Genomic DNA, 230686 nt, shown 5'->3' with positions numbered 1-230686 from the left:
TGAAACGCCCATAGTTCCGGTCAGTCCTCCGGCCACTTTTCCGTCTCTCCAAGCTTAACGTGAGGGGGGGCGAAAAATGAAGAGTCGTCCTTTCTGGCTTGAGTGTTTCCGGCTTTCTCTTGGTCGAATGCCGGATTTTTAGGCGGGTGTCGCATGTTTATACAAAGAGGGGGAATTTCTGCTCTTTTCTGCCTCCGCAAAAATGGGGAGGAGGCGGGTTTCCCTCTCAACTTCCGCTCGCCGGGACGGCCCAATCGGGGGAGTTATTGCCTTACCGGAGCTCTCGCCATGACCGAAAAATCCCGCTTCCAGCTCAGCCGCCGTCGTCTGCTCGGGCAGGCCGCAGGGGCCGCCCTTGCCACGCCGTTTCTTGCAAGGATGTCGTTTGCTGCCTCCGACACGATCCGTATCGGCAATATCCTCGATATGACCGGCCCGATCGGGCCGGGTGGTCAGGCCGTGGCGCCGGGGATGGAGCTCGCCGTCAAGCATCTTAACGATAAGGGCGGCGTTCTGGGGCGCCAGATCGAGCTGGTGAATTACGACACCCAGTCGAATATGCAGCTCTATACCCAATATGCGCAGCAGCTGGCGCTGAAGGATAAGGTGGATGTGGTCTTTGGCGGGCTTACCTCGGCCTCCCGCGAGGCGATCCGTCCGATCTTCGACCGCTTCAAGATGCTCTATTTCTACAACGTCCTCTATGAAGGCGGCGTCTGCGACCGCAACACGTTCTGCACCGGCACCACGCCCGCCCAGACCGTCTTGCCGCTGGTCGAGGATACGGCAAAACGTTTCGGCAAGAAGGTCTATATTATCGCTGCCGATTACAATTACGGCCATATCACCGCCAAATGGATGCAGAACGGCGTGCTGGACAATGGCGGCGAGGTCGTGGGCACCGATTTCTTCCCGCTGGATGTTACCAACTTCTCTTCCGCCATCGCGCGTATCCAGGCCGCCAATCCCGATTATGTGCTGGCCGCACTTGTGGGGGCCAACCATCTGGGCTTCTACCGCCAGTGGGAAGCTGCAGGGCTTCTGGCGAAAATCCCGTTGGCCTCCTCGAATTTCGGGGTCAATTCGGAGATAATCACGCTCGAACCCCAGACCACCAATGGTATCGTAGCCGCAGGCGGCTATTTCGACAGTATCGATACGCCCGAGAGCAATGCCTTCCTCGAGGAAGTGACCCCGATGCTGCCGCCCAGCACGGCCTGCACCGAGATCACCGTCTCGAGCTATGAGGCGATGATGCTCTACGCACAGGCGCTGGAAAAGGCAGGCACGACGGACCGGATGAAGGTGATCGAGGCGCTGGAAAGCGGGCTGGAGTTTGTCGGGCCGTCGGGCAAGGTCACACTCGATCCGAAGACCCACCATACCGTGCGCAGCGCATTCATTGCCGAGGCGAAGGACGGTAAATGGGACATCCAGAAGCGTCTCAGCGATGTGGCGCCGGCTGACACTGCTGCTGTCTGCGACCTGATCGCTAATCCGAAGACGAACAAGCAATTCGTCGTCGATACCAAGATGTAAAGGCCAAGTTATGGAACTTACAGGGCTTCTTGCCTATAATATTCTGGTGGGGATCGGCACGCTTGTGCTGATCACCATCGGCCTCGGGGTGATCTTCGGCATGATGAAGATCATCAATCTCGCGCATGGCGAATTCATGATGATCGGCGCCTATACGGTGGTTCTGGCCACCGGCGCGGGTGTGAATATCTGGATCTCCATGTTCCTCCTTGCGCCGCTTGTTTCCGGTCTGTTGGGGCTGATCACCGAGCGTCTCTTGATGCGCCATCTCTATGGCCGGATGATCGATACAATGCTGGCCACATGGGGGCTGAGCCTTCTGATCATTGGCGCCATCACCGTGATTTTTGGCAATCAGACGCGCGGGATCTCCTCGCCGGTAGGAAATATGTCGATCGGTCGCTTCGATGTTGGGCTGCATGGCATGGTCATCGTGCTGACGGCCATCGGGGCGCTGGCCGCCGTGGCTTGCGTGCTGAAATTCACCAAGCTCGGGCTGATCGTGCGGGCGACAATGCAGAACTCGGCCATGGCCTCGGCTTTGGGGGTTGCACCCAAGCGCGTCTATATGGGCACATTCGCCACCGGCACGGCGCTTGCGGGTCTCGCAGGCGGCGTGCTGGCACCGATCTCGGGCGTGGCGCCGACGATGGGCGCGGCCTATATCGCCAAGGCCTTCATCACCGTGCTGGGGGGCGGGCCTGCCATTGTCACCGGCACGGGCCTTGCCTCGACCCTCTTCTCGCCCATCAACGAGATCGTCTCCTTCAAGGCGACCCCGATCATTGGCGAGGTGGCCATGCTGGTGGCGGCAATCATCATCGTGCGCCTGCTGCCGCAGGGCATCACCGGACGTTTCTTCAGGAGAAGCCTATGACCAGCAAACGCACAGGCTTTTACGCCGCCGTGGTGGCGGGGATCGTGGCGCTGGTCGCCGTGCCGCAGACCATGGATATGTTCACCGTGATGCAGCTGACGGGCTTTGTGGCGATGGCGGTCTTCGCGCTTAGTCAGGGCTTTGTCTGGGGCTTTGCGGGGATCATGAGCTTTGGCCAAGCGGCTTTTCTGGGCCTTGGCGCCTATAGCTATGCCGTGGCCGCAATCAATTTCGGCGATAGCACGCCCGCGATGGCCGTGGGTATTCTGGTGCCGGTGATCTTTGCAGGGCTTCTGGGCTATTTCATGTTCTATGGCCGGATCAGCGATGCCTATGTCGGCGTGATCACCATGACCACCTCGATCATCCTGTTCAACCTGATCAACTCCACCTCTGGCGATGCCTACCGTGTGGGCGAGGCGGCGCTTGGCGGGTTCAACGGGATCCCCTCGGTGCCGACCCTCAATATTCCGGGCGATCCGGAGGCCGTTCTGGACCCCAACCAGCTGTGGTATGTGACGATGGGCTGCCTGATCCTGTGCTATATCGCGCTCCATGCCGTGCTGCGCTCGCGCTTTGGCGCGGTGACGGTGGCTATCCGCGAGAATGAGACACGGGTGACGCTGCTGGGATATGACGCACGTTTCTACAAGCTGGTCGCCTTCATGATCTCGGCGGCGGTCGCAGGGCTTGCGGGCTGTCTCTACACCAATTGGGGCGCCTATATCTCGCCCACGATCTTCGCTCTCGCGATCTCGGCACAGGCGATCATCTTCGTGCTGGTCGGTGGTCTTGGCACTCTGATCGGGCCGATCCTCGGGGCTTTTGTCCTGCAATGGCTGATGAGCTCTGTTGGCCAGCAAAGCGTGCTGGACGCCAATCTGGTGATGGGCGCGGTGCTGATCGTCTTCGTGCTTCTGGTGCCTAAAGGTGTGGTGCCGCTGATCCGCGACACTCTCTGGCCGATGCTGCAGCACCGTTTCGGCGCGCGCTCGTCCCTTGAAAAGGAGGCCCATGAATGACTGTGCCCTTGATCGAAACCAAAGGCCTCACGATGCGCTTCGGCGGTGTGGTCGCTGTCAATAACGTCGATTTCACCCTGCGCGAGATGGAGCTGCGCTGCCTCATCGGGCCGAACGGGGCTGGCAAGAGCACCTTCTTCAAGATGCTCACCGGCCAGCTCACGCCCAGTTTGGGCACGCTTCTCCACCGCGGGGACAGTATCGCGGGTCTCTCGCCGCATCAGATTGCGCGGCGCGGGGTGGGGGTGAAGACCCAGACGCCCAATGTCTTCGACGGGCTCTCGGTGATCGAGAATATCATGGTCTCGGCCACCCGCCTGCATACCCGCAAGATGGCCCGCGAAATCATGGACGAGGTGGTTGCGCGGGTTGAACTGGGGGCGATTGCCAACCGGCAGGTCGGTATCCTGTCGCATGGCCAGCGCCAATGGGTCGAGATCGCGACCGTTCTGGCGCAGAAACCCGATCTGGTGCTGCTCGATGAACCCGTGGCGGGCATGAGCGACGAGGAGGTTGACCGCACCGCCCAGATCATCCGCGAGATCAATCGCGAGCGCGCGGTTGTGGTGGTCGAACATGACATGGTCTTCATCCGCAAGATCGCCAAGACGGTGACCGTCTTCAATCAGGGTGCGGTGCTGGTGGAGGGCGATGTGGATGCGGTGCTCTCCGACCAGCGCGTGCGCGATGTCTATCTTGGAAAGGCTGCGGCATGAGCTTGCTAAGTGTTTCGGGTGTCGAGACCCGCTATGGCCGTGTGCCCGCGCTTTTCGGTGTGGATCTCACGGTCGGGGAGGGCGAATTTGTCTCGGTGCTGGGCCATAACGGCATGGGAAAATCGACCCTGCTGAAGACGATCATGGGCTTCCTGCCCACCTCCGAAGGCAGGATCGAGTTCGAGGGCACGCCGCTCAAGGGCAGCCCGACCGAGGCGCGGGCGCGCGCAGGTATCGGCTATGTGCCGCAGGGCCGCCAGATTTTCCCGACGCTGAGCGTGATGGAAAACCTGCGCATGGGGTGCCTTCTGTCCAAATCGCCCGAAGACCAGAAGATCGAAGAGATCCTTCAGGCCTTCCCGCGTTTGACGCGGCTTCTGGGGCGTGCGGGTGGCGCACTTTCGGGGGGCGAGCAGCAGTTGCTGGCGCTCGCGCGGTGTCTATGTGGTGACCCCAGACTGATCTTGCTCGACGAGCCGACGGAGGGCATCCAGCCCTCGATCATCGAGGAAATGATCGAAACGCTCCACGGGCTGAAAGCCTCGCACGCGATCACGCTTCTTCTGGTGGAGCAGAACCTGAATTTTATCACCCAGCTCTCCGAGCGCGTGATGATCCTCAAGCGCGGGCGGATCACCGGCGAGGTGCCGCAATCGGCCATCGGTGACACGCGCGCAATGGAAGATGTGGCCGCCCAGTTGATGTAAGCGGTTGAAGGAAAGAATGATGACGACAGAAAACCGGATGACGCTGGCGCAGGCGCGTGCGATCATCGCCGCTGAAGGGGTGGGGGCTCTCGCTTCCCGTCTGGGCGCGCTGGCCGCGTCCAACCCGCTCCATGCTGTGATCGCGCAGGATTATTCCGCGCCCGAGACAGGCTCGGGTCCGCTGGCGGGCATTCCGATCGGCGTGAAGGATAATATCGACGCGGTTCCTTTTGCCACGACCGGCGGCTCGCCCGCGATGGCGGGGTATTTCCCTGCGGAGGATGCCGGTATTGTCGCGCGGATCCGCGCTGCCGGCGCATGGGTGCCGGCCAAGCTGAACCTGCATGAGTTCGCCTTCGGGATCACCTCGGACAATGGTGCCTATGGCGCGGTCCTCAACCCCTATGACGACAATCGCACCGCAGGCGGGTCGTCGGGCGGGTCCGGCGCGGCAGTGGCGGCCGGTATCGTGCCTGCGGCTATCGGCACCGATACCGGTGCAAGCGTCCGAATTCCCGCCTCTTTCTGCGGCGTGGTGGGGCTGCGCCCATCGACGGGGCGCTATTCGACGCAAGGCGTGCTGCCGATCTCGTGGTCGCGCGACACCCCCGGCTTTCTGGCCAATTGCGTGGCGGATGTGGCCGAACTGGATGCGGTTGCCGCGCCCACCGGCCTGCCCGAACCGGTGCTGCCTGACCGTCCCTTGCGGCTGGGTCTGGCGCAGGACGCGCGACCAGGGCTTTGCGACAAGGTCGAGGAGAGGTTTGACGCGGTGCTGGCCGATTTGGCCCAAAAGGGCATTGTCGAGGTCATCGACCTTCCTGCGTTAGGCTACCGCGAGGCGCAGGAGGCCTATGACGTGCCTACGGCCTCGGTGGAATCCTACGAATTCTGGAGCCGTTTCTGCCCTGATGTGCTGGGGCTGAGCTACGCTACGTTCACCTCCCGGATCGGCAGCCCTGATGTGCAAGCGATTTTTGCGGCGACCCCCGATCTGGCGGCCGAGAACGCGCTGGCCCATGAAACCTATCTGCGCATCATCCGTCCGCAGATGCAGGCCCGCCACGGCGCGCTTTTCGCGGCCCACGGGATCGATGCGCTGATCGCGCCGACCTGTCCGGTGCAGCCTGCCAAACGCGCGGATTACCTGACCATCACCGTTGGTGGCGAGACCCGTCCGATCCTTCCGGTGCTGGCGCAGAACGTATCCTATGCAACCTATATAGGCTGTCCATCGCTGAGCCTCCCGGCAGGGTTGGACAGGGATGGTCTGCCAGTAGGACTGTTGCTGGATGGCCTCGTCGGGGCGGATCGCGCGCTCTTGGAGATGGCGGCGCGCATCGAGGCCGCGCTTGCCTGAGATCTTGGTGCGTCCTGGCGGTATGAGTGAAGGAAAAAAGCTTGACTGTGCAGGCCAAACCTCTGGTCTGTGCGGGCCAATCCATCGTGACGGTCTTGTTTCTCGAGTGGTGCCTATGACATCGGGGGCTGTTGATCCCCGTCAATTCGTAGCTACAGGAGCCTTCCATGCACGCCATGCGTTTTCACAGTTTCGGTCCTGATACCAAAATCTTCTGTGACGAGATCGGGACGCCCGTTCCCGTAGGCGCGCAGGTTCTGGTGCGGCAGGAGGGGTCGAGCCTGAATTATATCGACCTGATGATCCGCGCGGGTGGTTACCCCCGGCTGGATGCCGATGCGTTGCCTTATTGCGGTGGGCGTGACGTGGCGGGCCGGGTCGAGGCTCTGGGCCCAGAGGCCGATCCTGCATTGCTGGGGGCCTTCGTTATCGGGCTGCCCGAGATCGATCGTGGCAGCTTTGCCGATTATATCGTGATGAACCCCTCCGAACTCTGCGTTGTCCCCGATGCCGCTCTGACGCAGGTCGGCGCAGCCGGACTGGGGGCGCTGCCGCTGGTGGCACTGACCGCCTGGCAGGGGCTGCATGATCACGGCCGCATCGTGCAGGGCCAGCGTGTCCTGATCACCGGCGGTTCGGGTGGCGTGGGGCATCTTGCCATCCAGATCGCCAAGGCTGCGGGCGCCGAGGTCTGGGCACTGGCGTCGGATGCCAATCAGGCGATGCTGAGCCAGATGGGTGCCGACCATGCGCTCAGCTATCAGGATCCGGAATGGGATGAGGGTCTGCCGGCCTTCGATATGGTTCTCGATCTCGCGGGTGGCGCGACGCTGGCCCGCAGCCTCGCGACCCTGCGTGAGGGCGGTCGGCTGGTATCGGCAGTGGCCGCGCCCGATGAGGTGGCCGCGAAGGCCCGTGGGCTTGCCTATGCACAGTTCTTTATCGCGCAAGCCAGTGGCGCGCAGCTTGCCCCGATCGTCGAACTTGTCGGCGCAGGCCAGCTTCGTGTCCATATCTCCGAAACCTATCCTCTGGCAGAGCTTGAAGCCGCACAGACACGGTTCAAAGCCGGTGGCTTGCGCGGCAAGCTGGCCATCTCCTTCGACTGATCCTCCAGCGGGCCCGATCTGGGCCCGTTTCTCCAGTCTCCCTTTTTGCGCGAAAGCCTATCTTCATGACTTCCCCCGTCACAGACCAACCCCGCTCGACCCTGCTGGCGCGGATCTCCTGTGCCATCGCGATTTTTGCCGCCCTTCTGGGCAGCACGGCCCCGAGCCCGCTTTACCCGCATTATCTTGAAATGCTGGGACTGGGTAAAATGATGGGCACAGCCATCTTTGCGATCTATGCAGGCGGCACTCTGGCTGCGCTGTTTCTGGGCGGATCACTGGCGCAGAAGACCCGTGACCTGCGGCGGCTGATCCTTCCCGGGCTGGTGATCACCGCTTTGGGGGCTGTCATGTTTGCCAGCGCCCACTCGCTGGGGATGCTGCTTGCGGGCCGGTTCCTGAACGGGTTCGGCACGGGGATGATCACCGGCATGGCCTCGGCCTCACTCTTCAGCCTCACCCCGGCTGAGAAGCGCGGCTCCGCGGCTGTGCTGGCAACGTTGGCCTTTACCGGCGGGGCGACGGTCGGCCCGCTGCTGAGCTCGTCTGCCATCGCCATTGATCTGGCACCGACGATCAGCCCTTTCGTGGTGATCGTCGTACTCTGTCTGGTGGCGGGGGCGGGGCTGATGGCGTGCCATTGGCCCCTCAAGGCGCCTGTCGAGAAAACCGGCACCAAGCCGCAGCCGTCCCGAGGTCAGGTCAACAGGCCGCTCTTCGTGCTGGCCTGTATGGGGGTCGGGACGGCATGGATGGTCGGCTCGGTGCTCATGGCTCTGGGTGCGGATCTGGGGCAGTCGGTCTATATCCTGCCCTCGGCGGCGATTGCCGGTCTGATCCCTGCGGTCTTTCAGCTGTTTGCCGGTATCGGACAGGCGGTCTGGGGTCGGGTCTCGTCCGAGAAAGCCATCCTGTTCGGCATGCTGGGGATTGCCCTCGCGCAGGGCGCGCTGCTCATGGGAGAGCCCACCGGCTCGGGCTTTCTGATGCTGGCACTCATGCCGGTCTCGGGCTTTTTCTACGGGGCGGCCTTCGTGGGGGCGCTCGGCATGGCCAATCTTTCGGCCCCGCCCGAGCTGCGCGGGCTCTATATCTCGCGCTTCTATGTGGCGGGATATATCGCGAATGCCATCCCCACGGTGGTGGTGGGCTATCTGAGCGATACGCTCGGTCTTGCGACAGCCTTCGTTCTTTTCTCGGTCTGTCTGGTTGCGGTCGCGGCAGCGACGCTGGGGATGTTGCAATACTGCCGGCGCCGCCGGAGCGATATGGTTTTGTCGTAATTCCGCCAGAGGGCGGTCTATCAACGGACATTCCATGCAAACGGCCCCTCGGGGCCGTTTTTGTCTGTCCTGTGGTGGGGGAGGGCGCATGAAAAAACGGGCGGAGCCAGCATGGGGTGCACTCCGCCCGTCAGGGGATGTTCCTAAGGGCTGCGGCCTGTGCCGCCATGCCTTATTTGCGCAGTTTCGCCAGCAGGCGGGGACCGGCAAGCGCCAGAACGATCACAGTGGCCTGCACCAGATATTGCGCGGGCGTGCCTGCGCCCATGGCCAGCACCATCTGGCCGAGCTGGGTCATGAAGACCGCGGCAATCGCACTGGCGACCACGCTGCCTTTCCCGCCGGTGAAGGGCGTGCCGCCGACCACCACCGCCGCGATCGAGGGGAGCAGATAATCGTTGCCTGCCGTGATCGTGGCCGAGTTGATGAAGCCGGTGAACAGCATGCCGCCCAGCCCGAAGAAGATGGCGCCCACAACATAGGTGCCCATGAGATAGGGGCGCGCGGGGAAGCCCGCAGCCGTCGCCGCCGCAGGGCTTGCGCCCACCGCCGTGAAGCGGCGGCCCATCGGCAGATAGCGGATCGCGGCGGCCATCAGCGCCACCACAACCAGTGCAACGATCAGGATCACCGGCACACCGGCCAGTTTCATATGCACGAAGCCTGCCAGCGGTGCGGGGGCCGAGATCGAGTTTCCGTTCGAGACATGACGCGCGACGCCTGCATAGATCGCGCCCGTAGCCAGCGTCGCCACGATGGGCGTAATCCGGAAGACCGAGACCGCGATCCCGTTCACCAGCCCCATGAGGGCACAGAGCACGACGGTGGCTAAAACCGCCAATGTCAAAGAGCCGGTCTGCAGATAGACCCGCGACACGAGTAGCCCGCCCACGGTCATGATTGCGCCCGAGGACAGATCCATACCGCGTTGCTGGATAATGATGGTCTGGCCTGCCGCCACCACCGCCAGCATGGCGGCAAAGGGCAACATCCCCATCAGCGCGGGCCAGCGCATCGTGCCGGGCGCCAGGACGAAACTTGCCGCAAAGACCAGCACGAGGGGCAGCCAGACCCATGCGAATTCCGAGACATGCAGGCGGGGCTTTGCGCCCGCGCCTTTCGTGTCGATCACCTCTGAATTGCTCATGCCGATACCGCCTTGGATCTGGAATAGGAGTAGAAGGCCACAGCCGCGATGATCAGCCCGCCCAGCAGGTAGTTCTGCCATGCGCTATCAAGCTGCAGGAAGGTTGCGGCCGAATTCACCAGCGAGATGAAGCCCGCGCCGAGAAGGGCGCCGAGAAACAAGCCGCGCCCGCCCATCAGGCTGGTGCCGCCGATGACGACCGCTGCGATGGAGGTCAGCGTGTAACCGAGGCCCGCGCGCGGATCGCCGATGGCCACCTGTTCGATCATCATGATCGCGGCCAGTGCGGTGAGGACCGAGCAGCCCACATAAGCGGCAAACTGCATCACGAGCGGCGTGACACCGGCGACACGGGCGGCCTCGGCATTGGAACCGAAGGCGCGCCAGCGGATGCCCTTGCCGCTGCGCAGCAGGAAGATATCGAGCACGATGGCGGCGATCACGGCGATGATGAAGGTCGCGGGTATGGCACCCATACGATAGCCGATTGTGTCGAGCACGTCGAAATCGGTCATGCCCGCAGGCACCGGACGCAGCAGAAGCGAAACGGCCTGCACCGCCATGTAGGTGGCCAGTGTCGCCACCATTGGGTGCAGCTTCAGCGGGCCGACGAGCAGGAAATTTACCGCCCCCACCATCGCGGCGACAGCGATGATTGCGGCATAGCCCAGCGATGGCATCAGCCACGGATCCCCCGACAGGAAGAACGAGCCCACCACGGCACAAAGCCCCATCAGCGGCCCCACAGAGAGGTCGATCCCGCCGGTCAGCATCAGGAGCTGCTGACCATAGGCCACCATCGCCAGGGTCGCGGTCATCACCATCAGGTTCACCAGCGAGCGTTCCGACAGGAAGAACGGGTTCACCCAGCCCGCTACGGAGCCCAAGATCAGCATTGCGGCCACCAGCATCCAGAAGGGCGCCCAGTCGGAACTGCCCAGCTTGGCCAGTTTGCCGCCGAGGGCTGCCGTATGGGCGCGGGCATTGGTGGCCGTCATCATGGCCTGAGCGATGGCCTCGTCATTGACCTCGTCGCCGGTCAGTTCGGCCACGATCTCGCCACGCGAGAAGACATAGATCCGGTCGCATAGCCCCACCAGCTCGGCACGGTCCGACGAGCAGACGATCTGGCTCATGCCCTCGTCGGCGGCGGCCCGCATGACCTGATAGATCTCGGCGCGTGCGCCCACATCCACACCCTGTGTCGGCTCGTCAAGGAGCAGCACCTTGGGGTCGCCCGCCAGCACCGAGGTGAGCACGACCTTCTGCGCGTTCCCGCCCGAGAGCGAGGAGATCGGCGCCTCGATGCCTGCCATCTTCACCTCGAGACGGGCAAGTTCGGTGCGGGCGCGGCGCTTTTCGGCACCGGCACTGATCAGCCCGCCACGGGTGTCTTTCTCGATGGAGCGCAGCGAGAAATTCTCGCGCACCGACAGGCCCGGCAGCAGACCCTCGCGGTGACGGTCGCCCGGCACGAAACGGATGCCTGCCTTGCGGCTGTCACGCGGCGATCTGATCGAAACGAAGCGCTCGGCCACATTCACGCGGCCTTCGATGGGTTTCTGGCCCGCCAGCGCGCGCATCAGCTCGCGTTGGCCATGGCCGTCAATGCCCGCAAGTCCCACGATCTCGCCGCGATCAACGCGCATGACGACATTACGGAAACCCGGCCCGGAGACGCCATGCAGCTCGAAGATCCGCTCCGAATGGACGTCCTTCGCCCGTTTGGGCGGGAAGGGACGCTCGACGCGGCGGCCGACGATCATGGTGATGATCTCGTCTTCCGAGAGATTGGTCGCATCCCGCGTGCCGACCGCACGTCCGTTGCGCAGAACCGAGATCCGCTCTGCGATCTGGCGCACCTCGCGGATACGGTGCGAGATATAGACCACCGCACAGCCCGAGGCCGCCAGTTCCCGCACCACCTCGAACAGACGCACGACATCGCGGCCTGTCAGGTGTTCGGTCGGCTCGTCCAGCACCAGTAGGCGTGGCTGCGAGGCAATCGCCTTCACGATCTCGACGATAAAGCGTTTTTCCGGCAGCAGGCTCTCGATCCGCGCATCGGGGTCGATGCCGGTATCGTCATGCCAGCTGGCCAGCTTGCTGCGCACGAACTCGCGCAGCGCACCCACCGAGGGGCGCAGATGTTTGGGCAGACCGATATGGATATTCTCGGCCACCGTCAGATCGGGCATCAGCGAGGGTTCCTGACGCACGATCGCCAGACCTCTCTCGCGGGTCTCGCCCGGATCGGCACTCAGCGCCTCGCCAAAGAAGCGCACCGTGCCCTCTTCCGGCTCAAGCGCGCCCGACGCCACCGCCATCAGCGTGGATTTGCCGGCCCCGTTCTCGCCCACAAGGGCGTGGATCTCGCCCGGACGGACGGAAAGAGACACATCGTCAAGCGCGGTGACAGGACCGAAACGCTTGGTGATGCCCTCCAGTCGGAGGGCATCGGTTCCAGAAGAAGACACGGTCATGGCTTACTCGTATCCGAAGACTTTTTTCAGCTGGTCTTCCGATAGAAGCGAGCTGAGATCGGCATCCGGCGGCAGCTCCTTGTTGCAGCCAAGCGAGACATTCTTGAAGCTGTCATTGGAGACATAGGGCACCAGCACAGTGCCTTCGGGATCCTCGGTCCCTTCGAATTCCGCCAGCGCGCGACGGAAGGCGAAGCGGATGATGGTGGTGGTGCCATCAAGCGCGTAGAAATCCCAGCCTTTGCCTGCGGCCTTATCATCCTCGAACTTGCAGTTCAGCTCGTTGCCCGAGGCGATGGTCAGGATCGCAGGAACCTTCTCTCCCGCCTGTTGGTAGGCATTGACCACCGCCAGCGCCGCCGGACCATGGTCGGTCACGATGGCATCGATCTTGGGGTAGGTGGCGATCAGTCCTGCCGTCGCCCGTTGGGCATCGGCCATGTTCCAGTTGGTGGTGACATAGCTGTCCTGCAGCAGTTTGACGCCCGGATATTTTTTGATGCCTTCCTTCAGCCCGTTGAAGAAATTGGTCGAGGAGGCGGCACCGGGCGAGCCACCCAGCATGACGATATTCGCATCGCCGAGATTCTGGCCAATCCATTCCGCCCAGAGGCTGCCCGCCACGGTTTGGTCCTGATAGACATTGGCGGTGTAGTCGCGCCCTTGCGTGCCGGAGAGTTTGGAGAAATAGGGCACCATGGTCACGCCTGCACGGGTGGCGGCGCGGAAGGCGGGCATGGAGGCGTCGCCAAAGTCTGCGAAGGGAATGATAATGTCATAGCCCTGGGCGACAAAGCTGTTGATGTCGCTATTGAATTTCTGCGAATCTCCGCCTGCATCCGCATAGGCGACCTCGGTGATATTGGAACATTTCGAGGCTTCGTCACGCAGTTCTTCTTCGGTCGTGCGACGCCATGTGTCGCCGCCGATGCCGTCGATCAGGGCCACGCGGGCGGGTTTGGTGCCGCACATGCTGGTGATATCGGCGCCCTTGCCCATCTGCGTGGGTTCCTCGGCATGGGCGGCCGTGGCCAGAGTGGCGGCGATCGTGCAGGCGGCAAGCCAGCTGGCGGTCGTTCTGAGGGTGGAAATGGTCATCGGGGATGCTCTCCGTGTTGGATCGTCTTTTGCTTTTAGTTGCCTGCCTTGCGGGCAGGTTTGGCCCGCGCTTTGCGCGGGATTTCAGGCAGGGGCTCAGAGCGCCTGCATGTAGGGTTCGTAGAGGTCCAGATAGACGGCGCCACGCCCGTCGGCATCGGCTCCCCACAGCTCCTCGGCGTCAAAGCGCACCGAGTAGATCCATTGCGGGTCCTCGCCTGCGCTATGGGCGCGCTGGTCGGCATAGACAAAGGCCTCGCGGGTGGCGGTGATGGTGCCGATCCGGCCGCGCGCATAGGCGGGCAGGCGGGTATGGCCCTTAGGGTGGTTGTTGACCGAGCGGATCTTCTCGCCGATCCCGAATTTGCGAGGCGCGCGGGCTTCGCCGGTGGTGTCGATATAGCCCCGCACGATCTTGCCTAAATCCTCGTTGGGCGGCAGCTCTTTGTTTCGCGCCCATTCGGGCAGCGGCTCGGTCGCCTTACCGGTGCGCAGCTCCTCGCGGGTGGCGATGCCCTTGGCCACAAGAATATCCTCGTAGCTTTCCATCCAGTGCAGGTAATAGGGCGAGGTCAGATAGTGGATGGGTTCGATTTTTTCCATCGCATGGCGCGAGGTATCGGCATTGAACAACCCCGCCACCTGCAACATCAGATTGAGGCCGAAGGCTCCGCGTTCCCAATCGTGGACGAATTTCGGTTCGTTGCCATCGTCAGGGATAACGGGCCCGTAGCCCTGCATGCCGCCGAAATCATGGACGCTGTTCATGAGGCTTCTCCGTCCAGATCCTGCGGAGCCAGCGGAAGACCGGTGCCGATCATGGAATTGCGGGTGACCAACTTCTCGAGCTGTTCGGCGCTCCAGCCTTCGGTGCCTGCGGGGCGCATGGGCAGCACGAAATAGCGCAGCTCGGCATTGCTGTCCCAGACGCGCAGCTCGACATCTTTGGGGATGTCGGTCTTGAATTCGGCCAGGACGGCGCGCGGTTCGATCACGATCCGCGAGCGGTAGGCCGCGGTCTTATACCACATGGGCGGCAGGCCCAAGAGCGGCCACGGGTAGCATGAACAGAGGGTGCAGACGATAACGTTATGGATCTCGGGCGTGTTCTCGCACAGCACGATATGTGATCCCTCCATCCCCGAAAAACCGTATTCCTGAAGCGCGTTGTTCGTGTCGGTTCGCAACCGCGCCAGATAGTCGGGGTCGGTCCATGCGCGCGCCACGATCTTGGCGCCGTTCCTCGGACCCAGCTCATGCTCGAAAATCTCGACAAGAGCATCGACCGCGCCTTCGCGTAGCAGACCTTTTTCGATCATTAGCTGTTCGACGGCGCGGGCGCGCAGGGCAAGCGCATCGGGGGGCATTGTTCCGTGAGTGTGGTCGGACATAAAAACTTCCTGCAATTGGGAGGGCAGGCCCGCGCGGGGCGGGCGTCCATATATCCAAGGCTAGAATGCTTCCGACGGGCCTGCTTTGCCCATCGGGTCAATCGAGTTGATCCGATGGGCCGTTTCCTTGGTTCAGAAGGTCTTCCAGTCGCCCGACTGCTCGAACGCATGGGCAGCGCGGTAGATGGTTTCCTCGTCGAAATGCTTGCCCACCAGCATCATGCCCACCGGCAGACCATCGATCATGCCGCAGGGCACAGACATTGCCGGATGGTGGGTGATGTCGAAGGGATGGGTGATCGCCACCGGCTCGGCGGCATGGCGCACGATCTCGGCGAGGCTCGCATCCGGTCCGGGCAGTTTTTGCGCGGTGGTCGCGGTGGTGGGCATTAGCAGCAGATCGACCTGCGCCAGCTGCGCGTCATAGGCCGCGCGCAGACGGCGGGTGATATTGCGCGCCTTGCCATAGAAGCGGGTGCCATAGCGGTGCGTCATATAATGGCCTGCCATCAGCGCGATCTTTGCGGTGGGCGAGAGGTCATCGGCGGTGCGGCGCCAGCCACGGTAATGGTCCATCATGGAGACCGCATAGAGATCGCGGCGCGAGGCTCCGTAGCCGTCTCCCTCGAACATGGTGGCATAGGCGCCTTGGGTCACGATCGGTTCGAAGATCGAGGGGGCCTGCATATGCATCGGCACCGACACCTCGACAACCTCGGCTCCCAGTGCCTCGAAGCGCTTGGCCGCCTCGCGGACCTTGGCGTTCACAGTCTCATCGGCATAGATGCTCTGGAAGCCTTCGGTCATGATGCCGATCTTCAGGCCGCGGATATTTCCCGTCAGTGCCTTGGTGTATTCCTTCACCTCGGGCGCTTTGATGCGCGGATCATAGCCGTCATCGCCCGCGATCACTTCCAGAAGGAGCGCGTTATCCTCGACAGTGCGGGTCATCGGGCCTGCATGGTCGATCTCGATCTCGATCGGCATGATACCGGTATAGGGCACCAGACCGTGGGTGGGTTTCATGCCGTAGATGCCGCAGAAGGACGAGGGCATACGGATCGAGCCGCCCTGATCGCAACCGATCGACATGTCGACCTCGCCGGTGGCAACGGTCACGGCAGAGCCAGAGGACGAACCGCCCGCCGAATAGCCATGTTTATAGGGGTTATGGACATGGCCCGTGGCATTCGTGAAGGAGCTGCCCGTCATGCACAGCAACTCGCAATGCGCCTTGCCCGCGATCTCGCCGCCCGCATCGAGCATCCGCGTCACGATGGGCGCGTCGAATTCGGGGATATAGCCTTCCAGATGCGGCGTGCCGTTCATCATCGGCACACCGGCCAGCATGATGTTATCCTTGAGCGAGATCTTCTTGCCTTTCAGCTTGCCATTGGCCGCGCCCTTGATGGCGGTTTTCCAATACCAGGCGTTATGGGGGTTTTCCTCGCCGGTCGGACGGTGGCCCATGGTGCGGGCATAAGTCACCTCGGGGATCTCGTCGGGCATCTGCGCGATATCGGTATAGGCCTGAAGGCGCTGGGTGATCTGCTCGTGATACTCGGTCAGTTCGCTTTCCGAGAAGGACAGGCCAAGCGCAGCCGCCGTCTGTTTGAGTTCGTCTTTTGTCGGCGTATGCACAGCCATGGGTCAAATCCCTGTTCTGGTTCTCTCCCCTCTAGCTGTAATGGGATGTTGCGCCCCTATCTTTGTTTTGCGGGCCAATCTATTTTGCCGGTCCGGCCAGTTGGAATTTTGCGCCGCCTGCAGCTTAGCTCGCACGCGCAGCCATCATTGCCTTGGCCGTGATGCCGAACTCGGCTTTGAAGGCACGCGAGAAATGCGAGATATCGCTGAATCCGCACGCCAGAGCGATCTCTGTAATCCGTGCGCCATCGGCCTCGCAGATCATCATGCGGGCGCGTTCGAGACGTTGCGACCAGAGCCAGCGGGTGGGCGTGGTATCTTCATGGGCAAAAAGACGCGCCAGGGTCCGGCGCGAGACACCGAGGTCCTTTACCATCGCATCTATATTCAGGTCGTTATTTTCCAGATTGACGAGAATATGGGATTTGGCCCGGTCGAGGAGTCCCTGATGACGGGCGGAATAATCGGCCCCCAACCCTGTCTGTGTCTCGAAGGCCGCAGTGACCAGATCCACGAGCGATGTTGCAACGCGCCGTGCAGCCGGCGTCTCGCCACATAGATCAAGCCCGAAAGATTCCTCGATCATCTGACCGACCAGCCGCCCGATCGGGGCCGAGGCGGAGATGGTGCGTGCGGTCAGCACTTCGGCCGATGCAAGCCGGTTGGTCAGCAGATGGCGCGGCAGGCGCAGCCAGTACCCGGCATAATCGCCGTTCCAAGCATAGGTGAAAGGTTGGGCGGAATCATAGAGGAGAAATTCTCCCGGACCCTGCACCGCCTCGCGCCCCCCCTGTTTGAGCACGCTCTTGCCGACGGTCACATAGGAGAGGAAGAAACAGTCCGACGGATCGCGCCGCAGCGAGGCGCGATCACGCAACGAGTTTTGCGGCGAGGCCTCTACATGGCTCAGTCCGACCGAACCCAGATCGCGCCGTGTCATCCGCGCATGAAAACTGCTGGCATTGAACCAGTCGGGAAGATCGGTCGCAGCGGGGGAGAAGTGCTGGCACACGACATCGCGCCAGAATGGCAGCCTGTCCTTTGGCGGTAGCCCCTCTGTATCGATGCGAGAGATCCCCTTCCGTTCAGACGCGACAGACAACATGGCTTTCCCCTTTGCCTTTAATCTGGGCGAAACTGACCGGATTCGTCCAAAACAGCACCTGTTTGCGTGGTTGGCAGAGGGCAAAACACCAAAGATGCCTGCATTTGGGGCAGCTTTGCCTGCAGGGGGCAGGTTCTTGTGCATTTGTTAAACATGGAAACCCCGCCCACGCCTAAGCGCCAGGAGGCAGGGCTGTCTTTCTGGGTCATACGAATTGACGCCTGCGGACAGGTCACTCGGAGCGGCGCTGGCTAAGCTTGATCTGCGGTTTGGTGACAAGACCGGCTCTCCCATGCGCCGCTCCCTGCCGCCCAAACAAAAATAAGATATTTCTGACAGGAGATGGTGATGATGAAACAACGCGTGTTGGGTCTGTTGACGACAGGCCTTCTTGGCGCAGGGCTGTTTGGCAGCGCCCATGCCGAAGAGCCGCCGATCAATATCGGGTTCGCCATCGCGCAATCGGGCCGGATGGCGGTGACCGATGCCGATGCCTATCGCTTTGCGCAGATGTGGATCAAACAGCAAAACGAGAAGGGCGGGCTTCTGGGCCGCCAGATTGTTTACGAGACTGCTGACAACAAGACCGATCTGGGCGAGGCCGTGAAGGCGGGCCAGAAGGTTCTGGCCTCCGACCCGGATCTTGTGCTGGTCAGCTGTGATTACGATTTCGGCGCGCCCTCGGCGGTCCAGGTGCAGAAGGCAGGCAAGATCTCGGCCTTCATGTGCGCGGCAGATCCCAAGGCGGGCGTGCTGGGGGTCGGGCCCTTGTCCTTCACCGGCGGCACGGCGGCCCAGCTGGGAGGCGCGGTGATTGCGGATTGGGCGATCAAGGAAAAGGGGCTGAAAACGGCCTTCGTTCTGGAAGACGTGGCTGGCGAAGCACAAAAGTCTGCCTGCGCGGGCTTCAAATGGATGTATGAGAAGGATGGTGGCAAGATTGTAGGCTCCGAGCAGTTCCGCTTCGACGATGCCTCGATTTCGGCGCAGGTCTCGGAAATCAGCAAGAAGATCGCCTCCGACGGGGTACAGACGGTGATGCTTTGCTCGCATCTGGGCGCAGGCGGCGCGGTGCGCCAGATCCGCTCGGCAGGGATCGATCTTCCGCTTCTGGGGCCGGCACTGTTCGACGGTGTCGCATGGACATCCGCTGTGCCCGGTTTGACGAACTTCTTCATTCCGACGCAGGTGGTTATCGAAGGCGATCCGCGCCCCGAGGCGCAGGCGATGACGGATGCGTTCGTGGCTGAATACGGCGAAAAGCCCGCCTCCATGTGGTCCTATCCGATCTATGCGTGGCTACAGCTTTGGGCGAAAGCCGTAGAGACCGCTGGCACAACTGATCCGCAGAAGGTGGTCGATGTGATGAACAGCTTCAAGGACGAGCCGACGGCGCTTGGTCCGCGCACCTTCACGCCGCAACTGCATATCCAGACCTCCGAGCCGATGCAGATCACCGAATTCACCGACGGGCGTCAGAAATTCGTCGAGGAATGGAAGATCGAGGACGCGATCCCGAATTCGGTACTCTATCGCGTCGGTGGCTGATCCACCCTGCCACGGCATCGGTCCGTCTGGGGCCGGTGCCAATGTTACTCTGCAAGGAGCGGTCTCTTGAACGCATCACCCCATCCACCCGCAGCCGATGCGCTGTCGATCTCGTCCGTGACTGTGCGCTTTCAGGGGCTTGCTGCGATCAGTGATTGCACATTGTCGCTTGCCCCGCGCGAGATCGTGGGGCTGGTCGGCCCCAATGGCGCGGGCAAGACCACGCTTGTGAACGTGCTGACGGGCTTCCAGAAACCTACCGAAGGCAGCCTGCATATCGAGGGCCGCGACGCGCTTGGCTGGTCGCCCGCGAAGGTGCGCGGGGCAGGGGTTGCGCGGACCTTCCAGGCGGGGCGGCTTTTCGGGAACCTGAGCGTGCTGGAAAATGCGCAGGTCTCGGCAATTGCCTCGGGCCTCGGCAAACGCGCCGCGCGTGTGCGTGCCGAAGCGATCCTCGAGGAGGTCGGGCTCTCGCAGGCCCATGACCAGCAGGCGGCAAGTCTTCCCTATACCGACCAGCGCCGCCTCGATATCGCCCGCGCCCTGTGCTCGCAGCCCAAATTCATGCTGCTCGACGAACCTGCGGCGGGTATGTCCGATAGCGAATGCGAGGATCTGATGGCCATCATCCGGTCGCTGCCCGAACGCTATGGTTGCGGGGTGCTGCTCATCGAACACAACATGCATGTGGTGATGTCGCTCAGCGACCGGCTGCATGTGCTTGATGGCGGGCGCACGATCATCACCGGCCTGCCCGAAGAGGTCAGCCGCCATGAGGCCTTCCTGAAAGCCTATCTTGGCGAGGAGATCGCGGCATGATCGAGCGGACGGTGTTTCTGGAGGTCAGCGACCTCCATGTGAGTTACGGCCAGATCGCAGCTTTGCGCGGGGTGTCTTTGAAGGTGATGACCGGCGAGACGGTCTGTGTGGTGGGCCCTAATGGCGCGGGAAAATCCACCCTGATGGCGGCGATCGCGGGCGGCGTGAAGGCCACGCGCGGCGCCGTGACGCTGGCGGGCCAGCCGATCCTTGGCAATAAGCCCGAGGAGATCGCGGGGCGGGGGATGTCGCTGGTGCCCGAGGGGCGGCAGATCTTTTCCTCGCTGACCGTGGCAGAGAACCTCAAGCTGGGCGGGATGCTGCAGGGCGATGCTTCCAAGGCGCGCTGGATGATGGGCGAGATGATGGATCTGTTCCCGATCCTGCGTGAGCGTGCCAGTTATCCGGCAGGGCGGCTTTCGGGCGGCGAGCAGCAGATGCTGGCCATTGCCCGCGCGATCATGACCAATCCCGAGATCATCATGATCGACGAGCCATCGCTGGGGCTTGCGCCCAAGATCGTGGATCAGGTCTACGAGATCCTCGCCGAGATCAAGGCGCGGCGCGGCGTGACGCTTCTGATCAACGAACAGAGCTCGGCCCGCGTGCTCAAACATGCCGACCGCATCTATGTGCTGCGCGGCGGGCAGGTGCAGCTTTGTGATGATGCCGCCAATCTGCAGGACGGCGTTGCCATCAAACAGGCCTATTTCGGCTTTGACAGGGAAGGGGTCTGACATGGTACAGGTCTTGCAAACCGCGCTGGATGCGCTGAGCCTCGGCTCGATCTTCGCGCTGGCGGCGCTCGGGGTCGGGCTGTTATTCGGCATCCTGCGGCTGGCCAATATCGCGCATGGCGATTTCATCACGTTGGGGGCCTATTCGCTGATCGTGCCCTTCACCTCGGTCGCGGCCTCGGCCCAGTTGTTCATCGGCGCCTGGCCGTGGTTTTTCGTGATCCCGACGGTGGGTGCGATTGTGGTGCTGGTGGCACTGGTGACCGAGCGGTTCGTCTTCCGCCCCCTGCGCAATGCCTCGGCGCCCACTCTGATGATGGCCTCTTTCACCGTCAGCTATGTGCTGCAGAATGCGATGATGCTGGCCTATGGAAGCCAGGCGCGAGGGGTGGATCTGTGGTATGGTCTGACCCAGCCCATCTATCTGGGAGCGCTGCGGGTGCCGGTGATCCAGCTGATCACCATCGGGGTGACGGCTTTCCTGATGATCTCGCTGAGCCTTTTCCTGAAATATTCGCGCTTCGGTATTCAGGTGCGCGCTGCGGCAGAGGATTTCCGCATGGCGCAATATCTGGGTGTCAAAGCCAACCGCGTCATCGGCGGGGCCTTCGCCATCAGCGGCATGCTGGCGGCCACGGTCGCGCTGCTCTATCTGCCGCAATCGGGCACGGTGAATTACGCATGGGGCTCGCCTCTTGCACTTTATGCCTTTGTTGCGGTGGTCGTGGGCGGCATGGGCTCGCTTGTGGGCGCGGTCGTGGGCGGCTTCCTTCTGGGCATCGCCACCACGTTGTTGCAGGTCTACCTGCCCTCCGATCTCAAGCCCTTCCGTGACGCCTTCGCCTTCGGCTTTGTTATCCTGACGCTGGTCGTGCGGCCCAACGGCCTCTTCCCCAATAAAAACGTGCATAAAAGGGTCTGATCCATGGCGCAAACCGATATGAAATCCTTCCTGCGCAGCCAGTGGACCCCCATCGTGTTGATCGGTGCTCTGGCGATTGTCACAGCCATCGTCTCGCTGGTGGCGGGGCTGGCGGTGCAGACCTTCTGGACCGAGATCCTGATCCGCATCATCCTTGTCACGGGGTTCTATATCTTCATCGGCAATTCCGGCATCTTCGCCTTCGGCCATGCGGCCTTCGCCTGTATCGGGGGCTATGTGGCGGCGTGGCTGTCAATGGATATGATGTTCAAGCAGATCATGCTGTCAGGCCTGCCGGTCTGGGTCCAGAACACCCAGCTGATGCCCTGGATCGCGGCACTGGCAGGCTTTTTGGTCTCGGGAGTGATCGCGGGCATCATCGGCGCGGTGATCGTGCGGCTGTCGGATATCGCGGCGTCTATCGCCACCTTCGCCTTTCTGCTGGTCGTCAACCGGATCTTTTCCAACTGGGATAGTGTCACGGGCGGCGTGGCACCGCTGACCAATATTCCGCAACTGGGCGGCAGCTGGATGAATTTCCTCTTCATGGCGGGGGCCCTGCTGATCGCTTGGGTGTTCCAGAACTCGCGCATCGGGCTGATGCTGCGCGCCTCGCGCGATGACGAGGTGGCGGCGCTGGCCTCGGGCATCTCGGTCTACCGTATGCGTCTGACCGCCTTCGCGATCTCGGGTGCGGTGATGGGGTGTGGCGGGGCGATCTACAGCTTCTTCCTCGGCATCCTGACGGTAGATGTATTCTATATGAGCCTGACCTTCCTGCTGCTGGTCATGCTGGTGGTCGGCGGCGCGGGCAGCCTGACCGGTGTGGTCGTCGGGGTGGTTCTGGTCTCCTGCGTCTCCGAAGTTCTGCGGATGGCCGAGGAGGGGGTCGCCTTGGGCGGTCACCAGATCGCGCTGCCGCTCGGGATGCAGCAGATCGTGTTGGGGATCTTCATGATCTTCGTGCTGATCAACCGTGCCGATGGTCTGACCGGCGGGCGCGAGCTGAAATGGCCGGGGCGGGCGCGCAAATCGGGCGCGGCCGCGCTCGAGCGGACCGAACAGCCGTCCTGAGGCAGTGACTTACCGTAAAGCCCCCGATGCGGATGTATCGGGGGCTTTATGCTGCGCGCGTGGCGCATGCAGCCGGTGGATCTGGCGCAACCGGTCGCGGCAGTGCCACCGCTGCCCCTTAGTCTGGACCGGAACCAAACGGAGGGCAGAGCGATGTCGGTGATGGATGTAACGGACAGGCAGCGTCAGGCGCAGACCCTGCTGGCCGCGGCGGATGATGCTTTGGGGCGGCAGGCCTATGCGCAGGCGCTTGGCCTTTACCGGCAGGTTTTCGGGCTGGGGTTCGAATCCTATCCGATCCATGTGAATGCCGCGCAATGTCTCAAGCGGATGGGCGATCTGGATCTGGCCTTCCAGCATTTCGACCGCGGGTTCCGCATCCGTCGTCGCCCCGATCTCTGGGCGGGTGGCGTCCCCGAAGCCGCCCCGATGACACAAGAGGGCTTCGGCCCCGTTGCCGGTGCGGCGCTGGCCGGGCAGCTTGAATACCTCTCGGACCTTGGCCGGATTGACTGGTTTACCTCCGGAATTGCTGAGGACCTGCGCGGTTGTCGTCTGACAGCCCAGACCGCGAAACTGATGGCTCGGGCAAGCTATCTGCCGCCCGTGACCTTGCCGGAAGAGGTGTTGAACCCCGCGCCCCGGATCCGGCGGGTCGCCCTTTCCGGCGGGGCGGGCGATTGCTTCTATATCCTTGATGATGTGCTCTCGGATGCGGGGCGTCAGGCCGTGCTGGAATATTTGCTGCAGGCCACTATCTGGTTCGATGCCCGCGAAAGCCGTGGCTATCTGGGCGCGCATCTGCATGACGGATTTGCCAATGCGCTGGTGCTGCGTCTGGCGCGCGAGATGCAGGCGACCATTACGCGACTGGCGGCCCCTGTGGATGTCGCGCAGCTTTGGGCCTTCCGCTATCTGCGCGAGTCGCAAGGAATTGATATCCATGCCGATCAGGGGGATTGGAACCTCAATATCTGGCCGGTGGACCATGCCCATTTGCAGGCCGAGGAGGGGGCGGGCGGGATGACGCTTTATGATCTCAAGATCGGGGCCGATATTCCCTTTGCCGAGTATAACGCCCGTCCCGAGCTGAACCGCCAGCGCATCGCGCAGGCGGGCGCGCAAGCCCATCCCGTGCCCTATCGCGGAAATCGCGCGGTGCTTTTCCCGTCGAAATATCTCCATCAGACCAATGCGGCCCGCTTTGCCGATACCCATGAGGGGCGCCGGATCAATATTACCATGATGGCCGATCTGGCCCGTCCGTCCGCCTGACCGTCGCAGTCGGTTTCTCTGTCGCGCCCAGTCGCGCGCAGGGCCTCGGCGGTCCTTAGGATCATCTTATACCAACCACTTACGGGGCCCGCGCCCAAGCGCGATGGCCATGACCTGGAGGCACTATGTATAGAATTTCAGTCGACACCGGAGGCACGTTTACCGATGTCGTGGTTACCGACGAGCAGGGCCGCCTGACGGTCGGCAAATCGCTGACGACCCCCGAGCGAAGCTTCACTGGCCTGTCTAACTCGATCACTAACGCCGCCGATCAACTGGGCATTACGCTGAGCGATCTCTTGGCCCAGACCCGAGTGCTGGTCTACGGGACCACCCGCGCCACCAATGCGATTGTCGAGCGTAAGACCGCTAAGACCGCCCTTCTGGTCACCGAAGGCTTCCCCGATGTGCTGGTCTTCCGCAAGGGCGGCAAGCTGAATGCGCTCGAGATCAATGCCAAGGTCGAGCCGCCCTATATCCCGCGCGCGCTGACCTTCGAGATCCCCGAGCGGATGAATGCCGAAGGCGGTGTCGAGACGGCGCTCGACGAGGCTGCGGCCCGCGCCACGCTGGAGAAACTGGGCCGGATCGGGATCGAGGCGGTGGCCGTGGCCTTCCTGTGGTCGATCTCGAACCCCGCGCATGAGCAGCGTCTGGGCGAGCTGATCGAAGAGATCCTGCCCGGTGTGCCCTATACCCTGTCTTCCGCGCTGAACCCGACGATCCGCGAGTATCCGCGCAGCTCGGCCACGGCGATTGATGCCTCGCTCAAACCGCTGATGCAGCGCCACCTGCGTGACCTCAAGGCCGATCTGGCCGAGGCGGGCTTTGGCGGCGAGCTGCTGATCTCGGCCTCCTCCGGCGGCGTGCTACATATCGATGATGTGGTGCAGAAACCGATCTATATGGCCAAATCCGGCCCCGCGATGGCGCCGCTGGCGGGCATTGCCTATACCAAATCCGAGGCGATGGATGATGATGTGATCATCGTCGATACCGGCGGCACCACTTTCGATGTGTCGCTGATCCGCGACGGCGCGATCAAATACTCGCGCGAGACGTGGCTCGGCACGCCGATGGCCTCGACCATGCTCGGGATGGCGACCGTGGATATCCGCTCGGTCGGTGCGGGCGGCGGCTCGATCGCCTGGGTCGATGCGGGCGGCATGCTGCGGGTAGGTCCGCAATCGGCGGGCTCGGTTCCGGGGCCTGCCTGCTATGGCAAGGGCGGCACATTGCCTACCGTGACCGATGCGGCCGTTGTGCTCGGCTATATCGACCCCGACCGCTTCCTTGGCGGGCGCATGAAGCTCGACAAACCTGCCGCCGAGGCCGCGATGCAGAAGGTCGCAACCCAGCTTGGCAAGTCGATCTGGGATACGGCTGCGGCCATTTTACAGATCTCGTCGGAGATCATGATCAAGGCTATCGAGGATATCACCACCAATGATGGCGTGAATCCCGGTGACAGCACGATCGTGGCCGGTGGCGGCGCGGCGGGGCTGAACCTTCTGTCTATCGCGCGTTCGATGAAGGTGAAAAACGTCATCATCCCGAAAACCGCAGGCGCCATCTCGGCGGCAGGCGGGCAATTCTCGGATATCGCGACCGATTTCTCGACCTCCTGCTATGCCGCCTCGAACGCGTTCGATAGTGCAGGCGTCAAGGAGGCGCTGAACGATCTGCTGGCTAAAAGCAGCGAATTCGAGACCGCGCTACGGGCCAAGGGGGTGGACACCTTCCGTCACCAGCTGTTTGTCGAGGCGCGCTATGCCCGCCAGCAATGGGAGCTGGAGGTGGAGCTGCCTGTGGATTGGGCGCAGGGCTGTGACGATATCGATCTGCTCGAGACCAAATTCGCCGAGCAATACGAACGCCTTTACCATGTGAACCGCAAGGGCACCGTGATGGAGGCCATCAACTGGCGTTTGCGTGTGGCGGCTGTTCTGCCCTCGCCGCAGGTCACATGGCCCGCCCCCGAAGGGCAGGTTCTGGACAGCCGCGAGAACGAGGCCTTCTTCCGCGAGGGCGGCCATACCAAAACACCGGTGATCAATGGCACGACCATCCCGCTGGGCTACAAGATCGCGGGTCCGATGATCATCGAAGAGCCCACTACCACCATCGTGGTCGAGCCGGGCATGACCGGTCACCTTTCGGCCCAAGGCAATTATGTATTCGAATTCGGAGGTTCCCATGGCTAAGGACTTTGTCGAACAGGATTTCGATCCGGTAGATCTGGCGATCATGGGCAACCGCCTTGATGCGATCGTGCGGGAGATGACCTCGACGGTGATCCTCACCGCGAATTCCTCGGTAATCGGGATGGCACGGGATTTCTCCTGCTCTATCCTGTCGGCGGATCACGACATCATCGGGGTGGCCGAGGCGCTGCCGGTCCATGCGTTCGGCTCGAACCTGCAGGGTCAGGCGATGGCCGATTACCATCCCGACTTCAGGGAGGGCGACGCCTTCCTCAATAACGACCCCTATAACGGCAATACTCATGCCGCCGACCACACGATCCTCGTGCCGGTCTTCTGGGAGGGCGAGCATCTTTTCACCACGGTGGTGAAATGCCATCAGGCCGATTGCGGCAACTCGGTGCCCACCACCTATTTCGCAGCGGCGACCGATGTCTATAACGAGGGCGCGCTGGTCTTCCCGATGGTGCAGCTGCAGCGCGATTACGAGGATAATGCCGATATTGTGCGCATGTGCAAAGCGCGGATCCGCGTGCCGGACCAATGGTATGGCGATCTGAAATCCGCCATTGCGGCCGCCCGCACCGGTGAGAAATCGCTGCATAAATTCGCCGAGAAATTCGGTAAGGACCGCGTGAAGGCCTTCGTGAAGGCATGGCTCGACTATTCCGAGCGTCGGGCGGCTGCGGCAATTGCCAACCTGCCGAAAGCGACGCTGGAGCGGCGCGGGCGGCTGGATGCGCTGGGGGGCTTCCTGCCCGATGGGGTGGAGGTATTCGTTAAGATCACTATCGACCCCGAGGCGCAGAAGGCCATTGTCGATCTGCGCGACAATATCGATTGCGTCGATGCGGGGGTGAACCTGTGTCAGGCGACCGCCACGGGTATGGCGATCACGGGCATCGTCAATTGTCTCGAGCATGACCTGCCGCTCAATTCCGGCACGTTCCGCCGGATCGAGGTTCTGTTGCGTGAGAATTGCGTGGTGGGCATCCCGAAATTCCCGCATTCGGCCTCGACGGCCACAACGCTTCTTGCCGACGTGATCTGTAACACGGCGCAAAGCTCGATTGCCGAGCTGGGCGACGGGTTCGGCCTGTCGGAGAGCAATATGTTCCTCGGCGTCTCGACGGGGGTAATCTCGGGCAAGGACGAGCGCGACGGCAATGCCGATTACGTCAACCAGCTGTTCCTGATGGGCGGCGGTGGTCCGGCCTCCAGCTCGGCCGACGGGCTCGACACCTTCACGGTGATCGCGGGCGCGGGCCTGTGCTATCGCGACAGTATCGAGATTTCGGAACAGCGCCTGCCATTGATCGTGAAGTCGATGAAGCTCTTGCCGGGCACGGCAGGGGCAGGGCGCCAGCGCGGGGGCGTTGCCACACGCACCGAGTTCGGTCCGCGCGGCAACGAGATGGTCGTGATGCAGGTGACCAATGGTGTGGCCACCGGCCCGCGCGGAGTGCAGGGTGGGCATGACGCCTATCCGGGTGCCAATATCAAGATCCATGCCGACGGGCGCGAGGAAGTCCTTCCGGGCTATCTGCATACCGTGCTGAAACCGGGCGAGACGATCGTCGGTCTCGATAGCGGCGGCGGCGGTTACGGTGCGCCTGAAACCCGCGACCCCGCGCTTGTGCTGGCCGATGTGGCCGAGGGCTACGAGACGGTAGAGCGTGCGCGTGATGTGTACCGTGTGGCCGTGCTGGTGGATGCCGAGGGCTTCGCCACGGGGATCGACACCGAGGCCACCGCAAAGCTGCGCGCGGCCTGACCCAACAGGGGCGGCGCAGGCCGCCCCTTCTTTATGGAAGGACAAATGATGAAGCTGGCCATTCTTGATGATTACCAGTCGGTTGCTTTGACGATGGCCGATTGGTCCACCATCCGCGCCCAGGCCGAAATCACTGTATTCACCGATCATCTGGAGGATCGCGCGGCCCTCATCGAACGGCTCCGGCCCTTCGATATCATCTGTGTGATGCGCGAGCGCACGATGTTTGATGCGGAACTTCTGGCAGCACTACCGAAGCTGCGGTTCATCGCGTCGAATTCGGCGGCCAATGCCGCCATCGATGCGGAGGCGGCTGCAGCGCGCGGCATTACCCTGACCCATACCGACTATCTGCTATATGGCACGACCGAGCTGACCTGGGGCCTGATCCTTGCCGCCACACGTCGTCTGCCGCAGGAAATCAACAACCTGCGTGCAGGCCGCTGGCAGGAACATATCGGGCAGGATATCCATGGCCGCCGGTTGGGCATCGTGGGTCTGGGGAATTTCGGCAAGGCGGTGGCCAAGGTCGGGCAGGCCTTCGGGATGGAGGTCATCGCGTGGAGCCAGAACCTCGATCCGGCCCATGCTGCGGAATTCGGGGTTCAGGCCGTTGACAAGGAAACCCTTTTTGCCACGTCGGATATCATCTCCGTCCATATGAAGCTTAGCGCGCGGAGCCATCACATGATCGGGGCGGGCGAGCTTGCGCTGATGAAGGAGACGGCATGGCTGATCAACGCCTCGCGCGGTCCTCTGGTGGATGAGGCAGCCCTGATCGCGGCCTTGAAGGCGGAGCGGATCGGTGGGGCGGGGCTCGATACGTTCGATCATGAGCCGCTTGCGATCGATCATCCGTTCCGGACCCTGCCGAATGTGGTTGCCACTCCGCATATCGGTTTTGTGACCGAAGATACCTACCGGCTATTCTACGGCCAGATGGTTCAAAAGATTGAACTTTGGTTGCGCGAGACTTGCCCTGTCTAGGGTCTGTTTCGCGAATCCGTGGCCATTGCGGTGCCGCTGATTGTTCAAAGGGTGCCTTATTTTCGGGCATAATCCCAGTAACTGCTATTTCTTCGGCGCTCGCTCTGTTTCCGGCCCCTTGGAGGGCCGGATTTACATAAAGACATCCTCTCAAGCGCCCGTTTCTTTGGCACGATGCGGATGGGAAGGCCGCATGTTCGAGGCTCTTCGAGCGGTTTTCCGACCGCGGGCCGCGCTTCACAGGAAAGGTGGATATGAGCTTTATTTTCCAGACCGATGATTGCTTGACCGGCGACAAGTTCGACTACTGGCAGAACATGATCAGCCAGCATCATGTGGCGGTCGTTTCACCTTTCGAGGGCGCGGATGGGTTCCGTGGCTGGATGAAGATCAACGATTGGGGCGGGCTGCAATTCTCGGATACGAAATTCTCGCCGATCGCCTATAGCCACGGCGTCAACGAGATGCGCCATTCCGCACATGATGATTTCTTCTGCGTGCTGGCTCTGGATAGCGGTGGATCTTTTGTCAACAACACCAGCGCTTTCGAATTCAAGGCCAACGATATCGTGGTCTATGACACCGACCAGATCTATTCGATCCGCTTTCCGAAAGATGCGCGGACGATCACCTTGCGCATTCCGCGCCCGCTGATGACCAGCAGGATCAAGGATGCGGACCGGCAATTCGCCATCCATCTGGACGGGCAGAACCCCCTTGCGCGGCTGGCGGCGGGGCTGATGCTGAATGTCAACGACCTGACGGATCTACCGGATGCACAGAAATGCCGCGAGGCGGAGGGGCCGATCCTGGATATTCTCTCGCTTGCGGTGAGGGATCTGCACGAGGACCAGAGCCGCCCGACTGCGGGGCAGGCCGCGATGCTGAGCCGGATCAAGCGCGAGCTGATGGGCCAGCTGGACGACAGCGATCTATCGGTTGTCGGTATTGCCATGGCCAATGGCATCTCGCCGCGCACTCTGAACCGGCTTTTTGCATCCGAGGGCACAACGGTCATGCGCTGGGTCTGGTCGCAGCGCCTTGCGGCGAGCTACCGTGCGATGTCGGACGGGTCGGTCCGGCAGGTCACCGAAGCGGCCTTCCGCTTCGGCTTCAAGGACAGTTCGCATTTCGCGCGCGCCTTCAAGAAGGAATTCAATATTACGCCCAGCCAGTTGCTCACCCGTTGCTAAGGTCGCGTTCGCGCGGGCGTCGGGCGCTGAAAAACCCTCCGATGCGCGCGGCTGAGGGGCGGCCCGCAAGGCTGATGGTCCCGCATGTATGACCGCCCCTCTGGGAGGGATGGCTCTGTTCAGGCGGAGGCGGGCGCACCGCTCGGTTGGCGTTTTGTCAGGACAAGCACGAGGGGAAGGGCAAAGACGATGGCGCTTGCCACCGGAATGACCGGATAGTCGAAGCCCATCCGCAGCACAGCCGCCCCTACCAGAGCACCAAGCCCGTTGCCGAGGTTGAACGCGCCGATATTAACCGATGAGGCAAGGCTGGGAGCATCCGCGGCGGGCGCATCTGCATTGTGGGCACCAGCGCGAAACACAGGCCGCCCCAGATGAAGAGAAGGACAAGCACGGTAATCAGATGTTGGCTCAGCAGGCTCAGCGCTGCCAGAAGGACGATCAGGGCGACCAGTACCGAGATCAGCGTGACCCTGAGCGAGCGATCGGCCGCGATACCGCCAAGATGGTTGCCGACCGTCATGCCGAGCCCCACGATGACAAGGGCCAGCGTGATCAGGCCTGCCGACGCTCCCAGCGTATTCCGCAGCATGGGGGCGACATAGGTGAAGACAGTGAACTGTCCGGTGGAGGTCAGCACCGTAAGCCCGAGGGCGGCCAGAACGGGGCGGCGCATCATGACGGCCAGCTCCGCTTTGGGGCTACCGCCTCTCGGAGCGGGCAGATGCGGGAGCGCCTTCAGGAGCGCCAACGCTGTCAGCACGCCAAGGCCGGAAATCAACACGAACGGCAGGCGCCAGCTGGTAGCCTCGCCCAGCCACGTCATCGCGGGCACACCTGCCACATTGGCGACTGTCAGCCCCATAAAGACCGCCGCGACCGCACCCGCCTGACGGTCGGGAGCCACGAGGCTTGCCGCAACCAGCGAACCGACGCCGAAGAACGTGCCCTGACATAGGGCGGTGATCACCCTCGCGCCGAGAATGATGCCGTAATCCGGGGCTGCGGCGGCCAGAAGGTTTCCGACCGCCAACACTAGCGCCAGCAGGATCAGCAGCCGGTTCCGCGCCATGCCCGCCGCCGCCAATGTGACTGCGGGGGCAAAGACCATAACGCCGAACGCATAGGCTGTCACAATGAGGCCGGCGGAGGGAATGTCGACATTCAGGTCATTGGCGATGGTGGGGAGGAGCCCCATCGGCGAGAATTCGGTCAGCCCGATGGCAAAAGACCCGAGAGTTAGCGCTGCGAGCGCCGGATTGAACCGCATGGCCCGTCTCCTGGTTTTGGAAAGAATAGCCCGCAGACTGGACGGGAACGGAGACGGGGGGTAGGTTGCCTGATCGCAACTCTTTTTTGCCCGGGAGGCAAAGATGGCACCTTTACCGGACCGCCTTCGCGAGATGGAGGTTTTCATCACGGTGCTTGATGAAGGCAGCTTCTCCGCCGCGGCGCAGGTGCTCGCGCTGACGGCTTCGGGCGTGTCCCGCACGATCGACCGGCTCGAGGCGCGGCTGGCGGTGAGATTGCTCATCCGCTCGACCCGCGCCCTCCGGCTGACATCCGAGGGCGAGGCTTTCGCATATTCGGCGCGGCGCATCCTGAGCGCGGTGGATCAGGCCGAAGAGCAACTGGGCGCGGGGCAGTGCCCCTCGGGGCTGTTACGCGTCTCGGCGGCGGTCTCGCACGGGCGTCTCAAGATCGTCCCGCTCCTTGGCGAATTCTCGCGGATCTATCCTGCGATCCGGCTCGATATGACGCTGACCGATCTGCTCGAGGACCCTGCGACGGGACGGACAGATGTGGCGATCCGCTTTGGGAAGCTGTCCGACAGTTCGCTGATCGCGCGCAAGCTGGCGGACGAGCCGATGATCACCGTCGCGGCCCCCGCTTATATCGCGACGCGTGGCACTCCGCGCCATCCGGATGACCTGCGCCAGCATGACTGTCTTCTGTTCAGCTTCGATCCGGGGCGTGCGCGGTGGGCTTTCGATACACCCGAAGGGCCTCGGATCATACAGGTCGGCGGCAAGTTCCGCGCCAATAGCGGCGAGGCTCTGGGGATGCTGGCGGTCTCGGGCCTGGGTGTGGCGCGGGTGGCGCGCTTTGCGGTCGAGGAAGATCTGGCCGAGGGGCGGTTATGCGAAATCCTGCAGGACTATCCGGTGCCCGAAACCCATCACGTGCACGCGCTGTTTCTGGGGGGTCCGACACTACCTGCGCGGGTGCGGGTCTTTGTGGACTTTCTCGTCGACAGGTTGCGGGCAGGTTAGGGCTTTTGGCATGCGCGCGGCACCGGCGGGCAACAGGGCGCGCCCGTGCGCCGTGGGATGCCGGTCCGGAATCCCGACCATCGGGTGGGTCGGGAGGTCTGTCGGGGCAGCGGTGCGCATTGCCAATCGCCGGCCTGCACCCGGAGTTTCGGTATGCAATTGCATGCGACAATCTGTTCCATTGAATGCCCCGCGCGCTGGCTGCATCTCTGCCTCTCCGGTTTGATTCGTCCATGAACCATCTTTGCTGGTTAGTTTTTCAGACCAGTTTAATAATCGGCCTCGCGTTAGCGGTCACATCCGCGAGTGCGACACCCTGCCGCAGTGCCAGTTTGGGTTGAGAGCTACCCCCTGAGCGCATGGCTGCCCTGCAGCATTGATGCGTTTTGCATCGCTCTTTGCCCCTATGTTGCGTGGTAATTACTAAATAAAATGTAGATATCACATAGCTTTAAGGTCAAGTCCTTGCGTTCCCTCACATTTTTGTTCGCTTGCTCCCTTTTACGTGATGCTGCAACGCGGCGGTTGCATCCTTCCGCTAAATTCCTAGGTTCGCCGCTATAGATCCGCGAAGGGGGCGGTCATCATGGATTTCAAAAACAAAACCGCAGACCGTTCGGTCGACGTACTCCTTGTTGGCGGCGGTATCATGAGCGCGACGCTTGGCGTTTTGCTGCATGAGCTGGAGCCCGAATGGACAATTGAACTGACCGAGCGTCTTGATGAGGTCGCATCCGAAAGCTCCAACGGCTGGAACAATGCCGGCACGGGCCATTCGGCGTTATGCGAGCTGAATTATACGCCGGAGGCAGAGGACGGGTCGATCAATATCGACAAGGCGCTCTCGATCAACGAGCAGTTCCAGATTTCGCGCCAGTTCTGGGCTCACCAGGTCCGTCAGGGCGTGCTGAGCAATCCGCGCTCCTTCATCAACCGCACCCCCCATATGAGTTTTGTCTGGGGCGAGAAGAATGTCAGCTTCCTGCGCAAGCGCTACGAGGCGCTGATCCGCAGCCCGCTTTTCGCAGGAATGAAATTCTCGACCGATCATGCCGAGATCGCCAAATGGTCGCCGCTGATGACCGAGGGCCTCGATCCCGACGAGCAGGTCGCCGCGACCTGGGCCCCGCAGGGCACCGATGTGGATTACGGCGAGATCACCCGCCAGTATATCCGTTTCCTCGCCAGCAGCCCGCGCTTCCAGCTCAAGACCGGCCGGACCGTAACCGGTGTTCACCGTCGCCCCGATGGTGGCTGGCGTGTGGTCTGCACCAACTCGCGCGGTGGTGACAAACAGATCGTGGATGCGAAATTCGTGTTTCTCGGGGCAGGGGGCGGTGCGCTGCCGCTCTTGCAGATGTCGGGCATTCCCGAAGCGCGCCAATATGCGGGCTTCCCCGTGGGCGGCTCGTTCCTCGTCTGCGAGAACCCCGAGGTTGTGAACAGGCATAATGTTAAGGTCTATGGTAAAGCCTCGACCGGCGCTCCGCCGATGTCGGTGCCCCATCTCGACCGCCGCGTGATCGACGGCAAGGACATGCTGCTGTTCGGCCCCTTCGCGACCTTCTCGACGAAATTCCTGAAGGAAGGGTCGTTCTGGGATCTGCCCTCGACCATCACCCGCCGCAATCTCGTGCCGATGATGCAGGTCGGTGTGCATAACTTCAATCTGGTGGAATATCTGGCTGGTCAGCTGATGCTGTCGGACAAGGACCGGATGAAGGCGCTGCGGGCCTATTTCCCGCAGGCGCGTGACGAGGACTGGCGCCTGTGGCAGGCCGGTCAGCGGGTGCAGATCATCAAGAAAGACCCCGAGAATGGCGGCCAGCTGAAGCTGGGCACCGAAATCGTGGCCTGCGAGGACCGCTCGATCGCGGCGCTTCTGGGCGCCTCGCCGGGGGCCTCGACCGCCGCGCCGATCATGCTCAAACTGCTCGATCAGGTCTTCCCCGAGCGGGTTGCGAGCGAGACTTGGCAGGCCAAGCTGCGCGAGATCGTTCCGAGCTACGGGCAGTCCCTGCAGGAAAACCCGGATCTGATTGCCAGCGAATGGGCGGAAACGGGCAAGGTGCTGGAGCTGCTCGATGCGCCTGTCGAGGATATCCGTAGCTTCATCGACCAGTTCCTGCTCTCGCCCGAGGCAACGCTGAAAACCGAAGCCGCGTAAAATCCGGCGTGTATGACGTGAGGACAGGGCCCGTTTTCGGGCCCTGTTTTGCATGGACGTGCAGAAGACACAGACACATGCCTAATTCCTGGCATCGCAGGGCCCCTGTCTGTGCGGATTGCCGCAAATCGGCATTTCCCGCTTTTGTCCAGGGGATGACGCATTAGGCTGGGGGAAGGAATCTTCACCCAAGCAGCCGTCTGCGCGGAATGTCAGTCGATATGCGGCGCGCTGCCTATCCTCCGCCTGTTGCCTGCCTCACCGCGACTACCCGAAAAGAGACCCGATATGTCCGTCCAGAGCCCTTCCCTGCCGTTCATCTGCCGCAAGACTCCCGCCCAAAGCACGCAGGGCATGGTGGTGACCAACCATCCGCTGGGCTCCGTGGCGGGCCACGAGATGCTGGCCTCGGGCGGGAATGCGGTGGATGCTGCAGTGGCGGCCCTTCTGGCGCTGACCGTGGTCGAACCGATGATGGTGGGGATTGCGGGGGGCGGGGTGGCCCATCTCTATACGCCCGGGGACGGCCACCAGATCTATGATTGCCTCTCGCAGGCGCCTGCGGCGGCCGCGCCCGACATGTATGAGCCGGTCTCCGATAGCCTGCCCGATTACATGCAGACAAAGGATCGGCATAATATGATCGGGCCTTCCTCGGTTGCCAGTCCCGGCAATCTCCTGGGCTGGTGCAGGATGCATGACGCCCATGGTGCGCTGCCCTTCGAGGATGTGATCGCGCCCGCGATCCGTTATGCCGCGCGCGGGTTTGCCGCTACCAGCTATCTGGCCTCCAATATCGCCCGTCATGCCGGGGATCTGGCACTCGATCCGGTGATCTCGGCGATTTTCCTGCCGGACGGACGGCCCGCCACAATGGGGCAGAAGATCGTGCAGGCGGACTATGCCGAGAGCCTCAGGCTGATTGCCAAAGAGGGGGCCGGTGCGCTGCATGGGGGATCTCTGGGGCAGGCGCTGATCGACCGGATCGGTGATCAGGGCCGCCTGTCGATGGAAGATCTCACCGGCTATGACGTGCGCGAACGGACCGCGATCAAAGGCAGCTATCGTGGCTTTGAGATCGTCGGACCGCCGCCGCCTGCCTCGTCGGGGGTGCATGTGGCGCAGATGCTCAACATGCTCGAAACCGTTGATATGGCGGGGATGGGGTTCGATAATCCCGAACGCCTGCATCTTCTGGCCGAGACGATCCGCATCGCCTTCGAGGATCGCCGCGCGGCCTCGGGTGACCCTGATTTCGTGGATATTCCGGTCGAGAAGCTGATCTCCAAAGCCTATGCGCAGGACTGTCTGGCGCGTATGCGCGCGACAGGCGGGGCAGAGACCCATCTGCCGACCTATGAGAGCCAGAACACCACCCATATCACCGTGGCCGATCGCGACGGGCGGATCGTCTGCGCGACCCATACGATCAACGGGCTCTTCGGGGCGCGTTTCATGGTGCCCGGAACCGGCATCATCCCCAATAACTACATGCTGAATTTCGATCCCCATCCGGGCAAGGCCCTGTCGATTGCGCCGTGCAAACGGGTGCCCACCTCGATGGCACCGATGATCGTGGCGAAAGACGGCAAGCCCGCCTTTGCGCTGGGGCTGCCGGGGGCGGTCAGGATTTTCCCTTCGGCCATGCAATCCATCGTCAACATGATCGATTTCGCGATGAGCCCGCAACAAGCGGTCGAGGCGCCGCGGATCTGGACGGAGGGCGCGCATGTCGAGCTGGAGCCCGATTACGCCCATCACAAGCCCGCCCTCGAGGCGATGGGCCATGAGGTGCAGATCGTGCCTCATATCGGCGGCGGGATGAATATGGTGGCCTTTGGCGCGGCGATGATGACGGGGGCGGCCTGTTGGCGCGCCGATGGCACGGTCTCGGCTTTGGGGGGCGGGTTGGCAGGCGAAGGTATAGCCTTCCATATCTGACCTTCGCTCTCCTCGGCCATGTCACAGGCAACGGAGGTGCCCGGGCTCCGTTGCATCCATCCGGATCCGCGCGCCTGAGCCCGATGATCGCGTTGCGATGGGACATGCGCGGCTGTCCCTACCACGGCGTTCAGTATGCGCGAAGGCGGCGACTGGCCCGGCGCCGGGCCACGAGAACGGGAGCAAGCCGCGATGCGGAAAAGCATTTCCATCGGTCTGGATATTCTCGAGGCAACGCGGCGGGCGGGCGATTGCCGAGAGCGCACGGGCAGGCCCGCGCCGCGCCGTGCGTCTTCGAACATGTGTCGAGGCTGGGATCCGGCGGCCGCAATCGGTGCTTTCTGTTACAGAGCCGCGATCCGTCCGAACGGGCGGCTGCATCAGGGCGTTGCAGGCCCATGCGGGCGGGCCTTGAGATCTGTTTCGAGAAAGCGGATCAGGGTCTTCAAGGGCACTGAGGGTTCGATATCAGCGGGCCAGGCCAGATAGTAGCGGCTTGCACGATCCTGAAAGGTCGCGCCCATACGGATCAGGCTACCCTGCGCGATCTCGGGTTCGGCAAGGAAGTCGGGCAGGAGGGCCAGTCCCATGCCCGATCTGGCCGCATGGGCCAGTGACAGGAATTGGTCGAAGAGTGGTCCGCGCAGATGTCCGGGCGGGATATCGTGATCTGCAAACCAGCTCTCCCACGCTCCCGGACGGCTGGCCAGATGCAGAAGCGGCCTCTCCAGAAGATCCCGAGGCTGCGCGGGGGGCGACATTGTTGTTCCGCCCACCGGGACCAGCCGGTTTTCGGCCAAAGGCAGCCTCGCCAGACCATCGGCATCGGCAAGCCCGAAGAGGATGGCTGCATCGAAGGGTTCGGTTGCGAAATTGACAGGATGGTTGCGCGTGGACTGGTTGATATGGAGCGCGGGATGTATCGCGGCAAACCGCGCGAGGCGCGGGGCCAGCCAGTGCAACCCGAATGTCAGTGGCACGGCCAGAGACAGGCTGTCCTGATCGCCTGCGGCCCGCAGGCTGAGGCTGGCCTGTGCCAGCGTGTCAAGACAGTCGCGAACGGCGCGGGCATAGCTCTGTCCGGCGGAGGTCAGGCCCAGCCTTTTGCCCTCGCGCAGGAACAGTTTCACGCCCAGCTGCTCTTCCAGCACCCGCAACTGGCGGCTCACGGCCGAATGGGTCAGGTCCAGATCCTGCGCCGCCGCCACCGCCGTGCCCAGCCGGTCCACGGCTTCGAGGGCGCGCAGGCTGCTCATGGTCGGCAGAAACCGTCTGGGGATCGACATGTGACAAAAGCTCCAAGTGATGTGCCATCAAATCACTTTTCCAAGGGAAAGGGCTAGGGCAATATTTCAACAATACCTCATTGATACCCCTATCCCGCTTCTCGGGTGGATATCCGATGTTGGATTTTTACGCAAAGCCCGGGCCTGTGCTCCATTGGCCGCCTTTTCCTCATCCCTGTCTTCCCTGCTGCGAGGCTCCACATGCACACGCCCAGCAATCTCTGGCACCTGACCTGCGCCGAACAGATCTCTCCCGACCGTCTTCTGGCGGATGCGGAGGTCGATCTGGCGGTGATCGGAGGCGGATTTACCGGCTGCTCGGCCGCGCTGGAGGCCGCCCGCGCGGGGGCCTCGGTGATCGTGCTCGAGGCCGAGACCCTTGCCCATGGTGGCGCGGGGCGCAATGTCGGGCTGGTCAATGCCGGGCTCTGGCTGCCGCCCGAGGAGGTGGTGGCGCAGCTGGGCGAGGCCATGGGCCGGCGCTTGATCGAGGCGCTCGGGCGCGGCCCCGAAACGGTTTTCTCCCGCATCAGGGAATTCGGCATCGAGTGCGAGGCGGCGCAGAACGGCACCCTGCATCTGGCCCATGCTCCAGGCGGGGTCAGGGATCTGAAGAACCGCTTCCGGCAGGGCACCGGTTTCGGCGCGCCGCTGCGTCTGCTCGACCGCGAGGAAACCGCGCGGCGGACGGGAAGTTCCGCCTTTCATGCCGCGCTTCTCGATCCGCGTGCGGGCACATTGCAGCCGCGCGCCTATTGTCTGGGTTTGGCCCGTGCGGCAATCGCCGCGGGCGCGCGGATCTGCCAGCGGACACCGGTGACGGGGGTCGAGCGGGCGGGCGGGCGGTGGCATGTGCAGGCCGGAGGGCATCGGGTGAGCGCCGCCCGTCTTCTGGTGGCGACAAATGCCTATCACCAGCTGGCTGAAGGGGCCTATGCGCCGGAATATGTCGTGGTGAGTTATTGCCAGTTCGCCACTGCGCCGCTGCCGCCCGATCAGCGCCAGCGGATCCTTGCGGGGCGCGAGGGGTGCTGGGATACGGCTATGGTGATGTCCTCGATCCGCACCGACGCGCAGGGACGGCTGATTATCGGTGGCATGGGCAATACCGAAGGTCCGGCGGCCATGATCCACGAAAGCTGGGCGCGGCGCAAATTGCGTCATCTCTATCCGGAGCTAGCCGATCTTCCTTTCGAGCATCAATGGCGCGGGCGCATCGCGATGACCCGCGACCATATCCCGAAAGTGGTCGCGTTCGGTCCCGATGCCTATGCGGTGTTCGGCTATTCGGGGCGCGGGATCTGTCCGGGCACCGTGATCGGCACAGCCGCCGCGCAGGCGCTGCTGGGGGCGGGGGAGGCGGCGCTGCCCCTGCCGGTCCACCAAGCCTATTCCGAGCGGTTCAAATCCGTCGCGGGCGCCTATGTCGAATTCGGCGCAGCCCTGACCCATGCGCTTCGGCCGGGCCTTCTGGGGGCGTGATCGGCGGATACTCTGGCGCCGGACGAGGTGTCCGGCGCCAAGGCGCGTCTCATTCAAAGGAAAGGAACCCCTCCACCTCTCTCAACGCCGGAGCACGGGCGAGAGCAGCCAGATCGGGACCATGCGGCGCAAACGCCGGTAAGCCTGCGATGACCGCCTCCAGCTCGGCGGCAACCGCAAGCACCCCCAGATCATCATGCCGCTTGCCGACGATCTGCAGACCGAAGGGCATGCCATTGGCATCAAATCCGCAGGGAATGGTGATCGAGGGGTGGCCTGCAAGGGTCGAGGCGTAGGCCATCGCGAGCCAGTGATAATAGCTCTTGGTGGGCTGGCCGTCGATCTCCTTGGGGTAAAGCTCGTGCCAGTCGCGCGGGCTGATGGTGACGGCGGGGGTCAGCAGATAGTCGTGATGCTCGAAGAAGATCTGCCAGCGGCGGTAGAAATTGCCCTGCGCCGTCAGCGCCTGCGCGACATCCTCTGCCGAATAGCGGCGGCCTTCGGCCACATTGTCATGGACATTGGGCCCGCACAGTTCGGGCGTCGCATCCACATGCGCGCCGAGCCCGAGAAACTGGAGCGCCCTGAGCACCGAGAAGATGCGGTCGGCGTCATGGCAGTCAGGATGGGCATGACGGGTCTCGCCGAAGGCGGGGCCGATCTGCGCCATGGCTTTGGCGAACTGCGCGCGCACGATCCCCTCGACGGGCGCGAAGCCGTAATCCTCGCTGATGGCGATCTTCAGCGATGACAGGTCGCGCCGGGGCAGGGTGGCAAAATCGAGCGGGTTCCACAGAGTCTGGCCGTTGTGTAGGATGGTATAGGGATCGCGTCCGTCGGGACGTGCCATCACCGCCAGCATCAGCCCGACATCGGCCACCGACCGCGCCATCGGACCTGCGGTGGGCAGTGGGATCAATGCCGTTGCCCGCCCCGGTCCGGGCACCACACCGGGGCTGGGGCGGTAGCCTACCACGCCGCAGAAGGCGGCCGGATTGCGCAGGCTGCCGCCGGTATCCGAGCCTGTGGCCAGCGGCGCATAGCCACAGGCCAGCGCCACCGCGGAGCCGCCCGACGAGCCCGCACAGGAGCGCGTGACGTCATAGGGGTTGGCGGTCACTCCGTAGACGCGGTTGCGGGTATTGCCGCCCGCGCTCCATTCGGGGTTGTTGAGCTTGCCCAAGGGGCTGGCCCCCGCCGCCCGCATCGCGGCAACGATCGGATCATCCTTGACCGCGATATTGTCGGCGTAGATCTCCGAGCCGAAGGTGGTCGGCAGACCTTTGACATCGATCATGTCCTTCACGCCGAAGGGCAAGCCGTGCAGAAGACCCAGAGGCGCGCCTTCCATCACCGCGGTCTCGGCGCGGCGGGCATCGTCCAGAAGCCCTTCGAAATTGCGCGCGACCACGGCATTGACGGCATGATCGAGCGTCTCGATCCGTGCGATACAGGCCTCGGCCAGTTCCACGGGAGACAGTTGCTTGCGCGCGATCAGACGACGGGCTTCGCTCGCGCCCAGATCGGCGGGGTCGGTTGCAACGATGCGGGGATGGGTGGTCATGATCTGTCCTGTAAATGCTTGGAAATTGCGCGTCCGCGAACGATGAAATCCTGATACTGGTCTTCGGGCACGAAGGCGCCGCCGGTGGTCCAGACCAGATGGACGATATTTTGGGCGGCTTCCGGGGTGAGATGTCTGGCAAGGAAGGCGCGACCTTCCTCGGTGGTCTCCAGCATGGCAGGACCAGCAAAGCCCGAGGCGGCAGAGGGCTCGAGCCGGAAGCCATGATCGGCCATGCGGGCCAGATCGCATAGCAGGCGGTCATCATCTACCGTGATCACACCGGCCAGCCGTGTGTGCATGGCATGGGCGACAAGCCCCGACATGGTGGCCACGGCCATGCCATCGGCCTCGGTGCGGTTGCTCAGGCCGACTTCATAGACATCGGTCGCGCGCGCGAGACCCGCGCGCATCTGCACCAGCGCCGAGGGGGCCTGCACCGGCTCCATGAAGAAGGCATGGACATCAGGGCCGAAAACGGCGCGGGCCCCATAGGCGATCCCGCCCGGTGCGCCACCGATCCCGCAGGGCAGGTAGAGGACCAGAGGGCGGTCCGGCCCGATCTCTATCCCCGCCTTTGCCAGCTGTCTCTGCAATTCCCGCGCCGCTGCGCTATAGCCACGAAACAAGAGTTCGGAGGCCTCGTCATCGACGAAATGGGTCAGCGGATCATTGGCGGCAATATTGCGCGCCGCCGCGACGGCGGCGCTGTAATCGCTGTCATGCTGCACCACCTCGACACCCAGATCGCGCAGGCGCTGCACCTTCCACGCTTTGGCATCATGTGACATGTGCACGGTGGTCTGATAGCCCAGAGCCCGCGCGGCGATCCCAACACTGAGCCCCAGATTGCCGGTGGAGCCCACGGCGATCCGCCGCTGCGCAAAGAACGCCCGAGCCTCCGGCTTTGCCAGCGTGGCGATGTCCCCATCCGGTGAGAGGAGCCCCGCGGCGCGGGCCTGCGTGCGGGCCGTCACCAGCACTTCGAAGAGGCCTCCACGGGCCTTGACCGAGCCCGCCACCGGCAGATCATGATCGCATTTGATCCAGAGCGCGTCTCCCAGTCCGGCAGCGGCGCCGCTGCGCAAGTCCGAGCGGATCGTGCCGGAGGTCTCGGGCCAGAGGGCGGCGATCAGGGGCGCAAGCTCTGCCCAATCGGCCACCGCCCGCGCAAGCCCTGCGCGGGCCTCGTCATCTCCGTCCGGCTGATAGGACGGGTTGCACCATAAAAGCGGCTGCGCCTCTTTCAACCGTGTCTCGAACTCGTCCATCCTGTCCCTGCCTGCCACCTGTCTTCGGGGAGGAGGATAAACATGCAGTTTCGGATTACCAGAGCATGCTCAGGATAAAACGTCACTGCGGGTGCTGTTGCCCTGAAACGGGCAGCAGCCTTTAACGCGAGGCCCTCAACGCGAGGAATGCAGGCTGTCGCGCAAGGATTTGAGTTGGGTCTCGATCTGTTCGACGGCCTCGTCGATCACATCGAAACACTGCATGGCGTTTTCGGGGCTGCGATGGGCGATCGAACTGGCGGATTTGACTTTCTGAAGCGCATTGCCCAGATCATGGAACGCCTGATCCATGTCGTTTGATGATAGTTCCATTCTACCTCCCCAAGGTAGTCCGGCAGGCAGCGCCCGTCGTAATACTCTGTAAAAATAAAAATAAGCCAAGCAGTGACCTTAGCCATGCCTACAAGACGGCCTAACACAGATCATGAAACTAAACCTGATGTCAACTCGTGTCAGGCGCGGACAGGCTCGGGGAGGTTCTGGTAGAGATAGCCCATATCGAACTGGGCGAGGGCGGCCAGCCCTTCGGCGTCAAGAATGGTGATCTTCTTGCGCGAGATATCGGCCAGACCCTGTTCGCGCAGTTTGCGCACCACGCGATTCATATGCACGGGGGTGGTGCCGCAGGTTTCGGCCAACTCGGTCTGGGTCAGCGGGAAGGCGAAGCTGTTATGCTCGATCGCGGCCACCGCTTTGAGGCGGGCATGCACCTCGGTGATCAGATGCGCAAGGCAGCCATCGGCCGAAAGGCTCTGCAGTTTGGCGATCCATTCGCGGTGGATCGCGGCGTCCAGATGCGAGGCGAACCACAGGTGTCGCGCCAGTTTCGGCTCGCGTGTCATTACCACATCCAGATTGACATGGGAGACATAGCCCACGCGGGCGGTGCCGAAGGTCATCAGGTCGTGGTCGATCTTTTTCAGCGCATAGCTGTGCAAATCGACGAAATCTCCGGGCACATGGATGGAGATGATCTGGCGTTTGCCGTCACGCTCGTTGACACGAGCGACGAAACCTTCGATCAGGAATGTGCTGCGCTGGGTCACCGACCCGCGCGTCAGGATTTTCTCGCCATGCCCCAGCTGGCACACATCCTGCACCAGATCCTCCATCACGGATTTCTCGTTACGGCTCATGCTGTCACGCACGCGGCCTTTGAGAAAGCGCCATGTATTCGGATAGGTTTCACTCGACATATAGATCACATCGCCCGATCAGGAATAAGCTTACTCGAAAACCAACCAGACGCTTGGAATGTTCCCGCTAAACGGGATCAGGAAACGGCAGGCGGTCTGGATATCGTCCAACTTAACAAATGATAATGTGACGCGGTCTCAAGCCTGTCCGGGCATTCCTGACAAAAAAAGGCGACGACTTACGGGCGAATATTGATTTCAGATCATGTAAGCTGACTTAACCGCGCGGCTTCGGGCCTGTTTGGCGAGAGCGGGTGCGATGCCTGCAAAAGGGGCCGCCCGTCGGCTGCGCCTCGCGCGTGGCAGAATGTTTCTCCGGTTCTGCCGGACCGGTCTACGCTGCGGAACGTATGGCCCGCATATTGGCGCCCCCGTCGCTTTCTTCGCGGATCGTGTAAATATTGGGCATGTCGCCGCATTCTTGCTCTTATTTTTTGACGTTCCGGTGCAATCCTTCGGTATCTTGCGGCTCTGGCCTGCGGGCGTTGACGCGGAGAAATGCCTGCTGCTAGCAATCTACAGGAGTTGGCCGCTAGGGTTCCGGCAGAGATGCGTCTGGTCCGAGAGCAGCCACCGGCGGGGAGACATCCCGTTCGGCACACGGCGGGATAAAAGCCCGGGAGACCTCGTCCAGCCAAGGGATTGGCGGAACGTGGTTTCGTACGTCCCTTATGCAACATGATGAATGTAAAGGAACGAGCCATGATTACTCGCCGTGGACTAATGCTGTCTTCCGCCACCACCCTGATTGCCACCCTGATGGCCACCGCCCCTCTGCAGGCGCAGACCAAACCCTCCTTCAAGGTCGCTTGGTCGATCTATGCGGGCTGGATGCCGTGGGGCTATGCGCAGGATAGCGGAATCGTCCAGAAATGGGCGGATAAATACGGGATCGAGATCGAGGTCACCCAGTTTAACGACTATGTGGAATCGATGAACCAATATACTGCAGGCGCCTATGATGCGGTGACGCTGACCAATATGGACGGGCTGTCCATTCCGGCAGCAGGCGGCGTGGATACCACCGCCGTGATCGTGGGCGATTTCTCCGATGGCAATGATGCCGTGATCCTGAAGGGCAAGGACAAGCTCGAGGATATCAAGGGCGAGAGCGTCAATCTTGTCGAGTTCTCGGTGTCGGAATACCTGCTGAATCGTGGTCTGGAGACCGTGGGTCTGACGGGCCGCGATGTGAAGATCGTCAATACTGCCGATCCCGATATGGTCGGTGCCTTCCAGACGGCGGATGTGCAGGCGATGGTGACATGGAACCCGATGGTCTCGGAGATCGCCAAGCTCGATGATGCGCATATCGTGTTCGACAGCTCGAAGATCCCGGGCGAGATCCTCGATCTGATGGTGGCCAATACCGACACGCTCAAAGCGCATCCCGAATTCGGCAAGGCGCTTGCGGGGATCTGGTATGAAACCGTGGCGCTGATGACCTCGGATACGCCCGAGGGCGCCAAGGCGCGTGCCGCGATGGGCGCGGCCTCCGGCACCGATCAGGCGGGTTTCGAGGAGCAATTGGCCGCAACGCATCTCTTTGCCGATCCGGTCAAGGCGGTGAGCTTCACGCAGTCGAAAGAGATGGCCGATGGTATGGATCATGTGCGCAACTTCCTCTTCGACAAAGGCCTTCTGGGTGCGGGCGCGCCCTCAGTGGATGTGATCGGGATCGAACTCGCCGATGGCACGGTGCTGGGCGACGAAAGCAATGTGAAGCTGCGCTTCGACACGCAGTTCATGCAGGCCGCCGCCGATAACGCGCTGTAATCAGGGCCTCCCATGCGTCTCATCAACGTCAGACCCTCGCGTCGGACGGGGTTGTTTCTTGCCTGCCTGCCGTTCATCGCCCTGCTTGTCGCCTATGCGATCGGCTCGGCGGTGCGGCTCGAGGCCAACCCCGCCGACAAGCTCTTGCCCGGTTTCCAGACGATCGCCGATGCGGTCAATACCTATGCCTTTACCCAAGACCGGCGCACCGGCGACTATCTCCTATGGGCCGATACGCAAGCCAGCCTGACCCGCCTTGGTTCGGGGCTGGGGATCGCCACGGCCATCGCGCTCGTTGTGGGCGTGGCGCAGGGCGTGCTGCCACTGGCGCGGGCCGCCCTTGCGCCGCTCGTAGGCTTTATCTCGATGGTGCCACCTCTGGCGCTTCTGCCGGTGCTGTTTATCGCGCTGGGTCTGGGCGAGACCGCCAAGATCGCGCTCATCGTCATCGGCGTGACCCCCATCCTGATCCGCGATCTGGCGCTTCAGGCGGGGGCATTGCCGCGCGAGCAGATCATCAAGGCCGAGACCCTTTCGGCCTCAAGCTGGCTGATCACCCTGCGGGTCGTGCTGCCGCAGGTGCTGCCACGGCTGATCGACAGCCTGCGTTTGCAACTTGGTCCGGCCTTTCTGTTCCTCATCGCGGCCGAGGCCATCTCGGCGGATGCGGGTCTGGGTTACCGGATCTTTCTCGTGCGGCGCTATATGTCGATGGATGTGATCTTTCCCTATGTGGCATGGATCACACTTCTGGCGGTGGTGATGGATGTGGCTCTCAGCCAGCTACGGCGGCGCGCCTTCCCTTGGACGGAGATCCGCCAATGACGCAGATTTCCGTGAAAAACCTCTGGAAGGAATATGGCGAGCAGGTCGTGTTGCAGAACATCGATCTCGAGATCGCGCCGCGCTCGTTTATCGCGCTTGTGGGGCCGTCGGGCTGTGGCAAGACCACCTTTCTGCGGATGCTACTGGGCCAAGAGGGTCTGACCCGCGGCACGATCACCATTGATGGCGAGGCCCTGCCACCCGAGCCGGGGCCCGATCGGGGCGTGGTCTTCCAGCGCTATTCGGTCTTCCCGCATATGACGGTGCTGGCCAATGTGATGGCAGGCCCCGAGATGAAAGCCGCGCGCCTTTTGGGCCGGACCTTTGGCGCCACCCGCAAGCGCATTGCCGATGAGGCCCGCGCGATGCTGGCCGAGGTCGGGCTTGCGGGGGCCGAGGATAAATATCCCGCCCAGCTTTCGGGCGGAATGCAACAACGTCTGGCGCTCGCGCAGGCGCTGATGATGAAACCCAAGGTGCTTTTGCTGGACGAGCCTTTTGGCGCGCTTGATCCGGGCATCCGCACCGACATCCACAAGCTGATGAAACGGCTCTGGAACGAGGTGCCGATGAGCGTGGTGATGGTCACCCATGACATCCGTGAGGCCTTCACCCTATCGACCCGCATCATCGCCTTCGAGCGCACCCGCAACCTGCCCGAAGAACGGCTACGCTACGGCGCGACCATCACCAAGGACATCGCGATCTGGCCGCCCCGCGTGGCAGGGGCCACTTCGATCTATGATGCCGATATTTATCCCCGTCGGGACGACCCGACAGAACAGGGGCCACTGACCGGGACGACCTGGGCAAAGGAACTCTCGCATGCTGCAACACACTCCGCGTAAGCCCGAGACTATCGCTGCCGATCGCGCCCGCTATGAAGACCATCAACGCCGCGGGCTGGAGGCCGCGCCCTCTGCCATGCCGCAGCCGAGCCCGCTGCCCGCACCCGCGCCCGAAGGGGTGATCTGGGACGAGACCGTGCCGGGGGGCTGGTATTACACCGCCCGTCTGCAAAAGGGCGAGATCCTGCGCCTTCAGGCCAACGGGCTCGGTGCCTCGGCCTCTTTTGCGGCATGGCGCGAGGGTGATGTGACCGAACGCCAGAACCTGCCCGATACCTGCAAGCTGCAATGGACGACGGATCTGAAAAAGGGCCGCGTGGTATTTTCCGATATGGGCCGCGTGCTCTATTCGATTGTCGAGGATAGCGCGGGCGCCAATGATGCGCTCTCGGGCGGCATGCCCGCCCGCGCGCCGTTTACGCCGGCCTTCCGCTCGACCCGCGAGAATATGATCCTCGCGCTGGCCAAGCTGGGTCTGGGCAAGCGCGACCTTCCTGCGCTTCTGACCTTCTTCGCGCCGGTGCGTGTGGATGACAGGGGCCAGTTCTTCTGGAACGAAAGCCTGCTGTCGGGGCAGGACTGGGTCGAGCTGCGCGCCGAGGAAGACATGATCTATGCGCTCTCCAATACCCGCCATCCGCTGGACCCGACGACGGGTCCGGATGTTCCCGCATTGACGGTGACGCGCATGACCGCGCGCGCTGTCCAACAGGACGACCTGTGCCGCAACGCCACCGCCGAAGCCATCCGTGGCTTTGAAAACAACGCTCGCGCCTGAGGTCTTCCCGATGCAAAACGAACAACAGATCCATGATATCCCCGCAAACCGCCCGTGGTCCGGTCTGGTTAAAAAGGGCCAGACGATCCGCATCATCGACAGCTATGGCCAGCAGGCCATCGACACGATCTTCTATGCAGCGGGTGACCATTCCGAGCGTTATTCCTCGCAAGACACCATGCGCGAGCAGAATGGCGCCTATATCACCCGTGGCACCAGGCTGATCTCGTCGGAGGGGCGCGTCATGCTGACCGTGGTCGATGATACCTCGGGGCGCCATGACACGAATGCGGGCTGCTGCTCGCGCGAGAGCAATACCGTGCGTTTCGGCCACGAGACATCCTATCAGCATGCCTGCCGCGAGAATTTCATTCTGGAGCTGTCGAAATACGGTATGGACAAGCGCGACATCGTGCCGAACCTGAATTTCTTCATGAATGTGCCGATTTCGCAGAACGGATCGATGACGATTGATGACGGCATCTCGGCTCCCGGCGATTACGTCGAGATGAAGGCCGAGATGGATGTGCTTTGCGTCATCTCCAACTGCCCGCAGATCAACAATCCCTGCAACGGCTTCGATCCGACGCCGATCCGCGTTGTGATCGGGGAGTAAGGGCCATGTTCGACAAGGTGCTAGTTGCCAACCGTGGCGAGATCGCGCTGCGGATTATCAAGACGTTGCGCAAGATGGGGGTGGCCTCGGTGGCCGTCTATTCCGATGCCGACCGTTTCGCGCCCCATGTGTCTGCCGCCGATGAGGCGGTCCGTCTGGGGCCGCCTGCGGCCTCGGAAAGCTATCTGCAGATCGATACCGTGATCGAGGCCTGCCTTGCCACGGGCGCGCAGGCCGTCCATCCGGGCTACGGGTTCCTGAGCGAGAACCTCGAGTTCTCGCGCAAGCTGGCGGAGCATGGCATCCGTCTGATCGGCCCGCGTCCCGAGCATGTGGAGGCTTTCGGTCTCAAACATACCGCCCGCGATCTGGCTAGGGCGGCGGGTGTGCCGCTTTTGCCCGGATCGGGGCTTCTGTCGGGGCTTGATGAGGCGCTCACCGAGGCCACCGGTGTGGGCTATCCGGTGATGCTGAAATCGACGGCTGGCGGTGGCGGCATCGGTATGCAGCTATGTGCCGATGAGGCGGCGCTGAGCGCGGCCTATGCGTCGGTCGAGCGGATGGCAGGGGCGAGCTTTGGCGATGCGCGACTTTATCTGGAACGTTTCGTGGGCCATGCCCGCCATGTCGAGGTGCAGATCTTCGGCAATGGTCAGGGCCGTGTGGTGGCTTTGGGCGAGCGCGACTGCTCGCTCCAGCGCCGCAACCAGAAGGTCATCGAGGAGACCCCCGCACCGCATCTGCGCGATGAGGTCCGCGCGCGGCTGCTACAGGCTGCCCGCGATCTCTGTGCCTCGGTGGATTATGCTTCGGCGGGGACGGTCGAATTTATCTATGACTCTGCCCGCGAAGAGTTCTACTTCCTCGAAGTCAACACCCGTCTTCAGGTCGAGCACCCTGTGACAGAGGCCGTGCTCGGCATTGATCTGGTCGAATGGATGGTGCGTCAGGCGGCGGGCGAGGACCCGATCCCCGCGCAGCTGCCCGTCCCCCAAGGCGCCGCTTTCGAGGCGCGGCTCTATGCCGAGATGCCCCATGCCGGTTTCCGCCCCTCGGCGGGATTGCTGACCGAGGTCCGCTTTTCCGAAAAGGCCCGCAATGATGGCTGGATTGCCACCGGCACCGAGGTCACGCCCTTCTATGATCCGATGCTGGCCAAGGTGATCGTGCATGGCGCGACCCGCGAAGACGCGCTTTCCAAGCTGCAGGAGGCGCTGGCCGAAACGCGCGTCGCAGGAATCGAGACCAACCTCCATTATCTGCGCGCCATTGCCGCCTCCGACCTGTTGGGCTCGGGGAAGGTCGAGACCCGTGCGCTGGATACGTTCGGGTTTACCCCCGCGGTGATCGAGGTTCTGGCACCCGGTGCGCAGTCGTCCATTCAGGAACTGCCCGGACGCGTGGGGATGTGGGGCGTGGGCGTGCCGCCTTCGGGGCCGATGGATGCCCGCAGCCACCGCAACGCAAACCGCCTCCTTGGCAACCCGCCCGATACCACCACGCTGGAGCTGACCGTCAACGGCCCGACCCTGCGCTTTCTGACCGAGACCCGCGTGGCTCTGGCAGGGGCAAAGATGGCGATGGTGCTCGACGGTGCGCCTGTCGAGGGGCCGGTGGTCGATATTTCCGCGGGTGCGACACTGGCGATTGGCACGATTAGCGGCGCTGGCCAGCGCGCCTATCTGGCCGTCGCGGGCGGGTTTGCCGCGCCCGAGGTGCTGGGCTCGCGCGCGACCTTTGCCCTGGGCAAGTTCGGGGGCCATGCGACGGGCGTTCTAAAGACCGGTGATACGCTCCATATCGGCGCGGCTCGGGGCGAACCCGAGGCGCTGGAGCCCGCCGATCTGACCCATGAGTGGGAGCTGTCGGTGGTCTTTGGCCCGCATGGTGCGCCGGATTTCTTCCGCGAGAGCGATATCGAGACACTGTTTTCCACCGCTTATGAGGTGCATTTCAACTCGGCGCGCACCGGTGTGCGGCTGATCGGCCCCGCACCCGATTGGGCGCGCCCAGATGGCGGTGAGGCGGGGCTGCATCCGTCGAATATCCACGACAATGCCTATGCGATCGGCGCGATCGATTTCACCGGTGATATGCCCATTTTGCTGGGGCCGGACGGCCCGAGCCTTGGCGGGTTTGTCTGCCCTGCGGTCGTGGCCGAAGAGGACCAGTGGAAACTGGGCCAGATGCGTCCGGGCGACAGGATCCGCTTCCATGCGGCCCATCGCCCCGCAGATCCGGTGGCAGGCCCGCGGCTTGCCACGCCCAGCCTGCAAAAACTCGGTTCGCCCATTTTGGGCGAGGGGGCAGGGGATGTGCCTGTGGTCTATCGCCGTCAGGGCGATGCGAACCTGCTTGTCGAATATGGCCCGATGGCGCTCGATATCGAGCTGCGGCTGCGCGTGCAGGCGCTGATGCAGGCGGTGGTGGCCGCAGGTCTGCCGCTGCGCGACCTGACGCCGGGCATCCGGTCCCTGCAGATCCACTATGATCCGGCGCGGATTTCCCGACCCGACCTGCTGCGCGAGCTGCAGAGGATCGAGGCCAGCCTGCCGCCCGCCCATCAGATGAAGGTGCCCACCCGCACCGTCTGGCTGCCGCTGTCGTGGAAGGATCCGCAGGCGGAACTGGCGATGCGCAAATATCAGGAGCTGGTGCGCCCCAATGCGCCCTGGTGCCCCGATAACATCGAGTTCATCCGCCGGATCAACGGGCTGGAGGATGAGGCTGCCGTCAAGCGCACCATTTTTGATGCCCGCTATCTGGTGATGGGTCTGGGCGATGTCTATCTTGGCGCGCCGGTGGCCACGCCCGTGGACCCCGCGCATCGGCTCGTGACCACCAAATATAATCCCGCCCGCACCTGGACGCCGGAAAATGCCGTGGGCATCGGCGGCGCCTATATGTGCGTCTACGGGATGGAGGGGCCGGGGGGCTATCAGCTCTTTGGACGCACGATCCAGATGTGGAACACATGGCGGCGCACCAAAGCCTTTGGCGACCGCCCGTGGCTCTTGGATCATTTCGACCAGATCCGCTTCTTCGAGGTGGATCATGACGAATTGACGGAAGCCCGCGAGGCCTTCCCGCATGGGCGCTATGATGTGCGCATCGAGGAGGGCACCTTTGATTGGGCCTCTGAGAAGGCGCGGATCGACCAAGGGGCGGCTCGGACCTTCAAGGCGCGCCAGCAGGCGGCCTTTGAGACCGAGCGCCAGCGCTGGATCGACGAGGGCTTGGACCATTTCTCGGTCGATGAGGTCTTTGGTGCCGATGCGGGCGAGGTGCCCGAGGGGTGCACCGGTGTCGAAAGCCCCGTGCCCGGGAGCCTGTGGAAGTTCCTCGTGGCCCCCGGAGAGCCTGTTGCCGCAGGCCAGCCCATTGCCATCGTTGAATCGATGAAAATGGAGATCCCCGTGACCAGCCCCAGCGCGGGCCGTCTGACCGAAACCCGCACGGCCCCCGGCCGTACCGTTCATGCAGGCGATCTGCTTGCCATTGTGGAGGCCCTCTGATGCTGCCCGAATTTCTGTCCATCACCGCAATCCGCAAAGCCTATGCCAGCGGTATGACCCCCCTTGATCTGATCGAAGAGGTCATCCGCCGTTGCGATGCGTCCAAAGACCCCGCGATCTTTATCACGCGGGCCAAGGCCGAGGATCTGCGCGCGCAGGCCAAGGCGCTTGTCGCGCGGGGGCCGGAAGGCCTGCCGCTTTACGGCATCCCCTTTGCCGCCAAGGATAATATCGACGCGGTGGGCCTGCCCACCACGGCGGCCTGCCCTGATTTTGCCTATGATCCTGCGGCGGATGCCACGGTGATCGCGCGGCTTAGGGCGGCAGGTGCGATCCTGATCGGCAAGACCAATCTTGACCAGTTCGCGACGGGGCTGAATGGCTCGCGCTCGCCCTATGGCATCCCGCGCTGTGTGTTTGATGCCGATTATGTCTCGGGCGGGTCTTCCTCGGGGTCGGCAGTGGCTGTGGCCTCGGGGCTTTGTGCCTTTTCGCTGGGCACGGATACGGCGGGCTCGGGGCGGGTGCCTGCGATGTTCAACAATCTCGTGGGGCTGAAACCCTCGCCGGGGCTCGTGCCCAATACCGGCCTTGTGCCGGCCTGTGCCTCGGTCGATGTGATTACCGTTTTTGCCGGATCGGTGCCAGAGGCGGCCGAGGTGCGCGCGGTGATGGAGGGCTATGACGCGGCCGATCCCTTCTCGCGCGTGGCCAAGCCTCATGCGCTGCCTGCGCGCCCGCGGATCGGTGTGCTAGCAGGGGCGGAGCGCAATTTCTATGGCAATGCGGAGGTCGAGGCTGCCTATGACGCTGCCTGCAAACGCGCGGAGGATTTGGGGGCCGAGCTAGTGCCCTTTGACTATGCACCCTTCCGCGAGGCGGCAGCACTGCTTTATGATGGCCCATGGGTGGCCGAGCGTCTGGCCGCCGTCGAGCCTTTCCTCAAGGATCATGCCGACAGCTTCGACCCGACCGTGCGCGGCATTATCGAGGGCGCGCGTAAATATAGCGCGGTCGATGCGTTCAACGGGCTTTACCGGCTGAATGCGCTGCGTCAGAAGGTAAAGCCTGTCTGGGAGGCGGTCGATATGCTGATGCTGCCGACCTCGCCCACGCGCTGCACCGTGGCGGATATGCTAGCCGAACCGGTCAAGCGCAATAGCGAGTTCGGGCTCTATACCAATTTCGCCAACCTCTTGGGCTATGCGGCGATTGCGGTGCCCGGAGGTTTTGGTGCGTCGGGTCTGCCCACGGGCGTGCAATTCGTGGCGCCGCCCTTCAGTGATCAGGCGCTCGTGCCCTTTGCCACCGCCATGCAGAAAGCGGCTGCCTCCGGCATGGGGATCGAGCGTTCCGCAGTGCTGCCCGAGGCGGCGCCTCAGGTGCCCGAAGGCTGGCTGACCATTGCCGCCGTGGGCGCACATCTGTCGGGGATGCCCCTGAACCACGAGCTGACAGGGCCGGGCGGGATATTGCTGGAGACGACCCGCACCGCGGGCGACTACCGCCTTTATAGCCTCGCGGGCACGGTGCCGGCCAAGCCGGGTCTGGTCCGTGTGCCGAACGCCACGGGCGATGGGATCGAACTGGAACTCTGGGCACTCCCGCCCGCAGCTTTCGGCGCCTTTGTGGCGGCAATTCCCGCGCCCTTGGGGGTGGGGAAGGTGACGCTGGCCGATGGCCGCGCGGTGACCTGTTTCCTCTGCGAGGCCCATGCCACCGAGGGCGCCGAGGATATTACCGCCTTCGGCGGCTGGCGGGCATGGCGCGCTACGCAGGGATAAGGTAAAAGGCGCAGGCCGGAGGGGACGACCTCTCCGGCCGTTTTCCACCCGGGACGGCCCGATCTGACAGGAGCCAGTCATATGGCATGGATACAGCTCGCGCTTGCGGGGCTTCTCGAAATCATCTGGGCGGTCGCGATGAAGAAATCGCACGGGTTCACGATATTGGTGCCGAGTGTGGTGATGCTGGTCTCGGTGCTGGCCAGTTTCGCCATGCTGGCACTGGCGATGCGGTCGCTGCCGCTCAGCACGGCCTATGGGGTCTGGTCCGGCATCGGGGTGGTGGGCACCTTCATCCTTGGCGTTACCTTTCTGGGCGAGGAGATCAGCCCGCTCCGGCTGTTGGCCGCAGGGCTGATCATCGCAGGCATCGTGCTGATGAAACTCACCACGCCCTAACGGGCCAGCCGATGCGCCTCCGATTTCGGCAAGGCGCAGAGCATCTCGTAAAGCAGGTTCGCCGCAATCACCGCCGTATTGCCCGAAGGGTCATAGGGCGGTGAGACCTCGACCAGATCGCAGCCCACCAGATTGAGACCGGCACAGCCGCGCACGATCTCGTAGGCCTGCCATGTGCTCAGCCCGCCCGGTTCGACCGTGCCGGTGCCGGGTGCGAAAGCCGGATCGAGGCTGTCGATATCGAAAGACAGATAGACCGGCGCATCGCCCACACGGGCACGCACCTCCTCCATCAGGGGCTTCATCGACTGGTACCAGCACTCCTCGGCCTGCACCACGCGCCAGCCCTGTGCCCGCCCCCAGTCGAAATCATCCGCCGCATAGCCCGTGGCGCGCAGCCCGATCTGGGTGACGCGGTCATTGATCAGGCAACCATCCTCCCAAGCGCGGCGGAAGGGGCAGCCATGGGCTGTGGTCTCGCCAAACATCGCCTCGTTGGTGTCGGAATGCGCATCCACATGGATCAGCGCGACCGGCCCGTGCTTCTTGGCCATCGCCTTCAGGATCGGCCAAGTCAGCGTGTGATCCCCGCCCAAGGTCAGCGGGATCGCGTCATGGCTCAGCAGCGCGTGATAGTAGTCCTCGATGATCTGCACCGATTTCTTCAGATCGAATGTGTTGATCGGCACATCCCCAATATCGGCGACCTGCATCGCCTCGAAGGGGGCGGCACGGGTGGCCATGTTATAGGGCCGGATCATCCGGCTCTCGTCGCGGATCTGGCGGGGGCCGAGCCGTGTGCCTGCGCGGTTGGAGGCGCCGATATCCATCGGGATCCCCACGAAACAGGCATCGAGCCCCTGCGCGTTTTCTTGAGCGGGTAGGCGCATCATCGTGGCAGGGCCGCCGAAACGCGGCATACTGTTGCCGCCCAAGGGTTGGTTATAGGTCATGAGACTCCTCGCATATCAACCGGCAGGGCGAGCCTAGGCCGTACCGAACGGTGATGCCAGCGCTTAGGGGCGTCTTTTCATGGCGGTGGGGCTTTGGCCCGTCCAGCCCTTATAGGCGCGCCAGAAGGCGGTGCCATCGGCATAGCCGAGGGTTGCGGCGATAGTCTCGATGCTTGTTGTGCCATCGGCAAGCAGAAGACGGGCGCGTTCCTCGCGGTAATCCTGCACGATCGCTTTCAACGAGCGGCCTTCCGCCGCCAGATTGCGCTGCAAGGTGCGGGGCGAGGTCTGGAGCTGGCGCGCCACGCTTTCCAGCGTGACCGGTTTTACCCCCAGCATCAGCATGACCAGCGCTCGGACCTGATGGGCAAGGCTCTGCCCGCGACCGGCCTCCTCGATCAGCCCCGCCAGATGGCGGTCGATCAGATCCAGAAGATCGGGATCTTCCTCGCGCATCACGCGGGTGGCGGCCTGCATATCGATCAACAGCATATTGGCAGGTTGCGAGAACAGGACGGGCGCCTCGAACCAGCGTTCGATCTGCGCGGGCGGATCGGGGGCGGGATGGCTGAAATGGACCTCCAGCGGGCGCCAGCGCAGATCATAGCCGCGCCGGATCAGCGCGCAGATCCCCGCAAGGGTGAATTCGCTATCCTGCCGTTGCGGGCTCTGGTGTGGTGCGGTGATCATATAGCGAAGGCTCGCATGGGGCGCGTCCTGCTCGAGTGTGACCTGCGTGCCACCCTGCAGCGCCGCCGAATAGCGTGCCAGACTCTCGAGCCCCTGAAGGATGGTGGCGCAATGCGCCGCGCGCAGCCCCATTGGTCCGAAACTGCCCGGCCGGACCTTGGCCCCCAGCCGCAGCCCCAGATTGGGATCGCCCAGGATCTCTGCGGCTTCCTCGAACAGACCCAGATAGGCCTGCAGCGAAACCGGCGCGTACCCATCCTCCAGCACCCGCGAATCAAGGCCGTGGCGCGCGAGGAGTTTTCGCAAAGCGCCCATGTTTCCATCAAACATATCGAAAATCGGCTTAAGAATTATAGCCCTGATGGATAGCGGATTTGGCAAGGGCGCGGCTTGGGCTGACAAAATCTCCTCCTGACCGATCTGTAACGCCATTTGACGTATATTATCGGATTTATGGCGCGGCTGGCAATGGTCGTTACGGGGTCTGCCCCGCACCCAAGAGACAGACCAACATAAAACAACAGGGATGTAACCATGACTGACGCTACAGCCGGAAGCCGGCTCCGCGGCAATTCTATCGGACTTGCCCATATCGTTTTCTTCGTCGTCGCGGCAGCGGCGCCCATGACCGCAGTGGTGGGGGCGACCCCGCCCGCCTTCGCCTTTGGCAACGGCACCGGCGTGCCCGGCGCCTTCGTTCTGGCGGGGCTGCTCTATCTGGTCTTCTCGGTAGGCTACACCGCGATGACGCCCTATATCTCCGGCGCGGGCGGCTTTTTCAGCTATATCTCCCGAGGCATGGGGGCGGCTGCAGGTGTCGGCGGTGCGCTGATGGCGCTTCTGGCCTATTTCGCGATCCAGATCGGGATCTACGCGCTTTTTGCTGTCTTCATGGCTGCGACGCTCGCACCTTATGGCATCGAGCTCCCGTGGTGGGTCTGGTCGCTGGTGGTGCTGGGCGTCGTCGTCTATTTCGGACGCCGCAACATCGCCATCTCTGGGCGCATCCTTGGCGCGTGCATGCTGGCCGAACTGGCGATCCTGCTGCTTCTCGATATCGCGATCCTGTTCCACGGTGGCGGGCCGGAAGGCTTGACGCTGTCGGGGTTCCGCCCCTCCGAGGTGCTGGCCCCCGGTCTGGGTGTGAGCATGGTCTTCGTGCTGGGCGCCTATGTAGGCTTTGAAGCAACTGCGATCTTTGCCGAGGAAGCCCACCGCCCTGAGCGCACCATTCCGCGTGCCACCTATGTGGCCGTCCTGCTGATCACGCTCTTCTACGCTTTCTCCACATGGGCGATCAGCCAGTATTACGGGCCGTCGCAGGTGCGGGGGGCAGCCGAAGCCTCGCTTGAAGGGTTCTACTTTGATGCGGCGGCGGATCTGTTGGGACCGTGGTCGGTCACGGTGATGAACCTTCTCCTGCTGACCAGCCTCTTTGCCTGCCTTCTGTCCTTCCATAACACGCTCAACCGCTACTTCTACACGCTGGCCCGCGAGAGCCTGATCTGGCGCAAGCTGGCGCATATCCACCCCGAGCATGGCTCGCCGCATATGGCAGGTCTGGTGCAGGCGGGGCTGGTGGCGGTGATCCTGATCGCCTTCGCGATTGGCGGGGCCGACCCCTATATGACCGTCTTCTCGTGGATGGCGGGGCTTGCGGTGCTGGCGATTTTGGCCACGCAGATCCTCGTCTCGGCCTCGGTGATCCGCTTCTTCCGCATCAATACCCATCGCCGTTCGGTCTGGGTGGTGCTGGTGGCGCCTGTGCTGGCGACACTTGGACTTCTGGCGGCCTTCGCCTTGGTCAGTGGCAATATCTCCATGCTGACGGGCAGCGAGAGCGCCATCGTTCTGGCCTTCCCCCTCCTTGTGATCGCCACGGGTCTGGGCGGCGCGCTGATCGCATGGGGCATCAAGGCCCGCAATCCCGCGCTCTATTCCAATCTTGGCCGCAGCTTCGACTGAGCCCTGTGTTTCCTGAAAGGATCTGTCTTATGAAAGACCTCCCCAACCTGCCGAAGATCGACTTCCTCTATCTGTCCGAGCCCGACATGATCGCGGCTGGCGTCACCGATATGCCCGCCTGTGTGGATTGTATGGAAGAGATGTTCGCGCTTCTCCACCATGGCGATTACCGCATGGCTGGCCCCAATAGCGACAGCCACGGCGCGATGGTGACCTTCCCCGAGAATTCGCCCTTCGAGACCATGCCCAAACCCACGGCAGACCGCCGCTTCATGGCGATGCCTGCCTATCTGGGCGGCAGCTTCTGCACCGCGGGCGTGAAATGGTATGGCTCCAATATCGCCAATAAGGACAAGGGCCTGCCGCGCTCGATCCTGATGTTCACGCTCAATGATGCCGATACCGGCGCGCCGCTGGCCTATATGTCGGCCAATCTCCTGTCGGCCTATCGCACGGGGGCTGTGCCCGGTGTGGGCGCACGCCATCTGGCGCGCAAGGGCTCGAAAGTCGTGGGCATCTTCGGCCCCGGCGTGATGGCGCGCACGACCCTTGCGGCCTTTATCGCGGCCTGCCCCGAAATCGACACGGTAAAGGTCAAGGGCCGTGGCCAGCGCTCCCTCGATGTCTTCATCGACTGGGTCAAAGAGAACTACCCGCAGATCACCGATATCCGGATCGTCGACGATATCGAGGCGGTGGTGCGTGACAGCGATATCGTCACCTATTGCGCCTCGGGCGAGGTCGGCAACCCCGATGACTACCCGATGGTGAAGCGCGAATGGGTCAAGCCCGGTGCCTTCCTTGCCATGCCCGCACCGTGCAACTTCGATGCCGGAATGGAGGCCGATGATGTGCGCAAGGTGCTCGATAATACCGGCCTTTACGAGGCGTGGTATGAAGAGGTGCCCCATCCCGCACATAATGTGATCCCGCTCGTGGGCGTGAAATTCATGGATATGATCGCCGCTGGCACCATGGCGTCCGAGGCGCTCGAGGATCTGGGGGCGATCGTGGCGGGCGCCGCCGATGGCCGCCGCAACGAGGAGGAGATCATCCTGATGTCGGTCGGCGGCATGCCTGTCGAGGATGTGGCATGGGGCACCGTGCTCTATCGCAACGCGCTCGCCCGCGGCATTGGCACCAAGCTGAACCTCTGGGACGAGCCCGTTCTTCGCTGAGCCAACCGAAATCCCCCGACTTCCCCTGCGTGCCGAACCGCGCAGGGGCCTTTTTCCCGAAAGACACCAGATGACCCAGATCACCAAAATCAAGACCGGCTCGAAATTCGAGGATCACGCCAGCTATTCGCGCATCGTCGCGGTGGATAACTGGATCTTCGTGTCCAATACCGCGGGCCGCGACCCCGTGACCAAGGAGATCCCCGAGGATGTGGGCAGCCAGACCCTGCAGGTCTTTGCCAATATCGAACGCGCTCTGGCAGCTGTGGATAGCGAGTTGGGCGATGTGGTTGCCAGCCGCGTCTTCATCCAGACGCCCTCGGATACCGAGACGGTGATGACCCTGATCGGCGAGAAATTCCGCGGCATCGACCCGACCACCACCGTGACCTGCCCGCCGCTCGGATCGAGCGTCTATAAGGTCGAGATCGAGGTGACCGCCTATCGCGGGGCGGCAAAGGCCGAGACGGTCTACAAGACCGTGGCGATCTGAGGGAGAGCACCGATGGCGCCACTGATCGCACCCGTCACGACCTCCACCGAGCTTCCCGTGCGCACCGAAGTCGTGATCATCGGCGGCGGCATCGTGGGGCTGAGTGCGGCCCTTACGCTGGCCGAGCGCGGCATCCCTGTGACCGTGCTCGAAAAGGGCCGGATCGCGGGCGAGCAAAGCTCGCGCAATCTGGGCTGGGTGCGCAAGACCTCTCGCGCGGCGGCCGATATCCCGCTGGCACTGGCCGCCGACCGGCTCTGGCAGGAGATGCCCGCACGCACGGGGATGGATGTCGGCTACCGGCGCGAGGGTATCCTGTTTTGCGCCCGCACCGAGGCCGAGATGGCCGCGCATGAGGCATGGGCGGCCTCGGTCGCGGGGCTGGGGCTGGGCGCGCGGCTCCTGAGCCCTCGGGAGATTGCGGCACTGGTGCCGGGCGGTGCGGCCAACTGGATCGGTGGCGTCACCACGCCAAGCGACGGGCGCGCCGAGCCGACCCTTGCCTCCAGCGCTATCGCCAAAGCCGCATTGGCCAAGGGCGCGGTGATTGTTGAAAACTGCGCTGTGCGCGGGCTTACGACGCAGGCAGGCCGCGTGAGCGGGGTAATGACCGAGCGCGGCGAGATCGCCTGCGCACAGGTGCTGCTGGCAGGCGGGCTCTGGTCGCGCCGGTTGCTCGGCAATCACGGGATCTCGCTGCCGACATTGCCGCTGATCTGTTCGGCTTTCCGGACCGAGCCGATGGAGGGGCCGAGCGAGGCCGGTGTCGCGGGGCCGGATTTCTCGTTCCGTAAACATATCGATGGCGGCTTTGTCATCACGCAGCGCGCGGCGCTGTCCTGCCCGCTGGTGCTCGATCATCTGTTGCTGGGCCATCGCTATCTGTCCACTCTCAAGGCCACGGCGGGGCTGTTGCGGATCACGCTCAATCGACAGAGCGTTGACGATCTGCGTCTGGCGCGGCGCTGGCGAATGGATCGGGTCTCGCCATTCGAGAAGACCCGTGTGATGGACCCGCCGACATTGCCCGCGCTGAACGCCGAGGCGCTCGACAATCTTTCCCGCGCCTGGCCGGTCTTCAAGGATGCGAAGATCGCTCAGGGCTGGGCAGGGGTGATGGACATCACGCCCGATAGCCATCCGGTCATCGGGCCGGTGGCAAGCCTGCCGGGGCTGGTGCTGGCCACGGGGTTCTCGGGGCATGGGTTCGGCACCGGCCCAGCAGCCGGACAGCTCGCCGCTGATCTGGTCACAGGGGCTGCACCCTTGGTCGACCCGCATCCCTACCGGTTCGACCGGTTCTAATCGCCACGCGGCAGAGGCCACGATCTGCCGCGCGGCTCTCTCCTGGAGGCACTTTGTCTCTTCGCCGTGGTTAATGTTGCGCTAGGGTATTGCCGGATACCGCGTGCGGCATTGGCGGCGGGGCGCCGGATGGTGATGATCAGCCATCAACGGCACCTTGGAGGAGGTGCCCATGTCAGACGGTGAGGAGGACCAAACATGGCTACCAATCTGAACATTGAGACAGTGACCGATATCGTGATCAGTGCTATCGGACAGCATGGCGAGATTACCGACCGCCAGCGCGAGCTGATGACCGCTCTTGTGCGTCACCTGCATGATTTCTGCCGCGAGACCAAGCTGCAGCATGACGAGTTCCTTTATACCTGCGAGTTTCTGGCCCGCACCGGCCAGATGTGCTCCGAGAAGCGTCAGGAGTTCATCCTTCTGGGGGATATCCTCGGCGTCGAGATCCTTGTCGATATGCTGTCGAACCCGACCGAGGAGGGCGGCTCCGACAGCTGCATCCTGGGCCCGTTCTACCGCGAGAACCCGCCGGTCCTGCCCAAAGGCGCCTCCACCGTGCAGATGGCCTTCGAGGGTCAGGAGACGGTCTATTTCGAGGGTCATGTCCTTGATGCCGATGGCAAACCGCTCGAAGGTGTGCTGCTCGATGTCTGGGAAGACGCGCCCAACGGCCTTTACGAGAACCACGACCCGAACCAGCCCGAATATAACCTGCGCGGGCGTTTCATCACCGACGAGAAGGGCCATTTTGCCTTCCGTGCGCTGCGCCCTGTGCCCTATCCGATCCCCAATGACGAGTCGGCAGGCGAGCTGATCCGCGCGATGGGCCACCATCCTTTCCGCCCCGGTCACATCCATTTCATGATCGCCAAAGAGGGGTATCGCCCCTTCATCAGTCAGGTCTTCGACAGCTCGTCGGACTACCTCGAGGAGGACTCGGTCTTTGCGGTCAAACAGAGCCTGATCGCCGATTTCAAACCGGCACCCGAGGGGATCGATCAGGACCTCTATGTCAATTTCGATTTCGTCCTGACCCGCGCGGCCAAAGAAACCGCGCTGGCGGCAGAATAAGCGTCCTCCCACGACGCCAAAGCCTCGCAAGGAGGCACCTGCACCCCGCCGCGCCTCTTGCGGCGGGGTTTTGCGTGGGGTTAACTGCGGGGCAGGGAGAGGGTGGATGAATCTCAAACAGTTGCGCTACTTCATGGCGGTGGCCGAGGAACTGCATTTCGGTCGTGCGGCCGAGCGGCTCGGGCTCGCGCAGCCCCCGCTCTCGCGCCAGATCAAGCAGATCGAGGAGGATCTGGGCGCGATCCTTTTCAACCGTGGTCGCAACGCGGTGTCGCTGACGCAGGCGGGGGTGCGGCTGCGCGATCGCGGGCGGCATCTGCTAGGCGAGTTCGACGATATGTGCCTCGAGATCCGCCGGATCGGGCAGGGGGCCGAGGGGCGGCTCCGGATCGGGTTCGTGGGGTCTGCGACCTATTCGATATTGCCCAATATCATCAAGAGCTTCCGCGCGGCCTATCCCGATGTGGCGCTCTCGCTACTGCCGATGAACAATGCCCGCCTCTATCGCGCGTTGATCGGGCGCGAGATCGATGTGGGTTTTGCGCGGCCCGCGCTGAAAGATGCTGAGCTGATCACCCGCAAACTGATGGACGAGCCGCTGATCGCCGCGATCCCCGATACTTGGGATACGGGAGTGGGGCCTTCGCTGTCTCTGGCCGCGCTGGAGCGCCCGACCTTCCTTCTGTATCCCGAATTTCCGCGCCCATCCTATGCCGATTTCGTGCTCGACGGGTTGGCGGAGTTGAAGATTGACACCTCGCGGCGCAGCTTCACCATGGACCTGCAGACGGCGTTAAGCCTTGTGGCGATTGGCGAGGGGATCTGTATCGTGCCCGGTTCGGTGGCGACGGCGCCGCGTCAGGGGGTGCGCTATATGAAGATCGCCGAACCCATGCGGCAGACCGCGCTCTCGGTGAATTTCCGCATCGATGAACAGGGCGTGCATGCCCATAATTTCGTGACCCTCGCCCAGACCGTGGCCCGCAAGCCGTTCAAAGCATCCGCCTGAGGCCCGATTGCACCTTCTGGAGCGCGGGCAGATATTCCCTGATAATCGCCGCCATGTCACCATGCAGCGCGGCAAAGCCGGTATTGAGGGCGGCCACCACCCGCCCGCGCGCATCATATATCGGCACCGCCAGCGAGCGCAGGCCCAGCTCGACCTCCTGATCAATCGTGGCATAGCCCTGCGTCCGCACCTGCGCGATCACCCCCAATATTTCCTCGGGGTCGGTCAGGCTGCGTGGGCTGCGCGGCGTCAGGTCCGAGGCGTCGAGGGTGGCGCGGGCCTGTGCCTCGGGCAGGGCCGCCAGCAGCACCCGCCCCATCGAGGTGCAATGGGCAGGCAACCGCGATCCGGGCATCAGCCCAATGGACATCACCCGCCGCTGCGCCGCCCGCGCCAGATAGACGATCTCTGTCTCGTCCAGAATCGCCACCGAACAGGATTGCCCGATCTGGTCGGAGAGCTGGTCGAGCCATGGCTGCACCACCTGCGCCAGCGGCATCGAGGCTAACGCCCCCATCCCCAGTCGCAAGACGCGCGGTGTCAGGCTGAAGAACTTGCCGTCATAATCGGCATAGCCTTCGTGATGCAGCGTCAGCAGGCAGCGCCGCGCAGTGGCACGGTCGAACCCCGTGCGCGCGGCCACATCGGTGATGGCAAGGCGCGGTGTGTCGGCCCCGAAACATTCCATCACCTTCAGCGCCTTGGCGAGAGACCCGATATGGTCGGTCGGCTTGTTCAACATGCGAACAAATTCTCCGTCATTATGAACAAAGATCAATATACGAACAATATCCCTTCTCGGGTGCAGGTCGCAAGCGTAATGTCCGGGCCAATTAGGAGGACTTACATGGACAAGACTGTTTCGTCTGTGGCCGCAGCCGTCGCCGATATTCCCGACGATTGCGTGCTGATGATCGGGGGCTTTGGCGGGTCGGGCGCACCGATCGAGCTGATCCACGCATTGATCGACCGGTTCCGCGCGACCGGCAGCCCGAAAAACCTGACCGTAGTCAACAACAACGCCGGTAACGGGTCCATCGGGATCGCGGCGATGATCAAGGCGGGCATGGTGGGCAAGATGATCTGCTCCTTCCCGCGCTCGTCGAATGCCGAAGCCTTCAACGAGAAATATCTCGCGGGCGAGATCGCGCTGGAACTGGTGCCGCAGGGCACGCTGGCCGAACGTATCCGTGCCGCAGGTGCGGGTATCCCCGCCTTCTACACGCCGACCTCTTTCGGGACCGAGCTGGCCGAGGGCAAGCCCGTCGAGGAATTCGACGGCAAATCCTATGTGCAGGAACGCTGGCTGAAGGCCGATTTCGCGCTGATCAAGGGCCATATCGGCGACAAGATGGGCAATATGACCTATCGGATGGCAGGTCGGAACTTCAACCCGCTGATGGCCATGGCCGCGAACCGCACCATCGCGCAGGTCTCCGAACTGGCCGAGCCGGGCGCAATCGACCCGCAGGAAGTCATCACCCCCGGCATCTTCGTGGATGCCATGGTCGAGGTGAAAGACCCGCAACAGGAAGAAGTCCTTGTCCGGACGGGAGTGGTCTACTGATGTCTGATATGAAACTTTCCAACGCGCAGATCGCATGGCGCGCGGCGCAGGATATCGAAGACGGCTCCTATGTGAACCTCGGTATCGGCTTCCCCGAGATGATCGCCAAGTTCCAACCCGAAGGCCGCGATGTGATCTATCACACCGAAAACGGCGTTCTGGGTTTCGGCGAGGCACCGCCCGCCGGTGAAGAGGACTGGGATCTGATCAACGCGGGCAAGAAGGCCGTGACGCTGAACCCCGGTGCCGCCTTCTTCCACCATGCCGACAGCTTTTCCATGGTGCGCGGCGGCCATCTGGATCTGGCCGTGCTGGGCGCTTATCAGGTGGCCCAAAACGGGGATCTGGCCAACTGGCGCGTAGGCTCCAAGGGCGTGCCCGCCGTGGGCGGCGCGATGGATCTGGTGCATGGCGCCAAACGCGTGGCCGTGGTCACCGACCATGTCACCAAGGATGGCAAGCCGAAGCTGGTCGAGGCCTGCACCTTCCCGTTGACCGGTCTGGGCTGTGTGACCCGCGTCTATACCTCGCTTTGCGTGGTGGACATTGTCGACGGCAAGTTTGTCCTGCGCGAGAAACTGGCCGCGATGTCGATGGAAGAACTGCAATCCTACACTGGGGCGACACTCCATGTCGAAGGCAGCGTGGGTGAACTGGCTGTACCGGAGGAGCTGGCATGACCGAAGTCTATATCTGCGACTATATCCGTACCCCGATCGGCCGGTTTGGCGGGGCATTGTCGAGCGTTCGTGCCGATGATCTGGGGGCGATCCCGTTGAAGGCTCTGGCCGAGCGCAACCCTTCGCTCGATCTCGCGCAGATCGACGAGGTGATCTTTGGCTGCGCCAACCAGGCAGGCGAGGATAACCGTAACGTGGCGCGCATGTCGCTTTTGCTTGCGGGCTATCCCGAAACGGTGCCGGGCACCACGATGAACCGTCTTTGCGGTTCGGGCATGGATGCGATCATCACCGCCGCCCGCGCGATCAAGGCGGGCGAGGCGAACCTCATCGTGGCTGGTGGTGTGGAATCCATGTCGCGCGCGCCCTTCGTCATGCCCAAGGCGACTGCAGCCTTCTCGCGTAGCAATTCGGTCGAGGACACCACCATCGGCTGGCGTTTCGTCAACAAGCTGATGAAGAAGATGTATGGCGTGGATTCGATGCCCGAGACGGCAGAGAATGTAGCCGAGGACTTCAACGTCTCGCGCGAGGATCAGGACGCATTTGCCCTGCGCTCGCAGGCTGCCGCTGGCCGCGCGATGGAAAGCGGGCGGCTCGCGCAGGAGATCGTTCCGGTCAGCATCCCGCAGCGCAAGGGCGATCCGGTGGTTGTCGATACCGACGAGCATCCGCGCCCCGAGACGACCCTCGCGGCACTGCGGAAGCTGAAGGCCTTTGTGAAAGAGGGTGGCACCATCACCGCAGGCAATGCGTCCGGTGTGAATGACGGGGCGGCGGCGCTGATCCTCGCCACCAAAGAGGCCGCCGAGGCCAATGGTCTGACCCCCATCGCCCGCGTGCTGGGCGGGGCCACCGCAGGGGTTGCCCCGCGCATCATGGGCTTTGGTCCGGCACCGGCGTCGAAGAAGCTGATGGAGCGTCTGGGGCTGGCGCAGGACGACTTCGCGGTGATCGAGCTGAACGAGGCCTTTGCAAGCCAGGGGCTGGCCACGCTGCGCGACCTGGGGATTGCCGATGATGATGCCCGCGTGAACCGCAATGGTGGCGCGATTGCTCTCGGGCACCCGCTTGGCATGTCGGGTGCACGGATCACCGGCACCGCGATGCTGGATCTGAAGCCGGGCGAGAAGTCGCTGTCGACCATGTGTATCGGCGTGGGGCAAGGGATCGCGATCGCGCTCGAGCGCGTCTGATCCACCGCAATTGCAGAATGGAAAAGGCTGGCGGAGACGCCAGCCTTTTCTTTTGGAGCCCTGTGCGTGGCGTATTACAACGCCGAATGGAGCTTGCGCATGATCTTGGTCATGAAGCTCGCATCGATCCCCTTGGTCAGGGTCACCGCAGGCACCTGCGCCAGCACGGTGCCGTTGGACGAATAGGTGATGGTGCCCACGCGCGCGCCCGCGGGCAGCTCCTCGGGGATCTGCGGGTTGAAGCTCACCGTGGTCTCCACCGATTTCATCAGCGCGCTCGGCACGCTCATCGTCATATCCTCGGCCGCGCCCACGGGGATCTGTTCGGGGTCGAAGCGCGGATCATCGAGTTCGCCCAGCTTGGTGCCCGCCGTCACGACCTGCGCATTCTCGAAGAAATGGTAGCCGTAATCGAGCAGCACTTCGCTTGCGGTGGTGCCGCTGTCCCAATCGGGCGCGCCCATCTCGACCGCGATCAGACGGCGGCCGTTGCGCGAGGCGGTGGCGGCGATGCAATGGCCCGCCGCATCGGTCAGGCCCGTCTTCAGCCCGTCGACCGAGGCATCCTTGAAGAGCACCGGATTCCAGCTGCGCTGGGTGATATTGTCGAAGGTATATTCCTTCTGCGCCGAGATCTCGAGGAACTGCGGATAATCGCGGATGATCGCATGGCTGAGCTTGGCCACATCCAGCGCCGAAGTGTGGATATCGCCCTGCGGCAGGCCCGAGACATTGGTATAATGGGTATCGGCAAGGCCGAGGGTCTTGGCTTCTGCATTCATCGCCAGCACAAATGCCTCCTGCGAGCCGCCCACCGCCTCGGCCAGAGCGACCGCCGCATCATTGCCTGACTGGATGATCAGCCCGTGCAGCAGCTGGTCGATGGTCACTTTGGCGCTGGGGTCGAGAAACATGCGCGAACCGGTGGCCTTCCATGCGGCATTGCTGACCGGCACCACCTGATCCTCGCGCACGCGGCCCTGCGCCAGCGCCTGATAGGTCAGATAGGCGGTCATCATCTTGGTCAGGCTCGCCGGCGCGCGCAAAAGCCCCGCGCCTTTGGAGGCCAGAACCGTGCCGGTCTGCGCATCCATCAGCACATAGCTTGCCACATCCGGCAGGGCAGGTGCCTCGGGCGCGCCGGGCAGGGCGGTGACAGGCGCCTGCTCGGCCGTCAAGGGAGCCGCGGCTTCCTGCGCGGCAGCAGGCGCGCCCCCCGCGCCCGTGCCGAGCGCAAGGCAGAGCAGTGCGGCACCGGTAAGGAGCGATTTCGGGGTAAGACCGGACAGAGAGACCTTCGGGGAGTTCATGGCAACCTTCGCGCTGGAATAAGGGACACAAGCCATCAGACAATGTCCCACCGGCTCGGGATGATTGTGCGCAGTCCTAGAAAGGCGGGCGCGAGGCGTCAACGAAGGGGCGTGCTCACTTCTCCGGCAAGCCGATCACTTTGGATTGAGCAGGGAGCATAGGGCGCCGTGCCATGGCCCTACTGCGACATTATTTCCCAGTCTTCTCAACGGCCTTCTGGGGAACCCATCACCGATGCCGCGGGTTGCGGGGGTAACACTCCTGCGCAGCCTGCGGGCGGCGCGCTCCCATTACATCACAGGATTTTATTGATGGCAGAAGCGAAGGGCGAGAAGCCCATTACAGTCTATGGGGCCTTGGTGGCCAATCTGGTGATCGCGGTGGCGAAATTCGTGGCCGCCGCCTTTACCGGTTCCTCCTCGATGCTATCGGAAGCGATCCACTCGCTGGTCGATACCGGCAATGAGGGGCTTTTGCTCCTTGGGCTGAAACGCTCGAAGAAACCGGCGGATGCACGCCATCCGTTCGGCTACGGGCAGGAGATGTATTTCTGGTCGCTCATCGTGGCGATGCTCCTGTTCTCCATCGGCGGCGGGCTCTCGGTCTATGAAGGGGTGATGCATGCGCTCAACCCAGAGCCGATCGAGGAACCGATCTGGAACTATGCCGTGCTGGGCATCGCCTTCCTCGCCGAGGGGACCTCGTGGTATATCGCGATCAAGGCAATGATGAAGGCCCGCAAACCGGGTGAGGGAGTTCTCAAGACCTTCCGCCGCAGCAAGGACCCGTCGGTCTATACCGTGGTGGCCGAGGATACGGCGGCGCTTTTGGGGATCATCGCAGCGGCGCTTGGTGTGTTTTTGTCGGTCACGCTCGACCAACCCGTATATGACGGGATCGCATCTGTTGTGATCGGTGTGATCCTGATCGGTGTCGCCATCATGCTGGTCATCGAGACCCGCGAGTTGCTGATGGGGGAGGCCGCCGACGAGGATGTGGTGGCCTCGATCCGCGAGATCGCGATGGGCGCGCCTGCAGTGGTCAGTGTGCCGCATCTGCGCACCATGCATCTGGCACCCGACCAGATCCTGCTCAATATCGAGGTCGAGTTCCGCACCGGGATCGCGCCGCGCGAGATTTTCGACACGGTCGAGGGCATTCAGGACCGCATCCACAAGGCGCATCCGCAGGTCCAGCGGATCTTCCTCGAAATCCGGTCGCTGCAATCGGCCCAGACGGCCGTGTCAAGCGCGGTCGCACAGGGCAGCTAGGAGCTCAGGCGGGGGAGGTCACTCGGCGGCCAGCGCCACCTCTCCCAGCCAGCTCTGCGCAGAGCCTTCGAGCACCAGATCGAGATAGACGCCATTGGTCCAGCCGAACCCGTCCTGCAGTTCGTATTCGCCGCCCGTTCCGGCGGCTCGGTCATCGAGCACGTTATATTTCTCGACGAACTTTCCGGTCTCGGCAAAGACATCCTCACAGGCCGTGATCCAGCCCGATTTGATGCGTTCCGCCACGGCATTATAGCCATAGCGCCGCAACCCGTGGATCGCGATCCATTGCAGCGGCGCCCAGCCATTGGGCGCATCCCATTGCTGGCCGCTGGTGATATCGGTGCTCAGCAGCCCGTAACGTGCCAGAAGCCGTGTCTGCATGGTCTCCGTGCAGCGCGCGGCCTGCGTGCGCGTGGCAGCACCCGCAAAGAGCGGAAACAGCCCTGCCGCCGACACAACGGGGCTCAGCGCGTCCTCGTCGATCAGGCGGTCATGGAAAAAGCCCGTCTCGGGATTGTAGAACCGCTCGCGCAGCGCCTGCGCGCGCCAGTCAGCGGCCTCGCGATACATGGCCGCACGCTCGGGGGCCACTGCCGTGCAGATCTCGGCCAGATAGGTCTCGTGGCACAGGAGTAGCGCGTTCAGATCCACCGGCCAGATCCGCGTCGTGCGGATCGAGCCCAGATCATCAGGGTCCGCGAGCCAGCGCGAGGAGAAATCCCAGCCGCTCTCGCAGGCCGCCCGCAGATTGCGATACAGTCCCGGTGTTTTGGCGGCATGGGCCTGCCAGTGCAGATCGGTGGCAAACATTTCGATCCGCGGCGTGTCCATCGCATCCCAGTAGCGCGCGAGCCCCTCATGGGTGCGCGGGCTCGCGGTCCAGAACCGGTATTCCTTCTCCAGTGCCGGCAGATAGCGCGCCATCACCGCCTTGGGGTCGGGGCTCGCCTGCGCGGCCGCGCGCACCATTGCCCAGAAGAAGGGCGGCTGCGACCGCGAGAGATAATAGGTGCGGAAACCGTTGGGCACGAAGCCGAACCGCTCGATCGCGTCGGCGAAATTTTCCAGCATATCCTCGACGACCGACATCCGCCCCGCGCGGATCAGCCCCAGCAGGGTGAAGAATGTGTCCCAGTAATAGGATTCCTGAAACCGTCCGCCCACCACAACATAGGGACGGTTGAGCGCGATGCGGCTCGATTGCAGGTCGGGATCATCGGCGTCCCGCACCAGAAGCGGCCAGAGCGCCTCGATATGCTCCTGCGGTCCATGCGCGGGATCTGTCTGGTAGTTCGCCTCGCGCGCCCGCACGGGGCGGAAATACTCGTCATAGAACGCCCGCAGATCCATATCGCCCAGCGATTTCCGGACCGTATAGGCCATATAGGTCTCTGCGGGGCTTCGAAGAAGCACGGAATCCGCAATCGCTTTCTCGTCTTCCCACAGGCCGGAGCGCTGCAGGTCGATGAAGAGGTTCGAGAGCCGCTGATCGAGAAAGTCCATACCGTGTCACTTACCTTGGGCGAGAGGGAGGCCATTGGCCCCAATGGTGGGGCGTGGCCGTGAAGTGGCAAGAGCTAAGTATCCACCCTGCCGGTCCTCAAGGGGCACACGGGATTTTTCCGGCGAAGTGACCGGTTCTTCGGCATAATCAGACCGGCGCGCGACCCTATTGAAGCGCGAGTTATCGGTCCGATCTGCTGGCTCTCCTCCTCGTGACTTGCAGATTCCGGTGATCGGACATATGGGACGAATTAGATGATAGCTCATCTAATGATGGTTCATCTTATCCGTCCCGTGAAACGCCGCCGAAGGAGACATCCGTGTCGCAAGAACAGTCGTTTGACATGCAGAGCTGGGACGATCTGGGCCGGATCATTCCGGCGGTGGGCCAGTCATGGCGCCGCGTTCTGGGCCAGAGACTGGCAAATGAGGGCCTGTCCGACGCTACCGCGCTGCCGATGCTGGTGCTCTGGCGTCCGGGCAAGGATGCGATGCGGCAGAACGAGCTGGCTCAGCTTCTGGGGCTGGAGACCTCGGGCGTGGTGCGCCTTCTGGACAGGTTGAGTGCACGGGGCCTTCTGCGCCGGATCGAGGATCCGTCGGATCGCCGTGCGAAACTTCTGGAGCTGACCGAGGAGGGGGCCGAGCTGGCCGCGCGGGCCAATCGGGTGGCACGGGTGCTGCGGCGCGAGCTGCTCGACCAGTTCGCCCCCGACGATCTCGAGGCGGCCTATCGCGTGCTCGCCCAGCTCTCGGAGACGCTTGATGACTATGAGGCCAAGCAGAAAGGCAGATCATGATCGCGGGCGGAATTCAGGTCCATCATGTGATCTTCTCGGTGAAGGCCTTCATTGCGGGGATGCTGGCCTATCTGATTGCCGATTATTTCGGGATGACCAATCCTTACTGGGCCTTGGGAAGCGCCTATATCGTAACCAACCCGCTCTCGGGTTCGGTGGCTTCCAAGGCCGTCTACCGTTTGGGTGGCACGGTTCTTGGCGCGGGAGCGGTGATCGTTCTGGTGCCCTCTTTTGTGCAGGAGCCGGTGCTTCTGGTGATGGCGATCACGCTCTGGGCTGCGATCTGCCTGTTCGTGTCCTCGCTCGACCGCACACCGCGCGCCTATGTCTTCATGCTGGCGGGCTATACGGCGGCGCTGACGGGGTTCTCCATCGTCAGCACTCCCGAGATCAGCTTCACCTATGGCACAAGCCGCATGATCGAGATCGGTATCGGTATCCTATGCGCGTCTGTCGTGGGGCGTCTGATCCTGCCGCAGGCCCTTGCGCCGGTCCTGTCCGGCAAGGTCGAGGGATGGCTCTCCAATGCCGCCGATCTGACCCGCGAGGTGCTCTCGGGCGAGGCCGATGCCGCAAGGACGCAAGCCGAGCGTAACCGTCTGGCCGCCGATGCAACGGGGATGCGGATGCTCGGGGCGCAGGTGGCCTATGAAGGCGCGCAGGCGCGCGCCGCGGTCGAGCGGTTACAGGCGATCAAATACCGGATGGTGATGATCCTGCCGCAGCTCTCGGAACTGGCCGATCTTCGCACAGCACTCGGCCAGAGCGCGAGGGGGCGGGAGGCCGGTCGGGCGATCATTGCCCCCGTGCAGGACTGGCTCGACATGGAGGATGCGCAGGCGCTGGCCGCCGTGGATCACTTGCTCTCACGTCTGGCAAAGACCGGCGCTGCCGTGCTCGCAGACGACAGCGAGGCGCTTCGCGCGCTTTGGAAGGGCGCGCCCGCTGGAGCCTTGGGCACATGGGAGGCACTTCTTGTCACCCGTCTGGCCGAGCGGCTCTCGGATCTGGTGTGTATCTGGAACGATTGCCGCATCCTGCGCTCGGATCTTGCCCATAGCGAGGGCCCTGCACTGCGCCAGAGCCTTTCGTCACGCTACCGTCGCTCGGATCATCTGCATTTCGATTACGGCACCTCGGTGCTGGCTGTGGTCACGATGATGGTCGCCGCAGGTATCGCGGCCGCGATCTGGATCGGGACGGGGTGGCATTACGGGGCGGGCATGCTGGAATTTGCCATCATCATGTGCTCGTTCATGGCGGCGATGGACAATTCGGTGCCGGTCATGAAGAAGGTGCTGCAGCTGACCCTGATCGCGCTCGGGCTGGCCTTTGTTTACCAGTTTGCGATCCTGCCCGCAATTGGCGGTGGCTTTGCGGCCGAGGCTGCGGCACTGGCCTTCGTGCTGATCCCCTGTGGCATCCTCATGGCTTCGCCGCCCACATGGTTTGCGGGCTTCCAGGTGAGCGTGAATCTGATCTATATGCTGACCCTCAGCAACCAGATCGGCACCGATCTCGTATCTTTCACCAATGCGTCTCTGGGCGCTGTCGCGGGGCTGATCGTGGCGGCTACGGTCACCTCGGTATTCCGTGCCATCGGTGCCGAACGGGCGGCCAGGCGGATCGCTCGGGCGGGCTGGTCTGTGGTGATCGATGCGGCCTCGGGCCGACGCAATTTCGAGCGTGAACGGCTTTACGGGCGCATGCTCGACCGTCTGGGGCAGATCGTCCCGCGGCTTGGCGCACTCCCCGAAGGATCACGGGTGCGAGGCAATGATATTCTTCGCGATCTTCGGGTCTCGCTCACCGTGATGCAGATCCAGCGCGCCAAGGCCGCTCTGGCCCCCGTTGCGCGGATGCGGACAGAGGAGGTTCTGGCCCGTATTGCGGCGCTGTATCGCGCGCGTCGCAGGCATCAGGAAGGTGCGCCGGACGATCTGCGCAGGGCGCTCGACATGGCACTTGCCGCGGTGCCGCTCTCGGACCGGCCCCTGTGCGATGCGCTTGCCGGGCTGCGTTGCACGCTCTTCGCAGCCGCTCCGCCTCCCGGTCTGGATCCCCTATACAGGCCGTCTTTCGACCGGCGCACCGACGATGAAAGGATACCGGCATGAGACCCGAATATGACGTCATGGGCGTCTTCGTCCCGACCCTGATGCTCCTGGGGCTAGTCTGTTACGGGCTGTTCCGGATGCTGCATCATGTGCTTGCCCAGAGAGGCCTCTATCGACATGTCTGGCACCCCGCATTGTTCGATATCGCGCTTTATTTCACCCTTCTCGGCGCCGCCGGATATCTATTGGAGTTTGTAACGCCGTGATCTCTTCTCTCAAACGCAACGGGGGGCGCGTGGCGCTGACCTTCGTCATGGTGGCCTGTGCGGGGTTTCTCGGCTGGCATCTGTGGAACTATTACATGAACGCGCCCTGGACCCGTGATGGCAGGGTCTCGGCCGATGTGGTGCAGATCGCGCCCGAGGTCGCGGGGCGCATTGACAAGGTCGCGGTGAAAAATGACCAGTTCGTCCATGCGGGTGATCTGTTGTTCGAGGTCGACCCGTCCAGTTTCAAACTTGCGGTCGAGCAGGCGCAGGCCGAGCTCGATAGCGAGCGCGAGACGATGGAGCTGAAAGCCTCGATCGCGCATCGCAATGACAGCCTGACGAAACACGGCACCATCAGCGTGGAAACCAACGAGGAGGCGCAACGCGAGGCGGCGGCGGCGGCGGCCAATGTCCGCTCGGCCAAAGCGGCGCTCGCCATCGCGCAGCTCGATCTCCAGCGGGTCGCTGTGCGCGCGCCAACCGATGGTTATGTGACCAACCTGCATCTGCGTCAGGGCGATTACGCCGTAGCGGGCACCGATGCGGTCAATCTGGTGGATGCCAAAAGCTTCCGGATCACCGGCTATTTCCGTGAGACCCAGCTGCCGCGTATCACCCTGGGCGCGCCGGTCTCGGTCAAGCTGATGGGCGCGCGCGGAACCGTTACCGGCCATGTGGCAAGCTTCGGGCGCGGTGTGGCCGATAGCAACAGCGCAAGCGACACGCTGGGCCTGCCCGATGTCGATCCGGTCTTCGAATGGGTGCGTCTGGCCCAGCGTATTCCGGTGACCGTGCAGATCGATACCCTGCCCGAAGGCGCCGTCCTGTCTGCGGGCATGAGCGCGAGTGTCTATATCGACAAGACGACCAAGAATGTTCGTGGCAATGTGCCTTTCAAGGGCGAAGTTCTGCTGGCACCAGCCAGCTGACCCACGCGCGATAGGTTCTTCGGCGGGGCGGGGGAAACTCCGCCCCGTTCCCTTTCGCGCGGCACGAATGCGCCACGACACTGGCCCGGTCTGCCAATTCATAAGCAGGCTTTGTATCGCATAGACATTAGGCGGCTCTCGTATTTGTGGTTTATATTTCAGGCAGTTGGTAGATGCGTTCCATCACGTCACCTCGCGCCTTTACACGAGGCCGTGCAGGCCCGGGATCTTTGGGCGCGGCCGGATTACCACCAGACCAAACCGAAAAATAAAAATGGGGATTGAAAAACTATGGCATCCATAGAGTCGATGGGGGCTGCCGCAACGGGCAGTGCCGGAAAACTGAAACGCGATGTGGGGATTATCGGGCTTCTCTTCGCCTCGACCACCTCGATGATCGGCTCGGGCTGGCTCTTCGGGGCCTATCATGCGTCGAAAATCGCGGGACCGCTGGCGGTCTGGTCATGGGTGATCGGGGCCGTCATCATCATGCTGATCGCGCTCTGCTTTGCCGAGCTGTCGACGATGTTCGCCAAATCCGGCGCGCTCGTGCATATGAGCCATGCCAGCCACGGCCAGACATTGGGGCGGCTCTGGGGCTGGATGCTGTTTCTCAGCTATGCGCCGATTCCGGCGGTCGAGGCCGAGGGCATCCTGACCTATGCCAATAACTATCTGCCCTATTTCCTGAAAGGGGATGGTTCGGGCAGCCTGAACGCGATGGGCTTTGTGGCGGCCGTCGTTCTGCTATCGGTGCTGGCGGTGCTGAACCTGATGGCGGTGAAGGCACTTCTGAAAGTCTCGAACACCGTGACATGGTGGAAGATCGCGATCCCGTTGGTGACGGTGGTGGGGCTGATCGCGGCCTCGACCCATTGGGGCGTGTGGCATGCGGGCGCGGGCACCTATTCGACCCAAGGCATGTTCACCGCCATTCCGGCGGCGGGCATCGTGTTCTCCTTCCTCGGCTTCCGCACCGCCATCGATCTGGGCGGCGAGAGTGCCAATCCGGGGCGCAATATCCCGATGGCGGTGATCGGCTCGGTTATCCTCGGCGCGGTGATCTATATCCTGCTGCAGGTGGCCTTCATCATGGCGCTCTCGCCCGATGACCTGGCAGATGGCTGGGCTTCGCTGAACTTCGCAGGCTCCGCCGGGCCGTTTGCGGGTCTGGCGATGACGCTCGGGATGGGCTGGCTTGCGGTGCTGCTTTATGCCGATGCCTATGTCTCGCCGGGCGGGACGGGGCTGATCTATATCACCGGTGGCGCGCGTATCCTGCATGCGGTGGGCGATACCGGCGCGGGACCGAAATCCCTGTCGCGTGTCAATGCCGCGGGCGTGCCGCTGACCGCCGTCATCGTGATGTGGATCGCGGGGATCTTCTTCCTGCTGCCCTTCCCTGCATGGCAGATGATGGTGGGCTATATCAGCTCGGTCACCGTGCTGACCTACGGGTTGGGCCCGATTGTGCTTCTTATCCTGCGCCGGTCGCAGCCCGATCTGAAACGCAGCTTCCGGCTGGCGGGTGCGGGCGTGCTGGCGCCTGTGGCCTTCATTGCCTCGAACCTCGTGATCTACTGGACGGGGTTCTATACCGACTCGATCCTTTTCGGAATGCTAGTTGTGGGCTTTGCGATCTATGCCTTCGTGTTCCATGTCCTGCAGAAACGCAGTGCCGAAGAGTTCGGCTGGAAGCATCTGGGCTGGCTCGGCGCATGGTTTGCGGGGATCTGGCTGCTGACCGGCCTCAGCGATAGCGGCGCCGATATCGTGGGCTTCTGGACCGGCATGGCGCTGGTCGCCTTGTGGTCGCTGGTCGTGGTGTGGATGGCGCTGCGTTCCGCGCTTCCGGCGGAGGAAACCGTCGAGCTGATGGAGCACTTCCAGAGCGGCAACTAACCGGAAAATGCGTCTTGTGATCGGGGGCGCGCGGGCCAGCCTGCGCGCCCTTTTCGTTAGTCAAATCGCTGTGGCGAGAAGGGCGCCAGATCCAGCGCGGGACGCTGCCCCATGGCCAGATCGGCGACCACCTCTGCCGTGCCCGCCGATTGGGTGAGCCCCAGATGACCGTGACCGAAGGCATAGATCACGCGATCTGTGGCGCGCGCTGTGCCCAAGGCGGGCAGGCTGTCGGGCAGGGAAGGACGGTAGCCCATCCATTGCACCCCGCCGCTCGGCTGCAATCCGGGCAGGAAGGCCATCGCCTTCTGCAGCATCGCCTCTGCGCGTTTGTAATTGGGCGGCAGGTGCAACCCGCCAAGCTCGACCGCGCCGCCAATCCGGAGGCCATCACCGATTTTCGTGGCGACAAACCCGTGCATCGAGAAGGTCAGATGGGTGCGCAGATCGAAGGTCGCTGTCGGGAAGGTCGTGTTATAGCCGCGCTCGGGTTCCAGCGGCATCCGGTCCCCCAAGTCCCGCGCCAGATGATGCGACCACGCGCCCGCCGACAGCACCACTTGCGGCGCATGGCGCGGGCCCTGCGATGTCAGCAGCTCGATCCCGTTCTCCTGCGGGCGCAGGCCGAGCACCTCGGCGATCTCGATCCGGCCACCCGCGTCGCGCAGGGCCTGCGCCAGATGCAGCGTCCATTCCTTGGGGTCGCGCACGGTATACCAGTCGGGGGTGAACCCCGCACGGGTGAAGCGCGGCGAGAGCCCGGGCTGGATCTCGGCGATCTCTTCGGGCCTGTCCAGATAGGTGCAGCTGATCCCCAGCGCCTCGCGCATCTGCCAGCCGGGCCGATTGGCCGCAAAATCCCGTGCGTTTTCATAAAGCTGCAGCTGGCCCTCGCGGCGGATCCATGCCTCGCCCGCAACCCGTGGCAGGAGCCGCTCGAGCGCGTGGCGCGAGAGGGTCATCATCGCGCTTTGTGCGCGCACGCCTGCCTCGTAGCGGGCGGGGCGGCTCGCCCGCCAGAACCGCCAGAGCCACGGCACCATCTGCCGCGCATAGGCGGGCGGCAGCGAGAGCGGCCCCAGCGGATCGATCAGCCATTTCGGCGCCTTGCGCATGATATTGGGGGTGGCGACCGGCTCGATCTCGGAAAAGGCAAAGCCGCCCGCATTGCCCTGCGAGGTCTCGGCGCAGACCCCTTTGCGGTCGAGCACGGTGACCTTGAACCCGCGCCGCTGGAGTTCCAGCGCGGTGGTTATGCCGATGATGCCTGCCCCTATGACGGTGATCTCGCTCATTGGGCTCGTCCTTTCGGAATGCCGTGCCGGAACGGGTCGGCCGGGTCGAAGATCAGTCGGCTCTTGGCCATGAGGAACGCCTGTCCGGTGATTTGGGGGATCACCCCGCCTGTGGGGCCGTGGCGATAGGACAGGCGGTAGCGGCTGCCGATGACGCTTTCCTGCACGATCTCTTGGCCCTCGGCCAGATGCCCCTCGGCGGCCAGACAGGCCAGCCGCGCCGAAGACCCCGTGCCGCAGGGCGAGCGGTCATAGGCGTCATCGGGGCAGAGCACGAAATTGCGGCTATGGACATCGGGGCTCCCCGGGGGGCTCTGAAAGATCACATGATCCACCATATGCCCCTGCGCGCCCACCGCCTCGCGCAGCGCGATCCCGAGCGTGGTCAGTTGCGGAATATTCTGCGGGCAGACGGGGACGGGTGAGGGGTCGATAATGTAGAACTGATTACCGCCATAGGCGATATCGCCGGTTATGGTCGCGCCTCCCACGCTCACGCGCACATCCTTGGCAATGCGGTGGCTCTCGACATTGGTGACAGTCACGGTATGGGCGTCGTGGAGGGTGACGCTGACCACGCCTGCGGGGGTCTCGATCCGGTGGGTACCAAGGCCGATCCGGCCCAGATGCGCGAGCGTCACCGCCAGCCCGATCGTGCCATGCCCGCACATCCCCAAGACCGCATCGGCGTCGAAATAGATCACACCGGCCGCGCAGCCAGGGTCCGTGGGCTCCACCAGAAGCGCGCAGACCATCGCCACCTGACCGCGCGGCTCGGCAATCACCGCATTCAGGAAATCCGATTGTTGCGCCAGTCGTTTGGCACGCGTGCCCAGCGGCCCGTCTCCCAGATCGGGACCGCCCTCCAGAATGACCCGCGTGGGCTCGCCCACGGTATGGCTGTCGATCACATACATTCGGCAATCACCCCGCCTTGCGCAGACCATCGGGCGAACCATGTGTTGAACTGGTGGAATTGCGCCTCGCAGAACCGCGCCTGCGAGGGCGAGAGGCAATCGGTCTCGTAGATGTTGAGTGCGAATTCCTGCCGTCCCTTCAGCACCATGAGATGTTTGAAATAGAGGACCAGATCCACGCCTTCATCGAATTTCGCCAGAACCGAGAAGGCATTGGCCAGCTCGCGCGCGCACAGATCGGCCTCGGGGCAGCCACGGGCGGCGCGTTTCGAGAGGGCCACCTGCAGCAGCGCTTCTTTGGGGAAGATGGTGCCGATGCCGGTGATTGTGCCGACCGCGCCGCATTTGACGATGCCATGATAAACCTCGGTGTCGACCCCCACCATCAACAGCACATCTTCGTCGCGATGGGTGATATGCTCGGCGGCATAGGACAGATCAGCCTGCCCGCCGAATTCCTTGAACCCCACCAGATTTGGATGCCGGTCGCGCAGCTCGAAAAACAGATCGGCCTTGGTCGCGTAGCCGTAATAAGGGCTGTTATAGATGATCGCCGGAATATCGGGGGCAGCCTCGAGGATTGCCGTGAAATGGTTGCGCTGCGCCGCCACGGAGGCCCCGCGCGAGAGCACCCGCGGGATGACCATCAGCCCCGCCGCGCCGATCTCCTGCGCATGAGCCGCATGGGCCACGGCCATGCGCGTGTTGACCGCGCCGGTGCCCACCACCACCGGCACGCCCGCGCGGGTCAGCCGCGCGACGCCCTCCATCCGCTGCGCGTCGGTCAGGAGCGGCCAGTCCCCGCAGGAGCCGCAATAGACCACGCCGGACATGCCTGCCGCCATCATCTCCTGACCCAACGCCACCAGAGCGTCGAAATCGGGGCTGCGGTCGGGGGCGCAGGGGGTCAGGAGTGCGGGGATCGTGCCGTGGAAGATATCGGTTCTCATCATCGTCCCTCATCTGATGGCATGGCTTGCGCCGGAGTGAATTTGAGTCTAGACAGTCATTATTGGTAATATAAGAAAAATATGATGCAAGAAGGAAAATCATCGGACTGGGAGCAGGAGCGCCAGCAACTCCGCGACGAGCTGGGTCAGCGGGTGAAATCGCTGCGGCTTGGCTGTGGCTTCACGCTGGATATGGCGGCGCAGGCGACGGGGCTTGCACTCTCGACCATCCACAAGATCGAGAACGGGCGAGTCTCGCCAAGCTATGAAAATCTTGTGCGGATCGCGCGCGCCTACGGGGTGGGCATGGAGCGGATCTATTCCGCCGAGGATGCTCCCAGCCCGACCACCCGTCTGACGGTGACTAAGGCGGGGCAGGGGCAGAAGGTCCGCACCCGCAATTTCGAATATGAGGTGCTTTGTAACGCGCTGACCGAAAAGAAGATCGTGCCGCTGGTCACGCGGGTCGAACGCCGCGCGCCCCTGACCCCTGCCGATCTGGAGGCGCATGAGGGCGAGGAAACGCTCTATGTGCTGTCAGGGCGCGTCGAGCTTTGTGTCGAGCATTATGCGCCCGTGGTTCTGGAAACCGGCGATTGTGCCTATTTCGACAGCACGATGCGCCACGGGCTGCGCGCCTTGAGCGGGGACGATACGCGGGTTTTCTGGGCCTGCACCTATGTCGATGTCGATAAACCCGAGTGAGGATCTCATGGAACCGCTGACCACCCTCTCCGTCGAAGCGCTGGAAACCCGCGTAACGGGCATTCTGCAAACTCATGGCTTCAGCGCCCCCAATGCGCAGGCCGTGGCCCATGTGATCGTGGCGGGCGAGCGCGATGGCTGCAAATCCCACGGGCTCTACCGGCTCGAAGGGGTGTTGAAAGTGCTCAAGGCGGGTAAGGCCTCGGGGGTCTCCACTCCTGTGGTCCATGATGCGGGCGGGGCGATCCTCGAGGTCGATGCGGGTGGCGGCTATGCGCCTGCGTCCTTCGTGGCGGGCAAGGAGGCGCTGGTCGCGCGCACCCGCGAGCTGGGTCTGGCCGCGCTGGTGATCCGCGATTGCCTGCATTTCTCCGCGCTCTGGCATGATGTCGAGGCGCTGGCCGAAGAGGGGCTGGCCTCGCTCTCGATGTGCCCGAGCTATGCGTTTGTGGCCCCTTCGGGCGGCATTAAACCCCTGTTCGGCACCAACCCCTTTGCCTTTGGCTGGCCGCGCAGGGGGCCGCATCCCTATGTGGTGGATTTTGCCACAAGCGTTGCCGCCCGCGGCGAGATCGAGCTGCATCGCCGTGCAGGCAAACCCCTGCCCGAGGGCTGGGCGATCGATGCGCAAGGCAACCCGACGACCGATCCACAGGCCGCGCTCGAGGGCGCGATGCTGCCCTTTGGCGGCCATAAGGGCTCGGCCATCGCCACGATGATCGAACTGATGGCGGGGGCGATGCTGGGCGAGTTCATGTCCCGCGAGGCGCTCGATTTCATGGGAGGCGGTGATCTGCTGCCACGGCACGGGGCGCTGGTGCTGGCCTTCGATCCGGCGCGCTTTGCCGCGCGGTCCGGGCGCGATCCACTGGCCGAGGGCGAGACCTTGCTGACCGCCATCGAGGATCAGGGCGCGCGCCTTCCCTCGCAGCGCAGGTTTGCGGCGCGGGCAGAGGCGCTGGCCCGCGGGATCACGCTATCGGAGGCCGAATGGGCCATGCTGGGACGGCTGGGACAGGGCCCTTCGGCTCTGTAACGGCGCAGCAAATGCCCGTGAAAGCGCGGTTTTGCGCTGTTTCTCGGGGATATCCACGGTCTAGGTGGAAGGGCCGGGCCGCTCCGGCCCAGACCGGAGACCGCGCATGTTCAGATCCTTCTTCCCCAATCCACGGCTTTTCTTCCCCAGCGTTCTTCTCGCGCTTCTGGCGGCGGTGGCGCTGTGGTATCTCGGGGCCGATGGCTGGGGGGCGGTGATCGGCCTGCCCAACCCGCCCGCAGACACACCTCCCGTGATCGGGCTGGGCTATTTCCTGACGCCGGATTTCCTGTGGTTCTACATCTATGCGGCGCTCTGGGTGGCAGGGGTCTCGGCGGCGTGGATGATCCTTGCGCCCCATCCGTGGCAATGGTGGGCCATCCCCGGATCGGCGCTCATCATCTTCTCGGATTACTTCTCGGTGCAGGCCACGGTGGATCTGAACAACTGGCAGCGGCCGTTCTTTGACGCGATCCAGAAGGCGCTGGATGGCGGGCAGGGAGTGACAGCGGGCGATCTCTACCAGATGCTCTGGATCTGGTTCCAGATCGCGCTCGTGTGGATGGTGGTCTATATCCTGACGCGGTTTTTCACCTCGCATTACGTCTTCCGCTGGCGCACGGCGATGAATGATTACTACATGTCCTACTGGCCCCATGCCCGCCAGATCGAGGGCGCGGCCCAGCGGGTGCAGGAAGACACCGCGCGTTTCGCCTCGATCATGGAGGATCTGGGTGTGTCGATGGTGGATTCGGTCATCACCCTTTTCGCCTTTCTGCCGGTGCTGGCGGGGCTGAGCCATTTTGTGACCACCCTGCCGGTGGTAGGGACGATCGCCGAGCCTCTGTTGGTGGCCGCCATCTTCTGGTCACTGTTTGGCACCATCCTGCTGGCGGTGGCAGGCATCCGGCTTCCGGGTCTGGCATTCGCCAACCAGCGCACCGAGGCCGCCTATCGCAAGGAGCTGGTCTATGGCGAGGATGATCCCTCCCGCGCCCATCCGCTGACGGTGCGCGAGCTTTATGGCAGCCTGCGGACATCTTACTTCCGCTACTTCTTCCACTTCGCCTATTTCAACGTCTTCCGTGGCTTCTACATCCAGGCCGATAATGTCTTCGCCAATATCATGCTGATCCCGACCATCGTGGCAGGCAAGATCAGCTTTGGCGTGATGCAGCAGATCCTGACGGCCTTCGGGCAGGTGACGGGCTCGTTCCAGTATCTGGTGGGGTCATGGACCACCATCATCGAGCTATTGTCGATCCATAAACGTCTGCGCGGTTTCGAGAAGGCGTTTGAAGGCGCTAGCCCATCGAAGTGATGAAGGCCGAGAACAGCTCGCCCTGCGAGGACACGCCCAGCTTGGCATAGATATTGCGGCGGTGGATGCGCACCGTGCCGGTCGAGATGCCGAGCGCGCGACCGGTGGCCTCGGAGGAAAACCCCTTGAGGATATATTCCACGATCTCCGCCTCGCGCGGTGTCAGGTTGTTGCGCCCGAAATCCTTGAAGGCCTTGTCGATCAGCTGCGGCAGATGCTGGTCGCTTTGCGCCGGCATATGGGAGAATCGCGAGATCAGATTGCCCCAATGGCGCTGCGTCAGGGCGCGGACAAACGGATAGAGGGCCTCCAGATCGCGGAATTCGCGGGCCGAGAACGGCTTTGTCTCCCGCATGGCCGAGATCACGACGGTGACTTTTTCACCAACATCCACAATAAAGCCTATTTCTTCAGCAAGTCCGGTCTGGATGTAATAGTTGCGGAAATATTCCCCCTGATAGAACCGGTCGGGTGCGATGTCGCGTAGCCGCACCAGCCCCACCTGCGCGGGCGCCTGTGCCGCGCGGAACAACGGGTCCAGAAGATAGGGGCCTTCCTGATAGTCATCCACCATGACCTTGCGCTTGCGGGATGGAAAATTGTCAAACAGATCCAATGGTCTATGACTGTCATGATAGCCGAAAACCACAGAAAACTCGAAGGGGATGACGGCCTGCAGGCAGCGGAGCAGAACCTCGGGGAAGCGAGGCATGCCGATGCAGTCCACTGCCTCGGCCATGATGCTAACTACGGTCTCTTGGGGGGATTTCATGCTTATCTATGCTCTTTGGGATATATACTGCAAATCTCTCTTCTCGTAGCGTTTTTGATATTGGAGGCATAGTCCGCCAAGACAACAAATTTCGAGATAACCGCTTGGTGGGGTTTAGGTGCTGGATCAGATCATGAAAATTGCCGAAGTCGATACGCCCGAAACCGTCCGCTCCAGCGAGGCCGTCGCCGAGTTCGTGAATACCACCAAAGCGTTTGGCGAGGTGCGGGCCGCCAATAATCTCAACCTGCGCATCAAACGCGGCGAGTTCCTGTCTTTTCTCGGGCCCTCGGGCTGCGGCAAGACCACGGCGCTGCGGATGCTGGCGGGGTTCGAGAGCCCTACCAGCGGTGAGGTGCTGCTGGACGGGCAGGCGGTGGGCGCACGCCCCGCCCATAAGCGCCCCGTAAATATGGTGTTCCAGCATTACGCGCTGTTTCCGCATATGACAGTGGCGCAGAATGTGGGCTACGGGTTGCGTCAGCGCCGCCCGAAAATGGCCAAGGCGGAGATCGCCGCCAAGGTCGATAAGGCGCTCGCCACGGTGCGTCTGCAGGAGTTCGGGCCGCGCCGGATCTGGGAGATGTCGGGCGGTCAGCAGCAGCGCGTGGCCTTGGCGCGGGCCATTGTGAATGAACCCAAGATCCTGCTTCTGGACGAGCCGATGGCGGCGCTGGATGCCAAGCTGCGCGGCGAGATGCAGAGTGAACTTCTCTCGCTCCAGCGCCAGCTGGGCATCACCTTCGTGCTGGTGACCCATGATCAGGAAGAGGCGATGGCGATGTCGGACCGGATCTGCCTGATGGGGCAGGGGCGCATTGCCCAGATCGGCACGCCGGAGGATCTCTATGACCGGCCCGCAAACCGTTATGTCGCGGATTTTATTGGTAAGGCTAATATCCTTCCGGCCACGATTACCGATCGGGCCGATGGCATGGCGCGGGCTGTGCTGGCCAATGGGGCGCAGGTGGTTTTGCGTGACCGAGCAGGCGATACGCAGGCGACGCCCGAGGTGGCGATCCGCCCCGAGGCGCTGATGCTGATGGGGCCCGAGGACCAACCCGGCCCCGGTGATGCGGTGCTTACGGGCCGCGTGACCCATCGCACCTTTCTGGGCGATATGACCGAATATCTGCTGCAGACCGAGGCGCTTGGCGTGCTGCAGGTGAATGTTCCGCGACAGGCCGCAAGAGCCATGCACGGGGCGGGGACGGGCGAGACAGCCCGTCTTCTCTGGGCCAAGGGGGCGGGGCTTGTCCTCGGCCCGATGGCGTAAATTCCTCAACGATTACAACAGGGAAATAGAGATATGACGCAAGATGACCAACCGGTTTCGCGCAAGAAATTCATGGAAGAGTTCCGCCGCTTTGAAAAGGGGTCAGTCTCACGCCGCCATTTTCTGGGGGTGACGGGGCTTGGCACGGCGATGGCGGTGATGGGCGGCGCCATGCCCTCGCTCCTGCCGCGGGCCGCGCGTGCACAGGATCTGGGCGACCGCGTGGCGCTGGCCACCTGGCCGAACTATCACGACCCCGATAACTTCGACATTTTCGCGGAAAAGACCGGCGTTTACACGCAGGTCAATGTCTTCGGCTCGAATGAGGAAATGCTGGCCAAGCTGCAGGCCGGTGGCTCGGGTTGGGATGTGTTCGTGCCCACGAACTACGCGATCTCGACCTATGTCGCCGCCGATCTGATCGAGCCGCTCGACCTGACGAAACTCCCCAATTACGACGCAGCCGCTTTCGAGAAGCGCTTCTCGGATGCGGGGATGGTCGATGGCAAGCTTTATGCCGTGCCGAAGAACTGGGGCACCACGGGGATTGCCTTCAACTCCGAACATACCGGCAAGGTCGATAGCTGGAAGACCTTCTTCGATGGGGCCCGCGACAAATGGTCGGGCCGCGCGATGGTGCATGACTATCAGCTGACCACCATCGGCAATGCGCTGGTCTATTTCGGCCATAGCTTCAATTCGGTCGATCCCGCCGAGCTGGCCGATGCCGAGAAGCTGCTCATTGATGTGAAGCCGCATCTCTATGCGATCTCGTCCGATTACCAGCCCGCGATGCGCAATGGTGATGCGTGGCTGACCATGTGCTGGACGGGTGACGGCAAGCAGATGAACACCGACATGCCCGAGATCGGCTTCGAGCTTGGCAAAGAGGGCGGTGAGATCTGGTCCGATTTCTATGCCATCCCGAAGGATGCGCCCCATCGCGAGGCCGCCTATGCGCTGATCAACTTCCTGCTCGACCCCGAGGTCGACACGCGCGAGGCGCTGGCGCATGGCTATCCGGTGGCCGACGAGCGGGTGAATGCGATGCTCCCCGAGGAACTGTTGAACGACCCGATCCTCTATCCGGCGGCAGAGAAGCTCTCGGCGCTGGAATTCGGTGCGGCAGCCACGCTGACCGACCCAAACCGTGCGGAGCTGATGGCCCGCTTCAAATCGGCTTGATCGGGTGACGACGGTGATGGCAAGTACATCTTCCAAACGCGCCAAGGCGCTTCTGCTGACGCCTGCGGGGCTCTGGTATGGCGCGATGCTGGTGCTGCCCCTCATCGTCGTCCTGATTTTCTCCTTCGGTAGCCGGTCTGCCGTGGGAGGCTACGCGCCGGGTTTCAGTCTCGAGCAATACGCCAACCTGCCCGCGCGTTTCGCGGCCTTCCGCAACACGCTGACGCTGGCCCCCATCGGCACGATCGCCTCGCTGATCATCGCCTATCCGCTGGCCTATTTTCTGGCCGTCAAGGTCAGTGCCAAATGGAAGACGCTGCTTCTGGTGCTGGTGATCGTGCCTTTTTGGACCTCGATCCTCATCCGGTCCTATGCGTGGATCTTCCTGCTGGGCGGCAAGGGCATCCCGCAACTTCTGGAAGTCTTCGGCATCGAGGGGCTGCGGCTGATCAATACGCCCTTCGCGGTGCTGGTGGGGATCGTCTATGGCTACCTGCCGCTGATGGTCTTCCCGATCTATGTGGCGCTTGAAAAGCTCGACAAGCGCCTGCTCGAGGCCGCAGCCGATCTGGGCACCCCGCCATGGCGCGCCTTCTGCGAGATCACTCTGCCGCTTTCGATGCCCGGCGTCCTGACGGGCTCCATGCTGGTCTTCATCCTGCTGATGGGCGAGTTCCTGATCCCTGCCATTCTGGGCGGCGGCAAGGTGTTTTTTGTCGGTAATGCGCTGGTCGATCTGTTCCTTCAGTCGCGCAACTGGGCGTTCGGCTCGGCTGTGGCGGTGGCGCTGGTGGCGCTGATGCTGGTGGTCGTCGGTCTTTATACCCGCATCCTGAAGCGCTTTGGCGGCGCGTCCGATGCCGGTCTGATGTGAGGGTTTTGTGATGCGTCTCTATGCGCTTGCCGTCTATATCTTCCTCTATCTGCCGATCGGTATCATCGCGCTGTTCTCTTTTAGCGCGGGGCGCTCGGCCACTGCGATGCAGGGGTTCTCGACCAAATGGTATGCCAAGGCGGTGCATAATCCCTTCGTGATGGAGGCGCTCTGGATCTCGGTCAAAATCGCCTTCTTCTCGGCACTTCTGGCGGCGGTTGTCGGCACACTGGCCTCACTGGCGCTGGTGCAGATGAAGGGGCGGATGCGCGCCATTTTCGATCTGCTGGTGCAGGTGGCCGTAATGATCCCCGGCATCGTGATCGGGATCGCCACGCTGATTGCACTGGTCTCGGTCTTTGATCTGGTGAACCCGTGGCTCGAGGCGCTCACCGGCTGGCGGCTGTCGCTTGGTTCGGGCTCGCTGATTGCGGCGCATGGCCTCTTTACGATGTCGCTGGTGATCCTGATCGTGCGGGCGCGTCTGGAAAGCTTCGACCGTGCCCTGCTGGAGGCCGCCGCCGATCTTGGCACCCCGCCCGTGCGGACCTTCTTTCAGGTGACGCTGCCGATCATCGCTCCGGCCATTCTGGCGGGTTTCCTGCTGGCCTTCACTTTCTCCTTCGATGACTTCATCATCGCCTTCTTTGTCGCAGGCTCCGAGACGACGCTTCCTATCTATGTCTTCTCCTCGATCCGCCGCGGCGTTACCCCCGAAATCAATGCCATCGGCACGATGGTCATGCTGGCCTCATTGACCATTCTCATCGGCGCGCAACTGTTGCTGCGCCGAGGTGGTGCGAAGGGCTAATCCCCAAAGGAGTTCCAAATGTTGGACAATCGTACAGCCTTCGTCACCGGCGCAGGCTCCGGTATCGGACGCGCGAGCGCCATCGCATTGGCCGAAGCGGGCGCCTATGTGGTGGTGACCGATCTGCGCCACGATCTGGCCGATGAAACGCTCGCCCAGATCAGGATCGCAGGCGGGCAGGGCGAGGCCCATGCGCTGGATATGCGCGATGACGCGGGCATCAAGGCGCTGGTGGCCGATGTGGTGGCGCGTAAGGGTATCGATATCCTGCACAGCCATGCAGGCATCCAGATCCCCGGCAAGCTCGAACAGGTCACCCCCGATCAGATGGATGCGGCATGGGCGCTGAATGTGCGCGCGCATTTCGTGATCTCGCGCGAGGTGGTGGGGCCGATGCGCGCGCGCGGTGGCGGCTCGGTGATCATCACAGCCTCCAATTCGGGCTGCCAGTTCGACCGCGAGATGATCTCCTATGCCACGACCAAACACGCGGCTGTGGCGATGGTCAAGCAGATGGCCGCCGATTACGCGCGCGACAATATCCGCTTTAATGCGCTCTGTCCGGGGTTTGTCGATACGCCCTTCAATGCCGGTTTCGAGAAACAGATGGGCGGTCGGGCTGGTCTCGAATCCTATGTATCGGAGACGATTCCGATGGGTCGCTGGGCCTCGGTCGATGAGATCGCAGCTGGCATACTCTATCTTGCCTCGCCCAAATCGGGCTTTGTGACGGGGCTCGCGCTGGTCATTGACGGGGGCGAAATCCTTTAGAGGCCAGAAGGTTGCGGTGCATTGGTGGACAGGCGGTGGGACGGGGCTTGATCCCGACCAAAACTATCAGGTAATAAAGGGCACGTCCCTCTCACGCCCGAGGCTCCATGTCTGTCGCTCAAACCTTTGCCGCTGCGGCCTCCGTATCCTTCTCCTGTCCGTCCGATTTCATGATCCGCCTGTCGGAGTATCTGCAGAGCTACGGGTCCAGTTTCTCGGCTGCCGGAGGGTCTGTCGAGGCCCGCGATAGCGCGGGCCATTGGCGGATCGAGCGGCGCGGGGCGGGGCTGCATGTCGCGGTCTCGGCGCATGACGCGGCAGGGCGTCAGCGCCTCTGCGATACGGCGGCCTTTTTGATCGATCATATCGCGCCGGGCCTTGTGGATCGTCTGCAATGGGAGGGGCTGGGGCAGGAAGGGGCGCTTCCGGCCAATATGCACGAGGCGCAGCTGGTCTCGGTTCGCCGCCTCTCGCCGCATTTCCTGCGGTTGCGGTTGCGCTGTGCGGGGCTTGCGGCGCTGATGACAGGTGGCATGCATTTCTCGCTGCTTCTGCCGCCCGAGGGCCGTGCGCCTGTCTGGCCGAGCCTCAATGCGGCAGGGCGGACGGTCTGGCCTGCGGGCGCGGACAAGCTCCACCGGGCGGTCTTCACCTTTGTCGATTTCGACCCGCAGGATCACAGTTTCACCTTCGATCTGTTCGAGCATAAGGGCGGCCCGGCCACCCATTGGGCGCAGACCGCGCGGGCGGGGGCACAGGTGGTCATCGCGGGTCCGGGAGGCGGCGAGATGTCGGATCTGGCGGCTGATGGCAGCACCACGCTGGTGATGGCCGGAGACGAGACCGCCCTTCCTGCAATCCGCCATATCCTGCGCAATGCGCCGCACGATCAGCGCGGCTTCGTGCTTGTCGAGACCGGCGATCCGGCGGACCGGCTGATTGCCGATCTTCCCGCGGGCGTGACGCTCCACTGGCTCGACCGCGCGCAGGACGAGCATCTGGCCCATCATCTTCCCCATCTTCCGTTGCCCGATGCTCGTGCGCCCTTCCAGCTATGGATTGCAGGCGAGCAGGGAATGATCCGCGCCGCGCGCAAACTGTTTCTCGAGGAAGCTGCCCTGCCCAAGACGTGCTGCTATCTGGCGGGTTACTGGACCGCCCCGAAATGAGTTTCATGCCGAATATGACCGCGCAGACCCGCGCGCTGCGGGTCACGCAGCCGCTATCATGGCGTCGCTGGGAGGGGGTGGTGGCCGATGTCTGGCACGCGCGCAGCGATACGGGCGGCGGCGGGTATTATCGCTCCCCCGATCCGCGGCTGATCGTGTTTCTTGGCGGGCAGGCACCCGAGATGGGGCTGCGCACGCGCTCTGACGCGCCATGGCAGAAAGGCGTCGGGGCGTTCTATATTCCGGCGCATATGCCGCTCTGGTCCGAGGCGTTTTCGGCGCAGGATTACGCCCATCTCGACCTACATCTTCAGGCGGGGCCGCTACAGCAGCGGCTCGCAGAGATGGGTCCGCACATGCTCTCCAGGCAGGCCCCCCTGTTTCTGCCGCAGGCCGAGAGCCTGACCCAGATCGCGGCGCTGATGGCGGGGCAGGTCAGCTGCCCCTCGCGTCCCGATGCGATGCTGGACGGGCTTCTCTCGGCGCTTCTTTGCGAGGTGTTCGATCTGGCGCAGGCGCCCTCTGCGCCTCCGGCCAAGGGCGGGCTGCCACCTGCAACCCTGCGCCGGATCGAGGATCATGTCGCCGCCCATCTGGATGTGCCGCTCAGCATTGCCCAACTCGCCGGAGTGGCGGGGTTGTCCGAGAGCTGGTTCCCGCGCGCCTTTCGCCAGAGCACCGGCCAGACACCGGCGCGGTGGATCAGCGCCAAACGGGCCGCAGAGGCCGCCCGTCTGATGCGCGAGAGCGATCTGGGACTGGCCCAGATCGCCGCGCGATGTGGCTTTGCCGATCAGGCACATTTCAGCCGTGTGTTCCGTGAACTTCACGGCGCGCCACCCGCACGCTGGCGGCAGGCACAGCGCGGGCAAGGTTTGGGCGGAAATCTTCAAAGCGCGGCGGTCTGATACAAGGCGCGCCCCTATTTCCGACTTAAACACTCGGAAAAATCATCTCTCTCTCACGGATCCTTGACCCATGTCCCTGCGCTGCACGCTTCTGACCGGCACCAGCCTTGCCGCCTTCTCCCTTTCCTTCGGCACCATTGGGTTCGCCCAGTCGACCACCGATCTTGTCGCCCTCGACGAGATCGTGGTGACCGGATCGGGCGATACCACCGCCCCTGTTGCGGGCTATGTCGCCAATGATTCCTCGACCGCGACCAAAACCGCTACGCCCATCCTCGAGGTGCCGCAATCGGTTTCGGTCATCACCGGTGACCAGATCGAGGATCAGGGTGCCACGACATTGGGCGACACGCTGGGCTATAGCGCGGGCATTCTGGCCGAGCCTTACGGCACCGATCCGCGTTTCGATGCCCCCGTGATCCGTGGGTTCGATGGCGCCAATGCGCAATTCCTCAACGGGCTGCGTATCCTTCGGGCACAGGGCGCGCCGTCCTTCGAGATCTATTCGACCGAGCGGATCGAGATCCTGAAGGGGCCGGCTTCGGTGCTTTACGGCTCGGGCATTCCGGGCGGTGTGATCAATCAGGTGCAAAAACGCGCCTATAATGCCGATTTCGCCGAGGCCGGTGTGGGTGTGGGCAACCCGAAATCCAACGAGGTCTTCCTCGACTGGAACAAGGCGCTGTCCGATGATGTCTCGGCGCGGGTGACGGCTGTGGCCCGCGATAGCGAGGGCAATGTCGACGAGATCAAGAATACCCGCGGCTATCTGGGTCTTGCCACCCGCTGGACGCCGCAGGATGGGACAGAGATCCAGTTCCTCGGCTCCTACCAGAAAGACCGCCCCGTCAGCCCCGTGGGCGTGCCCTATGATCTGTTGGGGCAGGTCGATGACGACAGGCTCCGCAGCTTCTATTTCGGCGATACCGGTGCCGATGACAGTGACCGCACCACCGCTAATATCGGGTTCGAGGTAAAGCAGGATCTGGGCGCGGGATGGCAGCTGCAGGGCGGCTTCCGTTATCAGGATCTCGATTGGGATTACGAGGCGCCCTATACCTCCAACACCGTGGCCGATGGTGACACGATCACGCGCGGCATCTCCTATAATGGCGAACATAGCCAGACCGCCGATCTCGATCTGCGGGCAACCAACACTTTCACCTTCGGGCAGGTGACCCATTCGGTTCTGGTGGGGGCAGAGCAGCGCCGTTTCGACTCCTCCATCTCGACCGAATTCGCCTATATGGACAGTCTCAGCCTGTCGAACCCCGTCTATGATGGCGGCAATCCGACAGCGCCGTGGTATACCAGCCAGACCGATCTGGTGCTCAAGCAAAGCTCGCTCTACGGGCAGGACGAGATCACATGGGGCAACTGGCACGGCTCGCTCGCGCTGCGCCATGATTGGATCAGCCAGAGTGGCACACAGGTCACCAATTACGGCAATAGCGATCTGGAGATCGATGCGGAGGCGACCACGGGCCGCGTGGGTCTGTCCTATCTGTTCGACAATGGCATGGCCCCCTATGCCAGCTATGCGACCTCTTTCGATGTGCCCTCGACCGGCGCTGATATCGATGGCAATGCGCTCGAGCCCACCAAGGGCAAGCAGTGGGAGCTGGGCGTGAAATACCAGCCCGCAGGCTTTGACGGGCTGTTCAGCGTGGCGGCCTTCGATCTGACGCAGAGCAATGTGTCATCTTCTGTGGTAGAGAACGGCATCTCGGGCACCCGCCAGATCGGCGAGGTCCGCTCGAAGGGCATCGAGATCGAGGCGACGGCCAATCTTGCGCATAACTGGAACCTGCGTGGCAGCTATACATGGAACGAAACCGAGCAGACCAAGGGGGACAATATCGGTAATGAGCTTGGAAATGCGCCCGAACATAGCGCCAATCTGTGGCTGACCCATGAGTTCACCCAAGGCCAGCTCGAGGGGCTCAGCCTTGGCGGCGGCATCCGCTATATCGGCGCGCGCTATAATGATGCGGCCAATACCTACAAGCTCGACGACGTGACCCTGCTGGATCTGAGCGCCGGTTACGATCTCTCGGCCGATACGTCGCTGGCCCTCAATGTCAGCAATGTCACCGACAAGGCCTATGTCGCCAGCTGCAGCGCTTATTATGGCTGCTATTATGGCGACGGGCGCACGGTCCAGTTGCGCCTGACCCATAAATGGTGATCGCTCGGCGCCAGTTTGTCGCAGGCGCTCTGACCCTTATCGGGGGCGCGGCCCGTGCAGGTTCTGCACGGGCTTTGCCGCCTGAGCGGCTGGCGGCAATTGACTGGGCGATGATGGATACGGCTTTGGCCCTGGGGCAGGTGCCGGTGGCGGCCTGCGAGCTGCGCCAGTTCCGCGCGCGTGTGGCGCAGCCGGTTCTCCCGCTGGGCGTGACCGATCTGGGCCTGCGCGGCAGTCCCAATCTGGAGCTTTTACAAATCTGCCGCCCCGATCTGATCCTTTCCTCGCCTTTCTACAGTAGCATCGAGACGCAGCTCACACGGATCGCGCCCGTGGAAATCGAGGCGTTCTATTATCAGCCCGAGACCCCTTGGACCCGCTGTCTTGCCGCCCTTCCCGCGCTGGCCGAACGGCTGGGCGACCGTGCAGCGGGGGCTGCACGCGCCGATGCGCTGGCCGAACAGGTTGCGGGCGCGGGGCAGGGGCTCGCGGCGCGCCCGCTCTATCTCGTGGAGATCGGCGATGCGCGCCATCTGCGTGTCTTCGGGACGGATAGTCTCTTCGGATCGGTGGCGCAGGCCATGGGCTTGGAGACTGCATGGGACCGGCCCACACAGTTCTCCTTTGCGGCCCCTGTGCCGCTACAGGCATTGGCGGAGCGGGAGGATGCGGCAATTGTGATCTGCGCGCCCGTGCCTGCGCTGGCGCGCGGCGCGCTGGAGCGTTCGGCCCTCTGGCAGGCGTTACCTGCCGTGCGCGCGGGGCGGGTCTATCAGCTATCGGGGCTCAATGCCTATGGCGGGCCGTTGGCAGGGGCGGATTTCGCACTCAGGCTGCGCGCTGCTCTGGGGGCTCTATGAGATATCTTCTCCTTCTGACGCTTCTCGTGACCCTCTGGCTCTGGGGGCAGATCCCGCCTGCGGGTTCGGACCCGATCACCGCGCTTCTCTTCTATCAGGGCACGCTGCCGCGTGGCGTGGTGGCGCTGCTTGCGGGGGCGCTTCTGGGCCTGTCGGGCGTGCTTATGCAGACCGTTCTGCGCAACCCGATCGCCGATCCATCAAGCCTCGGCCTGTCGGCTGGCGCGCAGCTGGCGCTGATTATCGCAACGCTCTTTTTCCCCGACTGGCTGGTCTGGGGGCGCTGGCCCTTCGCACTTGTGGGGGCCTTCGCAGCCCTTGCGCTGGTCATGGGATTGGGAGCGCGGGGCGGCTATCATCCGGTAAGCATGGTCGTCGTGGGCATGCTGGTGGCGATGCTGGCCTCGGGGCTTGGCGCGGCACTGGTTCTGGGACAGGGCGAATATCTCTATTCGCTCGTCATCTGGACGGGTGGATCGCTCGTGCAGACCGATTGGCAGCCCGCACGGGTTCTGGCCGCGGTTCTGGCCCTTGGAGCCCTGGGGGCGGGGCTGTTGCGCCGCCCGCTCGCGGTCCTGTCTCTCGGCGCGGAGGCGGGTCAGGCGCTCGGCCAGAATGTCGCGCTGATCCGCCTCTCGGCGCTCGTGCTGGCCACGGTGCTTGCCGCCAGCGTTTCGGCCTTTGTCGGGCTGATCGGTTTTGTCGGGCTCGCGGGGCCTGCGCTTGCCCATGTGGGCGGCGCGCGCAGTCTGCGCGAGACGCTCGTTTGGGGCCCGTTCTGCGGCGCGCTCCTTCTCTTCGGGACCGATGTGCTGCTGGCCCGCATCACGGGAGCGGGCGATATGTTTCCGACCGGTGCGGTGGTGGGGTTGATCGGCGGGCCTCTCCTTATCTGGATGATGCGCCGGATGCGGGCGGTAGCTCCGGCGGAAGCCTATCGCGCCCTGCCACGCGCGCGCAGGCCCGTGATCGTGGTGATGGCGCTTGCCGTTGCGCTGCCCGCGCTGGTGATCGGGCTGGCGCTGTCGGGGCGCACGCCCGACGGCTGGCTCTGGCTCGATCCGGCACAGGCGGCGGCTTTCCTTCCGGGGCGGCTGACACGGCTTTGTGCGGTGGCCGCGGCGGGCGGGCTTCTGGCTCTGACCGGGGCTGTGCTGCAGCGGCTGAGTGCCAATCCGCTGGCTTCACCCGAGGTGCTGGGCGTCTCGGGCGGGGCCTCGATGGGCTACGGCCTTACGCTGTTCGGGCTGGGCGCACCCTCGGCTGCGGCGCTCTATGGCGCCTCGGCTCTGGGCGGCGCGTTGGCGCTGGGGGTCCTGCTGGCCATGATCCGGCACGGGGCGATCCAGCCGCAGCGGGTGCTGCTGGCGGGCGTATCGGTCTCGGCGCTGGCGGGGGCGGTGCTGACCCTGCTGATGGCTTCGGGCGGTCCGAAAGCCTTCGCCATTCTGGCATGGCTGTCGGGATCTGCCGCCCATGTCACGGCTCCCGCCGCGACGGGCCTTTGCGCCGCGCTCGTCGTGCTGTCCGCACTCGGCCTTCTGCTGGCACGGGGGCTGACGGTGCTGTCACTCGGGCCTGCTGTGGCGGGCGGGCTTGGTGCGCCCCTGCGCGCGCTCTGGGCGCTCTGCCTTGCGGTGGCGGCCCTTGCCACGGGGGTGGCCACGGTGCTGGTGGGACCGGTGAGCTTTGTCGGGCTGGTGGCGCCGCATCTGGCGCGCCATCTGGGGCTGGCCACCACCGCCTGCCATATTTTGGGCAGTATCCTGACCGGTGCGCTCCTGATGGTTCTGGCCGATTTCGGCGCGCGGATGCTGGCCTTTCCCTATGATCTTCCGCTGGGGCTTTTTGCCTCGCTTGTGGGCACGCCATGGCTGCTATGGCTGATGTTGAGGAAATGACATGACCCGAGATCTCTTTTCCCTCAAGGGGCTGCGCCATGACATCGCGGGGCGGGCGCTTCTGGACGATATCACCCTGACGCTTCCCGAAGGCCGTATGATCGGGTTGATCGGTCATAACGGCTCGGGAAAATCCACGCTGCTGAAACATCTGGCCCGCCAGATGCAGGGGCAGGGCGAGCTGGCCCTGAAGGGACGCGATCTGGCGCGCTGGTCGCGCCGTGATCTGGCACGGGCGCTGGCCTATCTGCCCCAGACCCTGCCGCAAAGCGACGCGATGGAGGTGCGCGAGCTGGTGGCCTTGGGCCGCTACCCGTGGCACGGGCCCTTGCGGGCGCCGGGACGTGCCGACCGTCAGGCGGTCGCGGCGGCGCTGAGCGCCTGCGGGCTCGACGCCTTTGCCGACCGCCGGATCGATGCGCTTTCGGGCGGCGAGGCGCAGCGGGCGTGGATCGCGATGATGGTGGCGCAGGAGGCGCAGGCGCTTCTGCTCGACGAGCCGATCTCGGCGCTCGATATCGCCCACCAGATCGAGGTGCTGGGCCTTCTGCAGAGGCTCACCCGCAACGAGGGCCGCTCGGTCGTGATGGTGATCCATGATCTCAACATGGCCGCACGATACTGCGACCATATCGTGGCGCTCAAACAGGGCCGCGTCGTCTTTGACGGGCCGGTGGTACAGCTGATGACACCCGCGCGCCTGCATGACATCTATGGGGTTTCCATGCAGGTCCTCTCCCCGCCCGATCTCTCCCCCGTTGCCATTCCGGATATTGCCTGATGCTCAAACAGTTTGCCGCCTATTACCGCCCGTTCAAACGGCTCTTCTGGCTCGATTTCTCCTGTGCGGTGGTGTCGGGTTTGCTGGAACTGGTTTTCCCGCTGGCTATCACCGGCTTCATCGACCACCTTCTGCCGCAGAACGACTGGGGGCTGACGGTGCTTGCAGCCTTCGGCCTTTTGGTGATCTATGCGGTCAATACCGCGCTGATGGGGGTGGTGATCTATTGGGGCCATATGCTGGGCATCAATATCGAAACTACCATGCGGGCGCGGGCCTTCGCACATCTGACGAAACTCGGCTGGGGCTTCTTCGACCGGATAGAGACCGGCAGACTGATCGCCCGTGTCACCCGTGATCTCGAGGAGATCGGCGAGGTCGCCCATCACGGTCCCGAGGACCTGTTCATCGCCATCATGACCTTTATCGGGGCGCTGATCCTGATGGCCTATATCCATCCGCAACTGGCGCTGATCACCTGTATCATCGTGCCCGCGATGGTCTGGCTGACCGCTGTCTATGGCGGGCGGATGACCAGTGCGTGGCGTTCCATCTATGCGCGGGTGGGCGCGTTCAACGTGCGGCTCGAGGAGGCGCTTGGCGGTATCCGTATCGTGCAGGCTTTCTCCCGCGAGAAACACGAGGCGGGGCTGTTTGAGCGCGACAATCAGGGCTACCGCACGACCAAGCTCTCGGCCTACCGGATCATGGCTCATGCCACCGCGCTGCAATATATGGGGCTGCGGCTTGTGCAGGTGGTGGTGATGGTCGCAGGCGCGGGCTATGTGATCGATGGCAGTCTGACGACAGGTGGCTTTGTGGGCTTCCTGCTGCTGGTCAATGTCTTCTTCCGCCCGCTGGAAAAGATCGCTGCCGTGATCGAGACCTATCCGCGCGGTATTGCCGGTTTCCGCAACTATCTGGACCTGCTGAACACCGATCCGGAGATTGCGGATGCCCCAGATGCGCGCCCCGCCCCTGCCTTCCACGGCGAGATCCGCTTCGATCGCGTGGCCTTTTCCTATGCCGGAAAGGCATCGGTCCTGCACGAGGTCGATCTGACGATCCGCGCGGGCGAGACGGTGGCGTTGGTGGGTGCCTCGGGGGCGGGGAAATCCACGCTGATGTCGCTCGTGCCGCGATTTTACGACCCGACATCGGGTCAGGTGCTGATCGACGGGGTGGCCTTGGCCGATATGACGCTGGAAAGCCTGCGCGACCAGATCGGGCTCGTATCACAGGAGGTCTTCCTGTTTGGCGGCACGCTGCGCGAGAATATCGCCTATGGCAAGCTTGATGCCACCGAAGAGGAACTGGCTCTGGCCGTGCAGCGCGCGCAGCTGACGGAGTTTGTGGCAGGTCTGCCCGAGGGGCTCGAGACGGTCGTGGGCGAGCGCGGTGTGATGCTTTCGGGCGGGCAGCGCCAGCGGGTGGCGATTGCGCGGATCTTCCTGAAGAACCCGCCGATCCTTCTGCTGGACGAGGCGACCTCGGCGCTCGACAGTCAGACCGAACGCGAGATCCAGGCCGCCCTGACCGAGCTTGCCCGCAACCGCACCAGCCTGATCATCGCGCACCGGTTGTCCACAATCGAACATGCCGACCGGATTCTGGTCATGGATCAGGGGAAAATTGTTCAGGAAGGCACCCATGAGGCGCTTCTGGCGCAAACAGGGATTTACCGCCGCCTGCATCATCAGGACGCGGCCTAACCCGCCACATGGGTGAGCAGGAGTGAACTTTCCGAGTTCATCACGCCCTGAACCTCGCGGATGGCGCGCAGGACCCTGTCGAATTCCACAAGGTCCTGCGTGCGGATATCCACCACCAGATCCCATTTTCCATTGGTCGACCAGACAGTGGCCACCCCCTCGATGCGCGAGAGCGTGTGGATCACCTGCCGCGACATGCGGCCCTGCAACTCGACCATGGTGATCGCGCGGACCCCGCCCTCGGCATCGACATCGGTCTCGATGGTGAAGCGCCGGATGCGTCCGCTGGCCTTCAGCTGGTCGAGCCGTGCCGTGACGGTGGTGCGCGAGAGCCCCGTCACATGGGCCAGCTCCGTCACCGACATGCGCGCATTGTCGCGCAGGGCGGAGATCAATGCGTGATCGGCGGGGGAAAGGTCGGGCGTAGTTTTCATAATGATGTTCTATCTTTACAAAATGACTAGTTTTAGTTTCATTATGATCACTTTATTTGTCAAATATTTCTTTCGCCTTTGCCATGATCGGGAAAAGAGATCATGAAAGGGCCGGATCATGCCGAAGAGATGCGCCATCCTTGGAGCGCCGATCGAAACAGGGGCCTCGCAACGCGGCTGTGTGATGGGGCCCGCCAGCCTGCGCACTGCCGCCATCGAGGACGAGCTGCGCGCTCTGGGATGGGAGGTGAGCGACCTTGGCGATGTGGCGATCCCGCCCGTCGCACCGCTGCCCCATCCCAACCCCGCGCTGCATCATCTGGCCGAGACCCGCGCATGGATCGGAGCGCTTCACGAGGCCGCCTTTGACGCGAGCCAGACCTGCGATCTGCCGGTATTTCTGGGCGGTGACCATTCGATGGCCGCGGGCACCGTGCCCGCGATGGCGCGGCGGGCCGCTGCGGCGGATCGTCCGCTTTTCGTGCTCTGGCTCGATGCCCATCCCGATCTGCACACGCTGATGTCCACGACCAGTGGCAACCTGCATGGCACGCCGGTCGCCTATTTCACCGGCCAGACCGATTGCGAGGCCTATCCGCCGCTGCCGCAGGCCGTGGAACCCCGGAATATCTGCATGATGGGTATCCGCTCGGTCGATCCGGCCGAACGCGCCCGCATCCGCGAGACGGGGATCGAGGTGCATGACATGCGCGCCATTGATGAAACGGGCGTGCTTATGCCCTTGCGGGCCTTCCTTGCCCGCGTGGCGCAGGCGGGTGGCATGCTGCATGTGTCCTTCGATGTCGATTTCCTTGACCCTTCCATCGCGCCGGCTGTGGGCACGACCGTGCCGGGGGGCGCCACCTTCCGCGAGGCGCATCTCATCATGGAGACGCTCTGCGACAGCGGGCTCGTCACCTCGCTCGATCTGGTCGAGCTGAACCCGTTTCTCGACGAGCGCGGGCGCACCGCGCAGTTACTTTGCGATCTGACCGCCAGCCTGTTCGGTCGTCAGGTCATGGACCGTATGACAAGGAGCTACCTCTGATGATCCCCGCCTCTCCCTTGGCCTATGTGCCTTTTGTTTCCGTGCAGAATATGATGGGCCTTGTCCACCAGACCGGCATCGAGACTTTCCTCACCGAGCTCGCCGACCATATCGAGGAGGATTTCAAGCGCTGGCCCGAGTTCGACAAGGTGCCGCGCGTGGCCTCGCATGTGCCAGGCGGCGTGATCGAGCTGATGCCCACCGCCGATCAGGCGCTTTACGGGTTCAAATATGTGAACGGCCATCCCAGAAACACGCGCACCGGCCATCAGACCGTGACCGCGTTCGGGGTGCTTTCGGAGGTAAGCACCGGCTATCCGGTGCTCCTGAGCGAGATGACGCTGCTGACGGCGCTGCGCACGGCGGCGACCTCGGCGCTGGTCGGGCGCTATCTGGCCCCTGCGGGCGCGCAGGTGATGGCGATGATCGGCAATGGCGCGCAATGCGAGTTTCAGGCGATGGCCTTCCGCGCGATCTGTGGCATCAACCGGCTGCGGCTTTACGATCTGGATGCGACGGCCACTGAAAAAGCCACCCGCAATCTGCGTGCGCAGGGCTTTGACGTCACGCCCTGCCAAAGCGCCGAAGCGGCTGTCGAGGGCGCGCATATCATCACCACCTGCACCGCCGACAAGCAATATGCCACGATCCTCACCGATAACATGGTGGGCGCGGGCGTGCATATCAACGCCATTGGCGGCGACTGTCCGGGCAAGACGGAGCTGCACCGCGATATCCTGCTGCGCTCGGATATTTTTGTGGAATATCCCGAACAGACGCGGATCGAGGGCGAGATACAGGTGCTCGCGCCCGACCACCCCGTCACCGAACTGTGGCAGGTGATGCGCGGCGAGGTGCAGGGCCGGCGCCATGACAAACAGATCACGCTCTTCGACAGTGTGGGCTTTGCCACCGAGGATTTCTCGGCGCTGCGCTATCTGCGCGCGAAGGTGGCGGGCACGGGCTTTGTGCAGGCGTTGGACCTTCTGGCCGACCCCGATGATCCGCGCGATCTGTTCGGCATGCTGGCGCGTGCCGCTCCCGGGACCGGTGCCTGAGGCCGGTTTTCAGGGCGATGTGAAGCGCAGGGGCCGGATCGGCCCTTGCGGCGCGATACAAAAAACGCCCAAAGAGGCGCCGCAAGACAACAGGGACTTTGGTCATGACTTCTTCTCGCCCCGACGCCTCGTCAGAGGGTCCGCGTTTGCCCAGCTTCTGGGAAGCGGCGCTTTCACTGCTCGCTCTGATCCTGGGGATCGGCGTATCGATCGTGATCTACGGGCTCGATCCGCAGATCCCGATGCTCTTGGGCGTGATCATGGCCTCGCTGATCGGCTGGCGCTGCGGCTATAGCTGGGGCGATATTCAGGACGGGATGGTCAAGGGGATCACCAACGCCTTGCCCGCGATGATCATCCTGCTGGTGGTGGGGATCCTGATCGGGGTGTGGATTCTGGCGGGCGTGGTGCCGACGCTGATCTATTACGGGCTCGACCTGTTGAGCCCGTCGATCTTCCTGCCGGCCACGGTGGTGATCTGCGCGATTGCCTCGGTCGCCACGGGCACCAGCTGGGGCACCTCCGGCACCATCGGGGTGGCACTGATGGGCGTGGGCGGCGGTTTGGGCTTTCCGCTGCCGGTGGTGGCGGGGGCCGTGCTGTCGGGGGCCTATTTCGGGGACAAGATGTCGCCGCTCTCGGATACCACCAATCTTGCGCCCGCCATGGCGGGGACCGATCTGTTTACCCATATCCGGCATATGTCCTATACCACGGGTGTCTCCATCGGCCTGACGCTCCTGATCGAGATCGGTCTGGGCCTGCATTATGGCGGGGGCGCGGGCGATATGGCGCGCATCCAGACCCTGCTGAGAACGATCGAGGCGCATTTCACCATCTCGCCGGTCCTGCTGATCCCGCCGCTTCTGGTGCTGGTGGTCAGCTATCGCAAGATGCCCGCCATTCCGGGGATCACGGTGGGGGTGATCGCGGGGGCCATCTGCGCTGCGGTCTTTCAGGGCGCGGATTTCGCGCGGATCATGTCGGTGGCCTTTGGCGGCTTCAGCGCCGATACGGGCGTCGAGGATGTGGACAGCCTGCTGAGCCGTGGAGGCTTCGAGAGCATGCTCTATACGCTCTCGATCATTATCGTGGCGATGATGTTTGGCGGGGTAATGGAGCGCACGGGCCAGATCGGGGTTGTGGCGGCGAAGGTGCTGACGCTTGCGCGCTCGACCGGATCGCTGGTGCTCTCGACGGTGCTGACCTGTATCGGTGCCAATCTGGTGCTATGCGACCAGTATATGGCGATTGTCATGGGCGGGCGCACCTATGCCGATGCCTATCGGGAGCGGGGGCTTGCGCCCGAGAACCTGTCGCGCGCGCTGGAGGATAGCGCGACCGTCACCGCCAATCTGGTGCCGTGGAATTCGGGCGGGGCGTTTCAGGCGGCCACGCTGGGTGTGGCGACGCTGGCCTATCTGCCGTTCAATTTCTTCTGCTGGCTCTCGCCGGTGGTGACGGTGGTCTTCGGCTATATGGGCTGGACGATCACGCCGCTCGCGCCCGAGGCGCGCGAGACGCCCGAAGAGGACTGACGCCGCCTGACCGGTTCGGGCAGCTATACAACTGAAATCTCACAAGGATGTGCATGGCCTGCAGGAAACCTGTAGGCCACTTTCTGCATTCTACCGGAAGATTTTGCATGCGGCTGTTTCCCTCCGCAGATCCTTCGTTTTCCAAGGAGCCCTTCATGTTGAGCCGTCGTGGATTTCTGACCATGTCCCTTTCTGTTTCAGGAGCCTCCCTTTTGCCAATCCCATCCTTTGCCGCCACCACCGCACCGCATCCCATCGCCCGCTCGCCCTATCCGGCCAACGGGATCGCGAGGCTGGGCGGGCGTGATTTCGTATCCATCCCGCGCGTCGAGGGGCATTCCGAGACGCCCTCGGTCGCGGTGATCCAGAACGGGCAACCGGTGGCATTCCCGGGCAATGGCTGGAACGACTGGAAACCGGGCGATGACGGGCTTGACAGCTTTGTTTGCGTGAATGCAATCCATCCCTATCGCGGGTCGCTATGGTGTGTGGATCAGGGGCAGGCACCCGGCGCCGACACGCCATTCGAGGCGCAGAAGATCGTGGAGATCGACCCCCAGAGCGGCGGGATCCGGCAGATCCTGCGCTTCGCGCGAGACTATATGCCCGAGGGCGCGACGCTCAATGATCTGCGCATCTACGAGGATCTGCTCTTTGCGACCGATTCCGGCATCGGGGGCGTGGTGATCCATAACCTGGCCACTGGCGAAACGCGCCGCAGGCTCTCGCAGCATCCAGCGGCCAGGAAGCCTGCGGATCAGGAGAGGAAAGGGACGGGTGGCCACCCTCTCGCGCAGGCCGACGGCACCCCCCCCGATCCTACACAATCGGACATGCTCGAGGTCACGCCTGATGGGGAGCTGTTCCTCTGGGCCACGCCCACCGGCCCGATCCGCGCCATCCCGATGGAGGCGCTGCTGTCGGATCGCTCTGATGAGGAGATCGCGACGGAGATCTTCGTCTACGCGCAGACGCCCAATATCGGCGGCACGGCGATGGATGACAGGGGCAATCTCTATGTCTCCGATATCGAGACGCGACAGGTCACTGTGATCTCGTCCGATGGTCTGTCCGAGGTGCTGGTGCGCGACAACCGCCTGAAATCTCCGGATGCGCTCCTGATTACCGAGGACCGAAAACTCCTGATCCCCTGTCCCCAGCTCGAATATCTGGCCTCGACGAATGGCGGGACGGATGGGACCGAGGCCCCGTTCGAAGTGATGGAGACAGATCTGCCCGACCACTTGGGCCAGATCAAGCTCGGGGATGCGATCTGGCCCAAGGCCTGAGTGCTGTTTGCGACGCTGCCGTATCGGGCGGGACATGCCGGAGGCGGTCGAGCTGATCCATGGCGGTCTGCATGGTGCCCATCGTATATATGGCCGCTTCCGGTGTCTGCAGCCTTTCGTGCAAAACGCGGCTGATCCGGTCGAGTTCTTGGCCCGCACCGGGTGTGCCTCCGGCAGGAAAATACGCGCTCGGCTGCAAGCACCGTGTAGATATGAACGAGATTGGGTAGCCGCGCGAAACGGTGGGGTTGGACTTGCGCGGTTCGCGCGGCATACCCCCGAAGGCTAAGCAAAATGGCTTAAAGAGCCTCGTATCTCCTTTGCATATTTGCGCTGTTTCACGCTCTGATCCTGTGCGCCCGGTCAATTGATCGCAGGATGGCTCGGTAAACTGGCGCTGCTAAAAAACATCGCAACGCTAGACTTAACATAATGATAGAAATATTTTTGTTTGAGGAAATTCAGCGGCAGACGGGTTTAGGTGGGCCGTCATGGAGCGTTGATCCGGAGCGTTTCTCCGGCTCTGGGCGGCATCAAACGGGGCAGCATGGCAGCTTCGGGATGTGAGGAACGCCTTCAAGATATACGCACGCTTAGTATTTGATGAATATTTAGTCATATGCCGTTGAGGAAGCTCGGGTTCCCGATCACATTTTTCAAAAAGCGCCAGATAGTTTTTGACCGATTAGTCAAGATGTGTCCGGATGTCGCAAAACAATCATATAAAATGATCAGGGGAAATCCATGAAAGTAAAACAGGCTCTTACCGGTTTGGCCGTCATTCTGGCGCTTGCGCCCGTCCTGCCGCAGGCAAGCCTTGCAGCAAATGTGCCCGAGGGGACGAAGCTTGCGGAGAACCAGACCTTCACGTTCTGGCTCCTTGATGCGATCAAATCGATGGACCCGCAGCTCAACACCGATGTCGAGGGCTCGGATGTGCTGCGCTCGCTGTTTGAGGGGCTCTATAACGAGGATGGCGAGGGCAAGCTGGTGCCCGCCGTGGCCACGAGCTACGACCTGTCCGACGACAAGAAGACCTACACCTTCCATCTGCGCGATACGGCCAAATGGTCGGATGGCAAGCCGGTGACCGCAGGCGATTTCGTCTATGCGTGGCGTCGTCTGGCGGACCCTGCCACGGCCTCGGAATATGCGTGGTATATGCAGCTGATGCAGGTGAAGAACGCAGCCGATGTGATCGCGGGCAAGATGGCCCCCGACCAGTTGGGTGTGACAGCACTTGATGACCATACGCTCGAGGTCACGATCGATACGCCGCTTCCCTATTTCCCGCAGATGCTGGTCCATACCTCGACCTTCCCCGTGCGGCAGGACGTGATTGAGGAGTATGGCGATAACTGGACCCAGCCCGAGCATATGGTTGGCAACGGGGCCTATACGCTGACCAAGCACATTCTTGGCGAGCGGGTCGAGATGGATAAATCCGACACCTATTGGGATGCCGAGCATACGGTCATCACCCATCTGACCGCGCTGACCATCAATGATGTCAATCAGGGCCTGACGCGCTATCTGGCGGGCGAGCTGGACAAGGTCGATATGCCTGCGGGGCAATATCCGCGCATGGAGAAGGAATATCCCGATCAGGCGCTCTCGACGCCCTATTCCTGCTCCTATGCCTATCTGATGAACCTTGGTCCCAAAGGCCCCGAGGCGCTCAAGGATGTGCGGGTGCGCCGCGCGCTGTCCTATGCGATGAACCGCGATGTGATCGTCAATAACGTGCTGCAGGGCGGCCAGAAGCCCGCCTATAACTGGACCCACTGGGCCACTGCAGGTTTCAAGATGCCCGAGATCGACTATGCCGGCTGGAGCCAGCAGGAGCGTATGGAAAAAGCCAAGGAGCTGCTGAAGGAGGCAGGCTACGGCCCCGACCATCCGCTGAAGCTGACGCTGAACTACAATACCTCGGAAGATCACCGCAAGATCGCCATCGCGGCCCAGCAGTTCTACAAGGCCGTGGGCGTGGATCTGACGCTCAACAACATGGAATGGAAGGTCCATACCGACAAGATGCAGTCGGGCGATTACGAGATGGCGCGCTATGCGTGGTGCGGCGATTATAACGAGCCCTCGACCTATCTGGGGCTCTTCTCCTCGGCCTCGACGCAGAACTATCCCGATTTCCACGATGATGCTTATGACGCAGCACTCGAGGATTCCAAAACCGCCGCCGATCCGCAGGCCGATTACACCAAAGCCGAGCAGATCCTGACGGACAAGATGCCGATTGTGCCGATCTACCACTATGCCAAGGTCCAGATGCTGAAGCCCGACATCAAAGGCTATCCGACCCAGAACGTGATGCAGACATGGTATGCGAAAGACCTCTATCGGGTGGCGGAGTAAGATCGCCCGATAAGGGTTTTGGCTCGGGCCGGAGCAATCCGGCCCCCCATCGCCTTTTCCGATGCAGCCCGTGCGGGGGATACCCCCGCGCATCAGCCACATCCTGTCTGGAAACAGAATGCTTTTCTATATCCTCAAGCGTCTGGCGGTGGCCGTCCCGACGCTTCTCGTGCTCATCATCGCGTCCTATCTGTTGATGCATGCAGCACCCGGTGGGCCGTTTACGCAAGACCGCCAGATCCCGCAGCAGGTGCTCGATAATCTCAATGCCAAATACGGGCTCGACAAGCCGCTCTGGCACCAGATCGCCTCCTATGTCTGGGGGATCGTTGCGCATTTCGATTTCGGGCCGTCCTTTGTCTATAAGGACCGCACGGTAAACCAGATCATCGCGCAGGGCTTTCCGGTGACCCTCACCTATGGCGGGATCTCCTTCGTGGTGGCCGTGGTCGCGGGGGTCTTCCTTGGCGCGCTGGCCGCGATCCGGCAGAACACATGGCTCGACTATCTGGCCGTGGGGATCTCCATCGGGGCGCAGGTGCTGCCCAATTTCGTGATGGCGCCCATTCTGGTGCTGGTCTTCACACTCTGGCTCGGCTGGTTGCCGGGCGGCGGCTGGGAAGGCGGGCAGTGGCAGTATCTGATCCTGCCGGTGATCGCACTCTCAACCTCCTTCATGGCCTCGATCGCGCGGATCACGCGGTCGTCCATGCTGGAGGTGCTGACCTCCAACCATATCCGCACCGCCCGTGCCAAGGGGCTGCCGCGCCACCGGATCGTGCTGCGCCATGCGCTTAAGCCCGCGCTGTTGCCGGTGATCTCCTATCTCGGTCCGGCCTTTGTGACAATGATCACGGGCTCGGTCATCATCGATATGTATTTCTCGACAAGCGGGATCGGCAAGAGCTTCGTGGATGCCGCGCTCAACCGCGATTACGCGGTGATGATGGGCGTGACCATTCTGGTGGGCGCGCTGACCATCCTGTTCAACCTTGTGGTCGATATCCTCTATGCGTGGATCGACCCCAAGATCCGTTACTAAGGGGGCTTTCATGGTAATCGACAGCCAGAAAATGGCCTCGGTGGCCGCCGCCACCGCACAGGCCGATATCAAGGGTCGCTCGCTCTGGGCCACGGCCCGTAAACGGTTCTTGCGCAACAAGGCCGCGGTCTTCGGGCTCGGGCTTCTGGCCTTCGTGGCGCTGTTCGCGATCTTCGGGAACATGATTGCGCAATGGCCCAATGACGAGATGGATTTCAACATCATGGGCATGGTGGCCGAACAGGGCGGCCCCTCCATCGCCAATGGCCATTTCTTCGGCACCGATGATCTGGGGCGCGATCTCTTCGCCCGCACGGTGCAGGGCACGCAGGTCAGCCTCGCGGTGGGCCTTATGGGGGCGGCCATTGCCGTGATCGTCGGCACGCTTTACGGCGCGGTTGCGGGCTATTTCGGCGGGCGGATCGATAGCGTGATGATGCGCACCGTCGATATCATCACTGCCATCCCCTATATGTTCGTGCTGATCCTGCTTCTGGTGATGTATGGCCGCTCGATGGCCATGCTGTTCATCGGTGTGGGGCTGATCTCGTGGCTTGATATGAGCCGGATCGTGCGCGGCCAGACGCTGACGCTGAAAAACCGCGACTATATCGAGGCGGCACGCGCCATCGGGGTGCCCTCGCTCACCATCATCCGCCGCCATATCCTGCCCAATCTGATCGGGGTGGTGGCGGTCTATGCGACACTTCTGGTGCCGCTGATGATCCTGACCGAGAGCTTCATCTCCTTCCTCGGGCTTGGGGTGCAGGAGCCGCTGACCTCGCTGGGCGCGCTGATCTCGGAAGGGGCGGGGACCATCAACTATGGCACGCTCTGGCAGCTGGCCTTTCCGCTGGCCTTCTTCGTGATCACGCTGTTCGGCTTCTTCTTCGTGGGCGATGGCCTGCGCGATGCCCTAGACCCGAAGGACCGTTGATATGGCTTTGCTGGATGTGAAAGACCTCGAGGTCCGGTTCGATACGCCCGAAGGGGTGGTCCATGCAGTCAATGGCGTGAGTTTCAGCCTCGAGGCGGGACAGACGCTGGGGATCGTGGGCGAGAGCGGCTCGGGCAAGAGCCAGTTGAGTTTCGCGCTGATGGGACTTCTGGCACGCAATGGCCGCGTTTCGGGGTCTGCGCGGTTTGACGGGACCGAGCTGGTGGGCGCGCCCGAAGCCGCGCTCAACCGTCTGCGCGCCGAGCGGATCGCGATGGTGTTCCAGGACCCGATGACCTCGCTCAACCCCTATATGCGGATCTCCGACCAGATGGCCGAGGTGCTCATGCTCCACAAGGGCATGGGCAAAGCGGCGGCGGTGGCCGAGGCCGCGCGGATGCTTGATGCGGTGAAGATCCCCGATGCGGGCGCTCGTGTGCGGCTTTATCCGCACGAGTTCTCGGGGGGAATGCGCCAGCGGGTGATGATCGCAATGTCACTTCTGTGCAAGCCCGACCTTCTGATCGCCGACGAGCCGACCACCGCGCTTGATGTGACCGTGCAGGCGCAGATCATGGGGCTGTTGGGCGAGTTGCAGCGGGATTTCGGCATGGCCACGATCCTAATCACCCATGATCTGGGCGTTGTGGCGGGGTTCTGCGAGAGTGCGATGGTGATGTATGGCGGTCGTGCGATGGAAACCGCGCCGGTCGATGACCTGTTCGAGACGCCGAGCCATCCCTATACGCGGGGCCTTCTGGCCGCGATCCCGCGGGTGGATGACGAGGCCGATGCGCTCAACGCCATCCCCGGCACGCCGCCCAATATGACTGGCGCACCGGTGGGCTGTCCCTTTGCCCCGCGCTGTGCGCTGGCCGGTGAGGAGTGCACGACAACGATGCCGCCGCTTGCGCCCTGTGGCCCCGCGAGGGCCCGCGCCTGCCACCGCCCCGTCACCGAGGTGATGGAGAAGATCGCCGCCCAACCCGTTCAGGAGGCAAGCCTATGACCCCGCTTCTTTCGGTCCGCGACCTCAGGGTCAGTTTCCCGATCACCCGCCGCGGGAGCTGGCCGTGGACGCCGCCCCAGCAGCTCCATGCCGTCAACGGGGTCAGCTTCGATCTGATGGCGGGGCACGTGCTGGGCATCGTGGGCGAGTCGGGCTGCGGCAAATCCACCTTGGCGCGGGCGCTCATCCAGATGCTGCCCGCAAAGGGTGAGGTGATCTGGCAGGGCCAGACCGACCTCCTGTCTCTCTCCCCGCGCGAGATGCTGAAATACCGTTCCGACATCCAGATGGTGTTTCAGGACCCGCTGGCTGCGCTTAATCCGCGGATGACCGTGGGCGAGATCATCGCCGAGCCCCTGCGCACCCACCGCCCCGAGATGGGGGCCGAGGCACGGCGCGAGAAGGTGCGCGAGGTGATGGCGCGGGTGGGGCTTCTGCCCAACCAGATCAACCGCTATCCGCATGAATTCTCGGGCGGGCAATGCCAGCGGATCGGGATCGCCCGTGCGCTGGTGGTCGAGCCGAAACTGCTGATCTGCGACGAGCCGGTCTCGGCGCTCGATGTGTCCATTCAGGCGCAGGTGATCAATCTCCTCGATGATCTGCGCCGCGATCTGGGGCTGACGGTTGTGTTCATCGCCCATGATCTGAGCGTGGTGAAACATATTTCCGATCAGGTGATGGTGCTGTATCTGGGCCGGATGATGGAACATGCCGAGGCCCGTGCGCTTTTTGCCGAGCCGCGCCATCCCTATAGTCAGGCACTTCTCTCGGCGGTGCCGGTGCCCGACCCCAAGACCCAGCGGACAAAACAGGTGATCGGGCTGGAAGGCGAGCTGCCCAGCCCGCTGAACCCGCCTTCGGGCTGCCCGTTCCGCACCCGATGTCCGCGGGCCGAAGACCTCTGTGCGCAATCGCGTCCCGAACCTCAAGGCGACGGGCATCAGGTGGCCTGCCATTTTCCGGGGGTTCTGCAGCCTATCGAATGATCGTTACGCCGAACTTGCATATCAGCTATGATTTCTTCACGAGGGCGGAACATCTAAGCCAGCTCACCGTTGACTGTCGAACGCTCCGCGCGGGCGAATTCTTCAACAGATATGGTGGGTTAGAATGCAAGGATTGGCCGAGGGTCATCGCGCGACGGTGCAGGCGCGATCGGATGACAAGGGGATCTTGGGACGTGTCGCGCTGGTCGCGACGATGGGGGGATTGCTTTACGGCTATGATACGGGCGTCATCAATGGCGCGCTGATCTTCATCCAACGGGATCTCGGGCTGACGCCGGTGACCGAAGGGATGGCGGCTTCGGCACTTTTGCTGGGGGCAGGGCTCGGGGCGATCGGCTCGGGGCCGTTTTCCATGCGGATCGGGCGCCGCCGCACGATCCTGTTGCTGTCGGTCATCTTCATTCTCGCCACGCTGGCCTGTGTGCTTTCGCCCAACGTGGCCTCGCTTGTGGCGGCGCGTTTCGTGCTGGGGGTGGCCGTGGGCGGGTCGTCGGTGACCGTGCCCACCTATCTGGCAGAGGTCGCACCCTCCGGCCAGCGCGGGCGGCTCGTGACCCGCAACGAGCTGATGCTCGTTTCGGGGCAGCTCCTGGCCTTTGCTTTCAATGCGGCCTTCAGTGTCAAATGGGGCGACAATCCCGAAATCTGGCGCTGGATGCTGTCAGTGGCGATGATCCCCGCCATCGCGCTCTTTATCGGCATGTTTTTCGTCCCCGAAAGCCCGCGCTGGCTGGTAGCGCACAACAAGATCGAAAAAGCCGAGCGCGCGCTCAAACGCCTGCATTCCGACGAGGATGCCGCCATCGAGATCCGAGAGCTTCGCAAAGCTGTCGATGAGGATGCCGCAACCCGTCGTGCGCGCCCCTCGCGCCTCGATCTGGGCCGCTTCCGCGAACCTTGGATCCGCCGCATCCTGATGATCGGGATCGGAATCGGCATTGTGCAGCAGCTGACCGGCGTGAATTCGATCATGTATTACGGCACCCAGATCCTGACGGAATCGGGCTTCGGCCAGAACGGTGCCTTCCTTGCCAATATCTCGAACGGGGTCATCTCGGTCGCGGCCACCTTCCTCGGGATCTATCTGCTGCCCAAGGTGGACCGCCGCACCATGCTGACCATCGGTCTTTGCGGCATCGTAGTAACGCTTCTGGCCATCGGTGCGACCTCAATGCTGCTGGGGCAATCGACACTGCGGGCCTTTATCATCCTGCCGCTGATGGCCGCTTTCCTCGGGTTCCAGCAGGCGTTTGTGTCGCCGGTCACATGGGTGCTCCTGTCGGAGATCTTCCCGCTGAAGGTGCGCTCGATGGCGGTCGGGATCTCGGGTCTGGCGCTGTGGCTTGCGACATTTGCCGTGGGCTTCCTCTTCCCGATCATGGTGGCGGGGATTGGGCTGAGCGTGACCTATTTTGTCTTTGCGGCAATCGGGCTGGGCAATATCACCTTCACTCGCAAATTTGTGCCCGAGACGCGGGGCAAATCGCTCGAACAAGTCGAGGAGATGCTGCGCGCCCACCGTGTGCGCGAGAGCTGAGCCATAAACGATGCGCCCGGGGTCTTTCCCCGGGCGGTGTTCCATCAATATCCCAGTGCGCAGCCATCCTTGCGCGGGTCCGAACCCCCGATCAGAATACCGCGATCATGGTCGATACGGATCGCCTGACCGCCGCCATGCGGCACCCCGATCCGCGCGGTCATATGGCCAAGGCTTTGCAGGAACGTATCCGCCTCGGCGCTGATGCCCTCTTCCAGCTCGATCCGGTCATTCTGCACAAAGAGCCGCGGCAGGTCCAAGGCCGCCTGCGGGTCCATGCCGTAGCGCAACATATTGTCGATCACCCAAGCCTGACCCATCGGCTGGAAATGTCCGCCCATCACGCCGAAAACGATCTCGGGGCGACCATTGCGGGTTGCAAGCGAGGGCATGATCGTGTGCATCGGGCGTTTTCCGGGCGCCAGTTGGTTGGGGTGGCCCGCCTCGAGCGTGAAGCCAAAGCCGCGGTTCTGCAGCACCACACCGGTGCCTTCGGGCACGATCCCCGAGCCGAAGCCCTGGAAGATCGAGTTGATGAAGCTGCACACATTGCCATCCGCATCGACGACGCTGACATAGACGGTGTCCTTATGCGCGGTGCCTGCTTCGGGCAACCGCCCCATCCGCGCATCATCTCGGATCAGAGCGCGTAGCACCGCGTGATAGGCGGGCGAGAGCAGTTCGGCCACCGGCACATCGCCAAAGCGCGGATCGGCGACAAAGGCGTTGCGGTCGCGGTAAGCCAGACGCGCGGCCTCGATGGCGCGGTGCAGGCGGAGCGGCGCAAGCGGGTCCGCCTCGGGAGCGAAACCATCGATGATCCCCATCAGGAGCAGCGCCGTGACGCCCGAGCCATTGGGCGGGCATTCCCAGATATCGTGACCGGCAAAGCGGCCCGTGATCGGGTCGACGAATTCGGCGGCAGTCATGCCTTGGGCAAAATCCTCGAGCGTATGCACCCCGCCCCGTGCGCGCAGGCCGGCCACCAGTTTCTCGGCAATCTCGCCGGTATAGAAGGCCGCGACCCCCTCCGCCGCGATCCGGCGCAGCACATGGGCCAGATCGGGGTTCGACATTACCTGACCCGCCTCGGGCGCCTTGCCCGCGACCAGAAACGGCGTGGCATCATGGCGTTGCAGGCGCGGCTCGGCCTCGGCCCAGTCAAGCGCCACGCGCGGGGCGACCACATAGCCGCCCTCGGCATAGGTGATGGCCGGTTGCAACAGATCGGCCAGCGATTTGCGCCCATGCGATTGTGACAGAAGCGCCCATGCCGAAAGCGCGCCGGGGATGGTGACGCTATGGGCCGAGAGCGGATCGAGGGCGGTGACGCCAAGCGCCTCCAGCGCCTCGGGGGAGGCGCCCGCAGGGGCGCGGCCCGAGCCGTTCACCGCGATCACCTCCGTGCTGCCTGCTTTCTGGTAGAGGCAGAAACAATCGCCACCGATACCGGTCGATTGTGGCTCGACCACGGCCAGAACCGCATTGGCGGCAATGGCGGCATCGACCGCATTCCCACCCGTCTTGAGGATCTCGATGGCGGCAAGGCTTGCCTGAGGCATGGAGCTTGCGACCATCGCATTGGTGGCCATGACCGGCGAACGGCCCGCGAGGTGGAGATTGCGCATGGAACAGTCCTGTCTTGAGGTGGCGACTCTCGGGGCCGCTTTGCGGGTGATAGAACAGGGCCAGTCCGTCGGGGTCAAGCGCCCGCCTGCCTGAAGGCGCGGGGCTCAGACTTCGCGGGTCAGGAAATGCGCGCGGGCCTTCTCCCAGCCAAGTCGCAGCTGGCTGCCCACGGCTGGTACAGGCCCCATCCCCTGACGCAATAACAGCTCGCGTCCATTCTGGTGGGTCACCAGAACACGCGTCTCTGCCCCGGCATAGACCGTATCGGTCACCGTCACGCAGAGCGGGCCATCGGGGTCGATCGTCATGATCTCGGGGCGCAGGACCAGAATACCCTTGCCGGAGCCTGACGCCCCTTCGGGCAGCGGCAGACGGCCTTCCGGGCAGTCGAGATGCCCGTCCACGACCGTGCCACGGAAGATATTCGACAGCCCGATGAAATCGGCGACAAAGGCCGAGCGCGGCGCGTCATACATCTCCTGCGGGGTGCCCAGCTGGGCGATGCGGCCCTCGCGCATCAGACAGATCCGGTCCGAAAGCGCCAGCGCCTCTTCCTGATCATGGGTCACGAAGATGATCGTCGTGCCGGTCTCGCGGTGCAGGCGCTTGATCTCCATCTGCATCTGCTCGCGCAGCTTACGGTCAAGCGCGCTCAGCGGCTCGTCCATCAGGATGATCGCGGGATCATAGACGAGACAGCGGGCCAGGGCGACGCGCTGCTGCTGCCCGCCCGACAGCTCGGAGGTGAAGCGGTTGCCCGCATGGCCAAGGCCCACCGCGTCCAGCGCGCGGGTGACGCGGGCTGTGATCTCGGCGCGGTCACGCACCCGCAGCTTAAGCGGAAAGGCGATATTCTCGCGCACGGTCAGATGTGGGAAGAGCGCATAATTCTGGAAGACCACACCGATATCGCGCTTATTGGCAGGCGTATGGGTATGATCCTGCCCGTTGATCAGCAACTGGCCGGAGGTGGGCGTGTTCAACCCGCAGATCGCCTGCAGCAGTGTCGTCTTGCCCGAGCCTGATGGCCCGAGCAGCGTCATGAACTCGCCCTCGCGGACATCCAGAGACACGCGGTCAAGGGCGGCGACATCGCCGTAATGGCGGCTGAGATTGCGCACCGAAAGTTTGATGGCGGGGTCGGTCTGGGGCGCGAAAATGGCGGGCTGGCTCAAAACTCTCTCCGGTAACTGGGGCAGGGCAATGACACACCTTGCCGACATCTTTGCGGCATTGAGGCGCAAAACGGCCAGGCGCGAAACTAGTTTTATCTGTGTCCCTGCTTAGGCAGCGCCTAAGTAAAGCACCCGTGAGGTCATCCTTGCTTAGGTTCAGCCTAAGCGCGGCGACATTTTTTAATAATTTACGGATCGCGTTGTTCGGGGCCAGATCTGCCCACAGGACGATGGCGAGGACTGCCCATCATAAAAATGGTCCCGCTGCCCCTCGGGCGTCCCCACCCAACAAGGAGCTATCCTCTCATGACGACCTCCCCCAGATTCTCCCGCCGCGCGGTGCTGCGCTCCGGTGTGGCCGCCGGTGCAGCCCTTGCAGCCCCCGCCATCTGGACCTCCGCCGCCCGCGCCGAGACCTCTCAGATCACCGTTTCCGATGTGGGCGGTGCGGTGAGCCCCGTGCTGCGTCAGGCCTTCTATGATCCGTTCGAGAAAGAGACCGGCATCAAGGTCGTCTCGGTGGCGCAGGATCCGAGCCCCGTCACCCAGATCAAACTGCTCGTCGACACCAAATCCTATACATGGGATGTGTCGATGACCACGCCCGACCATATCGCGCAGCTGACCAAGGATAAGGCCTATGTGGCCGATCTCGATCTCGGCATCGACCCTGCCGATTATGTCGAGGGCACGGTGAAGAAGAACTGGCTCGGCTTCTCGGTCTTCGGGATTGCCATGGCCTATAACAGCGAGACCCTGCCGGGCGCGGCCCCGACCTCCTGGGCCGATTACTGGGATACCGAAAAGGTTCCGGGCCGTCGCGGCCTGTATCGCAGCCCGTGGGGCACGCTCGAGATGGCACTACTGGCCGATGGTGTGGCGCATGAGGATCTCTATCCGCTGGATGTGGACCGCGCCTTTGCCACGCTCGACAAGATCCGCGATGATATCTCCGTCTGGTGGACGGCCGGTGCGCAGAACACCCAGATCCTGCAATCGGGCGAGGTGGACATCTCCGATACATGGTCGGCGCGTGCCTATGCGGCCAAAGCCGGTGGTGCGCCGCTGGAGATGGTCTGGTCCGGCCTCTATTCGGTTGACGGCTGGTCGGTCGCGGCAGGCACCCCCCGCATGGACGCGGCGCAGGAATTCGTCCGCTTCTGCGCCCGCCCCGAGCAGCAGGCGATCTATTCGTCCAATATTGCCAACGGCCCCTCGGCCAAGAAAGCCTATGAATATATCGCCGAGGACCGCGCCGCTGTCCTGCCGACCGCGCCCCACAATATCGAGGGTTTGTCGCTGATGGATAGCGGGTATTGGGGCGAGCATTACGACGCGCTGGCCGAGCGTTTCAACGAATGGCTGCTGGCCGGCTGATCAATTTCCCTCCGACTCTCCGGCCCGGGTCCACGGGCCGGAGCTTTTCCCGCGCATCCGCGCGGCCCAAGATGCATAGCGAAAGAGACCGCAAATGGCGCAAAAACAACTCCGCATCGGCACGTTGATCGAAGCTTACGGCCTGCACGCCGCCGCATGGCTGGCCACCGATCCGGCCCCCGGTGCCCCCACCGATATCGCCTATTTCCAGAACATCGCGCGCATCTGCGAAGAGGCGAAATTCGACTTCTTCTTCTTGGCCGATACGCCCGCGACGCGCACGACCGACCTCGAGGCATGGTCGCGTTCGCCCATGTATATGAACCAGCTCGAGCCGATCACGCTCCTGACGGCGCTGGCAGGCTCTACCTCCAAGATCGGGCTGGCGGCGACCGCCTCCACGAGCTTCTACGAGCCCTATAATATCGCGCGTCTTTATGCCTCGCTTGATCATATCTCGAAGGGTCGCGCGGGCTGGAACGTGGTGACCACCGCCAATAATTTCGCCGCCAAGAATTTCGGCCTCGACCGCTTGCCGCCGCATGACAAACGCTATGCCAAGGCGCATGAGTTCTATGATGTCGTGACCGCCCTTTGGGATACGTGGGAAGATGATGCGTGGATCTACGACCGCGAAGAAGGGCTGACCTTTGACACCGCTAAATTCCATCCCGTCTCGCATAAGGGCGAGTTCTTCACCGTCGAGGGCGGGCTGAATATCGCACGCCCCCCGCAGGGCTATCCGGTGATCATCGAGGCGGGCGCCTCCGAGGCGGGCAAGACCTTTGCCGCCCAGACCGCCGAGGCCGTCTTTGGTGTGGCCACCGATGTCGACGAGGCGATCGCTTTCTACAAGGATCTCAAGGGCCGGATGCCCGCCTTTGGTCGCGATCCCGACCAGCTGAAGGTTCTGGCCGGTGCCACCATTGTGGTGGGCGATAGTGCCGAGGAAGCAAAGGCCCGCTTCGATCACTGGCAGTCGCTGATCCACCCTGAAGTGGGTCTGGTGCGCATCAAGCAGGATCTCGAGACCGATCTGTCGGATCTCGATCTCGACCAGCCGGTGCCCATGGACCGCATCCCCGAAAAGGCCAATTTCCACGCCGCCTATTTCGAAGAGATCAAAGGGCTGATCGCGAAGGGCCATACCCTGCGCGAGATCTGCCAGAAATATACCCGTGCCAAGGTGACCATTTTCGGCTCGCCCGAGGAAGTGGCGGATATGATGCAGGAATGGCTGGAGCGCGAGGCCTGTGACGGTTTCATGCTGACCTTCCCCGTGCTGCCCTCGACACTGGAGGATTTCCGCGACCGTGTGGTGCCGGTGCTGCAGGCGCGCGGGATCTTCCGCCGCGATTACGAGGGCTCGACCCTGCGCGAGCATCTGGGCCTTGCGCGCCCCGAGAACCGCCATGTCACCGCACCGGCGCTGGAAACGGTTGATGGCTGATCTGTCTGCCGATACGATCCTCGGCCCGCGCCGCCCCCGCCTGAAGGCGGGGGTAATCTGGCTGGCCGCGCCGGCGGTGCTGCTGCTTCTGGCCTTCATGGTCTATCCGATGGCCGAGATCTTCCGGCTGGCGGTCGTGGACCAGACGGGATTTACATGGAAATACATGGCCAAGGCCATGAGCCCCGGCCTTTATGCGCGGGTGCTGGGCACGACCTTCTCGGTGTCGCTTCAGGTGACACTCTGGTGCATCGTGCTGGGCTATCCGCTGGCCTATTGGCTGGCGGGGCTGCGGGGGCGCCCGCAACGGGTGGCGCTGTTCTTCATCCTGCTGCCCTTCTGGACCTCGGCGCTGATCAAGAATTTCTCGTGGATGGTGGTGCTTGGCCGCAATGGTATTGTGGCGCAGTGGATCGAGGCGCTGGGGCTCGGCAAGGCTGACGGGCTTCTGTATAACCAGACGACAGTAATCTTTGCCATGGTGCATACGATGCTACCTCTGGCCGTGATCACCATGCTGCCCGTCATCCGCCAGATCGACCCGCGCCTGCATCCGGCAGCGATGACCCTTGGCGCAAGCGGACCGCGCGCCTTCTGGCAGGTGATGATCCCGCTCTCGATGCGGGGGATCTCTTCGGCGAGCCTCCTGATCTTTGTAGCCTCCCTCGGCTTCTTCGTGACGCCCGCGCTGGTGGGTGGTCCGAAACAGACCATGATCGGGCAGCTGATCATCATGCAGATCAACCAGTTGCAGAACTGGTCACAAGGGGCCGCGCTGGCCGTGATGCTGTTGCTTGCCGCTCTCGTATCGGTTTTCGTCTTCGACCGGATCTTCGGGATTTCCTCGGTGGCGGATGCTTCGGCGCGCCCGCATGACAGCCGCATCCGCCGCTTCGGTCTGTGGCTCTCGGACGGGGTCGGGGCGCTGGCCGACCGTCTGCCTGCAGGGCTGGGGCGGCCCACGCTGAACCTCTTCGCAGGCGTGATGATCTTCATCCTGATGCTACCGATCATCGCCTTCGTGCCGATGGCCTTCTCGGCCACGCCGGAGCTGCGCTTCCCGCCGCAAGGGTTCTCGCTGCAATGGTTCCACGAGCTGTTCACCTCGCAGATCTGGCTCGGGGCGATCACCCGCTCGATGCTGATCGGCTTTGCAACCGCCGCCCTCACCGTGGTGATCGGGACGCTGGCCGCCGTGGCGCTTGCGCGCAGCAAATCCAAAGCGGGCACGCCGGTTTTCCTGCTGATCCTCTCGCCGATGATCATCCCGCCCATCGCGCTTGCCGTGTCGATGTTCTACCTCTTTGCCAAGATCGGCTTGATCGCCAGCAATCTGGGGATCATCATCGGTCATAGCGTGATCGCGCTGCCCATCGTCTTCGTCATCCTGCTGACCACGGTCAAAGGCTATGACTGGCGTCTCAATGATGCGGCGCTGACGTTGGGCGCGAGCCGGGCGCAGGTCTGGCGCAAGGTGGCGCTTCCGATCCTGCAAGGCGGTCTGGCGGCAGGCTTTGTCACCGGCTTCCTGCAGAGCTTCGAGGAACTGACCGTGGCGCTGTTCATCGGCGGCGGGCTCAAAACGACGCTGCCCCGGCAGATGTGGGACAGCATCCTTCTGCAAGCAACCCCGATCATCGCCTGTGCCTCCGTGGTGATGCTGCTGATCGTGATGGTTTTCTTCGGGTTGCTCGAGCTGTCGCAATCGCGTCGCTCCAAGAAACATTAGGAAAGGAGTGCCAATGTCGCTCGATACCACAGACTTCCTGACCGAAGCGCAGGCGCGCATCGATCTGGCCGCTGCCCTGCGCATGACCGCGCGTGCCAATATGCACGAGGCCGTGGCCAACCATTATTCCATCTCGCTTCAGCCCGACGGGCGGCGCTTCCTGATCAACCCCAAATGGATGCATTTCGCCCGTGTCAAAGCGTCCGACCTGATCCTGATCGATCTTGATGATCCATCCACCATGACGGATGAGCGCCTCGACCAGACGGCCCGCGCGATCCACGGGCAGGTGCACAAACTTTGTCCGCAGGCGCGGGTGATCATGCATCTGCATCCGATTGCGGCCACCGCACTGGCCTCGCTGGATCCGCCGCAGCTGCCGCCGATCGACCAGAACTCGGCGCGGTATTTCAACCGTCTGGCCTATGATCTCGATTTCGGTGGTATGGCCAATTCGGATGCCGAGGGCGCGCGTCTGGCGGGGCTGATGGGCAAGCATTCGCGCCTCATGATGGGCAATCATGGCGTCATGATCACTGCCCAGACCATGGGCGAGGCATGGGACGATATCTACACATTCGAGCGGGCCGCCCGGATCGTGGTCGCGGCCATGTCGACGGGGCGCCCCCTGAAGGTCCTTTCGGATGAGGCGGCCGAGCAGACCGCGCAGGATTGGGAAAGCATCGTGGATTTCCAGATCCGGCATTTCGAGGAGATGAAGCTGATCCTCGACGAGGAATGCCCCGATTATCGTAACTGACAAGGGCCGGAGTTCTGGCAACAGATCCGGCAGCAAGAAGAGGACGGCTATCATGGCAGTCGAGAAGAAGGGCGTGGCCGAGGTCATCGACACGCTGGTTGTGGGCGCAGGTCAGGCAGGGATCGCGATGAGCGAGCATCTGAGCCGCGTCGGCATCTCGCATCTGGTGCTGGAAAAGGACCGTATCGCGGAAAGCTGGCGCACACGCCGCTGGGATAGCCTCGTGGCCAACGGCCCCGCATGGCATGACCGTTTTCCCAACCGTGATTTCGATGGCGATGGTGATGCTTTCGTGCCCAAAGACGGCGTGGCGAAGTATTTCGAGGATTATACCCGCCAGATCGAGGCACCGATCCGCTGTGGTGTGTCGGTCACGGGGCTGACGCGGCTCGAGGGCCGTCCGGGCTTTCGCGTGGAGACCTCGCAAGGGGCGATCGAGGCGCGGAATGTGGTGGCGGCGACCGGCCCGTTCCAGGTGCCGGTGATCCCCGAGATCGTGCCCGAAACCGCAGGCCTGACCCAGATCCATTCCAGCGCCTATCGTAATCCGGCCCAACTGGCCCAAGGCGCGGTGCTGGTGGTGGGCGCGGGCTCCTCCGGCGTGCAGATCGCCGACGAGTTGAACCGCGCGGGCCGCAAGACCTATCTCTCGGTCGGTCCGCATGATCGCCCGCCGCGCAGCTATCGCGGGCGCGATTTTGTCTGGTGGCTGGGTGTGCTCGGAAAATGGGATGCACCGGCCCCCGCACCGGGGGCGGGCCATGTGACCATCGCGGTCAGCGGTGCACATGGTGGGCGGACCATCGATTTCCGCGAACTTGGTGCGCAGGGGATCACCCTTCTGGGCCGCACCGAGGGCTATGCCGACGGCGCTGTGACGCTGGCCGATGACCTGCGCCGCAATCTTGACCGAGGCGATGCCAACCATCACGGGCTGCTGGATGAGGCCGACGCCTATATTGCGCGGATGGGGCTTGATCTGCCCGAGGAACCGCAGGCGCGGCGGATCCTGCCTGACCCCGATTGCGTGACCAACCCGCTGCGTAAACTCGATCTGGCTGAGGCCGGGATCACCACCATCATCTGGGCCACGGGCTTCCGAACCGATTACAGCTGGATGGAGGTCGATTGTTTCGACGCCTCGGGGCGTCCCGTGCATAAACAGGGCGTGGCCCCCGAGCGCGGGATCTATTTCCTCGGTCTGCCATGGCTCTCGGGACGCGGATCGAGCTTTATCTGGGGCGTCTGGCATGATGCGGCCCATATTGCCGATCACATGATGATCCAGCGGCAATATGATGCCTATGAAGGCAGCGAAATGCAGCATCAACAGTCCCTTAGCGCGTAAACTTATCATTAAGGATTAAGATCATGGCGCATAAGCGCATCCGTCCCTTCAATACCAAAGACACCTATCCCGAGCAGAACCTCGACAATGACCTCTGTCAGGCGGTGGTCGCGCGTGGCACGACCATTTTCCTGCGCGGCCAGTGCCCGCAGGATCTGGATACCTCGGTCGATATCGGCAGCCCCGATCCGGTCGAGCAGACGCATAAGGTTATGCAGAATATCCGCCAGCTGATCGAGGAATCGGGCGGCAAGATGGAGCATCTGTGCAAGGTCGTGGTTTACCTGACCGATGTCAGGCATCGCGAGGCGGTCTACCGCACGATGGGCGAATATATCAAAGGCGTGCATCCCGTCTCGACCGGTGTCGTGGTGACCTGCCTCGCCCGGCCGGGCTGGCTGGTCGAGATCGACGCGACCGCCGTCATTCCGGATTGAGCCGATGACTTTTGCGATCGTAGGACGCTGTGACCGGACGGGGCAGTTCGGGCTGGCGATTTCGTCCTCCTCTCCGGCGGTGGCGGCGCGCTGCGCCTTCGCGCGCGCGGGCGTTGGGGCGGTGACCACGCAAAACGTCACCAATCCGGCGCTCGGGCCGGTGATGCTGGAGGCGCTTGCGCAGGGGCGCCCGGCGGTTGAGGCGGTGCAACTGGCCGCCGCATCCGACCCGCATGCAGCCTATCGCCAGCTTCTGGCGATAGGGGCCGAGGGCGCGGGCGCGGTGCATTCGGGCGATCAGGCGCTGGGGATCTTCGGGTCGGCTACAGGGGCAGGATGTGCTTCGGGCGGAAATCTTCTGGCCGATGCGGCGGTTCCGCAGGCTATGGTTGACGCGTTCGAGGCAAGCGATGCCGCTTTGGGAGACCGGCTGATCGCCGCGATGGAGGCGGCTCTGGCGCTTGGCGGCGAGGCGGGGCCTGTCCATTCGGCCGGTATGCTGATCGTGGACGCGCAGGCATGGCCATGGGCAGAGCTGCGCATCGACTGGCTGGACGAGGGTTGCCCCGTGGCCGCGATGAAACGCGCATGGGCGGTCTACGAGCCGCAGGCGCGCGATTATGTGACCCGCGCGCTGAACCCTGTCGCGGCACCGTCCTATGGGGTGCCGGGAGACGAATAACCCCTTGGAACCCGAGGGTGCTGAGATTTCCTCAGCACCATATCCCGTTGCTTTTATTGACGAAGGTGAAAGATATGCGCATGGCTGGGCAAAGAACTCTCCGCGATGATGTCCTCAGCCACATGCCCTCACGCATTACGATACGCCAACTGGAATATTTCCTGAGCGTCTGCGATTTCGGCTCCATCGCCCAGGCAGCCCAGCATTGTAATGTTTCCTCGCCCTCGATCTCGGCGGCGATTTCCCAGCTCGAGACCGAACTGGGGCTCAAACTCTTCGTGCGTCGCCATGCGCAGGGTTTGACGCTCTCGCAGGCGGGCGAGGTTTTTGGCGAGCGGGTGCGCGTGATCCTGCGGCAGGTGCAGGGGCTCAATGATCTGGCCAATGACCTGTCGGGAAAGGTGCGCGGGCCGTTGCGGGTCGGCTGCCTGCTGACCTTCGCGCAGATCATCCTGCCGAAGCTGCGGCGCAGTTTTATCGAAACCTATCCCGAGATCGAATTCCACCAGTTCGAACGCGATCAGGCCGAGATCTTCGACGGTTTGCGCACTGCGCGTTTCGATGTGGCACTGAGCTATGATCTCGATATTCCGTCCGATCTGGACTTCATGCCGCTGATCGATCTGCCGCTTTTCGCGCTATTTGCCGAAGACCATCCGCTGGCCCGAGCGCCTGCCGTCACGCCCGAGGAGCTGAACGATCATCCGATGGTGCTGCTGGATCTGCCACTGAGCAGCGAGTATTTCCTGTCCTGTTTCAGCCGGCACGGGCTGCGCCCCAATGTGGTCGAGCGCACCCGTGATATTGCGGTGATGCGCTCGCTCGTGGGCAACGGGTTCGGCTATTCGCTGGCCAATATCCGCCCGCATTCCGACCGCTCCCCCGACGGGCGGCGCCTGTGTTTCGTGCCACTGGCAGCCGGCCCGCGTGCCTTGCGGCTGGGGCTTCTGACCTCGCAGGGGGCAAAGGCGCAGCGCACGGTTTCGGCCTTTCTCGATCATGCCAAAGCCCTTGTTCCGCAGGAGCTGGAGCCCAATGTCGTGCGGCTTCCCGAGGCACGGTTTTGCGGGGCGGCAGAATGAATCGCGCGCGTCTTCTGCAGATCCTGTCCGATCTGGTGGCCTTTCCCACGATTGCGGGGCGGGACAACAGGGCGTTGATAAACTATGTCACGGAACATCTTGAAAGGGCAGGATTTTCTGTCCACCGCATCCCGTCGGCGGACGGGATGAAGGAGGGGCTTCTGGCGCGCTTCGGAGCCGCAGGCCAGAGCGGTGGCATCGTGTTGTCGGCGCATAGCGATGTGGTGCCGGTCGAGGGGCAGGACTGGCAGAGCGCCCCCTTTGAAATGGGCCGGCAGGGCTCGCGGGTGACGGGGCGCGGCGTCACCGATATGAAGGGCTTCATTGCCTGCGTTCTGGCCTATGCCGAGACGCTTGCGGCCCATCCGCCTGCACGACCTGTTATGATTGCGCTCAGCTGGGATGAGGAACTGGGCTGCCGTGGCATTCCGGAGATGATCGATCATCTGATCCCGACGCTCGGGCGCCCCGATCTGTGCATCGTAGGCGAGCCCACGCTCCTGCGCCCGTGTATCGGACATAAAGGCAAGGCCAGCTATCTGGCGGTGGCCAGAGGCGAGGCGGGACATTCGGCGATGGCGCCGCAATTCCGGAATGCGCTGCATCCGTTGATTGATCTGGGGCACAGCCTGCGGAAGATTCAGGACGAGATGGCGTCTCGGGGTGCGCGCGACGCGATGCTCGATCCGGCCTATTCCACATTGCATATCGGCACGCTGCACGGGGGGACGGCACTCAATATTGTGCCCGATCATGCCGAGATGCGCTTCGAAATCCGCCATCTGCCGCAGGATGACCCCTCGGCCCTGATCGGGCGGCTCGGCTATCCGGACCATGTCACCATTACTGAAACGGGTCGCTATCCGGGGCTCGATAGCACGCCTGCCACCCCCGAGATCGCGTGGTTTTGCGAGTGTCTGGACGACCCGCAACCGATCAAAGTGGCCTTCGGCACGGAGGCCGGATATTTTGCGGCGCTCGGCATCCCCACCGTCATTTGCGGACCCGGCACGATGGAGGATGGCCATCAGCCCGATGAATCCATCGAGATCGTGCAGCTCGAGGCCTGTTTCGCGCTCCTTCAACGCGTGTTTGCTCCCGCAGATCAGCGTGCGGGCTAGGCTCTAGCGGCGCGCCTTGCATGCGCGCACGAGCGCCCACAGGCTTCCGGCAAAGGCCACAATTGCCAAGAGGCGGAACGTGCCGCTAAAACTGCCGATCAGGTTGAAGGCCAGCGAGAAGGTGGCGGGACCGACCATCACGCCGATGAAGGTATAGGTCAGAACCTCGCCGGTCAGCGTGCCTTTGCCGGGGCTGGAGTGGGCGGTCTCGGCCAGAAGCACCCCGTTCCAGCCATTGCCGGTAAAGCCTGCCAGTCCGATCAGGGCGAGCCCCAGTGCGGGCAGGTTGCCGATCAGCGAGAAGCCGAGGATCGCGGCGCCTGTGATAAAGCCCACGATGGCCAGAACCGCAAACCCGTTGCGCAACCTGTCGGCGACCAGCCCCCAGAAAATCCGTCCGCCCGCACCGGCGATCTGCACGATAGCGGCGATCCCTGCGGCGGAGACGGGACTCCAGCCGAATTCCTCGATCAGCATCGCCACGGTGAAGGTGGATATGGAGAGCTGCACCGCCGAATAGAAGAAGCCCAAAAAGGCCAATGCCCTGAGATCGGGGTTGGAGAGCACCGTGCGCTGGCCCTGCCAGATGCCGCGTCCGATGGCGATATCGGGCGCGCGCTCGTTATCCCATGCACCGCGTTTCAACTGGTAGACGAGCGCCAGCACCAGCGGGATCAGCGAGAACCCCAGCAGGACAGGCTGCCAGCCGAAGCTCTGGGCCAGCGGCGGAATGGCCAATGCCGCCAGCGCACCGCCCAGAGGCACGCCAGCCTGTTTGACCGAGAAGATCAGATTGCGCCGCGCGGGCGGGGCCAGCCGTGACAGGACATGCGACGACGACGGGTTGTTCAGCGCGTAGCCCACGCCGATCAGCACCGAGGCCAGCGCGATCGTCCACAGATGCCCCGTAGCCATACCCGCAAAGCCGGCAAAGGCGCCAAGCAGCGCAAGTTGGCCCACACGCGCCGGTCCCCAGCGTTTCGCCAGCGCCCCCGCCATCATCGAGAATATCACCCCCGAGGCATAGATCAGACTGACCTGATAGCCGATCATATGCGGCCCGATTCCGAGCGTATTGGCCACCAGCGTGGGGATCGTGGTGAGCGCCAGCACGGAGGAGGTCGCAGCCACCTGCGAGGCGGTGGTCAGCGCAAGCGCCGCGCCCAGCCCGCTCTCCCTCTGCGCCAGATCGGGATGCGCGAGATCGCTTTGCAAGGAGGTATCCGTCATATGTCTGTTCTTTATGGATGCGGCCCGTTTTGCGGAACCGAGGGGCATCAGGTGTGAATATAGCCCCGGACCACAGCATTTCCGGCGCAATCCTGTCAATTCCGGCCCGCTCTAATTTTTCTCATATGTATATGTACAAACTTAAAGTTGACCATTGCCCCCCATCTCACGCCTTCTTGAGCCACGCGCGCCGGAAGAGATCGCTCATGAAAGCGGCCACCGGCGGATGCGGAAACTGTCACCAACGGGGCTATTCACATGACCAAACCGATTTCGATGATCCGCGCGGGGCTTCTGGGGGCGGGGCTTGCATGGTCCGCCCTTCCGGCCCATGCCGAGGCCAATCTGGCTGCCGCCGAGGAGATCCTGAGCGCGCATAGCCAGAAACCCGGTTTCGAGGCACCCGGCAAGCCGTTCGATGCCAAATCCTGCATGGCGGGCAAAAGCATCCTGACCATCCCCACCACCTCCTCGATCCCGTTCAATCAGGGCATTGTCGAGAGCGAGGCCCAGATTGCCAAGGAGGTGGGCTTCAAACACGAGATCTGGCAGAATCAGGGCAACCCGACCCAATGGGTGCAGGGCGTCGAATATGCGATCTCCAACAATTTCACCGCCATCGACCTGATGGGCGGACTGATCCCCGCCTCGCTTGCGCCGCAGCTGGCCGAGGCGCGCAAGAAGGGCATCCGCGTCTATGCCTCGCATTATATGGACGTGACGCAGGAGAAAGATCCCAATGCCGATATCTCGCTGCCGGTGTCCTTTACCGATGTGGGCAAGATCCTCGCGGCCTATGCGGTGACGGAAACTCAAGGCAAGGCCAATGTGCTGGTGATCGGCTCGGATGATATCCTGCCCTCGCAGCCCTATTGGACATCCATCGAGAAGACGCTGGCCGAGCTGTGCCCCGATTGCAAGGCGACCTATGTGAATGTCGCTCTGGCCGATTGGGCGACGCGGATCCAGACCTCGACGCAATCGGCGCTGCTGAAGGATCCGTCGATCAATTTCATCATCCCGATCTACGATTCCATGTCGCAATTCGTGCTGCCGGCGCTGGCGATCACCGGCAAGCGCGGCATGCCGATCGCCACCTTCAACGGCACGCCCTTCGTGCTGGATATGATCCGCAATGGCGATGTGAAGATGGATGTGGGCGAGAGCCTTGGCTGGATCGCGCGGTCGTCGATGGATACCTATATGCGCGATCTGTGTGATGTGGGCGATGTGCCGGCCAATCTCTATGTGCCTTTCTATATCTTCGATAAGAACAATGCGGCCGAAGCTGGCGTGCCTGCGACCTATGATGCGGGTTATGGCGATGCACAGCTTGCAGGCTATCGCAAACTCTGGGGGCTCGAATGAGCCCTGTAAGCCCTGACCGCCTGCCACGGAGCTATCCGGGGCAGGCGCCAGCCCTTCTGGCGCGCCATCTGTCCAAAGTCTTCGGCACGACCAAGGTCCTGGATGATGTCGAGCTGACGGTGATGCCCGGTGAGGTGCACGGGCTTTTGGGGGCCAATGGCTCGGGCAAATCGACGCTGATCAAATGCCTTGCGGGGCTGCATGCGCCCGAAGCCGGAGCCGAGCTGATCCTGCACGGGCGGGAGGCGCGGCTGCCGATGCCCGCAGGGGGCGCAAGGGCCAACGGGATTTCTTTCGTGCATCAGCATCTGGCGCTGATCCCGACGCTGTCGGTGCTGGAAAACATGATGCTCAACGATCTGTCGGTCGAGACGCGCCTGCGCATCAATTGGCGCGCGGCGCGGCGCCATGTGGAGGAGATCTTCGAGAGGTTCGATCTGAAGATCGACCCGGCCGCCCGTGTGGCCGATCTCAGCCAGCCCGATCGTGCGCTTCTGGCGATCGCGCGGGCCTTTGACGAGGTGCAGACCCATGCGGGACAAGGGCAGGGGATCCTGATCCTTGACGAGCCCACGCCCTTCCTGCCGAAATCGGGTGTGGACCAGCTTTTCGGGCTCATGCGCGCCATCGTCGCCGATGGCGCGGCAGTGATCTTTGTGGCCCATGATATCGACGAGATCCGCGAGATCACCGACCGCGCGACCATCCTGCGCGACGGGAAACTGGCGGGCACCGTGGTGTCCGGCGAGGCGAGCCACGACGACTTCATCCGCCATATCGTGGGCGAGAGCGTGGATCTGTTCCAGAACACGCAGGCGCTCCCGCCCGCAGCCCCCGTTGTGGCCAAGGTGCGCGGCCTGACGGCGGGGCAGATCACCGATGTGGGGTTCGATCTACGCGAGGGCGAGATCCTCGGACTTACAGGGCTCATCGGATCGGGCTTCGATGCGGTCCCCGAGGCGCTGTTTGGCGTGCGGCCTGCCACGGGCCAGCTGGAGACGGGTGGCAAGACCCTGCCTGCCGCGCAGCTGACCCCCGCGAAGGCGATGGCGCAGGGCATGGCCTATCTGCCCGCCGACCGCTTGGGACGGGCGGGGGTGGGCTCGCTCACGCTGACCGAGAATATCTCGCTGCCGGTGATGGGGGCGTTCCGCAACTGGTTCGGAATCGACTGGGCGGGCCTGCGCGAGAATTGCGAGGCTTTGGGGCGGCGGTTCGACGTGCGGCCCAACCGCCCCGATCTGACGCTGGGCGCGCTTTCGGGCGGCAATGCGCAGAAGGTGCTGATGGCCAAGTGGCTCCAGACAAAACCCAAGGTGCTGATGCTGGACGAGCCCACGCAGGGTATCGATGTGGGCGCGCGCCAGAAGCTTTTTGTCGAGCTGTCGCGGGCGGCGGGCGGCGGCACTGCGGTGTTGGTGGCCTCGACCGATGCCGAGCAGCTGGCGCAGATCTGCCACCGCGTGCTGGTCTTTGCCAAAGGCCGGATCGTGTCCGAGCTGTCGGGGAGCGCTCTGACCAAGGACAGCATCACCCAAGAAACCCTGCGGGCGCATGGCGCCGCGCCAATTCCGGAGGTCGCATGACCCTGAGCACAAGTGACCACGCGCCTGAAACAGAAAACGCGGCCCGCCGGCAAATCCAGTGGGGCCGCATTGCCGAAAGCTACGCGCTTGTCGCCTCGCTGGTGGTGCTGTTCCTGATCTTTGCAGCCCTCGAGCCGCAGAGCTTCTTCTCATGGGCCAATGTGTCCACGATGCTCGGCTCGCAATCCATCCTCGTCTTCCTGACACTGGCGCTGATCATCCCGCTGACGGCGGGCGATTTCGACCTGTCGGTGGCCGCCGTTCTGACGCTTGCCGCGATGACTGTGGCGGTGCTGAATGCGCGGATGGGGCTCTCGCTGGGGCTGGCCATTCCGGCAGCCCTGCTGGTGGGGGCTGTGGTAGGCGTCATCAACGCCTTCTTCATCCTGACTTTCCGCATTCCCTCGCTGATCGTCACGCTCGGGACCGGCACATTTATCAACGGGATCGTCCTGTGGATGAGCAATTCGGCCACGATCGGCGGGATCGATTTCGCGCTGGTGAACTGGGTAGTGGCGGTGCGGCTCTTCGGCATTCCGCTGGCCTTCTACTATGCGCTGATCATGTGTCTGGTCATCTGGTATGTGTTCGGGTTCACCACGCTGGGGCGCAGGCTCTTGTTTGTGGGGCGCGGGCGCGAGGTGGCGCGGCTTTCGGGAATCGCGGTGGACCGTGTGCGTTTCGGCGCGCTTATGTGCTCGTCGGTAATGGCGGCCCTTGCGGGGGTGATCTATGCGGGCACCATCGGCGCGGCGGATCCCAATTCGGGCAACAGCTTCCTGCTGCCGGCCTTTGCCGCAGCCTTCCTTGGCGCCACGGCCATCACGCCCGGGCGGTTCAACCCGATAGGCTCGCTGGTGGCGGTCTATTTCCTCGTGACGGGGATCACCGGCCTTACGATGATGGGCATGCAATCCTTCGTGCAGAACCTGTTCTATGGCGGCGCGCTGGTGCTGGCAGTGGCCCTGTCGCAACTGGTGCGCAAACGCAGTGCACAGGATTTCTGAGCATTTCTCCTCCCTCGGGCCCGCCCCGCTGCGGGCCCGTTTCCATGAAAGGACATATGATGAAAATGGAAGCCATCGGCACCGATATGGATATCGGCAGTTTCTGGAAAACTCTGGGCGAGCGCGCAATCGGCGCGACCGTCGTGACCACCGACAGCGCCGAGGGTCCCAAGGGCTTTCTGGGCCTCTCGGCCAGCCATGTCTGCGCCAATCCACCCACGATGATCGTCTCGGTCGACAAGAAGACCTCCGCGCTGCAAGGCATTCTGGACAAGGGCCATTTCGCGGTGAATTTCCTGCCCGAGGGCACCGCCCATCTGGCAAATATGTTCGGCGGCAAGGGGGAGAAAACCTTCGATCCGGAGGCATGGGACACGCTCTCGACCGGAGCGCCCACGCTAATATCGGCGCTCGGGGTATTCGACTGCTCGGTCGAAAAGGTCGTCGAGCATGGCGATATCTCCATTATCATCGGCAATGTGCAGGGTGTGCGGGCCGCAGGCGAGGGCGCACCGCTGATCTTCTTCTGCGGCAAATTCCTGAGCGAGTGACCCCCGTCCCGCTAGAGCCTCCGGTTGGCGGTGACATATCCGGAGCCGTGGGACATAAATGAAAGGCTCGCGCTCTGACTGCGCCAGCCTTTTATCTCGAGTGCATTTGCAAATCTCTGCGGAGAGTCTGGATCTGCAGCCAGATCCGAAAAGTTTTTTCGGATTAATGGTGTTCATAATTTTGCAACAGACCCGATGCGGCTCTGCAGTTCTGCTGCGCAGTATCAATCTAGGGCTAACATTCGCTGCCATCACGCGTGACCCGCTCGCGCATGAGACCGTCCAGCTTCTTAAATGAGATCCTGATGCTGGTCATAGCAAGGAGATTGACCAGACTCCGTGCTTTCACCGCCGTGGACCGACCGCCACAATTTCAGCCATCCTTGTAGATTTTATCATAGCTTTGGCCGCATTGGTCGAGCGATGGCCGGCGCGGGATCGCGTTCTGCGCTCCGCCACCATGGAGGCTGGCGATCCCTTACATGCCAATACGGCAACACAATGCGCCCGCACAGCTCGCCGGAATATGGCCCACCAGCACCCGAGAGCCGCGTGCCCGTAGACCGACGGCTGACGGCTGACGGCTGACGCGTGTTGAACGGTCAAAACGGACCATGCAAGTGACATGGCAGACCACATCCCCGAGACGGTGTCTTTGGTCACCGCTGGTTCGGCAAGAGAGGCTCGGCCGAAAACCGGGTTCACGGAACCTGAGCGCTTTTCGTAAGGGCAGGCAATTCACGATGTAAGGGATTGATTTACATGGTGGGCGGTGAGGGCCTGATACAGCACGAAATAACTGTTTAGTTTCAAGGCTTGGTGTCCCATGTTCACTCTTGTTTCTGGGATAACAAAATCAATGCTTTAGAGCGCGGGTGTCCCACGTCTACCAGTCGATACCCCGCAGAGTTTCCAGTGCCTGCTGCGCCAGTTTGGATCTTTCTGCGCCACGCGTATAGACTTCTGAGGTCTTGGCATTGCTATGCCCGTGTACGCTCATGATATGGTATTGGGATGCGCCATTCAGCGCGAGCAGCTCGCCCGCGGCTTTGCGGATGCCGTGAGGTGACCGCGCGAATAAACCGGCCTCGAGGACACGGTCACGAAACCAATTCCCGAGTGCGTCTTTGCTCGCAAACGGCTTGCCCCAGCCCGAAAGCAGGAAGGTCTCGCCAGTTTCGGTGGCTTCGATCGCCTTCGCCAAAGGCGCGAGAATGGGGATCTCGACCGGACTACTGCCTGCTTTCTGGGGTGTCCATTTCAGCCACCGCATTCCGTCCTTCTCGATGATATTTGATGGGCCGAGTTGATAGGCGTCCCCGATCCGGCAGGCCGTAAACATGAAAAGCGTCAACGCTAAGTGAGCTTTCGTTCCCAAAGGGTGCGTCTCTCGGAAGGCTTTCAGATCTTCAAGTGTCCAAGGTGTGGCGCCTTTTCCTTTCGTATTGAGCTTGCGCATATTATCGGTCGGGTTCTCCGTCAGAAAACCGCGATCAATCGCCCACACATACATTGCCCGGACAGATTTGATGAAGTTATCCGCTGCACCGGGGGTGTCGGCTTTCTTGTCTCGCAGCTTAACCAGCGCCTGCCGGGGCATCGCAGCTGATCTTTCGCCGACCTGAGCGCGCATCCAATTCAGGAAGACGGTTCTCTGATGGACCGTGGATTTGTGCAACTGATCACGCGCCAGCATCGCCTCAAGCTCCTTTAGGTACATCTGAACGAGCCAGCCCACCGATCCGGTGATCTCGGTCGGCTTTTTCTCGTCGGCCTCAAGCGCGAGTTGGATACCCTGTCTGGCCGTGTGATAGTGTTCATGAAAACGCGGGTGCTCTGGTCCGATGGCCAAAGTGATACGTTTTCGTTTGTCGCCGGCCAAACGCACTCGATACCGCACTTTCCCGCTCGGAAGTATTTCAGATATCAGTCCTGGAAGGTTGACCTTCATTCGTAATCGTCCCAGCCTTTAGGCTCTCCCGTTCGGAGTTCTTTGACTTGCTCTGACGTTCCGCCGAACATCAACCGGGCCTTTCCGTTTTCAATGATGATCTCGGAAATGGTCAATCCGGAGGACTTCGCCACTTGAATCGACCTTTCCAATTCTGACTTTGTAAAGCCGCGAGGTCTTCCCATTTGTTCCTCCTTCTGGTTCGTTAGGTGACCCCTCAGACTGATGCGAGGGCGTCAGAAATGGCCGCAACTGCAATGGGCTGTTCCCATGGCTGCCTCCTGAATGATCGGATCTGCGCTGCCACCGAGGGTGCTTCTTTCAGATAACGACTTCGGCGGGGTAGTTCTCTTCGCGCAGCTGACGAAGCTCTTCGGCGATCATAGTGCGCATAAGGTTGCCCAAGGCGCGACCATTGATGCCGCGACGGCGGGCTTCCTTGGCGAGGATGATGCTCTGGCGTGGGGCCGTCTCGGGGCGGGCCTCCAGCTTGCTGTTGGGCGCGTCCCAAGGGGCGCGAGGCATAGTGACGACACGGGCGCAAATGTTGGACTGACTAAGGCCATCCGGAATGATGACCGCGCGCTTCTCAATTTTGCGATGCTGATGGGAGGGCATTCTCTGTCCTTTCATAAGGGCCGGCGGACGCGGCAGGCCTCCGAACTGGTTGCCGCATCCGCCTGTCCGGCGCGCGTGGGACACGCCGAATTCCTGAGTTTGGGGCAGGGCCCGATAGGCGCTGGCCGAAGCTCGGGATCTTAGGGCGGCGCTGGTGGGTATTAAGCGCCGCCCCGTATCGGGCCCCGGGAGGAAAGGGGGTGGGGCCGGATGCTGTCAGTCCATCCCGAGCGCCTGCTTGTAGATGTCCATGATCGCCTCTTCCTCGGCGATGTCGTTCTTGTCGTGCTTGCGCAGGGCGATGATCTTTTTGAGGATCTTGGTGTCGTAGCCACGGGCCTTGGCCTCGGCCATCACGTCTTTCTGTTGCCCGGCGATATCCTTCTTCTCGGCCTCGAGGCTCTCGAACTGCTCAATGAACTGGCGCAACTCATCGCCGGTAACCTGATAGGCTTTGTCCTCGGCCACCTTGAAATCCGCGTCGGGTTTGGTCGGCGGCTTGCCCGCATTGGCGCGGCTGATGTTATGGGCCGTGCGGGCGAGGAGCTCGGGCGTCTCTGTGTTTTGGGGAATGGGCGTCATGGCGTTCACGATGGGCTCCTCGAGAAAAGTCCGGGCGGTGTCAGGCAGATCACCGCCCGGCAGTTGGGTTCGAGCAGTTCACAGGCAACCGATCTCAGAAAGCGGTGTTCTCGGCCTGCCATTGGGCGCAGGTCGCTTGCGCGATGGGGTCGAGATAGATCAGCAGGAGGAGGAGAGCCGCGCAGGCGCAGACGATGGCCCCAAGGGGCTTTCGCGAGGGTCTGGCTTGATAAAATGTCTGCATGACGCGGCTCCATCCTGAGAGGCGGCAGGCTCTTGTGTCGCTGCCAATGAAGGTTAGGTAAATGGAAGAAACGTCCAGAGTCAATATAAATATGGAAGATATTTCCAGATCTGTTTTCATAATATCTGGATGAAACATCTAGTAGTTAGGGCTCGCGCGGCTGGCGTGGGTAAGTATCCCGGAAGTGAATTGGGGTGGGGGGAGAATGGAGCTAAGGCTGCTGTGCCGAACATTGCTGGCTTTGCGCAAGAAGTATGGCTCTTTGAATGTTGCGCACGTTCGTTTGGTTCAGAAAACTTATGGTGTGCAAAGTATTCATGGCCTGTCCGTTCGGACGGGGTTGTCCCGCTCTTCGGTGAGAGTGGCGCTGCGTCATCTGTCCAAGTTGGACAGGGAGAAGGCTCAATTATAGAAAATCAGCCGATCTATCATTTGACGCGTCATGAAAGTCACGCGTAGCATGCAGCATTAAGCATGCGTATGGATTTAATTTTTGAATCTTATCGTAATGCTATGATTTTAATGCAGTAAGGCCCGAGGTTGATATGTCTCGGGAGATCGAACTCGGTGCTACTTGATGCGGAATAATTTAGGGGATAGGGCGCTGTTTTGGTTGTCAGATAGGTTAGGCCTGTCGATTGATGCGCTTTATTCCGTCCGGTTTGTAAGGTTTTTTATGAGCTTGCTCTGCAGGCTGGAGTCTATTCTGCTCATGTCGCCGCGGAATAAATAGTCCATCGTAACGCCCCAAATTTCTGCGCATGCAAAAGCATGCTCCGCCTTTAGTGGTTTCGTGCCATTCGCGGTCTTTGTGTAACTGGATGGGTCGTAGCCGAAACTCTTGGCGAAATTGTCACGGGTTAGACCGGTGGTTTCGCGGAGTGCCTCAAGGCGCGCTGCGACTCCCTCGATGTCTATTCGTGGCAAAGCTGGTCGATTACTCATGGGTGTATCTTCGCACTTTTTGAGTAATTTCCCATCGAATATATTTCCACTTCCTTTTTATGGAAGAATCGTCCAGAAAAAGAGAATGGAACAAAACTGCTCAATTTCAGCTCTCATTTCATTGTGGCCCTCTCGTGCCGCGTTCGCTGCTGATGTCGGTGCGAATGTTGCTGCGGTTTATAAGTGGGCTCAGACTGGTCGCATTCCCTCGGATTGGCAGCTGGCCGTAGTAAATGCAGCTACCGCTCGTGGCTTTGGATTTTGCAACCATAAGTGGATGCTCGAGCGTCATGCGCGCGAGGGTGCAGTCCAATGAAGAATGTCGTTTTTCCATGCTCTCCTTGTGACGCAGGTCGCGTCCAGATCCTAGCGAACAGTTTTTCCGGAGGTTCACATGCGCCCTGTTGAGGCCGGTTCGATCCAAGATGTGGTGTCAGATGTTTACGACGTGTTTGGCGGGGTGCGGAAGGCCTCTGCCGCGACGGGGCTCGCGCCTTCGGTTCTGAGCTACGGCACCGAGATGCGCGAGGATCGTCCGGGCGGATTGGGGGTGAACTACCTCGACCGCATGGCGCGGATGGACCCCGCAGCGGCGGCCATTCTTGCAAGCCATTTCGCGGCGCTTGCGGGCGGCGTGTTCCAACCGATCGAGGTGGCTGTGTTGGAGGAGCTCACGAGCGCTTGCGCCGATGCTATCAAAGAAAATGGCGAGGCGATCTTCTACGCTCTGCAGGCCGCGCGGTCTGGCCGGTGGGAAGACGCGCAGATAGCGCTGCCGGAAGTCGATGACTCGATCACCGAGATGACCGGGCTTCGCGCGATCCTGATGCAGACGATCCAGACGAAGGGGGGCAGGTGATGGGCGCCCCGTTTGATGAATGGGCCGCACTGTCGCATTCGGCCAAACCGCAGGACTGGTCCGGCCCGATCGTCTTCGGGGTAGGGCCTTCGGATGTTGTCGGGCGCTCGGGCGGAAAGCCTGTCTATGTGACCTCGACTGTCCGCCTTGATCTTTACCAGGTCACCGAAGCCGACGCGCTCTCGGCGGCGCGGGCCTGTGCCGAGCTGTCGCGCATGGGCATTTGGGCGGTCTCGCCCGTGATCCTCGGGGCGGCGATGCTCGAGGTCGATATGCATCTCAAAATCAACGAGCCGGTCGGCTGGGCCAAACAGGTCGCAGGTCTCCGCAATGCGGCGGGCGCGATCTGGGTGCCTGCCTGCCGTGGATGGGCAAGCTGCCCGCAGATCTGGGCCGATGTGCAATGGGCTGCCTCGCACGGGGTGCCCGTCATGGTCGAAGCGAAAGGGGTGATGTGATGGGTGTTGTTGAACGGGCCTTCACTGTCGTCGATACCGAGGATCTTCTCGAATATCCCTTTGATGAGAATACGCGTCTCGACAGCCATCACTTCATGGCGTGGGAACACGGACGCTGGCTCAATTCCTCCATGCGGGCGAAGGGCACGGCGGAATGCCGGGCGCTGTATTTCGACCTGATCTGCATCTCGATGGAGCAGACGCCGGTCGGCACCTTGCCGGATGATCTGGACGAGCTGGCCTTCCACCTGCGTGTCGACTCGGCGCATTTCAAAGCGCTGTGCCGGATGGATTACGGCCCGCTGCACAAGTGGCAATCGTGCCAGACAAAGGGCGGGGCACGGCGGCTCTATCACCCGCATGTGCTGCTGATGGTCACCGACGCGATCTCGCGTAAGCATGACAATCAGGCCAAGAATGACGCGGCCAACAAGGCCAAGCGCCTGCAGCGTCTGCGTACGACGCTGGCCAGCTATAACGCGAGCCTTGCCGAGCAGGATGGCGCGGTGCTGTGGATCGAGGATTGGCTGTCGGAGCGGTGCTCCGGCTATCGCACCTCTGCCTGGATCGAGCAGGCCCTTGGCGCTTGGTCGGCGCATTCGATGCAGCTGAACCGGACGCGTTCGGCTTTCTGAATTTCTGTCCAAAGTGTCTTCAATCTGTCCGCCAGACAGATTTGGACGAATTCCGGACAGATTTAAAAGTGTCCTGCACGACAGGGACAAAGACAGAGACATAACAGTTACCCGCACCCCGGACGGAAAAGGGCGGTGGCTGTGGATAAGTCGGGATCTGCTGAGAAAGGAGCGGTGACATGGACAGTGTGGAACAGGCGACCGGCGAGAAGCGTGTGCGGGCGGTGCTTTTCGAGCCGCTCATGCGGCTGGGGCTCGGGCGGCCTTCGACCGTGACCAAGGCGGGCTTCGAGGAGATGATCGAGGAGGTGAGCGGCAAGCTCGCCTATATGTCCGGGATCAATCTCGATGCGCTCAAGGAAGAGATCGTCGCGCATCCGGGCGGTGCGCGCGGTGATCGGATCTGGGCGGGCGCGCAGATCCTGAAGAAGGCCGCCGAGATCGATCCGCCCGAAGAGACCGGCAGCCCGCTGATGCGCGCGGTCTTTGCCAGTGCGATGGGGCGCGAGGCGCTGCGCGATGGCTGGGCGCCCGAGCTGCGCCGCGCGGTCAAGGATACCCGCCGCTGGCCAAATGCGTTCGCCGCCAGCCAGCTGCGCGAGAAGGCGCGGGAGAACCTGCGCCGCCTGATGCTGATCGAGGAGAACATGGCCGCCGGCCGGCAGGTCTCGGATGACGACATGGCCTTTCGCCACCGGCGGCAGGTGGCGATGAACCAATGCGAGAAAATCGCGAAGCTGGCAGGGGCAGAGCAATGATGATGACGGATGTGCGGCGGGGCCGGATCGTGGCGGCGGGGCCTCGGGTGATGAGTGTGCGCTCGGCGCTGGAATGGGCCTTCGGGCCGGAGAATGCGCGGATGGATTTCGACCATAGCGGGGCGCATGAGTTTGATCGCGTGGGCGTCTCGCCCGAATGGCGGATGATGCAGCAGGCCAAGCTCGGCTGCCGCGTCGATGGCGGTGGCGCTGGCCTGGCGCCGCATGTGCATCCCGACGCGGCGATGATCGCGGCAGCGGTCGAGGCGCTGGAGCTGAACCCGATGTTCGGGCGCAAGATGGCGGTGCTGGTGGCGACCCATGCGCGTGCAGGGACTGCGCCGGATTGGCGGGGATCTGCGCGCCGTCATGTGGTGCCGGTTGGTTGGGATTTCGACAAAGAGGGCGCATCGATTGCGCTCGAGGCTAAAGGTGATGACTGGTCCTATCGCTCGGCTCGGTCGCGCAACCTGCGGAAGGTTGGCAGTCGATGCTGCCCGATCTCTTTCGTGGGGGGTGGTTCGGAGACAGCAAAGCGCCGTCGAGCCTATCTCGATTGGTGTGGTGCGCTTCTTGAAGTGGCTTCGCAGCTTCGCGTTCCTGGCTATCTCGACACCATCATCGTTACCAGCGCCCAGCCTGTGCTCTCTCCGTGGAGAAATAGGAGTTGACTGCATCAGTCCGATTTGACATTTTGCAGTCACCACACGAGCGCCCGAAGGTTGAAAGACCTTGCGGGCGTTTTCTATTTCCAGACATTGGTGGCGATATGCATAAGGTTGAACGCGTATGGTTCGATCCGTCGGAGGATGGGCGAGGGGTGCGGATGCGCCTCTCCTTCAAGGCTTTGACGGTCGCTCCTGTTGAGACCACGAATGAATGGTGCTGCCGGATGGTCGGACCGGAGGGACCGATCGGCTATCTTGTCCTGCGCTTCTTCGGCTTGATCGGCGGGTGCGCGGTTTTCAATGTCTCGCGCCTCCTGCCAGCCAATGCCGAGCTCGAGGCCGAGGAGGTGATCATCCCGCATTCACCCGAGTGGTTCCGAGATGCCTAACCCCATCCTCGACACCTCCGGCTTCACTACGGCGCTCGACACGCTGGCCAAGCGCGATGTGGTGATCGCCTCGACCTGGGCGCTCAATGACACGGTGGAGGAGGCGCGGGCGCATGTGGCGGAGCGGATGACGGTGGTTTTTGATCGGCCCACGCGGTTCACGCAGAAGGCGTTCCGGGTTCGCAAAGCCCGCACCTCCGATCTGGAGGCTGCGGTCGAGGAGCGGGCGGTGATTGGCCGGCGCCATTACCTGAAGGTGCAGGAAGAGGGCGGGCCAAGGGGCCAGACAGGCTTCGAGAAGCTTCTGGCGCAGAACCTAGCCTTTGAAGGCATTATCCAGTCGGTGATCCCTGCCGAGGGCGCGCGGCTTGATGCCTATGGCAACTGGTCGACGGGCGAGCGCAATCAGGTGCTCTCGGCGCTGAATGCCCAGCGGGACCGCGCGGCCAACGAGACCAAAGCCTCGCGCAAACGTAAACCTAAACGGGCGCGCTACTTCGTGCCCAAAGCGGGGCTCACGCAGGACATCTACAAGCGCGGGCCGTCGGGCATTGCCGAGCGGGTGGCGATCCTGTCGGACAAGGTGCCGGTCTATCAGAAACGGCTGGGCTTCTTCGCCGAGGCCGAGCGGATCTACGAGACGCGGCTGCCCGCCCATCTGGGCCGGACGCTCGCCAAGATGATCGCCAAACGCTTCGGGTAAGCCCACGGGTCCTTCCGGGCCCATGCCCGCATGCGGGTAATTCGCACCCCGTGCCTCTGACATCGTGTTTTTTTGTCGGGGGTATCTGTTTGGGTTGTTGTTGTTATTCAGGGAGTTGATCTGTCATGACCTTCAATCTGGAGGAGGCGCTTGAACTCTATCCTCTGCCAGAGTCGGTCGAGGACGGGATCGTCAACCGCACGCAGCTCGCGCGCGGGCTCAACAAGACCGAGCCGATCATCAGCAAATATCTCGAGCAGGGCATGCCGGTGGTGGCGCGCGGCTCGAACGGGCAATCCTACGCGTTCCGGCTCTCGGAATGCTATGCCTGGAAAATGTGGCGCGATGGCGAGACGCAGCGCCGGTTCGAGGCCAGCGAACGCGCCTCGGCGCAGATGTCGCTTCTTTTCCGCAATGACGAGGATGCCGATCCGAACGAGCAGGTGCTGACAGCGGCGCAGATCGCCGAAGAGGCGGATGCCGATTACAAACGCTCGCGCGCGGCGGAGGCGCGGGGCGATCTGGTGCGCCGTGCCCGGATGCAGGCGATGATCGATGACGTGCTGACCACGTTCCGCAACGCGATGATGTCGCTGCCCGATTTTGCCGAAGTGGAGTTCGGCCTCGCGCCTGCCCAGGTCGACAAGCTGCAAAGCCGCTGTGACGAGGTGCTGGTGCAGGCCGCGCTGCGCATCCGCAAGGACATGTTCGAGACCCCCGCCATCGTGCGGGCGCTGAAGGGAGGCGATCCCGTCCAGCAGGAGGAAGCCTGATGATCGAGATCGATACCACCCGCATGGGCGCGCAGTCCTCCCGTCTGCGCGAGCCGCTGCCGCCCTATACGCGGCCCGAGGAGATCCTCGCCGATGCCATGCCGATCATCGAGACGGTGAACCGGATGAGCGTGACCGATGCCGCCGAGCGCTATGTGCGGGTCGAGACGCAGGGCAACTGGCAGCTGATCGACCGGATGATGACGCCCTATATGGTCGAGCCCGCCGATATGACCGGCTCGCGCCGCTTCAAGGTGGTGGCCTTCGTGGGCCCCTCGCAATCGGGCAAGACGGTGATGCTGCAGACAAGCTGCCTGCACCGCGTGATGTGTGATCCGATGCCGGTGCAGGTGATCCATATGTCGCGCCCCGAGCGCGATAAATGGGTCGAACACAAGCTCGATCCGATCGTGCGCAACAGCCCGCGCATCCATGACCTCTTGGGCAAAGGCCGCGATGACAGCACCTTCTCGCGCAAGCGCTTCCGCGGCACGCGGGTCGAGATCGGCTATCCCACGGCCCAGCAGCTCTCGGGCGGGACCTACGGGCTGGTGGCGATGACGGATTTTGACCACTTTCCGGTGGTGCTCGGCACCAAGGACAGCCCCGAGGGCACGCCCTACCGCATGGCGCGCCAGCGGATCCGGACCTATCTCAGCCGCGGCTGTGTGCTGGTCGAGAGCACGCCCGCCCATCCTTGGGAGGATCCGAGCTGGCATTCGGGGCCCGACACCCCGCATATGCTGCCGCCCACCACGGCGGGCATCGTGAACATCTACAATGAGGGCACGCGGGGGCGGTGGTATTGGGAATGCCCGGACTGCACGGGCCTCTTCGAGCCGCGCTTCGACCGGCTCGTCTATGACGCGGCGCTTGATCCGGGCGATGCAGGCGTCGGGGCCGAGATGGGCTGTCCGCATTGCGGGGCGCTGATCGCGCACCGCCACAAGATCGAGCTGAACCGCCGTGCGCTGATGGGCCATGGCGGCTGGCTCCATGAGGGGCAGGAGGTCGATGAGGCGGGCCGGCGGGCGCTGGTGCCGATCGGCGATAGTGCGGTGCGGCGCACCGATGTGGCGAGCTACTCGCTCGACGGGGCGGCGGCAACCTTTGCCAACTGGCCCGAGCTCGTGGCGAACTTCGAGGCGGCGCGACGCAAGGCGGAGGATCTGAGCGACGAGAGCGAGCTGTCTGGCGTCTATTACACCGAGATCGGCAGGCCCTATCGCGGTGCGTTTGGCAAGGAGGCCGAGATCGGGCTGCAATTCCTCAAGGATCACGCGCAGGCCACGCCGCGCGGGGTGCTGCCCGACTGGGTGCGCTTTGTCACCGTCTCGGTCGATGTGCAGGATAACCGCTTTCCGGTGCAGGTCACCGCCTGGGGCGAGGGGGGACGGGCGCAGGTGGTCGAACGCCATGATCTGGTCACCCCGCCCGAAGGCGCGCCCAATACCGAAGCCGAGCGTTCGGTGCAGCCCGCGCGCTATGGCGAGGACTGGGCAGTGCTCGAGGCGCTCGGCGAGCAGGTCTGGCCGGTCTCGGGTGCGGGCTACGGGCTGCGCGCCATCGCGCTGGTGGTGGACTTCCAGGGCTCGCCCGGGGTGTCGGACAATGCCGAGGCCTTCTGGCGCGGGCGCAAGGCGGCAGGTCTTGCCAAACGCTGGTTCATCTCGCGCGGGCGCGGCGGGTTCAAACTGCCCGCCCGCGTCTGGCTCGATACGCCGGAACGGGGATCAAAAGGCAGAAAGGCCCGCTCGATCAGGATCCTCAATATCGCGACCGACCGGATCAAGGACACGGTGAGTGCGGCGATCGGCAAGGTGAATGGCGATGCGGCAGGCGCCTTCTACACCGCGCTCTGGATGAGCGACGACCAGCTTGGCGAGCTGATCGCCGAGGAGCGCGGCAAGGAGGGCTGGGAGAAGCGGCGCGGCCAGATCCGCAACGAGAGCTTCGATCTCTCGGTGCAGGCGCGGGCATTGGCCGAATATCTCGGCCTCCTGCGCATCCGCGACTGGGAGACAGCCCCCGGCTGGGCGGCGGCGGGCCCTCTCAATTCCATGGCGGTGGCCCTTGCGGAGACGGCCGCTCCGGCCGCCGCTCCAAAGCCCGCGCGCCCGAGGCGCAGGGTCCAGACACTCAACTATCTGCGGAGATGATCGCATGGCCTATACGCAGGACCAGATCGACAAACTGAAGGCGGCGATGGCCAAAGGTGTGACCAGCGTCGAGGTCAATGGCGAGCGGGTGCAGTTCCGCAGCCTCGACGAGATGCAGCGCCAGCTGGGCCGGATGCAGGCGGAGGTGACGGGGGCGGGGCGGGTCTCCACCCTGCGCCAGCTGCGCCCGCGCCTGAGCCGGGGGCTGTGATGGTCGGCCGCAGCAAAGGACCACTGCAGGCCGGTCCGCGTCTTCTCGACCGGATGATCGGCTATCTCGCCCCCGAGGCGGGGCTCTCGCGGATGCTCGCACGCAAGCGGCTCGGCATGCTCATGCATTACGATGCCGCCTCGCGCTCGTCGCGCACCAGCAGCTGGCATGGCACGGGCAGTTCCGCCGATCGGGCGGGGATGGCGCAGGGCGCGCGGATGCGGCTGCGCGGGGTGAGCCGCGATTTTGTGCGCAACCGCCCCTATGCGGCGCGCGGGATCTCGGTGATCACCGGCAATGTGGTGGGCACGGGGATCATTCCCTCGGTCAAGGCCAGCGCCGACCGCACCCGCCAGAAGGCCGAGGCGATCGTGCTCGGGCATCTGGGCAGCACCGATCTCGATGCGATGGGGGTGCTGCATCTGGCGGGCCTTCAGCGGGCTGCGATGAATGCGGTGGTCGAGGATGGCGAGGTGCTGGTGCGCAGGCGTTGGCGGCGGGGGGCACAGGCGCGCCGGTTGAAGCTGCCCTTCCAGATCGAGCTTCTCGAGGCCGATTATCTCTGCCCCTGGGTGACCTCCCACGGCGGCAACGAGGTGATCGACGGGCTGGAGATCGGGCCCGAGGGCAGGGTGGTGGCCTATCACCTCTTCTGCCAGCATCCGGGCACCGCCTCCGCCCGCACCGATCTGTCGGTGATCCGCGTGCCGGCCGAGGATATCCTGCATATCCGCCGGATCGACCGTCCGGGCCAGCTGCGCGGGATCAGCTGGTTTGCGCCCGTGCTCCTGACGCTTGGCGATCTGTCGGATTATCAGGAGGGCGAGATCCTCAAGCAGAAGATGGCCGCCCTCATGGCGGGCTTTGTCGAGCGCGAAGATAATGACGGGCCTGCGTCTTCGTCGGATGCCGAGGAGGAGGCAGAGGCAATGGGGCTCAGCAATGTGGCACCCGGCACGCTGACCGAGCTGCCGCCCGGCACAAAAATCTCGTGGAGCACACCGCCGAAGGTCGATGGCTATGATCCGTTCATGCGCCAGACGCTGGCGGCGGTCGCGATGGGGCTCGGGATCACCTATGAGGCGCTGGCGGGCGATCTGAGCCATGTGAACTTCTCCTCGGGCCGGATGGGGCGGATGGAGATGGACCGCAATGTAGAGACCTGGCAGCAGCAGGTGATGATCGGCCAGCTCTGCGAGGGGCTCGGGCGCTGGACGCTCGAGGCCTGGCAGATGGCCTTCCTGCGCGCGCCGGGCTTTACGCTCGGCTGGACGGCCCCACGCCGTCCGGTGATCGACCCGACCCGCGAGATCCCCGCGAAGATCCGCGAGATCGAGGCGGGGCTGACAAGCCGCCAGCGGGCGCAGCGCGAGATGGGGCTCGATCCGGCGGTAATCCGGCGCGAGCGGATCGAGGATGCGGCGCAAGACGAGAGCGAGGGCGGCGGGCCGGTGCCGCCCGCTCCCAGAACCACGCGACCGCCGACGGCCACGACGACGGCGACACCAGACGCGGCGCAGGCGCAGCCCGCCGCGCGCAAACCCTGAGGACAGTTTTATGCCACAGCCTTTGCTACAGGGCGCAGAGATCGTGCTGACCGGTGCGATCCTGCCGGACCCCTATGTCTATCCCGAGGATGAGGGGGTGTTCAGCCCCGCCATGGTGCGCCGCGCGCTCGAGGCCTGCGCGGGCCAGGCGGCGATCACCATCCGGATCAACTCGCCGGGCGGGGATCCGTCGGCGGCCGAGGATGTGCGGATGATGCTCACCGAAGCCCCGGCGCGGATCACTATGCGGATCATCGGCGAGGCCTCTTCGGCGGCCTCGCTTCTGGTGATGGGCGCGGACCGGATCGAGATGAGCGCGGGCTCGGTGATGATGATCCATGACCCCTCGGTGCTGGCCATGGGCAATGCCGCCGATCACCTTAAGGCCGCCGAGCGGCTCGACAGCGCCGCCCAAGGGTACGCCGCGATCTATGCGGCCCGCGCGCGGATGAGCCCGCAGGAGGCGCGCGCGCTGATGATGGCCGAGACCTGGATGACTGCCGAGGAGGCGGTGGCCAAGGGCTTTGCCGATGCGGTGATCGCGGGCGAGGCGCGCACGGGCCCGCCCGATCAGCGCGCGCCCGCGGAGATGATAGCCGCCGCGCAGCGCCACTATTCCGAGACCTGCGTGTGGATGTCCTCGCTGACCGCCCGCGCGCCGCAACCCTTACAGACACAACCGGCCGAGACGGCCCTCAAGGAGGTATCCATGACCACCCCCACCACCCAGACGACGCCCCAGACCACGGCCACGCCGCCCGCCAGTGAGACGGCCAGCAGCACGCCCGCGGCCCTCGGCATGACCAGCGCAGCGGATGCCAGCACCGCGCCCGCGCCCCAAACCGCGCAGCCGATGCAGATGAGCTCGGAGCAGGCGGTGGTCAATGAGCGCCGCCGCGCCCGCGCGATCCTCTCGGCCGCGCGCCCGCACATGAGCGCGGGCAGCCTCAGCGAGAGCTTTGTCGAGGCGCTGATCGATGAGGGGGTGAGCATCGAGACCGCCTCGCATCGCATGCTGCAGGAAATCTCGGCCGCCCAGCCCGATATCTCGATGGCCCGCTCCGAGCGCGGCTATCAACCCGCCCGCGTGGGCCGCGAGGATCGCGACACGCGCCGCGAGGGCATGACCATGGCGCTCACCTCGCGCATCTCGGGCGAGGCGCCCGCCGATGACCGCGCGCGGCCCTATATGGAGATGTCGATCCACGAGATGGCGGCCGCCTCCATGGGCGCCCGCGCGCCGGGCTTTGGTTCTTATGCCTCGCGCGAGGATGTCATCATGAGCGCGATGCAGAGCGGCTCGGACTTCCCCAATATCCTCTCGCTCTCGGTCAACCGCGTGCTCGAGCAGGGCTATGATCTGGTCGGGCGCACCTTCACGGCGCTCTCGCGGGAGATGGAGTTCAACGACTTCCGCGAGCATAGCGTGGTGCGCCCCGACGAGTTCCCGACGCTGCAGAAGGTCAACGAGACGGGCGAGATCAAGTTCGGCTCGATCGGCGACAGCTCCGAGACGCTGGCGCTCGGCTCCTATGCCACGGGGCTCGCGATCTCGCGCCATGCGCTGGTCAATGACGATATGGGCGCGATCCAGGGGGTGATCGACAATGCCGGCGCGATCGTGCCCGAGTTCGAGGAGAGCCTCTTCTGGCAGATCTTCCTGTCGAACCCCAAGCTGCGCGATGGCAAGCCGGTGTTCCATGCCGATCATGGCAATCTCGGCACGGCGGCGGCGATCTCGGTCAATGCGATCTCGGCAGGCCGCAAGGCGCTGCGCCAGATGAAGGCCGCCGATGGCAAGCGGGTGATCACGATGAATGCGCCCGCGATCCTGCTGGTCGGGCCCGAGAACGAGACGCTGGCCGAGCAGTATATGGCGCAGAACGTGCAGCCCACCAAAGCCACCGATACCAACCCGTTTGCGGGCAAGCTGCGCCCGGTCGTGGTTGAGGCGATCGAGGGCAAGGAATGGTATCTGCTGGTCGATCCGTCGAAGCGTAGCCATTCGTTCAAACATGGCTATCTGCGCGGGCGCAAGGCACCGCGGGTGCGGGTGGACGAGCCCTTCGGCACCCAGGGCATGCGCATGACGCTCGAGCATGATTTTGGCGCGGGCGCCGTGAACTATCGCGGGGCCTACCGCAACCCCGGCCAGTAAGCGGGCAGGCAAAGACCGATGACCTGACGAAAGAGCGCCCCTTGTGGCGCTCTTTGTCGTTTGACCTCTGACCAAAGGAGACAGCCATGAAAGGCTATTACCATAAGGGCGACAGTGTCGCCGTGATTGCCCCCTATGATGTGACGGCCTCCGAGCCGGTGAGGGTGGGCGTGCTCTTCGGCCTGACGGGCTATGCCGCAGCCGAAGGCCAGGAGGTGGAGATCACCCGCCAGATCGCCTGCAACCTGCCCAAGCCCGCAGCGCTCGCGATCGCGGCCGGCGCTGCGCTTTACTGGGATGCGGAAGCGAAAGTGCTGACCACCGAGATCGGGGCCGAGGGGGCGGAGAAGCCGCTGGTGGGGGCGGCTCTGACGGATGCCACGGCGGGCAGTGCCGTGGTCTTCGGCCTCCTCGATGGCACGATCCGGTGAGTTACTTCCTGACGGGGATGGCGGATATCTGTTCCGACCTTCTGGGCGGTCCGGTTCTCTACACCCCCAAGGGCGGGGCCCCGCGCGAGATCCAATCGATCTTCCGCGCCGAGCCGATCGAGGCCGAGGATCAGGACGGCCACCCGATCACCATCATGGCGCCCACATGGCGGGTGCGGCGGGATCTGGTGCCGGATCTCGCCAAGGGCGACCGGATCGACCCGCAGACGGGTGATCTCTATACCATCGCGCTGATCCGGCCCTCGGGCTCGCCCGCCGCCGATGCCTTTATCATCTGCGAGCTCTCCAAGGTGCGGGGATGAGCCGGACGCAGTTCCGCGAACTGGCCAAGGCGGCACTCGCCAGCGCTTCTGACCTTTCGGGCGTCACGCTGGTCTCGGCCTGGGCGGGCAACTTCTCGGCCCATGACCTGCCGGTGATGGGTGTGGCCACCCCGCGCGAGCGGGGGCGTCCGGGCACGCTGGCCTCTTTCGAGCGCGAAGTGCTCCTGCAGGTGGTGATCAAACGTTTGGGCGGCACGGAGATCGAGGATCAGCTCGACCGCGATGCCGAGGCGATCGAGGCGGCGGTGATGGGGGCCTTCGGCACCGAGCGGATCACCCTGACGCCCGAAGAGGTCACCACCACCCTCAATGGCGAGGGCGAGGCGGTGATCGGCACCGCCGTTGTCAGCTTCACCCTCAATTATCTCAAACCCCTGCGCCGGTAAGGCGCGGGGATCTTTCCTCACAGCAAAGGAGCTTCGCGATGCCGAAGGTCAAGAATACCGGGTCGAGCGATCTGACCCTGCCGAGCGGTCATGTCCTGCCTGCGGGCAAAGAGACCGAACTACCTCAGGCGGTGCTCGATCTGATCGATAACCGCAATGTGCTTGGCGGGCGGATCCGCTCGGGCGCGATCATCATTGCAGCGGAGACCAAACCCGCCGCCACCCCCGAGAAGAAAGGCTAAGCCATGACCCAACGCACCTATATCGGCGCCACTGTCGAAGTGGCCGAAGGCAAGCCCGCGACGCTCGATGCAGCGGGCTTTGGCGCCCTCACCGGCTTTTCTGAGGTGGGCGAGATCACCGAGTTCGGCGAGATCGGCGATACCTCGGAGGACACCACCGAGACCACGCTCAAGGGCCGGACGCTGCATGTGAACGGCGCGCTTGATGGCGGCACCTGCGACTTCACCTTCCTCCTCACCGGCGAGACCGATGCGGGGCAGGAGATCCTGAAGGCCAAGTCGAACACCAACGAGGATGTGTCGGTGAAGATCACCGATCCCGATGGCGAGGTGATCTATTTCCACACCAAGGTCGCCAATATCCGCGACCGTTCGCGCACGGCCTCGACCGCCAAGGGCATGACCGGCCAGTTCCGCATCAACTCGGCGCTGGTGCGGGTCGCGGCGGCCTAAGCCAACACAAAGAGATCTCCGGCGCGGGCTTGCGCCGGAGCCGGGCGGTTGCGGGCGTGGTTCACCCGCAGCCGCCCTTTTGCTTGAACCCGAACCCCAAGGATATGACCCATGGACTTCACCAAATTCGACAGCCGCTCGGCCGCAGACAAACCCGCCCGCCTGCATCTCAAAGACCCCGCCTCGGGCGAGGAGCTCTTTGCCGATGAGGCGCGCCTGAAGCCTTGCGTGGTGCTGGTGCGCGGCACCGAGAGCCGCGCCGTGCAATCGGCCCTGCGCGCGGTGCAACGCGCCAAGCTGAAGGACAAACCCAAAAAGGAGAGCGAGGAGGCGCGCACCCTCGAGGATCTCCACACCCAGATGGTCGATGGCGCCGTGCCCCTGATCACCGGCTTCGAGAATATCGCCCGCGGGGAGGCGGCGCTGACCACCTCCGAAGATGATCTGCGCTGGTTCCTGAACCTGCAGATGATCAACGGTCAGGAGGGCGAGAAGAGCTTTGCCGAACAGGTGCTGGCCTTCGCCTCCAAGCGCGAGAGCTATCTGGGAAACGCAAACGCGCGCTGATCGCCTATGCACGCCAGCTGGGCCATCTCCACTCCACGCCCAGATCGTGGAGCGAGACCCGGCTGGCCTTCGCCGAGCGTATGGGGCGGCCTTTGGGGCTGCCCGAACTCGATGCCGGCAGCTATCTGGTCGAGGCGATGATCCGCCTCGATCCGGTCCGCTCCACCGGCCTCGATCTGCGCGCCACCGACTGGCCCGAGATCAGCGCCTTCATGCAGGCCACGGGCCGGATCACCGAAGGCTGGGAGGCCGAGCTGCTCTTCGAGATGTGTGCCGGGTATTTTGCGGCACGGCAGGCGGGGGAGGATCCGTTGGCCGTGGGGGGGTAATATCGTTGGAAAACTTTGAACAGTTTCGAAGTTTGTAAGCAGTATGTTAGTTAGCCTTAAGCGTGCCTATCAAATATCTTTCAAGTTTTCGTTTGTTCTATAAGATGGGCTTTGTTAACCGTTGCTCTTATTTGGGGGATCATCGCAATGTCTTATATTTTGGGTAGTAGTGATGCTGATGACATTCAGCCAGGCTTTGTTGATGAAAACGGAGTAGCGTTTGATTATTCATCGCTGTCGCTTCTCAATTCGTTCGTGAATATTTGGGCTGGGAACGGCAATGACAATGTGAAGGGTGTAAGTTCTCACACCATTGCCCATGGTCAAGGCGGTGAGGATTCGATGGCGGTTTCCAACGTTGTTGAAACGCCTGGTTTGGAAGCCTACCGGCCTGTTCTCTATGGGGGCGATGATGCCGATACACTGCAAGGTGACGGAGACGTTTACCTTAATGGCAATGCCGGCAACGATGTCGTCGATTGGAACGGCCTCGGGTACGCTTCTTTGTCTGGCGAGAACGGCGACGATACCATCACCGCATCAATGACTGCGACGGGCACTGAAGAAGCGCGGATATTCACGGGTAACGGCGCAGATACAGTCAATGTAACGCTGGGCGATGGAGATCGTGCTACCGTTTTTCTTCATGAAGACGAGGCAGCTGCAGATACTGTTTCGATTTATTCGGATATTGATGCGGAAGAGGGTGGCCTTGTTGATCTGGGTCAAGACTTCGACCCTACGCAGGACACACTCGTTGTGAATGGGGTCAGCTACAGCGGAGATGACCTGGCGGCCCTTGGGAAAGATCCAACGGCAATCGATGGTGTTACGATCACGAGTCAGAGCGAGTATTCAGGCGACTTTACCTATCTGGCGTTTGATGGGAATGAAGATGGCGGTGCCGTAACCGTTCGTCTTTCCTCCGATGTCTTCGCGTCGAACGAAACTGATGACGAGGAAACCGACCAAGAAGAGACTACCGACGAAGATCAGAGTGCCGCAGAAGATACCGGCAATGACCGAGTGGAAGGGACCGAAAACGCCGACTTCATTCAGGATGATTACACTGATTCTGACGGTGACTCTACGGAGGATACAGTTCGCATCAATGGCTTTGGCGGCGATGACTACATCCGCATGAAGAATGGTCTTTCTCATATTATCGGTGGTGGCGACGGTAACGACAGCCTTTATGCTGTTAACGGCGAGCATCATGTTGCAGGTGAAGCGGGCGACGATCTCGTGGTAGGTGGCAACGAGAGCTGTCTGCTTGAAGGTGGTAAAGGTAACGATACACTCGTGGGCTATCTCGATCACGGTGCAGATCATGAAATGCATCTTGGCAAGGGGAATGATATTGTCGATTTGCGCGATGCCTCTGATACTGAAACCTCAAATGTGAGCGTCACAGATTTCCGTTTCGGTGAGGATCAGCTGATGTTCGATGGGGTGTCAGTTAACTTTGCTTCTCTGCCCGACGGAGTGACCGGTGCCGACGATGATGACGGAAACCTTGTTCTTTCATTCAACGATGATGATACGGTAACTTTGCACGGACAGTCCGTCTCTTCTATGCAGAGTTATGCTGATACCCTTAACACACAGCAAGAGGATGAAGCCGCGCAGTTGGCAGCTGATTGGACTGACGAAGACAAAGCTGCTGCTATTTCGGACGATGATGAAGCTGAAGCGGATGAAGACGCTTGGAGCCTTCTCGACACAGAGGTAGATGAGGGCAACGGCGATGATCAGGATGTTGCTTCTTCTGATGAGGCATCCTCAGAGGAAGACCTCGATTATCCCACGGTGCCAGTCGACGAGTACGTTGAGACGGCAGAACAGGAAGACGACGAAGATCTGGATTTGATCGCCTAAGGCTACAGCCTAGAAAATATATAATCCCAACCAACCCCCAGGGGCGGACCTCACGGTCTGCCCCTTTTTCCATTCAGAAGAGGTGTGCCATGGCGATGGGCCAGATGGGTGCGATGCAGGCGAAGCTCGGGCTGGACCTGAGCCAGTTCCAGTCCGGGGCGCGGGCGGCGGGTGCCGAGGCGCAGAAGATGGCGGGCAATATCAATCAGGCCTGGGCGGGGGTGCGGGCCTCGGTGGAGGTCAAGGCCGCGCGGTCTTTTGATCAGCTGCGCGCCTCGATCGATCCTGCCTTTGCGGCGACCCAGCGCTATGCGGATGTGCAGCGTCAGGTGGCGGGGTTTTTGGAGAGCGGGGTTGCAAGCCAACGGGCGGCCAATCAGGTGCTCGAGCAGGCGGCGGCCAGGTATCTCGGCGTGGCCACGGCGTCCGATCGCGCGGCACAGGCGGCGCGGGCGGGTGAAGCGGCACAGGCGGAGGCCGCGCGCACGGCCCAGACTGCCGCGCGCAGCTACGAGAGCCTGCGGGCCTCGGTCGATCCGCTCTATGCCAGCTCGCAGCGCTACAAGCAGGCGGTGGAGGTGCTCAATGCCGCGCAGGCGGCAGGGGTGGTCGATGACCGCGCGCGGGCCAATACGCTGCGGCTTCTGGGCGAGCAGCTCTCGGCCACAAGCGGCGTGATGCAGCGCACGGGCGGGATCTCGGGGCGGATGTCCTCGGCCTTTTCCAACGCGTCGTTCCAGGTGCAGGACTTCTTCGTGCAGATCGCGGGCGGCACCGATGTGATGCGGGCCTTCGCCATGCAAGCCCCGCAGCTGCTGGGGGCTTTGGGCTTCTCGGGCAAGCTGGCGATGATCGGGAGCGCCTTGGGCACGCTGGTAGCCGTGGGCGCGGTGGTTCTGCCGATGCTCGGGGATTTGGGCCGCAAGGCGAAGGATATGGGCGAGGCGGTGGGTGACCTCGAAAGCTCGCTCGGCGATCTGCGCGCGGCCCTCGATGTCGCGGCGATCCCGATGGCGGCGCTGCGCAAGGAGTTCGGGCTCAATGCCGAGGCCGCGCGGGAGATGAACCTTGCCATGTTGGATCTGGCCCAGCTGAAGGCGATGAATGACCTTGATGCCTCGACCGAGGCCTTGCGCACCCGCTTTGCCGATCTCGTGGCGCAGGTGGACCGGTTCGATGCGGCGACCCGTCAGGCGGGCGGCGCGCTGCGCGATGACTTCCTGACCATGGCGCAGACCAGCATCCGCCAGCTGCAGAGCCAGTTCGGGCTGACGATTATTCAAGCGCGCGGCGTGGCCGATGCGATGTCTAAGATCAACTCCGGCGATGTCGATCAGGTGGCGGCCGGCGCCAAGGATCTGACACAGGTGCTCATGGCGGTGAAGGATAGCGCGGGCCGCATTCCGCCTGATCTGCAGGAGGCGGCTGAAGCGACCATCAAGACAGGTTTGGCGGCGATGCGGCTGGCGGGCTATACCGAACAGGCCGAGAAGATCGCGGCTAATCTGCCGGTGGGGCTCAACAGCGCGGCCGATGCCGCGCAGCGTCTGGCCTCGGCCATGGCGGCCGCGACCGGCTTTTCGGCCAATCTCGACAATCAGATCGCCATGCTCGATGTGCAGATCGAGGCCACGCGCAACAAGCAGAACGTGGCCAATGCCACGCGGATCGCAGGGCTCGAGCTGGAAGCCCAGGCGCGGCGTGATGCGGCGGTGGCCGCGGGCGAGGATGCGCTAGCGGCCGATGCGCGGCTTGCCATCGATCAGGCACAGATCAAGACGATGTCCGACAAGCTCGCGACGCTCGATCAGCTGACGGCGGCCCAAAAAGCCTCGACCAAGGCGGGTACGGCAGGCGTCAAGGCCGCGCAAAATCTCGCGAAGGCGCAGGCGAAAGAGGCCGAGCGCTGGCGCGATCTGATCGATCCGATGAACCGCTATCGCCGCGAGCTGGGCGAGCTGACGGCTCTGGCGAAGGAAGGCCTTCTGACGCCCGAGGAAGTGCAAAAGGCCATGGCGCAGCTCAATGCCGATCTGGCCGATAGCCTGCCGCTGGTGGGCGACCTCACAGACACGCTGGTCGATGGGCTCTTTACGGGGTTCCGGACCACTTTGGGGAGCATTGGCGATATGTTCAAATCCTGGCTCAAACAGATGATCGCCACGGCGGCCAAAAACCGCATTCTGGTGGCAATGGGGGTCACGGGCGCGACCGGAGTGGCCGGCACGGCAGCGGCGGCTTCAGGTTCTGCGGCGGGCGTCATGCCCGGCGGCAGCCTCGGCTCGATCGCGACCAGCGGGCTGGGGCTCGCGGGTGTCATCGGCACCTCGGTCAATGCCTTCATCTCGGGCGCGGGCGGGCTGGTCACCAGCCTCACCGGCGCGGGCGGTGGCTTGGCGGCGGCCGGCACCTATCTCACCTCCGTTCTGGGCGGGGCGACCTCCGGGATTGCGGGTCTCTCGGCCGCGATCGGGGCCATCGCGCTGCCGGTGGCGGCGGTGGGCTTTCTGATCTCGGGGCTGATCGGCAAGACCAAGGTGCTCGACACGGGCATCCGCGCGCTGATCGGCGGGAGTGATGTGACGGTGCAGACCTATGAACGGATCGAGAAGTCGAAGTTCTGGGGTCTCTCCAAATCGAAGCGCACGACCTACTCGGCGGCGTCCTCAGAGATCGCCGATCCGATCCGCCAGGCCGTCTATGGCGTGCAGGACAGCATTGCCGTCGCGGCTTCGGCTTTGAATATCGGGGCGGAAGCTTTCGATGGCTTTGCTTATGAGCTGAAGTTTTCCACCAAGGGGCTCTCGGAGGACGAGGCGCTGGAGGTGCTGCAGGACAAACTCACAGAGTTGGGCGACGCCTATGCAGGTCAAGTGACGGGGCTCGAGGCATTTTCGGCTTCGGGCGAGGGGGCGATGGAAACGATCAACCGTCTGGCCTCGGCTCTGCAAACCGTCAATGCCGCGATGGATACGCTGGGCAATAGCTTCCGCGCGACGGGGCTGGTGGGGGCTGATATGGCCAGCCAGCTGACGCAGCTCTTTGGCGGCGATGAGGCCTTCGGCACGGCTGTGAGTACCTATTACGAGGCGGTCTATTCCGAGAGCGAGCGGCTCGCCACGCTGACCTGCCAGACGACCGAGGCGCTCGCCGAGATGGGCCTCGCGATGCCCGAGAGCCGCGATCAATACCGCGCGCTGGTCGATGCGATGGATCTGACCAGTGCAGGCGGGCGGGAGCTCTGGGCGACGCTTGTCGGGATGGCGGGGGTCTTTGACGAGATCCTGCCGCAGGTCTCGGCCTTCACCGCGCAGATCGAGGCGCTCTCGGGGCAGGTCTCGACTTCGCTCGATGGCGCGATCACTGCCTATACGGCGGCGCAACAGGCCTCGGCGCAGGCCGCGACCAATTGGTATAAGGCGGCCGACAGTATCGCCGAGTTCGTGGCCGAGATGCGGGGGACGGCTTCGGCAATGACCTCGCCGCAATCGGCGCTGGCCTTCTCGGCCGCGCGCTATCAGAGCACGCTGGCCTCGGCCAAGGCGGGCGATCTCGATGCCACAAGCGGGCTGACCGGTGTGGCGCAGACCTATCTCGATCGAGTGTCTGCCACGGCCACCAGCGCGCTCGATGTGGCCCGCGCCCAGGCGCGGGTGGCGTCTGATCTGGGGCAGGTGGAAGGCATTGCCCAGATCGAGGGGGCGAAGTCCGAAGCGATCGCCAGCCTCACGCAGGCCCAGGTCGATCTGATGACCGAGGCGCGGGACTATCTCGCGGCCGGCAATGCGTTGACCGAGGAGCAGATCACTACGCTCGAGACCCAGCTGGGCAGCCTTGATGACGCGATCCAAGCTGCCGCCGAGATCAACTATGCGAGCCTGCAGAAACAGATCGATCTGGCCATCGATGTGGTCGAGGATGCGAAGATCCCCGATTACCTGAAGGCGATGCTGAGGGACTCGGCCTCGGGCGTGACCCGCTATGTCGACTTCATCACCCGCTCCGACCTCTCGGCTGATCAGAAATGGCTCGCGCTGACAGGCGCCTCGGAACATGTGAAGACGATCAGCCTGATCGCGGATCAGGGGCAGATCAGCGGGGATCTTCTGGATCTGGCACTCACCTCGGCCGATACGCTGGTCAAGACCATCAGCTATATGTCGGGGACGCTGCTGCCGGCGGACCTGCAGGCGCTGGCGCTCGAGGATGCCTCGAGCCTTCTCAAATCGATCCGCTGGGTGGCACAGAGCCTGCCGGCGGATCTGCGGGCGATCGTGTTCAACGATATCGATGCGCTCGACAAGGTGATCAACTTCCGCGTCGGGCAGTCGGTCCCGGGCACGGTGCAGAAGCTGGCCCTGGGCGAGGCGGAAGAGTTCCGCCGGATCCTCGATCTGGTCTCGGGCAAGCTGGTCTCCTCCCGAGTGCAGGCGCTGGCGCTCGACGATCCGACCGGCTTCCGGCGCAGCCTGTCGATCGTGGCAGGTGTGCTGCCCTCGGGGCGGGTGCAGACGCTGGCCCTCGATGCGGCCAAAGCCTTCACGCGTGTGCTCGACTTCCAGCTCGGGCGCACACCGCAGGCGAAAATCTGGTCTCTGGCGCTGGCCACCACCTCCAAGCTGCAGAAGACGGTGAACCTGCTGACGGGCCGCACGCTCGATGCCGAGACCATGCGGGTGGCGCTCGCGGGCAATAGCGAGCTGGCGCGGGTGGTGAATGTGGCGCTGTCTTCGAAAGCCGATGCACGGGCGGTGACGCTCGCGCTCGGTAATCTTGGCGCCTATGCGGTGACGGTGAATGCGGCCTTGGGCAAAGGCATCACCGGCGATCTGCGGCAGCTCGTCTTTGCGGGGCAGGGCAGCTATGCGGCGATGATCGAGGCGGCCTTCTCGAAAGGGCTCACCGCCGATCAACGCCGGATCCTGCTCACCCAGCAGGGCGGCTATATTGCGCGGATCACGGGCGTGCTGGCGGGCAACCAATCGGCGCAGATCAAGGCGCTGCTTCTGAATGCCAACACCTCGGCTGCGCGGGCAATCACCATCCGCGCGGCGTTTGCCAAAGGTCTGAGCTCGGATCAGCGGGCGGCGCTCTCGAGCGCGGCGCTGACCGTCTCGCGCATCATCGCCGGCACGGTGCGGCTGGGCTCGCTCTCGGGCGACCAGATCCGCATGCTCAGGGCCGCAAGCGGGACACTGACCCGCACGCTGAAGGGCACGGTCGATCTCTCGGGGCTGACCGCCCAGCAGCAGAGCCTGCTGGCGGCGGTCTCGGGCAGCACAGCGGGCAAGATCACACTGGGCGGATCCTTCCGCTTTGATCCGAGCTCGGCCTTCGCGAGCCTGATGACCAGCTCGGTCAAGGCGCCGATGGAGGCCGCGCGGGCCAGCATGGTGGGGCTGCGTGCGAGCCTCACCAGTCTTCGCAGCGCAGTGATTGCGCAGAGCGATCTGCTGAAAGCGCAGCAGAAACAGGCGCAGGTGGCTGCCGCACAGGCGAGCTATGACAGCCTGATGGACCAGCTGGCGAACTTCACGCCCGATCAGGCGGTGGGGGCGCCGAGCAAGCTCTCGACATGGTCCTCGGGCGGGCTGGCCGCACTGGCCACCTATCAGGTGGGCAACAAGACCTTCAGCGCGCAGGACACGCAAAAGCAGCTGGTCATGCTCGACCGGAAGGAAGACAGGGCGACCTACAATGCCATCGTCGCGCAGCTCAACACCACAGCCTATGAGCAGGCGATGGCCTATGCCACGCGGCTCAATGATGCGGCGGCCGCGAGCGACCTGAAGGAACAGGCGCTCGAGACCTCGCTGCAGGAGGCGGCCCGCGCGCTGCGCGATCTCGGCGTCGATATCGAGATCCCGCAATTTGCGGCGGGCGGCCATCACGCGGGCGGGCTCAGGCTCGTGGGCGAGAAGGGCCCCGAGATCGAGGCCACGGGCGCCAGCCGGATCTGGTCGGCCGATCAGACCCGCCGGATGCTCTCGGGCGGCGGCGGCGGGCAGGGCGGCGGCGGGCAGGGCAGTGACACGGCGCTCGTCGCAGAGGTGAAGGCGCTGCGCGAGGAGTTGGCCGGTATGCGCAGCGAACAGCGCCAGCTGGGGCTGAGCGGCACCAATGACATGCGCAAGCTGCGCATGATCGAAGAACGGCGGGAGGCCGAGACGCAATGACACAAGCCCTGATGATCATCCCCGTGCCCTTGGGCGCGGGGAATATGCAGGCCTCGAATGTGGCCGAGGATGACTATGGCAATTGGGCCTCTGGCACGGCCTATGCGGTGGGCGATCGGGTGATCCTCACCGCCACCCATCGCATCTATGAGGCGCTCGCGCCCGGATCGGGCGTGCATCCGGTCTCGGGCGCGAATGCCGGAGATTACTGGGTGGAGGTCGGCTCGACCAATCGCTGGCGGGCGTTTGACGCCACGCTGGGGCAGGCCACCACGCGGGGAGAGAGCATCACCTATACGCTGGGGCTGCCCGCGCGGGTCGATGCGATCGCCTTCATCGATCTGGTGGCGATCTCGCTGCAGGTGGTGATCCGCGATGCGGGCGGCGGCGTGGTCTATGACCGCACGGCCGATCTCCTCGACACAAGCCAGATCCAGAGCTGGGCCGACTTCTTCACCTATGAGGACACATTCGACCCGGAGCAGGTCTTTGTCGATCTCGGCGCGCTTTCGGGCTTCACGCTCGAGATCACCATCTCCAATCCGGGCGGCACGGCCTCGGTGGCCGAGATCGTCATGGGGCGGGGCGAATACCTGGGCGATGTGCTCGATGGCTCGCGCTCGGGCTTTACCGATTACTCGCGTCGCGAGACCGATGACTATGGCAATGTCTCGATCGTCAAACGCCCGACGGCCCGCAAGGCCGAATGGCAGCTGGCCTTTGCCTCCTCGGCCAACCGCCGGATCCAGCGCGCGCTCGAGCAGGCGCGCGGGGCGCCGGCTTACTTCTACCCGGGCGATGGCATGACGCCTTTTGCCCTCGCCGTCTACGGCGTGGCCGATGACTTCTTCCCCGCGCTCTCGGGCGGCGGGCGCACGATTGCAACCCTTACCCTGACAGGAGTGGCCTGATGGCAAAACCCACCTATACCCCACCACCCAACGAGGCCCCGATCCTCGGAGATCCGAGCTTTGCCGCCAAAGCCCAAGGGTTCCTCGGCTGGTTCCCCGTCATGGGCGAGTACATGCAGGGCATGGGCGAGTGGATCGAGACGATGATCGGCGATGTGCCCTCGGACAATATCGCGGCCTTCGCGCATCTGGGAGGGGCGGCCAACAAGCTGCCCTACTTCACAGGGGCCGGCGCGATGGCCATGGCGGATCTGACGGCAGACGGGCGCAGCCTGATCGGCCAGAGCGGGGTGCTGAAGGCGTCGGGTGCGCTACTCGCGGGCACCGGTGTCACGCAATCGAACTACGACACGACTGCCAATCGTCTGCTGAAAGTCGGTGATGCCGGAATTCTCGGAAAAGCGTATAATGCAAATGGATTGAGCTCTTCGTTCAATTGCGATGACGCGCCGAGCGGGATGTGGATGTCCATCAGTCCCTCCGCGACTAACTCGCCTTATGTGGGCGGAAGTGGGATGGCTGGGTTCTTATACACCCTCGAGTGGAATACGGGTGTAAAAACCCAGACATTCATCGCGACTTCCCCGGCATCCGTCGCGGGTCGCGAATACCGACGCAGCTATGATGGGAGTGCTTGGAGCGCTTGGAGCGTGGTCTATGGCGGTGATAGCGCAATAACGTCGTCCACAGCGGATGGTGTGCAGCCGCTCTTCCAGCGCGGATCAAACTCCAATGGCGAATATGTGCGCTTTGTCGATGGGACGCAGATTTGCTGGCGGCGCTCTTCTCACAGCGGATATACTTGGACAACTGCCGATGGTGCCCTGTTCATGCAGGGAAGCTCCTCCAACTGGACTTTCCCCGCAGCGTTTTCAGCGATCCCATCGGTTAGTGGCGCTGCAGAGACTGCGGCGGCATCTATCACGGGAGTGGCATTCGGTACTGCGACGACAACCGTGGTGCCTTTCCGGCCATGGAGCTCGACCTCTTTATCGGGGTCGGTTGAGAAATATGTGCACACTTGCGCTGTCGGCCGTTGGAAGTAAGGAGCAGACCTTGAATATCATCTTCTCACCCATCGTCCGCCGTCCGGGCACCGATTACGAACTCCACATGCTGTCCGTGGAGGGCGACACGCTAGCCGTCAACGGCACCGACTACGACCTGACCGCGCTGGTATATAACGAAGACACGGGCCTTGCTGGCTACATCCAGAGCGCCACGCGGGATGCGGCAAGCGGTTGGACCGTCACGCTGCTCCTGCCGATCGGCGACAATGCCTCCGAGGCGCAGCGCTTCCCCGAGCCGGTCACCGTGACCAGCGGGCCGGTGCCGCTGCCGGCGCCGCCCGATCCGGAGCCAGAAGAGACCAGCACAGAAGATGCAGGATGACCCGCCTGAGAGGCGGGATTTTTTATGAGGCGATACATGGATAAGACACAGGCGCGAAAAGCCGGGAAGTTCTTCGGCGACGAGCTGTTGAAGTTCGCCGTGCGCTGGCTGATCGGCGCGCTGGCCGTTGTGGCCGTATGGATATTCACTCCCGTGAAGGAAGGTGTGCTACGGTTCTGGACGCTCCCCGATCGGGTGAACGGGTGGGAGGCAAAGCTCGACAGTCTGACCAAGGCTGTGGCTTCGGCCACAGGGGCGGATCGGGTGATCCGTGAGCCCTTCGGCATGGCCTATATCGAGGAGCCGGTACAGCAAGGACAGAATGTGGTGCTGCACCTCTTCGTGCAGCGAACCGAACTGGGCGAGGACTGCCAGCTGGTGCAGTGGGTGCCGCTGTTCCGGGATGTGACGAATGTAGATCTGCCGGGCATGCGGGCGTCCTCGGCTCCGATCCAGCAGATCGGCACGGATCTTTCGCGCGTCAGGATCGAGTTGGTTCCGCCAGCGGCGCTCTATCCCGGGCGCATCACGGTCCAGCTGCAGCTGCAATATGACTGCGATGGGAAGCTCATTCCCGAAAAGACCAAGCCCGTGGCCTATCGTCTGCTGAAGAAGGGATGAAAAAGGCGCGGCCGTTCGCCCAAGCCGCGCCTTAGTGCTCTCTATGGAATGGTGTAACAAGCTCCGGAGCATCATACGAACTAGGGCACAGCCTTGCCCTGACAAGGAGAGATTCCTGACAAGAACAGATTTCTGCGCATAGAGGTGATGCTGACAGTGGTGGGGCCACGGATATGAGGGATGCATTTCTTACGCCGTCCTAGCCATCATGCTCGGGCTTCTGAATTCCGGGAAATTGCCTGTCTGGCGGATAAGACGATTCCAAGCGAATAGACCGTGCAGGTGAACCTGTTTGTGGAGGGGGAATGGGAGGGCGGTAAAGGGAGGCCATGGCGCAAAATACCGCCCGCGCCTCCCTGCCATGATGTGAGGCATCGATGGGCGATGCGAGTCTAACAAAAAGCATTGCTTGTCGAAACCATAACGCTTCGTCATGAAGAGCTTTCTCGTCGCGTCATATGGTAATGAAAAAGGCGCGGCACCCTGCCCAGGGCCGCGCCTCAGTTGCTCCTCGCGAATGATCCGACGCAATGTACGGAGCATCATACGAGTTAGAACGCCGCGATGCTTTGACAAGATCCGATTTTCTGGCCCGCCATCGAACGGGTCTCTTCATGATGCAATGAGGGATGCAGACCACAGCCCACTTCGCGGCCATCGTGGAGCGCAGAAAAACGGAGGGAGAGGGAAGGGGGAAACGGGCGCGGAGGAATGGTGGTTCGGAACCCGCGCCCGGAACTGGTTACAGCTTGGAGCCTATGCGAGTTCTGTTTAAAATCAATTACAACATGTGCTGACTTTGCGGCATGCGGGCGAGGGGCTGGCGGCTCGGTCCGCAGGCTGGCGCACTACCGGAACGGCGCCCACTGCGCGCTGTCGGGTGAAGCCATTGATCGCATGGGATACATACGGGAAAGGCGCGGGTTCGTGGCAGCTACCCGCGCCTTTGAGCCTGTAGAAACGGCAACTCATGACGCCGCAGATCAACACTAGTTGATGATCAAAAACCCGACAAACCCGAAATACCGGCTGCGCTGCCTGACGCAGAGTCGCTGCCTAATAATTTGGCCGTGAGCGCAGAGCACCCGCGGCTCCCATGCAAAATTCATGACGCCCCGCCACCGTGTGGGGCGTTTTGTTTGCCCCTTTCAGGGGCCGGGGTGCTGTAACACCCCGACCGTGCGAGCCGCGCTAACGAGCCGCACCGACCCAAGCTACTGCAAGACTGGTCGCCTGACCCCCGAGAGGGCGGGCGCCGTATCAAGCAGAATCATATGTATAATCAAGTCAAAAGCGCCCAACCCGTTGCACCGTGGCTGGGCGGCAAGAAACATTTGTCCGCGCGTCTCGTGCAGAAGATCGAGGCGATCGACCATCACGCCTATATCGAGCCCTTCGTGGGCATGGGCGGGGTGTTCCTGCGCCGGCGTTTTAAACCCAAGCTCGAGGTGGCCAACGATATCAATGGCGAGATCGTCAATCTCTTCCGGATCCTGCAGCGCCATTACCCCCAGCTGATGGAGGTGATGAAGTTCCAGATCGTCTCGCGCCGCGAGTTCGAGCGGCTCCGGACACAACCGCCCGAGACCCTGACCGATCTCGAACGGGCGGCGCGTTTCCTCTACCTGCAGCGGCTGGCCTTTGGCGGCCAGTTGGGCGGGGTGTTTGGCGTTGCGACCGATCGGGCGCGGTTCTCGCTCTCGCGGATCGGGCCGCTTCTGGAGGATGCGCATGAGCGCCTCGAGGGCGTGGTCTTCGAGTGTCTCGACTGGTCGGAACTGGTGCGCCGCTATGACAGCGCGGGGAGCCTGTTCTATCTCGATCCGCCCTATTACGGCGGCGAGAATGACTACGGCAAGAACATCTTCGATCGCGCCCAGTTCGCCCGCATGGCCGAGCAGCTCGGCCAGATCAAGGGCAGCTTCGTGCTGTCGATCAATGACACGCCCGAGATCCGCGAGACCTTCGCGGGCTTCGAGTTCGAGGAGGTGGCGCTCAAATACAGCGTCTCGGCCAAAGGCGCGACCGAGGCGCGCGAACTGATCATCTCGAACCGCTCCGAGGCCGGACGCCTCCTCTGAGCCCTGCCTTCGATCCCCCCACCACGCCCCGCCCATCCGGCGGGGCTTTTTCATGGAGAAATGGAATGTTCAAACTCTTGCCCGACTGGCGCGAGGTGCTGCTGCGCGCCTGGTCGATCCGCCTGATCCTGCTGACGGCAGTGCTCTCCGGCCTCGAGGTCGTGGTCTCGCTCCTCGATGCCGATCTTCTCGGCATGCCGTCCGGGGCGTTTGCCGCACTGGCGGGCCTCATCTCGATCGCGGCCACCATCGCGCGGCTGGTCCAGCAATCCGGCATCTGGTCCGAGGATCTCGCCCGAGACGAGAGCGGGGCGCTGCGCAAGCGCCATGCGGCGGGCGTTGCCGGTGTGGCGGCCGCCATCGCGCTCGCCATTACCACGATCGCGCCCTGGGAGGGCAAGGAGCTGCGCGCCTATCGCGACATCATCGGCATACCGACGATCTGTTTTGGCGAAACCGAGGGCGTGAAGATGGGCGATGTGGCGACCGAGGCCGAGTGCCGGACGCAGCTGGCCAAGCGCGTGGCGCAGTTCGAGGCCGAGATCCGCCCCTGTCTGCCCGCGAGCCTGCCGGAGCGGACCCGCGCGGCCTTTATCAGCGCAGCATACAACATCGGGTCACATGGCTTCTGCCGCTCGAGCATGTCGCGCCGAGCCTTGGCGGGCGATCTGCGCGGGGCCTGCGATGCGCTTCTGATGTGGAACAAGGCTGACGGCCGCGTCGTGCGCGGCCTGACCAACCGGCGCAAGGCGGAGCGTGATCTATGCCTGTCCGGTCTGTAATCGCGGGCGCCGTTCTCCTGCTGATCACGGCCGCGAGCTTCGGGGCAGGGTGGTCCGCTCAGGGCTGGCGGCTCGGTGCGCAGCTCTCCGCCAAGCAGGCGGCATCGAATGCGGAGAAGGCGGCGGCGCTGCTCGCAGAGCGCCAGCGCACCGCCCAGGCGATCCAAAAGGCCAACGCCGCCAATGCGGCGCTGGCAGAGGCTGAGCGCGCCCTGACGATCGCGCAGGGTGAACGAGACATAGCCCGAAGGAGGCTTATCGATGAGTTTGAAACAGATCCCGATCTGTCTGGCTCCGGCATTCCTGCTGGCCGCCTGCAGTCAATCCGCGACCACTGGGGCGGTGGTGGCCAATGAAAAGCCGCGCCCGCTGGTGGTCTTGCCCGCTGCGGCCCGCATACCGTGTGCCTCGCCGGCGTCATTGCTGGCGGTAGGTGGGACACTGGCTGATGACGCGGTGAGCATTACGCGGCTTGGGGATGAGTTGATCGCTTGTGATGGGCGGCGGCGCGTGGCGGTAGAGGCGTTTGATGCACGTCCTTAGGCGAAGATAAACGGCCCTATCCGGACATGCATCGGGCCGATCTACGCGGTGATGTAGTTCACTGAACCAGCCGTTCGTGGCACTGTGCAGCACGACTCGGTTGCTCGACGTCCGCAATGCGGACATTGCAAACACAGCCATGATCTGAAAAGCTTCGTGGCATGGAATTGCCTGACCTCCCCCCTGATATGAAATTCACGCGGCTTGGCAGCAATCCCGGCGACATTGCCTTTGCTTTCGAAGCTAAACGAGCGGCCATGGGGCCGCACATAATTAAACGCTGGCCTTGGGATGAAGCATTCCAACTGGCCCTGCACGAGCGCCATTATAGCGAGAAGCCATTTTTCGAGATAAGGCGCTCGGAGCAAAGGCTTGGAACACTATCGCTTCAGAGGCAGCCGGATCACGTGCGCTTCGGAGAGTTCTATCTGTTCCCAGAACATCAAGGCCAGGGTGTCGGCTCGACTATTCTCGCGCACTGTCTCGAAGTGGCCGACAGGCTGCAGTTACCTGTTAAGTTGGAGTACCTGTACTGGAACCCAGTAGGCTCGCTCTACCGGCGGCATGGCTTTAAAGAGATCAGTCGCTCCGAGATCCACTGCTTCATGCAGCGAGAAGCTGTCGAATCGTAGGTGCGATACGGGCTCGAAGCGGTCATGCGGCGGTGCGGCGGCCCCATCACGAGGGCCGCGCCACCCTATCGACGCGATCGGCCCAAAGCGGACATTCATTCTGGCCGTAGCGGATGGCCGCTCCGCAGCCCAAAGCCGCCCTCGGTGCTCGCAGCAGCATGACTTCAACGGCCAGCACGAAGGGTGGAGAGCGGACTTTTTCCGTACACACCGTGATTGTCCTTCTCCTGAAAGGCGGCGTGGGCTGCGAAAAGACAGTCGTTTGCAGAGCCAATGGAGGCATAAAATCGCAACGTAACGAATATGCCTCTTAAGCTTCCCTGTGACCTCCTGACTCTAGCGTCATCGTGATCGTGGTCATGATCCGGTCGGTCTCGGACAGAATCTTCAGGATGCGCTGATAGTGCTGGATGTCTTCGAAGCGGAGCGCGCGGCCTTTGCGGTCCTTTAGCCATTTCTGCGCGGGCTGATAGCCGCCGATCTTGAAATCCCAAGCAGCGGGCGGCACGGCGTCAAAGCCCTGTGTGGCATTGATCCAGACGCGGCTGCCGTCTAGGCGCGGGGCCTCGATCATGTCGTTGCCCTCGCCATTATATGGGTATGGCGTCGGGCCGATGACGGTAGACTGCATCAAGTGCAACTGGCGTAACTCGCTCCCCTTGGCGGCTATATCCCAGAACTCGGCGGGTGAAGCAGGCCAAGGAATGCGCGGGAAGTCGGCTTTCAGAAATTCGGCATAGGTTTCGCGGTAGGCGGGACAATGCAGAACGCCATAGATGTAATCGAAGACGGCCATCTCGTCTGGCTCACCATGCGCGGCGTTTTTCGCCAGAGCGCGCAACTTTTTCCAAAGCTTGGGATCGAGGTTGATACGGCGGGATTGATCGAGGTCTTGCTCGGTGGGGTATAGATAGAGGGGAAAAAGGGCCGATTGAGTGCTACTTTCAGCGCATTTGGTTTCCATCATTTTATCGACGACATAAAAGTGGTCGGGAGATGGATTTTTATTGCTCCGAGCCGTTGCCAGTCCAACGTTCTCTCCACTGAGGAAATTTTGCATTATTTTATCAACGGGCCAACCAACAAAGCCGCGCGAGCGACCTGAATAATAGATATATCTGTTGTCAAAAGGTCGATACGCTATCGGCGCGACAACATATCTATTTTTATTTTCGATAAGATCCTGCTTTGCCCATGAGAACTTCCAGTCCCTCACGTCATCCGGTACCTTGTATAGCGCGCGTACTTGATACTCTGGAAGATTTAGGAAGTCGTCTATCGCCTGTCGAACTCCTTGTTCACTTTCGTGTATTGTCAGCTTATCTCGTTTTGTGACAACACCAGTGCCCCCCACAGGAAATAGATCTCTAACAGAAAATCCCTTGAGGTAGTCATTCTCTACTTCCTTATTCACTGGCTTTAGAACGTAAGCAGGGGCGGTGGGTTGAAGCTCATTAGAAATTAAATTTAGCGTTCCCAAGTTGAGTTGAGAATACTTTGATTCTCGAGTCCCCCATAACTCCGAGTGCCAAACCTTCGCTAGCTCCCTATTGTCACGATTGTTCGATTTTCGCTTTACGCCAATGATGATAGAGACGCCTTGTTTGATATCGAATACATTTCGATCCGGATCGCCATTGGGCGAAATTTCTTTCTTATTGGAATTTCCGTGCAGGTCGAGCACATAAATCTTGTCGAAAGTCTGCATCAAGCGCCAGCGCATCCCCCTAAAAGTGGGATTATCGAGGTAGCCGTGATTTGTGACAAACCCTACAACCCCTTCACCGGTCTTTTCGATCAAGTGCTCAGCGAAACGGATGAACTTGACATAATCGTCATTGATCCATTTCGAATTACGTTCCTTGAGCTTGGTCTTGCCGCCTGGCTCCATTTTGTAGGGGGCGATCAGGTTGGAGGCCCATTGACCTTTGTTGGCGCTTTCGCCCGAATAGGGCGGATTTCCGATCACGCACATGATCGGCATCTGGCGCTTGATCGTATTCGCTTCGCGCGCCTCTCGGGTCAACCATTGCGCCATGAACAAGTCGCGCACGTCGCGCTCTCCCTCCTCGAGCGAGTTGGTCAGGTAAACGCCCAGCCGCGGCGCCTTGTTCGGCCGGTAGCCGAGTTCCGTCAGCACCATGTCGAGCTTCATGTGGCACATCGCATAGGACGCCATCAGTAGTTCGAACCCGTGCAGGCGTGGGATCAAGCTTTCCTCGACATAGCCTGACCATTTGCCCGGCGCGATATTCTGCACTTTCTCGGCGATGCGCGCAATTGCCTCGGCCAGAAAGGTGCCGGTGCCGGTGGCTGGGTCGAGGATCTGCACGCGGTGAAGTTCCTTCCGCATGGTGACGGGCTTACCTTTTTTCGTCTCGCCGGTATCCCAGTCTTGCACTGTGATTTTCGAGGTGTCGGCCAGGCCCAGCGGCAGACCGAATTCGTTTTGTAGCACCTCATCCACGGCGCGGACGATGAATTTCACCACCGGTTCGGGCGTATACCAGACGCCGCGGGATTTGCGCTTGGCAGGGTTATATTCTCTCAGGAAGTCTTCGTAGAAATGGATGAACGGATCTTGCCGCTTGGTGAGCGAGCCAAAGCCCGCCATGACCCGCCGCATGTCGGTGGCCTGAAAGATATCAGCCAGATCGTCGATCACCCAGACAAGGCGGTCGTCAAGCGTTGGGCCTGCAATGTAGACGAAGAGCGCGCGCAGAAAGGGGTTTGACTTCGGCAGCAGATTCAGCGCTTCCTCGCGCGAGAAGTCGCTTGGCGTTTCGTCGTGTAGGCGCGCGGCAAACATGCCATAGGCGATGGTCTCGGCGTAGATATCCGCGAATTCATCGGGCTTGATATCATGCAGGAGCTGTTCTTTGAACGCCTTGTATTGGCCCAAGATGTCGGTCAGACCGGTGCTTTCCTCAGCCTTGATGTCGGCTGTCAGCGACTTGCCGAGGATGTCCTTGATAAGGACAGCCTTGCCCGCCATCAGCTTAGCCAGCGTGGCAGGCGAGCGGATCGTCTGCGGTCGCTGCTTGGCGAAATTGGCCAGCGCATGTTCCAGCGCCGCGAAGGCTTCGGGGATGGGCTGCCAGCCCATCATCTGCTCGCCGATCATCACCTCATGGCGCAACTCGCCGTCGTGATAGAACAGGAAGGTCAGGCCGTTGGTGTAGATCAGGTTGGGCAGCGCCTTGCGGTAGCGGTTGAACTGCTCTTTTCCTTCCTTGGCGATATAGGCCTTAAGGTCGATCACGGGGTCTTTCGCCTCGCAATGGCCGATCACCACATCGCCGCGATGAAACGAAAAATCGGGCGCACCGACATCGGTCAGACGCTTGGGCTCGTTTTGCGACTGTATGTCAGGGTCGATACCGTCGAAAAGCTTTTGCAGGGCGGCGCGGTAGGAATGCTCGGTGGCATTCCCGCGTGCGTGAATCGAGACCAGCTCATTGAAATAATCTAGAATATCCATCGTACCTCTATCGCAATTTGGGCGAGAATGGCCTGTTTCGCGTGGTTTGCCCAGAGGTGCCACTCGGGAAAGACGCAGGACTGTGAAAAAATAGCGAGCCTTGAGCCGTGCTTAAGGTGGGCCAGTGCAATCTATCTGCGCAGAACTGCGCGTTAGTGTTCCGGATCATGCTGCAGGGTGCCGCTTTTGGCCGGTTTGCGGAAAAGCTGCGCCGCCGCGAAGTTAGTCTGCCCCATGACAGCAAATTTGCGCCTAACGGACGTCCGTACAGGTTGCCGCGAACGGCAGCTCTCCGCCGAACCGAGACATTTGTATAAGATGCGGCAAGTCGCCCAAGGCCTACGCTAAGGGCGGATGTTGTTGAAAAAGTCGGTCGAAATCGCCGATTTTGAGGCTCGCCGCCGCCGGGCAAGGCTATTGCGTTCGGGCGATCGCCCGTCGACCCGCCTCAAGGCGGTAATATGGCCGCTCAGCTCATGCTGCGGCCTCCTGTCGGACGCTTCGCGGGCGGAGCTTCGCGAGTTTTCGGAGGTTCTGGGCGATGGCGGCAAGCAGGAATTCGTCCTTGGCGCCGTTTGGCCCACGGAGCCGCAGCCGTGTCAGGCCAAGGATGCGCTTGAGGTGCGCGAAGAGCATCTCGACCTTCTTCCGTTTGTCGCGCGACACTTTGTAGGCCTTGGTCTTGCGGCATTCTCTGGCGAATTCGCGCGCCTCTTCATGGGGCTCGCGCGTGACATATCGCGCATCGGCTTTCGGGCAACAGATCTCTTTGGATAGGCAGGCTTGGCAGGTTGCCTTCAAGCACCGGTATTTCTTTCGTCCGCCGGTATCCTGACCCCGGTTCGGATCGGAATAGTTGCGTCTGAACTGTTTGAGGGCATGGCCTTCAGGGCAGATATACTGATCATTCTTCTCGTCCCACTGGAAGTCCGAGCGGGAGAACGTGCCGTCGGTCCGTTCCGACTTATCGATCACCGGGATGAAGGGAATGATGCTGCGCTTCTCGACCAGCCAGCCCAGGTTCTCGGCATTGCCGTAGGCGGTATCGGCGGCCAGCCAATCCGGTTTGACACCAAAGCGTTTTTCGGTCCTGTCCAGCATCGTGCGCGCAGCTCCGACCTCGGCCTGGCGGATCGCCCTTGTCGCCTCGACATCCATGATCACCGAGCTCTTGGTGTCGATCAGGTAGTTGGTGGCATAGGCGAAGTAGGGGCGGCTCTCCTCCGCACGGGTCCATTGCGCTGCCGGATCAGACTTGGCGACGAACTTGGGTTGCACAGGAGAGGCCGCACCAAAAGCGGCGTCATCCAGTGTCTCCAGATATTCCCGTGCCGCCCTGTTGCCAGCGTCCCGCGCGACCTCGGGGCTCCAGTCTTCCGCCGCGACGGACCGGACCTTATTGGCATCCGCCGGGATAAGGCTGGCATCGACTGCGAAGCCTTCGCCCGACACCAGGTCCTCCTTCAGGCAGCGTTCAACGGTTGCCTCGAAAACCTGCCGCAGCAAGCCACTTTCCCTGAACTTGCCATGGCGATAGCGGGAGAAGGTCGAGTGATCCGGGACATTGCCTTCCAACCCCAACCGGCAGAACCAGCGATAGGCCAAGTTCAGGTGAACCTCATCACAGAGCCGGCGCTCCGAACGGATCCCCATGACATACCCGATCACCAGCATCCGGATGATCAGTTCCGGATCGATCGAGGGGCGACCAAGATGGCTGTAGAATGGGCGCAGCGCCTCGCGCAGAGTGTCACCATTCAGGAACAGGTCGATCTCGCGCAGCATGTGATTGGCCGGGACGTGCCGCTCCAGATCGAAATCGTAAAACAGCTGCGCCGGTGCTTCTTGCCTGCCCATCATGACGAAATCCTCCAATCTCCTCATAGTCGAGTGAATCGAAAGACTTGCCGCAGCGCAACAAAGACTTTTTCAACAGCATCGGCGGAGAGCGGTCATTCGCCGCGGTCGCGAATGCACCCCTGCGGAACCCGCCGAAGCGGACGTTCAGGCGAGGACCAAGGCCGAAGCCCGCTCGATCGACACCAAGGGCGGAATGCGTCATGCAGTTCTGCCAAGCCAGTCATGCGACGCGTCGCAGCTCCGCATGACTGCTCCGAGCCCTAAGTTACATTGAGTACGTGGGGAATCTTCGAAATCCGCCGTACAGAATACAAAGCGATGATAGGCTCATACCGTACAGGTTACGACTTCACGAGCGGGACGATAGCCCTTCACGCGCCGCATCTCAGATGACATTGTCGTGGTGACCGCCTAATCTTCACCGCCGCCGACGGCAAGATGGCAATTTCGATAAAATCAGTTTTGACAATCCTAAAGGAGCTGCAGGAATGACCGACTGGTGCCAGGTGGAAGAGCCAAAAATTTGGATCTCTCGCTTTCCAAGGTTTCTGGATATCGTTTCGTTTGACTGGTCCTGTCATAACGAAAACAAGATCGAATTCATCGATGCTTTCCAGTACTTACACAAAAAAGTAGATGCCAAAGCCAAACCGCAATTCCTCTACTTCAGACGTCATAGGAAAGTGCCATCGGTCGCGCGAGATGCGTTTTTAACAATCGACGGTCTTCAGGTTATTTCTCAGGCGCTGCGGGATGTCCTCGTACAGTTTGATATGACTGGCGTGCAACTATTCGAGGTGCCAATTCTAGCCGACTTGAACGGCGCGCCTTCGGGGCTGCCCAACCACTTTGTCATGAACGTCTATGGGACCAAAGACGCTTTGATACCGGAGTTATCAGAGAATATAGAAAGGCCTATTTTGCGCCGAGAAACCGAGCCACGGCCGGATGCTAAGTGGGAACCTATAAACGATCTTGATGTACCGGCCGTGTCGGCATCTGCTGGTGAAGGGGCGGATATTTGGTGCGATCCGAATCTTGGAAGCACATACTTTTTCAGCGATCGATTAAAATCTGCGATTGATGCTGCGGATTTGAAGGTTAAAGCTCTCAAATTTTCTCAAGCACGAGTATTCGAGGCGGAACGCCAGCTACTTTAACCCCAAGAAGCCTGAAGCGTGATTATAGGGAAAGCTCGGAACTCGTTCTTCCGGCGGAACCCCTCACAATCTCAACACAGATTGAGCCGTCGCAGCTAAACCGCCGCATGACCGCTTCGAGCCCATCCTTATCAACATGCTGCGGAGCGTCGAATGGCTGCTTACTTCAACTGAACCGATTGCGCCAAGTCTCACAGCGTTGCGTATCCCGTTTGTCGTAAGCGTCCAAGGCCTCGGCAGGGCTGAGAACAAACTTCTCTTCACGGTCTTCACCAAGCGCTGTCAGGCGCATTGAGTACCAAGCCGTTACACCACCTCGCGGCGGGGCATTGAATGTCGGGAATTCGGGATCACCGCCCGCATCGCTTAACCACATATTGGCGAGAGACGCGTTCAGCACCATTGCGCGGGCAAGACTGATCGCATCGGCAGACCCATCTACCAAAACTCTTGTTGCTTGATCCCTAGTCTCAAATCCGCCCGTCAGCATGATCGGAATGGACGTAATCTTCTTTGCCTGTTTGGCGAAGTCGATGAAGTAGGGGGCGGAAGAGGACGTCCCTTCTGAGCTTGATGCAGCGCCAGGGAAATAGGTGCCTCCGCTGATATCAATCAGGTCCACAGATGTTTCGTCGAGCAATTGAACGATCTGCAACGCATCGTCCGTCGTCAAGCCACCTTTAAGCTTGTCGGTCGAGTTGATCTTGATGCCGATCGGATAGGCAGGTCCGACTGCCTGTCGAACCGCGTCGATAACCTCATTGATCACGCGGAAACGCCGTTCGACTGTACCGCCATAGGCATCTGCCCGATGGTTGAACAGGGGGGACAGAAACTGGCTGAACAGAAACCCGTGACCGGCATGGATCTGAACGCCGCCAAATCCAGCTTTCTGTGCGAGGCTCGCCGCTTGTGCGTAGGTTTGGGGCAGGTCCTGAATGTCCTCCAATGACATGCCGTCACAGCGAAGTCCTTCGACATCAAGGGGAGAAGGCCCTTTCGGTTCGCTGATTGGCGCATGCGCCAATGCACCCGCGTGACCAAGCTGTGGCCAAATGCTTGAACCATTGACCGATCCGCGCCTCGCCAATGCTTTCAGTGCAGTCAGGTCTGCGTCTGGCACCAGCACGAGATTGCCGGGTTTTTCCGGATAGTGGGAATTTGTCTGCACCTCACCGATCAGCGATAGCGCTGCACCTCCTTCGGCCCATCGTTCATACAAGCGCATTTGCATCTCGGTGGGATTGCCCGCGCCATCACCAAGGGAGTCGGACATGGCAGATTTTACAAGGCGGTTCTTCAGCCGCACACCACAGGGCAGGTCCAGTGGTTGTCCCAACAGATTCTTCGCATCATTGCCAATCTTATTCATGCCCACCTTCAATCGCAATATCTCGATATATGGTTTCACATTGACATGGCTCGACCGGTCAGGTCGCCCTATCTGTAAGCTACGTTTTCAGAAGTTCGTCTTGGACTGCCGCGAGGAACGCTTGAATGTTCTCTTCATCGCGCCGGTAGAACGTCCACTGGCCGTGGCGTTCTGCCTTCACAAATCCAGCTTGTTTCAGCAATCCCATGTAGTTCGAGATTGTGGACTGAGACAGTTTCGCCTTCTCCTGAATGTATGCAACACAAACACCTTCAAGATCTTCGTGGCCCGGTAGCGCGGGAGGGAAGTTGGAACGGTCCTTGAGCCATTCCAGAATCCTGCGGCGCATCGGATTGTTCAGCGCTGAGATTGACTTTTCAATGTCCATATATCGAAATATATAGATATTCTAGACTTTGTCAAGACAGCTTTCACTTTGCCAAAGCAGGCATTGGTTCACCCGCAGCGAAAGATCGCAAAGTCCGCATTGCTGACCTTAGCGTGCCAAGCCTTGCTGCATGATGCCACGGACGGCCGGTTTGGGGAAGCTGCGCTCCAGCGGAGCCAGCTCGGCGAATGTCCGGACAGGGCCGCAAGTGACGGAGCACTCGGGCAGTAGTTCGCCGCGCCGCCGTATGTCCGATATGAGCCAGCGTTGGGGGATTTATGGGGTAATCTGTCGCTCGGGCCTTATCACCCCCACTTCACTCGCTGGGTGATTTGCATTGAAGCAGGGGTTTGTCCTTGATGAGATCGCTCAGGGTAGCGTGCTCGCCCGCCGTCCACCATTCGTACTGCCCGGACATGTAACGGGCGCCTGAGGCTGAAACCACGTTGACGAATACACGACGATCTCCCTCCACGGGCAAGAGCGCTAGCGCGTTGGTTTCTGAAGTGATGTATTGTACGAGGAAAGCCTGCCCATCGTCGCATTCGTATCTTAGCGTACGCATTGATACGTCGTAGGAATCGAGGCCGATTGAAATGGAGACCTCCGCCGAAGCTGCCGGAACGAATGCCAGAAGCATCGCAATAACTGCTAGAAAACGCATGAAATATCCTTCCTGTATGTGGGCGGCGGCTCCAAGCAACAAGCATTTGCTGACGTTTCAGCCCGACTATACGGATACATGGATCGGCAGGAACTCCGCATAGCTGCGCGCGATGGTGGCGAGGATGCCGCCTAACAAGGGGTAGCGGGCGCTTCAAGAAACGACGCCGCGGCAATTGTGCCGCTTATGAGGGTTGGGCTTAGCCCGAACCTACGCAATCAACGGAAGTGTCCCATGCTCGTTTTGTCCGTGGGACACTTAACGACCAAATCTATATATTTATTGACTTTTAGCTGGGAAGTGGTGGGCGGTGAGGGACTCGAACCCCCGACATCTTCGGTGTAAACGAAGCGCTCTACCAACTGAGCTAACCGCCCGCCATGCGCTGCTTCTAGCGGCAGGTTTGCGAAGCTGCAAGAGATATTTTCGATAAACATGCCGTTAAAGCCGGATGAAATATCATCATGTTTTTGAGTGGGTTGCCCAGGAACGATTTCCGCTTTCAGCTCCCTGTCGGGCAAATCCGCTCCATGTTCTGCCGCGTCAGCATCTGCCAAGCGTGATATTGCGAGAGGAAAACCTGCCCGTTCAGCTCCGACAGGAAATGCGCCGTTTTCAACCGGTCCATCACGGGGCCTTTCACCTCGCTCAGATGCAGGCCGATATTGCGGTCTTTCAGCAGGTGGTTGATCGCTTCGAGGCTTTCGAGCGCCGAGAAATCGACGCTGTTGACCGCCGAGAACATCAGAACGACATTGCGGATCCGGGGCGCGCGCGTCAGCCGGTCCTGGATATAATCCTCGAGGAAACGGGCATTCACGAAATAGAGGCTTTCGTCGATGCGCAATGTCAGCAGATCGGGATGGGTGATGACCTCGTGACGATGGATATTGCGGAAATGCTCCGTGCCGGGGACCAGCCCCACCTCGGCGATATGCGGTCTGGATGTATGGAGAAGATGTATGACAATCGACAGGATGACGCCTGTCGCGACGCCGATCTCGACGCCCGCGGCCAGTGTGAGCACGATGGTGACCAGCACAGCGGCGAAATCCTTGCGGGAATAGGCCCATGTCTTTTTGAGGATAGAAATGTCCACGAGGCCGAGCACGGCAACGATGATCGTAGCGGCAAGGGTGGCATCGGGCAGGAAATAGACAAGCGGCGTCAAGGCGATGGCCGCGATCCCGAGGCCGATGGCGGTAAAGGCCCCTGCGGCGGGGGTTTCGGCGCCGGCATCGAAATTCACCACCGAACGCGCGAAGCCGCCCGTGACCGGATAGCCGCCGGTAAAGGCGGCGCCGATATTGGCCGCGCCAAGGCCGATAAGCTCCTGATCGGGGCTGATGCGCTGGCGTTTTTTGGCAGCCAGCGTCTGCGCGACCGAGACCGATTCCACAAAGCCGATGATCGAGATCAGCAGCGCGGGCAGGAGGAGCTGCCCGATCAGCTCGGGCGAGAGGTCGGGCAGGGTCAGCGGCGGCAGGCTTTGCGGGACAGAGCCGACGATCGCCACCCCATGCGCCTTCAGCCCGAGCCCCCATGTGAGCCCCGTTGTCACCACCACGGCCGCGACCGGACCGGCTTTGGTCAGGATATCGGCCATGCGGGGCCCGAGGCCCAGGCGCCGGAGCATGGGCTTCAGCCCCTTGCGGACCCAGAACAGGAAGGCCGTAGTCAGCACGCCGATCGCCAGAGTGACCGGATTGATCTGCCCCAGATGCCCGATGATCGAAAGCACCATTTCCGGCAGGGTCGCTCCGCCCGCCTTGATACCCAGAATATGTTTCAGCTGGCTTGTGGCAATCAGGAGACCGGAGGCGGTGATGAAGCCCGCAATGACCGGATGGCTGAGAAAATTGGCGATAAAGCCCAACCGGAACAGGCCGAGCGCCAGCAGCATCAGTCCCGACAGGAGGGCGAGGGTGAGGGCCGCCGCCGCATAGCCCGCCGTGCCTGTCTGCACGATCTGGCCGATGGCCGCTGCCGTCATCAGCGAGACCACGGCCACGGGCCCCACCGCCAGCGCGCGGCTGGTGCCGAAGATCGCATAGAGGAGGATCGGCGCGATGGAGGCATAGATCCCCGCCTCGGGTGGCAGCCCCGCCAGCATCGCATAGGCCAGCGATTGCGGGATCAGCATGATGGTCACGATGAGCGCGGCGATCAGGTCATTGGAAAATGCGTCGCGGTCATAGCGGCGACCCCAGTCCAAAATCGGCAGATAACGGGAGAGAGAGGGCATGTGCGGGCCTATCCTGAAAGGGGCCACGGGCCGTCTTGCGGCCCGTGATCTGGGCAAGGGTCAATCGGCCTTGGCGGAGGCCGCTTCGGGTTTGGCCATCCATTCATGGCCGCGCAGCATTGCTTTCCAGTAGATCGGCGGCAGCAGGCGTTCCTTCAGAAGCCAGGCCGCACGTGTGGGTTGCGTGCCATCGAGCAGCCATTTCGGGAAGGAGGGTTTGAGCACGCCGCCATATCCGAATTCGGCCAGCACGATCCGGCCACGCTCGACCGTCAGCGGGCAGGAGCCATAGCCGTCATATTGTGCCCGTGCCGATTGGCCCGCGATATCGGCCATGATGTTCTCGGCCACGGTCGGCGCCTGTTTGCGCGCGGCCGCCGCCGTCTTGGCGTTGGGGGCGTTCATCACATCGCCCAAGGACCAGATATTGTCATAGGTCTTATGGCGCAGCGTGGCCTGATCCACATCGACCCAGCCCGCCGCATCCGCCAGAGGCGAGACGCGGATGAAATCCGGCGCGGTTTGCGGCGGCACCACATGGATCATGTCGAAATCGGTGGTGAGGATCTGTTTTTCGCTGTCGGGTCTGATGACCTCGAAGGTGGCCGTTTTGGCGGAGCCGTCGATAGAGACCAGTTTATGGAAGAAATTCAGCGTGGCGTCATATTTCTCGACATATTCCATCAGGGCAGGGACATAGTCCTTCACCCCGAAAAGCACGCCGCCGGCATTCATGAACTGGATGTCGATATTTTTCAGAACGCCGCGTTTGAACCACGCATCGCCCGAAAGATACATCGCCTTTTGCGGCGCTCCGGCGCATTTGATGGGCATCGGGGGCTGGGTGAAAAGCGCGCGCCCCTCGGTCGTCGAGGATACCAGCTGCCATGTATAGGGTGCCAGATCATAGCGGTAATTCGAGGTCACGCCATTGCGGCCAAGGGTCTCTTCGAGCCCCTCGATCCCCGCCCAGTCGAGCTTCAGTCCGGGGCAGACCACAAGGCGGTCATATTTCACAACGCGGCAACCATCGAGAATCACGGCGTTCTTCTCGGGCTCGAAAGCGGCCACGGCGGCCTTGATCCATGTGACGCCTTTGGGGATCAGGCTCCCCATGGTTTTGGCGGTTTTCGAAGGTTCAAAGATACCACCGCCGACCATCGTCCAACCGGGCTGATAGTAATGGATATCGGCGGGGTCGATGATAGCGACCTCAAGGTCGCTGCGCCGCGCCTTCAGGCTTGCCGCAACCGAAAGGCCGCCGGCTCCCGCGCCCACGATCACCACCTGATATTTCGCATCGCCCGTATCGGTGGGCGTCTTGCCGCCATTGGCAATCCGGCGAGCGACGCCGTTCATGTCGTAGCCTGCGGCCTTGGCACGGGCGAGAATATCGGTCAGCGAGCGGTCCTTGGCCTGCGACAGTGACCAGAGCGTGGTCGACCGTGTGCCGGTGCGGCAATAGGCGAAGACGGGGCCGGGCAGGGCGGTCAGCGCTGCGGCAAAGGCACTGGCATCCTCCTGCGTCACCATGCCGGGGGTGACCGACAGATAGCGGAACTCCATCTCCTGCTCCTGTGCCGCGCGGGCGATCTCCTCATGGCCCGGCTGGTCCGCGCCCTCGGCATCAGGGCGGTTGCAGATGATCGAACGGAAACCTGCCGCCGCGAGCGTCTGCACATCGGATATGGTGATCTGCGGACCGACGGACAGACCCGTGGCCAGTTCATGCTTTTCCAAAGCTCTTCCTCCTGGGAGATGGTCTTTAGGGGCGGGTCGGTGCCCGCCCCCTGACTGCGGACCTGCTCAGAGCCCGTTCAGGGGCACTTTCAGGTAGCGCTTGCCATCGGTATCGGCGGGCGGCAGGTCGCCGCCGCGCATATTGACCTGCAGGGAAGGGATGATGAGCTTGGGCATGGCCAACTGTGCGTCGCGCTCGGTGCGGAATTTGACGAACTCCTCCTTCGTCCGGCCCTCCCCAACATGGATGTTATGCGCCCTCTCTTCGGCCACGGTGGTTTCCCAGCGGATCTCGCGGCCATTCGGGCCGTAATCGTGGCACATGAACAGACGCATCTCTGCGGGCAGGGAGAGAACCTTCTGGATACTGTCATAAAGGATGCCCGCATCCCCACCCGGAAAATCGGCACGTGCCGAGCCGCCATCGGGCATGAAGAGCGTATCCCCCACGAAGGCCGCGTTCCCCATTACATGCACCATGCAGGCGGGCGTATGGCCTGGCGTGTGCATGGCGAAACAACGCATGCCGCCGACATGATAGACATCGCCGTCATCGAACAGCCTGTCGAATTGCGAGCCGTCGCGCTGGAACTCGGTGCCTTCATTGAAGACCTTGCCGAACGTATCCTGCACCACGGTGATCTGACGTCCGATGCCCAGCTTGCCGCCCAGTTTCTTCTGGATATAGGGGGCGGCCGACAGGTGGTCGGCATGGACATGGGTCTCGATCAGCCATTCGAGCAGCAGCCCTTCGGCCTCGATATAGGCGATCAGCTCGTCGGCATGGTCATAGCTGATCCGTCCTGCCGCATAGTCGATATCCATCACGCTATCGATGATCGCGCAGGCCATGCTGCCCGGATCTTTGACGATATAGCTGATCGTGTTGGTCGCAGGGTCGAAGAACCCTTTGACCACAGGCTGGACGGACATGTCGGTCGTGTAGATCATGCTCGGAACTCCTTGAGCGAAGGACTGGGGGCTTTCCGCGGGAGGGGCGGATGCCGATGAATATATGGACCGGGCAGAACCCGGTGGCTGGTGTCACACCTAAGACCGGTGCGACGGGGAGGGCGCGCCTCTGCACGATACCAGCAGGCCGCAGGCCGGTGAAGGCGGGAACCGCAGAAAGGCATCAATACCACAGCGTCCTGTATCGTTCGGCATTCTGGTCTCCCGATGGGTCGTGAGAAAGGTTTATACCGGATGGAGGGAGATGCACGGTGACTTCGTCACATACGGGCTATGGTTGGTTTCGCACTCAGAGCAGGCCTGCGGCTTTTACAAGGCGCTCGAGCCCGGTCTTGCCGGTCAGCCGGACCTCGCCGCGCGCCTGCTCTATCCAGCCGCGACGGTGGAATTCCGAGAGGGTGCGCGAGATCACCTCGCGAGCGGTGCCCAGTTCGTTGGCCAGCGCCTGATGGGTGGCGCGGATGGTGTCGCGCTCATCGGCCAGTTCCAGAAGCCGCTGCGCAAGCCGCACATCCATGCGCTGGAAGACGATATCGTTGATCAGTGTGAAGAGATCGGTGATCCGGCGCGAATAGGCCTTAAAGACGAATTCGCGGAAAAGGGGCGAGCGGCCCGCCAGATCATCAAAGGTCGCGCGCGGAATGGCCACCGCTGTGACCTCGGTCTCGGCGACACCATCGGCGGCATAATCCTCGAAAGCCAGCATGCAGGCGGTGGTCAGCACACAGCTCTCGCCTGCATTCACGCGGTAAAGGATCACCTCGCGCCCCGTATCGGATTTCTGCTGGACCCGCACCGTCCCCTCGATCAGCAGCAGAAGATTGTCCGCCGATTGACCGGGAGCGAAAATCTCGGTGCCTTCGGGGACTGTCAGCACCTTGCTACCCGCGACCAGCGCCGTGCGGATGTCATCGGGCAGCTGCTTCAGGCCTTCGAATTTATCAATCCAGCCAGTTGTTTCGGGTGTCATCGGTAAAAGCTCCCCTGCCTTGCTCCGGCCTAGGCCTAGCTCCGGCGGCGGCAAAATGCCAGCCGTGGAGATTTTTACACGGCGTCCGGAACCCTGCGTCATCCAGGCGGTTTGCCTTGCATGATCCGTGCCACGCTCCGCGCCCCGTCCCTGCTGTCCCTTCTTCTGTTCTGGTGTCTGGCGGTCATACCGCCCGGCGCGCAGGCAGAGGAAGCTGCGGCCTCCGAGGAATGGTATCAGGTCGATGCGCTCAATCGCGGGCTGGGCACGACACCCGACAAGATCGACCGCACTACGCCGCGCTCGGCTCTGGAGAGTTTCATCATTCAGGCCAATAACGGCGACTGGCTGGCCGCCGCGCATATGCTGGATCTGTCGGATATCGGCGAGATGGAACAGCGCACCAGAGGCCCCGAGCTTGCAAGGGATTTCAAGACTCTTCTGGACCGTAAGATCATCATCGACTGGTATGCGCTCTATGACCGCCCCGATGGCATGAACGAGCGCGGCGGGGCCGAGACGCCGATGGCGGGCAAGTCGCGCCGGTCGATCCTGCTATGGTATGTCGATCTGGGCGACCGGCCGGTGCCGATCCGCATCAATCGGATCAAGCCGAAAAACAGCGAGCCGGTCTGGGTGGTCTCGCGCCAGACGGTGGATAATCTGCCCGCGCTCGGCGATGCGTTCGCGCCCTCCGCGCTCGAGAAGGCCCTGCCTACGGTTTTGCGGCAGGAAGCGATCTGGGGTCTGCAATGGTGGGAGGCGATCGGTTTGCCTCTGGCGATCGCGATCACGGCCCTTATGGGCTGGGTCACCAAAAAGATCCTGTCGCGCGGCATGCATCGTGACCGCCGTGCCGCCCCCGGTTCCTTCCTCGTGGCGATACGCGGCCCCGTGACCCTTCTGGTCATGACGGCGACGATGGGGCTGATTTCCAACAAGCTCTTTATCTTCTCGGGCCGTATCGACACGATTTTGTCGCCTCTGACCGTCTTCGGGATCGTGGCGGCGGTGCTGTGGCTCATCGTCAATATCGCCGACGTGATCATCGAGAGGCTGGTCTCCTTCGATGGGGGCGAGCTCAGTGCGATCGGCGAGGGGCAGGAACTGCGTCGCGCAATGGCCACCCGGGTCTCGGCGCTCAGGCGCGGGGGGATCGTGCTGATCGCAATGGTGGGCGTGGGGATCGTTCTCAACGAGGCCTCCGTCATGCAATCGCTCGGGATCTCGCTTCTGGCATCGGCGGGGACGATCGGTCTGCTTCTGGCCTTCGCCGCACGCAATATCCTGTCCAATATTCTGGCCTCGCTCCAGATCTCGATGAACCAGTCGGCGCGGATCGGCGACAAGATCCTGTTCCGCGATTATATATGCTCGGTCGAGCGGATCAATTTCACCTATGTCCAGCTGCGCATCTGGACGGGGAAACGGCTCGTGGTGCCGGTGGTCGATTTCGTGGCCGAGCCGTTCGAGAACTGGACGATGCAGGAGCATTTTACCCTGTTCGAGGTTATCCTGCGGCTTGATCACCGGACGGATGTCACGCCGCTCCGGGAATATTATCACCGCCTTCTCGACGAATATGGCCTACGCGATGATCCCGATAGCCGCGGCGTCTATGTGTCCAACCACGATATCTGGGGACAGGAGGTTCTGTTCCTCGTGCCGAGCGACGACCCGAATACCGGTCTTGTGACGGCCAACGAGGTGCGTGAGGCGCTGCTGGCAAAGGCGCGCGAGATCGATTGCGACGCCAGGCCGGTCTTCCCGCGTCATGCGCCGATGGACGCTGATGCGGTGCCTGCACAGAGTTGACCCCTTCATTCCGGCCTGCCATGGCTTGTGCGACCATCCTATCACGGAGACACATGATGACGCCTGCCGAACTCGCCGCCTATATCGATCACACCGCGTTGAAGCCCGATGTCACCACCGCCCAGATCGATGCGCTCTGCGCAGAGGCCGCCAGCCATGGGTTCAAATCGGTCTGTGTGAATTCCATCCATGTCCCGCGCGCGGCCAAGGCGCTTGCAGGCAGCGGGGTTCTGGTCTGCACCGTTGTGGGGTTCCCGCTCGGAGCCTCTCCGAGCGTTGTGAAAGTGGCCGAAACGGAATGGGCAATCGCGCAGGGCGCGACCGAGATCGATATGGTGATCTCCGTAGGCGATCTGATCGACGGGCATCTGGACGCGGTGCGTGCCGATATCGCCGCAGTCAAGGCCGCCTGTGGCGATCTTTGCCTCAAGGTCATTCTCGAGACATGCCTCCTGACCGGAAGCCAGATCGCCACGGGCTGTCATCTGGCCAAGGAGGCAGGGGCGGATTTCGTGAAGACCTCTACCGGTTTCTCGTCGGGCGGCGCGACAATCGAGGCGATCTCGATCATGCGCAAAACGGTCGGTCCGGAGATGGGTGTGAAGGCTTCGGGCGGTGTCTCGACGACGGAGGATGCGCTGGCGATGATCGCGGCGGGAGCCAGCCGGATCGGCGCCTCCAAAAGCCTCGCGATCATTGGCGCTTAATATATTTCGAATCGCTCGCTTTGTGACGAAATTGTGAATGTGCAAATATAAACATTAGCGTGCTGTGTTTCTGTCATTTACGGATGAAACACACAGGCGTAGAGGGACGTCATCAATTAGGCGGCTAATCTTGTTCACTACTGGTTAGCCGTATTCACTTGGAGATGACTATGAAAACCACTCTCGTTGCTGCCGCTATCGTTCTTGCCGCTTCCGCAGGTTTCGCTTCTGCCGAAGGCGCAGGCCACGCGCAACTCGCCGCTCAGCTGGGCCTGAACGGTGCCGATTTCACCACTGCGGAACTGACCAATATCCGTGATGCAAAAATCAACGGTGACGTTCAGGAAGCAAAATACTTCCTGAACCACGAGAACCGTGCAAAAGAAAATACCTCGGTTTCTCAAGGTAAAGCCCAGCTGGCAGAGCAGCTCGGCGTTGATGCATCGAAATACTCGATGGCAGAACTCGTTTCGCTCTCGAGCGCGGATGACGCGAAAGAAGCCCGCTTCATCGAAACCGGCACTTCGCGCAATACCGTCGCGCCGATCGCACGCCCCTATCTTGGCACGGGCCGCTAATTCCGGCTCTGTCATGACCGTTGCACATCACTGATGTGCATCTCCAGTGAGGAAGGGTGATCCGGGTCCGGATTGCCCTTCTTCCAATTTTGCCTACTGTCTAAGCAGCTTGAAAACCCACCCTGAATTAGCGGTTTATTCAACAGCTGACTTATGAACTGCCGTGTCATTTCCGTCTTCTGGCGGGCCCGGCCTACATTGCACATCGCATTTTGCTGCCTATATCCAGTTGGACCGTTCGCATGAGAACCGGAATAGGAAAGAGACGATGGGATATGTAAAAACCGCTATGCTGATGGCTGCCGTCACGGCGCTGTTTCTGGGGCTTGGCTATCTCTTGGGTGGCAGCACGGGGATGGTCATCGCCTTCGTGATTGCTGCGGCGATGAACATCTTCAGCTACTGGAATTCCGACAAGATGGTGCTGCGGATGCATAACGCCCAGCCCATCGGTCCGCGCGATCCGTCCGGCCTGAACGAGATGGTGGCAGAGCTTGCGCGCAACGCCGATCTGCCGATGCCCGCGCTCTATATCATCGACACCCCCCAGCCCAATGCGTTTGCCACGGGGCGTAATCCCGAGAATGCGGCCGTGGCTGTCAGCTCGGGTCTGATGCAGGTGCTCTCGCGCGAGGAACTGGCAGGTGTGATTGCCCACGAACTGGCACATATCAAGAACCGCGATATTCTAATCATGACGATCACCGCGACCTTTGCCGGTGCTATCTCGATGCTGGCGAATTTCGCGCTATTCTTCGGTGGTAACCGAGAGGAGAACCGGCTCGGGATCGTGGGCACATTGGCCATGATGTTCCTCGCGCCTCTCGCGGCCTCGCTGGTGCAGATGGCGATCTCGCGCACGCGCGAATACGCTGCCGACAAGCAGGGGGCGCAGATCTGCGGCCATCCGCTTTGGCTCGCGTCGGCGCTTGAACGCATCCAGCAGGGTGCGGCCCAGGTCGATAATATTGCCGCCGAGCGCAACCCCGCTACGGCACATATGTTCATCATCAATCCGCTGCATGGGGGCGGGCGCGACAAGCTGTTCTCGACGCACCCTGCAACCGAGAACCGCGTGGCGGCGCTGCGCGAACTTGCCGCGCAGATGGGCGATAACGGGACGAAGCGTCCCGCAGCGTCCCGCCGGACCGTCCATGCCCAGCCTTTCCAAACCCCGTCGCACGACGATGATGTCAGCGGCAGCTCGCTTCCCAAAGTGGGCCGCCACCGTGACCGGAACAGCCCCTGGAACTGAAGGGTTTAGCGTTTTACCGCAAAGCGGCGGGCCGCCCATGACGCCATAGGTGGCCCCGCAATCAGCACGACAAACAGCCGCAGGATCTGCAAGGTCATGACAAAGGACATGTCCGAGCCGCTGGAATAGGACAGGGCGGCCACGGCATCGATACTGCCCGGAACGGCAGCCAGCACGCCGCTGAGCGTGTCGACATCCACCGCCCATGCAAGCGCGAAGCCGACCCCGCCGCCCAACAACACCATGACGATGGCCGCCCCGATGATTGCGGGCAGGGCAGCGCCTGCCTGACGCAGGAGCGGGCGGTCGAAGCGCAGACCCACATGCGCGCCGATCACGAGATAGGCCGCCACCAGAAACTCATGCGGCATGATCACATTGACGCCTGCAGATTTCAGCGCAATCGCGGTGATCATCGGCACCATCAATCCGCCCGCCGGAACAAAGCGCATGAACCTCTGCGACAGCGGAGCCAGCAGGATCAGCATACAGGGGATCCAGATGGGCCCATGCGGGCTGACCTTCGCCGCCCCTGCTTGTGCAGGATCGGCAAGCCCCGTCATATGGAGGACCGCCGCCAAAGCGGACATCGACAGGATCACCACCAGAATCCGGATGATCTGGATGATGGCCACCGCCCGCGCATCCATGTTGCGCTCCTCGCTGATGGCGATCACGGCACTGGCCATACCCGGCAGGAAGCCCCAGATCGCCTCCTCTTTCGCGATGCGCCCCATCCGTCCGACAACGACCCCCGCCGCAATCGCGATGACCATCGTGGCAAAGAGGCTGGCCAGCGCCTCGGGCCAGAACTCGCCCAGACGCGCGAGTGTGTCGGGTCGGTAGCTCGAGGCGATGAGAACCCCCGTCGCGCCTTGTGCGAGAGCCCGCAAATCGCGGTTGAAAGCCATTTTGTATCCGGCCAGACCGAAACACATCCCCGCGACGATCGGCCCGATCAGCAAGCCTGCCGGCACCCCGAAATAGGACAGCACTCCGCCCGCTGCGATGCCGCTGATAACGATGGCGAGCCATGATACGATCCGTCTTGCCTGCATGCGGGGCCTGTCCTGACTGGTGGTGTTTCGGAGGTGATGTGGCGCGGGAGTAGGGGAGGTCAAACGGCGAGGGCCGCGCGTCGGGACTGCAGGGCCAGCGCCGCGCCCAGACAGGCGAGCCCGATAACAACCAGCCCGAACCAGAAGAAGGCCGGTGACAGTCCGATCAGGTCGATGAGCCCGCCCATCACGACGGTTGGCACGGCATTCGACAGATAGCCCACTACATAGAAACGCGAGATCCAGTTCGCGCGGGTTTCGGGCGGGGCGGCCTGTGTGGCGATGCCGAGCGCGGAGACAAAGGCGGCGCCATAGAAAAAGCCGCAGACCGGCATCATCGCCAGCATGATCCAGCCATGTTCTCCGGGGAGCGCCAGAAGAAGGATGCTTTGCGCCAGCGCCAGCCCGATCATGCCGATGATCAGGGTCCGCAGGGGCAGTGAACGGCCCCAGAATACCTGACCCACACCACCAAACAGCTGGAACAGCGCCGGAACCATGCCCGCCAGGCCGACGGAGCGGATCGCGTAGGCGCGCTGGCCCAGATCGGTGCCGATCGCCATCAGGAGCGAGCCGAGCATCCACGCGACCGTCAGGCCGAGACAGGCCAGAAGATAGAGCCCGAGTTGTCCGCCCTGCGACGCTCCCGACGCGGCTTTCGCGCCTGCGCCCGTGCGGGGCTCGCGCGGGGACCATGCGGCCAGTTTCAGCCCGACCATCGCCAAGACCGCAAGGCCCACGATGATCACGAAGGGCAGGGAGGTGGCGGCGAGGCCCAGTTCGAGGCAGGTGGCCGTCAGGAGCGGTCCGCCCGCAGCGCCCAGCGTGAAAGCCAGCGTGGCAAACATCGCCGCGCGGCCACGTTTGTCGGGGTGGGACAGCTCGAACAGCGCCGTCGAGGCGGTGCCAGTGATCAGCCCCGTGCCGAAGCCGTTGAGGAACCGCCCCGTCAGCAGCGTCCACAGGCTGTCGGGATGGCTGAAGATCGCCGCCCCCAATGCCGTGATCAGCAACCCCGGCCACAGAACGAAGCGCAGATCGCGGATGCTCGAACCGATCGCGCCCGCCAGAAACAGCGCGCAGAGCGTGCCGACGGCATAGGTGGCGAAAATCGCCGTGCCCATGACCTGCGGCAGGTTCAGATGCGCGATATAGAACGGATAGAGCGGGCTTGGAGCGGTGCTGCCCAGAAGCGCCGAGAACATGGCGAGCATGCAGGCCGCCGGACCCAGCTTGCCCGCAGCAGCGCCTGAAACCGGAGAGAGGGAAGACATTATGAAGGCCTCGAGACAGGAAAAGGCCGCCACCCGTTGCCGGATGGCGGCCTGACGTTACAAGCTAACTAGGCTTATTTTCCTGTCAGAACAAGTGTTCCACCTCGGGGGCGGGCACAAAACGCCAAGCGCGGCGCGGGCCAGCCATCACGTTGAGATAATACATTTCGAACCCGTGCGGTGCGCCACAAGGATGGTGTCCGCGCGGCACACAAACGACATCGCCATCCTTGACCGCCATCACCTCGTCGAGCGAGCCATCATCGGTATAGACGCGCTGGATGCCCCAGCCCTGACCGGGGTTGATGCGGTGGTAATAGGTCTCTTCGAGATAGGTCACACGCGGGAAATCATCCTCGTCATGGCGGTGGCTCGGGAAGGACGACCAGTTACCTGCGGGGGTGAAGACCTCGGTCACCAGCAGGCTGTCGCAGTAATCCTCGGCTTCCATGGCGATATTGTTGATATGGCGCTCGTTCGAGCCCTCGCCGCGCTGGGTCAGGGTAATATTGTCGGGGCCGATCTTGCGCGCCTCGTGGCCGCCCTTGCCGGGGGCAAGGCAGACCGCGATGGTGCAGTCGGTCTCGGCGACAGCCTCCCAATCGGTGCCGTTCGGCAAATAGAGGCAATGCGGCGGGGTCTTCTCGAAGACATTCATCCGCTCGCCCAGCACACCCCAATCCTTGCCCGCACCCTTGATCGCGGCCTTGCCCTCGACCATCACGAGAATGACCTCGTTCGACCCCGTGGCCTCTGCCGCCGTGTCGCCCGCTTTCAGTTTATAGAGCGAAAATCCCACATAGCGCCAACCGGCCAGCGCAGGGGTAATCTCATGTACCTTCCCGCGGGTTCCGAAGGGCTTGTGCTGCAAATTCGTCATGTTCCTCTCCTCTTTCTCGGCTCTTCCGCGCGATGGCGCGGCCTCCTGCCCAATGTAGATCATGCCGCCTGTTTGGCATCAACTGGCGGTGCAAAACCGCAGCCCTGACCTCTCCGCATGCGATCCATGCGTATCGCGCGCCGGATTGCCAATGGTTTATCCTGTGATTTGAGGGGGCTGCGCATTTTCTTTCAAAATGCAATATTCGGGCGCCGCAGGGCATGGCGCCACCACGCCGCCGCATTGCGTCGCTGGCGGCTCGGTGCAGCGGCGCCTTTGACAGTTTCGTGATGGTCCGGTCAGGGATATTCCCTGCGGGTCGTGGCAGAACAACGCCGGACGGCTGAACGCAAAAACCCGGCCGCGAGGCCGGGTTTTCTGTATCGATATGCCTGCGATCGGAAAGCCCGATGCGGCATGTCCGGATCAGGTATCCGGGGTGGTGGTGGTGTCCGACGAATCGTCGTTTGCCGCCACTGCGATGCTGATTGCAACGATGGTCACCATGGTGCCGGCAACGATGATGCCGGTGCCTGCACCAGCAAGCGGGCCAGGAAGGCTGGTCGGGCCGGGTGCTTGTGCGTTTGCTGCGGAAGCAGCAGTGATCAGGGCGAGAGCCGCGAGTACTTTCTTCATTACAAAACTCCAATAGGGGACAGCTATTAGATTTCAACTTAGCAGGCGGTTGTTCACTTTCAATTTCTTTTTCGCGAGCGCAGAAAAATTGCCTTGAAAGTTATTTTATCGATTAGTTCACGATCTGACGGAACCTGACATAGCCCATACGCGGACCCGCCCATTGGCGCGACTGCCACATCACCCCGTCCTGCAGACCGATCCAGTAATCATTGCTGACCTTGTTGCCCTCGGGCGAGGTGCAGGCCTCGATCAGATGCCGTGTAGCATGTGATTTTCCAAGAATTTCAATGGTCTCGTGCCCTGTTGTGCCCAATGTGCAGGTGAGATCCAGTTTGTTTTCCGAGTAGTCGCCCGCGCGCGTCACATAGTGGCGGCTCGCGGAACTGGCCGGACCCATCGCCTGTCCCTTGCTGACGGGAGCCGATGCGGAGAGGAGATCGAAGCCGAAACCGCGTGACGCAATGAGCACACCCTGCCGGAAAGTAAAGCTGCCGTTATCGGAACTTTGCCAAGTTTTGCTCCGACCAAGCGAATCACTCTGCTCGGTCTCGGGGACCAGATAGCCGGTCGCGCCAATACGTTCGACGCTGACCTCCATGACCGGCACGCCCAGCTGTTCGAGCTGCGCGCGGCTCATCTGCGGAGCCGGTTTCTGGCGCGACTGCTTGAGCGCGGCCACGACGGTCCTGGCCACGACTTCCTGACTATTGGGGGCCTCGACCCCCGATGAACAGGCGGCCAGAATGCTCAAGAGGGCCGCGGAGAGAACGACGGAGGTCTTCATTGCCAGAACCCTGCTTTCTGTTGCGTCAGGCTGGTATTGTCCTTGCCGCGGATGTCTTCATAGAGCCGGCCGGGCACATAGACCCGCTGGCCGCCATCACGTTGGGTCGGGCGGATCGTCATGCCATAGCTGCTGCGGTTGGGATCGCCGGTGAGCCATGCGATCGGAACGCTGAAGCGCACGCCCTTGTCGAAGGAGCCCTCGCCGAATTCCTCGGAGGAGACATCGGTAACGGTGGCAAATGCGCCGACCGACCAGCCATTGTCGAAGATGCGGTCCAGTGAGACGGTCGCACCGTAATCGCCCGCCAGATAACGCCCCGCATCGACTTCCAGCAGATAGTCCTCGAAGCGGTAATAGGCCGAGACATGGCCGGTCACGACATCATAATCGCGGAAATCGAAAAGCTGGTCATAGTCGCGCTGTTTGACGTAATTCAGCTCCGCCCCGAAGGCGAGCGGGTTATCCGCCTGCTTCCAGAGCACCTCGCCCGAGATCCCGCCATACATCTCCTCGAAGAGACCGGCGCTCGCACGGGCGTAGATATCGGGGGCCATCTTCCAGTTATGCTGGAGATAGAGGTTCTTGAGGGTCGTATCTTCCTGCGCATAGGCGGTCTGGTCGGTGCGCACATGTGGCAGCACGGAGTTCGAGAGACGTCCGTCCTTGATGTTGCCCCAGACGCGCTGGCGCACGGCCCCTGCCAGTTTCCAGCCCTGCGAGAACTGCCATGTCGCGGCAAGTTGTGCGCCCACATCCAATCGGAACGGTTCCGACGGATCGAAATAGGAGGTCTTGGTATAGGGCGTGAGCGCCCACGAGAATTTCGGATAGAGATCGCCATTGATCTGCGCATCGGCACCGACGGCAGGCGCATCGCCTACGGTCGCACCCGCCCAGACCGCATCGGTCGCGTCCGGCAGATATTCGGTATCCTCCAGCGTCGTGCGGCTGATCGTGACCGCCGAGGCGGCCATTCCGTCGACTATCGGCACAATGCGGAAGGTCTCGACCGTAGCGGGCAGATAGCGGGCGAGGACGCGCGCGATCCGGCCCACGGCCAGTGTATCGGCCTGATAGCGCGGGTTGCGATAGCGGATATCGACGGAGCGCGCATGAAGGGTCAGCGATTCAATCAGGATGCCGTCATCGGCCAGCGCCGTCTTCAGGTCTTCAAACAGCTTGCTGCGCGAGGTCTCGCTCTGCGCCCAAGACGGATCCCAGTCCGATTTCTCTGCCCAGTCGCGGCGCGGCGGCACCGGATCGGGGGCGGCGATCACCAGCGGCGTGATCTCGTGGCGCGGATTGAGCTGGAATTGCGCGCTCACGCCCACGATCGAGCCGTAGAGGTAATAGGCCCCGATGCGGGTTGTATCGGAGACCTGATATTCGGCGCCGAAATTGAACGAACTCTTGCGCTCGAACACATCCGACTTCTCTGTCTCGGTCACATAGGCATCCGAGGAATATTCGGCCTTCAGGCTCCAGTTCTGCCCGCTATCCCACTCGATCCCTGCAAAAGGCGCCACATCTCCGCGGAACCACTGGTCGGCCGAGAGCTGGCCGCCCGAGGAAGAGCTGTCATAGGAGGGGCGGCTGCCGGTCGAGGTGAAGGCTCCCATCGAGCCCAGACGTCCCCAACCCAGACCCGCGGTCACATGCAGTTGACCCTCGCCCGAGGGCGAAAGCCCCGGCGTGGTGAAATGCTTGCCCGCCACGATATATTCCGACGCGTTCAGACCGGTGCCCGCGATGTCCTGCAGTCCCAGCGTGACGGCGGGCGCATAATGGCCCTCCTTCAGAAGGCGCAGGCGCAGATCGAAGCTGCGGTCGTAATAGGTGTCGAACCCGTAGAGATCGAGGTCCTCGATCCCGCTATAGCGGAAGGTCGCAGACAGCCAGGGAAACGCCTGGAAGGTCATGTTATAGCGCGATATTCCGCCCGCATAGGAATAGCTGAAGGCCGCCTGCCCGTCAGGGAGCATCTCTACGGAGGGCATATCCAGCACGCCCGGCACGCCATACATGTTCAGCGAGGGCGCTTGGGGCTGGCTATAGGTAATGTCGCTGCCATCCTGTGCCCAGACAGGGAAACTCGCGCCACACAGAAGCGCGGCCAGAAGAGTGCGGCGCCATGCAGACCGTTGGGAAATACTCACTATGCCTGACCTTGGTTGTCTCAATTGCTCTTCACCATAGAGCACGAAGCCGTCAACAAGCGCAACAGCCCGCACCGCTTTTCGGACCTGCCGGACGAACAGCAGCCCGCAGATGGTTGAATTTGGCAACAAAGCTGACGATATCTGGGCGGATCAGGACAGGAGGCCCGTGAATGACCGTATCAGAGGCAACAATCAACGCTGCAATCGAACATCCGCAAGTGCTGGAGTTCATGAAGACCCGTCGCTCGCGTCCGGCCAAGACGCTGGTAACGCCGGTCCCCGATGATGGCGCCCTGATGCCGATGCTGGAAATCGCGGCCCGCTCCCCCGATCACGGCAAACTCGAGCCGTGGCGTTTCATAGTGCTGCGCCGCTCCGCGCTCGAGCGTCTGGCAAAGGCTGCAACCGAGGGCGCCGCAGCCGACGGGCTGACCGGCGTCGATATCGAGAAGGCCGCCAAGCAGTTCGAGGACAGCCATCTCTGCGTGGCCGTCATCAGCGCCCCCGTGGATAGCCCCAAGATCCCTCTGATCGAGCAGACACTCTCGGCGGGCGCTGTCTGCTACGGGCTTCTCTCGGCGGCGCTGGCATCAGGCTGGGGGGCAAGCTGGCTCTCGGGCTGGGCCGCCCATAACGCGGATTTCGGGCGCGAGGCGCTGGATCTGGCAGAGAGCGAATGGGTCGCGGGCTTTGTCCATATCGGCACTGAAGGCGTCACGCCGCCCGACCGTCCGCGCCCCGATCTGGCACGCATCACCACATTCGTGACCGAATAAGGACGCAGACGCATGATCTTTTCGTCCATCGCCCGTGCGATAGAGGATGTGTTCCGCCCCGGTGCCCTGAAGATCCTCGCGCTGGGGGTCGGATTGTCGGTCGGGCTTTTGCTACTTGTGACCGTGCTGTTCACATGGGGCGTGGGCGCGATCACGCCCGATGATTTCACGCTGCCCTTCACGCAGTATCACATCGGTTTCGTGGATGATATCGCCTCGCTTGCGACCATCGGGCTGATGATGGTTCTGTCGATCTTCCTGATGATCCCTGTGGCCTCGGCTTTCACGGGTCTGTTTCTGGAAGACGTCGCGGCGATGGTCGAGGGCGAGCATTACCCCGATCTGCCGCAGATCCGCACCTTCACGCTGGCCGAGACCATTGCCGAGAGCCTGCGGTTCCTTGGCGTGGTGATCGTGGCGAATCTCATCGCTTTCACGGTCTATTTCTTCATCCTGCCGGTGGCGCCTTTGCTGTTCTTCGGGCTCAACGGCTATCTGCTGGGGCGGGAATATTTCCAGATGGCTGCGCAACGCCGCATCCAGAAAGAGCAGGTGCAGGCGCTCTATTACAAGCATCGCTGGATGATCTGGACGACCGGCGCGCTGATGGCGGTGGTCCTGACCATCCCGGTCGTCAACCTTGTGGTGCCGGTGCTGGGGGCTGCGACCTTCACACATCTCTATCACCGTCTGACGGGACAGGTGCCGCGTCCGCGCGTGATCCGCTCCGCCTGAACCGAAAAAGGCTGTCCTGTAGGGCGGCCTTTTTCTTTGTCCGGTTGTCATTTTCAGAACAGCAGATCACAGTGGCGCCGGATGGGGGGAACGCCCCCTATGGAGGAGAAAGTCATGAAACGACTGGAGGGCAAATCTGCCCTGATCACCGGCTCCGCCCGCGGCATCGGGCGCGGTTTTGCCGAAAGCTATATCCGTGAAGGCGCGCGGGTCGCGATTGCCGATATCAACCTTGCCGCCGCCGAGGCGACCGCGGCCGAGCTGGGCCCGCAGGCCTATGCGGTGGAGCTGGATGTGACCTCGCAGGACAGTATCGATGCCGGCATCGCGCGGGTCGTCGAAGTCGCGGGCAAGCTCGATATCCTGATCAATAACGCAGCGCTTTTTGATGCCGCCGAAACGGTCGATATCACCCGCGAGAGCTATGACAGGCTCTATGCCGTCAATGTGGCGGGGACGCTGTTCACCATGCAGGCCGCAGCCAAGCAGATGATCGCGCAGGGACATGGCGGCAAGATCATCAATATGGCCTCGCAGGCAGGACGTCGGGGCGAGGCGCTGGTGCTCGTCTATTGCTCGACCAAGGCCGCCGTCATCTCGATGACCCAATCGGCGGGTCTGAACCTGATCAAACATGGCATCAACGTCAATGCCATCGCACCGGGTGTGGTGAATGGCGAACATTGGGCGCATGTGGATGCGATGTTCGCAAAGCTCGAAGGCAAGCCGCTTGGCCAGAAAAAGGCCGAGGTCGAGGCGGGCGTTCCCGCAGGGCGTTATGCCGAACCGGCCGATCTGGCGGGGATGGCGGTGTTTCTGGCCTCGAAGGATGCCGATTATATCGTCTCGCAGACCTATAATGTCGATGGCGGCCAGTGGATGAGCTGAGGCTTCTGGGTCGGGCAGTCGCCGCCTGACCCGCACCCCATGCACGCCATCGTGAAGAAAACCAGACCGGCGCTGGTGCGTTACATCCCCGAGACCGTAATTTTCATATTTCATCGGAGGATATCATGACCAAAAAGATCCGTTACGCCGTCGTCGCAGGAGGCCAGATCTCGCAACAGGCTTTCATGCCGGGCATCTCGCGCACCGATAATTCCGAACTCGTCGCCCTTGTGACCGGCGATCCCGCCAAAGCCTCGAAACTGGCAGGGCTCTACGGAATCAGGGCATGGCGCTATGACGAATATGACGCGCTTCTGGCCTCGGGCGAGATCGACGCGGTCTATGTCGCGACGCCCAATTTCCTGCACACCGATTATGTGGTCCGCGCGCTCAATGCAGGTATCCATGTGCTCTGCGAGAAACCGATGGCCGCGAGCCTTGAGGACGGGCGCCGGATCATCGAGGCGGAGGCGCGCTCGAACGCCTATCTGATGATCGCCTATCGCCTGCATAACGAGCCCGCGACGGTGGAGATGTTCACGCGCGCACGCCGTGGCGATTTCGGCAAGCTGATGAGTTTCACCTCGACCTTCACCCAGCAGGTGGCCGAGGCCAATTCGCGTGGCCATAATGGCTACTGGGCGGGCCCCGTGCCAGATATGGGGACCTATCCGCTCAACGCGCTGCGCAACCTCTTTGGCGAGGAACCTGTCAGCGTCTATGCGATCGGCACCCGCGACCCTGACCGCGGCTTCAATTTTGACGATACCGTGGCCGTTACGCTGGGCTTTTCGGGCAATCGTGTGGCGCAGTTCACCTGCAGCTATGCCACGGAGAAATCGGAAAGCTTCACGCTGGTGGGCACGAAGGCCAGCATCCACGCCACGCCTTGCTTCATGTTCGGCCCCGAGGTCGGGATCTCCTATACAGAAACGCGCGCGGACGGGGTGACCGAGCATACTTTCGACCCCGTGGACCAGTTCGGCAACGAGACGCAGTATTTTTCGAACTGCATCCTGACAAAGCAACGTCCCGAAGCGGATGGCCGCGAGGGCTATCTCGACCTGCGCGTGCTGGACGCGGTCGAGCGGTCGTTGGCATCGGGGCAGGTGATCCGGCTCGAGCCGGCAAAGCCTGCTCAGGCGGTCTCGTCCGATCAGGCCTACAGGCTGGCACCGGCGGACGAGCCGGCGCCGGACGAGCTGATCAGCGTGATCCCGCAGCAGCCGATGTCCTGAGAACGGTCGCGAGTGTTCTAAAGGGTCTGCCATTTCGCAGACCCTTTTTTATTTCGGGTTCCACATCGATTTGTGCATATATAAACGTTTAGCGTGCTAATTTTATATATTTCCAATTACGACGAACATACCTAGATAGATCTCCAGAAAGACAAAACGCAGATCGTAACACAGCCCTGCGGGGCACTGGCGAGATGCAACACTAGGAGATAGATCATGAAAAACGCAATTATCGCCGCAATCGCAGCCCTTACCGCAAGCGCAGGCATCGCCTCGGCAGAGGGTGCAGGCCATGCACAACTGGCCCAGCAGCTGAATTTGGATGGGGCGCAATTCACCACTGCCGAACTGACGACGATCGCGGACGCCCGCCGCGACAATGACACGAACACCGCGAATTATTTCATCGAACATGAAAATCGCACCGCAGCGCCGGCTCATGAAGTCACCCCCGGCAAAGCGCAGCTGGCCGCTCAGCTTGGCGTAAATCCTGCCAAATATACGCTGGCTGAACTGGTCACCGTGGATAGCAATCTGCGCAATGACAATGCTCAGGATGCGGCATTCATTCTGTCGGGCGATGCGCGTCAATCTGTTGCACCGCAACCGGCACCCTATTTGGGCCAAGGCCGCGACGAATAAGGTCTCGGGCCCAAACCCCCGCACATCGGGAGATGTGCATCTCCAGTGAAGAAGGGCGGTCCTCGCGGGCCGTCCTTTTTCCGTCTATGCCTGCGGGTTCCCCGATCTGACGTAGCGGAACAGGAAAATGACGGGATTTCGCGCATTCGGTATGAAACCAATCGCTCCGTCGGGTGTTGGGCGAGAGCCAAGGCACGGACGCGAGGAGGCGTCGGCGCCCAAGTCACGTCCAAGGAGAGTATTCATGAAAGATCACGCTGCCGCCAATCAGGGCGCCTGCCCGTTCCGCGGAACTCGTATCGGGGGGGCAGCCGGCTCCGAACCGCAGCTCGATCACTGGTGGCCCAACCGGCTCAAGGTCGAAATCCTGCACCAGAACCCCGTGCAGGCCAGCCCGCTGGGCCCGAACCATGATTACGCCGAGGCGATCAAGGATCTGGATGTCGAGGCGCTGAAGGCGGATGTGCGCGCGCTGCTGCATAGTTCAAAGGAGTGGTGGCCCTCCGATTATGGCCATTACGGGCCGCAGATGGTGCGCATGGCATGGCACTCGGCCGGCACCTACCGGATTGCCGACGGGCGCGGCGGCTCGGCCGAGGGGATGCAGCGCTTTGCGCCGATCAACTCGTGGTGGGATAACGGCAATACCGACAAATCGCGCCGTCTTCTCCTGCCGATCAAACAGAAATATGGCGCCAAGCTTAGCTGGGCCGATCTGATGATGTTGGCCGGCACCATCGCGCTCGAGGATATGGGCCTCCCGATCCAGGGCTTCGCCTTCGGTCGCGTTGACGCATGGGAGGCCGACCGCGCAACCTATTGGGGCCCGGAGGGCTGGAACGGCAAACGCCCGAGCGAGGTGGGGCAAGGCCCGATGGAAGGCCATCCGAACCAGATGGTCACCCGCGATCTGCGCTGGGAAGGTGACGTGCAAGAGGATCACTACGATCTTGAAGCCCCGCTCGCCAATGCCAATCAAGCACTGATCTATGTCGATCCCGAAGGCCCGAACGGCAATGGCAATGCGCAGGACAGTGCACGCGATATCCGTGAGACTTTCGCCCGTATGGCGATGAATGACGAGGAAACCGTGGCGCTGATCGCGGGCGGCCATGCTTTTGGTAAATCGCACGGGATGGTGAGCGCCGAGGAGATCGGCCCCGCGCCCGAAGGTGCGCCCCTTCAGGCTCAGGGGTTGGGCTGGCAGAACCCGAAAGGTCTCGGATTTGCACAATATACCATGACCAACGGGATCGAGGGCAGCTGGACGCCCGATCCGACCATGTGGGACAATTCCTATCTGGAGAACCTGTTCAAATACGAATGGAAACAGGTCAAATCACCCGCTGGTGCCGTCCAGTGGACTCCCGAGGATCCCGATGCGCCCAAGACGCCCGATGCGCATATCGAGGGCCAGATGAACCCGCTGATGATGATGACCTCGGATCTCGCGCTCAAGGTCGACCCCGAATACCGCAAGATCTGCGAACGCTTCCTGTCGGATTTCGACTATTTCACCGAAGCGTTTTCCAAAGCATGGCACAAGCTGGTCCACCGCGATCTGGGCCCGACCTCGCGCTGGCTGGGGCCGCAGATCGGTGGCACTTTCATCTGGCAGGACCCGACGCCGGAGGCCGATTATCCGCAGGTTTCGGACACCGATATCGCTAGCCTGAAAGAGGCCTGCCTTGCCACGGGCGTTCCGCCGCGCGAGCTGATCGCGACCGCTTGGGCATCGGCATCGACCTATCGGGATACCGATAAACGTGGCGGTGCCAATGGCGCGCGTATCCGTCTGGCGCCGCAGAAGGACTGGACGGTAAACAACCCCGCGCAGCTTTCCCGCGTATTGGAAGCGCTCGAGGGCGTAAAGGCCGAGTTCGACGCCAAGGGCGCGGCCAAGGTGTCGATGGCCGATCTCATCGTGCTGGCCGGCTGTGCAGGCGTTGAGGCGGCGGCCAAAGCTGCGGGCTACGAGGTCGACGTGCCATTCGTGGCAGGCCGGACCGATGCGAGCGAGGAATGGACAGATGCCGAGAGCTTCAACTGGCTGCTGCCGGTGGTTGACGGGTTCCGCAATTACCAGCATCCGGGCATCCGCTACCAGATCCCTGCCGAGCACCTCTTCCTCGATCAGGCGGCCAAGCTTGCGTTGACAGCCCCCGAATGGGCAGCTCTGGCCGGTGGCCTGCGCGCGCTCGACCAGAATTACGACGGGAGCGATACGGGCATCTTCACCGAGCGCAAGGGTCAGTTGACCAATGACTATTTCCGCACGCTGGTGTCGATGGATTACGCTTGGCATCCGCAGGAGGGCGAGCAGATGTTCGATATCCGCCCGCGCTCGGGAGAAGGCAAATCCTATACCGCCTCGCGCTGCGATCTGATCTTCGGCTCCAATAGCGAGCTGCGCCAGCTGGCCGAATATTATGCCGCCGATGATGGCGAGGCCTATCTGGTGCGCGATTTCGTCAAGGCATGGCACAAGGTGATGATGCTGGACCGCTTTGACGCCGCCGAGGAACGCCGCAAGGTCATGTCGCCCTGCTGACGGCGGCTCCCCAGATCATGAGAAAGGGGCGCGGAGGTCATCTCCGCGCCCCTTTTCTTTTCGGGTCAGCGTTCCGGCGGCGGCGCCATCATCTTGAGAAAGGCGTCATATTCATGCGGCGAGATCCGGCCATCATGGTTACGGTCCACCATCTTGCCCGAGGGTGCTTTGTCCTCGTGATCCCTCTTGGGCGGCGGAGCGTTCGGGTCACGCGGCGGCGGCGCATCCTCGCGCGCGCGCGGCGGCATCGGATGATGAGCGAAGAAATCATCGAACTCGCGGATGCTCACATGGCCATCATGGTTGTGATCGAGCATCCGGTAGGGCGGGGGGCCGTCATGCGGCCTGTCGGGAGGCGGGGCGCCGTCCTGCGCTTGCGCGATGGCTGCGGTGCAACTCAGGCCCAGCACGATGGCCGGCCCGAGGCTGCGCGACAGAAAAACAGGCTTCCTCATCGGATATTTCCTTTCGATATCCCGCGCCGGCAAACCTGCGGCGCGGTGGGTATGAGCTTGTTACGAGGAGATATTTTTCTTCCGTCAGGCCTGCCATACACGCGGCTTCACGATCAGGAAACCAGCCTGTCACGCACTCGCGAGGCATCGTGAAGTGCAGCCTTTGCAACTTTTGCGCGCGCCCTTCGTGACTGCCATATGCGTCGGGAAAAGACGTGTTTTATTGCAAAAGGAGTTCGATCAATGACCATCAAAACGACCGCTCTCGCGAGCGCCGCCGCTCTTGCCATATTCGCACCGGCCGCCTTTGCCGACCACCATATGGGCGAGAAACCGATTGCCGAAGCCGCTGCCGCCAGCGATGATTTCAAGACCCTTGCCGCTGCCGTTGATGCAGCCGATCTGACCGAGACGCTCAATGGCGATGGTCCCTTTACCGTGTTCGCGCCCACCGATGAAGCCTTTGCAGCCCTTCCCGAAGGCACGGTCGATACGCTTCTCGAGCCCGAGAACAAGGACAAGCTGACCTCCATCCTGACCTGCCATGTGGTCGATAAGGAGGTGATGTCCGCCGCCCTGACCAAGATGATCGACGACAATAACGGCACCGCCGAGATCCCGACGCTGGGCGATTGCACGCTGCAGGCGATGGTACAGGATGGCAAGGTGATGATCGAGGATCCGGCCGGCGATATGGTCGAGGTCACCAAGGCAGATATCGAGGAAAGCAATGGTGTGATCCACGCGATCGACGGCGTGCTGATGCCCGCCGCCAGCTGATAGGGAAACGGCGCAGGGAGTGCCCTGCGCCGTTCCTCTTACCGGCGCTTCAGCAGCAACAGCAGCGCCACCCCGCAGAGGATTGCGGAAAGAATGGCAAACCCGATGCTCAGAGGCGCCAGAGGCGTGACAAGGGTCAGAAGCCCGAACAGCACCACCGGCACCGAGATCGAGACATAGCTGACCACGAAATAGAGCGAGATGACGCGCGCGCGCTGGTCCTCGGGAGCGGCCGCACCGATGGCGCCCAGCCCCGAGCGGAAGGCCAGCCCATGGCCGATCCCCGCAATCAGCGTCGAGACCAGCAGGAAGGTCAGGCTGCGCAGATCGAAGGCCCATGCGATCAGCGCCGCCCCCAGCCCCAGCACGAAACAGCCCAATGGCGCGCGGATCTTTTCGGGCAGGCGGTCCACGATCATCTGACCGAGCGTGGAGGCCAGAAACAGGAAACCGGCCACAAATCCGATCAGGAAATGGCTGTCATGGCCCATTTCCTTCGACAGGAAACCCGGGATCACCGCAGAGTAGAAACCGCAGACCATGAAGCCTGCAATCGCGGCGATGGCCGCAGGGGCGAAGGCTGCGCGCACCTCTTCGGGTAGCGCCAGTTTCTGCGGGGCAAGATCGGGCGAGCGGACCTTCTGCACCTTTTCCGGCACGCGCAGATAAAGGAGTGTGGCCAGCGCGATCAGCACCAGATGCAGGATATAGGGGGTGACCAGCGGATAGGGCAGGGTCTCGGCCACAGCGCCCGCCATGATCGGTCCGAGCCCGAGCCCGCCCATATTCACCGCAGTGGCTGTCAGCACGCCCATCTTCTCGCGCCCTTTTGGCACGAGATCCATCACCGCCGCCGTGGCGGTGGAGGCGAAGAGCCCTGCCGAGAGGCCCGAGATCACCCGCCCGAGCAGGATCAGCCAGAGATTTCCTGCCAGACAGAAGACGATATCGGCAAGGACAGAGCAGGCGATACCTGCGTAAAGCACCGGTTTGCGGCCAATCTGGTCCGACCAGCGTCCGGTGAGGAGAAGCGCTGCGATCACACCTGCCGCATAGACCGCGAAAATCACCGTGATCATGACCTGCGAGAGGTCCAGCTCCTGCGTGTAGATCGTATAAAGCGGCGTGGGTAGAGTGGTGCCCGACATGGCAAAGAAGAAGGTCAGCGCGGTAATCACGAACATGCCGAAGCCCGAACGATCTGCGCCGGTATCATGGGTGGAAGATGCGGACATGAAATTACCTTTTGGCCGAATGGCATTTAAAAGCCTGCCCACGCATGCAGACAGGCCGTTGTTGTAGCGCCGATTTTACGCGAGGCGACCACCGCCATCGATAAAGGAGGTGGTGCCTGTCATATAGGGGTTCTCCATCAGGGCAATGGCCTGAATGGCGATATGTTCGGGTTTGCCGACCTGCCCGACAGGGAGCGTCTCGGCGGCATTGTCGAACATCTTCTTACGGCCATCGCCCTCGAGGCTGTCATACATCTCGGTCATCACAAGACCGGGCGAGATGCAATTGACGCGCACGGGCGCAAGCTCCAGCGCCAGCCCGCGGGTGAGCCCTTCGAGCCCCGCATTGATCGCGCCTTGGATGGCCGCGCCCGGTTTGGGGCGCACTGACAGGAAGCCCGAGACAAGCGTGATCGAGCCGCCCTCTTTGACCTTGGCGAATTTCGTCACGCGGTAGGCACCCCAGAATTTGGAATTTACCGAGGCATAGGCATCTTCCAGCGGCAGCTCGCGCACGGCAGAGACCTTGGTGCTGGCCGCCGAGCAGAAGACATGGTCGAACGCGTCGTGACCCTTGAAAAAGGTCTCTAGCGCCTCGGCATCGCCGGTATCGAGCGAGACACCCTCGGCCCCTTCCAGCTTGGCCAGTGCCGCGTCGATCTTGTCTTGCGAGCGCGAGGCTATGGTGACTTTGGCACCTGCCTTCACAGCCGCCTCCGCCACGCCGAAGCCGATGCCGGAAGACCCCCCGAAGACCAGAACGGATTTGCCGGTTAGATCACTCATCTCACACCTCTTGTGTAGCTCTGCGGGGGTCGGGGATCAGGCGTTCGGACGCCTGCGGGTTGTCATAGGACATCGGCGCGGGAAGCTGTTCGAACTCGATCAGCATGCCCCAAGGGGTAAAGCCGAAGCGCCCGCGATTGCCGCGACCCTCTTCCTGATCGCTCAGATCATAGGGGCCTTCCAGCAGCTCACCGCCCGCCTTGGCAAAGGCGTCGGAGGCCGCGTCGATATCGTCGACCGTCACGCTGATATGGTTGATACCCAGATTGGCGATATTGTCGCGCGGCTGGTCATCGGGCTGATCAATCTCGAAGATCTCCATATTGGCGCCATTGCCGAAGCGCATGGTGGAGACCGCCACGATCTTGCGGCCCGAGCGCAGCCCGTTCTTGGGGCCGAGCGCGCTTGCGGGGAGCGGATCGCGGGATTTGTCGGTCAGCGAGAACATCACTTCGGCGCCGAAAACGTCCTCGAAGAATTTCACTGCCTGCGCGTGGTCGGGGACGGTGATGCCGACATGTTCGATGCCACGGAAATTGGCTTGGCGGGGGGAGGGGGTGCTCATGGGATAACCTTCCTTTCACGAAATTCGTCAATCAGTTTCAAGAACATCGCAGAACTGTCCACCGTGGTTCCAAAGCCTGCCTGACGAATGCGTGTGGTTGACGAGACGACATCCCAATCGCAGTTGAAAATGAAGTCGCCAAAGCCCCATGCGGCGAGCTTCTCGAAGGGCACATCGACCAGACCGTATTTCTCGCGGATGCTGTCCCAGAGCGGGCCCTTGTCGGCCATCATCTCGGCAAGGGAGATCGTCATCGGCTCGCCCGGATCCATATCGAGATGTCTGGCGATGCGCTTCCACAGGTGGTTCCAGCGGAAGATATCACCATTGGTGAGGTTATATTCGCCCTTGGGTGCCTCGGTCGCGGCCCATGCCGAGCCTTGCGCAAGCTGCGTCGCATCGGTCACTTGTGCCAGCTTGCCATAACAGGTGGCCGTGCCCGGAAAACGCAGCGGCAGCCCCAGTTCCTTGCAAATCGCCGCATAGACCGCGATCACCATCGACAGGTTCATCGGGTTGCCGATGGCAAAGCCGCAGACCACATCCGGGCGCAGCACGACGCGGTCCCATGACTTGCCCTCTGCATAGCCCGTCAGCCAGTCCTCTTGGTCATAATAGAACATGGGCGGCATGACGCGGGGATCATCCTCATGGGCGGGCGTCGAGAACGCCCCCAGATGCGCGCCGTAATATTTGGCGCCCTCGTAGAGCACGACGCGTTCCAGATCGGGGGAGGCCGCCTCGACCCCTTTGACGAAGCTCTGCAGCATCGTCAGGTTCGCCTCGACCTGCGTTCTGGGGTCGTCATGTTCCTGATAGGCGGCGTAGAAGGCATGGGTGAAGGGCCCCGCCTCCGCCAGCGCGCGCGCCGCAGCCGTTTCATCGAGGAGGTCTGCGGAGACATAGGTCGCTTTCGTGTCGAAATCGGGGGAGCGGCGGGAGATCGCTGTGACGCGCCAACCAAGCGTGTCGGCCAGATAGGTGACCAGATTGCGCCCGATGACGCCAAGGCCACCGGCCACGATCGCATGGGGAGTAGACATGATACCTCTTCGCATATTCATAGACTCGGGTCGTGGCACCGCGCCGGAGCAAGGCGCCATCCGAGGCAATCTAATGCGGGGCGGGCAGGGGCAATCTACGGATCACAACAGACAGTGTTTCGTGAAGCCGAAGAATGGCGGATCAGAACCACTGGCCCGGTTCGATCAGGCCCAGATCCAGAAGCTGGCGCGAATTCCACTGGAAGGGCACGGCATTATACCAGCGGAAATCCTGAATGGCCCAGCTCGAGCCGGGATTGGTCTTCAGCGCCTTGGCCGCGCGGAACGACAGGATCGCGCCGGTCAGGTTATGGTGCCACGGGCAGGAATAGGTGTTGTATTCTTCGTCGTTGAAGGTGTGGTCCATCCGCAGTTTCAGACCCGGCGCTGCGCTGAACAGCCCGATCCGGTCGATCTTGCGGCGGCTCTCGCGGACATGCTCCTCGAACCGCCAGCGCAACCCGCCGAAGAAGTCGAGCTGCCGGTCCTTGGCACGGTTCTCGTTGGCCGGATCGGGGCGGGCCAGCGCGTAATAGCCCGCGCGGTCCAGCATGGCGTCCTCGCGGCAGACGCCGTTTGGATGGGCGCCCAGATCGGCAGTATAGAGATCGATGACATAGGTCAGCATCGCCGGCCGCCGCTCTTCGGTATGGAAGGCCAACAGCTCGCCCACGCCACGGGTCTCGCTAAAGGGATAGAACAGGTATTCGGCGTTATAGCAGTAATAGAGCCAGACCTTGGGCGGGGCCAGACGGATCGCCAGATTGACGGCCTCGACCGTTGCCCCCGGTTCGTGGGTGTCATGATCGACGCGGTGGACGCGCGTCTCCAGCGCCTCGGGCAGGGCGAGCCCTACCGGCATGAAGGCGATGACCTGCGCGAAGCCGCAAGCCAGATGGTGGAGCAGGGTGCTTTCCAGCTCGACCTCATCCTCGACGAGAATCAATGCGACGGGCCCTGCGGCGAACAGGGATTGGCCCTTGCTGGCAAAGTCTTCGAGGGAGGTGAACTGCATGGATCTTCCGGCCTTTTCCAAGAGATTTTCCCATGCGGCAGCTGAATGCAAGACCGGACGCGCGATGCAGGGGCCGAGGGGCATTCTTGCACCACTGTTACGGCGGCGAAGAGGGTTAGTTTTGGGGAAGCGCATTCACTTTTCCGGGCCCTATGCTTGCCCGAAAGGGCAATCTCGGCTATCGGGCAGGCTGCGCCATCCCCCAAGCCCGTCCGCCAGGAGATTTCCGATATGTCCGACCCCAAGCCCGAGACTGCCGCAGCCCCTGCCGCCGTACCGGTTCTGAAAAAGCTGCATATCAAGACCTATGGTTGCCAGATGAATGTCTATGACAGCGAGCGGATGGCCGAGGCGATGGGGGCCGAGGGCTATGTGCTGACCGATCTGGCCGAAGAGGCCGATATGGTGCTGCTCAACACCTGCCATATCCGCGAGAAAGCCGCCGAGAAGGTCTATCACGAGCTGGGCCGCCTGCGCCCGCTGAAGGACGCGAACCCCGATCTCAAGATCGGGGTGGCGGGCTGTGTGGCGCAGGCCGAGGGACAGGAGATCCGCCGCCGGATGCCGCTGGTGGATCTGGTCGTGGGGTCGCAAAGCTATCACAAGCTGCCCGCGATGGCGCGTGCGGTGGAGCAGGGCAAGAAGCCGGTGGATACCGATTTTCCCGTCGAGGATAAATTCGAGCACCTGCCCGAACGCCCCGTGCAGGCGCGCCCCAGCGCCTTTCTGACGGTGCAAGAAGGCTGCGACAAGTTCTGCGCCTTCTGCGTGGTGCCCTATACCCGCGGGGCCGAGGTCTCGCGACCTGCCGCGCGCATTCTGGGCGAGGCACGCAAGCTGGTCGAGAAGGGGGTACGCGAGATCACGCTTCTGGGCCAGAACGTCAACGCCTATCACGGCGAGGGCGAAGATGGCACATGGTCGCTGGCGCGTCTGGTGCGCGCACTGGCCAAAATCGAGGGGCTGGACCGTATCCGCTACACCACCTCGCATCCCAACGATATGGAAGATGATCTTATCGCTGCTCATGGCGACGAGCCGAAGCTGATGCCCTATCTGCATCTGCCGGTGCAATCGGGCTCGGACCGCATCCTCAAGGCCATGAACCGCAAACATACGGCGGCGGAGTATATCCGCCTGATCGAGCGTATCCGTGCCGCGCGTCCCGATCTGGTGCTGTCGGGCGATTTCATCGTGGGATTCCCCGGCGAGACCGATGCGGATTTCGAGGAGACGATGGAGCTGGTGCGCAAGGTAGGCTATGGCGCGGCCTATACATTCAAATACTCCGCCCGCCCGGGTACGCCCGCGGCCGAACGCAAGGATGCGGTGCCTGCCGAGGTGGCGGAGGCGCGGCTGCGCAGGTTGCAGGAGCTGACCATCAGCCAGCAGCGTGCCACGCAGGATGCGATGGTGGGGCGCGAATGCACGGTGCTCTTCGAGAAGCCCGGCCGCTGGGAGGGCCAGTGGATCGGCAAATCCGACTATCTTCAGGCGGTGTTTGTGAAGGGCGAGGGTCTGGCGCCCGGGATGCTGGCGCGGGTGCGGATTGTCGGCGCTGGTCCCAATTCGCTCGAAGGCGAGCTGATCTGATCCAGCTCCTCCCGTTGGACAGATTCGCGGTAGATGACGTAAGGGGAAACAATTTGCGCTCAGGATGCAGGCTGTTTCCATAATTGCGCCAATGCGCCGCGTCTTTACGCTTCCATTGCGTCACTTTTTTGCTAAGCTGCCGTGAATTAGTGACTTTGCCGCTCTTTGCACGATAGTCCCGTGGCATCGATGGCATATTGGGGGACGAGACGGTGATTGGCACTCTCTTGCAGAAAATGAAGCCGGCGCTCGGCGTCGCTATGGCAGCTGGTATGGTCTTCGCCTCCGGCTTTGCCCCGGTCGAAGCACAACAGACGCGCGCCGAGAAATATATTCCGGGCATCTGGATCGACCCCGACGGATGCGAGCACTGGGTCATGGATGATGGCGCGGAAGGCTATATGGACAACCGCATCACGCGCGACGGTCGCCCGGTCTGCCACCGTAACGTCTGCGGGATCATCCCGACCGATACGCTCTTTGCCACCGACCGCTCGCAGATCTCGGCTTCGGGTCGGGAATATCTGCGCAACTTCTTCCGCACCGCGCAGGCGCGCAGCTTCATCATTACCGGCCATACCGATAGCCGCGCCTCGGACGAGTATAATATGAAGCTCTCCAAGCGCCGTGCCGAAGCCGTGGCAGGTGTTGCGCAGGAAGTCGGTGCGCCGGTGCTGGCGGTCAACTGGTATGGCGAGCGCCAACCGCGATCGACCAATGCGACCCGTGAAGGCATGGCGCAGAACCGTCGTGTCGAAATCATCTGTGTAAAATAAGGGGCCGGTATCATGACTGCCATCAAGACACTCGTGTTGCTGGGACTTGTGGGCGCGATGGGTGCCTGTACCGCCGTCGGTCCCGACAAAAGCCGTGATCGTGGCTGGGGCTCGAAAGATCTGAGCCAGCTGAAAGCCGGTATCTGGATCGATCCCGAAGGCTGTGACCACTGGATCATCGATGACGGTGTGGAGGGGTATCTCTCGGCGCGTCTGGATGATTATGGCAAGCCGATCTGCTCGGGCGCGGGGCCTGCAGCCACGGCCGTTGGTCCGTTCAAATCGGGCTCCGATATTCCCGATCCGACACCGGGCTACTGATTCTCGCGCCAACCGGCCCGAGATCCAAAGACGACATGTTTTCCGGAGCCGTGCGATCAGTCGCGCGGCTCTTTTTCTGTCTGGACGGTAAATTTTCTGCCATCGGGTGATGCCTGCAAAAAGCAAGACTTGCGTAACCCTGATCTTGGGGGCACGATATGTATTAGGAATCCAGCCAGGAGGTAGTATTTGGGCTTTAGTGCGATAACCCCCCCGCCCAGCTCTCAGGATGCCCGCGAGACACTTCTCGAGTTTCCTGATAATAAACTTCTGATCGACCTTTGCGGCGAGTTTGACCGCAATCTCGCACAGGTCGAACAAGCCCTTGCGGTGCATATCCTGCGGCGCGGCAACCAGCTTGCCGTTGTAGGTGCCCCCGAGGCCCAAGCCCAGGCGGCGGCGGTGCTCCAGCATCTCTACCAGCGGTTAGAGGCCCAGAAACCCATCGAAACCGGCGATATCGACGCGGCGCTACGGGCAACCGAGCTCGGTCAGGGTTCGACGAGCTTCGAGGACCAGCTGGAGATGTTCGCCAAGGGGCATTACGAGATCCGCACCCGCAAGAAGCAGGTCGAGCCCCGCACCGAGGCGCAAAAAGCCTATGTGCGTAACCTCTTCGAGAACGAGATGGCCTTCGGTATCGGCCCTGCAGGGACCGGCAAGACCTATCTGGCGGTGGCGGTCGGTGTGACAATGCTGATCTCCGGCGAGGTCGACAAGATCCTGCTGTCGCGTCCGGCGGTCGAGGCGGGCGAGCGTCTGGGCTTCCTGCCTGGCGACATGAAGGACAAGGTCGACCCTTACATGCAGCCGCTCTATGACGCGCTCAACGACTTTCTGCCGCAAAAGCAGCTGGCGAAACTCATGGAGGACAAGCGCATCGAGATCGCACCGCTGGCCTTCATGCGCGGGCGCACGCTCTCGAATGCCTTCGTGGTGCTTGATGAGGCGCAGAACGCCACGACCATGCAGATGAAGATGTTCCTGACCCGTCTGGGCCAGGGCTCGCGCATGGTGATCACCGGCGACCGGTCTCAGGTCGACCTGCCGCGCGGCATGCCCTCTGGCCTTGCCGATGCCGAGCGCATTCTGAACGGGGTGGACGGGATTTCCTTTAACTACTTCACCTCCAAGGATGTCGTGCGTCACCATCTCGTGGCCAAGATCATCAATGCCTACGAAAAAGCCGAAGGCTGATTCAGGCGAGATACTGACCGGAAAGCGGGGCTTCGGCCCCGTTTTCTTTTGCACTCCCCTTATATTTGCCTAATTAATAGTCAATCGCCGCCGCCATATTTCGCAATTTCCCGAAAAAATGGTGCGGTCGGGGGAGATAACGGACGGAACTACTTTTTTTGACTCGCCGATCAACGCAAGCTGATCACAGACTAAGGCACGATCCGACTGTCATGTGAGCGTTAAAAAAACGGCATAACACCAGCTCACGGCGGATCGCGCCATAAACCGATTTCGGGGAGAGAAAAGAGTGACGGTTAAATCGATCAAATGGCTCGCAGGGGCCGCAGCGCTTCTGGCAAGCACCGCAATGGTTCAGGCGCAAGACCTGTCGGAACTGGAAGCGGCAGCCAAGAAGGAAGGCATGCTGACCACCATCGCGCTGCCGCATAGCTGGTGCGGCTATGGCGATGTCATCGCGGGCTTCAAGGCGAAATACCCCGAGATCAATGTTAACGAGCTGAACCCCGATGCGGGCTCGGCAGACGAGCTGGAAGCCGTGCGCGCCAATAAAGGCAATACCGGCCCGCAGGCCCCTGATGTACTGGATGTGGGTCTGTCCTTCGGTCCGCAAGCCAAGGAAGAGGGGCTCTTGCAGCCGTATAAGGTCTCGACCTGGGACGAGATCCCAGATGCGGTCAAAGATGCCGATGGCTACTGGTATGGCGATTATTACGGCGTCATGTCCTTCATGATCAATAAGGACCTGATCGACACCAATCCCGAGGACTGGTCGGACCTGCTGAAGCCCGAATATACGGGCTCGGTGGCGCTGGCGGGCGATCCGCGTGCCTCGAACCAGGCGATCCTCGCCGTTCTGGCAGCCGGTATGGCCGAAGGTGGTGCCGCAGGTAAGGAAGCGGGCGAGAAGGGTCTCGAGTTCTTCAAGAAGATGAACGATGCGGGCAACTTCGTCCCCGTTATCGGCAAGGCGGGCACGCTGGCACAGGGGGCCACCCCGATCACCATCATGTGGGACTATAACGCCTTGGCCGCGCGCGACACGCTCAACGGCAACCCGCCGGTCGAGGTTGTGGTGCCGAAATCGGGCGTGTTGGCAGGCGTCTATGTGCAGGGGATCTCGGCCCATGCGCCGCACCCGAACGCCGCCAAGCTCTGGATGGAATATCTCTATTCGGATGAAGGCCAGAACCTCTGGCTGAAGGGCTATTGCCACCCCGCGCGCTTCACCGCCATGTCCAAGGCGGGCAAGGTGCCGCAGGAACTGCTCGATGCGCTGCCGCCGGCAGAAGCCTATGATCAGGCCTATTTCCCGACGCTCGACGAGCAAGCGGGCAACAAGGACGCCGTGGTTGGCGGCTGGGATAGCGTCGTCGGCTCTAACGTCCAGTAAATGTTGATTTGCGATACCCCTGCGCCCCGGGCGTGGGGGTATCTTGTTTAGTCGAAGCGGAAACCCTGTGGCCGACCTCCCTCCCGTCAAACGCCGGATCAGTCTGACATGGCTTGGGCTCTTGCCCTTCATTGCCTTTATCGTGCTGTTTCTGGTTCTGCCCACGATGAAGATCGTGGTGGGGGCCTTCCAGCGCCCCGATGGCAGCTTCACGCTTGCCAATCTTGCGGGGCTGTTCACGCCCACGATCCTCAGCTCTTACTGGATCTCGATCAAGATCTCGCTGGCCTCCTCGGCCATCGGCTGTTTGGTGGGCTTCCTGATGGCGGCGGGGATGGTGCTGGGCGGCCTGCCCAAAGCGATCCGCTCGCCGCTTCTGACATTCTCGGGGGTTGCCTCGAACTTTGCCGGTGTGCCGCTGGCCTTCGCCTTTCTGGCAACCCTCGGGCCGCTTGGCCTTGTGACCATGTTCCTGCGCCATGAATTCGGCATCAACCTGCGGGCCATGGGGTTCAATATCCTCAGCTTCTGGGGTCTGACGATCACCTATCTCTTCTTCCAGATCCCGCTCATGATCCTGATCATCACGCCCGCACTCGATGGTCTCAAGCGCGAATGGCGCGAGGCGGCCTCCTGCCTTGGCGCGAGTGGCGCGCAATACTGGCGCATCGTCGCGCTGCCGATCCTCTTCCCGACGATCCTTGGCACTTTCGCGCTTCTCTTTGCCAATGCGTTCGGCGCCGTGGCCACCGCCATCGCGCTCACCGGCTCCTCGCTCAATATCGTGCCGATCATGCTTTTCGCGCAGATCCGCGGTGATGTGCTGGGCGACCCTCACTTGGGCTATGCAATGGCCTTCGGGATGATCCTCGTGACGGGGCTCGCCAATGTGATCTATATCCTGCTCAGGATGCGCTCGGAGAGGTGGCTGAAATGACCAAGGCAGCCTCGTGGGCCATCATGATCCTCGGCATCCTCTATTTCGTGTTGCCGCTCTGGGGGATGGTCGAATTCTCGCTTTCGATGCGCCGCGGCGTCTATAGTTTCGATGCCTATACGGCGGTGCTCTCGGACCCGCAATTCCGCCAGACTTTCAGCTATTCGGTGCTGATGGCGCTTCTGACGATCCTCTTCGGCATCCTGCTGGTGGTGCCCACGGCCTTCTGGGTGCAACTCAAACTGCCGCGACTGCGCCCGCTGATCGAGTTCATCACACTGATGCCGCTGGTTATTCCGGCGATCGTGACCGTGTTCGGCTACATCCGGCTTTACAATACATCAAGCTGGCTGCCGCTGACCGGCACCACTTTGGGCACCAATTTCCTTCTGGTGATGGGCTATGCCACGCTGTCGCTGCCCTATATGTATCGTGCGGTCGATACGGGGCTGCGCAGCATCGATGTGGCCACGCTCACCGAGGCCGCGCAATCGCTTGGCGCGGGCTGGGTGCGTATCATCGGACAGATCATCCTGCCCAATGTGCTGGTGGCGGTGCTCTCGGGCTCGTTTGTGACCTTCGCCATTGTCATGGGCGAGTTCACGATGGCGGCACTTCTCAACCGTCCGGCCTTCGGACCATATCTGCAACTCATGGGCGCCAACAAAGCCTATGAGCCCTTCGCATTGGCGACCATCGCCTTTGTCATCACTTGGGCCTGCATGGGGCTGATCCAGCTGGTCACACGTTTCACCAAACATACCAAGGCGGGTCGATGAGTTTCCTGACGATTTCCCATCTGGAGAAAAGCTTCGGCGCGACCCGCGTCGTGAAGGACTTCAATCTCGATATCGAGAAAGGCGAGTTCATCTCGCTCCTCGGTCCTTCGGGCTGTGGCAAGACCACCGTGTTGCGCATGGTGGCGGGGTTCGAACGCCCGTCTGCAGGGTCCATCACCATCGATGGGCGCGAGGTGTCTTCGCTCAAGCCCAACCAGCGTAATATCGGCATGGTGTTTCAGGCCTATGCGCTGTTTCCCAACCTGACGGTGGCCCAGAATGTGGGCTTTGGTCTGAAGGTTCAGGGCACGCCTGCACGCGAGATCGCGCCGCGTGTGGCCGAAATGCTGAAGCTGATCGGCCTGCCGGAGATGGGCGCACGCTATCCCTACCAGCTCTCGGGCGGGCAGCAGCAGCGGGTGGCACTGGCGCGTGCACTTGCGCCCAAGCCGCAGGTCTTGTTGCTCGACGAACCCCTTTCGGCGCTTGATGCCAAGGTGCGGGTCAGTTTGCGTAACGAGATCCGCATGATCCAGAAAGAGCTGGGGATCACCACCATATTCGTGACCCATGATCAGGAGGAGGCGCTGTCGATGTCGGACCGGATCGTGGTCATGCATCAGGGCATCGCCGACCAGATCGGCACGCCGTTCGAGATCTACAACACCCCCGCGACCCGCTTTGTGGCAGGCTTCGTGGGCACGCTCACCACGCTACAGGCACAGGTGATCGACGGGGCTGCGGGCCATGTGCGGATCGGGGCCAATGATCTGTGGATCTACCGTGAGGTCACGGGGCCGGAGATCACGCTCGGTCTGCGTCCGGAGATGCTCCGGCTGGGAATGGCGGATTTTGACGCGGGCGAGGCACAGCTGGGCGGCACTATCCTCGATGTCGATTTTCTGGGCTCCGTCATCCGCCTGAAGGTCGATCTGGGCGGCGAGACGCTGGCGGTAGACCTGTTCAACAACACCCGTGCCGCGCCGCCGGAAGTAGGCAGTCAGGTAAGTCTTGCGCTGCACCCCTCGGATGCGCTGGTGATCGGCGGCTGATCGGAGCCGGACCCGTGGCGGGATGTCCGCCACGGCAGGGCCGCTTGGCATCAGGTCTGGTCGTCGCCTGCCAGAAACCCGCCCGATTGCCGCGCCCAGAGACGGGCATAGATCCCGCCCGCATCCAGCAACTCGGCATGGCTGCCCTGTTCGACGATACGGCCCTGATCCATCACCACCAGCCGGTCCATCGCTGCGATGGTGGATAGCCTGTGGGCGATGGCGATCACCGTCTTGCCTTCCATCAGCACCTCGAGCCGCGACTGGATTGCCGCTTCGACCTCGCTATCGAGGGCACTTGTGGCCTCGTCGAGGATGAGGATCGGGGCATCCTTCAGCGCCACACGCGCGATGGCGATCCGCTGGCGCTGACCGCCCGAGAGTTTGACGCCGCGCTCGCCCACATGGGCGTCGAGCCCGTGGCGGCCCTGCGCATCCGAGAGTTGCGGCACGAAACTGTCGGCTTCGGCCATACGCAGGGCATGGGCGATCTGGTCGTCACTCGCGTCAGGGCGGCCATAGGTGATATTGTCGCGCACAGAGCGGTGCAGAAGCGCGCTATCCTGGGTTACCACCCCGATTGCGGCGCGCAGGCTTTCCTGACCGACCTGCGCCACATCCTGCCCGTCGATGGTGATCCTGCCTTCGGGAATGTCGTGGAAGCGCAGAAGAAGGTTGATAAGCGTGGATTTTCCCGCCCCCGAGCGTCCGACCAGCCCGACTTTCTCGCCCGCGCGGATCGTCAGATCAAGATCATCGAGCACGGCCAGCGGGCGCTGTGCCTCGTCTTGGCCATAGCGGAAGGTGACATGATCGAAGCGCACGGCGCCTGCGGTCACCTCCAGCGGTTTCGCATCGGGCGCATCCTGCACAGCACGCGGCAGCGAAAGGCTCGAGATCCCGTCCCGCACCGTGCCGATATTCTCGAAGAGCGCCGCAAATTCCCACATGATCCAATGCGCCATATTGTTGAGCCGCAAAGCCAGCGGCACGGCAATGGCCACGGCGCCCACGGCCAGCTCGCCCGTGGTCCAGAGCCAGAGCCCGATCCCCGTGACAGCCGCCACGAGCCAGACATTCAGCAGGCTCAGCGTGATATCCTGGATCTGCGAGAGCCGCATCTGCCGGTAGACGGTGCCCAGAAACGCGTCCATGCCTGAGCGCATCCACGCCTCCTCGCGGTCGGAATGCGAGAAAAGTTTGACGGTGGCGATATTGGTGTAGCTATCTACGATGCGCCCCGTCATGGCGGAACGCGCATCGGCCTGTTCCTGTGCCACGCGCCCGAGCCGCGGCACGATCCGGCCCAGCATCAGCCCGTATCCCAGCGCCCAGAGCACGAAGGGCAGAGCTAGCCGCCAGTCCTGAGAGGCCGCCAGCGCCAGTGCGCCGATAAAATAGATCACCACATAGCTGCCCACGTCCATGAGCTTCATCGCCACCTCGCGCACGGCCAGCGCCGTCTGCATCAGCCTCTGCGCGATGCGGCCCGCGAATTCGTCCTGAAAATAGCCCACCGATTGCCGCAGCAGATAACGGTAAGCCAGCCAGCGCACCCGCTGCGGGAAATTGCCCAGAAGCGTCTGGTGCATCAGGAGCCCACCGAAGAGATTGAGCCCGGGCAACACGATCACGAGCCCCAACCCCATCAGCGCGATCCGGCCCCAGTTCTCGGCCCAGAAGCTTTCGCGGGGTGTGTCGGACAAGCGGTTCACCAGATCGCCCAGCCAGCTATAGAGCGAGACCTCGACCAGCGCGATCGCCCCCGAGCTGATCGCCAAGAGGATCAACCAGCCGGTTACCCCGCGGCTGTAATGGCGCATGAAAGCCCAGAAGCCTTTGGGCGGCATCATAGGCTGCTCGGAAGGATAGGGGTCGATGCGGCGTTCGAACCAGGAAAACATGGTGGCTCCTGTCGGGTTGAATGGGTCTAGATAGAGTGCCCGCACCGGATGTCACATATGTGACCGGTCAGCGTCCGGCCTTGCGCAGAGCGCGCTCAAGCGCATCGAGAAACCGCGAACGATCGGCTTTGGTGAAGCCCTTGTTGCGGCCCTGCAGGAACGGGTCGGCGGCGCGCATGTCGGTCATCAGATCGCGCATGGCGAGCGCCTGACCCACATTGTTCTCGGTGAGCGCCTCGCCGTCATGGCGCAGCACCTGTGCGCCCGCCGCTACGCATTTGGCTGCCAGCGGGATATCGTTGGTAATCACGACATCACCGCGGCCCGCGCGCTCGGCAATCCACATATCGGCCACATCGGGACCGGCATCCACGACGATCGTCTCGATCAGCGGGTTCTGCGAGGGCCGGATGCCGCCGTTCGAGACGATCTTCATAGATACGCTGTGGCGGCTGCCGACACGCTCGACCTCCGCCTTGACCGGACAGGCATCGGCATCGACATAGATCGTCATTGGAGGCACTCCGTTATAGCTGGTCGTGCTGTAGCCTAAAGCCGGGCTAGGGCCAAGCGGTGAGCGATAATCAGGTAACTTTGCGGTATTCGGCCTTGGTCAAATCATGCAATTCTTTGTCGTTACCGCGTTGATTTCCAGTTCTTTTACAAATTTCGCATAATGCAAATATGTATGAGCCAAGATCCATAAGGCCTTCCACCGGGTCAATTTGGGGCATGAATCAGTAAATTGTTCAAAGGTATAGTTAATGTCAGTTATCAATGTTGGGCAAAGCGCGGGTGGCACCCCGCTTATTATTTCTTCGGTTCGTGGAATGGCATTTCCGAAGGGCTGGTCCGCATCTCGCACAAATGAGTGGCTGTTGCGATCCAATGAAGGCGACATCGGATTATTGGCCCGGATCCCGCTCGATCCGCTCGGTGATATTTCCATCTATGCGGAGGAGCCGGTCTGCCGGAAGGTCATCCAGTCTGTGGCCGAACAGATCCGCCTTTCCGAGACCATTACCCAAGAAATCTATCGGGTGATGGCGGAAAATACCCATGCAGGTAAAGTCGATTTTACGCTTCCCGCTGACTGGATGTTCCGCAAGCGCGGTTGCTGGCAGCTGGTTGCAAAAGGCACGCGCCCTACCGTTCTGGCGGTTTTCGATATCGAAGATGACGATTCGCTCGTTTACGGGATCGAGGCTCCCGATGCCCGGGGATTCCTGCAGACGATCATTTCGGAGTTCCGTCGCTGCAAAAAACGCGAGCGCAAGATCCTTGATGCGTTTCGGGATTGCCCACTCGCGGAAAAAGCCCTGCAGCGCAAGGTTATCTAGGGTTCGGGCTTGGTTTCGGGGCCGTGACCGGCCCCGAAACTTCGATCATCAGCCTTGCAGACGGTCCAGGATCCGCACCCAGGACCGGATGCCTTTATGGAAGCTCTTCACGTCATATTTCTCGTTGGGGCTATGGATCGCGTCATCCTCGTTGGCAAAGCCGATCAGCATCGCATCCATACCGAGAATCTCCTTGAAATAGCCCGCAATCGGGATCGAGCCCCCCATACCGGTGATCACCGCCTCGCGATCCCATTCGTCGGTCAGCGCAAGGCGCGCTTTCTCGAATTCGGGGCGGGAGGTATCCATGAAGGCGGCCTTTGCGCCATCAAGGCTCGTATCCCAGTGGATCTCGGCATCCTGTGGGACGCGGGCCTCGAGATGTTTGCGCAGCTTGGTGCGCACATCGGCGGGGTCCATATCGCCTACCAGACGGCAAGTGATCTTCACATGCGCCTCGGCGGGGATCACAGTCTTGGAGCCCGTGCCCTGATAGCCGCCCCACAGACCGTTGATCTCGACGGTCGGACGCGACCATTGCTGCTCGAGCGTCGAATAACCCTCTTCGCCATGCGCCTTGGTTAGGCCGACACCGCCCAGATAGGCCGCCTCGTCGAAGCCGCAATTCTTCCACATCTCGAGCTGCTCGGCCGGAACTTCGGGCACGCCTTCGTAGAAGCCCTCGACCGCCACGCGGCCGGTCTCGTCATGCAGCGAGGCGATGAGTTTCGAGATCTCGCGCAACGGGTTCAGCGCGGGGCCGCCATAGAAGCCCGAATGCAGGTCGATGCGCGGGCCCTTGAGGGTGAATTCCTCTTTCAGCATGCCGCGCAAGCTGCCCGCGATGGTGGGCACGCCCGGCGAGACCATGCCGGTATCGCAGATCAGCGCCAGATCGGCGGTCAGTTCGGCGGCGTTCTCTTTCATGAAGGGTACGAGCGAGGGCGAGCCTGATTCTTCCTCGCCCTCGAAGAAGATCGTGATGTTGAACGGCAGCGAGCCCGTCTCGTCCTTATAGGCGCGGCAGGCCTCGATGAAGGTCATCAGCTGACCCTTGTCATCGGAAGCCCCACGGCCACGGATCACCTTACCCTTGGGCGTGTCCTCGATCTGCGGCTCGAAGGGGGGGGTGTTCCACAGATTCAGCGGATCGACGGGCTGCACATCGTAATGGCCGTAAAACAGCAGATGCGGCCCTTGGCCCTCATTGCGGGCCACCACCATCGGATGACCGGGGGTCGGGCGCACTTCTGTTTTAAAACCAATGGATTCAAGGTCTTTCTTTAACCATTCTGCGGCCTTGGTGACCTCGGGCGTATAGGCGGGATCGGTCGAGATCGACTGGATACGCAACAGCTCCATCAGACGGTTCATGGCATTATCGAGATCGGTATCGACCCGGTTGAGGACGGCATCCACTGACATAGTTCACTCCTTGTTTGCGCCAGACCCTAGCAATCTGGCGGGGACTGTCCAGACAGGCGCCGAGGAAAGCCGGTCCGCTATGGTCATGGCGGGGTTGCCCCCGCTGCATGGGCTGCGACCAAGCGCGCATTTGAATTTGTTCCGGAAATGCGTATTTAAGTGGCAAGCAAGTCAAACACGCATCTGTAATTTGACCTTTGTCAATGTGAGGTGTGGTAAAGAGGCCTAGTGCTGACCCAGCGAACGGATGCAAGGACAGAACCCATGAATTACGATCAGGCTTTGGATACGGCGATCAACCGGCTTCACGAGGAAGGCCGTTATCGCGTTTTTATCGACCTGGAGCGTGAGAAGGGCGCCTATCCGAAGGCCGTCTGGACCAAAGAGGATGGGACCAAGAAGGATATCACCATCTGGTGCGGCAATGACTATCTGGGCATGGGGCAACATCCGGTTGTTCTGGCTGCGATGCATGAGGCGCTCGATGCCACCGGCGCCGGTTCGGGCGGAACGCGCAATATCTCGGGCACAACCGTTTACCACAAGCGCCTCGAGGCCGAACTGGCCGATCTGCACCGGACCGAGGCCGCGCTCGTTTTCTCCTCGGCCTACACCGCCAATGACGGCACACTCTCGACCCTGCGCAATATCTTCCCCGGTCTGATCATCTATTCCGACGAGCTGAACCATGCCTCGATGATCGAGGGGATCCGTCGTGGTGGCGGCGCCAAGCGCATCTTCCGCCACAACGATCTGGCCCATCTGCGTGAGCTGCTGCAGGCCGATGATCCGGCAACTCCCAAGCTGATCGCCTTCGAGTCGGTCTATTCGATGGATGGGGATTTCGGTCCGATCAAGGAGATCTGTGATCTGGCGAAGGAATTCAACGCCCTGACCTATCTCGACGAGGTCCATGCCGTGGGTATGTATGGCCCGCGTGGGGCAGGCTATGCCGAAGCCATCGGCGAGACCCGTATCGACATGTTCAATGGCACGCTGGGCAAGGCGTTCGGGGTGTTCGGTGGCTATGTCGCGGCGTCGGCGAAAATGGTGGATGCAATCCGCTCCTACGCGCCGGGCTTCATCTTCACGACCTCTCTGCCACCGGTTGTGGCAGCAGGCGCTGCGGCCTCGATCGCGTTCCTCAAAACCGCCGAGGGTCAGGCACTGCGCGACAAGCAGCAGGAACATGCCCGCATCCTGAAGACCCGCCTGAAGGCGATGGGGCTCCCCTTCATCGACCGTGGCAGCCATATCGTGCCGGTCCACGTCGGAAATCCCAAACATTGCAAGGCTCTGTCGGACATGCTGCTCGAAGAGTTCGGCGTCTATGTGCAGCCGATCAACTACCCGACGGTTCCGCGCGGCACCGAGCGGCTGCGGTTCACACCCTCCCCCGTGCACTCCCTCAAGGAGATCGACGGGCTGGTGCGGGCGCTCGATAAGCTCTGGGCGCGTTGTGAGCTAAATCGTGCCGAAATGGCAGGTTAACCCATAACTACCGGTGTAAACCTCTCTAGCATGTGATAACTTTGCAATAACCAGTTCGGAAAAACCGAATCGGACAACTTTGAGTGCGATAGGGGCAGTGAAGCAATGATCGGTCGAAGGACACCTCCTTCGATGCAGGACGACGTCCAGCCGAAAGGCTTCGAGGATTACGACCTGCGTCTTGGCGATCTGATGCGGGGCGAGCGCGCCACGTTATCTAAGTCGCTTCTGGATGTGCAACGGGAGTTGCGCATCAGGGCCGCTTACATTGCCGGCATCGAGAGTTGTGACCTGTCCGCCTTCGACGCGCCGTCTTTCGTGTCAGGCTATGTGCGCTCCTATGCGCGTTATCTTAACCTTGATCCCGATTGGGCTTTCGAGCGTTTCTGCTTCGAGTCCGGCTTCGTTCCGACACATGGGATGGCCCAGCACGGACAACCCCATAAAGTCTCAGCTAGTGCAGGCAACAAGCCGGTCAATGGTCTGGGCAGCCCCAATCCCGTTTTTCTCCCCAAAACAGATAGTCTCTGGTCGCGGATCGAACCGCGTGCTATCGGCTCGCTTCTGGTGCTGGCGGTTCTGGCAGGCGGGATCGGCTATGGGGGCTGGTCGGTGCTGCAGGAGGTCCAACGTGTCAATCTGACGCCCGTGGACCAGCAGCCCTCGGTCGTAGCACAGCTCGACCCGTTGTCCTCGGTCGAGGGGGGCTCTGCCGATCCGGTGGAAAGCGCTCAGGATACAACGGCGGATGACAGTCTGGACCGTCTCTTCCGTCCCGCCACGCTGGATACGCCCGTGCTGATCGCGCGCGACGGTCCGATTGCCTCCATTGATCCTAACAAGACCGGCGTTCTGGCAGGCCAGACCCAAACCGCCGCAGCTGATATGGCGACGCAGAAGCCGGATGCGCAGTCCGCCATCAATCAGGCCATCGCGCAGGCGATGGGGCAGGGTCAGGCTGTTCCCGCACCTGCGGCGGCCGACGGTAGCGAAGGCGTTCAGGTGACGGCAGCGAATGCGGCCGATGTCGAGATTCTCGCCGTGCGCCCGTCTTGGGTACGGGTGCGTGCGGCGGACGGATCGGTTCTTCTGGAAAAGGTCATGAATGCGGGCGAGCGTTACACCCTGCCCAAACTGGCCGAGCCGCCGACCCTGCGCACGGGTGAATCCGGCGCGATCTATTTTGCCGTCAACGGCGTCGCGCATGGTCCCGTGGGCGCGCGTGGGGCCGTGACCAAGAATATTACCCTCAGCGCCGATGCGCTCTCGCAGCGTTTTGCCGTGGCCGATCCGCAAAAGGACAGTGCGCTCACCAGCATGTTCGCGGTTGCGGATGCGGGTCAGGCCATTGCCGATCCGACCCCCAAGACGGAATAAGTGTCCGCGTCCTGGAACTGTTGTGAGATCAATCCTGATTGACAGCCGTTGCCCTCGGGCGGCGGCTGAACTACTTTGCCCCCGACATGTCCGAAGGAGTCCCCAATGTCCCTGAACCCGGTTCGTCCGTGGCGCAGCGTCGAACGCCGCAAATCCCGTCAGATCATGGTCGGCAATGTGCCGGTTGGCGGGGATGCGCCGATTTCGGTGCAGACGATGACCAATACGGACACCACAGATGTAAAGGCCACGCTGGACCAGATCATCCGTGCCGCGGATGTGGGTGCCGATATCGTGCGGGTCTCGACTCCCGATCAGGCCTCTACGCAGGCGCTGCGCGAGATCTGCCGTGAGAGCCCCGTGCCGATCGTGGCCGATATCCATTTCCACTATAAACGCGCCATCGAGGCCGCCGAGGCCGGCGCCGCCTGCCTGCGGATCAATCCGGGCAATATCGGCGATGCGAGCCGCGTGAAAGAGGTGGTGAAGGCCGCCAAGGATTATGGCTGCTCGATCCGGATCGGGGTGAATGCGGGCTCGCTCGAGAAACATCTTCTGGAGAAATATGGCGAGCCTTGCCCCGATGCGATGGTCGAGTCGGGCCTCGACCACATCAAGCTCCTTCAGGATAACGACTTCCACGAGTTCAAGATTTCCTGCAAGGCATCCGATGTCTTCCTGTCAGCCGCAGCCTATCAGGCGCTGGCCGAGGTCACCGATGCGCCGATCCATCTGGGGATCACCGAGGCCGGTGGCCTGACCGCGGGCACGGTGAAATCGGCCATCGGTCTGGGCAATCTCCTGTGGATGGGCATTGGTGATACGCTGCGCGTGAGCCTTTCGGCCGATCCGGTCGAAGAGGTGAAAGTCGGTTTCGAGATCCTGAAATCGCTCGGCCTGCGCACCCGTGGCGTGCAGATCATCTCCTGCCCGTCCTGCGCCCGTCAGGGCTTCAACGTCATCAAGACGGTGGAAGAGCTGGAAAAACGGCTCGAGCATATCAAGCAGCCCATGTCGCTCTCGATCATCGGCTGCGTAGTGAACGGTCCGGGCGAGGCACTGATGACCGATCTGGGTTTCACGGGCGGCGGCGCAGGCTCGGGCATGATCTATATGGCGGGCAAACAGAGCCATAAGATGTCCAATGAGCAGATGATCGACCATATCGTTGAACTGGTCGAGGAGCGGGCCGAAAAGCTCGACGCCGAACAGAAGGCGGCAGAGGCCGCGGAGTGATGCAAAGGGCGCCATTGGCGCCCTTTTTCACAAGAAGAGATAGGTCAGCACCAGAAGCACGGTCGAGGCCGCGAGCCCGAAAAGCGTGAAGCGCCGGTTGAGATCGAAGGTCACACGGGCAGGGGTGACGCCCAGCTGGCGGCCGGTGATGATCGACATGGCCGAGATGGGCGAGGCCGAGATCGCCATCGCCCAGGCAAGGCACAGCCCCAGACCCAGCGCCAATGGATGCTCCGCCCCCACAGGGCCCGGCCCGAGAAGCTGGGCGATCATGACCACCACGATGGAATGCGGGATCATGAGGCTGGCCGCGAGAGGCACCAGATAGAGGCAGCCCAGGATCAGCGCGATGGCCGGTAGCGCCGCCCCGCCCAGTGCCGCACCCCAACCCAGACTGTTGAAGGCGACCGAGATGCCAGCGCCAATCACGGCGGCGGCCAGAAAGATCGTGGCCTCGTTGGCCATGGAGGCCGAGGCCTTGCCCAATCCGCTTAACCGGTCGGCCCCTTTGAGGGCGGCCCGGATCCCGGGCTCCACAAAGGGCCAGCCCCAAGACAGGACAGGCAGCACCATACAGGCCGCCACGAGGAAGCTGATCTCCAGAAGCCGATGGAGCGCCAGCGTTACCACAATGAGCCCCAGCACCACCGACAGGATAAGGACCAGCGCGCGCCCGCCTTTCATATCCTGCGCGAGATCGGGATCCGGCGTATGATCGCGCGCCGTTTCGCTGCGCAGCACGAACAGGCTGCCAAGCGTGATGACCAGCGCCGAGACGACAGCCAGCATCAGGAAGGCGGCCGGATCGAGCCCCGGAATGGCGGTGGTAACGATGGCAAATCCGACCCCGATCGGGTTCCATATGGTGGCAAGGATGGTGCCACGCAGGGCGCTCAGCGTCATCACACGGGTGTTGATCGGTGTGCGGCCCTGAGCCCTGGCATGGGTGGCGTGGTTCTCGGCGATATCGGACATCATGCCGATGGTGCCGATATTGAACAGCACCGAAAGCCCCTGTGCTCCGAAGGTTACGGCGCTGGCCCGCCTGCTGGCCGAGGCCGCAAAGAGCCGGGCTGCAGCGCGTTCGACCAGTTTCGAGGCCCTCACCGGCCCGCAGATCAGCCCGAGCGAGGTCAGGAACGCCGAGAAGGCTGTGCCCTGAAACAGCGCGCCTTCCATGCGCGGCAAAGCCTCGGGCACAATAATGGCGATAGCGATGGCTATCGCGACCGACAGGACCGCAAAGATCTGCGCCATGCGCTGCACCGCACCGATACGCAGGATTGCCAGCATGATGGCCGCGCCCGCCGCAATCCATGTCACGCCTCCGAGAACGGGAAGGAATTTCTCGCCGACCTGACCGATGATGAGACCGCCGATCATCAGGATCGCCAGAAGGCCGGTGGCTCGGTCCAGACGGGATACAGCTCGGGCAGAAAGAGGCATGGAAAATCTCGGGTCGGAAAGGTTTTGTTTGTTATGTCAGCTTTTCGGGCGGGTGCAATCGTGGGGGGTGCGGCCTTTTGTGCATCACGGCGCAGGGATGCGCGTGAAGGTTTCCGACCAGACATCGGAGAACCGCCGCCGTGTATGGTGGTCAAGCGCCACCAGCAGCGCCGGTGACAGGCCGATGAAGCGCCGCGCGCTTGGCAAAAGGCCGTTTTCCTGCGGATCGTCGGGGAAGATCAGACCGGCGGCGCGGATCGCCTCCTGCCCGTCTGCCGAGAGCAGGAAATCCAGTAGCCGTTTGGCCGTTTCGGGATGGCGCGCACGTTTGGGGATCATATAGGCACGCGAGAGGAAGAGCGTGTAATCCTCGGGCAGCACCATCGCCACATCCGGGCGGGGATGGTTCATGACATAGGAGCCGAGCATGTTATAGGCCAGCGCGAATTTGCCCGAGGACACATCGTCGATGATCTGCGCCGAGCAGCAGGTGACCACCGCGTTGCTGCGGGCAAAACCCTCAAGGAGCGCCCCGAACGTGGTGGCTTCGAGGCTGTCGCTATAGGCGAAGAGATAGCCCAGACCTGACTGCTCGATATCATAGGTCGCAAAGCGGCCCGACCAGCGATCATCCTCGCGGCGCATCATATCCAGCAACTGGAACCGGTCGCGCGGTGCCTGCGCGGGGCGGATCAACCGCTTGTTATAGACAATGACCGAGGGCTCTTCGGTCAACCCCCACAACTCGTCGCGCCAGCGCCGCGCGGCGGGCAGGGCGCGGGTGGCCTCTGACTGGTGCGGCTGCGCGCATCCGCCATTGACCAGCTCGACCATCTGCTGGACCGCCGATGAAAACACCACATCGCCGCCCTGACGCCCGTCACGGCAGGCGGCACTGGCGGCCTCGTAGAGGCCATTGGCCGTCCACTGCTCATACTGCACCGTCACATCCGGATTGGCTTCGGTGAAAGCCTCGATTGCCGGCCCCATGATCGAAAGATCGGTATTGGAGCGGAACAGCAGGGGCTGCGGGCCATGCCCGATCGTGCCGCGCAGCTCGGGTTCGGCATGGGCCATACCGGCACAGAGCCAAACGAGCAGGATCACCAGACGGGTCATTGCGGGGTGCTTTCGGAGGAGGTGGTGTGCAGGTTTGCTGCGGGCAGCACAAGGCTGATGCGGAAGCCATGATCGCTCTGCTCGGTCCGGATACCGCCCCCGAACGCATGGGCCACCGCATAGACGATCGACAGCCCGATACCCGAGCCGCCCTCGGCCGAGCCATGCGAACGGGCAAAGCGCTGGCCCAGCCTGTCGGTCAGATCCTCTGCCGGTCCCGGTCCGGCATCGGCGACCCACAGGCAGGCGAGGGAGCCCTCCAATGCGGTGCCGATGGTCACCGGCGCCTTGCCATGGGTCAGCGCGTTCGACACCAGATTACCAAGCGCCTGTTCCAAAGAGAAGGCATCGGCGGCCACCACGACAGGGTCGGGGCCGATCTCGAAGCGCAGATCCAGCTCGGGCCGGTGGTCATGGTGTTCCAGCACCTCGAGCGCCACATCCCGTAGATCGAGCGGTGCGCGGGGGATGCTGTCGGTGCGATGGGTGACCATGGCGCGTGACAGTAGCTGGTCGAGGAGCCGCCCCAGAGAGCGCGTGCGCCGTGTGAGCCGCTCGATCTGGCGCTGGCGCAGCTCGGGATCGGTGGTCTCATGGATGGCCTCGGCCTGCGCACGGATCGCGGCGACGGGCGTGCGCAGCTGATGGGCGCTATCGGAGATCAGGTTGCGCATCATTTCGAGTTGTCGCTCGAGACGCGCCATGAAACGGTTGACGCCTGCCAGCATCACCTCGATCTCGGCGGGGACATTCTCTGTGGGCACAGGCGTCAGGTCATAGGGGTCGCGGGTGGCCAGATCAGCGGCGATCTTCTCCACGGGACGCAGCGCGACATGGATGATGACATAGGCCGAGACCAGCAGCAGCACCCCCGCAATCGCCGCAGGCCAGAGCGCATCGGTGACCAGATGCAGCGTCATGTCCTTGCGCGCGCGCAGGGTCTGTCCCACGGAGATATGCACAGCCCCCGAGAAATTCCGCTCGGCAAAGAGGCGGGTGATCTCGACATAGCGCGCCGGCTCGCCCTGCATAGGCGCATCGAAAAGCTGCTCTCCGTTGCGGTTAGGCCGCGTATCCGCAGCAAAAGGCGTATCGGCATAGCCGGTGATCAGCTGGTGATGCGGCCCGCGCACGGCATAAGCGATCCGGTCGTCGCGCGCCTGCGCCAGCAGCTCGAAGGCTGACACCGGCAGATCGACGACGGGGTGTCCATTCTGGATAAAGATCGATTCCGCGATGTCATTGGCGGCGCCGAGCAAGAGACGGTCATAACTGTCCCATGCCGCCTGTCGGCCGTTGATCCAGACGGTCGCGGCCACGAGCACCATACCCAGAAGCATGAGCGACATCACCGCCCGTAAAATACGCCCCTGCAGCGAGCCAGTGGAGCGGTGGAGCGGCCTATCCATCCAGCGTGATCCGGTAGCCGATACCGCGTTCGGTGGCGATCGCCACGCCACTGCCTGCCAGCTTGCGCCGCAGCCGCGCGACGTAAAGCTCGATCGCATTCAGCCCTACATCGGCATCCTCCAGCGTAAAGAGCCCGTCATAGAGGCGCTCCTTCCCAAGGATCTGGTCAGGATGGCGCAGGAATATACCCAGAAGCGTGGCCTCGCGCCGTGTGAGGGCAAGGCGCTGACCATTCAGCGTGCCACTCATCTGCGCCGAGGAATAATGGAGCGGGCCAAACCGGATCGCATCCGATTTCTGCTCGGTCTCGCGGCGCATCAGGGCGCGAAGCCGGGCCTCCAGCTCGCGCTGATCAAACGGTTTGACCAGATAGTCATCGGCGCCGAGATCGAGCGTATTCACCCGGTCATCCACCGAATAAAGCGCGGTCAACACCAGAACGGGCAGGCGGTCGCCGCGCCCACGCAGGCTGCGCAGCAACGACTGACCGGACCCGTCGGGCAGGTTGAGGTCAAGCACCATTGCATCATAGCGCTGCACACGCAGGAAATCCTGCGCATCGCCCAATGTCGGCGCATGATCACAGGCAATACCGGATTTGGCAAAGCGCGTGACGACGGTTTCCGCCAGATCTTCGGTGTCTTCGACCATCAACACGCGCATGTTTCCGCTAAACCTTTTTATTCGTGGCTGTCATTTCCTGTCGTAGGCCCCACGCAATGACAGGTTCGTGACAGGTTCGATTGCTAGTCTCCTTCTACCCCCGAGAGGAGGGGTCTGCAAAGCGCAGACTCACGGGGAATGCGGATGACCGGGCTGGAGGGCCTGCCCGCATAGGAATCTGGAGGAAATCATATGTTTAAGGCAACCCGCCTGACCCTTGCTGCCGCCGTGCTCGGTGCATCGACTTTCGCCGCTGGCGCACAGGACTTCCAACCCGAAGCCCCCGAATGCATCGCCCCCGCAAATCCGGGCGGCGGCTGGGACTTCACCTGCCGTCAGGTCGGCAAGACCCTGCAGGATCTGGGCCTGATCAACAAGACCATGCAGGTCGTCAACCTCGCCGGTGGCGGCGGTGGTGTGGCCTTTGCCGAAGTCGTCAACAAACGCGCGACCTCGGATGACCTGATCACTGCAGCCTCTTCGGCCACCGCGACCCGTCTGGCGCAGGGCGCCTATCCGGGCAATACCGTCGATCAGGTCCGCTGGGTCGGCTCGATCGGTGCCGATTACGGCGTGATCGCTGTGGCCAAAAATAGCGACATCAAAGACCTGCCGCAACTTCTTGATATGATAAAAGAAGATCCGCGCAGCATTTCGGTTGCCGGTGGTTCTGCTGTGGGCGGCTGGGATCACCTCAAGGTGCTGATCGCGGCCGATGCCTATGGCATCGAGGATGTCCGCAAGGTCAAATATATCGCCTTCGATGGCGGTGGCGAGGCTGTGACCCAGCTTCTGGCAGGATCGGTCCAAGCCTTCACCGGCGATCTTTCCGAGGCCAAGGGCTTCGTCGAATCAGGCGATATCCGCGTGATCGCCGTGCTGGCTCCCGAGCGTCTGGAAGGCGAATTTGCCGATTATCCCACCGCGAAAGAGCAGGGCGTGGATGCGATCGGTGCCAACTGGCGCGGGTTCTACGCACCGGGTGGCATGTCGGACGAGGCCTATAACGGCTGGGTGAAAAAAGTCGGTGAGATGTATGCCTCCGACGAGTGGAAAACCACGATGGAAGCCAACGGCATCGCACCGCTCGATCTGCAAGGCGCGGAGTTCGACGCGTTCGTCAAAGAGAACGTCGCCGAGATCCAGGAGATCTCGCGCAAGATCGGGATCATCAAGTAATCCTCCCAGGGTCGTTTCCGACCCTGTCCTCCCGGGCGCCGCTTCCACGCGGCGCCCGTCTCCCAATTCATGTCTGTTTGCAAGGAGATCGTCATGAGTGACCGCATCTTCGGCATCTTCGGCCTGCTTCTGGCGATCGGCTTTGCCTATTCGGCAACCCTGATCGAGGAAAGCTTCCTGTCGGATGTCGTAGGCCCCAAGGCCTTCCCGCTGATCATTGCCGCGATCCTCGGCATCTCGAGCGCCGTCATCGCGTTCAAGCCCGATCCCGATCCGGCATGGCCGAACTTCGCGCGTATCGCCGAGATTGCCGCCGCTGTCGTTGTCATGGTGCTCTATGCCGAGTTGCTGCCGGTCATCGGTTTCGTCTTTGCCACCGCTTTTGCAGCTGCCTATCTCAGTTGGCGTCTTGGCAATGCGATCCTCTGGGCCGTGCTCACGGGGATCGGAACCTCGGTCGGTATCTATGTGATCTTCCATCTTGTGCTCGGCCTGTCGCTCGCGCGCGGCCCGCTCGGTTTCTGAGGAGCCACCTATGGATCTTCTTTCCCAACTCGGCGACGGTTTTGCAGTCGCTCTCACATGGCAGAACCTCGCGCTTGCGCTGATGGGCTGCTTCCTCGGCACGATCATGGGCGCGCTACCCGGTCTTGGCCCGTCGAATGGCGTGGCGATCCTGATCCCGCTGGCCTTCACGCTGGGCCTCGGGGCCACGCCCTCGCTGATCCTGCTGACCTCGGTCTATTACGGGGCGATGTATGGCGGGCGGATCTCGTCCATCTTGCTGAATATCCCGGGCGACGAGCCTGCGATGATGACCTGTCTCGACGGACACCCGATGGCCAAGAAAGGCATGGCGGGCGAGGCACTCTCGATTTCGGGCATCGCCTCCTTCGTGGGCTCTTTCTTCGCAACATGGGGCCTCATCGTGCTGGCACCGCAGCTGGTGAAGATCGCGCTGCTGTTCGGCCCTGCCGAATATTTCGCGCTCTTCGCGCTGGCCTTCATGACGCTCGGTGGTGTCAGCTCGACCAATCAGGCGAAATCCGCTTTTGCCGCGGCCCTAGGCCTTGGCCTTGCCATGATCGGCGTGGATACCCAAACGGGTGTGCCGCGCTTTACCTTCGGCGAGGTCCATCTCTATGACGGGCTCGATTTTCTCGTGGCAATCGTGGGTCTTTTCGCACTTTCGGAAGTGTTCATCTTCCTCGAAGAGCGTCACGGTGGTTCGGATGCAAAAGGCAAAGCCCTGAAAATCGGTCGCATCCTGCCGCCGATGAAGATGGTCAAGGAAACCACCCCGACCATGCTGCGCTCGACCTTCCTGGGCTTCCTCGCGGGCGTTCTGCCGGGGGCGGGTGCCTCGCTGGGCTCCTTCCTTGCCTATTCGCTCGAAAAGCGGATGTCGGATAAGAACAAGACGTTCGGTAAAGGCGATCCGCGCGGTGTGGCAGCGCCCGAGGCTGGCAACAATGCCGCAGCCGGTGGTGCGCTGGTGCCGATGCTGGCGCTGGGTGTGCCCGGCTCGGGGACGACCGCCGTGCTTCTGGCCGTGCTTCTGTCGCTCAACATCACCCCGGGTCCGCTACTATTTGCCAACAATCCCGATGTCGTCTGGGGCCTGATCGCTGCGCTCTTCATCGCGAACTTCATGCTTCTTGCACTGAATATCCCGATGGTGGGCCTGTTCACCCGTCTGCTGCTGATCCCGCCAAAGGTCCTGATGCCGGTTGTGGCTATGGTGTCCTTCGTGGGGATCTACGGGATCTCCGGCTCCAGTTTCGACCTTCTGGTAATGATCGGCTTCGGCGTGGCAGGCTGGATCCTGCGCAAGCTCGACATCCCGCTGGTCCCGATCATCCTCGGCACGCTTCTGGGAAATGCGATGGAAAATAACCTGCGCCGTGCCGTGGAAATCGACAATGGCAACTGGTTCACCCTGATCGACAGCCCTCTCTCGATCGCGCTTTGGGTGATCGCGCTCATCGGTTTCGCAATGCCGATCATCGTGGGGCGCAAGGTCAAGGCCGGTATCCACGAGCGCAAGGACGAGATCGGTTCGATCAAGGACTGACCACCGCGCGACGAGGGTCACCGGAGCGATCCGGTGGCCCTTATTCTATCCGGCGTTCACTCCGGATGCGGCCCGTTGATCAGAGCCAGAAGATCGGTGGCGGTCGTTTTGGCATTGGCACGGGGCGGGAGCGCAAGGAAAAGCGGCTCCCAATCAGGAGAGAACTGCTCCAGACGCTGGCGCAGGCGAGCCATTTCCTCGAATGAAACGCCATGACGGGCGATGAATGCGCCGAGCCGGTTGGACAGGCGCACACCGCGCGGCGTCTCAAGCCCCGACAGGGCCACGGTACCGAGAAGGACACTCTGATATCCTTCGGCCTTGCAATGGAGACAGAGGCCCGTCAGCAGGAAGGTCGTGAAATCGCCATCGTATTCGGGAAGATAGCGGATCAGATCGACCGAGGCGCGCGATCTGGCCGAAGTCGTCCAGAACACGGCAAAGCCCACGATCCTGCCGCCCGACGAGACAAGCGCAAGCGGCATCCTGTTGAGGTAATCCGAGGAGAAATACCCAACCGAGAACCGCTTTCCGAGGCTGACGCGGCACGCGCCCCAGGCATCAGAAATCTCCCGCAACCGGGCAAGGCGCTCGGGGGAATGGGGCGGGCTGACGATCTCGAACGAGAGGCCGCTGGCGCAGGCGCGGTGATAAGCCTCACGCAATCCATGATAACGCTCCGCCTCTAGGTCGAAGCGGGAAAGGGGCAGGACGGCCTCTTCCCCCAGCCTGTGCATCGCAAGCCCCATATCCGGCCAGCGCGGCGCGGAGTTTTCACGCACCCCGTAGAAAAGAGGTTGCGCCCCTGCTGCATGGGCCGCGTCCTGGAAGGCCCAAAGCAATCCCGATATCTCGTCTTCAGGACCCACGGGTTCGTGTAACGCCACCCAGCTCCCCCTCTGAATGCGATACATTAAGAAACTATTAAAGCTATCTGAAAACATTAAGTATTTATCATTACTTAATGCGATATTGGCTTTGGGGTCCGCTTGGCCGTCGATGATCTCGGCAGCACGTGCGAGTTCGCTACGGCCAGGTAAACCATGCTGCAGGCGGCCAGGTCTGAGGGCATAGCCAACGACCAGCAGCGCCATAACGAGAAAACTGATGAAAGCGGCACGCAAGGCGCGTGCGGCTTCTGGGACGGTCGCCCAGTCCCACCATCTGTCGCCCCCGGCGGCGCCGCTTTCATGGGCAAGGAACAGGGTCATCACGAGTGTAAGGGCAAGGCAGAACATCAGGATGCACCAGCGGGGCCCCAGAATATCCTGCGTGAGCCGCGTGCGGCGGTGGAACTCCCTCCGCGTGGCCAGCAGGATGGCGCAGGCCGCCACGAGCACCAGCGACGGACCATAATGACCGCGATGGGGCAGGCTGGCCAGCAGCGCCACCAGCAAGGCCGCCTGTGTCATCCACCAAGCGCCCGATAGGCGGCGGAGTAGCCCATGTGCCAGCACCACGAGACAGGCGCCGATCGCGCTTGAAATCAATACGCCACCTTCGAGGAAGATCCGCGGCAGCATATTGGCCAAATCATCGACCATTGGCGCGGCGGGTGGCAGGAGAGGCAAGATCATCAACACCCCGCCAATCACAAAGGTCATGGCAGAGATTGCCAGCGGCGTCAGCGCACGACCTACCTGAAAAAGCGGCACCAGCGGCCCTGTGATCTTGTGCCGGACAAAGCGGAGTTCGCCAAGCGCCAACATCGCGAGGGCGAGCGTGAAGGGAAGGATATAATAGATGAAGCGGTAAAGAAGCAGGCCCGCCGCGATCTCCTGTGGCGGGATGGCATGGGGCAGGGCTGCCACGATGACCGTCTCGAAAACCCCCACTCCGCCCGGCACATGGGAAAGCACGCCCGCCATGACTGCCGCCGAGAAGACCGCAAGGAAAGTGGCGAAGCCGATCTGGTCCGCGGGCAGCAGGATATAGAGTGTGGCTGCCGAAAGGATTGTCTCTGCAGCCGTGAAGAAAAACTGACCGAGGGACAGTGCCGGTCCGGGCATCTGAAGCGATATGCCCCGCAGATTCACACCGGATCTGCGCCATGCCATGATGGTCAGAATGACCAGCGAGAACAGCACGAAGGCGATAGCGCCCCAGCGGATCCAGTGCGCCGGCACGGCAATCACCGCACCGAGTGCATGCGGGTGCCATGCCAAGGCGCCGAGCCCGAGCAATGTAGCACCAATCCCGAAGGAGAGTGAGCAGAAGAGCGAAATCCCCGCAATGTCGAAGGCCGAGAGCCCCATGGCGGAATAGATGCGATAGCGCACGGCACCACCCGTCACGGGACCGGCGCCGACTGTATTACCGATCGAATAGCCAAGAAAGCTTCCGGCCAACACGATAGGCAGCGGAAGCTTGCGGCCAATAAACCGTAAAGCCGACCAGTCATATCCCGCAAGCGCCGCATAGCCACCGACCGTGCATAGAAGCGCCAGCAGGATATGTGATTTGGGTGTGGCGCGGATCAGGTGTCCGACCTCGGCCATGCTGACATGTGACAGGAGTCGGTAAAGCGCGAAGGCACCTAAAGTGAACAAGGCCGCTGTAACGATATAGGGCATCGCCCCGCGCAGCCGCTTCAGCATCATCGGCATTTGCCTTCATCCGTTTGTCGTCAAGTGATGTGCCACATAAACGGCGTATGGATCAATGCCTGAAATTTCTCGAGTTAAATTACATAACTTCGGTTACCAGCAAATACCGTGGCGGTGGCCGGGGCCTCGAAAGCGGCCTGTATTCGGCCCCGTTCAGGACCCGAATACAGGCTTCTTACATCTTAAACCAGAGCCTTATAGGCCGCAGCGACATCGGCAATCTGACTGGAGCTGAACGCATCCAGTTGCGTATTTGTGAAGGATTGCAGCTGCGTATAGGATAAAGCTGCAAGATTGGTTGCAGAAAGGCCCGCAAGCCCGTCGGTGCTGATCGACGAGACATCATCTGTCGAGAATGTCGCTAAGGCGGTGTTTTTGAAAGCCGCGACCTGTTCTGCGCTGAGTTCGGCCACCTGCTCCGGTGTCAGAGCTTCTGCCTGCTCCGAAGTGAGATTGGCAATCTGCTTGGTCGACAGCCCGGCGATGGCCGAAGGATCGATGGCTGCAATCTGAGCGGTGCTCAATGCAGCGGTCTTCTCTGTCCCGAGTGCTGCGATCTGAAGTGCGTTCAGAGCCGAGATCTGGGTTGTCTCGAGTGCCGCGACCTGATCGGTTCCGAGCCCCGCAACCTGATAGAAACTCAGCCCGCCGATCTGCGCCGAAGTGAGGGCGCCGATCTGCTCGTTATCGAAACTAGCAATCACGCTTGTCGGCAATCCCGAGATAGCACTTGCCGAAATCGATGCGATATCCTCACTCGACAGCGTGCCAAGCTGGTCTGATGTCAGTGCAGACATCTGGGTGGCCGTGAGATTGGCAAGCTGCTCGGCCGTGAAGGCATCAAACTGCGCGGTGCTCAAAGACGTGATCTGGGTCGTGGTAAATCCGGCCACTGCGGTCGCCTTGAGCGCCCCGATCTGATCAGTGGAGATTGCGGCGAGCGCCGAGAGGGACAGATCATCAAGCTGGGTCGAGCTGAACGCCGCCAGCTGCTCGTCCGACATTTGCGGAATCTGCGTCTCGGTGAGTGCAGCCACCTGTTTTGCGCTCATGGCCGAAATATGTGCAGTCGTCAGGTTCTCGATCTCGTCGGAGGACAGCGCCGAGATCGTGCTTGCGGGAATACCCGAGAAGGCCGTGCTGCTGATCGCAGCGATCTTGTCGCTATCGAATGTCGCGAAACCTTCGGAGCTGATGGCACCGATCTGGCTGGCACTCATTGCTGCAATCTGGGTTTCGGTCAACCCCTCGATCTGGTCCGCCTCAAGACCCGAGATCTGCGTGGCAGTCAGCCCAGAGATCGCGCTGGTACTCAGTGCTTCGATCTGGTCCGCCGTCAACGGGTCAAACGCCGAGGCATCCATTCCGCCAATTTGCGTCGAGGTCAGCGCGGCAATTTGGGTTGTGCTCAGCCCGCTGATCTGGTCGTCACGCATCGCATTCAGCTGTGCCGATTTGAGCCCTGCAATCTGCGTGGCGCTAAGACTGTCCATCTGGCTCTGGCTGAACAGCGCAATCGCATCCGTGTTGATGCCTGAGATCGCGCTCGCACTCAGCGCCTCGATCTGGTCGGCAGAGAACTGCTGTAAAGCACCGTCGCTGATCGCGCTCACCTGATCGGCTGTCAGGCCAGAGATCTGTGTCGTCGTGAGGGCCAGAATGCTTGAATCCTCCAGCGCGGCAATCTGATCCTCTCCCAACCCCCCTATTGCGGCCGCGCTCAAGGCGCCCACCTGCTCGATGCTCAGCGAGCCCACAACTTCTTCCGTTAGCCCCGATGCCTGAATCGCGCCAAAAGCGGCCATCTGCGTCGTCGACAGCGCGGAAACCTGTGCGCTTGACAGGGCAGCGACCTGCTTGGCGGTCAAGGCACCGATCTGGGTTGTGGTCAGTGCATCCATCTTGGCACTGTCGAAGGCCTCGATCGCATCGGTCGAAAGGGCGGTGATCGCGGCGGCGCTCAACCCGCCGATCGCATCATCCGACATCGCCTCGATCATGCCTGCCGTCAGCGCACCCGCCTGGGTTGCGGTAAAAGCCGCGACCTGATCGTCGCTGAAGGCTGCAATCTGGTCG

The 230686-nt window shown here is 62.3% G+C and carries 200 protein-coding genes, 1 tRNA gene, 2 pseudogenes and 1 riboswitch (2 of these 204 running past the window's edge); of the genes and pseudogenes, 139 read left to right on the top strand and 64 right to left on the bottom strand.

Annotation, left to right across the window (positions count from 1 at the left end; genetic code table 11):
• On the bottom strand, positions 1-12 hold the 5' end (the start) of the coding sequence (locus tag ABEB22_RS15855; protein ID WP_349295374.1) for a LuxR C-terminal-related transcriptional regulator. 714 nt of this gene lie to the left of the window's left edge; 12 of the gene's 726 nt are visible here — the first part of the coding sequence; the start codon lies at positions 10-12; its stop codon lies beyond the left edge, outside the window.
• Positions 13-288: 276 nt separating this feature from the next.
• Between ABEB22_RS15855 and ABEB22_RS15850 the strand changes: the two genes are divergently transcribed.
• The 8 genes from ABEB22_RS15850 (at position 289) to ABEB22_RS15815 (ending at position 8613) form a co-directional block, all read left to right on the top strand.
• The gene (locus tag ABEB22_RS15850; RefSeq protein WP_349295373.1) at positions 289-1539 is read left to right on the top strand and encodes an ABC transporter substrate-binding protein; all 1251 of its coding nucleotides are present in this window, start codon (positions 289-291) and stop codon (positions 1537-1539) included.
• Between the two features lie 10 nt (positions 1540-1549).
• A complete protein-coding gene (locus ABEB22_RS15845; RefSeq protein WP_339114607.1) occupies positions 1550-2416 on the top strand; it encodes an ABC transporter permease subunit in 867 nt (288 codons plus the stop codon).
• On the top strand, positions 2413-3438 hold the full coding sequence (locus tag ABEB22_RS15840; protein WP_349295372.1) for an ABC transporter permease subunit: 1026 nt from the start codon (positions 2413-2415) through the stop codon (positions 3436-3438). The genes ABEB22_RS15845 and ABEB22_RS15840 overlap by 4 nt, the downstream gene beginning before the upstream one ends.
• Entirely contained in the window at positions 3435-4154 is a 720-nt protein-coding gene (locus ABEB22_RS15835; protein WP_349295371.1) for an ATP-binding cassette domain-containing protein, read from the top strand. Before ABEB22_RS15840 ends, ABEB22_RS15835 begins: the two co-directional genes overlap by 4 nt.
• Positions 4151-4861: an ABC transporter ATP-binding protein gene (locus tag ABEB22_RS15830; RefSeq protein ID WP_339114604.1), complete on the top strand. Its 711-nt coding sequence runs from the start codon at positions 4151-4153 to the stop codon at positions 4859-4861. The genes ABEB22_RS15835 and ABEB22_RS15830 overlap by 4 nt, the downstream gene beginning before the upstream one ends.
• Before the next feature lie 16 nt (positions 4862-4877).
• On the top strand, positions 4878-6221 hold the full coding sequence (locus tag ABEB22_RS15825) for an amidase family protein (protein ID WP_349295370.1): 1344 nt from the start codon (positions 4878-4880) through the stop codon (positions 6219-6221).
• 167 nt (positions 6222-6388) lie between these two features.
• A complete protein-coding gene (locus ABEB22_RS15820; protein ID WP_406871168.1) occupies positions 6389-7330 on the top strand; it encodes an NADP-dependent oxidoreductase in 942 nt (313 codons plus the stop codon).
• A 65-nt stretch (positions 7331-7395) separates the two neighbouring features.
• A complete protein-coding gene (locus ABEB22_RS15815; RefSeq protein ID WP_349295368.1) occupies positions 7396-8613 on the top strand; it encodes an MFS transporter in 1218 nt (405 codons plus the stop codon).
• 172 nt (positions 8614-8785) lie between these two features.
• Here the strand turns inward: ABEB22_RS15815 and ABEB22_RS15810 are convergent, their stop codons facing one another.
• The 8 genes and pseudogenes from ABEB22_RS15810 to ABEB22_RS15775 all read right to left on the bottom strand — a co-directional run bounded on the left by ABEB22_RS15810 (position 8786) and on the right by ABEB22_RS15775 (position 17484).
• Positions 8786-9760 carry an ABC transporter permease gene (locus ABEB22_RS15810; RefSeq protein ID WP_339114600.1) on the bottom strand — a complete coding sequence of 325 codons (975 nt, stop codon included), beginning with the start codon at positions 9758-9760 and terminating at the stop codon, positions 8786-8788.
• Positions 9757-11409, bottom strand: coding sequence for an ABC transporter permease subunit (locus ABEB22_RS15805; protein WP_406871193.1), 1653 nt, complete (start codon positions 11407-11409; stop codon positions 9757-9759). The genes ABEB22_RS15810 and ABEB22_RS15805 overlap by 4 nt, the downstream gene beginning before the upstream one ends.
• A gap of 375 nt (positions 11410-11784) precedes the next feature.
• Positions 11785-12156 (bottom strand): annotated as a pseudogene (locus ABEB22_RS15800) (ATP-binding cassette domain-containing protein); the annotation flags it as partial.
• A 90-nt stretch (positions 12157-12246) separates the two neighbouring features.
• Complete coding sequence (locus ABEB22_RS15795; RefSeq protein ID WP_339114598.1) at positions 12247-13341, bottom strand: substrate-binding domain-containing protein; 1095 nt, start codon at positions 13339-13341, stop codon at positions 12247-12249.
• Positions 13342-13437: 96 nt separating this feature from the next.
• Positions 13438-14109, bottom strand: a complete 672-nt coding sequence (nthB, locus tag ABEB22_RS15790) for a nitrile hydratase subunit beta (protein WP_339114597.1) — start codon at positions 14107-14109, stop codon at positions 13438-13440.
• Positions 14106-14732 (bottom strand): nitrile hydratase subunit alpha, encoded by a 627-nt coding sequence (gene nthA, locus ABEB22_RS15785; protein ID WP_349295366.1) that lies wholly within the window; start codon positions 14730-14732, stop codon positions 14106-14108. Before nthA ends, nthB begins: the two co-directional genes overlap by 4 nt.
• Positions 14733-14864: 132 nt before the next feature.
• Positions 14865-16379, bottom strand: a complete 1515-nt coding sequence (locus ABEB22_RS15780) for an amidase (protein ID WP_349295365.1) — start codon at positions 16377-16379, stop codon at positions 14865-14867.
• Positions 16380-16503: 124 nt separating this feature from the next.
• The gene (locus tag ABEB22_RS15775; RefSeq protein ID WP_339114594.1) at positions 16504-17484 is read right to left on the bottom strand and encodes a helix-turn-helix domain-containing protein; all 981 of its coding nucleotides are present in this window, start codon (positions 17482-17484) and stop codon (positions 16504-16506) included.
• 348 nt (positions 17485-17832) lie between these two features.
• Here ABEB22_RS15775 and ABEB22_RS15770 point away from each other — a divergent pair, with 348 nt between their 5' ends.
• From ABEB22_RS15770 to ABEB22_RS15725, 10 genes are all read left to right on the top strand, one after another.
• Positions 17833-19032 (top strand): ABC transporter substrate-binding protein, encoded by a 1200-nt coding sequence (locus ABEB22_RS15770; protein WP_349295364.1) that lies wholly within the window; start codon positions 17833-17835, stop codon positions 19030-19032.
• A gap of 66 nt (positions 19033-19098) precedes the next feature.
• The gene (locus ABEB22_RS15765; RefSeq protein ID WP_339114592.1) at positions 19099-19851 is read left to right on the top strand and encodes an ABC transporter ATP-binding protein; all 753 of its coding nucleotides are present in this window, start codon (positions 19099-19101) and stop codon (positions 19849-19851) included.
• Complete coding sequence (locus ABEB22_RS15760) at positions 19848-20588, top strand: ABC transporter ATP-binding protein (protein WP_349295363.1); 741 nt, start codon at positions 19848-19850, stop codon at positions 20586-20588. The genes ABEB22_RS15765 and ABEB22_RS15760 overlap by 4 nt, the downstream gene beginning before the upstream one ends.
• Before the next feature lies 1 nt (position 20589).
• Positions 20590-21510, top strand: a complete 921-nt coding sequence (locus ABEB22_RS15755) for a branched-chain amino acid ABC transporter permease (RefSeq protein WP_349295362.1) — start codon at positions 20590-20592, stop codon at positions 21508-21510.
• 3 nt (positions 21511-21513) lie between these two features.
• Positions 21514-22584, top strand: coding sequence for a branched-chain amino acid ABC transporter permease (locus tag ABEB22_RS15750; RefSeq protein WP_349295361.1), 1071 nt, complete (start codon positions 21514-21516; stop codon positions 22582-22584).
• A gap of 48 nt (positions 22585-22632) precedes the next feature.
• Positions 22633-23859: a hypothetical protein gene (locus ABEB22_RS15745; protein ID WP_406871167.1), complete on the top strand. Its 1227-nt coding sequence runs from the start codon at positions 22633-22635 to the stop codon at positions 23857-23859.
• Positions 23860-23984: 125 nt separating this feature from the next.
• Entirely contained in the window at positions 23985-26063 is a 2079-nt protein-coding gene (locus ABEB22_RS15740) for a hydantoinase/oxoprolinase family protein (RefSeq protein ID WP_349295359.1), read from the top strand.
• Positions 26056-27837: a hydantoinase B/oxoprolinase family protein gene (locus ABEB22_RS15735; protein ID WP_339114586.1), complete on the top strand. Its 1782-nt coding sequence runs from the start codon at positions 26056-26058 to the stop codon at positions 27835-27837. Before ABEB22_RS15740 ends, ABEB22_RS15735 begins: the two co-directional genes overlap by 8 nt.
• Before the next feature lie 45 nt (positions 27838-27882).
• Entirely contained in the window at positions 27883-28824 is a 942-nt protein-coding gene (locus ABEB22_RS15730) for a D-2-hydroxyacid dehydrogenase family protein (RefSeq protein ID WP_349295358.1), read from the top strand.
• A 254-nt stretch (positions 28825-29078) separates the two neighbouring features.
• Positions 29079-30017 carry a helix-turn-helix domain-containing protein gene (locus tag ABEB22_RS15725; protein ID WP_339114584.1) on the top strand — a complete coding sequence of 313 codons (939 nt, stop codon included), beginning with the start codon at positions 29079-29081 and terminating at the stop codon, positions 30015-30017.
• A 119-nt stretch (positions 30018-30136) separates the two neighbouring features.
• On the opposite strand, the pseudogene ABEB22_RS15720 reads toward ABEB22_RS15725, so the two are convergent.
• Positions 30137-31287, bottom strand: a pseudogene (locus ABEB22_RS15720) (MFS transporter).
• A 103-nt stretch (positions 31288-31390) separates the two neighbouring features.
• Between ABEB22_RS15720 and ABEB22_RS15715 the strand changes: the two are divergent.
• The 3 genes from ABEB22_RS15715 to ggt all read left to right on the top strand — a co-directional run bounded on the left by ABEB22_RS15715 (position 31391) and on the right by ggt (position 36398).
• Entirely contained in the window at positions 31391-32290 is a 900-nt protein-coding gene (locus ABEB22_RS15715; RefSeq protein ID WP_349295357.1) for a LysR family transcriptional regulator, read from the top strand.
• Positions 32291-32876: 586 nt separating this feature from the next.
• A complete protein-coding gene (gene mqo, locus ABEB22_RS15710) occupies positions 32877-34457 on the top strand; it encodes a malate dehydrogenase (quinone) (RefSeq protein ID WP_339114581.1) in 1581 nt (526 codons plus the stop codon).
• Between the two features lie 288 nt (positions 34458-34745).
• Positions 34746-36398, top strand: coding sequence for a gamma-glutamyltransferase (gene ggt, locus ABEB22_RS15705; protein WP_349295356.1), 1653 nt, complete (start codon positions 34746-34748; stop codon positions 36396-36398).
• Positions 36399-36778: 380 nt separating this feature from the next.
• On the opposite strand, the gene ABEB22_RS15700 is transcribed toward ggt, so the two are convergent.
• Positions 36779-37684 carry a LysR substrate-binding domain-containing protein gene (locus tag ABEB22_RS15700; RefSeq protein ID WP_339114579.1) on the bottom strand — a complete coding sequence of 302 codons (906 nt, stop codon included), beginning with the start codon at positions 37682-37684 and terminating at the stop codon, positions 36779-36781.
• A 201-nt stretch (positions 37685-37885) separates the two neighbouring features.
• Between ABEB22_RS15700 and ABEB22_RS15695 the strand changes: the two genes are divergently transcribed.
• On the top strand, positions 37886-39166 hold the full coding sequence (locus ABEB22_RS15695; protein ID WP_349295355.1) for an FAD-binding oxidoreductase: 1281 nt from the start codon (positions 37886-37888) through the stop codon (positions 39164-39166).
• Between the two features lie 49 nt (positions 39167-39215).
• Here ABEB22_RS15695 and ABEB22_RS15690 read toward each other — a convergent pair whose 3' ends face one another.
• The 4 genes from ABEB22_RS15690 to ABEB22_RS15675 form a co-directional block, all read right to left on the bottom strand.
• Positions 39216-40730, bottom strand: coding sequence for an amidase family protein (locus tag ABEB22_RS15690; RefSeq protein WP_349295354.1), 1515 nt, complete (start codon positions 40728-40730; stop codon positions 39216-39218).
• The gene (locus ABEB22_RS15685; protein WP_349295353.1) at positions 40727-42001 is read right to left on the bottom strand and encodes a D-serine ammonia-lyase; all 1275 of its coding nucleotides are present in this window, start codon (positions 41999-42001) and stop codon (positions 40727-40729) included. The genes ABEB22_RS15690 and ABEB22_RS15685 overlap by 4 nt, the downstream gene beginning before the upstream one ends.
• A 135-nt stretch (positions 42002-42136) precedes the next feature.
• The gene (locus ABEB22_RS15680; RefSeq protein WP_339114575.1) at positions 42137-42334 is read right to left on the bottom strand and encodes a hypothetical protein; all 198 of its coding nucleotides are present in this window, start codon (positions 42332-42334) and stop codon (positions 42137-42139) included.
• 140 nt (positions 42335-42474) lie between these two features.
• On the bottom strand, positions 42475-43218 hold the full coding sequence (locus ABEB22_RS15675; RefSeq protein ID WP_339114574.1) for a Crp/Fnr family transcriptional regulator: 744 nt from the start codon (positions 43216-43218) through the stop codon (positions 42475-42477).
• 521 nt (positions 43219-43739) lie between these two features.
• Positions 43740-43843: riboswitch (guanidine-I (ykkC/yxkD leader) on the top strand.
• Positions 43844-43977: 134 nt separating this feature from the next.
• Here ABEB22_RS15675 and ABEB22_RS15670 point away from each other — a divergent pair.
• The 8 genes from ABEB22_RS15670 to ABEB22_RS15635 all read left to right on the top strand — a co-directional run bounded on the left by ABEB22_RS15670 (position 43978) and on the right by ABEB22_RS15635 (position 53759).
• Positions 43978-44994 (top strand): putative urea ABC transporter substrate-binding protein, encoded by a 1017-nt coding sequence (locus tag ABEB22_RS15670; protein ID WP_349295825.1) that lies wholly within the window; start codon positions 43978-43980, stop codon positions 44992-44994.
• A 12-nt stretch (positions 44995-45006) separates the two neighbouring features.
• On the top strand, positions 45007-45819 hold the full coding sequence (locus ABEB22_RS15665) for an ABC transporter permease subunit (RefSeq protein ID WP_349295352.1): 813 nt from the start codon (positions 45007-45009) through the stop codon (positions 45817-45819).
• A complete protein-coding gene (locus ABEB22_RS15660; RefSeq protein ID WP_349295351.1) occupies positions 45816-46667 on the top strand; it encodes an ABC transporter ATP-binding protein in 852 nt (283 codons plus the stop codon). Before ABEB22_RS15665 ends, ABEB22_RS15660 begins: the two co-directional genes overlap by 4 nt.
• A complete protein-coding gene (locus ABEB22_RS15655) occupies positions 46648-47445 on the top strand; it encodes an urea amidolyase associated protein UAAP1 (protein ID WP_349295824.1) in 798 nt (265 codons plus the stop codon). The genes ABEB22_RS15660 and ABEB22_RS15655 overlap by 20 nt, the downstream gene beginning before the upstream one ends.
• A gap of 10 nt (positions 47446-47455) precedes the next feature.
• Entirely contained in the window at positions 47456-48061 is a 606-nt protein-coding gene (locus tag ABEB22_RS15650) for an urea amidolyase associated protein UAAP2 (RefSeq protein WP_349295350.1), read from the top strand.
• Positions 48062-48066: 5 nt separating this feature from the next.
• The gene (uca, locus tag ABEB22_RS15645; protein ID WP_349295349.1) at positions 48067-51576 is read left to right on the top strand and encodes an urea carboxylase; all 3510 of its coding nucleotides are present in this window, start codon (positions 48067-48069) and stop codon (positions 51574-51576) included.
• Positions 51576-53360, top strand: a complete 1785-nt coding sequence (gene atzF / locus ABEB22_RS15640) for an allophanate hydrolase (protein WP_349295348.1) — start codon at positions 51576-51578, stop codon at positions 53358-53360. Before uca ends, atzF begins: the two co-directional genes overlap by 1 nt.
• Before the next feature lie 81 nt (positions 53361-53441).
• Positions 53442-53759, top strand: a complete 318-nt coding sequence (locus ABEB22_RS15635) for a multidrug efflux SMR transporter (protein WP_339114568.1) — start codon at positions 53442-53444, stop codon at positions 53757-53759.
• Here the strand turns inward: ABEB22_RS15635 and speB are convergent.
• Both speB and ABEB22_RS15625 read right to left on the bottom strand, forming a co-directional pair.
• Positions 53756-54712, bottom strand: coding sequence for an agmatinase (speB, locus tag ABEB22_RS15630; protein ID WP_349295347.1), 957 nt, complete (start codon positions 54710-54712; stop codon positions 53756-53758). The two genes, ABEB22_RS15635 and speB, sit on opposite strands and share 4 nt — an antisense overlap.
• A gap of 63 nt (positions 54713-54775) precedes the next feature.
• Complete coding sequence (locus ABEB22_RS15625) at positions 54776-55732, bottom strand: AraC family transcriptional regulator (protein ID WP_339114566.1); 957 nt, start codon at positions 55730-55732, stop codon at positions 54776-54778.
• 204 nt (positions 55733-55936) lie between these two features.
• On the opposite strand from ABEB22_RS15625, the gene ABEB22_RS15620 reads away from it, so the two are divergent.
• The 6 genes from ABEB22_RS15620 to ABEB22_RS15595 all read left to right on the top strand — a co-directional run bounded on the left by ABEB22_RS15620 (position 55937) and on the right by ABEB22_RS15595 (position 62429).
• Complete coding sequence (locus tag ABEB22_RS15620; RefSeq protein ID WP_339114565.1) at positions 55937-57367, top strand: APC family permease; 1431 nt, start codon at positions 55937-55939, stop codon at positions 57365-57367.
• A gap of 29 nt (positions 57368-57396) precedes the next feature.
• A complete protein-coding gene (locus tag ABEB22_RS15615) occupies positions 57397-58545 on the top strand; it encodes a tyramine oxidase subunit B (protein WP_349295345.1) in 1149 nt (382 codons plus the stop codon).
• A gap of 70 nt (positions 58546-58615) precedes the next feature.
• Positions 58616-59038, top strand: a complete 423-nt coding sequence (locus ABEB22_RS15610) for a RidA family protein (protein WP_339114563.1) — start codon at positions 58616-58618, stop codon at positions 59036-59038.
• A gap of 12 nt (positions 59039-59050) precedes the next feature.
• On the top strand, positions 59051-60343 hold the full coding sequence (locus ABEB22_RS15605; protein ID WP_349295344.1) for an FAD-binding oxidoreductase: 1293 nt from the start codon (positions 59051-59053) through the stop codon (positions 60341-60343).
• Positions 60344-60541: 198 nt separating this feature from the next.
• On the top strand, positions 60542-61420 hold the full coding sequence (locus tag ABEB22_RS15600) for a dioxygenase (protein WP_349295343.1): 879 nt from the start codon (positions 60542-60544) through the stop codon (positions 61418-61420).
• Positions 61421-61526: 106 nt separating this feature from the next.
• Entirely contained in the window at positions 61527-62429 is a 903-nt protein-coding gene (locus ABEB22_RS15595; protein ID WP_339114560.1) for a LysR family transcriptional regulator, read from the top strand.
• On the opposite strand, the gene ABEB22_RS15590 is transcribed toward ABEB22_RS15595, so the two are convergent.
• Positions 62413-63171 (bottom strand): IclR family transcriptional regulator, encoded by a 759-nt coding sequence (locus ABEB22_RS15590; protein ID WP_339114559.1) that lies wholly within the window; start codon positions 63169-63171, stop codon positions 62413-62415. The genes ABEB22_RS15595 and ABEB22_RS15590 overlap by 17 nt on opposite strands.
• Positions 63172-63276: 105 nt before the next feature.
• Between ABEB22_RS15590 and ABEB22_RS15585 the strand changes: the two genes are divergently transcribed.
• Genes ABEB22_RS15585 through pcaF form a run of 3 tightly spaced genes read left to right on the top strand, consistent with a single transcriptional unit; the run spans position 63277 to position 65872 of the window.
• Positions 63277-63996 (top strand): 3-oxoacid CoA-transferase subunit A, encoded by a 720-nt coding sequence (locus ABEB22_RS15585; protein ID WP_339114558.1) that lies wholly within the window; start codon positions 63277-63279, stop codon positions 63994-63996.
• A complete protein-coding gene (locus tag ABEB22_RS15580; RefSeq protein ID WP_339114557.1) occupies positions 63996-64676 on the top strand; it encodes a 3-oxoacid CoA-transferase subunit B in 681 nt (226 codons plus the stop codon). Before ABEB22_RS15585 ends, ABEB22_RS15580 begins: the two co-directional genes overlap by 1 nt.
• Positions 64673-65872: a 3-oxoadipyl-CoA thiolase gene (gene pcaF / locus ABEB22_RS15575; RefSeq protein WP_349295342.1), complete on the top strand. Its 1200-nt coding sequence runs from the start codon at positions 64673-64675 to the stop codon at positions 65870-65872. The genes ABEB22_RS15580 and pcaF overlap by 4 nt, the downstream gene beginning before the upstream one ends.
• Before the next feature lie 74 nt (positions 65873-65946).
• On the opposite strand, the gene ABEB22_RS15570 is transcribed toward pcaF, so the two are convergent.
• Positions 65947-67182, bottom strand: coding sequence for a D-alanyl-D-alanine carboxypeptidase family protein (locus tag ABEB22_RS15570; RefSeq protein ID WP_349295341.1), 1236 nt, complete (start codon positions 67180-67182; stop codon positions 65947-65949).
• A 312-nt stretch (positions 67183-67494) separates the two neighbouring features.
• On the opposite strand from ABEB22_RS15570, the gene ABEB22_RS15565 reads away from it, so the two are divergent.
• Entirely contained in the window at positions 67495-68454 is a 960-nt protein-coding gene (locus ABEB22_RS15565) for a cation diffusion facilitator family transporter (RefSeq protein ID WP_349295340.1), read from the top strand.
• Between the two features lie 18 nt (positions 68455-68472).
• Here ABEB22_RS15565 and ABEB22_RS15560 read toward each other — a convergent pair whose 3' ends face one another.
• On the bottom strand, positions 68473-69960 hold the full coding sequence (locus tag ABEB22_RS15560) for a trehalase family glycosidase (protein WP_349295339.1): 1488 nt from the start codon (positions 69958-69960) through the stop codon (positions 68473-68475).
• A 320-nt stretch (positions 69961-70280) separates the two neighbouring features.
• Between ABEB22_RS15560 and ABEB22_RS15555 the strand changes: the two genes are divergently transcribed.
• The 5 genes from ABEB22_RS15555 (at position 70281) to ABEB22_RS15535 (ending at position 75917) form a co-directional block, all read left to right on the top strand.
• Positions 70281-70760: a MarR family transcriptional regulator gene (locus tag ABEB22_RS15555; protein WP_339114552.1), complete on the top strand. Its 480-nt coding sequence runs from the start codon at positions 70281-70283 to the stop codon at positions 70758-70760.
• Positions 70757-72877 (top strand): FUSC family protein, encoded by a 2121-nt coding sequence (locus ABEB22_RS15550; RefSeq protein WP_349295338.1) that lies wholly within the window; start codon positions 70757-70759, stop codon positions 72875-72877. The genes ABEB22_RS15555 and ABEB22_RS15550 overlap by 4 nt, the downstream gene beginning before the upstream one ends.
• The gene (locus ABEB22_RS15545; protein WP_339114550.1) at positions 72874-73083 is read left to right on the top strand and encodes a DUF1656 domain-containing protein; all 210 of its coding nucleotides are present in this window, start codon (positions 72874-72876) and stop codon (positions 73081-73083) included. Before ABEB22_RS15550 ends, ABEB22_RS15545 begins: the two co-directional genes overlap by 4 nt.
• Entirely contained in the window at positions 73080-74015 is a 936-nt protein-coding gene (locus tag ABEB22_RS15540) for an HlyD family secretion protein (protein WP_339114549.1), read from the top strand. Before ABEB22_RS15545 ends, ABEB22_RS15540 begins: the two co-directional genes overlap by 4 nt.
• A gap of 291 nt (positions 74016-74306) precedes the next feature.
• Positions 74307-75917: an APC family permease gene (locus tag ABEB22_RS15535; protein ID WP_339114548.1), complete on the top strand. Its 1611-nt coding sequence runs from the start codon at positions 74307-74309 to the stop codon at positions 75915-75917.
• A gap of 56 nt (positions 75918-75973) precedes the next feature.
• Here ABEB22_RS15535 and ABEB22_RS15530 read toward each other — a convergent pair whose 3' ends face one another.
• From ABEB22_RS15530 to ABEB22_RS15520, 3 genes are read right to left on the bottom strand one after another with little or no spacing between them, the layout of a single operon-like run.
• Entirely contained in the window at positions 75974-77212 is a 1239-nt protein-coding gene (locus ABEB22_RS15530; RefSeq protein ID WP_349295337.1) for an FAD-binding oxidoreductase, read from the bottom strand.
• On the bottom strand, positions 77209-78129 hold the full coding sequence (locus ABEB22_RS15525; protein WP_349295336.1) for a proline racemase family protein: 921 nt from the start codon (positions 78127-78129) through the stop codon (positions 77209-77211). The genes ABEB22_RS15530 and ABEB22_RS15525 overlap by 4 nt, the downstream gene beginning before the upstream one ends.
• Positions 78120-79079, bottom strand: coding sequence for a dihydrodipicolinate synthase family protein (locus ABEB22_RS15520; RefSeq protein WP_349295823.1), 960 nt, complete (start codon positions 79077-79079; stop codon positions 78120-78122). The genes ABEB22_RS15525 and ABEB22_RS15520 overlap by 10 nt, the downstream gene beginning before the upstream one ends.
• Before the next feature lie 81 nt (positions 79080-79160).
• Between ABEB22_RS15520 and ABEB22_RS15515 the strand changes: the two genes are divergently transcribed.
• The 3 genes from ABEB22_RS15515 (at position 79161) to sbmA (ending at position 82141) form a co-directional block, all read left to right on the top strand.
• A complete protein-coding gene (locus ABEB22_RS15515; protein WP_349295335.1) occupies positions 79161-79784 on the top strand; it encodes a helix-turn-helix domain-containing protein in 624 nt (207 codons plus the stop codon).
• 7 nt (positions 79785-79791) lie between these two features.
• Positions 79792-80820 carry an Ldh family oxidoreductase gene (locus ABEB22_RS15510; RefSeq protein WP_349295334.1) on the top strand — a complete coding sequence of 343 codons (1029 nt, stop codon included), beginning with the start codon at positions 79792-79794 and terminating at the stop codon, positions 80818-80820.
• A 106-nt stretch (positions 80821-80926) separates the two neighbouring features.
• The gene (gene sbmA / locus ABEB22_RS15505; protein WP_349295333.1) at positions 80927-82141 is read left to right on the top strand and encodes a peptide antibiotic transporter SbmA; all 1215 of its coding nucleotides are present in this window, start codon (positions 80927-80929) and stop codon (positions 82139-82141) included.
• Here the strand turns inward: sbmA and ABEB22_RS15500 are convergent.
• Positions 82125-82913, bottom strand: coding sequence for a LuxR C-terminal-related transcriptional regulator (locus tag ABEB22_RS15500; protein ID WP_349295332.1), 789 nt, complete (start codon positions 82911-82913; stop codon positions 82125-82127). The genes sbmA and ABEB22_RS15500 overlap by 17 nt on opposite strands.
• Before the next feature lie 133 nt (positions 82914-83046).
• Between ABEB22_RS15500 and ABEB22_RS15495 the strand changes: the two genes are divergently transcribed.
• The 12 genes from ABEB22_RS15495 to ABEB22_RS15440 all read left to right on the top strand — a co-directional run bounded on the left by ABEB22_RS15495 (position 83047) and on the right by ABEB22_RS15440 (position 97349).
• Positions 83047-84189, top strand: a complete 1143-nt coding sequence (locus ABEB22_RS15495; RefSeq protein WP_349295331.1) for an ABC transporter ATP-binding protein — start codon at positions 83047-83049, stop codon at positions 84187-84189.
• Between the two features lie 33 nt (positions 84190-84222).
• Complete coding sequence (locus tag ABEB22_RS15490) at positions 84223-85374, top strand: spermidine/putrescine ABC transporter substrate-binding protein (RefSeq protein WP_349295330.1); 1152 nt, start codon at positions 84223-84225, stop codon at positions 85372-85374.
• A gap of 16 nt (positions 85375-85390) precedes the next feature.
• Complete coding sequence (locus tag ABEB22_RS15485; RefSeq protein ID WP_349295329.1) at positions 85391-86248, top strand: ABC transporter permease; 858 nt, start codon at positions 85391-85393, stop codon at positions 86246-86248.
• A gap of 10 nt (positions 86249-86258) precedes the next feature.
• Complete coding sequence (locus ABEB22_RS15480; RefSeq protein WP_349295328.1) at positions 86259-87059, top strand: ABC transporter permease; 801 nt, start codon at positions 86259-86261, stop codon at positions 87057-87059.
• Positions 87060-87077: 18 nt separating this feature from the next.
• Positions 87078-87830, top strand: coding sequence for an SDR family oxidoreductase (locus ABEB22_RS15475; RefSeq protein ID WP_349295327.1), 753 nt, complete (start codon positions 87078-87080; stop codon positions 87828-87830).
• A 107-nt stretch (positions 87831-87937) separates the two neighbouring features.
• Positions 87938-88999 (top strand): siderophore-interacting protein, encoded by a 1062-nt coding sequence (locus tag ABEB22_RS15470; protein WP_349295326.1) that lies wholly within the window; start codon positions 87938-87940, stop codon positions 88997-88999.
• A 5-nt stretch (positions 89000-89004) separates the two neighbouring features.
• The gene (locus ABEB22_RS15465) at positions 89005-89907 is read left to right on the top strand and encodes a helix-turn-helix domain-containing protein (protein WP_406871166.1); all 903 of its coding nucleotides are present in this window, start codon (positions 89005-89007) and stop codon (positions 89905-89907) included.
• Positions 89908-89977: 70 nt separating this feature from the next.
• Positions 89978-92095: a TonB-dependent siderophore receptor gene (locus ABEB22_RS15460; RefSeq protein ID WP_349295324.1), complete on the top strand. Its 2118-nt coding sequence runs from the start codon at positions 89978-89980 to the stop codon at positions 92093-92095.
• Entirely contained in the window at positions 92089-92955 is an 867-nt protein-coding gene (locus ABEB22_RS15455; protein ID WP_349295323.1) for an ABC transporter substrate-binding protein, read from the top strand. Before ABEB22_RS15460 ends, ABEB22_RS15455 begins: the two co-directional genes overlap by 7 nt.
• Complete coding sequence (fhuB, locus tag ABEB22_RS15450) at positions 92952-94856, top strand: Fe(3+)-hydroxamate ABC transporter permease FhuB (RefSeq protein WP_349295322.1); 1905 nt, start codon at positions 92952-92954, stop codon at positions 94854-94856. Before ABEB22_RS15455 ends, fhuB begins: the two co-directional genes overlap by 4 nt.
• A 1-nt stretch (position 94857) precedes the next feature.
• A complete protein-coding gene (locus tag ABEB22_RS15445) occupies positions 94858-95637 on the top strand; it encodes an ABC transporter ATP-binding protein (protein WP_349295321.1) in 780 nt (259 codons plus the stop codon).
• The gene (locus ABEB22_RS15440; protein WP_349295320.1) at positions 95637-97349 is read left to right on the top strand and encodes an ABC transporter ATP-binding protein; all 1713 of its coding nucleotides are present in this window, start codon (positions 95637-95639) and stop codon (positions 97347-97349) included. Before ABEB22_RS15445 ends, ABEB22_RS15440 begins: the two co-directional genes overlap by 1 nt.
• Here the strand turns inward: ABEB22_RS15440 and ABEB22_RS15435 are convergent.
• A complete protein-coding gene (locus ABEB22_RS15435; RefSeq protein ID WP_339115099.1) occupies positions 97346-97783 on the bottom strand; it encodes an Lrp/AsnC family transcriptional regulator in 438 nt (145 codons plus the stop codon). The genes ABEB22_RS15440 and ABEB22_RS15435 overlap by 4 nt on opposite strands.
• A gap of 118 nt (positions 97784-97901) precedes the next feature.
• Here ABEB22_RS15435 and rocF point away from each other — a divergent pair, with 118 nt between their 5' ends.
• From rocF to ABEB22_RS15385, 10 genes are all read left to right on the top strand, one after another.
• Positions 97902-98831, top strand: coding sequence for an arginase (gene rocF / locus ABEB22_RS15430; RefSeq protein ID WP_349295319.1), 930 nt, complete (start codon positions 97902-97904; stop codon positions 98829-98831).
• Entirely contained in the window at positions 98831-99889 is a 1059-nt protein-coding gene (locus ABEB22_RS15425; protein ID WP_349295318.1) for an ornithine cyclodeaminase, read from the top strand. The genes rocF and ABEB22_RS15425 overlap by 1 nt, the downstream gene beginning before the upstream one ends.
• A 104-nt stretch (positions 99890-99993) precedes the next feature.
• Positions 99994-101427, top strand: coding sequence for a Na+/H+ antiporter NhaC (gene nhaC / locus ABEB22_RS15420; protein WP_349295317.1), 1434 nt, complete (start codon positions 99994-99996; stop codon positions 101425-101427).
• Positions 101428-101639: 212 nt separating this feature from the next.
• Positions 101640-102716 (top strand): hypothetical protein, encoded by a 1077-nt coding sequence (locus ABEB22_RS15415; RefSeq protein ID WP_339115095.1) that lies wholly within the window; start codon positions 101640-101642, stop codon positions 102714-102716.
• Positions 102717-103460: 744 nt separating this feature from the next.
• Entirely contained in the window at positions 103461-105086 is a 1626-nt protein-coding gene (locus tag ABEB22_RS15410) for a peptide ABC transporter substrate-binding protein (RefSeq protein ID WP_339115094.1), read from the top strand.
• Between the two features lie 118 nt (positions 105087-105204).
• Complete coding sequence (oppB, locus tag ABEB22_RS15405) at positions 105205-106128, top strand: oligopeptide ABC transporter permease OppB (protein WP_349295820.1); 924 nt, start codon at positions 105205-105207, stop codon at positions 106126-106128.
• A 10-nt stretch (positions 106129-106138) separates the two neighbouring features.
• Complete coding sequence (locus tag ABEB22_RS15400; RefSeq protein WP_349295819.1) at positions 106139-107065, top strand: ABC transporter permease subunit; 927 nt, start codon at positions 106139-106141, stop codon at positions 107063-107065.
• Between the two features lies 1 nt (position 107066).
• Positions 107067-108074, top strand: a complete 1008-nt coding sequence (locus ABEB22_RS15395; RefSeq protein WP_349295818.1) for an oligopeptide/dipeptide ABC transporter ATP-binding protein — start codon at positions 107067-107069, stop codon at positions 108072-108074.
• On the top strand, positions 108071-109063 hold the full coding sequence (locus ABEB22_RS15390; protein WP_349295817.1) for an oligopeptide/dipeptide ABC transporter ATP-binding protein: 993 nt from the start codon (positions 108071-108073) through the stop codon (positions 109061-109063). Before ABEB22_RS15395 ends, ABEB22_RS15390 begins: the two co-directional genes overlap by 4 nt.
• Before the next feature lie 124 nt (positions 109064-109187).
• Entirely contained in the window at positions 109188-110621 is a 1434-nt protein-coding gene (locus ABEB22_RS15385; protein ID WP_349295816.1) for a sugar porter family MFS transporter, read from the top strand.
• Between the two features lie 44 nt (positions 110622-110665).
• Here the strand turns inward: ABEB22_RS15385 and ABEB22_RS15380 are convergent, their stop codons facing one another.
• Both ABEB22_RS15380 and ABEB22_RS15375 read right to left on the bottom strand, forming a co-directional pair.
• On the bottom strand, positions 110666-112249 hold the full coding sequence (locus tag ABEB22_RS15380) for a gamma-glutamyltransferase family protein (RefSeq protein WP_349295815.1): 1584 nt from the start codon (positions 112247-112249) through the stop codon (positions 110666-110668).
• A 105-nt stretch (positions 112250-112354) separates the two neighbouring features.
• Complete coding sequence (locus ABEB22_RS15375) at positions 112355-113425, bottom strand: ABC transporter ATP-binding protein (protein WP_349295814.1); 1071 nt, start codon at positions 113423-113425, stop codon at positions 112355-112357.
• A 306-nt stretch (positions 113426-113731) separates the two neighbouring features.
• Between ABEB22_RS15375 and ABEB22_RS15370 the strand changes: the two genes are divergently transcribed.
• The 9 genes from ABEB22_RS15370 to argE all read left to right on the top strand — a co-directional run bounded on the left by ABEB22_RS15370 (position 113732) and on the right by argE (position 123411).
• On the top strand, positions 113732-114802 hold the full coding sequence (locus ABEB22_RS15370; protein ID WP_349295813.1) for an ABC transporter substrate-binding protein: 1071 nt from the start codon (positions 113732-113734) through the stop codon (positions 114800-114802).
• A gap of 94 nt (positions 114803-114896) precedes the next feature.
• A complete protein-coding gene (locus ABEB22_RS15365; RefSeq protein WP_349295812.1) occupies positions 114897-116252 on the top strand; it encodes an LLM class flavin-dependent oxidoreductase in 1356 nt (451 codons plus the stop codon).
• Positions 116245-117981: an ABC transporter permease subunit gene (locus tag ABEB22_RS15360; protein WP_349295811.1), complete on the top strand. Its 1737-nt coding sequence runs from the start codon at positions 116245-116247 to the stop codon at positions 117979-117981. The genes ABEB22_RS15365 and ABEB22_RS15360 overlap by 8 nt, the downstream gene beginning before the upstream one ends.
• A gap of 13 nt (positions 117982-117994) precedes the next feature.
• A complete protein-coding gene (locus ABEB22_RS15355) occupies positions 117995-118741 on the top strand; it encodes a class II aldolase/adducin family protein (protein ID WP_349295810.1) in 747 nt (248 codons plus the stop codon).
• A gap of 52 nt (positions 118742-118793) precedes the next feature.
• Positions 118794-120089 carry an NAD(P)/FAD-dependent oxidoreductase gene (locus tag ABEB22_RS15350; RefSeq protein ID WP_339115082.1) on the top strand — a complete coding sequence of 432 codons (1296 nt, stop codon included), beginning with the start codon at positions 118794-118796 and terminating at the stop codon, positions 120087-120089.
• A 23-nt stretch (positions 120090-120112) separates the two neighbouring features.
• Positions 120113-120526: a RidA family protein gene (locus ABEB22_RS15345; RefSeq protein ID WP_339115081.1), complete on the top strand. Its 414-nt coding sequence runs from the start codon at positions 120113-120115 to the stop codon at positions 120524-120526.
• Positions 120527-120530: 4 nt separating this feature from the next.
• Positions 120531-121208 (top strand): DUF1028 domain-containing protein, encoded by a 678-nt coding sequence (locus ABEB22_RS15340; protein WP_349295809.1) that lies wholly within the window; start codon positions 120531-120533, stop codon positions 121206-121208.
• Positions 121209-121288: 80 nt separating this feature from the next.
• Positions 121289-122290, top strand: coding sequence for a LysR family transcriptional regulator (locus tag ABEB22_RS15335; protein ID WP_350935462.1), 1002 nt, complete (start codon positions 121289-121291; stop codon positions 122288-122290).
• Positions 122287-123411, top strand: coding sequence for an acetylornithine deacetylase (argE, locus tag ABEB22_RS15330; RefSeq protein ID WP_349295807.1), 1125 nt, complete (start codon positions 122287-122289; stop codon positions 123409-123411). The genes ABEB22_RS15335 and argE overlap by 4 nt, the downstream gene beginning before the upstream one ends.
• A 3-nt stretch (positions 123412-123414) precedes the next feature.
• Here the strand turns inward: argE and ABEB22_RS15325 are convergent, their stop codons facing one another.
• Positions 123415-124641, bottom strand: a complete 1227-nt coding sequence (locus ABEB22_RS15325; protein ID WP_349295806.1) for an MFS transporter — start codon at positions 124639-124641, stop codon at positions 123415-123417.
• Positions 124642-124899: 258 nt separating this feature from the next.
• Here ABEB22_RS15325 and ABEB22_RS15320 point away from each other — a divergent pair, with 258 nt between their 5' ends.
• Genes ABEB22_RS15320 through ABEB22_RS15305 form a run of 4 tightly spaced genes read left to right on the top strand, consistent with a single transcriptional unit; the run spans position 124900 to position 129153 of the window.
• Complete coding sequence (locus ABEB22_RS15320; protein ID WP_349295805.1) at positions 124900-126009, top strand: substrate-binding domain-containing protein; 1110 nt, start codon at positions 124900-124902, stop codon at positions 126007-126009.
• Positions 126006-127595, top strand: coding sequence for a sugar ABC transporter ATP-binding protein (locus ABEB22_RS15315; RefSeq protein ID WP_349295804.1), 1590 nt, complete (start codon positions 126006-126008; stop codon positions 127593-127595). The genes ABEB22_RS15320 and ABEB22_RS15315 overlap by 4 nt, the downstream gene beginning before the upstream one ends.
• Positions 127592-128602 carry an ABC transporter permease gene (locus ABEB22_RS15310; RefSeq protein WP_349295803.1) on the top strand — a complete coding sequence of 337 codons (1011 nt, stop codon included), beginning with the start codon at positions 127592-127594 and terminating at the stop codon, positions 128600-128602. The genes ABEB22_RS15315 and ABEB22_RS15310 overlap by 4 nt, the downstream gene beginning before the upstream one ends.
• A 56-nt stretch (positions 128603-128658) precedes the next feature.
• Complete coding sequence (locus tag ABEB22_RS15305; protein ID WP_349295802.1) at positions 128659-129153, top strand: flavin reductase family protein; 495 nt, start codon at positions 128659-128661, stop codon at positions 129151-129153.
• An 886-nt stretch (positions 129154-130039) separates the two neighbouring features.
• Here the strand turns inward: ABEB22_RS15305 and ABEB22_RS15300 are convergent.
• From ABEB22_RS15300 to ABEB22_RS15280, 5 genes are all read right to left on the bottom strand, one after another.
• On the bottom strand, positions 130040-131104 hold the full coding sequence (locus ABEB22_RS15300) for a tyrosine-type recombinase/integrase (protein WP_349295801.1): 1065 nt from the start codon (positions 131102-131104) through the stop codon (positions 130040-130042).
• A complete protein-coding gene (locus ABEB22_RS15295; RefSeq protein WP_349295800.1) occupies positions 131101-131289 on the bottom strand; it encodes a hypothetical protein in 189 nt (62 codons plus the stop codon). The genes ABEB22_RS15300 and ABEB22_RS15295 overlap by 4 nt, the downstream gene beginning before the upstream one ends.
• A 136-nt stretch (positions 131290-131425) precedes the next feature.
• Positions 131426-131722, bottom strand: a complete 297-nt coding sequence (locus tag ABEB22_RS15290) for a hypothetical protein (RefSeq protein ID WP_349295799.1) — start codon at positions 131720-131722, stop codon at positions 131426-131428.
• Positions 131723-131938: 216 nt separating this feature from the next.
• A complete protein-coding gene (locus tag ABEB22_RS15285; RefSeq protein ID WP_349295822.1) occupies positions 131939-132190 on the bottom strand; it encodes a DUF2312 domain-containing protein in 252 nt (83 codons plus the stop codon).
• A gap of 208 nt (positions 132191-132398) precedes the next feature.
• Positions 132399-132548 carry a hypothetical protein gene (locus ABEB22_RS15280; protein ID WP_349295798.1) on the bottom strand — a complete coding sequence of 50 codons (150 nt, stop codon included), beginning with the start codon at positions 132546-132548 and terminating at the stop codon, positions 132399-132401.
• 1339 nt (positions 132549-133887) lie between these two features.
• Here ABEB22_RS15280 and ABEB22_RS15275 point away from each other — a divergent pair.
• The 29 genes from ABEB22_RS15275 to ABEB22_RS15135 all read left to right on the top strand — a co-directional run bounded on the left by ABEB22_RS15275 (position 133888) and on the right by ABEB22_RS15135 (position 162579).
• Positions 133888-134352 carry a hypothetical protein gene (locus tag ABEB22_RS15275; protein ID WP_349295797.1) on the top strand — a complete coding sequence of 155 codons (465 nt, stop codon included), beginning with the start codon at positions 133888-133890 and terminating at the stop codon, positions 134350-134352.
• Entirely contained in the window at positions 134352-134810 is a 459-nt protein-coding gene (locus ABEB22_RS15270; RefSeq protein ID WP_349295796.1) for a DUF1937 family protein, read from the top strand. The genes ABEB22_RS15275 and ABEB22_RS15270 overlap by 1 nt, the downstream gene beginning before the upstream one ends.
• Positions 134810-135445, top strand: a complete 636-nt coding sequence (locus ABEB22_RS15265; protein WP_349295795.1) for a hypothetical protein — start codon at positions 134810-134812, stop codon at positions 135443-135445. Before ABEB22_RS15270 ends, ABEB22_RS15265 begins: the two co-directional genes overlap by 1 nt.
• 179 nt (positions 135446-135624) lie before the next feature.
• Positions 135625-136203: a hypothetical protein gene (locus tag ABEB22_RS15260; RefSeq protein ID WP_349295794.1), complete on the top strand. Its 579-nt coding sequence runs from the start codon at positions 135625-135627 to the stop codon at positions 136201-136203.
• Entirely contained in the window at positions 136200-136874 is a 675-nt protein-coding gene (locus ABEB22_RS15255; protein ID WP_349295793.1) for a hypothetical protein, read from the top strand. The genes ABEB22_RS15260 and ABEB22_RS15255 overlap by 4 nt, the downstream gene beginning before the upstream one ends.
• 98 nt (positions 136875-136972) lie before the next feature.
• Positions 136973-137260, top strand: a complete 288-nt coding sequence (locus ABEB22_RS15250) for a hypothetical protein (protein WP_349295792.1) — start codon at positions 136973-136975, stop codon at positions 137258-137260.
• Positions 137253-137963: a hypothetical protein gene (locus tag ABEB22_RS15245; RefSeq protein ID WP_349295791.1), complete on the top strand. Its 711-nt coding sequence runs from the start codon at positions 137253-137255 to the stop codon at positions 137961-137963. Before ABEB22_RS15250 ends, ABEB22_RS15245 begins: the two co-directional genes overlap by 8 nt.
• A 125-nt stretch (positions 137964-138088) precedes the next feature.
• Positions 138089-138736: a hypothetical protein gene (locus tag ABEB22_RS15240; protein WP_349295790.1), complete on the top strand. Its 648-nt coding sequence runs from the start codon at positions 138089-138091 to the stop codon at positions 138734-138736.
• A complete protein-coding gene (locus ABEB22_RS15235) occupies positions 138736-140895 on the top strand; it encodes a terminase gpA endonuclease subunit (RefSeq protein WP_349295789.1) in 2160 nt (719 codons plus the stop codon). Before ABEB22_RS15240 ends, ABEB22_RS15235 begins: the two co-directional genes overlap by 1 nt.
• Before the next feature lie 4 nt (positions 140896-140899).
• Entirely contained in the window at positions 140900-141106 is a 207-nt protein-coding gene (locus ABEB22_RS15230) for a phage head-tail joining protein (protein WP_339113269.1), read from the top strand.
• A complete protein-coding gene (locus ABEB22_RS15225) occupies positions 141106-142653 on the top strand; it encodes a phage portal protein (RefSeq protein ID WP_349295788.1) in 1548 nt (515 codons plus the stop codon). The genes ABEB22_RS15230 and ABEB22_RS15225 overlap by 1 nt, the downstream gene beginning before the upstream one ends.
• Positions 142654-142663: 10 nt before the next feature.
• Complete coding sequence (locus ABEB22_RS15220; RefSeq protein ID WP_349295787.1) at positions 142664-144811, top strand: head maturation protease, ClpP-related; 2148 nt, start codon at positions 142664-142666, stop codon at positions 144809-144811.
• A gap of 86 nt (positions 144812-144897) precedes the next feature.
• Entirely contained in the window at positions 144898-145242 is a 345-nt protein-coding gene (locus tag ABEB22_RS15215; RefSeq protein WP_339113265.1) for a capsid cement protein, read from the top strand.
• On the top strand, positions 145239-145565 hold the full coding sequence (locus tag ABEB22_RS15210; protein WP_349295786.1) for a hypothetical protein: 327 nt from the start codon (positions 145239-145241) through the stop codon (positions 145563-145565). The genes ABEB22_RS15215 and ABEB22_RS15210 overlap by 4 nt, the downstream gene beginning before the upstream one ends.
• Positions 145562-145972 (top strand): hypothetical protein, encoded by a 411-nt coding sequence (locus ABEB22_RS15205; RefSeq protein ID WP_349295785.1) that lies wholly within the window; start codon positions 145562-145564, stop codon positions 145970-145972. The genes ABEB22_RS15210 and ABEB22_RS15205 overlap by 4 nt, the downstream gene beginning before the upstream one ends.
• 38 nt (positions 145973-146010) lie before the next feature.
• Positions 146011-146214: a hypothetical protein gene (locus tag ABEB22_RS15200; protein ID WP_349295784.1), complete on the top strand. Its 204-nt coding sequence runs from the start codon at positions 146011-146013 to the stop codon at positions 146212-146214.
• A gap of 3 nt (positions 146215-146217) precedes the next feature.
• Positions 146218-146667, top strand: coding sequence for a hypothetical protein (locus tag ABEB22_RS15195; protein ID WP_349295783.1), 450 nt, complete (start codon positions 146218-146220; stop codon positions 146665-146667).
• A 111-nt stretch (positions 146668-146778) separates the two neighbouring features.
• Complete coding sequence (locus ABEB22_RS15190; protein WP_349295782.1) at positions 146779-147234, top strand: hypothetical protein; 456 nt, start codon at positions 146779-146781, stop codon at positions 147232-147234.
• A gap of 92 nt (positions 147235-147326) precedes the next feature.
• Entirely contained in the window at positions 147327-147563 is a 237-nt protein-coding gene (locus tag ABEB22_RS15185; protein ID WP_349295781.1) for a hypothetical protein, read from the top strand.
• A gap of 147 nt (positions 147564-147710) precedes the next feature.
• The gene (locus ABEB22_RS15180) at positions 147711-149441 is read left to right on the top strand and encodes a calcium-binding protein (protein ID WP_349295780.1); all 1731 of its coding nucleotides are present in this window, start codon (positions 147711-147713) and stop codon (positions 149439-149441) included.
• An 89-nt stretch (positions 149442-149530) separates the two neighbouring features.
• Positions 149531-155617 (top strand): hypothetical protein, encoded by a 6087-nt coding sequence (locus tag ABEB22_RS15175; RefSeq protein WP_349295779.1) that lies wholly within the window; start codon positions 149531-149533, stop codon positions 155615-155617.
• The gene (locus tag ABEB22_RS15170) at positions 155614-156528 is read left to right on the top strand and encodes a hypothetical protein (RefSeq protein ID WP_349295778.1); all 915 of its coding nucleotides are present in this window, start codon (positions 155614-155616) and stop codon (positions 156526-156528) included. The genes ABEB22_RS15175 and ABEB22_RS15170 overlap by 4 nt, the downstream gene beginning before the upstream one ends.
• The gene (locus ABEB22_RS15165) at positions 156528-157574 is read left to right on the top strand and encodes a pyocin knob domain-containing protein (RefSeq protein WP_349295777.1); all 1047 of its coding nucleotides are present in this window, start codon (positions 156528-156530) and stop codon (positions 157572-157574) included. The genes ABEB22_RS15170 and ABEB22_RS15165 overlap by 1 nt, the downstream gene beginning before the upstream one ends.
• Before the next feature lie 10 nt (positions 157575-157584).
• Positions 157585-157920, top strand: a complete 336-nt coding sequence (locus ABEB22_RS15160; protein WP_349295776.1) for a hypothetical protein — start codon at positions 157585-157587, stop codon at positions 157918-157920.
• A 36-nt stretch (positions 157921-157956) separates the two neighbouring features.
• On the top strand, positions 157957-158541 hold the full coding sequence (locus ABEB22_RS15155) for a hypothetical protein (RefSeq protein ID WP_349295775.1): 585 nt from the start codon (positions 157957-157959) through the stop codon (positions 158539-158541).
• 1274 nt (positions 158542-159815) lie between these two features.
• A complete protein-coding gene (locus tag ABEB22_RS15150) occupies positions 159816-160622 on the top strand; it encodes a DNA adenine methylase (protein ID WP_339112859.1) in 807 nt (268 codons plus the stop codon).
• A gap of 65 nt (positions 160623-160687) precedes the next feature.
• On the top strand, positions 160688-161404 hold the full coding sequence (locus ABEB22_RS15145; RefSeq protein WP_349295774.1) for a lysozyme: 717 nt from the start codon (positions 160688-160690) through the stop codon (positions 161402-161404).
• The gene (locus tag ABEB22_RS15140) at positions 161386-161760 is read left to right on the top strand and encodes a hypothetical protein (RefSeq protein ID WP_349295773.1); all 375 of its coding nucleotides are present in this window, start codon (positions 161386-161388) and stop codon (positions 161758-161760) included. Before ABEB22_RS15145 ends, ABEB22_RS15140 begins: the two co-directional genes overlap by 19 nt.
• Positions 161761-162108: 348 nt before the next feature.
• On the top strand, positions 162109-162579 hold the full coding sequence (locus ABEB22_RS15135) for a GNAT family N-acetyltransferase (protein ID WP_339115667.1): 471 nt from the start codon (positions 162109-162111) through the stop codon (positions 162577-162579).
• Positions 162580-162889: 310 nt separating this feature from the next.
• On the opposite strand, the gene ABEB22_RS15130 is transcribed toward ABEB22_RS15135, so the two are convergent.
• Together ABEB22_RS15130 and ABEB22_RS15125 are read right to left on the bottom strand one after the other, a co-directional pair.
• Positions 162890-166060 (bottom strand): type ISP restriction/modification enzyme, encoded by a 3171-nt coding sequence (locus tag ABEB22_RS15130; RefSeq protein ID WP_349295772.1) that lies wholly within the window; start codon positions 166058-166060, stop codon positions 162890-162892.
• Positions 166061-166534: 474 nt separating this feature from the next.
• Complete coding sequence (locus ABEB22_RS15125) at positions 166535-167920, bottom strand: IS1182 family transposase (protein WP_349294757.1); 1386 nt, start codon at positions 167918-167920, stop codon at positions 166535-166537.
• A 488-nt stretch (positions 167921-168408) separates the two neighbouring features.
• Here ABEB22_RS15125 and ABEB22_RS15120 point away from each other — a divergent pair, with 488 nt between their 5' ends.
• Positions 168409-169080: an imm11 family protein gene (locus ABEB22_RS15120; protein WP_349295771.1), complete on the top strand. Its 672-nt coding sequence runs from the start codon at positions 168409-168411 to the stop codon at positions 169078-169080.
• 166 nt (positions 169081-169246) lie between these two features.
• Here the strand turns inward: ABEB22_RS15120 and ABEB22_RS15115 are convergent, their stop codons facing one another.
• The 8 genes from ABEB22_RS15115 to ABEB22_RS15080 all read right to left on the bottom strand — a co-directional run bounded on the left by ABEB22_RS15115 (position 169247) and on the right by ABEB22_RS15080 (position 177431).
• On the bottom strand, positions 169247-170452 hold the full coding sequence (locus tag ABEB22_RS15115) for an oxidoreductase (protein WP_406871192.1): 1206 nt from the start codon (positions 170450-170452) through the stop codon (positions 169247-169249).
• Positions 170453-170531: 79 nt separating this feature from the next.
• A complete protein-coding gene (locus tag ABEB22_RS15110; RefSeq protein ID WP_349295769.1) occupies positions 170532-170840 on the bottom strand; it encodes a metalloregulator ArsR/SmtB family transcription factor in 309 nt (102 codons plus the stop codon).
• Positions 170841-171156: 316 nt separating this feature from the next.
• The gene (locus ABEB22_RS15105) at positions 171157-171504 is read right to left on the bottom strand and encodes an MliC family protein (RefSeq protein ID WP_349295768.1); all 348 of its coding nucleotides are present in this window, start codon (positions 171502-171504) and stop codon (positions 171157-171159) included.
• Between the two features lie 301 nt (positions 171505-171805).
• Positions 171806-171881: transfer RNA gene (locus tag ABEB22_RS15100), tRNA-Val, on the bottom strand.
• 125 nt (positions 171882-172006) lie between these two features.
• A complete protein-coding gene (locus ABEB22_RS15095) occupies positions 172007-173749 on the bottom strand; it encodes a sulfate permease (protein ID WP_349295767.1) in 1743 nt (580 codons plus the stop codon).
• A gap of 60 nt (positions 173750-173809) precedes the next feature.
• On the bottom strand, positions 173810-175489 hold the full coding sequence (locus ABEB22_RS15090) for a TIGR01244 family sulfur transferase (RefSeq protein WP_349295766.1): 1680 nt from the start codon (positions 175487-175489) through the stop codon (positions 173810-173812).
• A gap of 66 nt (positions 175490-175555) precedes the next feature.
• Complete coding sequence (locus ABEB22_RS15085; protein WP_339115070.1) at positions 175556-176440, bottom strand: MBL fold metallo-hydrolase; 885 nt, start codon at positions 176438-176440, stop codon at positions 175556-175558.
• Positions 176441-176750: 310 nt separating this feature from the next.
• Positions 176751-177431 (bottom strand): Crp/Fnr family transcriptional regulator, encoded by a 681-nt coding sequence (locus ABEB22_RS15080; RefSeq protein WP_339115069.1) that lies wholly within the window; start codon positions 177429-177431, stop codon positions 176751-176753.
• Between the two features lie 120 nt (positions 177432-177551).
• Here ABEB22_RS15080 and ABEB22_RS15075 point away from each other — a divergent pair, with 120 nt between their 5' ends.
• The 4 genes from ABEB22_RS15075 (at position 177552) to htpX (ending at position 181786) form a co-directional block, all read left to right on the top strand.
• The gene (locus ABEB22_RS15075; RefSeq protein ID WP_349295765.1) at positions 177552-179246 is read left to right on the top strand and encodes a mechanosensitive ion channel domain-containing protein; all 1695 of its coding nucleotides are present in this window, start codon (positions 177552-177554) and stop codon (positions 179244-179246) included.
• 53 nt (positions 179247-179299) lie between these two features.
• Positions 179300-179953 (top strand): deoxyribose-phosphate aldolase, encoded by a 654-nt coding sequence (gene deoC / locus ABEB22_RS15070; RefSeq protein ID WP_349295764.1) that lies wholly within the window; start codon positions 179300-179302, stop codon positions 179951-179953.
• Between the two features lie 170 nt (positions 179954-180123).
• Entirely contained in the window at positions 180124-180531 is a 408-nt protein-coding gene (locus tag ABEB22_RS15065) for a hypothetical protein (protein WP_339115066.1), read from the top strand.
• 268 nt (positions 180532-180799) lie between these two features.
• Positions 180800-181786, top strand: coding sequence for a zinc metalloprotease HtpX (htpX, locus tag ABEB22_RS15060; protein ID WP_349295763.1), 987 nt, complete (start codon positions 180800-180802; stop codon positions 181784-181786).
• A gap of 5 nt (positions 181787-181791) precedes the next feature.
• On the opposite strand, the gene ABEB22_RS15055 is transcribed toward htpX, so the two are convergent.
• The 6 genes from ABEB22_RS15055 to ABEB22_RS15030 form a co-directional block, all read right to left on the bottom strand.
• The gene (locus ABEB22_RS15055; protein WP_349295762.1) at positions 181792-182844 is read right to left on the bottom strand and encodes an AbrB family transcriptional regulator; all 1053 of its coding nucleotides are present in this window, start codon (positions 182842-182844) and stop codon (positions 181792-181794) included.
• A 59-nt stretch (positions 182845-182903) separates the two neighbouring features.
• A complete protein-coding gene (locus tag ABEB22_RS15050; RefSeq protein WP_349295761.1) occupies positions 182904-184118 on the bottom strand; it encodes an MFS transporter in 1215 nt (404 codons plus the stop codon).
• Between the two features lie 85 nt (positions 184119-184203).
• On the bottom strand, positions 184204-184998 hold the full coding sequence (gene iolB, locus ABEB22_RS15045) for a 5-deoxy-glucuronate isomerase (protein ID WP_339115062.1): 795 nt from the start codon (positions 184996-184998) through the stop codon (positions 184204-184206).
• A 426-nt stretch (positions 184999-185424) separates the two neighbouring features.
• The gene (locus ABEB22_RS15040; RefSeq protein WP_349295760.1) at positions 185425-185634 is read right to left on the bottom strand and encodes a hypothetical protein; all 210 of its coding nucleotides are present in this window, start codon (positions 185632-185634) and stop codon (positions 185425-185427) included.
• 112 nt (positions 185635-185746) lie between these two features.
• A complete protein-coding gene (locus ABEB22_RS15035) occupies positions 185747-186421 on the bottom strand; it encodes a YjbF family lipoprotein (RefSeq protein WP_349295759.1) in 675 nt (224 codons plus the stop codon).
• Complete coding sequence (locus ABEB22_RS15030) at positions 186418-188580, bottom strand: YjbH domain-containing protein (protein WP_349295758.1); 2163 nt, start codon at positions 188578-188580, stop codon at positions 186418-186420. The genes ABEB22_RS15035 and ABEB22_RS15030 overlap by 4 nt, the downstream gene beginning before the upstream one ends.
• A 173-nt stretch (positions 188581-188753) precedes the next feature.
• Here ABEB22_RS15030 and ABEB22_RS15025 point away from each other — a divergent pair, with 173 nt between their 5' ends.
• From ABEB22_RS15025 to katG, 6 genes are all read left to right on the top strand, one after another.
• On the top strand, positions 188754-189359 hold the full coding sequence (locus ABEB22_RS15025) for a nitroreductase (protein ID WP_339115058.1): 606 nt from the start codon (positions 188754-188756) through the stop codon (positions 189357-189359).
• 12 nt (positions 189360-189371) lie between these two features.
• Entirely contained in the window at positions 189372-190094 is a 723-nt protein-coding gene (locus ABEB22_RS15020; RefSeq protein ID WP_349295757.1) for an EI24 domain-containing protein, read from the top strand.
• Positions 190095-190208: 114 nt separating this feature from the next.
• Positions 190209-190982: an L-iditol 2-dehydrogenase gene (locus tag ABEB22_RS15015; protein ID WP_349295756.1), complete on the top strand. Its 774-nt coding sequence runs from the start codon at positions 190209-190211 to the stop codon at positions 190980-190982.
• Positions 190983-191107: 125 nt separating this feature from the next.
• Positions 191108-192220 carry a Gfo/Idh/MocA family oxidoreductase gene (locus ABEB22_RS15010; RefSeq protein ID WP_349295755.1) on the top strand — a complete coding sequence of 371 codons (1113 nt, stop codon included), beginning with the start codon at positions 191108-191110 and terminating at the stop codon, positions 192218-192220.
• A 216-nt stretch (positions 192221-192436) separates the two neighbouring features.
• A complete protein-coding gene (locus tag ABEB22_RS15005; RefSeq protein ID WP_339115054.1) occupies positions 192437-192862 on the top strand; it encodes a hypothetical protein in 426 nt (141 codons plus the stop codon).
• A gap of 244 nt (positions 192863-193106) precedes the next feature.
• Complete coding sequence (gene katG, locus ABEB22_RS15000; RefSeq protein WP_349295754.1) at positions 193107-195413, top strand: catalase/peroxidase HPI; 2307 nt, start codon at positions 193107-193109, stop codon at positions 195411-195413.
• A 65-nt stretch (positions 195414-195478) separates the two neighbouring features.
• Here katG and ABEB22_RS14995 read toward each other — a convergent pair whose 3' ends face one another.
• Positions 195479-195868 (bottom strand): hypothetical protein, encoded by a 390-nt coding sequence (locus tag ABEB22_RS14995; RefSeq protein WP_349295753.1) that lies wholly within the window; start codon positions 195866-195868, stop codon positions 195479-195481.
• A 243-nt stretch (positions 195869-196111) separates the two neighbouring features.
• Between ABEB22_RS14995 and ABEB22_RS14990 the strand changes: the two genes are divergently transcribed.
• Positions 196112-196648: a fasciclin domain-containing protein gene (locus ABEB22_RS14990; protein WP_349295752.1), complete on the top strand. Its 537-nt coding sequence runs from the start codon at positions 196112-196114 to the stop codon at positions 196646-196648.
• A gap of 38 nt (positions 196649-196686) precedes the next feature.
• Here ABEB22_RS14990 and ABEB22_RS14985 read toward each other — a convergent pair whose 3' ends face one another.
• The 5 genes from ABEB22_RS14985 to ABEB22_RS14965 all read right to left on the bottom strand — a co-directional run bounded on the left by ABEB22_RS14985 (position 196687) and on the right by ABEB22_RS14965 (position 201292).
• The gene (locus ABEB22_RS14985; RefSeq protein WP_349295751.1) at positions 196687-197883 is read right to left on the bottom strand and encodes an MFS transporter; all 1197 of its coding nucleotides are present in this window, start codon (positions 197881-197883) and stop codon (positions 196687-196689) included.
• A 75-nt stretch (positions 197884-197958) separates the two neighbouring features.
• On the bottom strand, positions 197959-198669 hold the full coding sequence (locus ABEB22_RS14980) for an SDR family oxidoreductase (RefSeq protein ID WP_339115049.1): 711 nt from the start codon (positions 198667-198669) through the stop codon (positions 197959-197961).
• 1 nt (position 198670) lies between these two features.
• Entirely contained in the window at positions 198671-199234 is a 564-nt protein-coding gene (locus ABEB22_RS14975; RefSeq protein ID WP_349295750.1) for a VOC family protein, read from the bottom strand.
• Positions 199231-200277: an SDR family oxidoreductase gene (locus ABEB22_RS14970; protein WP_349295749.1), complete on the bottom strand. Its 1047-nt coding sequence runs from the start codon at positions 200275-200277 to the stop codon at positions 199231-199233. The genes ABEB22_RS14975 and ABEB22_RS14970 overlap by 4 nt, the downstream gene beginning before the upstream one ends.
• A gap of 142 nt (positions 200278-200419) precedes the next feature.
• The gene (locus ABEB22_RS14965; protein ID WP_339115046.1) at positions 200420-201292 is read right to left on the bottom strand and encodes a hypothetical protein; all 873 of its coding nucleotides are present in this window, start codon (positions 201290-201292) and stop codon (positions 200420-200422) included.
• A 231-nt stretch (positions 201293-201523) separates the two neighbouring features.
• Here ABEB22_RS14965 and miaB point away from each other — a divergent pair, with 231 nt between their 5' ends.
• The 8 genes from miaB (at position 201524) to ABEB22_RS14925 (ending at position 209340) form a co-directional block, all read left to right on the top strand.
• The gene (gene miaB, locus ABEB22_RS14960) at positions 201524-202885 is read left to right on the top strand and encodes a tRNA (N6-isopentenyl adenosine(37)-C2)-methylthiotransferase MiaB (RefSeq protein ID WP_349295748.1); all 1362 of its coding nucleotides are present in this window, start codon (positions 201524-201526) and stop codon (positions 202883-202885) included.
• 272 nt (positions 202886-203157) lie between these two features.
• The gene (locus ABEB22_RS14955) at positions 203158-203661 is read left to right on the top strand and encodes an OmpA family protein (RefSeq protein WP_339115107.1); all 504 of its coding nucleotides are present in this window, start codon (positions 203158-203160) and stop codon (positions 203659-203661) included.
• Between the two features lie 12 nt (positions 203662-203673).
• Positions 203674-203982, top strand: coding sequence for a hypothetical protein (locus ABEB22_RS14950; protein WP_330629281.1), 309 nt, complete (start codon positions 203674-203676; stop codon positions 203980-203982).
• A gap of 189 nt (positions 203983-204171) precedes the next feature.
• Positions 204172-205179, top strand: a complete 1008-nt coding sequence (locus tag ABEB22_RS14945) for a PhoH family protein (protein ID WP_349295746.1) — start codon at positions 204172-204174, stop codon at positions 205177-205179.
• A 349-nt stretch (positions 205180-205528) separates the two neighbouring features.
• Positions 205529-206572 carry an ABC transporter substrate-binding protein gene (locus ABEB22_RS14940; RefSeq protein ID WP_349295821.1) on the top strand — a complete coding sequence of 348 codons (1044 nt, stop codon included), beginning with the start codon at positions 205529-205531 and terminating at the stop codon, positions 206570-206572.
• 67 nt (positions 206573-206639) lie between these two features.
• Positions 206640-207509 (top strand): ABC transporter permease subunit, encoded by an 870-nt coding sequence (locus ABEB22_RS14935; protein ID WP_349295745.1) that lies wholly within the window; start codon positions 206640-206642, stop codon positions 207507-207509.
• A complete protein-coding gene (locus ABEB22_RS14930) occupies positions 207506-208288 on the top strand; it encodes an ABC transporter permease (protein WP_339115042.1) in 783 nt (260 codons plus the stop codon). Before ABEB22_RS14935 ends, ABEB22_RS14930 begins: the two co-directional genes overlap by 4 nt.
• On the top strand, positions 208285-209340 hold the full coding sequence (locus ABEB22_RS14925) for an ABC transporter ATP-binding protein (RefSeq protein ID WP_349295744.1): 1056 nt from the start codon (positions 208285-208287) through the stop codon (positions 209338-209340). Before ABEB22_RS14930 ends, ABEB22_RS14925 begins: the two co-directional genes overlap by 4 nt.
• A gap of 50 nt (positions 209341-209390) precedes the next feature.
• Here the strand turns inward: ABEB22_RS14925 and ABEB22_RS14920 are convergent, their stop codons facing one another.
• Both ABEB22_RS14920 and ABEB22_RS14915 read right to left on the bottom strand, forming a co-directional pair.
• Positions 209391-211244 carry an ABC transporter ATP-binding protein gene (locus tag ABEB22_RS14920; protein WP_349295743.1) on the bottom strand — a complete coding sequence of 618 codons (1854 nt, stop codon included), beginning with the start codon at positions 211242-211244 and terminating at the stop codon, positions 209391-209393.
• Between the two features lie 67 nt (positions 211245-211311).
• Positions 211312-211758 (bottom strand): YaiI/YqxD family protein, encoded by a 447-nt coding sequence (locus tag ABEB22_RS14915; protein ID WP_349295742.1) that lies wholly within the window; start codon positions 211756-211758, stop codon positions 211312-211314.
• Positions 211759-212074: 316 nt separating this feature from the next.
• On the opposite strand from ABEB22_RS14915, the gene ABEB22_RS14910 reads away from it, so the two are divergent.
• Positions 212075-212584 carry a hypothetical protein gene (locus tag ABEB22_RS14910; protein ID WP_339115038.1) on the top strand — a complete coding sequence of 170 codons (510 nt, stop codon included), beginning with the start codon at positions 212075-212077 and terminating at the stop codon, positions 212582-212584.
• Between the two features lie 48 nt (positions 212585-212632).
• Here ABEB22_RS14910 and ABEB22_RS14905 read toward each other — a convergent pair whose 3' ends face one another.
• Complete coding sequence (locus ABEB22_RS14905) at positions 212633-214009, bottom strand: dipeptidase (RefSeq protein WP_349295740.1); 1377 nt, start codon at positions 214007-214009, stop codon at positions 212633-212635.
• Between the two features lie 264 nt (positions 214010-214273).
• Here ABEB22_RS14905 and hemA point away from each other — a divergent pair, with 264 nt between their 5' ends.
• The 3 genes from hemA (at position 214274) to ispG (ending at position 218113) form a co-directional block, all read left to right on the top strand.
• Positions 214274-215500, top strand: coding sequence for a 5-aminolevulinate synthase (gene hemA, locus ABEB22_RS14900; RefSeq protein ID WP_339115036.1), 1227 nt, complete (start codon positions 214274-214276; stop codon positions 215498-215500).
• A 105-nt stretch (positions 215501-215605) separates the two neighbouring features.
• Positions 215606-216877: a helix-turn-helix domain-containing protein gene (locus tag ABEB22_RS14895; protein WP_406871191.1), complete on the top strand. Its 1272-nt coding sequence runs from the start codon at positions 215606-215608 to the stop codon at positions 216875-216877.
• Between the two features lie 105 nt (positions 216878-216982).
• Positions 216983-218113, top strand: a complete 1131-nt coding sequence (gene ispG, locus ABEB22_RS14890) for a flavodoxin-dependent (E)-4-hydroxy-3-methylbut-2-enyl-diphosphate synthase (RefSeq protein WP_339115034.1) — start codon at positions 216983-216985, stop codon at positions 218111-218113.
• A gap of 27 nt (positions 218114-218140) precedes the next feature.
• Here ispG and ABEB22_RS14885 read toward each other — a convergent pair whose 3' ends face one another.
• From ABEB22_RS14885 to ABEB22_RS14870, 4 genes are all read right to left on the bottom strand, one after another.
• On the bottom strand, positions 218141-219559 hold the full coding sequence (locus ABEB22_RS14885; protein ID WP_349295739.1) for a hypothetical protein: 1419 nt from the start codon (positions 219557-219559) through the stop codon (positions 218141-218143).
• An 84-nt stretch (positions 219560-219643) separates the two neighbouring features.
• The gene (locus ABEB22_RS14880; RefSeq protein WP_349295738.1) at positions 219644-220678 is read right to left on the bottom strand and encodes an ABC transporter substrate-binding protein; all 1035 of its coding nucleotides are present in this window, start codon (positions 220676-220678) and stop codon (positions 219644-219646) included.
• Entirely contained in the window at positions 220675-222087 is a 1413-nt protein-coding gene (locus tag ABEB22_RS14875; protein WP_339115031.1) for a sensor histidine kinase N-terminal domain-containing protein, read from the bottom strand. The genes ABEB22_RS14880 and ABEB22_RS14875 overlap by 4 nt, the downstream gene beginning before the upstream one ends.
• Positions 222080-222751: a response regulator transcription factor gene (locus ABEB22_RS14870; RefSeq protein ID WP_339115030.1), complete on the bottom strand. Its 672-nt coding sequence runs from the start codon at positions 222749-222751 to the stop codon at positions 222080-222082. Before ABEB22_RS14870 ends, ABEB22_RS14875 begins: the two co-directional genes overlap by 8 nt.
• A gap of 192 nt (positions 222752-222943) precedes the next feature.
• Here ABEB22_RS14870 and ABEB22_RS14865 point away from each other — a divergent pair, with 192 nt between their 5' ends.
• The 3 genes from ABEB22_RS14865 to ABEB22_RS14855 all read left to right on the top strand — a co-directional run bounded on the left by ABEB22_RS14865 (position 222944) and on the right by ABEB22_RS14855 (position 226004).
• Positions 222944-223930, top strand: a complete 987-nt coding sequence (locus tag ABEB22_RS14865) for a tripartite tricarboxylate transporter substrate-binding protein (RefSeq protein WP_339115029.1) — start codon at positions 222944-222946, stop codon at positions 223928-223930.
• A 93-nt stretch (positions 223931-224023) separates the two neighbouring features.
• A complete protein-coding gene (locus ABEB22_RS14860; RefSeq protein ID WP_339115028.1) occupies positions 224024-224455 on the top strand; it encodes a tripartite tricarboxylate transporter TctB family protein in 432 nt (143 codons plus the stop codon).
• A gap of 10 nt (positions 224456-224465) precedes the next feature.
• Positions 224466-226004, top strand: a complete 1539-nt coding sequence (locus tag ABEB22_RS14855; protein WP_349295737.1) for a tripartite tricarboxylate transporter permease — start codon at positions 224466-224468, stop codon at positions 226002-226004.
• Positions 226005-226060: 56 nt separating this feature from the next.
• On the opposite strand, the gene mprF is transcribed toward ABEB22_RS14855, so the two are convergent.
• Entirely contained in the window at positions 226061-228610 is a 2550-nt protein-coding gene (gene mprF / locus ABEB22_RS14850) for a bifunctional lysylphosphatidylglycerol flippase/synthetase MprF (RefSeq protein ID WP_349295736.1), read from the bottom strand.
• Between the two features lie 182 nt (positions 228611-228792).
• On the bottom strand, positions 228793-230686 hold the final stretch of the coding sequence (locus ABEB22_RS14845; protein ID WP_349295735.1) for a hypothetical protein. 2768 nt of this gene lie beyond the right edge of the window; 1894 of the gene's 4662 nt are visible here — the last part of the coding sequence; its start codon lies beyond the right edge, outside the window; its stop codon occupies positions 228793-228795.

It is taken from the genome of Thioclava sp. 'Guangxiensis' (genome assembly GCF_045348365.1).
Taxonomy (GTDB): domain Bacteria; phylum Pseudomonadota; class Alphaproteobacteria; order Rhodobacterales; family Rhodobacteraceae; genus Thioclava; species Thioclava kandeliae.
Note: the sequence above shows the minus strand (reverse complement) of the source record. Positions and strands in the feature narration are given on the sequence as shown.

What these genes read in the sequence shown, in the direction of transcription:
- ABEB22_RS15850 (WP_349295373.1), top strand. Translation starts at nt 289, where the DNA reads ATGACCGAAAAATCCCGCTTCCAGCTCAGCCGCCGTCGTCTGCTCGGG.
- ABEB22_RS15845 (WP_339114607.1), top strand. Translation starts at nt 1,550, where the DNA reads ATGGAACTTACAGGGCTTCTTGCCTATAATATTCTGGTGGGGATCGGC.
- ABEB22_RS15840 (WP_349295372.1), top strand. Translation starts at nt 2,413, where the DNA reads ATGACCAGCAAACGCACAGGCTTTTACGCCGCCGTGGTGGCGGGGATC.
- ABEB22_RS15835 (WP_349295371.1), top strand. Translation starts at nt 3,435, where the DNA reads ATGACTGTGCCCTTGATCGAAACCAAAGGCCTCACGATGCGCTTCGGC.
- ABEB22_RS15830 (WP_339114604.1), top strand. Translation starts at nt 4,151, where the DNA reads ATGAGCTTGCTAAGTGTTTCGGGTGTCGAGACCCGCTATGGCCGTGTG.
- ABEB22_RS15825 (WP_349295370.1), top strand. Translation starts at nt 4,878, where the DNA reads ATGATGACGACAGAAAACCGGATGACGCTGGCGCAGGCGCGTGCGATC.
- ABEB22_RS15820 (WP_406871168.1), top strand. Translation starts at nt 6,389, where the DNA reads ATGCACGCCATGCGTTTTCACAGTTTCGGTCCTGATACCAAAATCTTC.
- ABEB22_RS15815 (WP_349295368.1), top strand. Translation starts at nt 7,396, where the DNA reads ATGACTTCCCCCGTCACAGACCAACCCCGCTCGACCCTGCTGGCGCGG.
- ABEB22_RS15810 (WP_339114600.1), bottom strand. Translation starts at nt 9,760, where the DNA reads ATGAGCAATTCAGAGGTGATCGACACGAAAGGCGCGGGCGCAAAGCCC.
- ABEB22_RS15805 (WP_406871193.1), bottom strand. Translation starts at nt 11,409, where the DNA reads ATGCGCGTTGATCGCGGCGAGATCGTGGGACTTGCGGGCATTGACGGC.
- ABEB22_RS15795 (WP_339114598.1), bottom strand. Translation starts at nt 13,341, where the DNA reads ATGACCATTTCCACCCTCAGAACGACCGCCAGCTGGCTTGCCGCCTGC.
- nthB (WP_339114597.1), bottom strand. Translation starts at nt 14,109, where the DNA reads ATGAACAGCGTCCATGATTTCGGCGGCATGCAGGGCTACGGGCCCGTT.
- nthA (WP_349295366.1), bottom strand. Translation starts at nt 14,732, where the DNA reads ATGTCCGACCACACTCACGGAACAATGCCCCCCGATGCGCTTGCCCTG.
- ABEB22_RS15780 (WP_349295365.1), bottom strand. Translation starts at nt 16,379, where the DNA reads ATGGCTGTGCATACGCCGACAAAAGACGAACTCAAACAGACGGCGGCT.
- ABEB22_RS15775 (WP_339114594.1), bottom strand. Translation starts at nt 17,484, where the DNA reads ATGTTGTCTGTCGCGTCTGAACGGAAGGGGATCTCTCGCATCGATACA.
- ABEB22_RS15770 (WP_349295364.1), top strand. Translation starts at nt 17,833, where the DNA reads ATGATGAAACAACGCGTGTTGGGTCTGTTGACGACAGGCCTTCTTGGC.
- ABEB22_RS15760 (WP_349295363.1), top strand. Translation starts at nt 19,848, where the DNA reads ATGATCGAGCGGACGGTGTTTCTGGAGGTCAGCGACCTCCATGTGAGT.
- ABEB22_RS15755 (WP_349295362.1), top strand. Translation starts at nt 20,590, where the DNA reads ATGGTACAGGTCTTGCAAACCGCGCTGGATGCGCTGAGCCTCGGCTCG.
- ABEB22_RS15750 (WP_349295361.1), top strand. Translation starts at nt 21,514, where the DNA reads ATGGCGCAAACCGATATGAAATCCTTCCTGCGCAGCCAGTGGACCCCC.
- ABEB22_RS15745 (WP_406871167.1), top strand. Translation starts at nt 22,633, where the DNA reads ATGCTGCGCGCGTGGCGCATGCAGCCGGTGGATCTGGCGCAACCGGTC.
- ABEB22_RS15740 (WP_349295359.1), top strand. Translation starts at nt 23,985, where the DNA reads ATGTATAGAATTTCAGTCGACACCGGAGGCACGTTTACCGATGTCGTG.
- ABEB22_RS15735 (WP_339114586.1), top strand. Translation starts at nt 26,056, where the DNA reads ATGGCTAAGGACTTTGTCGAACAGGATTTCGATCCGGTAGATCTGGCG.
- ABEB22_RS15730 (WP_349295358.1), top strand. Translation starts at nt 27,883, where the DNA reads ATGATGAAGCTGGCCATTCTTGATGATTACCAGTCGGTTGCTTTGACG.
- ABEB22_RS15725 (WP_339114584.1), top strand. Translation starts at nt 29,079, where the DNA reads ATGAGCTTTATTTTCCAGACCGATGATTGCTTGACCGGCGACAAGTTC.
- ABEB22_RS15715 (WP_349295357.1), top strand. Translation starts at nt 31,391, where the DNA reads ATGGCACCTTTACCGGACCGCCTTCGCGAGATGGAGGTTTTCATCACG.
- mqo (WP_339114581.1), top strand. Translation starts at nt 32,877, where the DNA reads ATGGATTTCAAAAACAAAACCGCAGACCGTTCGGTCGACGTACTCCTT.
- ggt (WP_349295356.1), top strand. Translation starts at nt 34,746, where the DNA reads ATGTCCGTCCAGAGCCCTTCCCTGCCGTTCATCTGCCGCAAGACTCCC.
- ABEB22_RS15700 (WP_339114579.1), bottom strand. Translation starts at nt 37,684, where the DNA reads ATGTCGATCCCCAGACGGTTTCTGCCGACCATGAGCAGCCTGCGCGCC.
- ABEB22_RS15695 (WP_349295355.1), top strand. Translation starts at nt 37,886, where the DNA reads ATGCACACGCCCAGCAATCTCTGGCACCTGACCTGCGCCGAACAGATC.
- ABEB22_RS15690 (WP_349295354.1), bottom strand. Translation starts at nt 40,730, where the DNA reads ATGACCACCCATCCCCGCATCGTTGCAACCGACCCCGCCGATCTGGGC.
- ABEB22_RS15685 (WP_349295353.1), bottom strand. Translation starts at nt 42,001, where the DNA reads ATGGACGAGTTCGAGACACGGTTGAAAGAGGCGCAGCCGCTTTTATGG.
- ABEB22_RS15680 (WP_339114575.1), bottom strand. Translation starts at nt 42,334, where the DNA reads ATGGAACTATCATCAAACGACATGGATCAGGCGTTCCATGATCTGGGC.
- ABEB22_RS15675 (WP_339114574.1), bottom strand. Translation starts at nt 43,218, where the DNA reads ATGTCGAGTGAAACCTATCCGAATACATGGCGCTTTCTCAAAGGCCGC.
- ABEB22_RS15670 (WP_349295825.1), top strand. Translation starts at nt 43,978, where the DNA reads ATGGCCACCGCCCCTCTGCAGGCGCAGACCAAACCCTCCTTCAAGGTC.
- ABEB22_RS15665 (WP_349295352.1), top strand. Translation starts at nt 45,007, where the DNA reads ATGCGTCTCATCAACGTCAGACCCTCGCGTCGGACGGGGTTGTTTCTT.
- ABEB22_RS15660 (WP_349295351.1), top strand. Translation starts at nt 45,816, where the DNA reads ATGACGCAGATTTCCGTGAAAAACCTCTGGAAGGAATATGGCGAGCAG.
- ABEB22_RS15650 (WP_349295350.1), top strand. Translation starts at nt 47,456, where the DNA reads ATGCAAAACGAACAACAGATCCATGATATCCCCGCAAACCGCCCGTGG.
- uca (WP_349295349.1), top strand. Translation starts at nt 48,067, where the DNA reads ATGTTCGACAAGGTGCTAGTTGCCAACCGTGGCGAGATCGCGCTGCGG.
- atzF (WP_349295348.1), top strand. Translation starts at nt 51,576, where the DNA reads ATGCTGCCCGAATTTCTGTCCATCACCGCAATCCGCAAAGCCTATGCC.
- ABEB22_RS15635 (WP_339114568.1), top strand. Translation starts at nt 53,442, where the DNA reads ATGGCATGGATACAGCTCGCGCTTGCGGGGCTTCTCGAAATCATCTGG.
- speB (WP_349295347.1), bottom strand. Translation starts at nt 54,712, where the DNA reads ATGACCTATAACCAACCCTTGGGCGGCAACAGTATGCCGCGTTTCGGC.
- ABEB22_RS15625 (WP_339114566.1), bottom strand. Translation starts at nt 55,732, where the DNA reads ATGTTTGATGGAAACATGGGCGCTTTGCGAAAACTCCTCGCGCGCCAC.
- ABEB22_RS15620 (WP_339114565.1), top strand. Translation starts at nt 55,937, where the DNA reads ATGACTGACGCTACAGCCGGAAGCCGGCTCCGCGGCAATTCTATCGGA.
- ABEB22_RS15615 (WP_349295345.1), top strand. Translation starts at nt 57,397, where the DNA reads ATGAAAGACCTCCCCAACCTGCCGAAGATCGACTTCCTCTATCTGTCC.
- ABEB22_RS15610 (WP_339114563.1), top strand. Translation starts at nt 58,616, where the DNA reads ATGACCCAGATCACCAAAATCAAGACCGGCTCGAAATTCGAGGATCAC.
- ABEB22_RS15605 (WP_349295344.1), top strand. Translation starts at nt 59,051, where the DNA reads ATGGCGCCACTGATCGCACCCGTCACGACCTCCACCGAGCTTCCCGTG.
- ABEB22_RS15600 (WP_349295343.1), top strand. Translation starts at nt 60,542, where the DNA reads ATGGCTACCAATCTGAACATTGAGACAGTGACCGATATCGTGATCAGT.
- ABEB22_RS15595 (WP_339114560.1), top strand. Translation starts at nt 61,527, where the DNA reads ATGAATCTCAAACAGTTGCGCTACTTCATGGCGGTGGCCGAGGAACTG.
- ABEB22_RS15590 (WP_339114559.1), bottom strand. Translation starts at nt 63,171, where the DNA reads ATGTTGAACAAGCCGACCGACCATATCGGGTCTCTCGCCAAGGCGCTG.
- ABEB22_RS15585 (WP_339114558.1), top strand. Translation starts at nt 63,277, where the DNA reads ATGGACAAGACTGTTTCGTCTGTGGCCGCAGCCGTCGCCGATATTCCC.
- ABEB22_RS15580 (WP_339114557.1), top strand. Translation starts at nt 63,996, where the DNA reads ATGTCTGATATGAAACTTTCCAACGCGCAGATCGCATGGCGCGCGGCG.
- pcaF (WP_349295342.1), top strand. Translation starts at nt 64,673, where the DNA reads ATGACCGAAGTCTATATCTGCGACTATATCCGTACCCCGATCGGCCGG.
- ABEB22_RS15570 (WP_349295341.1), bottom strand. Translation starts at nt 67,182, where the DNA reads ATGAACTCCCCGAAGGTCTCTCTGTCCGGTCTTACCCCGAAATCGCTC.
- ABEB22_RS15565 (WP_349295340.1), top strand. Translation starts at nt 67,495, where the DNA reads ATGGCAGAAGCGAAGGGCGAGAAGCCCATTACAGTCTATGGGGCCTTG.
- ABEB22_RS15560 (WP_349295339.1), bottom strand. Translation starts at nt 69,960, where the DNA reads ATGGACTTTCTCGATCAGCGGCTCTCGAACCTCTTCATCGACCTGCAG.
- ABEB22_RS15550 (WP_349295338.1), top strand. Translation starts at nt 70,757, where the DNA reads ATGATCGCGGGCGGAATTCAGGTCCATCATGTGATCTTCTCGGTGAAG.
- ABEB22_RS15545 (WP_339114550.1), top strand. Translation starts at nt 72,874, where the DNA reads ATGAGACCCGAATATGACGTCATGGGCGTCTTCGTCCCGACCCTGATG.
- ABEB22_RS15535 (WP_339114548.1), top strand. Translation starts at nt 74,307, where the DNA reads ATGGCATCCATAGAGTCGATGGGGGCTGCCGCAACGGGCAGTGCCGGA.
- ABEB22_RS15530 (WP_349295337.1), bottom strand. Translation starts at nt 77,212, where the DNA reads ATGAGCGAGATCACCGTCATAGGGGCAGGCATCATCGGCATAACCACC.
- ABEB22_RS15525 (WP_349295336.1), bottom strand. Translation starts at nt 78,129, where the DNA reads ATGTATGTGATCGACAGCCATACCGTGGGCGAGCCCACGCGGGTCATT.
- ABEB22_RS15520 (WP_349295823.1), bottom strand. Translation starts at nt 79,079, where the DNA reads ATGAGAACCGATATCTTCCACGGCACGATCCCCGCACTCCTGACCCCC.
- ABEB22_RS15515 (WP_349295335.1), top strand. Translation starts at nt 79,161, where the DNA reads ATGATGCAAGAAGGAAAATCATCGGACTGGGAGCAGGAGCGCCAGCAA.
- ABEB22_RS15510 (WP_349295334.1), top strand. Translation starts at nt 79,792, where the DNA reads ATGGAACCGCTGACCACCCTCTCCGTCGAAGCGCTGGAAACCCGCGTA.
- sbmA (WP_349295333.1), top strand. Translation starts at nt 80,927, where the DNA reads ATGTTCAGATCCTTCTTCCCCAATCCACGGCTTTTCTTCCCCAGCGTT.
- ABEB22_RS15500 (WP_349295332.1), bottom strand. Translation starts at nt 82,913, where the DNA reads ATGAAATCCCCCCAAGAGACCGTAGTTAGCATCATGGCCGAGGCAGTG.
- ABEB22_RS15495 (WP_349295331.1), top strand. Translation starts at nt 83,047, where the DNA reads ATGAAAATTGCCGAAGTCGATACGCCCGAAACCGTCCGCTCCAGCGAG.
- ABEB22_RS15490 (WP_349295330.1), top strand. Translation starts at nt 84,223, where the DNA reads ATGACGCAAGATGACCAACCGGTTTCGCGCAAGAAATTCATGGAAGAG.
- ABEB22_RS15485 (WP_349295329.1), top strand. Translation starts at nt 85,391, where the DNA reads ATGGCAAGTACATCTTCCAAACGCGCCAAGGCGCTTCTGCTGACGCCT.
- ABEB22_RS15480 (WP_349295328.1), top strand. Translation starts at nt 86,259, where the DNA reads ATGCGTCTCTATGCGCTTGCCGTCTATATCTTCCTCTATCTGCCGATC.
- ABEB22_RS15475 (WP_349295327.1), top strand. Translation starts at nt 87,078, where the DNA reads ATGTTGGACAATCGTACAGCCTTCGTCACCGGCGCAGGCTCCGGTATC.
- ABEB22_RS15470 (WP_349295326.1), top strand. Translation starts at nt 87,938, where the DNA reads ATGTCTGTCGCTCAAACCTTTGCCGCTGCGGCCTCCGTATCCTTCTCC.
- ABEB22_RS15465 (WP_406871166.1), top strand. Translation starts at nt 89,005, where the DNA reads ATGCCGAATATGACCGCGCAGACCCGCGCGCTGCGGGTCACGCAGCCG.
- ABEB22_RS15460 (WP_349295324.1), top strand. Translation starts at nt 89,978, where the DNA reads ATGTCCCTGCGCTGCACGCTTCTGACCGGCACCAGCCTTGCCGCCTTC.
- ABEB22_RS15455 (WP_349295323.1), top strand. Translation starts at nt 92,089, where the DNA reads ATGGTGATCGCTCGGCGCCAGTTTGTCGCAGGCGCTCTGACCCTTATC.
- fhuB (WP_349295322.1), top strand. Translation starts at nt 92,952, where the DNA reads ATGAGATATCTTCTCCTTCTGACGCTTCTCGTGACCCTCTGGCTCTGG.
- ABEB22_RS15445 (WP_349295321.1), top strand. Translation starts at nt 94,858, where the DNA reads ATGACCCGAGATCTCTTTTCCCTCAAGGGGCTGCGCCATGACATCGCG.
- ABEB22_RS15440 (WP_349295320.1), top strand. Translation starts at nt 95,637, where the DNA reads ATGCTCAAACAGTTTGCCGCCTATTACCGCCCGTTCAAACGGCTCTTC.
- ABEB22_RS15435 (WP_339115099.1), bottom strand. Translation starts at nt 97,783, where the DNA reads ATGAAAACTACGCCCGACCTTTCCCCCGCCGATCACGCATTGATCTCC.
- rocF (WP_349295319.1), top strand. Translation starts at nt 97,902, where the DNA reads ATGCCGAAGAGATGCGCCATCCTTGGAGCGCCGATCGAAACAGGGGCC.
- ABEB22_RS15425 (WP_349295318.1), top strand. Translation starts at nt 98,831, where the DNA reads ATGATCCCCGCCTCTCCCTTGGCCTATGTGCCTTTTGTTTCCGTGCAG.
- nhaC (WP_349295317.1), top strand. Translation starts at nt 99,994, where the DNA reads ATGACTTCTTCTCGCCCCGACGCCTCGTCAGAGGGTCCGCGTTTGCCC.
- ABEB22_RS15410 (WP_339115094.1), top strand. Translation starts at nt 103,461, where the DNA reads ATGAAAGTAAAACAGGCTCTTACCGGTTTGGCCGTCATTCTGGCGCTT.
- oppB (WP_349295820.1), top strand. Translation starts at nt 105,205, where the DNA reads ATGCTTTTCTATATCCTCAAGCGTCTGGCGGTGGCCGTCCCGACGCTT.
- ABEB22_RS15400 (WP_349295819.1), top strand. Translation starts at nt 106,139, where the DNA reads ATGGTAATCGACAGCCAGAAAATGGCCTCGGTGGCCGCCGCCACCGCA.
- ABEB22_RS15395 (WP_349295818.1), top strand. Translation starts at nt 107,067, where the DNA reads ATGGCTTTGCTGGATGTGAAAGACCTCGAGGTCCGGTTCGATACGCCC.
- ABEB22_RS15390 (WP_349295817.1), top strand. Translation starts at nt 108,071, where the DNA reads ATGACCCCGCTTCTTTCGGTCCGCGACCTCAGGGTCAGTTTCCCGATC.
- ABEB22_RS15385 (WP_349295816.1), top strand. Translation starts at nt 109,188, where the DNA reads ATGCAAGGATTGGCCGAGGGTCATCGCGCGACGGTGCAGGCGCGATCG.
- ABEB22_RS15380 (WP_349295815.1), bottom strand. Translation starts at nt 112,249, where the DNA reads ATGCGCAATCTCCACCTCGCGGGCCGTTCGCCGGTCATGGCCACCAAT.
- ABEB22_RS15370 (WP_349295813.1), top strand. Translation starts at nt 113,732, where the DNA reads ATGACGACCTCCCCCAGATTCTCCCGCCGCGCGGTGCTGCGCTCCGGT.
- ABEB22_RS15365 (WP_349295812.1), top strand. Translation starts at nt 114,897, where the DNA reads ATGGCGCAAAAACAACTCCGCATCGGCACGTTGATCGAAGCTTACGGC.
- ABEB22_RS15360 (WP_349295811.1), top strand. Translation starts at nt 116,245, where the DNA reads ATGGCTGATCTGTCTGCCGATACGATCCTCGGCCCGCGCCGCCCCCGC.
- ABEB22_RS15355 (WP_349295810.1), top strand. Translation starts at nt 117,995, where the DNA reads ATGTCGCTCGATACCACAGACTTCCTGACCGAAGCGCAGGCGCGCATC.
- ABEB22_RS15350 (WP_339115082.1), top strand. Translation starts at nt 118,794, where the DNA reads ATGGCAGTCGAGAAGAAGGGCGTGGCCGAGGTCATCGACACGCTGGTT.
- ABEB22_RS15345 (WP_339115081.1), top strand. Translation starts at nt 120,113, where the DNA reads ATGGCGCATAAGCGCATCCGTCCCTTCAATACCAAAGACACCTATCCC.
- ABEB22_RS15340 (WP_349295809.1), top strand. Translation starts at nt 120,531, where the DNA reads ATGACTTTTGCGATCGTAGGACGCTGTGACCGGACGGGGCAGTTCGGG.
- ABEB22_RS15335 (WP_350935462.1), top strand. Translation starts at nt 121,289, where the DNA reads ATGGCTGGGCAAAGAACTCTCCGCGATGATGTCCTCAGCCACATGCCC.
- argE (WP_349295807.1), top strand. Translation starts at nt 122,287, where the DNA reads ATGAATCGCGCGCGTCTTCTGCAGATCCTGTCCGATCTGGTGGCCTTT.
- ABEB22_RS15325 (WP_349295806.1), bottom strand. Translation starts at nt 124,641, where the DNA reads ATGACGGATACCTCCTTGCAAAGCGATCTCGCGCATCCCGATCTGGCG.
- ABEB22_RS15320 (WP_349295805.1), top strand. Translation starts at nt 124,900, where the DNA reads ATGACCAAACCGATTTCGATGATCCGCGCGGGGCTTCTGGGGGCGGGG.
- ABEB22_RS15315 (WP_349295804.1), top strand. Translation starts at nt 126,006, where the DNA reads ATGAGCCCTGTAAGCCCTGACCGCCTGCCACGGAGCTATCCGGGGCAG.
- ABEB22_RS15310 (WP_349295803.1), top strand. Translation starts at nt 127,592, where the DNA reads ATGACCCTGAGCACAAGTGACCACGCGCCTGAAACAGAAAACGCGGCC.
- ABEB22_RS15305 (WP_349295802.1), top strand. Translation starts at nt 128,659, where the DNA reads ATGATGAAAATGGAAGCCATCGGCACCGATATGGATATCGGCAGTTTC.
- ABEB22_RS15300 (WP_349295801.1), bottom strand. Translation starts at nt 131,104, where the DNA reads ATGAAGGTCAACCTTCCAGGACTGATATCTGAAATACTTCCGAGCGGG.
- ABEB22_RS15295 (WP_349295800.1), bottom strand. Translation starts at nt 131,289, where the DNA reads ATGGGAAGACCTCGCGGCTTTACAAAGTCAGAATTGGAAAGGTCGATT.
- ABEB22_RS15290 (WP_349295799.1), bottom strand. Translation starts at nt 131,722, where the DNA reads ATGCCCTCCCATCAGCATCGCAAAATTGAGAAGCGCGCGGTCATCATT.
- ABEB22_RS15280 (WP_349295798.1), bottom strand. Translation starts at nt 132,548, where the DNA reads ATGCAGACATTTTATCAAGCCAGACCCTCGCGAAAGCCCCTTGGGGCC.
- ABEB22_RS15275 (WP_349295797.1), top strand. Translation starts at nt 133,888, where the DNA reads ATGCGCCCTGTTGAGGCCGGTTCGATCCAAGATGTGGTGTCAGATGTT.
- ABEB22_RS15270 (WP_349295796.1), top strand. Translation starts at nt 134,352, where the DNA reads ATGGGCGCCCCGTTTGATGAATGGGCCGCACTGTCGCATTCGGCCAAA.
- ABEB22_RS15265 (WP_349295795.1), top strand. Translation starts at nt 134,810, where the DNA reads ATGGGTGTTGTTGAACGGGCCTTCACTGTCGTCGATACCGAGGATCTT.
- ABEB22_RS15260 (WP_349295794.1), top strand. Translation starts at nt 135,625, where the DNA reads ATGGACAGTGTGGAACAGGCGACCGGCGAGAAGCGTGTGCGGGCGGTG.
- ABEB22_RS15255 (WP_349295793.1), top strand. Translation starts at nt 136,200, where the DNA reads ATGATGATGACGGATGTGCGGCGGGGCCGGATCGTGGCGGCGGGGCCT.
- ABEB22_RS15250 (WP_349295792.1), top strand. Translation starts at nt 136,973, where the DNA reads ATGCATAAGGTTGAACGCGTATGGTTCGATCCGTCGGAGGATGGGCGA.
- ABEB22_RS15245 (WP_349295791.1), top strand. Translation starts at nt 137,253, where the DNA reads ATGCCTAACCCCATCCTCGACACCTCCGGCTTCACTACGGCGCTCGAC.
- ABEB22_RS15240 (WP_349295790.1), top strand. Translation starts at nt 138,089, where the DNA reads ATGACCTTCAATCTGGAGGAGGCGCTTGAACTCTATCCTCTGCCAGAG.
- ABEB22_RS15235 (WP_349295789.1), top strand. Translation starts at nt 138,736, where the DNA reads ATGATCGAGATCGATACCACCCGCATGGGCGCGCAGTCCTCCCGTCTG.
- ABEB22_RS15230 (WP_339113269.1), top strand. Translation starts at nt 140,900, where the DNA reads ATGGCCTATACGCAGGACCAGATCGACAAACTGAAGGCGGCGATGGCC.
- ABEB22_RS15225 (WP_349295788.1), top strand. Translation starts at nt 141,106, where the DNA reads ATGGTCGGCCGCAGCAAAGGACCACTGCAGGCCGGTCCGCGTCTTCTC.
- ABEB22_RS15220 (WP_349295787.1), top strand. Translation starts at nt 142,664, where the DNA reads ATGCCACAGCCTTTGCTACAGGGCGCAGAGATCGTGCTGACCGGTGCG.
- ABEB22_RS15215 (WP_339113265.1), top strand. Translation starts at nt 144,898, where the DNA reads ATGAAAGGCTATTACCATAAGGGCGACAGTGTCGCCGTGATTGCCCCC.
- ABEB22_RS15205 (WP_349295785.1), top strand. Translation starts at nt 145,562, where the DNA reads ATGAGCCGGACGCAGTTCCGCGAACTGGCCAAGGCGGCACTCGCCAGC.
- ABEB22_RS15200 (WP_349295784.1), top strand. Translation starts at nt 146,011, where the DNA reads ATGCCGAAGGTCAAGAATACCGGGTCGAGCGATCTGACCCTGCCGAGC.
- ABEB22_RS15195 (WP_349295783.1), top strand. Translation starts at nt 146,218, where the DNA reads ATGACCCAACGCACCTATATCGGCGCCACTGTCGAAGTGGCCGAAGGC.
- ABEB22_RS15190 (WP_349295782.1), top strand. Translation starts at nt 146,779, where the DNA reads ATGGACTTCACCAAATTCGACAGCCGCTCGGCCGCAGACAAACCCGCC.
- ABEB22_RS15180 (WP_349295780.1), top strand. Translation starts at nt 147,711, where the DNA reads ATGTCTTATATTTTGGGTAGTAGTGATGCTGATGACATTCAGCCAGGC.
- ABEB22_RS15175 (WP_349295779.1), top strand. Translation starts at nt 149,531, where the DNA reads ATGGCGATGGGCCAGATGGGTGCGATGCAGGCGAAGCTCGGGCTGGAC.
- ABEB22_RS15170 (WP_349295778.1), top strand. Translation starts at nt 155,614, where the DNA reads ATGACACAAGCCCTGATGATCATCCCCGTGCCCTTGGGCGCGGGGAAT.
- ABEB22_RS15165 (WP_349295777.1), top strand. Translation starts at nt 156,528, where the DNA reads ATGGCAAAACCCACCTATACCCCACCACCCAACGAGGCCCCGATCCTC.
- ABEB22_RS15155 (WP_349295775.1), top strand. Translation starts at nt 157,957, where the DNA reads ATGGATAAGACACAGGCGCGAAAAGCCGGGAAGTTCTTCGGCGACGAG.
- ABEB22_RS15150 (WP_339112859.1), top strand. Translation starts at nt 159,816, where the DNA reads ATGTATAATCAAGTCAAAAGCGCCCAACCCGTTGCACCGTGGCTGGGC.
- ABEB22_RS15145 (WP_349295774.1), top strand. Translation starts at nt 160,688, where the DNA reads ATGTTCAAACTCTTGCCCGACTGGCGCGAGGTGCTGCTGCGCGCCTGG.
- ABEB22_RS15140 (WP_349295773.1), top strand. Translation starts at nt 161,386, where the DNA reads ATGCCTGTCCGGTCTGTAATCGCGGGCGCCGTTCTCCTGCTGATCACG.
- ABEB22_RS15135 (WP_339115667.1), top strand. Translation starts at nt 162,109, where the DNA reads ATGGAATTGCCTGACCTCCCCCCTGATATGAAATTCACGCGGCTTGGC.
- ABEB22_RS15130 (WP_349295772.1), bottom strand. Translation starts at nt 166,060, where the DNA reads ATGGATATTCTAGATTATTTCAATGAGCTGGTCTCGATTCACGCACGC.
- ABEB22_RS15125 (WP_349294757.1), bottom strand. Translation starts at nt 167,920, where the DNA reads ATGATGGGCAGGCAAGAAGCACCGGCGCAGCTGTTTTACGATTTCGAT.
- ABEB22_RS15120 (WP_349295771.1), top strand. Translation starts at nt 168,409, where the DNA reads ATGACCGACTGGTGCCAGGTGGAAGAGCCAAAAATTTGGATCTCTCGC.
- ABEB22_RS15115 (WP_406871192.1), bottom strand. Translation starts at nt 170,452, where the DNA reads ATGAATAAGATTGGCAATGATGCGAAGAATCTGTTGGGACAACCACTG.
- ABEB22_RS15110 (WP_349295769.1), bottom strand. Translation starts at nt 170,840, where the DNA reads ATGGACATTGAAAAGTCAATCTCAGCGCTGAACAATCCGATGCGCCGC.
- ABEB22_RS15105 (WP_349295768.1), bottom strand. Translation starts at nt 171,504, where the DNA reads ATGCGTTTTCTAGCAGTTATTGCGATGCTTCTGGCATTCGTTCCGGCA.
- ABEB22_RS15095 (WP_349295767.1), bottom strand. Translation starts at nt 173,749, where the DNA reads ATGCCCTCTCTCTCCCGTTATCTGCCGATTTTGGACTGGGGTCGCCGC.
- ABEB22_RS15085 (WP_339115070.1), bottom strand. Translation starts at nt 176,440, where the DNA reads ATGATCTACACGACCGACATGTCCGTCCAGCCTGTGGTCAAAGGGTTC.
- ABEB22_RS15080 (WP_339115069.1), bottom strand. Translation starts at nt 177,431, where the DNA reads ATGACACCCGAAACAACTGGCTGGATTGATAAATTCGAAGGCCTGAAG.
- ABEB22_RS15075 (WP_349295765.1), top strand. Translation starts at nt 177,552, where the DNA reads ATGATCCGTGCCACGCTCCGCGCCCCGTCCCTGCTGTCCCTTCTTCTG.
- deoC (WP_349295764.1), top strand. Translation starts at nt 179,300, where the DNA reads ATGATGACGCCTGCCGAACTCGCCGCCTATATCGATCACACCGCGTTG.
- ABEB22_RS15065 (WP_339115066.1), top strand. Translation starts at nt 180,124, where the DNA reads ATGAAAACCACTCTCGTTGCTGCCGCTATCGTTCTTGCCGCTTCCGCA.
- htpX (WP_349295763.1), top strand. Translation starts at nt 180,800, where the DNA reads ATGGGATATGTAAAAACCGCTATGCTGATGGCTGCCGTCACGGCGCTG.
- ABEB22_RS15055 (WP_349295762.1), bottom strand. Translation starts at nt 182,844, where the DNA reads ATGCAGGCAAGACGGATCGTATCATGGCTCGCCATCGTTATCAGCGGC.
- ABEB22_RS15050 (WP_349295761.1), bottom strand. Translation starts at nt 184,118, where the DNA reads ATGTCTTCCCTCTCTCCGGTTTCAGGCGCTGCTGCGGGCAAGCTGGGT.
- iolB (WP_339115062.1), bottom strand. Translation starts at nt 184,998, where the DNA reads ATGACGAATTTGCAGCACAAGCCCTTCGGAACCCGCGGGAAGGTACAT.
- ABEB22_RS15040 (WP_349295760.1), bottom strand. Translation starts at nt 185,634, where the DNA reads ATGAAGAAAGTACTCGCGGCTCTCGCCCTGATCACTGCTGCTTCCGCA.
- ABEB22_RS15035 (WP_349295759.1), bottom strand. Translation starts at nt 186,421, where the DNA reads ATGAAGACCTCCGTCGTTCTCTCCGCGGCCCTCTTGAGCATTCTGGCC.
- ABEB22_RS15025 (WP_339115058.1), top strand. Translation starts at nt 188,754, where the DNA reads ATGACCGTATCAGAGGCAACAATCAACGCTGCAATCGAACATCCGCAA.
- ABEB22_RS15020 (WP_349295757.1), top strand. Translation starts at nt 189,372, where the DNA reads ATGATCTTTTCGTCCATCGCCCGTGCGATAGAGGATGTGTTCCGCCCC.
- ABEB22_RS15015 (WP_349295756.1), top strand. Translation starts at nt 190,209, where the DNA reads ATGAAACGACTGGAGGGCAAATCTGCCCTGATCACCGGCTCCGCCCGC.
- ABEB22_RS15010 (WP_349295755.1), top strand. Translation starts at nt 191,108, where the DNA reads ATGACCAAAAAGATCCGTTACGCCGTCGTCGCAGGAGGCCAGATCTCG.
- ABEB22_RS15005 (WP_339115054.1), top strand. Translation starts at nt 192,437, where the DNA reads ATGAAAAACGCAATTATCGCCGCAATCGCAGCCCTTACCGCAAGCGCA.
- katG (WP_349295754.1), top strand. Translation starts at nt 193,107, where the DNA reads ATGAAAGATCACGCTGCCGCCAATCAGGGCGCCTGCCCGTTCCGCGGA.
- ABEB22_RS14995 (WP_349295753.1), bottom strand. Translation starts at nt 195,868, where the DNA reads ATGAGGAAGCCTGTTTTTCTGTCGCGCAGCCTCGGGCCGGCCATCGTG.
- ABEB22_RS14990 (WP_349295752.1), top strand. Translation starts at nt 196,112, where the DNA reads ATGACCATCAAAACGACCGCTCTCGCGAGCGCCGCCGCTCTTGCCATA.
- ABEB22_RS14985 (WP_349295751.1), bottom strand. Translation starts at nt 197,883, where the DNA reads ATGTCCGCATCTTCCACCCATGATACCGGCGCAGATCGTTCGGGCTTC.
- ABEB22_RS14980 (WP_339115049.1), bottom strand. Translation starts at nt 198,669, where the DNA reads ATGAGTGATCTAACCGGCAAATCCGTTCTGGTCTTCGGGGGGTCTTCC.
- ABEB22_RS14975 (WP_349295750.1), bottom strand. Translation starts at nt 199,234, where the DNA reads ATGAGCACCCCCTCCCCCCGCCAAGCCAATTTCCGTGGCATCGAACAT.
- ABEB22_RS14970 (WP_349295749.1), bottom strand. Translation starts at nt 200,277, where the DNA reads ATGTCTACTCCCCATGCGATCGTGGCCGGTGGCCTTGGCGTCATCGGG.
- ABEB22_RS14965 (WP_339115046.1), bottom strand. Translation starts at nt 201,292, where the DNA reads ATGCAGTTCACCTCCCTCGAAGACTTTGCCAGCAAGGGCCAATCCCTG.
- miaB (WP_349295748.1), top strand. Translation starts at nt 201,524, where the DNA reads ATGTCCGACCCCAAGCCCGAGACTGCCGCAGCCCCTGCCGCCGTACCG.
- ABEB22_RS14955 (WP_339115107.1), top strand. Translation starts at nt 203,158, where the DNA reads ATGGTCTTCGCCTCCGGCTTTGCCCCGGTCGAAGCACAACAGACGCGC.
- ABEB22_RS14950 (WP_330629281.1), top strand. Translation starts at nt 203,674, where the DNA reads ATGACTGCCATCAAGACACTCGTGTTGCTGGGACTTGTGGGCGCGATG.
- ABEB22_RS14940 (WP_349295821.1), top strand. Translation starts at nt 205,529, where the DNA reads ATGGTTCAGGCGCAAGACCTGTCGGAACTGGAAGCGGCAGCCAAGAAG.
- ABEB22_RS14930 (WP_339115042.1), top strand. Translation starts at nt 207,506, where the DNA reads ATGACCAAGGCAGCCTCGTGGGCCATCATGATCCTCGGCATCCTCTAT.
- ABEB22_RS14925 (WP_349295744.1), top strand. Translation starts at nt 208,285, where the DNA reads ATGAGTTTCCTGACGATTTCCCATCTGGAGAAAAGCTTCGGCGCGACC.
- ABEB22_RS14920 (WP_349295743.1), bottom strand. Translation starts at nt 211,244, where the DNA reads ATGTTTTCCTGGTTCGAACGCCGCATCGACCCCTATCCTTCCGAGCAG.
- ABEB22_RS14915 (WP_349295742.1), bottom strand. Translation starts at nt 211,758, where the DNA reads ATGACGATCTATGTCGATGCCGATGCCTGTCCGGTCAAGGCGGAGGTC.
- ABEB22_RS14910 (WP_339115038.1), top strand. Translation starts at nt 212,075, where the DNA reads ATGGCATTTCCGAAGGGCTGGTCCGCATCTCGCACAAATGAGTGGCTG.
- ABEB22_RS14905 (WP_349295740.1), bottom strand. Translation starts at nt 214,009, where the DNA reads ATGTCAGTGGATGCCGTCCTCAACCGGGTCGATACCGATCTCGATAAT.
- hemA (WP_339115036.1), top strand. Translation starts at nt 214,274, where the DNA reads ATGAATTACGATCAGGCTTTGGATACGGCGATCAACCGGCTTCACGAG.
- ABEB22_RS14895 (WP_406871191.1), top strand. Translation starts at nt 215,606, where the DNA reads ATGATCGGTCGAAGGACACCTCCTTCGATGCAGGACGACGTCCAGCCG.
- ispG (WP_339115034.1), top strand. Translation starts at nt 216,983, where the DNA reads ATGTCCCTGAACCCGGTTCGTCCGTGGCGCAGCGTCGAACGCCGCAAA.
- ABEB22_RS14885 (WP_349295739.1), bottom strand. Translation starts at nt 219,559, where the DNA reads ATGCCTCTTTCTGCCCGAGCTGTATCCCGTCTGGACCGAGCCACCGGC.
- ABEB22_RS14880 (WP_349295738.1), bottom strand. Translation starts at nt 220,678, where the DNA reads ATGACCCGTCTGGTGATCCTGCTCGTTTGGCTCTGTGCCGGTATGGCC.
- ABEB22_RS14875 (WP_339115031.1), bottom strand. Translation starts at nt 222,087, where the DNA reads ATGGATAGGCCGCTCCACCGCTCCACTGGCTCGCTGCAGGGGCGTATT.
- ABEB22_RS14870 (WP_339115030.1), bottom strand. Translation starts at nt 222,751, where the DNA reads ATGCGCGTGTTGATGGTCGAAGACACCGAAGATCTGGCGGAAACCGTC.
- ABEB22_RS14865 (WP_339115029.1), top strand. Translation starts at nt 222,944, where the DNA reads ATGTTTAAGGCAACCCGCCTGACCCTTGCTGCCGCCGTGCTCGGTGCA.
- ABEB22_RS14860 (WP_339115028.1), top strand. Translation starts at nt 224,024, where the DNA reads ATGAGTGACCGCATCTTCGGCATCTTCGGCCTGCTTCTGGCGATCGGC.
- ABEB22_RS14855 (WP_349295737.1), top strand. Translation starts at nt 224,466, where the DNA reads ATGGATCTTCTTTCCCAACTCGGCGACGGTTTTGCAGTCGCTCTCACA.
- mprF (WP_349295736.1), bottom strand. Translation starts at nt 228,610, where the DNA reads ATGCCGATGATGCTGAAGCGGCTGCGCGGGGCGATGCCCTATATCGTT.